This window comes from Companilactobacillus sp. FL22-1 (genome assembly GCF_043951805.1).
Taxonomy (GTDB): domain Bacteria; phylum Bacillota; class Bacilli; order Lactobacillales; family Lactobacillaceae; genus Companilactobacillus.
Genome location: NZ_JBINJY010000003.1, coordinates 1 through 229,603 on the forward strand (window position 1 = coordinate 1; position 229,603 = coordinate 229,603).

Sequence of the window (229,603 nt, forward strand, 5' to 3'; positions counted from 1 at the left end):
CGTTTAAATTTTGAAATTTTTTATGCCAAAGGGATCAAAAATAGACTATAATTATTAATTATTCCAATGAGAGAAGGACTTTCCATGGTAAAGATCAGACAGGCAACTCCAGACGATGCCCAAATTTTACTCGACATTTATGCACCTTATATCACAAATACCACGATCACGTTTGAAGATGCCATTCCCAGTCTTGAAAACTTTCGTCAAAGGATCATCGACATTTCCAGAGATTTTCCATATCTCGTCGCTTTAAATGATGACGATAAAATCTGTGGCTATGCGTATGCTCATTTGTATGGTCCCCGTGCTGCATATGCTTGGACTGTGGAAGCTAGTATTTATGTTGACCGTGAATTTAAGGGTCACGGACTAGGAACTAAATTATATCAAGTACTAGAATCTACCTTGAAGAAACAAGGTGTAGTTAATCTGATGGCTTGCGTTACTGAAGGAAACGACAATAGCATTCGTTTCCATGAGAAATTCGGCTATCAAAAAGTTGGGACGTTTCCTAAAGTTGGCTTCAAATTCAATCGCTGGTTAGATGTGGTATGGCTTGAAAAGAATCTCAACCCTCGTCTGGACAAGATGGACAAAGTTTTGCCCTATAATGTTTGACTTAGAGTAAGCTCTAAGGTTTATTATCATCTCTAATGATGATTTGAAGGGAGCATTTTATGACAAAATTAACTGATACTTTTGATATTTATAATGGTGTAAAAATTCCCAAGGTAGCTTTTGGTACTTGGCAGATTCCCGCCAATGAAGCACGCCAAGCAGTAAAGGATGCTTTGGATGCCGGTTATAGACATATCGATACGGCTCTAGCCTATGAAAATGAGAAAGAAGTTGGTCAAGGTATTAGAGATTCTGGTCTCAAACGTGAGGATGTCTTCGTGACATCGAAGCTGCCAGGTCAAACTAAGTCTTACCAAGGTGCTTTAGATGACTTTAATACCACGATGAAGAACCTTGACCTCGACTATTTGGATCTCTACTTAGTCCACGCTCCATGGCCATGGAATGAGATCGGTGCTAATTATGACAAAGAAAACCTTGAAGTTTGGAAGGCAATGGAAGAGATTTATCAATCTGGACGAGTTAAAACGATTGGAGTTTCCAATTTCAATGTCCACGACTTGGAAAATGTTATGAAGACGGCAACTGTTAAGCCAATGGTAGATCAAATTCAATACTATGTTGGTTTTACAGAACCAAAAATCACTGAATTCGCTAAAGAGAATGATATCTTAGTAGAAGCATATTCGCCTCTAGCTACTGGTGGCTTGATTAACAATCCTGACATGCTAAAGATGGCTGAAAAGTATGATATCAGCGTTCCAAAATTAGCAATTCAATTTGTAATTCAAAACGGCGTCTTGCCTTTGCCTAAGGCGGTTCATAAAGAACACATCTTGGCCAATGCTAAGTTAGACTTTGAAATCAGTGCTGAAGATATGGCAACTTTGAATGCTATGCCTGACACTGCACCATCACATTTTCATAATCCAACCCAAGGCTAAAAATAAGCTGTGAAATTTAATTTTTATCCGGAAAAACTACTTGTTGATTCAAAGTTAGAATCGATGAGTAGCTTTTTTGTTCGAAAAATTAAAAGAATTATATAATAATTAGACTTTTCACATTTAACATGCTAATATAAAAATATACTAATGATAACGATAAGATTTTATGGAAAAGAAGAGGAACTATGAAATTACAAAACGATAACTTAATGAAACTTCTAAAATCCGATTTGGAACCTAAAATCAGCATTATTTTACCAATTCATCCGACAACTCCTCAAGCAGAGTCTAATTTGTTAGCCTATAAAAATCTTTTAAAAGATGTAAAAAAAGATCTTGAATATAATTATCCACGTCGAGAATGGAATCAAGCAGTTGAGAATTTGGAAGCTTTAATCTTAGATCGTAAATTATGGAACAGTTCTAAGAAGGCACTTTTAATTTTTGCCAACAATGAACAGATTGAAATTTGTGAAATGGAACATACTGTTTTAGCAAAAGAACATGTGGGAAACACCTTTTTAGTTCAAGATTTATTGTTACCGGAAGAGGAAGTTCACAGGCCTGAGTATTTGATTAACTTAAGTCGGGATCGAATCAATATCTATGATATTAAAAGTTTGAATGAAGTTGAAATAGAGGGGATTCACTCCAAGTTTTCAGACTACTATACAGATTTTGACGCTAACTCCAATTTGAATTCAGGTTCATATGGAGGATTGACAGCGGCTTATCATGGTCATCGGACTAAATCTGAAGAGCAACAAAAGGACCAAACTATCTACTATCGATATTTAAACCGTGAATTATCGAAACTTCATCGTGAGACTGGGAAAACTGTCATTTTAACAGGCTTACCAGAGACCTTAGATATTTATCTGAAGTCTTATGAGGATAGTGCATATATCGGTGGTGTCATTCGTGAATCAGTTATTAATCCGTCACGAACAGTCTTAGCGGAGATAATCAATAATTTCTTTGCCGCACAGAGATTAGCTGAAGTAGAACAAGTGAAACAAGATGTTAAATTGGCTGAGGAGAAACAACGCGTAGTCAGCGATATCAGTATCATCGATTCAGCATTGAACAATCGGATTGTTAAATCTTTAGTGTCGTTTAATGATGGTAGTTCTTATTCAGTTGAACATAATAAATTACTGATCAAATCCTTACTCAATAAAATCAGTTGTCGGGTATTATATACGCCTGGCGACACTAGTTATCCTAGTATAAATGCAATTTTGTATTAGTTTAACAGTAATAAATTAGAAAAAGTGTTGGTCTGATAGTAGACTGACACTTTTTTCGTCTTGTCTATAAGAAAAACAACCGTTTTTTTTAGAAAAGAGTTAGGATTAGAGTGTAACTGAGGAGTAAAAAATCGGAGGTAGAGTAGCATGACAAATGTATTAATTATTGGTGCAACTAGTTTGATGGGACAAACAGCTGCCAAATATTTTTTGAACAAAACTGATGATAATATTACTTTGATGGCACGTTATACCGGACTTTTGTCAGTTGACCAAAGCCGAGAGCGTGTATTTCAAGGAGACATTATTGATGAGCAGATTTTGAATGAAGCGATGGAAGGCATCGATGTGGTGTTGGTATCACTTGATAGCAATGAAGAACGCATGATTCAAAAGATCGTCGATGCAATGGACAAAGCAGGCGTGAAAAGATTCTTGTTTTTGACTTCAATGGGCCTTTGCAACGATGTTCCTACGACAACTGGAGCATCAGGAAACTTGACAGAAGAAGAGATTTTGGCCCCATACCGCCAAGTAGTAAATTTAATCGAAAACTCAGATTTGAATTACACTATTATCCGTCCTAGTTGGTTAGATGATGGAAAAGATGTAACCAATTATGAAATAGTTCATAATGGGGCTCCCTATAAAGTGGATGAAGTTTCTAAAGAGAGTGTGGCCGATTTGATCGTCCATTTAGCCCACAGCGATAAATTAGATTCGCATGACAGTATAGCTATCAGTCGTAAAGCCGATTAAAAAAAATTCCGGTGAGTTAACCAATTAAAATAGTTAATTCACTGGAATTTTTGTATGTATTTTTAAGCTTTAGGCTTATTTTCTCTAAGGATTCGTGCCGGATTGCCGACTACAATTACATTGTCTGGGAATGAATGAGTGACTACAGATCCCGCACCAACGACAACATTATTGCCCAGTGTGACACCTGGTAAGATACTGGCTCCGCCACCAACCCAAACATCGTTACCGATCGTAATGGGAGCGACTGTTTCAGCTTCAGTACGACGAACGCTTGGATCTAGAGGATGCTGTGGCGTGTAGAGACCCACCTTGGGTCCAAACTTGACATCATTACCGATGGTGATTTTGCCTTCGTCACAGAGCATCACATCGTGATTAGCGTAAAAGTGATTTCCGATGGTAATATTCACGCCATAGCTAAAATAAAGAGTTGGTTCAACGAAGAATCTATCACCGACTGATTTCATCAAACTTTTGATCTTTGTATTACGTTCCTCATTATTGGCAATTCGGTTATATTCCATTAATTTAGTCCGAACGTCATTACGTAGCTTAGCTAGATCCTTTGATTCTAGATACAGCTCTCCATTGATCATTTGTTGGTACGATGAATCTTCTTCAATATTCATTTAAAATTAATCTCTCCTCAAAATTGACATATGTTAAGCATAGCACAATTAGAAAATAGTCAAAGTCAGCAAAAAAGCTAAAACAATTTAGATTGGGAATTATCTAAATGTTTCAGCTTTTTTTGAGGTTTTAAACAAAACCAATTAACCATTTTTATGTGTGTAATGTGGGAGAGTGGTTAATCGATCATGAATGATGGAGCCCATTGACTACTTCATACTTGAAGAAGTCAATGTCAGATTGCTGTAGAATTCTGTATTTGCAGGACTGACATCGAATCCTTTGACACGGTTGTTAACTGGTTGCCATGCGTAGTTGAATTGTTCACCAACGACAGCAGCTTGAGAGTTCATATAGTTTTGCCATTCCTTGAAGGTCTTAGCACGTGTAGCATCATTCCAAGAAGTACTGTCGTTCATCTTATTGATCAATTGAGTATTCTTGGCAGTTACAAAGTGACCATAGTTGAATGGAGCGGTTTCGCCATATAGTTGTGTCTGAGTAGGTTCAGATGATAATGACCAGGCACCTAACCATAGATCCATCTTGTTTTGTTCTGGTTTTTCCAAAGTATCGTAGAAACTATTCATTTCCATTGGTTTGCCACTAGTAAATTTAACGTTCAAACCAACTTTGTGCCATTGTTGTAGATAATCTTGGTAAACAGCTTCAGTACTGGAGTTACTTGTCATAGCACCGAAGTAAATTGTTAATGGTTTGCCCTTTGGATCAGAACGCCATTTACTACCGTTACGTTTCTTGTAACCAGCTTCATCAAGTAATTTTTCGGCTTTCTTAGTATTCAAAGTGTAACCTTTAGCACTCTTATCGTAGTAATTCTTGAATACAGGTGGGATCAAAGTATTAGCACGTTGTTTAACACCATTACTAAACTTCTTGGTTACTTGGTCAACGTTTAGAGCATACATCATAGCTTGACGTAGCTTCTTGTTGGCCATCTTCTTATTAGAATCTTCGACATTTTTACCAGTCTTAGTATCGAAATGACCTAAATTAAAGGCAAAGTAACTGTAAGACAAAGCAGGTTGTCCAACATCAGTGTAACCTTTGAGGTTCTTCAAGGCCTTATAATCAGTACCGCCTAACAGACCAGCAGTACTTGGAACAACTGAATCATATTTCTTTGATTGAAGAGCTTTATCAATATTATTTTGAGAAACAACATTGATGGTAATGTGGCCGATTTGAGCTTTCTTACCGTAGTAGTACTTGTTTGGTGACCATGATGTTGATTCACCTTCAACAATTTTATCTAGCTTGTAAGGACCAGTGAAGATAGGATTCTTACGAACTTGTTCAGAAGAAGCAAGTTTGGCGATAGGAACATCTTTGATGTATTCGTAAGGTTCAACACTACCCCAGATGTATGAGTTACCGGAGAATTTCATACTTGGAGCCATTTGTTTGAAGTGGATGACGACAGAATTACCATTTTCGCCATTAGGATAAGTAATACCGGAGATTGTGTCAGCAGTACCATTATGATAAGCTGCCATACCTTTGATATTCTCAAAGTCTGAAGAATATTGTTGAGTAGTAGATTCCTTATTACCCAAAACTTCATAGGCATATTCAATATCTTTAGCAGTTACTGGTGTACCATTAGACCACTTAGCACCTTTACGAAGTGTGATTGTGGCTGTTTTGGCTGAACGATCGAGACGTTGGTTGGCAAGACCACCATCGACGATTTTATAATTTTTATCGGTATTGAATAATGTATCAAGACCACCTGGAGAAAAAGCCATCTGATCAGATGCATTAGATTGTAAGACTGCATCAGTAATACCTTGGAATGGTGAACTGGTTGGTAAAGCCAATTTCAAAGTACCATTTTTGGTAGCAGTGGCATCAGTTTTAGCAGTATTCTTAGCAGCAGTTGGTAAGTCAAGTGCCTTACTGGAAGTTGCTGAAGAATTGCTATTTGAACAACCGGCCAGAGTTAAAGCTGCTAGAAAAGTTACAGCAATGGTAGCTAGTTTATTTTTAGTTTTAACCATATATATTTCCCCCTTGGAAATTATTTAGTCAGAATAGGTTCAATAGAACTGTTGATAAGAGAAAACTGGTGGATAAGATTCTAAAACAGATATTTCGCTTGTGGTAATAGAGGCATCACTTCTTTCACAGGTTTGTTTAAAATAGTTAGGCTTCGATGCCGTGGCGTTGAGAAGCATCTGCTGAACGGCGAATTACTTGGCCAATATAACTGATCGATAAACAAAGAATGATAATCAAAAGTGCTGCTGGTAACCAAGTCCACCAATATTCTGTAATATTGTTAGGATCATTGGCGTTAGCAATTAAAGTACCTAATGATGGTGTAGAAATTGGTAAACCAAATCCTAGGTAGGAAAGCCCAGTTTCAACACCGATATTTTCAGCAAAGGATAAAGTCGTGTCGACAATGATCAACGATGAAATATTAGGCATGATTTCCTTAAAAATAATTTTAAAATTACTAGTTCCAGAAGTTTTTGAAGCGGCCACGTAGTCCTTCTTCGACTCAGAAAGCGTTCGTGATCGAATCAAACGGGAAGTTCCTTCCCAATAGAAGATTGAAAAAATTAGTGTTAGTGTCACGGCGTTATAGTTTTTAATGATTGTAACTAAAACGATGATCATCATTGTCATAGGTAACATCATCATGAAGTCGTAAACACGTTGCATTGTCCAGTCAATATAGCCATTAAAATAACCGGATATTAATCCCCAACAAATACCAAAAGCTGAGGAGATGATCGTCAAACCAATTGCGATACCAACCGAGTTTCTAGCCCCAACGATCAACTGTTTAGCAATTGATCGCCCAGCTGTATCTGCCCCTAGGATGAAACCATTGGTACCAGGAGCCGCATTATAATTCATGATATTGGTTTGCATCATCTGGGATGTGTTGATAAAAGCCGATGCGATAATGATAAACAAGATGAATGCCACGACGATGATCAATGCTGCCATAGCAGGCTTATCAGCCTTAAACTCATTCCAGATGATTTTAGTTGCTGAAGGAGTAGCTTCTTCTTGAGCCTCTTTAGAGAGACGACTTAAATCGTCAGCTGAAATTGTTGAATGTTTATTGAGATTTTCTTCCATAATTAGTCGCCTCCTTTATTGAATCCTGATTCTTGGGTCAACCAAACTGAGAATGATGTCAGATAGTAATGTACCCAATAGATTTAAAATACCGTAGATCAGGACCAAGGCCGTAATAACAGTGTAATCACGGTAACTGATCGAATTGATGAAAAGTAGTCCCATACCTGGGTAAGAGAAGACTGTTTCAGTAAAGAGTGATCCGTTCAACAAACCAGTAAGTGAATAACCTGCAAATGCAGCGATTGGTAAGAGTGAGTTTCGGAAAATATGGTGTCGATAAATATCTTTTTCAGGAACACCTTTTGAACGGGCAGTTCTTACATAGTCAGAACCTTTGGCGTCGATTGCTTCCGAACGTAAGTATTGAACGACGTTGACGGTTCCGAAGAGTGCTCCTAATAGACCTGGTAAGAGGATATGGTAGAGTCGAGAGCCAATTGAGGCAAATCCCGGATTAGCAGTAGACGAGATCGAACCAGTTGTTGGGAACCAACCAAGAACGTAACCAAAGATCCAGATACCAATAACTAAGATAACGAAGAAAGGAATACAGTATGTAACGTAAGTATAGATTCTGATAACGGTGTCAGGTAATTTACCTTCGTGCTTAGCAGCGTAAAGTCCCATTGGTAAAGCCAAGCAATACGTTAATATAGTTGTAAAAAGAGCTAACCAGAGTGTATTGACAGCTCGATCGCCGATTAAACGAGCAACTGGTTCTTGGTATTGATAACTATCTCCTAGATTACCGTGGAATAGATGAACTACCCAATTCCAGTATTGCTGATACCAAGGATCGTACAGGCCATTTATTTTCATCAAATGATGTAACTGAGCTGGATCAGCTTTAGGATTGATCGAACCAGTAAAGGGATCTCCAGGCATTGCTTTAGCTAAAAGAAAAACTAGAATGCTGAGAATAATAATTTCTGGAATCATAATTAAAATACGACGAAGAATTGTTTTCCACATTATGCCTGCACCGTCCCTTCATGTTGAATTTTTTCGATCATATTTGGTGGCAAAGCGACTGAATGAGTCGGACTAATTTGAACTAGTGGGTAGGCCAATCCGCTTTGATCGTAATAATCATTTTGCTGCTGTTTGTAGATTGCTTCCACCTGCAGTCGATTAGCTCGATGTTCTTCACGATGATTGACGTTAGTTTCTGGGATGGCAGCTAACAAACGCTTCGTGTAGATATGAAGAGGGTGATTATAAATATCATCTCTGGAACCAATTTCAACCAACCGACCTCGGTTCATAATCGCAATGTTGTCACACATATGTCTGACGACGCCCAAGTCGTGGGAAATGAATAGATAGGAGATATTGAAATCACGTTGGATCTTTTTCATAAAATTAAGAACTTGAGCTTGAACTGATAGATCCAAAGCTGAAACTGGTTCATCAGCAATAATCAATTTAGGATTGGTTGCTACTGCTCTGGCGACGCCGATTCTTTGCCTTTGACCACCAGAGAATTGATGCGGATATTTGTAGAGTGCATCGGCATCAAGACCGACGATATCAAGCAGTTGCAAAACTCTTAACTTTTCAGCGTCTTTATCAAGATGTTCAAAATTTCTTAACGGTTCAGCGATAATGTCTTCGATTCTTTTACGCGGATTCAGACTAGAAAGTGAATCTTGGAAAATCATCTGGACATCATGGTTGTAATCCAGTGACTGACGATTGGCTTTTTTGGTAATATCTTTTCCTTTATAAGTAACGGAACCACTAGTGGCATTCTCTAAACCAACAATGGCCTTACCAGTAGTAGATTTACCAGATCCTGACTCGCCAACTAATCCATAAGTTTGACCAGCTTGAATATCAAAACTGATACCATCTACGGCTTTAACATAATCGGTGATGCGGTTAAAAAAACCTGAGCGGATAGGGTAGTGTACTTTTAGATCATTGATTTGAATTAAACTCATGAATTGGTGACCCCCTGTTCATCAGGAAATGAAAAGTACTGGTAGCAAGTGCAACGAACTAGATGACCATTTTCAATTTCATGCATGCTAGGTTCTTTTTCGTGAGCGCTAGCAGGTACCCATGGAATTCTGGGGGCGAAACGATCGCCCATTTGCGGCATTTTTTGAAGAGAAGGAACATTTCCTTTGATTACGTAAAGATCATCATTCTCATCGTCCAATTGAGGCATTGATCTCAAAAGAGAACGAGTATAGGGATGTTGTGGATTATTAAAAATTTGATCAACGCTGCCTTCTTCAACAATCTGCCCGGCATACATTACGGCTACTCGATCGGCTGTTTCAGCTACGACACCAAGGTCGTGGGTGATTAAAATAATTCCAGCATGATTTTTCTTTTGAATACTTTGCAAAACGTCGAGGATCTGTGCTTGAATAGTTACATCTAGAGCAGTCGTTGGTTCGTCAGCGATAATTAAATCTGGTTTACAGGCAATTGCAATCGCAATGATGACCCGTTGTCTCATACCACCAGATAATTCATGTGGAAACTGTCGTGCTGTTCTTTTGGGATTGACAATTCCGACTTGATCAAGTAATTCAAGGACTCTTTGATGTTTCTGAGTATCGGAAAGGTAAGTATGATAGTCCATAACTTCTTGAATTTGATCTTCAATTCTTTTTAAAGGGTTCAAGGCTGAAAGCGGATCTTGAAAAATCATACCGATCTTGGCACCACGTAAATGGTTATAGCCTTCTTCATTGAGCTTTAACAAATTGGTTCCTTCAAAATCAATTTCGCCAGTGGTCTTAGTTTCATCGGGATTATGAAGTCCCATGATAGTTGTGGCTAAGGTACTCTTACCGCAACCTGACTCACCGACAATTGCTAAGATCTCATCATTTTTAACTTCCAGATTAATATGTGAGATTGCATTGTAAAATTTTCCGTCGATTTTAAAAGCTGTGCTGACATCCTTGATATTTAAAAACTTTTCTTGTTGCTCCAAGGAATCGCCTCCCCGTTTCTAATTTGTTTCTTATTAACCTAATCAGCAGTTAGAACTTGTATGGCTGATGTGCTTGCTGGCGGATCTAATGTTTGATGATGATTATAATTAACTTAAATTTAATTTACAAGTCTTATTATTAGAAAAAGATTAAAAAGATTAATTACGTTCAAATGTACATTTAACAGCTTTTTGAGCTAAAAAGAGAGATTGAAAGCGGTAATATTGGCCAAAAAGATGACGCTACGTCTTTAAAAAAACACGGTATTATGGCGTTATAACGATAAAATTTATTCGTATTTCTTTTCTAATTTTTTTTACAATTATTTTATTGAGGAAAAAGATTGCAGAAATCAAGACATTAATCCATACTAGGACGATGCTTTTTGAAGCTAATTGTTGAAATTAATAAGTGTTAAAATACGTAACTAGAAAAGGGTGGTTATATGCGTCATCGTAAAACAAGTAAGAAATCGTTGTTCCTGACAATTGGGGGAATCGTGGTTATTTTGGCTTTGTGTATCGTTTTTTTCTTTCCATTAAATAACATCGTCCGTGATTTAACTGGTAATGACACTGCTAGCGACAAGGTTGTTAAGTCAGAATTAGTCAAAAAAGTTAAGTCAAAGAAGACTGGAGATTCAACTAAAGATAAGAAAATTGATCAGGCAGCTTCTATTTTAGGTAAGAAGAAAATGTCGCAATTGATTTCAGCTGCTAACAGTCAAACTAAGACAGCTAATTTGATTGAAGATTCATCTGACTTGTCCGCTGCACAGTCCCAAAGAGCGGCCCAAGAAATTTTTTCCAATAAAAGTTATGGCGGCTTACGTCAAGCCATTGCTTCTGGAAACTGGTATCAGGCTTATCAGCAATATCAGAAATTATCCAATAGTGGGCAATTAAATCAGTTACAAACGGATATTAATAAATAAAAATTAATTTTGTATTTTTTGCTGGAGCTAATCTGACATAAAAGGATATAATAATAAAAGCATTAATTTGAGGGATATTATTTTAATTTAAGGTTTCTCTAAGGAATAACTGATATCCTACTAAATAGTGCAGTCATAAAAAATTATTTCTTTTAGAATATTTTTTGTGTTATGTTAAAGTCGGCTTTTTGATATGGTTTAGTTGAGAAGTCATATTTTGGGTAAGACTATCATTTATGAAAGGTATAGGTTGTATTGGCATATGATGACAATTGGAAGATATCTTCGGACCAAACGGTTCTTTAAGGAAATGACCTTGCAACAAGTCGTTGATACTGTGAAGAGCGATTATAATTTTTCTACATCGACCTCAGTTTTAAGTGCAATTGAAACTGATAAGAATAAGATTATCGATGGGGAATTATTATTTGTCCTATCAGACTTGTACGGTGTGGATTTAAAGGAAATGCAAGAGCTGATCTTAAAGAATTTAAAAGAGAATAAGAGCAGACGACAATAGAAAATGAGAGCTGGTTTGAAAACTAGCTTTTGTCCAGCAATTAAAAATACCTTCTGATTCAGTATTTAGAATCAGAAGGTATTTTTGTTTAGACAGAAAATATAATTTATGATTATCTTTATTGCTGATGATAGTAATAAATTAGTCAGTGCATAATTCCTCTTTTTTTACAATATAAGCTGAATCGTTTACAATGGTCTCGAGGAAGTTTAAACAGGTCAACCCATTTACCAGTATTGAGGCAAATTATTTTTGATTGGACGATGAGAAATGAAATTTTGCATAAATACAGATAAGAAAAATAGTTGGCGTATCGCAACTAACAATCATGATGACGAAACAGTCAATAAAATTGAAACCTTAATGTTTCAAGGCAATGGTTATTTGGGGATCAGGGCCGCAGAAGAAGAAAGCACTTTGCATGAGCGGCGTAATATGTTTGTCTCAGGCACCTTCGATGCGTTTCCTGGTGAAGTGACAGAGCTGCCTAATTTGCCTGATATTTTAAATATTGACCTTCAGGTGGACGGTCATCCACTTTGTCTAAAAGATGGTAAAGTGGAACATTATCAAAAATATTTGAATATGAAAAATGGTGAATTGACCCGTATCTTTGATTGGATCATTGATGGCAAACGGATCACTTTTAGATATAATCGTTTCGTTTCAATGGATGACAAGCATCTATTCGTCTCCAAAGTTGAGATTACGGCTGATCAAGATATCAACTTGAAGATCAAATCAGGTATTGATGGACAACAATCCAATAGTTCTACTCAACACTTGATTGAAGGTGATAAGCGTCTCTTTGACGAGAACTTTATTCAACTGCAAATGAAGACGCAACAATCTGGAATCGATTTTGCTTTTAACGTCAGACATAGATTGTTCGTTGATGAAGTGATGTTGAATACTAAGCCGTCTTTGGATATGGGACGTCGTCAAATCTTTGGTAGTTTTGAAGTCAACCTGCAAAAAGGTCAGAAATTAGCTTTCGTTAAGTACGTTAACGTCTCTACAAGTATTGATCGTGACATCTATGATTTAGTCAACCAGTCAATTTCGGCTTTGAGATATGCTGGCTTGAGCAGCTATCAAGAATTGTTGCATAAGTCCACTCGCGCATGGGACAAAGCAGTTTGGCAAAAAAATTATCTAAAGATTGAAGCAGCGGATGAGAAACCTCAAGTGGCAGTTAACTTTGCCCGCTATCAACTGGCTGCTAGTACCCCACATGATCCACGGATGAGTATCGGTGCGAAAGGTTTAACTGGTGAAGGGTACAAGGGACATACTTTCTGGGATACCGAGATTTTCATGTTGCCTTATTATATTTTTACCAAACCTAAAGTAGCGAAGAGTCTCTTGAACTACCGTTATCTAGGTTTGGAAGGTGCCCATCGTAAAGCCCGTAATAACAATTATCAAGGAGCTCAATTCCCATGGGAAGCCGCTAATCCTTCTGATGGTGAGACCGCACCATTGTGGGGTTCAGCTGATATCATTACTGGTAAGCCAATGAAAGTTTGGTCAGGTTTCATTGAACCTCATATTACCAGTGATATTATCTTTGCTGTCATGGAGTATCTGAGTGTGACCCGTGACCAAGAGTTTGCTAAAAAGATGGGCTACGAGATCGTTTTGGACGGAGCAAAATTTTGGAGTAGCCGCCTGGAATACGATTACGAAAAAGACCGCTACGAAATCAATGACGTTATCGGTCCGGATGAGTATAAGGAACATATCAATAACAATGCTTATACGAATTACACTGCTCAGTGGAGTATTCAAAAAGCCATCAAAGTTTACAACTTAATCAAAGAAGATTATCCAGATCTGTATGTTGAATTGAATAACAGATTGGATTTAGATGATACTTATACACAGTGGGTCGAACAAGTTAATAAGATCTATTTGCCACAACCAAATGAGGCTGGGGTAATTCCTGAAGACGATCAATATTTATCAAAGAAAGTGATCGATGTCTCTCGTTTTGTTGAGAATAATCAATTGAGTAATATTTTTAAGACATACAATTTGACTCAAATCGGTCAAATGCAAGTTACGAAGCAATCAGATGTCTTATTACTGATGTGTCTGTTTGAAGATATGTTCAGTGATGATGTCAAAAGAAGTAATTGGGATTATTATGAACCTAAGACAACCCACGATTCATCATTATCACTGTCAACGCATTCCATTTTGGCTAGTGAATTAGGACTGGCTGATAAAGCGTATCATTATTATGAGATGTCTTGTGAGACAGACCTGGGTGTTCATGTCGGCAAGGCTGTACAAGGAATCCATCTAGCTAGTTGCGGTGGAATTTGGAATATGACAGTGCAAGGATTCGGTGGGTTAAGAACTGACAACGGCAAATTACAGATCGAACCACATTTGCCAAAAGAATGGAAGAGTCTCAAATATCAGATCAATTGGCAAGGCAGCGAAGTTTTTGTTGAAGTTGATCATCAAACATTGAAAGTTCATGTTCATGGAGATCCAATCGAGTTTATCAATCACGGTCAAGAATATCAGGTATCGGCGAATTCTGGTGTTGAAATAAAAAATTTAGTTGAGGTAATCATCACATGATGATAGAAAAGACCAATTTATATTGATTGGTCTTTTTTTTCTGCTCAAGGTTTAAAATAGTAATAAAAGTGAACTTGGAGGGGAATATGGCACAAGTAGTTATCATTACCGGTATTTCATCAGGAATGGGACGTGAGGCGGCCTTACTTTTTAAAGAACAAGGTTTCTCAGTTTATGGTGGAGCCCGTCGTATCGAGCGTTTGAAAGATCTACAAGAAAAAGGTATCCATACCCAAGCGTTGGATGTAACTGACAAATTATCAGTCCGTGGCTTGGTCGATCATGTCATTAAAGAAGAGGGACATATCGACGTTTTGATCAATAATGCTGGTTATGGCGAGTATGGACCCTTAGAGGAAGTGCCGATTGAAAAAGCTAAGAAACAATTTGAAGTCAATTTGTTTGGTGCTGGTCAATTAACAAAATATGTTTTGCCATATATGCGCCAACAAAAGTCTGGACGAATCGTCAATATCTCATCGATTGGAGCCAATGTTTATAGCCCATTAGGTGGTTGGTATCATGCCACCAAAGCTAGTTTGAACATGTGGAGTGATGTTTTGGATACTGAAGTTCGAAAATTTGGTATTCGCTCAGTTGTGGTACAACCAGGCTTAACTAAGTCAGAGTGGAGTAAAATTGCTTTTGAAAATGCACGTGAGAATCTGTTTGATGATTCCCCTTATGAAGATTTAATTGACAAAGTTGAACACTTATTTGGAATGCTTGGTTCTGGGGCGACTTCAAGAGACTTAGCAAAAGTCTTTTATCAAGCTGCGACAGATATTCATCCTAAACGTCGTTACTTTAATTCGGTTATGGATCATGGCATGGTGATGATTGCTCGGACTATGCCTAATACTTATAGAACTGTACTGCACAGATTGATGAAGTAATAGTAAATATAAAATGGTGTCCTAAGTGATTTTTATATCATTTAGGGCACTTTTTTTGTTCTCTAAGAATTTCTTATTTTAACCTTATTGAATCATCAAGACCCTACACCTCTAGGGATGCTATAACTTAAATATGCTTTTGATAGAAACAAGAAACAAGTTACAGAGGTGACCTTTTGACACAAGTAAAAAAGAAAAAATATTTGTATGAAGTCGACCTGATGCGTGTACTTTTTATCGCAGGGGTGTTGTTGAATCATACGACCACAGCTTTTAAGAACAATGTCGGCAGTGGTTCTGGCAGTGAGTTGTTCTTAGAGGCGACTCATTTGGCACTTCACTTTACGAGAATGGGTTTTATGTTTATGACCGGACTCGTTTTAGTTCTCAATTATTACAATAAAGAACAACATTGGTTCAAATTTTGGAAGAAACGTTATATCAGTGTGGGAATTCCTTATATTGGTTGGAATGCTATTCTGATGTGGTTTGCAACGATCACCGCTGGGATTGCGATAAATTGGCCTAATTACTTCAAAAACTTATTTGATGCAATTATTCATGGTAATAAATACTACATGTACTATATCTTGGTCACTTTCCAATTGTATTTGATTTTTCCATTATTGGTCTACATGTTCAAGAAACTGAAAAATCATCACGTGACCATTTTAGTAGCTAGTGCCATCATCCAATTACTGCTAGTCATTGGTATCAAGTACTGGTTGCCTGGAGTTGACCGTGACAGTTGGTGGTACTTATTTAGAGCTTATGGCATGAATATTTTGGTTTACCAATTTTATTTCATCGCTGGAGCGTTCGTGGCAATTCACTATGATGAAGTCGACCGTTTTATCGAAAAAAATCATCGGGTGATTGGTTGGTCCACCTTGGTATTAGCGCTAGGAACAGTTGCCTTATTCTTTGGTAACTTAAAGATTTTGAAGTTAAGTATGGGTGCAACAGAATCCATTCATCAGCCCTTTATCTTCATTTACGATACTTTTATGATCGCTTTCGTATTTTGGATCGGTAGACAGTATGCCAAGGCACGCGAAAAGAATTTCCCACATTGGCTCGATAAAATTGTTAAAAATATGTCGACGGTTTCCTTTGGAATCTATCTGACCCAAACGATTCCTATAACGCTGTTATACGGTATCTTGAGTGTAATCAAATTACCATCAATCGTGACATTACTATTATTGCCAGTGGGCTACGCCTTTGTTTTAGGCGGTGCATTCTTAATTTCCTGGTTCTGTTACAAAGTTCCCCCATTTGGTGTCTTGATTGGACGTCCACAGTGGCATCTCAGTAAGGCTAAAAAAGAAGTCGAAGGAGTAAAAGAAAATGTCAAAAATAACAAATCAATTAAACAAGCAATTAGAGAATAATATGTCTGAAAAAATTATTAAAGATGAAAAAATGAATCGTTGGTTTACTGGATATGAGATAGCTGACGATGTCAGAATTTTACGAGAGGAATTCTTAGATCTTCACATTGGAATGGGCGATGTCGTCTTGGTTTGCTTACCAAATACGGCGGCTTATCCAGTAATTGCTCAAGCTCTTTGGGAAGTTGGTGCCGTCATGCATCCCATCGCAGCAACTACCCCTGAACTAGAGTTAAAACAAGCATTGAGTGAACATGATTATGTGGCTTCGATTGTTGGCGAGGAGTTGATCAACGCTGCACTTGATGACAGATTAGCCATTGTAACGGCGTTACATTTGCAAACTTTTTCTCTCTTACACATTATCCGTGACCGCAAATTGATGGGACATGATGCTGGCGTAGCTGAAGATAAAGATTTGGCTTTGATCATGAATACCTCTGGAACAACTGGTAAACCTAAGCGAGTGGGTCTTTCACATGAAATACTCTTTAATGGTGTTGAACATGATATTGAAAGTCATAAGATGACACCACAAGATACGACTATGGTGGTTATGCCAATGTTTCATATCAATGCCCAAGCCGTTTCAATTTTGGCAACGAGATTGTCTGGAGGCAAGTTAGTTATTGCAGAAAAATTCAGTGCGTCTAAGTTTTGGAATCAGGTGAGAGATAATCAAGTAACTTGGGTCTCCGTAGTCCCTACGATCGTCAACATCTTACTGATCAATCAAAAGGCTAATGCTAGTTACGATGACGATATTAGATTACGATTCGTCAGATGCTCGTCATTTGCTTTACCGTTGGATAAATTGACCGCCTTTCAAACGAGGTTCCACACAACAATCTTGGAAGGATACGGGATGACAGAAACGGCTAGTCAATGTACGATCAATCCTTTCGATGCGCCTAAAGTAGGTTCAGCCGGCAAGGCTTATAAAACCGAAGTTCAAATTATGAATGATGGAGTGATTGAGACTGAATCTAACAAAATTGGTGAAATCGTAGTTCGTGGTGACCATGTTATTAAAGATTATCTCGATCCGCACCCAGAATCATTTGAAGATGGCTGGTTTTTAACCGGTGATCTAGGTTATCTGGATGAGGATGGGTATCTCTTTGTCAAAGGGCGTAAAAAAGACATCATCAATCGTGGTGGTGAAAAAGTTGCTCCTGCACAAGTGGAGAACGCTTTGAGTCAGTTGAGTTTCGTCAAAGAAGTTTCTGTTATTGGTACACCTGATTCGATTTATGGTGAAGCGGTCACGGCAGTGATTATTACTAATGGGAAGCAGAATGAAGAGCTAGTTCGTGAAAAAATATTAGCTCATGCTAAAGAGACTTTAGCTAAATATGAACAACCAACGCGAGTCTTTTTTGTACAAGATTATCCTCGCAATGCAACGGGTAAGGTTATTCGCTTAAAATTACGTGAACAAGTTATGTCAAATCTAGTTGGGAGAGCTGTATGAGAAAAAAACGTAAAAAATTACTGATTGGGATTGTCTTATTATTCTGGGCTATCATTGCCTTCTATGGATTCAAACAGACTGATGCAGGAGCTGCCAGTTCAGACCTACAAACAGTGACGATTGGTTATCAGAAGGGTGATCCTTTCGATATTGCCAAAGAACGCGGCGAATTTGCTAAGAAGATGAAGGCTAAAGGCTACAAGATCGTCTGGAAGGAATTCCAAGATGGTAATTCATTAATGCAAGCCCTAAAGGCCGGAAGTATCAATTATGCTAGAACTGGTGATACACCGCCAGTATCGGCTCTTTCAACTGGAACTAAATTGACTTTCGTCGCTGCAGGATATTCTAAGGCTAAAGGTTCAGGAATTTTGGTCAAGAAGACTTCCAGCATTTCCTCCATTAAAGATTTGAAAGGAAAGAAGGTAGCTTATACTAAAGGAACCAGTTCCCAATATATGTTGTTAGCAGCTTTGAAGAAGGCCGGTTTAAAGGCTAGTGATATTACTTGGGTCAATATGGACCAATCAAGTGCCAGTGTCGCTTTTTCAAAAGGTAAAGTAGACGCTTGGGCAACTTGGGACCCATACACGTCACAAGCTGAAATTACCCAAAACGCTAAATTGTTAACGAATGGTGTTGGTATCACCAATAACCGTGATTACATCTTGGCAATGCAAAGTTATGCTAAGTCTAATACTGAGGTTTCAAAATATCTGATCAAGTATCTTGAAGAAGATATGAAGTGGGCTAACGAGAATCACAGTGAACTTATCACAATGATGAGTAAGTCATTGAACGTTTCTAAAGCCGTGGTTAAGAAGATGGTCGACCGCAGAACTTACGGAATTAGTGCTATGAACAGCACGTATGCCAAAGAAGAGCAGAAGATTGCGGATCTGTTCTATGAAGAAAACTTGATTGAAAATAAAGTTACCGTGAGTGACTCAGGCGATTATAAGAATCAATAAAATTTCAAAAAACTCCAATCGAATAAATTCCGATTGGAGTTTTTTGTCGTTCATTTTCAATTGTTATTTTGTACTTAAGAAACAATCTTGGAAAGGTTCGTTTGAATAAACAGTCAGAGTGCTTATTAATTCATACGCTTATCCATAATCGAACGGAGAGCCTTTTCCCGCAAGGAAACAGCATCTACATCGTTTTGTCGTTCATAACCATGGATCAGTACTTCGCAGACATACAATTGCGATAATTGCCCAGCTAATGAGCCTCCGTCTAAAAATTCTTCAATTGAAGTTCGTAACGTTATATCGCTGATTTGAGCAATTGAGGAGAGGTTGTTATTGGTGATAGAAATGACTTTTGCGCCACTTTTTTTGGCAACTGTTAAAGAATCATAAGTGTCCTTAGTTTCACCGGATAAGGAGATACCAATAACTAGGTCATCTTTGGTCATCATCGCGGCCATTTGTGACTGGAAGTGGGGATCAGTTTCAGCTTGAACGATTAAACCGATTCGCAATAGCATTTTTGAAAAATCTTTACCAATTTCACCACTGTGACCGACGCCGAAAATATACATCTTTCGACAATTGGAAATTAGAGAAATTGCTGAATTGAGATCTTCAGGATTGATCAACGCGACCGTGTCCTTAATGGTAGTGATTAGGTGATCGGCAATGTCATCATAGTAGTCGTGACTGGAATCGACATTATTAGCTTCCAATTCATTTTTAGCAAGATCGATTTTTAAGTCGTTGAATCCCGAATAGCCTAATTTTTTTGAAAAACGGACGATTGTAGCATCTCCCACTGCAATGTCTTTTTTTATTGTCTCCATCGTGCCATAAATAACCGATTTTTTATTATTGAGGATATATTGAGCAATTCGCTTTTCAGATTTGGTCAGAGTTTCATATTTACTTTTGATAAGATCATCGATATTCATGCTTAAACCTTCTCCAATTATTTTGTCTTTATAATTATACAATTTCAGGCTCTAATTTAGAAATCGAAAAAGAAAGGGTTTACAAACAAGCTGGGATGTTTTATATTGCTTATGGAGAATTAAATCCAAAGATTTATATTTTGGAGGGAAATTGGAGAATGAATAAAGATAAGTTTATTAAACAAATTAAGGGTGGATTAATCGTATCTTGCCAAGCTTTGCCAGGAGAACCGCTTTATACAAAAGCTGGCGGAGTAATGCCCTTGTTAGCTTTGGCAGCTAAACAAGCTGGAGCAGTCGGGATACGTGCCAATTCAGTTCGTGATATCAAAGAGATTCAAGCAGTTGTAGATTTGCCGATCATTGGCATTATCAAGAAAAGTTATCCGCCAGAGAAACCTTTCATTACAGCTACGATGAAAGAAATTGATGAATTACATGAAACTGGCGTAGAGGTGATTGCTTTTGATTGCACCTTGAGACCTAGACATGATGGCAAAACCGTTGCTGAATTCATCAAAGAGATTAAAGCTAAATATCCTGATCAGTTGTTGATGGCAGATACTTCAACATTTGAGGAGGGTCAAAATGCTTATGCAGCAGGAGTGGATTTTGTCGGCACTACTTTAAGCGGATATACCGAAGAGAGTGTGGAAAAAGATGGCCCAGATATTGATTTGATTCAAGCTTATATCGATGCCGGTATGCCCGTTATCGCTGAAGGTAAAATTCACACGCCACAACAAGCCAAACAGATTCAAGATATGGGTGCAACAGGGATCGTAGTTGGTGGTGCGATTACTCGTCCTTTGGAAATTGCTCAACGTTTCATCAAAGCCCTTCAATAAAATAAGGAGTTGATAGATATGTTTAAGAAGTTCTCACAACTGGGAAGAGCCTTCATGCTGCCTATTGCTATTTTACCTGCAGCAGGTCTTCTTCTAGGTTTAGGTGGTGCCTTGACAAATGATGCTGCCGTTAAAGCTTATCCTTGGTTAGATGCAGTTTGGCTACAAACAATTTTAAAGGTCATGAGTTTTGCTGGTAATGCAGTATTCTCAAATATTGCTTTGATTTTCGCAGTTGGTTTAGCAGTAGGGTTAGCTAATGGTGATAAAGGAACCGCTGGTTTATCCGGAGCAGTTGCTTTTCTAGTTTATACTGCTACAATTGCAGGTTTGTTGCAGCTATTTTCACCTAAAGGTACTACGGTTGATACAGGTGTCGTCGGTTCAATTGTAATTGGTGGTATGGTTGCATATCTGCACAATCGTTATCGGAAAATTGAATTACCACAATTTTTAGGATTTTTTGGCGGTTCGAGATTTATTCCAATTATTACTTCATTTGCTGCAATTTTTATTGGTGCAATTTTTTATATGATCTGGCCTCCAATTCAAGATCAAATGATTGTCGTTGGACATGCCATTGCTAAAATGGGTAGTATTGGTACCTTCTTATATGGATTCTTATTACGCTTACTAGGTGCAGTCGGGTTGCACCATACAATTTATCCATTATTCTGGTATACATCATTGGGCGGAACAGCTACTGTTGCTGGACACACTGTTGTTGGTGCACAAAATATCTTTTTTGCACAATTAGCTGATCCAAATCATGTTGGACTATTTACTTATGGTACACGCTTCTTTGCTGGTAGATTTGCAACAATGATGTTTGGACTTCCAGCAGCTGCCTTTGCGATGTACCGTTCAATTCCCAAGAAGAATAGAAAGAAGGATGGCGGTCTTTATCTCAGTGGTGGTTTGACTTCATTCTTAACCGGTATTACAGAACCGCTTGAATATACTTTCTTATTTGTTGCTCCTTGGTTGTATGTTATTCATGCCTTTCTAGATGGATTGTCATTTTTCTTTGCTGATATTCTTAATATTAGAATAGGTAACTCGTTCTCTGGTGGGTTCATTGATTACTTATTGTTCGGTGTCCTACAAGGTAAAGATAAAACTAATTGGCCAACGGTTATCTGGTTTGGCTTAATATGGGCCGTAGTTTACTATGTAGTATTTAGATTCTGCATCTCTAAATTTCATGTTGCCATTCCAGGTATGGTAGATGATGACGATAGTTCATCTTCAGAATCAACCGCTGATAAAAATTCCAGTTTACATGAACAATCAAATCAAATTATTGATGCTCTCGGTGGTGCTGAGAATATTCAAAATGTTGAAGCATGTGCAACAAGATTGAGAATTTCTGTAGTTGATAATACTAAAGTCAATAAGCAGGTTTTAAAGAATCTTGGTGCAACAGCTGTTCTTGATGTAAGTGGTGGATTACAAGCCGTTTACGGTGGCAAAGCCGATCTTTACAGTCAAGAAATTAATGGTATTTTAGGTACCGATGAATAGAGGTTAGGCTAATGGGACTATTTGGATTTGGTAAGAAAAAATTAACTGAAACATTATATGCTCCAGTTAAGGGTAAAGTACAAGCATTAGAAAATGTGAGCGATCAAGTCTTTGCTCAAAAAATGATGGGTGAAGGATTCGGGGTTGTACCAGACGATGATAAAATCTATTCGCCGATTGAGGGTACAGTGACTTCAGTTTTTAAAACGAAACATGCTATAGGTTTTAAAACGCCTAATGGATTAGAGATTATGGTCCATATGGGACTCGATACCGTTGATCTAGAAGGTAAACCATTTAAGATTTTAGTTAAAGATGGGGACAAGGTCGGAGTTCATACACCTATTGCAGTTATGGATTTGCAACAAGTTGAGGATTCTGGTAAAGATACTGTCGTTCTAACGATTATAACTAATACAACTGATAAGGTTGAAGGTGTTGAGATCGAAGCCAATGATTCTACGGCTATTAATGATGGATCGGCAATGATGGTCGCCACGGTTAAATAAAAAAACAGCTTCTATTCCGAAAATGCAATGGAATAGAGGCTGTTTTTTGAAATTTATAGTTGAAAGAGAAAAAGGCCTCCAATTTTGGAGGCCTTTTTAAGCTGTTTTAACGGCTACAGGTTCTTCTTCAAGAATCTCACCCAGAACTCGATCAGCTACGATACCGATCTGTCCGGCATTGCGGTTCTTAGGGCAAGTTTCCTCGAACGAATTTGTTGAATTCTTCATAACGACGATGCGGTCGGCCATTCGAGCGGCTTCTTCAACGTCATGGGTAACTAAGATTGTCGTTAGATTTTGTTTCTGACAAATGTCGAGAATCAAGTCTTGCATCTTACGTCTGGTCAAAGCATCTAAAGCTCCAAGGGGTTCATCTAACAGCAATATCTTCGGATGGCTCATTAAAGCTCTTGCTAAAGCGACTCGTTGTTTTTGCCCACCAGATAATTGATTAGGGTAGTGGTCGGCGTAGTCTTCGAGTTCGACTAATTGTAATAATTCTTGGGCATGCGCTTTAGTATTTTTATCCTTTGAACCAAAAGATAAATTGTCTAAAACGGACATCCAGGGAAGTAGTCGATCTTCTTGAAACATTACGCGTATCAAAGATTTAGTTTCTGACTGATTGATAGTGACAGAGCCTTCTGTTGGCTTTTCTAATCCAGCAATCAATCTTAATAAGGTACTCTTGCCGCCACCACTCATTCCAACTAGAGCGATAAATTCGCCTTGGTTGATATCGAGATTGACGTCGTGGAGTGCGGTCAAATTATTGTACATTTTATTAACGTTTTTTATTGAAATCATTGTATTGTTCATTAGGCATTACTCCTTGCTGTATTTTGCCAATCAAGTAAGAGACTTTCAAAACTCTTGGCAATTAAATCTGAAATTTTTCCTAAAATAGCGTAGACGACGATACATAAAACAACTGTTTCCATATCGACAAAGTCTTCTGCGTTATTAGCCATATAACCGATACCAGAACTAGCAGAGATCGTTTCAGCGACGATCAAAGTAGTCCACATAACACCTAGAGCATAACGAACACCAACTAGTATTTGTGGTAGGGCGGCTGGGAAAATAATTTTGAAAAACATTTGCTTTTTAGTTAATTCATAAGATTCACCCATTTCAATTAAATCAGGGTCAACGGATTGGATTCCGTGGAAAGTATTGATATAAACGGGGAACATGGTTCCGATAGCAACCAATGAGATCTTGGCTGATTCATTAATTCCTAACCAGAGAATGATTAAGGGAATAAGGGCTAAATGGGGGATGTTACGAAACATTTGAATGGATGAATCGAAAAGTAGTCGGCTCGTCTTAGACATTCCGTTAATGAAGCCAAGGATAAAGCCAATACCACCACCGATCAAGAGGCCAACTGTGGCTCGATAAAGACTGATGCTCAAGTTTTTTGGTAATTCGCCGGAAGCGGTCAATTTGATTCCATCTTGAATGACGGATAATGGCGATGGCAAAACTGAGCTAGAAAGCCATCCCAAAGAACTACTGACTTGCCAAAATAAAATTACGATGATTGGTATTAAGAATGGTAAAAATTTTTCGACTGGAACGGTAAATTTTCTGCGCTTAGCCGTTGAAATTGAAACTGGTTTCTGCATTGATTAGGCCTCCTTGAGTTGTTGAGTCACTTCTTGAGCTAGAAGTGTTCGTTGAATCTTTCCCGTCGCATTTTTCGGTAACTGAGTACTGAAAATGTACTTGGTTGGGCGTTCAACTGGTAATAATTGCTCATTTGCTAATTCATTCAACAACGCTAATTGGTGGCGATGATCATGGCTGAGTTTCTTTGGAACGATAACGGCGGTGACAGTTTCACCATAGATTAAATCAGGAGTTCCGATTACAGCAATTTCTCTAATGAATTTTAAATCATGGAGACAATCTTCAACTGCCAGTGGATTGACGTTTTCACCACCACGGATGATCATTTCTTTGATACGACCAGCCATATGCAAGTAACCTTGAGAATCAAGTGATCCTAGGTCTCCAGTTAAGAGCCAGCCGTCGTGAAAAGCTTCTGGTTGGGGATCAAGATAATGAGTGATGACTTGTTCACCTTTCAGTGCGATTTCACCGACTTCGTTAGGAGCCAATTCTTGATGATTACTGTCTAAAATTCTGATTTGAATATCTTTGACGATACCAACCGAATTTCGAATTGGATGATTCAAAGGATTTTGAGCAATTTGACTAGCAGCTTCAGTCATGCCATAACTTTCGATTAATGGAATTGAAAATCTTTGGCTAAATTCCTCGTGAATGCTTGGCAACAGAGGGGCTGAAGCAGTTCTGAGAAATCGAAGCTGATTAGATTTTGGTTGTTCTTCTCTTTGTAAAAGAATGGCGACAATTGCTGGAGTCAAGGAAACCCAAGTCACTTTTTCACTACTGACATCTTTCCAAAAGAGGTGGGCGCTGAACTTAGGCCGAAAAAGCAATTGTCCGTGAGAAAGGCGGGTTGCCAAGTTTGAGATAACCATCGCATTGATGTGGAACATTGGCATTAGAATAAAGGTACTGTCTTCATGAGTTAGTTCTTGAGTGTCGATAACGTTAAAGGCACCTGCTAGTAATTGTTGATGAGTTAGGCCCACTCGTTTTGGCTTACCAGTTGTTCCCGAGGTATGCATAATCAAAGCCAACTGCTCGTCGTCAGGAATCTCAGCTAGGTGAGTGATGTGATTGTTACGAAGATAAATTTGAACTTCTGGTTCATGGAGAGTTGTGAGGCGTGGTTGATTATTAAAAAGCTCATTTAAAATATCGAATGGTTTAGTCTCAGCATCTAAAATAATTGCGGAATAATGATATTGATCTTCTAGTTCACTGATTTGAATTTCATTTGTTTGGGGATTGATTGGTTGAACAATTGCGCCAACATCCCAGAGACTTTCGATAACTAAACTATAAGTAACTGAATTTGTTAAGCTGATTAAGACGATATCGTTATGGCCGATACCTTTATTTTCCCAATAATTTTTCCAAACATTTTTTTCTAAGTTAAGTTCATTGCCGGTGTACCAATTTTGATTTGCATCTTGCATCAAAGGACGGTTGACGCCAGCCATTAATTGTTGTTGTAATCTTTCTGTGAGTTCTGACATATTTATTTACCAGAGTTTCATAAACTTTTAGGGGGAGGATAGTTCTTACTAGAAACTCGTTGTCCTTTCGATTGAATAACCATAGTTTACAAGCATCTCTTTTTAGCAACTACTTAGGTTTGATAAGGTTTATCTAAGAATTTCTTATGATTGAACAAAAAATGCCCTCTGATTCTGTATTTAGAGTCAGAGGGTATTGGTTGAAACTATTGAAAAGACAGGCTTTTAATCCGGTATTGATGATCTTAAGAAATTTCGTCAAAGGTGATTCTAAAGATTGAACCTTTTGGCTGATTATCTAAGACAGAAATTGCGCCGTTATTGATTTTGACTAGTTGCGAGACAATTGACAGACCTAAGCCGCTACCTTTGATTTCGGTTGAATGAGACGTATCAACTCGATAGAAACGCTGGAAAATCAAATCCTTTTGGTCATCAGGAATTCCCATACCTTGGTCCTTCACGTCCAAATAAATTTTCTGCTCTTGTTGTTTGAGCGCCAAAACAATCGGACTTTTCTCAGGAGAATATTTGTGGGCATTGTCCAATAGGGCAACGATGATCTGCTTTAAAGTATCGGTATTGCCTAAAATCGAAATATCAGGTTCGATGTCTAGTTGTAATTTTGGTATGGTCTTTTGGTACTGGCTACCGATTTGGTTCACTACTTTGGAAAGGTCAGTCTTTTCTAAGACTAAATCAGCTCGATCAGCGCGAGAAAGGTGCAATAAGTTAGTGATCAAGTCTTGCATTCGCAGGGACTCTTCATCAATGAAGCCAAGGGATTCGGGAATAACATCGGGATGTTTGTCACCATGACGTTTGATCAAAGTGATATTGCCTCGAATTGCGGCAATGGGAGTCTTTAATTCGTGCGAGGCATTGGAAACAAAGTCCTTTTCACGCTGTAAACGCTGATTTTGGGTCTTCAGTAACTCGTTGAAGGCATCGCCCAGTTCCTTAATTTCTTGAGGATTGTCAGGAACTTTTAGAGTAGGCTGGTCGACAGTATCATTGGCTGTACGATGAATTTCATCTACTAATTTAATTGTAGGAGCACTCAGTTTAGCGGCTAATTGTTGAGCCCACCAAGTTCCAAATCCTAGTGTTACAAAGACGATGATAATAATGAAGATCAATAATAAAGCTAAACTATTGATCAGACGACTCAGACTGGTCCAGAGTTGGTATGTTGTATCGCTATCTTTTTTAGTGTAAAAGAGAAATAGACCGTATCCTGGAACGTAGACGATATGTTGTCCGGGCAGGACGATATATTTTCGTTGACTGATAAACCTTTGGGAGGCTGAAGTTGTCATGATTGCTTGGCCAGTGCGATTAGAAGCAGCGGTGATTGAAGATTTCTTGGTTTTCACTCGGATAATAGTATTTTGTTTGGTGTGACGGTTGTTTTGATTATTCCACTGAATGAAACTGGGGATATCATCAATGTTAGCTCGATAGAGACTCATCATTTGTCCGTTGGCTTCATGAACTGTTTGAGAGTACTGTTGGACCCCAACTACCAGCAAAATTAAAGCGCTGATAGACAAGGTAATGATGATGACAAGTCTCCGGATACCTTGATTGATTAAGGCTTGATAAGTTAATGATCTGGGATTATTCATTCGGTCACATCCTCAAGCGAATAGCCAACGCCACGAATAGTTTGGATCAAAGGCTTATTATTTTTGCCGTCAACTTTGTTACGTAAGTATCCAACATAGACATCGACCACATTTTGTTGTCCGAGAAAGTCTTCGCCCCAGACGTTATCAAGCAGTTCATCACGTGTGAAGACTTTGCCAGTGTGTTGTAGGAAAAACAACAGTAAGTCATATTCTCGACGTGTCAATTGGACATTCTCATTATCTCTTGTAACTTGGTGAGACTTGGTATTTAGAATTAAGTCAGCAATTTGATATGTCTGATCAGGTTCAGCCAAATGTTCTGTGCGTCGTTGGATCACACGGACTCGGGCTAATAATTCTTCAATTTCAAACGGCTTAGTGATGTAGTCGTCCGCACCGTTATCCAGGCCAGCCACTTTGTCACCGATGTAGTCGCGGGCGGTCATCACAATGACGGGTACTTGATCGTGCTTTCTAATTCGCCGCAAAACTTCCATACCATCAAGTTTAGGCAACATCCAATCCAATAAAATCAAGAGTAATTCGTTTTGATATTTTTCATAAAGGTCCATCGCCTCAGCCCCATCATTGGCTACGACGACCTCAAAATCCTCAAATTGTAGCTCCTTTTTTACATAGCTGGAAAGGCTACGTTCATCTTCGACAATTAATATTGTATTTTTCATTAACAAATCTCCCAATGATTAATTTTTAATCATTATAATATCAATTCAGTCTTAATTCTAACTAAAATATATTAAATAGTAATAATTACTAATTGTGTTATACTAAAAAGACTAATGAAAAGGGTGAGATTTTGGAAAAAGCACTTAAGATTCTTAAACAGAACAATTACAAGATAACGAAGCAGAGAACTGACTTGATCGATTATCTACAAAAGTTTACTGTGCAGTATGTATCGATTAATGATATTGCAAATTATATGCGGACCCTTTACCCGGGGATGAGCAATAATACGATCTATCGTAACTTGAAAGAGTTCGCTGAAATTGGTTTGGTCGAATATCAAGAAAAGGATAAGACTTTAGTGAAATATCAGTGTGATTTTGATCATCGGCATCATCATCACTTTGTCTGCAAGAATTGTGGCAAAGTAACGGAAATAGAGTCTTGTCCCATCGAGTTTTTTGAAAAGCAATTGCCAGGATATATGATTGAAGGACATACGATTGAGGTGTATGGCCTCTGTCCAGAATGTATTAAGAAGCTAGAGGTTGAAGTATAGGCAAAGTCTGTTGAGGCTCTGCTTATTTTTTTTGCTTTAACTTGTACAGTGTATCGAATCGATATACAATGGGAAATTGTGGAAAGCAGGCGATTACTTGTACGAACTATTTATCTTAGGACAGTTGATGGATAATCCAATGACTGGATATGCCTTACGCAAGGCTTTTAGAAGCATTGCTGGAGCCGATCAGACGATCAGTTTTGGCACTCTATATCCGATCCTTGATAAACTAGCTGAAGCTGGTGAAATCAAATTAAATTATCAAGAATCTTGTGGTGGGCGCCCTCAGAAATTGGCAACTATTACGGTCACTGGCAGACAACATTTTTTTAAAATGGCTACGGAACCAACTCCAATCAATAAGAAAACACAATTTACTTTTTTGATGAAGATCCAATTTTTACATTTGTTAGATCAGAATCAACAAGTTAATGTCCTAACAGATTTTCGTAACTTTTCCATGACCAAGTTACAACAGATTATCGATTCACAAGAAGAATTAGCAGACAATCCACACATGTTGCAAAAAGATATCGAGGATGCGCTGTTGGTCAAACAATTACAAATCAAACATGCCCAAGTTCAAGTAGATTGGGTTAGTAAACTTCTAGAAGAACGAAAAGGGGCGTTAATATATGGAAAGCTTTGCTAAAGATCCTGCAATTCAAAAACACCGTTGGTTAATATTGGTAGCAGTCTGTATGTTTACTTTCATGTCGACTTTGGATGGAAGTATCGTCAACATTGCTTTGCCAGTAATGAGTAAAGATTTAAAGATTCCGATGAATCAAGCCGAATGGGTCGTTTCAATTTACTTGATTGTCATCTGTGCATTGTTGTTGCCATTTGGAAAGCTCGGTGACGCTTATGGAAAGATCAGAATTTTTAAAATTGGTTCAATTTTATTTACTGTCGGTTCACTACTCTGTGGCTTTAATTCAGGATTGATTGTTCTGTTAGCTGCTAGATCATTACAAGCTGTTGGGGCTTCGATGACAATGAGTACTAATAATGGAATTATCACGGAAGTATTTCCCTTTTCTGAACGCGGCCGGGCTTTGGGGATGATTGGATCATTCGTCGCTTTGGGCAGTATTGCTGGTCCTGGTGTCGGTGGTTTGATTTTAGCTCACTTACCTTGGGGCTACATTTTTTGGATGAATGTACCTGTTGGAATTGTGGCAGTTTTGTTAGGAATGAGAGTCTTGCCAAAAGATATTACGTTATCTAAGCAAAAAATCGATAAAATTGGTTCTTTCTTATTTGCATTAGTTATGGTGACACTGTTTGCTGGCGTCTTCTTAGGTCAAGAAATTGGTTTCTTACAGCCAGTGATTTTAATATTGTTCCTAGTAGCTTTAATCAGTTTTATTATCTTCGTTCGGATCGAACTAAGAATCGAACATCCCGTCTTAGATTTACGGATCTTCAAAAATATTGATTTTTCAATTAGTATCTTCTGTGCCTTTTTAATTTTCGTGGCTAATTTCTTCTTCAACGTTATATCACCGTTTTATTTGGAAAATGCTCGTGGTATGGCTGCTAATTACGCCGGCTATGCTTTGATGACTTTTCCTATCGTGCAAGTCGTTGTTGCCCCAGTGGCCGGTGCTATTTCGGATAAAATTGGTCCAGAATTATTGACGTTTATCGGTCTGATCTTGATTTCTATCAGTCAGGTCGGTTATCTGTTTGTCAATTTAACTTCGCCATTATTGATCTTCATGTTTTTCGTGGGCTTAGTTGGCTTAGGAAATGGAATCTTCCAAGCTCCCAACAACTCGATCGTTATGAGTTCAGTCGATGTGAAAGACTTTGGGATTGCTGGCGGGATTAGCGCTTTAGGTCGAGAATTAGGCATGATTGTTGGTATTTCGGCTGCTACGACTGTGTTATTCTCTGCAATGAGCCACGCCGCTGGTCGAACGGTAACTTCATATTTGCCAGCTCAACCGGAGATCTTTATTACTGGAATGCACGTTACTTTCATAGTCTCCTTTGTCATTTGTCTGATAGCTACAGTTATCACAGGTGTCCGCTTGTTTAAAAAATAATCAAAAGCTAAAGGTGACTTTGACTGATAAAAAGGCCCTCCGCTTCTAAAATTTATAGAAGCGGGGGGCCTTTTTGCTACAGCGTTAGTGAGTTAATTTCCAATTTTTGTAACCTAAACTGAAAAAATACATCATGACTTCAAAAGTCGAAATAAAAAAGGTTACCGGCCAATTGGTGATATAAGCCAGATACAGACCTAACCAAACGCCAATCAAAGATAATCCAACGGAGACTAAAATCATCTGTGGAACCGTATGAACGAGATATTTGGCCGTGGCTGCGGGTAGGGTCAACAATACAAAGACCAGTAATGAACCGACAATCTGTGCACCGATACTGACGCTTAAAGCTAGAGTGATTAAGAAGATAATGGAGAGAAAAGTTGAATTTTGGCCAGCTGCCTGTGCTCCAATGTGGTCGAATGAATCAAAAGCCAACGGTTTATAAAAACTTACAAAAGCGATTATTACAAACAAAGCAAGCACTAGTAACTGTTTGACTTCTGGTGTGCTGATACCGACGATACTTCCGAAGAGAATGTTAGTAGCATAGCTACTGGATTGGGCAGAAAGCGATAAAAAGAGAATGCCTAAACCGATAAATAGTGAAGAAATTGCACTGATGGAAGCTTCACGGCGGGAGGCTTCATTACTCAATTTGCCAACCGCAATCGAACTGATCAGCGTAAAAATTATCATGCCTACAAGCGGCGTTAGACCAACCAAGATACCAAAAGCAGCTCCAGCAAAACCGATCTCGGACAAGGTGTGTGACAAAAAGGACATGTTGCGGGCAACGACGAAGACGCCAACTAATCCCGCCGTTATAGCGATAAAAGTGCTGGCAATAAAGGCGTTACGCATAAAATCATAAGCAAACATTTTTTTCCTCCTGCGCAAACATATTTTCAGAGACGTCGGTTAAGGCAATTTCTTTGAGGGTCTTATCTTGAAATAATAAAACTCGATCAGTGTATTCTTTGGTTAATTCGTAATCATGGGTAATTAAGATTACTGTTAGTTGTTCTTTTTGATTTAATTCTCGCACCAGATCCATTAATTGCCTTTTGACAGCAACATCTAAACTAGCAGTCGCTTCATCTAAGATCAAAACGTCAGGTTGAGTTAACAAAGCTTGAGCTAAATAGGCTTTTTGTTTCTCGCCGCCCGATATCAATCCTAAAGGACGATCTTGGATCTGAGAAAGCTGCGTTTTCGTGATGACTTTTTGTAGCAGGGCCTTATTTTGACGACGTTTCTTTAAGTTAAGGGTGAATTTTAAGTTTAAATCGATAAATTGTTTAATACTCAAGGGATAATCGTTATCTATATTGCGAAACTGAGGAACATAGCCGATCTTTCGTTGATTGATAGTAATAAGACCAGTAGTCTGAGACTCTATACCTAACAATATTTTAATCAAGGTTGTTTTACCAGAGCCATTAGTACCAATCAAACTGACAAATTCCCCTTGTTTGATAGTAAAGTTTATCTTTTTGAAAACTAATTGTTGGCCGAATTTTTTGGTTAAATTATTGACTTCAATCATTATTTGGACTCACTTTTTAGGATTTTGTTTAAGGCTTGATATTGACTCAACATCCATGACTGGTAATTTTTGCCCTGGGGTAAAGTTTCAGTGACTTTTAAGATTGGCAACTGTTGTTTTTGCACACGTTTGACCATATTCTCCACGATATTGCTATCAGCTTGAGTATTGAGGACAAATAGAGCAATTTGTTTGTCAGTAATTTCCTTTTGCATATCTTTGATTACCGCTGGGGAAGGGTCAGTACCATTTTCAATTGCGGCTTCGAATTTTTGATTTGTGACCTTTAAACCAATGGCAGCTAAAGAATAATCAAAGACTGGTTCGCTGACATAGACATTTTTATTAGGTAACTTTTGAGCAGCTTTTTTTAATTGGATTAGTTCATTTTGAACAGGTTCAAGCGTAGTTAAGTACTTTTGGGCATTCTTTTCAAAATACGCTTTGTCCTGAGGATATTTCTGGCTCAGTTTTTTGGTTAAGTAATTAGTGTAGCGGATCATAGTTTGCGGGTCGTACCAGATGTGCGGATTATCGCCGATCTTTTTGTGCATAATTTTTTCGCCAATTTTGATGTATTGACCATTCGTATTGAGTTTATCCATCCAAGCGTCATAACCGAGGCCGTTAGCGATAACAAAGTCGGCCTTAGTGACAATTTTTGCCACGTTAGTCGTTGGTTCGTAATCGTGGGGGTCAACGGAGGGACTATTAATAATGGAAGTGACAGACCCTTTGTTACCAATGATTGTCTTAGCAGCATCGGCGTAAAAGTCAGTCGTAGTCACAATTTTTATTTTATCGGGGTTTGTCGAAGCAGTTTTGTTAGAACAAGCCGCCAGAATTAAAATGAAAGCTAAAAAAGTAAAAATGATTCCGAAAAATTTTTGGTTATGATATTTCATGCTTTTCTCCTTAATGATAAAAAATACTATTTAACCTTACATTAATCCTTTTTAGATGTAAATAGTAATTTTTACTATCTAGTTGACGACAAAAAAATAGCTAGACCCACAAAGGCCTAGCTTATTGGTGTTTATTGATGTAATCAGTTAATTCTAAAATATGTTGTTTAATGTCATCTCGGACACTACGATACGCCTGCATGATCTCGTCATCATTGCCATTAGTTAAGGTAGGATCAGCGATAGGCCAGTGCAACCAGCGAGCTCCTTGAGGGATGATATTTTTGTCTCGAGCCTCGCCGCTTAAAGTAACGATCACCGTGGCATGTTTCAAGAATAAGTCATCGATCTTTTTAGATTGCTGCTGTGAAATATCGATCTTGTCTTCGGCCATTACTTGCACAGCTTTGGGATCAATAGCTTCAGCCCGTACGCCAGCGCTTTGAACTTCCCAATCGGGCAAGTATTTTTTAGTATACCCCAAGGCCATCTGACCACGACAGGAGTTGCCGCTACAGAGGAAATAGATACTTTTAGTCATTGTTAATACCTAATTTAATCTGACATTCTGGACACAAACCATAGACTTCCATATGATTGCCGGAAATCATGTAGCCAGAAATCTCAGCTGTTTTTTGCTCGAGGTTTTTTTCAGTATCGCTAAAGCCAGGATAAGTGACGTCAACGATCCGACCGCAGTTAGTACAAATGGCATGATAGTGGGGTGAACCAAAGTAATCGTAGTGAGTACTACCATCACCATTTTGCAGTTCAACCACGAGATGATGGTCAACAAAAGTATTCAACGTATTGTAGATCGTAGATGACCCGATATTTGGTAATTCTTTACTGAGGGCATCACGGATTGTTTCGACCGTGGGATGATTATGATGACTAACCATATAAGCCAAGATAATATGTCTTTGCGGAGTGACTCTTAATTTATGATCTTTTAAAACTTGCAGAGTTTCCTCCATTACTGCGTTACTAGCCATGAGCAATCTTCCTTTCTACCTAAGAATCATTACAAGTTAATTATAATACGGAGTCTGTGATAATTCCAAGTAATCTATCCTTTTTGTTGAAACAGTTAATTGTTTACTTTTAAAGAAACATGCGTTAGTATGAACTCGTTAGTAAGTGAGAACCATTCCAATGTAAGATAAAGCTAAGGAGTGACAAAATATGGCTAAAGAAAAGAAACAACGAAGCTTAGCTGAAAAAATCAACGTTATGCGGGCCAGCGTCATGGGTGCCAATGATGGGATTGTTTCAGTTGCCGGGATCGTAATCGGTGTTGCCAGTGCACAGAGTAATAGTCGAGCCATTTTTCTATCAGGAATTGCAGGTATGCTAGCTGGAACTATTTCAATGGCGATGGGTGAATGGGTCTCGGTTAGTACTCAACGTGATAGTGAAAAACGAGCTCTAGAGAAAGAATCTTCGGCGTTAGATGGTCATTATGAAGAAGAGTTCAGCTTTATTCGTGACAAGTATCAAGCAACCGGGATTTCCAATGAGTTAGCCACACAAGCTACTCAAGAAATGTTGAGCGATGATCCTTTGGACGTAGCAGTCCGTGAAAGATATGGTTTTAATCCGAAAGAAAAGACTAGTGCGATTGCGGCTGCTTTGGCATCAATGATTTCATTTCCTACCGGTTCGATCTTGCCACTAGTTTCAATTACAATGTTTCCCCAAGATATTAAGATGGTTGCGACCGTTATCGCTGTCATCATTGCCTTGTCGATTACAGGATATACAGCAGCAGCTTTAGGTGGAGCCAATCGTTTCAAAGCGGTTATTAGAAATGTGGTTTCAGGATTATTAACAATGTTTGTAACTTATGCGATCGGTTCGCTGTTTGCGCATTAATAGGGAGTGAAGATAATGAAACAAGTGACAATTTCTAAACCAAGAAAACAAAAAAAGACCATGGCAGAACGTTCTAATACCTTGCGAGCAGGTGTCTTAGGCTCAAATGATGGTATCTTGACAGTCGTCGGCGTACTTTTCTCAGTGGCGGTTGCGACAACCAATCAATTTACGATCTTTATTGCCGGTTTGTCAGATTTGTTAGCATGTGCTTTTTCAATGGCTTCAGGAGAATATGCTTCCGTTAGCTCTCAAAAGGATACCGAAAGAGCTGCAATTGAAAAAGAACGTGACCTAATCAAGACCGATTATGAAAGTGAACTAGCTGTGGTAGCTAATTACTATGTAGAACGTGGCGTTACCAAAGATACAGCTACAAAGATTGCTGAAGAATTGATGAAAAAAGATGCCCTAGGGACAGTCGTTCGAGTTAAGTATGATTTGCAACTAGGCCACTATATGAATCCTTGGGATGCCGCCTTTTCTTCACTAGTTTCAGCCGCTTCCGGTGGAATTTTCCCATTAGTCGCAATGACCTTTTTACCAGTGTCAATTCAATGGCCCGGTACAATTTTAGCTGTGACTTTGTCCGTGGCCTTAACTGGCTTCTTAAGTGCAAAGTTAGGTGATGGTTTGGTCAAAACTGCTATGATCAGAAATATTATCGTTGGTCTAATCACAATGGCAATTCACTATTCAGTCGGATTGATGCTTTAATTATTCGTTTTGTAAAATAAGTTTGACTAAGAATTACAATTTCTTCGCAAAAAATCCCAGGAATCAATCATCTGTGATGGTTAATTCACTGGGATATTTATTATGTGAAAATTGGGTAAAGATATTTTCCAAAACTTATTTTGTCTTTAACATCAAATCAAGAGATTTTTGTAATTCCGCTAATTGAGCTGAATCTTTACAGTCAGTATTTTGGCGGATATTTTGAGCAATGACCAACTTCATCGCCTTATCAACGCTAGATTTAACAGCGGATAATTGCATTAAAATATCATCACAGGGTTTATCTTCGTCCATCATTCTCAAAACAGCGTCGAGCTGTCCACGGGAACGCTTGAGCCGAGTAGTGATTTTTTTTCTCGCCGCCACATTTTCTTCGGGTGTTTGAGCCATAATAACCTCCCAAATTAATTTCTTATTTAAAGTATACCCGCACGGGTACCGGTAAGCAAATATTTGCTTTTTTAAAAGGATAAATGCTAGTAAAACAAAATATTTGCGTGAATTTACCCTAGGGGGTATATTGTATATGCAAAGTTAATGAGAAGGAGAATTGAATAATGGCTAATATTACTGAGCTAACAGACAAGACGTATAACGATGAAACTAGTACAGGACTAGTTATTACTGATTTTAATGCAGATTGGTGTCCTCCATGTAAAATGATGAACCCAATCTTGGAGAAGTTATCTTCTAAGGATGAGTTAGGGGACAAGATCAAGTTTACTTCAATGAATGTTGATCACAATCCAGAGACACCAAACAATTTTGGTATCCAAGGTATTCCAACTTTCATCATCAAGAAGGATGGCAACGTGGTTGGCCGTTTGGTTGGTTATCAACCTGAAGAGAAGTTTAAGATGGCACTTGAAAAGTACATGTAGTTTATAAGTTCACTGCCGGCTTCCGTTCGGCTCTGAGGGGTCTGGAACGCCATGGGCATCGCTTTGAACCAATTGAAGTTCGCAATTGTTTCAAAGTCGAGCCTTGTTCTAAGTGTGCTTCGCCCACTAAGAACAATTTCATGGCTGAGACCCCTCAGAGCTCTCACTACAGCCTAGGTTGTTAAAACATGTTTGGATAACCCTCAAGTGAACAAGTTCAAGAGCTAAGGCAAGTTCAAAGGCTAAAGATTAAAGTCAAAAATTTAAATCCTTAAAAGATAAAATGAACCGGTGTCTTTAAATGAATTAATATCTTTGATAGAAAGTAAATAATGTATTGAATTGATATAAACATAAGTCAATTCAATACTTTTTTTGTCTTGCTTTTTATCTTTTGCTCTTAAGCATCAAGGTTTTCCAGCTTCCACTCCTACCAAGCAAAATAAGGAACGTAGGATTCCTATACATATCACTAACAAATAAAATATGCAGTAACCCTAGTCAGGAGCGGAAGTTCTGGGGGATATCAGTGGTGAAATTTTACTTAATTGGCGTCTTTTGCCAATTTAGTAAAAGGACGAGCTTGAAGACAAGCGGTCTTCTTGGCTCCAAGTCGGCCCACCACGTTCCATATCCCCCAGAACTGGAGCGGATGACGGCAGTGAACCCAAACAACTGCACTCCCCAAAAATGAAACTAAAATAAAATACATTAAAGTTAAAAATGGTGGTATATTATCAGTGATAAAGTAAGCGGTTACATAGATGGCATATCTAATAGGGGTGAGTGTAAATGAGTAAAACGTTTGGTCAAAAATTGGTTACTTTTTTGCAGGGTGAAATTATTACGATCGACTTTGGTCGTCCCGTGAAATTTTATCCTGATACATGTCCAACATTGTCGGCAATCGGTCGCTGGTATGCATCAGATGACAAATCAAAATACTTCTTAGTTTACGAAATCGACCATGCTGAATTTCCCGATCGAATCATCAACGATGAACTTGACGATCAACATTTGACTGGCTATGAGATCGTTCATAGTTTCGTTACATATCCTTGATTTCTAGTAAAAGATCACTTCAAGTGGTCTTTTTTTTGTAAAGAAAATATACACAAACTTTGCAGATTCTAAACATTAAACATACTTTATTTATACATTTTTTCCTTAACATTTATGGTATTGAATGGAGGAAATTAGTATGAAACATAGCAATATAGGGAAAGTTTTATTATTAATGGGGATCTTACTGATGGGAGTCGTTTTTACTGGTTGTAGCAAAAAAACTTCGGCTTCGTCAGTCAAACACATAACTTATTGGCACGTTAATGCACAAACTCAAGGTGGTGCCACTGTTGACGATTTAGTTAAAAAGTTTAATTCAACACATAAGAATATTAAAGTTACTGCTAAGTATAATCCTGATATGTATAAGGGATTAATGCAAAACTTACAATCAGCTCAAGCCTCTGGGAAGGTTCCTGATGTTGTTCAAGTTGGCTGGGCTTATGATAACTATTTTGCAAGTAATTTTAAATATATGACGCCAACGGACGCAGCGAAAAAATTCGATGGTAACAATAAATTTATCGAGACAAACTTTGTTAAAAGAACGCTAGATTTTGCTAAGGATAGTAAAGGTAATTTGGTCGGATTGCCATATTCATTGAGTACACCGGTATTATTCTTAAACAAAGATATTTTGAGTAAATATAATATCTCTGAAGATTCACTAACTACTTGGGAAGGTGTTAAAAAAGCCTCAAAGAAGATTCATGATCAATCTGGAAAATACGGACTTTATATTCAAGAACCTGGTGATACTTGGGCTCAACAAGCACTTATGTTAAGTAATGGAGCGAAGATTCAAAAGAGTGGTAAAGCCGCATTTGGCAGTACAGATGGTATTAATGCATATAAATATTATCAAGAAATGGTCAATGATAAATTAGCCCTTCATACACCATGGGCTCAAGGAATGGATTCATTCGTGAAAGGCGATGTAGCAATGGCTTTTACGACTATTGCCCAAGCTTCTCACATTAAAAAGAGTGCTAGTTTCAATGCTATAGCAATAGTTGCACCACATTTCAAAGGTCATCAAACAGTTGTACCTGTCGGCGGATCAATGCTCGCTATTACTGCTCAAGATTCTGAACAACAAAAAGCAGCTTGGCAATTTGAAAAGTGGATGTACAAAGCTGAATCGGCGGTAGCTTGGAGTAAGGGAACTGGTTATTTGCCATCTACGAAAGTGGCCTTAAATTCAAGTGAATTCAAAGATTATGTTAAAGCAAATCCAATGATGGACCCAGCGGTTAAGACTTTAGATAAAGCAATTCCTTGGACATCATTCCCTAAGAAAGGTCTACAAGCTGAACAATCAATGATCGATGCCCGGGATAAGATTTTGTCAGGCAGTGATGTAGCATCAACTCTAAAAACAGCTCAGGACAAGATAAATGCACAACAGAAGTAAAAAAATATTACCATTTCTTTATTTATTGCCAACGGCAATTTTATTGACGGTATTTATGATAGTGCCGATTCTTTACACTTTCTATCTAAGCTTTTTTGATTGGAACCTAATTGCACCGACAAAAGAGTTTGTTGGTTTTAGAAACTACATTGAAGTGTTCACAGATCCTGTAAATCAAAAGGTGATTGGCAATACCTTGATCTATATTGTCTTTTTGGTAATTATGAATTTTGTGTTTCCTTATTTCATCTCGCTGGTAGTGAAATTCTTTATCAAAAAAATGCAAGGGACATATAAAGTATTGTTCTTCATTCCTAGTTTATTCTCATTAGTTGTTGGAGCAATGGCTTTTACTTGGATCTTGAATCCAGTCTCAGGACCAGTTGGATACATTCTGCGAAACTTTGGTATTAATTTTCCAAACTGGACTAATTCGGGAATTATGGCCATTACAGTGATCTGCATTATTACTAATTGGAAAGTTTTTGGATATAATTTCATCCTGCTTTTGACTGGTTTGGGTTCAATTCCGAAGAATATTATCGACGCTGCCACGGTGGATAATATCCCCAAGTGGAAACTGATTTGGAATGTGATATTACCGATGAACCGTGGAATTGGGATTTATGTTTTGATTTTAACTATTGTTCAAGGGCTGCAGTATGTTTTTACGCCGATTAATGTAATTACGACTGGTGGTCCTTACTACGGATCTTCCAATATGATCTATCAGACATACTTGAATGCCTTCGTTTTATACAAAACTGGAACTTCTTCGGCCTTAGCAATAGTTACCTTTATAATCTTTTTAATTCTATTGTTCATTGAAATTCGGTTTGTGGAAGGGAGGACTAAGCAATATGTTTAGGAAAAAAATCAACTTGTGGCACTTGCTGCTCCTTTTGATAGTCGTCTCTTCGTTATTGCCAATCCTGTTTATGATTTCGAATTCGTTTAAAACGTTACGTGATTCATATAGTACGATGCTGAATCTGATACCGTTGCATCCAACTTTGGAAAATTACGCCTTATTGAACAAACAGATTAATTTGTTGGGACTAACAGGTAATACTTTTTTGATGGCTTCAATCGTAACCATTGGAAAATTAGCAACTGGATTATTGACGGCCTATGCCTTTAGAAATTATGAATTTAAAGGAAAAATGTGGATCTACTTAGTCTTTGTAGCAACAATTTTTGTGCCTTTTACGATTGTTATGATTCCAAATTATTTAGTGATTTCAAAATTAAACCTGATGAATAATGTTTTGGGTGTCGCTTTGCCACAATTATGTGATGCGACCGGGATCATGATTTTCTTGAAGACAATGGAGAAGATACCAAGAAGCTTGATTGATGCGGCCCGTGTGGATAATATACCTAACCGGAAAATCTTTTTGAATATCATTATCCCAATTTTGAAGCCAAGTATCGTTAGTGTTGGAGCCATCTTTTTCATCAACTCGTGGAATGAGTATGTTTGGCCAACGTTGATCTTAAAAGACAAGACCAGCTTCACGTTACCATTGGCATTACAAAATTATATTTCAAGTGAAGGTGGGACCAATTTTCCACTGGCAATGGCTCTATCGACGATCATGGTGATTCTTCCTTTGATCATCTACCTTGTATTTCAAAAATATATTCTAAACAGTATTAGTAACAGCGGTTTAAAGTAGGAGAAATTCATTAATGAATGAGAATAATGCAACAATTGAGTTAACTGGTGTTTGTAAACAATTCAAGAATACGAAAATTATCAATAATATGGATCTTAAAATAAAAGCGGGTGAATTTTTAGTTTTACTAGGTCCCTCAGGTTGTGGTAAATCGACGACTTTAAGAATGATCGCCGGTTTAGAAAAACCGACTTCTGGAAAGCTCGAAATTGATGGTCAGAGTCTTGATTCAATTAAAAACGATGGCAGTACGATCGCAATGGTATTTCAAGATTATGCGCTGTACCCAAACATGACAGTTTATCAAAATCTGGAATATGCGCTCAAAGTTCATAAGGTTCCAGCTCAACAACGAAAGACTACAATTGATAAAGCTTTGAAAACTTTGAACTTAGAAGATTATCAAGATAGACTGCCGGCCCAATTATCTGGTGGTCAAAAACAACGGGTGGCGGTCGGTCGAGGTATGGTTAAAAAGAGTAAGATCTTTCTTTTGGATGAACCTCTTTCCAATATTGATGTGCAATTGCGGGAAAAGGCCAGGGATGAAATTCAAAACTTACATGAGAATAATCATCAAACGATCGTTTATGTAACACATGATCAACTAGAAGCGATGGCGCTTGGCGACAGAATTGCCGTGATGAATCAAGGTATTATTCAGATGATCGATAAGCCGGAGAATATTTATAATCATCCGACTAATTTGTTTGTAGCGCAGTTCATTGGCACACCGCAAATAAATGTCATAGATGTTAGTTTGGATGAAGAAAACTTGATTTTAAATGGTCAGACCATCTTACAAGTAACCAACGATAACTTGCCTTATCAAGATTATTTATTAGGCGTACGGCCAGAGCATTTGAATTGTTCCAAAGTAAAAATGAACGACTATAGTATTGCTACCACCGTCGAAGAAATCGTTGACTACGGGCGCTTCAATCAGCTGCTTTTGAGAATGGAAAGTGGTAAAAATGTGAAAGCCATAGTGACTGAGAATTCCTATACTTTGAATGAACAAGTATTTATCACAATTGATCAAAAATCATCGATTTTGTTTGATACGAAGACAAAAGAGAACTTATATTGGGGGAACAATGAGTAAACTTAAAATTATCCAGATCACTGATACTCACTTAACGCCACAAGGAGCCGTTGACGCTAATAACCAAAAAGTTAGTCCCTATCAAAAGCTAGATAACATCGTTCAATCTATCGCTAAGATGCCAAATAAACCTGATTTGATCGTTATAACGGGCGATTTGATTCATGAAGGAAATGAGCAAGATTATCAAAGACTAGCTAAAATAATTCAAGAATATCAGGACTTTTTAGAGGTTCCCTTCCAAGTTATCATGGGGAATCATGATAGGAGCAAAGCTTTCTTTTCTGGTTATTTGAAAAGCGAGCCGCAAGGTAAATATTATTACTCAATTACTGCTGGCAAAACTGACTTGTACTTTCTTGATAGCAAATTTCACGATTATGAACAAGGCTATATTGGCCAGCAACAATTGAGCTGGTTAGAAGATAATTTGATGAATAGTAAACATGATGCGGTAATTTTCTTGCATCATCCAATTGACGGACCAGCAATTCATCAGATGAGATACAGCATTTTACAAGATGGAGAAGATTTGATGCGCGTCGTCAAGGATACCTCGGTGAAGGCTATCTTTTCAGGGCATATTCATTTTGAAACGTCTTTTGAAAGAGACAATATTTTACTGCATTCGGCTGATTCAAGCGCTTATCATATCAACTGCGATAACGATAAGATCCATTATGTTTACGATGCCACTTACTATGACGTGATTACTATCGATGATGGAAATGTTGGTGTAGAGACCAAATGTATTTATCAAAGTAATGAAGTGATTAGTCACGTTGATGTAGAAGATACTGAATTTGTAGATGAGGATGTTTTTAATTAATCATTAAGACTACTTGCCACTATTTCCATAGTGAAAGGTAGTCTTTTTTAGTCGCAAAAATACCCCTAAAGTTTAGTTAACTCTAGGGGCACATAAAATATCAGTCGAAAGCTATTTTAGAAGAAGATACCATAAGCAATCATCAATAGACCGATTACCAAGGCTGTGATATACCAACTCAATTTACTAGATATTATCTTTGTGCCAAAAGTTTTTGAATTGCTAATGAAACCAACGATAGCCAAGATTGCTAAAACAGTTAAGGCTAATCCTAAAATAATAAACATAATATAATTTCCCTCGTTTCATATACATGAATCTTACATAATATTCTATCAATAATTGCAGTATATTTGCGCACCTTGAGGCTATTATTCTACAAAACTGAGGAATCGATGATTCCAAATATTTTCAAAAAAGGAAATAGTTGAGGTGGTATCCAGATAATCGTTATCAGTCGTGGTCGTCATGTTATGTCCCATGGTGATCTTGTATCCTAAACCATGTGCCATGATGATCGTAGCGTTACAACAATAATTAGTTTGAGCGCCGCAGATTTCCAAAGCTTGCAGATTGTGGCTTTGAAGAATTTGTTGCAAATCAGTGTGATAGAAGGCATTGGCATGAGCTTTTTCACTGAACAAATCTGATTTTTTAAAATCTAATCCGTCAAAAAGTTGCCAATCCTCACTCCCTTTGATTAAGTCTTGGTCATGGTGTTGGATAAAAATGATTGGTCGATTTTCTTTTCGATAGGACTGAATGCGTAGATTAGTTTTTTCAATCAAATTATTGAAGTCATAACAATCTTGTAAGGCGTTTTGGAGATCAATTACGATTAAAGTATCAGCTAGTTGTGCCATGATTAATCCTCCTAATTATTATTTACAACTTTTTGACGTTAAGAATATCACTTTCAATTTTTAATGTACATTTTGTCTATTTAACAAAATAGCTGTCTCGGTTGTTGAAGCACAAGTCACGTTCATATAAATACAGTTATTTACATCTTGAAGACTTATTACCAAATTATTTGCGAGTAAGACAAAATTAGTTTTATAATTATTTCTAACAAAATGTAGGAAATAATAATGAAAAAATTTAAAATAATTTCTTTAATAATTGGTCTAATTTTAGTTGTCTTTTTAGCTGTTGGTGGAATCTTTATTTATCGAACCCAGCAGTCTTTGAAGGCTTTGAATACAAATAAAGCTAGTGTGTCCAAAAAAATTGATCAAGGTAAACCTTTTTCGATTCTGTTATTAGGAGCCGATACGGGAACTGATGGACGAGTTGACCGGGGTAATTCTGATACAATGATGCTACTGACGCTCAATCCTCAAAAGAAAAAGATGGTGGCTTATTCGATTCCCCGTGATTCTTTGGCAGAAATGGTCGGAGATACTCCTAAGAATGTTCAAAAGATCAATGCAGCTTATAATATTGGATTGTCCAAGATGGCTAAGAGCACGGTTGGCAGTTTATTAGGAGTACCAGTCGATTATCATGTAGCAATTAACATGGAAGCTTTGAAAAAGACGGTTGACTTTGTAGGAGGGGTGACGATAACTAGTCCGATGGATGTGTCCTTTGATGGAGTGACGGTACCTAAGGGAACCCATCATTTGAACGGTAAAGAGGCTTTGACATATGCACGGATGCGCTATCAAGATCCCCGTGGAGACTATGGCCGCCAGATTCGTCAGCAGCAGATTCTTAAAGCTGTAGTCAAAAAGATGGAACAACCGAAGTATATTGTTAAAATTCCTAGTTTGATCAAAGATTTAGGCAACGATATCAACACTGATCTGACTACTTCAGAAATTGATCAGATTGTCTTGAAGTATCATAATACTTCTAAGTCAATGAATTTCAATCAACTGCAAGGACAAACTGCTTGGATCAATGGAAGTTCTTATCAAGTTTTGCCAACAGCTACCATGCAAAAGGCATCCGATAAGCTACGTGACAATCTTCATTTAACTAAGCAAACTTTGGATAATACTGAAACTAAGCTCAATGCTAAGAATGAAACATTTTTCAGTGACCCTGAAAATACAGATTATGATACTTATGGGTTAGATACGATGTACTATACTAATACCACTTATTAAACTCAAAACACCCGTTGATTCATCTAAGGAATCAGCGGGTGTTTTTTGCTGTTATAGCGTTATGTCGGCGGTTAGTTTACTTGTCTTATAAGGGAAACGAGATTCGGAAATTTCGAAAGGCTGGCCGTCATCGAGGTAACTCAACTGATTGATAACTAAAACGGGTTCACCGATTTTCTCAGCTAGTCCATTTTCGACATCAGTTGGTTTAGCGGTATCAGCGCTGATGATACGGTGAGAACCTTCAATGTGTAAGCCGGCTTCTTGTAAATGTCCATAGATTGAACCTTCCAAGATATCCGTAGTCAGAGTTGTGATTGAGGTCGGCATGACGGTGTGTTCTGAAGCAAAGACGACACCATTGACGAAACGAATCCTCCGAATAACGTAGACGGGCTCAGTTTCTGGAATCAACAGTTTGTCAGCTTCATCCTTGGTAGGAATTCGAGCGGATAATTCAAGTACTTTACTGGTAACTTTTTTACCCTGATTGGTCATGGTTGCCCCTAGAGGTTTATCGATAGGTGAAACTTTACCATACTCGCTGTCATGTTCGGCCTGATTATAATCTTTTCTAACGTAGGTTCCTGAACCTCGCTTCGAATAGATCATTCCTTCAACCATCAATAACTGTAACGCCTTATGAACAGTGATCCGTGTGGTTGAAAAAACTTTGGCAATTTGATTTTGGTCTGGCAATAATTCACCTGGAGCATAGATACCATTTTGAATTTGTGTACGAATTTGATCCGCTACTTCTTTGTATTTATAGGCCATTGTTCCAATCTCCCCAACTTATTACTGCTATTTTATCATTAAAAAGAAATAATTGTTGGGAATAAAAGCATATACTTTTATAAAAATAAATATTCACATATCTCGAAAGTGAGTCTATACTGAAAGCGTATTCAAAAATAAACAACAGAGAGGAAGGTGGATATGACAGAAAAATTACCAGAGAATTTCTTTTGGGGTAACTCCACTTCGAGCATGCAAACTGAAGGAGCCTATGATCTTGGAGGTAAGGGCAAGTCGGTTTATGATATTCGACCTGCTACAGAGAATAGTTCTGATTGGCATGATGCGATTGATGAGTATCATCGTTACAACGAGGATTTTGATCTGATGGCACAACAAGGGATGAATTTTTATCGTTTTCAAATTTCTTGGAGCCGAGTCAATCCGCAAGGCGATGGTGAGTTCAATGAAGAAGGCATTCAATTTTACAGTGATTTGATTGACGCTTTGTTGAAACGCAATATAACGCCAATGATTTGTCTATATCACTTCGATATGCCGCTGCATTTAGCTGAGGAATACAACGGCTTCTTGTCTCGACATGTGGTCGACGCTTTTGTTCGTTACGGCCGGGAAATGGTTAAACGTTTCGGTGATCGAGTAAAATACTGGATCACTTTCAACGAGCAAAATCTATATCATTCTAGTGAAGCATTCCGAATTGCAGGGTACTTGACTGGTGACAAGACGGTCGATGAATTGTATCAAATAAGTCATCACGTTATGCTGGTACATGCCGGAGTAGCAAATTATATTCATGACCAGACTGATTGCCTGATTGGAGGAATGTTAGCTTATAGTGAAGTTTATCCAGCAACATCTGATCCAAAAGATATTCTTTATGCACGCCAGATCAATGAATTCATGAATAATGATCTCTTGGATGTGTTTGTTTATGGTCGTTATTCAAATGAAGTTATGACTTTTGTCAAGAATCGTGCAATCGATATGGATTATCGTGAGGAAGATTCGGATACTTTGGTTAAGGTTTCATCTGATTTTATTGCATTTAGCTATTATAGAAGCGACACCATTAATTCCAAAGCAGTTCCAGAAGGTACAATTCCTAATTATTATCTTGATAAAGGAAACGAAAAGAATCCTTATCTCAAGGCATCCGAATTCGGTTGGCAAATTGATCCATTAGGATTTAGAGATGTTTTGACAAAAGTTTATAACGAATATAGCGTACCTATGTTTCCGATTGAGAATGGTATCGGTTTGCGTGAGAAATTCGATGGTAATGAAATTCAAGACAACGAACGGATCGAGTATCATCGCGAACATATTCAAGCTATGAAAGATGCCATTTTCAAAGATGGGGTTAAAGTGCTTGGATATCTTGGCTGGGGATTGATCGATATTCCAAGTTCCAGCGGAAATATGGATAAACGTTATGGAACGGTTTATGTCAACCGTACCAACCATGATTTGAAGGATATGAAACGTGTACCAAAGAAGAGCTATTGGTGGTTGCAACATGTTATCGCTACTAATGGTGCAGATTTATCAGATTTGAAATAATCTAAAAGATATTTTGGGGGCGAAATTATGGAAAGTAATGAAACAACGTCAGAAAAACTAGAACATAGTTCATTTCTTGACAAGTTCACTAAAGTTTCAGTGACTGTTGGTAATTGGGTTTATCTAAGGTCACTTCGTGATGCTTTCGCGGTTATCTTACCAGTGTTCATTATTGCTGGATTAGGAACACTGTTAAATAACACAGTTTTTGTTTGGCTATTCAAGGGTGCCACATTGGCTAAAGTTCAAGTCTTTGGTAATGCCATCGCAAATGGTACTTTAAATGTCGCTGGTGTTTTGGTTGCACCAATGATCGGTTACATGTTGGCTCGTAATAAAGGCTTTAATAATCCTATTGCTGCAGCCGCAATGGCTTTGGCTTCACTCTTTATCATGATGCCAGGTCAAATTTCTTTAACCGGTCTAAATGGGAAAACGATGCATACTGTTACTGGTGGTATGAGTTATTTAAATACCGGTACACAAGGTATGTTCGGTGGTATTATCGTTGGTTTGGTTGCCACAGCCATTTTTATCAAACTAGCCGGAATTAAAAAGTTACAAATTAATTTGGGTGAAAATGTTCCACCTGCAGTCAGTCAATCATTCAGTGTTTTGATTCCTGCTTTGATTTTGATGTCACTCTTTGCATTGATTGCTGCATTACTATCAGGTCTATTCAATGCCGATTTGATCAATTTGATCAAGAATTGGATTCAAGAACCACTCAGAGGTTTCAACACAAGTATCGTCGGTTTCTGTGTCATTTACTTCTGTGCTAACTTCCTCTTTACTTTGGGTATTCACCAAACTGTTATTTCAGGTTCTTTGATGGACCCACTTGTTTTGATCAACATGAATCAGAATATGTTAGCTTATGCTCATCATGCAGCTATTCCTAACATCATCACAACTTCATTCGTTTCAAACTACGTACTAGTTGGTGGTTCTGGTTCAACTATTTCATTAATTATTGCTATTCTATTATTCAGTAAAGTTAAGTCTAGTCGAGACGTGGCAAAACTTTCATTGGCACCTGGTATTTTCAATATCAATGAACCTATGATCTTTGGTTATCCAATTGTCTTCAACCTACCTATGATGATTCCATTCGTCTTGTTCCCAGTGATTGGTGCTTTGATGGGTTACTATGCAACCTTGTTCGGCTGGGTTTCAAGAACCGTCGTCTTAGTTCCATGGACCACACCTCCACTGATTGGACCATATCTATCAACTGCAGGTGATTGGCGTTCAGTCGTACTACAAGTCATAATTTTGGCAGTCGGTGTTGCTTTGTATCTACCATTCATGAAGATCAGTGAACGTGTAGCCGCAAAACAAGCTGAAATGCACCGTGAAGAAGCTAAAGCCTAATTATGAAAATTTGGTTTAGTTATTTAGCGGTAGCTGCTTTGATCCTCTTAGGATTATTCGATCTAGTGAATTTTGGCTTAAATCTTACGACTGTCAGTACCTTTGTTGTAGCTATTTTGTTTATCGTTGAGTTAAGAAACAAGTTGGCTACTAATAAGAAAAAATGATGAAAAATCTCACATTAATTTGTGGGATTTTTTTGTTATATGAAAGTAAAGCTTCTATAATCCATAGTGGGCAAGGTTATTAAGTAAATTCCATCTTATCAAAATAAAGCTTTTATATGATTTATATAATGAACCTTAGAATGGAGGGATACGCACTTATATCAGTTTCCACTGTTAACCATGTGTATACACATGTTCACAAAACCTACACACGTTGGCAATTCTGTGACTTTATTTAAAGAAAATGTGATTTTAATCACAAAATTTGGTTGTTTTAAATGTCTGTAAGCGTTACCATAAAAATGAAATCAAACAAAGGAGAAAATGATAATTATTTCTTGAGCGAAACGAACCACTTTATAAGTTAGGGGATGTTTTAGATGAAGAAAAGTTTATCTAAGTCAGCTTACGGTGGCATATCTGGAGAAAAATATGTACCGTATGTGACTGATCAAGATAATCATGGCGGCAATTCTGTGGTCATGATTATGGGTGCCATCTTGGCAGTTATCTTTGCCGCTTCGACAGCTTATTCAGGAATGAAGGCTGGATTGACGGTTGCTGCTGGTATTCCAGGGTCAATTATTGGTTCTGGTTTGATTGCGGCTTTTGCCAAGAAGAAAGGTATCCTGGGAAAAAATCTCATGCAAGGAATGTCCAGTGGTGGTGAATCCATTGCCAGTGGGATGATTTATGTTCTACCTGCAATTATTATCATTGGTGGACGCGTCAATTTTATCTCTGGGGTTTTTGTCGGAGCCTTAGCGGTACTCTTTGCAATTGGGACGGCCTCCTTAGTTCAAAACTATTTGGTTGTTGAAGAGCATGGCAGGCTGGTATATCCAGAATCAATGGCTATCTCGGAAGCCTTAGTTGCTTCTGAAGCTGGTGGTGATTCTCTGAAATTTATGGGGATCGGTTTTGGAATCGGTGGTATTTTGACACTTTTGACGACGCAAGTATTTGGCTGGGTCAATAGTACGATCACCTACATCGGTAACTCGTTTTATCGTTGGAAGATGTCGACCGAAGTTAATCCAATGTTAGCCGGAATTGGTTTCGTAGTCGGGCTAGATGTTGCTTTAACGATGTTTGCTGGGTCGATTCTTTCTAACTTTGCTATTACGCCATTGATTGCTAATTTTACGCAAATGGCTGGGAATCATGCTAAAGACTGGAATGATGTTTCCATCGCGGTTAACCAGATGGGTGTCGACCAAGTTGCCGGTTCTTATTCGAAATATATCGGTGCCGGGATGATGCTCTGTGGTGGTATCGTTGGTGCGGTTAAATTGATTCCAGTTATCGTTACTTCAATTAAGAAAACTCTTAATGCCAGAAACAGTGGTGGTGACGATCGCAATATGCTAGGTATTTGGTCTTTAGTTATCGCTGTTATCGCTATCTTCGTTGTTGGTTTCTTTATTTCTGGCAATATCGCCATGGCCTTTGTTGGTGGTATTTTAGCTTTGATTTTAGCTCTATTATTCGTTATCGTTTCAGCACGTTTAGCTGGTACGATTGGCTGTTCTAACGCTCCAGTTTCCGGTATGACAATTGCTTCATTAGTTATTATGACTTTAGTCTTTGTCATTTGTGGCTGGACTAGCAATGCACATAATCAAACACTATTACTATTCGGTGTCTTCATCGTTACAGCTATTTCTGTTGGTGGTGCCTACATGCAGACACAAAAGGTTAACTATATTATCGGTGGTAACAAGAATGAAATGATGAGATACTTCATGATTGCTGCCATGATTGGTGTCATTGTTGTAGTTGGTACTACAGTAATCCTTGAACCTCAACTTAAAATTACAGGTTCAAATCCACCATTTGGTATGCCTCAAGCTAACTTGATTGCTACATTGACGACCGGTATCATGTCTGGAAATTTGCCTTGGATCATGATCATCATCGGTGTCGTTATGGCCATCGTTTGTTGGATGTTAGGTTTATCAATTATGACGGTTGCTTTAGGATTCTATCTACCAATTTCCACGACTTCAATTATCTTAGTCGGTGCTTTGATCAAACTATTGATCGAAAAAGTTACGGCAGATAATGAACTCAAGGACAGACGTGTGCAAAGTGGTGTCAGTCTTTCATCTGGTTTAATCGCTGGTGGTTCAATTATTGGTTTGATTGGTATTATCTTGCACGTAACTGGTGTCTTGAGTGGCAAGATGCCATCCGGCTTTGCCGGCAGCAATGAAATGGGCTTGATCCTCTTGGCAGTCCTAGTAGTAAGCATTATTATTCCATTATTAAATATTAAAAAAGAAACAAAATAATTAAGGGGCGATAAAAATGGCAAAACGTCCACAATTGACTGAAGCAGATTTAAAGAAGATGGTTTTTAAAAAGAATCCGGCAGTAACTTTTGAAAGAAAAGCCGGTATCATTACCATCGTGCGTGAACAAGATCATCCGATTCAGAAGTTTTTCCGGAAGCTGCATGTCAGAATTCCTGAGAAAACTTATTTGGAATTAGACGAGTATGGCAGTTACGTCTTTACTAAGGTCAATGGTCATCGTAATGCCTACGAAATTGGTAAGGAACTGGCCGAAAAATTCCCAGATACTGACCAATATCGCTATACGAGATTAATTTTGTTTTTACAACAAATTGAGAATGTTGATCATCTAATTGAACGTGTATCATAGGTATTATAAAAATAAATTAATGGGGGATATTAAAATGACAGATCGTATCGAATTATCAGCTTGTACATCAATCATGGTAGGTAAGAAGGCTTCAATGGACGGAGCAACTTATATTTCCAGAAATGAAGACCGTCTCAATGCTATCTACAGAAAACGGATCATTGTACAACCTGCAGTTTCAGGACGTCACGAAACATATACTTCACCATATAATCAAATGACAGCACCTTATCCAGAAAGCGGCTATCGTTATACATCGACACTTGATGCCGATCAAAGTACCGGTCCTAATGAAGAAGATGGATTTAACGAAAAGAACGTTGGTATGAGTGCAACTGAAAGTGTTTATGCCAATGAAAAAGTTCTTGCCTTTGATCCATACGTTAAGAATGGACTAGCTGAAGACTCGCTTGCAACTTTAGTTTTGCCATATATCGATTCAGCTCGTCATGGAGTTGAATACTTAGGTAAATTGGTTGCTAAATATGGTTCAGCTGAAGGTAATGGACTTCAATTCAACGACAAGAATGAAGTTTGGTATATGGAAGTCGTAACTGGACATCAATGGGTAGCTGTACGTATCCCCGATGATTGTTATGCAGTCGCTGCTAACCAAGTAGCTATCCAAGATATTGATTTTAACGATCCTGACAACTACATGTGGGCTGATGGTATCCAAGAATTTGTTTCCGAACATGACTTAAACCCTGATTTTGATCGTTGGGATTTCCGTCATATCTTTGGTACAGATACTGAAAAAGATCATCACTACAACACACCTCGTGTATGGTTTGCCCAACGTTATTTGAACCCATCTGATGACACACAAGACCCAGAATCAGCTGAGCTGCCATTTATCAGAAAACCAGACCACAAGATTGCTGTGGAAGACATTCAATATATTTTGAAGTCACACTACAATGAAACAAAATATGATCCACTTGGTAGCGGCAGTGAACATGACAAGAAGACTTATCGTGCTATTTCACTATCACGTACAGCCAACTCCCATATCCTTCAAATGAGAGATTCAGATAAGAATGGAGCTGCTGGTGTTGAATGGACTGGCTTTGGTATTCCTAGCTTCTGTCCACAAGTACCATTCTTTACTAATGCTAATGACATTGATGAATCATACAGCTACACTCCAGAAAAGATGGACTTAAAGAGTGCCTATTGGATGTATGAAGCTTTGGCAATGGTAGTTGAGTCACACTACAAGGAATTCGTCGAACCTAACCTAGACTATCAAAAAGCTTTGTCAGAATGGGCACGCAGAAAGATTGCTGAAGTTGACAAGAAGGCTGTTACAATGTCAGGCGATGCTTTGACAGATTACCTTACAGAACAAAACCATGAGATTGTAAAACACTACAATGAAGAGACAATGGCACATTTGGCAGACTTAGTTACTCAAGGTACTGAATTGAGCAAATTGACTTTCAAGATGGATCCAAATCTTTAATTAAAAAAACTTAGGAAACAGGAGGGCCTAGTGATCAAATTTTGATTGCTAGGTCTTTTATTATCTGAAAATAATAATGATTTTAATATCTATTAATTGTAAAATTTAGTTAATGAAAAAAGTCACGAGGTATTGATTATGAAGGATATTCGTTTTAAAAGTGTCTTTGATATTATTGGTCCAGTCATGGTAGGACCAAGCAGTTCGCATACAGCTGGTGCAGCTAGAATTGGTAAAGTCGTGCATGATATTTTTGGCGAGCAGCCTGACAAAATAACTATCGACTTGTATGAATCTTTTGCTAAGACGTACCGTGGTCATGGAACTGATGTTGCTATTGTCGGTGGTTTGTTAGGGATGGAGCCTGATGATGAGCATTTGGCCGACTCTTTGAAGATTGCTTATGATCAAGGAATCAAAGTTGCTTTTGTTCCTAAGAGTGACAAAGTTGATCACCCTAATACGGCTAAGATTAATTTAGTGAAGGGTGATCATGAATTATCAGTTACCGGAATTTCTATTGGTGGAGGAAATATTCAAATCTCTGAAATCAATGGTTTCAAGATGTCGTTGAGTTTGGGAACGCCAACTTATATTACTGTTCATCAAGATATTGCCGGGATGATCGCAAAAGTTACCGATGTTTTTTCCCAATTTAAGATCAATATCGGTACGATGACTGTTACTAGAGCGGCTAAGGGTGAAAAAGCGATTATGATTATCGAAGTTGATGAGCGTCGTGATCGTCCAGAAATCTTAGCTAGATTGAAAGCTTTACCAAATGTTGATAATGCGACGTATTTTGAATAAGGGGATTGAAAAATGTTCTATACAATTAAAGAATTAGTCGAAAAAAGTGCTGATTATGATTCAGTCGCCGATTTAATGGTTCAAACAGAAATGGAAAATACTCAGCGCAGTAAAGAATTTATTCGCCAACAGATGGAACGTAACTTAGAGGTTATGGAAAAGTCGATTGAAGAAGGAGTCGCTGGTGTTAAATCAGTTACTGGTCTCACTGGTGGAGATGCCAAATTAATGGACGAGTATCTCAAAAAAGGTGATTTTTTGAGTGGTGAGCCTATCCTTGAGGCAGTTCGCAATGCTGTGGCCGTAAATGAAGTCAACGCTAAAATGGGCTTGATCTGTGCTACACCGACTGCTGGTAGTGCGGGTGTATTGGCTGGTGTTTTGGTTGCTAATCGTGACCGACTCCATTTAACTCGTGACCAACAAGTAGACTTCCTCTTTACTGCCGGTGCGTTTGGATTAGTAATTGCCAATAACTCTTCGATTGCTGGAGCTGAAGGTGGCTGTCAGGCTGAAGTTGGTTCAGCTGCTGCAATGGCATCAGCTGCTTTAGTTTGTGCCAAAGGTGGTACAGCTCAACAGGCAGCAGAGGCTATCTCAATCACGCTTCAAAATATGATGGGCTTAGTCTGTGATCCTGTCGCAGGCTTAGTTGAAGTTCCTTGTGTCAAACGTAATGCTTTAGGTTCCTCACAGGCGATGATTTCAGCAGATATGGCTTTGGCTGGAATCAAGAGTGTAATTCCAGTTGATGAAGTGGTTGAAGCAATGCATAAGGTTGGTCAACAGATGCCTTCAATCTTTAAAGAGACGGCAGAAGGTGGTCTGGCAACGACACCAACAGCTTTGAAACTAAAGAAAGAGATTTTTGGAGACTAAGTAGTGTTTTGTCTATGAGGGGAGTTTACGATGAGAAATCAAAAACATATGGCCTGTACATCTATTATGGTCGGTAAGAAAGCCGCCATCGATGGGGTTAATTATATTGCTCGGAACGAAGATAATTTTGTGGCTAACTGGCCTAAACGTTTTATCGTTGTGCCAGCGGTTAAAGACCGCCACGAGACTTACACGTCACCTTACAATAAGTTAAGTGTTGAATTGCCAGAAAACGGTTATCGCTACACTGCTTCGCCTGATGCTGATCAAACTGAGGGATGGTACGAGGAAGACGGTATCAATGAGCAGAATGTGGGGTTGAGCGCTACCGAGAGCGTCGTTGCCAATGAGTTAGTTTTGGCATACGATCCTTTGATTGAAAACGGGGTGGCAGAAGATTCAATAACAACACTAGTTTTGCCCTACATCGACTCAGCTCGCCAAGGGGTTAAATATTTAGGCGATTTGATTGCTAAATATGGTTCCACTGAAAGTAATGGAGTGGAGTTCTTTGATCAAAATGAAATTTGGTATATGGAAATAGCGACTGGACACCATTGGGTGGCAATCAGAATTCCAGATGATTGTTATGCGGTCGCTGCCAATCAAATTGGAATCGAAACGATTGATTTTAATGATCCTGCCAATTATCAATGGTCACCAGGAATTCAAGAATTTGTTGCAGAGCATGATCTTAACCCTGATGACAACACTTGGAATTTCCGTCATATTTTTGGAACGAGTACTAAACAAGATCGTCATTACAACACACCGCGAGTATGGTACGGTCAAAAAGTGCTCAATCCTTCGGTAAAACAAGATCCTGAAGCTAGTGATCTACCTTTTTTGAGAAAACCAGAACATAAGATTGCTGTCGAAGATATTCAATATATTTTAGCCTCGCACTACAACGAAACGCCGTTTGATCCGCTTGGGAGTGGCACTGTCGAAGAAAAGCAACGTTATCGGGCTATTTCTTTGTCCAGGACGGCCAATTCCCACATTTTACAATTACGGGATGCCCAAAAGTTCCCTGCTAATGCGATCGAATGGAAGGCACTAGGAATTCCTAGTTTTACGCCTTATGTGCCTTTCTTTACTAATGCTGACGACATTGATGAGTCATACAGTTATGTACCAAAGAAATTGGATTTGAAGAGCTCTTATTGGTTGTATGAAAGTCTTTCAATGATTGTCGAGAGCCATTACAGCGAGTTTGCCCAAGTTAATCTAGATTATCAAAAAGAACTGTCGATCTGGGCTAGACAAAAGATAGCGGCCGTCGATAAAGCGACTGCTAATATGTCAGGCCAAGCTTTAACCGATTATTTAACACAACAGAATCACCAAATTGCAAAATACTTTAATGAAAAAACACGTGAACATCTCGGTGACTTGATCACGCAAGGAACTGAATTGAGTAAATTAACTTTTAAAATGGACCCAAATCTTTAATAGCTGTTAAATTTTGAGAAAAAATGGAGTTTCTTAGGCATTTTTCATTGTCTAAAAAGCTCCATTTTTTTGTATAACCAATTAATATAACATAAATAAAACGTTTTCCAACAACAAATTGGCTATATCATGAGCTTTTTTTTAGTCAGATGACAACTTCAAGCCTATAATAGATATTGGGAGTTTCCCAGATTGGGAATAAAATCAATGAAAGGTAGCGAAGGCATGCAGGTATATAAAAATTCAGAAGAATTGATAGACCAAATCAGAGAGAGTTATCATAAATTCATTGGTGAATATGAGGGTATCAGCGATGAGGTTGCTGATGAAAGAATCGAGCAGGTGGATAAAACACCTAGAGAGATGCTTTCATATCAAGTTGGTTGGATCAATATGATCTTATCATGGGAAAGAGCCGAAGCAGGTGGAGCAAAGATAACAACTCCAACCCCAGGTTACAAGTGGGATCAAATGCAACAGCTCTATCATGATTTCAATATCAAGTATGGCTCTGAAGGTTTGCAAAATGAAAAAGAAGAACTGGGTAGTACCGTTAACGAATTGATTTCATGGATCAAAGAAATGTCCCATGATGAATTATTCAATCCTGGTCAACGCAAGTGGGCTACAACTAAAGCAATGTGGCCCGTTGCTAAGTGGATCCGCATCAATGCCGTTTCACCATTTAATAATTACAGCAGACAAGTTAGAAAGTGGAAGAACTTCAATCTGCGTGATAAAAAAACGGTTAATTCCTAATAGACAAATAAGCGAAGCAAGCAAAAAATAGTTTAGCTTCCGAGCATTAATGCAATAGAGCGGCAACTCGATTTTGAGTTGCCGCTCTATTTGAATTAAGCACAAAAATATGTGCTTTTGTTCCATCGATATTAAAGATAAAAATAGTTATTTTCCAGACTCTTTTTAACTTATCTTTTCAGTGGTGAAGTCAAAACGTTCCTGTAAACCTAATAAGTAGGCGGTCTTTTTAATATCATTGATTTTAAAACGATCCCCTTGAGGAGTCCCGATTTCTGCCCCTTTGGCGTAGACTTGACTGTTCAATAGCTTCAGTTTATTAGTCTCAAATTTCCAAGCGTAAGTATAAAAGCCCGAAGAAAAAGGCCGCATGGAGATAGAAGTATTTTTACGACTGACTAACCATAGCGGAATTAATAAGACGAGGATACCTAATGCATTGATGGCTAAACTAGTTAATAATTTCATGATCATTCAACCCCTTTTTATTTATTATCTACCCAAGTTAGTACAATGTAAACGTTTTATTTTAAAAAAGAATATACATTTAAAATAATAGATGTCTCATCCATATCAATCTTCGTCCTTGCTAAATAGAATGGTTAATTATATCTATACTGAAGGGTTCGGCAGGGTACATTTATCAAGGGATCAGGATCGTCTATTGATTGAATTAGGGGACGTTAGTAAAAAAGCCGGATATAATGGAATGAATAGAGGAAACTTTACTGATAAATCTCAATTCTATGGATTATTTGAACCGATGCCACGTAAATAAAGCAATAAATATATGAAAAGAGGACGTGACATAAGTCCCAAAAAATAAAAGCTGATGAATGAGATTTTTATGGGTCTAAGCTTTATCGTGTCAGTAGAATTAATCTACCAACACGATAAAGCTTAGACTCTTTTTTATTTGTATTTTTAGAGAACAAAAAAATTCGATGTGAAATTTTTTCAAATCCACATCGAACTTTTATGATTCAGAGATAGTTTTGTCACAGCCCCATTGCTAATGATAATAACTTAAATCCCATTCAATGGTATTACTGAAATTATATAACTATTCAGCAGTACCCATTTTCTTCTTTCCACCAGTTATTCTTGATAATTCTTAGCGAGTTAAAACCAATAGTGGAAAGCAAAGTAAAATCGGTATCTTTTAAACCAACTATTTTCCACATATATATAAATCTTTATATTTATCCATGTTGTTTTTCTTTTTGAAGAAAAGCATCAAATAAAAGCATAAAGGTAACCAGCAGAGTCCCCCAAGACGCGAGAGAGAAGTCATGATGAAGGAATAAATCATTTATACAACCAGGTATAAACAATATTCCAATCCAAAATTGAAGCGTTTTATAAAATTTTTTGTTAAAGTTATATTTTTTTAAAAGAGACATTATACCCTCCATATGATTAATGCGTTTAAAATTTATAATTACATTTAGTATATCTCTTATAAAAGAAGAAACTAGGAAAATATCCTGTAATGACATTTAAGAATCTTAAACGTTAAGGTCTATTTATATCATCCCTAAATTCTTTAAAATTGATTATTCAATTTTGTCTTGCACTTCAAGTGAATTCTTGATTGGCGTTTTTGAAAATATTGTAATTAATGAATGCAAAGAATATTTACTGCTTATAGAAAAGTAAAAGATCCCAGTAGAATTAACCATCAAGCATGGTTGATCTACTGGGATCTTTGATTGATCAAGTGTCAATGATATCAGCTTTTTAAAGTCCAAAATCAATTAGGAAGAAGCCGATGGTACCGATAATTATTAACATCGTGAAGTTAATAATTGTAAAGTAGAGCAAATATTTGTCTGGATCTTTCTTGAAGAAGAAGCGATATTGTTTAAAAGCTAATAAATTAGCTAATGATCCAACCACAGTACCCAAACCACCGATATTGGTACCTAAGAAGATGGCGTGAACGTACTTTGAGAACTTGGAAACTAAGATTGTCGTAGGTACGTTACTGATAAATTGACTAGTAATGATTGAAGTTAAATAAGTGCTAGTTCTTGTTTGCAAAAATTGATGTAAGTTATTAACAATCGCTGGTTCACGATTGATATTGCCGACAGCAATGAAAAAACACATAAAAATTAAAACAATCGAATAATCAACTGACTTAAGAATACGAGGATTAATGAAAATCACTAACAAAATTGCTGCAATCAATGAACCCCACATAGGGATAACTGAAAAGATTCCTAGGAAGATAATGATAGTTACCGCTACAGTCAACGATAAGCTAGGAATATTTAATTCAACAGCAGGCAATTCCGTCAGTTGAATCGGATCTTTAGGAAAGAATCTAGTAATTAGAAAGACCGCGATGAAGGTCACGATTGTAATGGGAGTCGACATAATAAAGAATTGTTTGATACCTAAATTAAAATGCGACAGCAAGAACAAATTGTGAGTATTGCCAAATGGAGTAAAGATACTACCCAAGTTGGCGGCCATGGCGATAATTATTACAGGAAAAATCGGATTAATTTTTATATGTTTGGATAGTTGATAGAACAGAGGAACTAAAGTTAAAATTGTCACATCGTTCGTTAAAAACATAGCTCCGAAAAAGGCTAGTGACGCTAACATAAACATCATTTGCCTAGTGGTACTAGCTTTGTGGATCATGTATGCCGCATAATACTTTAAGAAATCCAAATAATCGTAAATTTGGATTATAATCATCATAGATAAAATCGATGCTAATGTCTTCCAATTAATATCTGCCATTTGTGGCGGACTAATGAAGATCGATGTCAAAATCGCTGCGGCACCAGCAATCCATAACACCTTATCTGAAAATACACGTTTTAATACAGCCATTACGTTTCCCCTACAAATAAGAAGTACTTATTCTAGTATAAAGATAAAAGTGTGGTTAAAAAAGATAATTATACAAAAAAGACCAAATTAATTTTTCAAAGTAATTTTTTTTAGATTTTTTTATATAAAGAGACTAATGTATTGTAACCTATGTATAATAAATAGCAACACAAGGGAGAGTTATAAATGAATGTAATTATTTCTATCTTAATGTTCATCTTAGGAATTGCCATCATCAGTGTATCCTTTAAAGCTAAACAAGAATTGATCTATTATTTAACGCTTACGATTGGTGTCGTTATCTTTTTTGCAGCGATATTTGTTATCTTTCCAAAATAATAGTAGTACAAAATTATCGAAACTTGGTATAATCTTCCTAGTCAATGAGTGGAGGGGATTGCTATGATATTTAAGCGTACATCTCTATTGGTATTAGTTTCCATGATAGTTAGTATTGTCGAGATGACAGTTGATCCTAGCTTTATTGTGGGAAGAGTTTTTTTAGCCGTTTCAGGCTTTTTAATGGTTATAATATCGCTTATGTTTGTCAAAGATTTATGGAGATTAAATAAATAAGTTAGGCCTGTTGAAAATGAAAAAAGTTGTTAAGATGTTTTTTGTTTCAGCTTTATTATTTGTCACGGCAAGTGGGTTCAAAACCTTTAAAAATAAACTTAAATTAAAAGAACGTACTCTCTGAATTTCAGAGCGTACGTTCTTTTTAAATCATGAAACAATTGTTTCACAAGAAACATCTAATAAACACCATCAACGATTTTGTCCAAAGTATCTTTGGAAGGAATGAAGAATAATGTTCCGCTGACAGGTGTACTGAAATCTAGTAGGCGGTCACTCTTAGTAAACATTCCCTCCAGCATTCTTTCAGTAATAGAGAAGTCTTTGGTATAAGCAATGAAATAAGTTCCAGTCAAGTTCTTAGCTGGGTCAGAAAAAGGTACGTTCATTCTAACAATTTTGTGTTCAACGTCATCTTTCATATCTTTAGAAACGACATTGTGGGCATTAGGTAGTTTTTCATCGTCTTCCAATTCACGATCTGAGAATTTGTGACGTCCGATGGCACGCTCTTGATCATCTGTTGACAGAGCCTTCCAAGCGTCCATGTTGTGATTGTATTTTTGGGCAAAGGCATATGAGCCGTTGACGAATTCAGGGTCTTGATCTTCATCAATTAAAGTGTAATCCATGGATTCGACTCCGGCAGGATTTTCGGTTCCATCAATAAAACCAATGATAGCGCGGCCCTCTAAGTATCTGAAACCATGGGTCTCGTCTTCTACTGAAGTAATAGGGCGCAAAATACCCATAAATTGATCCATCAATTCATAACAGACGGCCATATTTTTTGCCCGCACATGAATGAAGATATCTCCAGGAGTAGAAACAGCAGTGTACTTAGGCCCTTTGATCTCTTTAAAGGTATCTAATTGCTTAGGTTTGGGGGCATCGGGGAAAAGATAATCCCAAGCATCCGATCCAAAACCCCAGGCGATATGAGCTTGAGCTTCAGGATCACGGATACGCATGCTATTAATAATTGAATTTGATAAATCAGAGAAGTCAGCAATGGCTTCTTTTTCACTCTTTTGGTCCAAACGATTCAACATCAAGGTTGCAAAGACAACACTTTCACCGGCGTCTTTATAAACGTCTTGGGCTTTTTTAATGTCTACAGTCATGAATTTTCCTCCAGCATATCTGTTTATACATTTACTGTATCACATAACGAGAATTATTTTATAATTAAAATCTGTAAACAAAAATTCTTGATTATGATTCAAATTTAGAGAATAATTAAAATTATAGTTAACAATGGGAAACTTTGAAAGGAAGTACAATTTATGTGCACGAGTCTTAGTCTGGGAGCTTTAGATGGCTCCAAATTTTTGGCAAGAACGATGGATTTTGCCTTTGAATTAAACGGTCAACCTACTTTTTTGCCAGAGAACTATAAGTGGATATCCTCGTTTGATCAAAAAGCTTATACAACTGATTATGCCATCATGGGAACAGGGGCTAAATATGGTAACAACTATATGGTAGCCGATGGTTTCAACGAGTATGGTTTGTCAGCTGCCGAGCTTTATTTTGCCAACGCAGCTAAATATGATGAACAGCCAACTGAAGGCAAGATGAATCTAGTAGCTGAAGAATTCATTCTCTGGGCGTTGGGTAATAATAAGAATATCGAAGAATTGCGTCAAAATTTAAAAGATGTACGCCTGATTGAATCTGATGCCGGAGTAATGGGAGAAAATCAACCGCTACATTTTATTTTTAGTGATGCTACTGGGGCAACTTATATTCTTGAACCAGAAGGCAATGGTTTGGTGCTTGAAGAAGATAAAGTTGGTGTGATGACTAATACACCAGATTATGATTGGCACAAGATGAATCTTTCTAATTATTTAGGTACACAGACAACTGGCTTTGACGCTAAGAAATTTGGGGATGAAGAAGTAATTCCTCAAGGATCTAACGGTACTTTCAGATTACCTGGTGGTTTCACAGCAGTTGATCGTTTTGTTAGAACGGCCTTCATTCGTAATGTGACGGAAACTCCTAAAGATGCTAAACAAGCTGTCAATACGATTTTGCACATGTTGGACAGTGTAACTATTCCTCGTGGCGTCAACATCAAGGAAGATGGCAAGCCTAGCTATACGCAATATCAAACAGTACTCGATTTGACTAACAAAGTGATGTACTTTGTTCCTTATGGTAATCGCACTGTTTATGCAACAAAGATGACAGATGATTTGATCAAAAACCAAAAAGAACCAAAAGAATTCAAAGTGGCTTTAGACCAAGCAGTTACAGCTTTAAATTAATAAACCAATAGTGGTGCCTAAGATAAGGTACCACTATTTTTTTGGTATCTAATTTGATTCTGTTATAAGATATACCAGAATAGAGAGATAATTACCAAGTAGGTAATTGGTTCGTCCCAATTTATGAAACGAGGAAGAATAATGGCTGATTTAGTTTATCAAAAAATTATCACATCACTGAAACAAGCAATCGATGCTGGCGAATTTGCGGATATGCGCTTGCCAGACGAAAGGTCTTTAGCTGAAAGTTATAGCGTTAGCCGTAGCTCGATTAAACGTGCTCTAGGATTGATGGCCGATCAAGGGATTATTTTTAAAAAAAGAGGTTCAGGCACCTTTGTTAATCCACTCTATTTAAAGCAAGGTTCATCATTTAATTATAGTGGCAAAAATCTTGGCATCACTGACAGCTTCAACGCTAATGGTCAAAAGCCAGGTGTTCAAGTATTGAGTTTTGATGTCGTTCACCCTGACAAGGATCTGCAAGACAATTTGTTCTTAAAACCTTCAGAGTTCGTTTATGCCTTTAAACGTTTGCGGCTGCTGGATGACGTCCCTTTTATGATCGAAACTGGATATATTCCCATCAAGTTAGCTCCCGAGTTGTCTGAACAAATTGCTTCCGAATCTATCTTTAATTATGTAGAATCAGAGTTGGGAAAAGAAGTCAACAAAACTTATTTGACGATTGCGGCTGAACCTTCAGATACTGAAAGCAAGCAGCTCTTGAATTTAGCTGACAATGAACCAGTTGGTTTGATGGAAGGAATTTTCTTCCTAGATGATGGAACCCCATTTGAATTCTCGACAATGAAGCTACATTATAAATATTTCAAATATGATTCATTTGTTGATTTAGCAAGTAAGTAAGAGTTTTCAATAATTGGAACGCACCACTTTATTAAATGGTTGACTTTTAACAATATTCCCGTTATTATATGCATGTAAATACGTAAGGAGTGTGCTGGTAATGACAGATTACTCATCAAAAGAATATTTAAATTTAGTCGATAAATATTGGCGAGCAGCAAACTATATTTCTGTTGGTCAACTTTACTTAAAAGATAATCCTTTATTAAGACGTGAAGTTAAGCCTGAGGATGTTAAGGTCCACCCAATCGGACACTGGGGAACTATTGCAGGCCAAAACTTTATTTACGCCCATTTGAATCGTGCAATCAACAAGTATGGCCTTAAGATGTTTTATATTGAAGGCCCAGGTCATGGTGGGCAAGTAATGGTTTCAAATTCTTACCTTGATGGCAGTTACACTGAAATTTATCCAGAAATTACTCAAGATACAAAAGGTATGCAAAGATTGTTCAAACAATTTTCATTCCCAGGTGGTGTGGCTTCACATGCTGCCCCTGAAACTCCTGGTTCAATGCATGAAGGTGGAGAATTAGGTTATTCTCTATCACATGGTGTGGGTGCAATCCTTGATAACCCTGACGAAATTGCAGCAGTTGTAGTTGGTGATGGTGAATCAGAAACTGGCCCATTGGCAGCTTCTTGGTTCTCAAATGTCTTCATTAACCCAGTTAATGATGGTGCAGTATTGCCAATTCTAAACTTAAACGGCTTCAAGATCTCTAACCCAACTATTTTGTCACGTAAGAGTGACGAAGACTTGACTAAGTACTTTGAAGGTATGGGTTGGGATCCTATGTTTGTTGAAGGCGACGATCCTGAAAAGATGCATCCAGAAATGGCTAAGACACTTGATATTGCCATTGAAAAGATCAAGTCGATTCAAGCAGAAGCTAGAAAGCATCCAGCTTCTGAAGCTAAAATGCCTAAGTGGCCAGTAATCATCTTCCGTGCTCCTAAAGGCTGGACTGGTCCTAAGACTTGGGACGGTGAACCAATCGAAGGTTCATTTAGAGCTCACCAAATTCCAATTCCAGTTGACCAAAATGATATGCAACACATCGATAAACTAGTTGATTGGATGGAATCATACAAACCAGACGAATTATTTGATGAAAACGGTACTTTGAAGAGCGACATTGCTGCCATTACTCCTAAAGGTCAAAGCAGAATGGCTATGAACCCAATGGTTAATGGTGGAGTTGATCCTAAACCACTTAAATTGCCTGACTATAAGAACTATGCTTTGAAGTTTGATAAGCGTGGTGAAAAAATTGCTCAAGATATGATCGAACTAAGTAAATATTTGGAAGATGTTATCAAGCAAAATCCTGATAATTTCAGATTGTTTGGTCCTGATGAAACAATGTCAAATCGTCTCTATGGTGCATTTGAAGCTTCACCTCGTCAATGGATGGAACCCGTTCACGAACCCGCTGACCAATATGAAGCACCAGCAGGACGTATCATTGATTCGCAACTTTCAGAGCATCAAGCTGAAGGATTTAATGAAGGTTATACTTTGACAGGTCGTCACGGTATCTTTGCTAGTTACGAATCTTTCTTGAGAGTTGTCGATTCAATGTTGACCCAACACTTCAAGTGGCTGAGAAAAGCTAACGAATTAAGTTGGAGAAACAAATATCCATCACTAAACGTTATTGCTACTTCAACAGCTTTCCAACAAGATCATAATGGTTACACTCACCAAGACCCAGGTATCATTACTCACTTGGCTGAAAAGAAGCCTGAATATATCCGTGAATACTTCCCAGCTGATACAAATTCATTGTTGGCTGTTATGCCTAAAGTTTTGGACGACCAAGAAAAGATCAATTTATTGGTTACTTCAAAACAATTGAGACCACAATTCTATACCATTGAAGAAGGCCAAGAATTAGCTGAAAAAGGTCTAAAGGTGATCGATTGGGCTTCCAACGATAATGGCGATCCCGACATTGTCATTGCCGCTGCGGGTACTGAACCAAACCTTGAAGCTTTAGCTGCTATTAGTATTCTTAGAAAAGAAAAACCAGAACTCAAGATCAGATTCGTCAACGTGGTTGACTTATTGAAGTTGAGATCACCAGAAGTTGATCCTCGTGGCCTAACTGATTCTGAATTCAACGAAATCTTTACAGTTGATAAACCAGTCTTGTTCGCATTCCATGGTTTTGAAGATATCATTAAGGAAATCTTCTTTGACCGTGATAACCACAATCTTTATGTTCATGGTTACCGTGAAAATGGTGATATCACTACACCATTCGACATGCGTGTAGTTAATGAAATGGATAGATTCCACTTGGCAGAAGAAGCTGCCGTTGCTGTTGAAGGTGATGGAGCAAGTGACTTTGCTGATGAAATGGAAGCTGAAGTTGATAAACATAACAAGTACATCCGTGAATACGGAGACGATTTACCAGAAGTAAAGAACTGGACATGGGAATAATCGTTTAAAGAGCTCTCCTTTGGGAGGGCTTTTTTTTTTGATGTCAAACTTCAATTACATTTATTATTAGAAAACTTATTAGTGACAGATGTCGATTTAGTGTTCACATATCATAAACAAGTGTCTTTGAATGGCGTTATATCGGGGTTTATCAAGTAAATAAGTTTAAAAATAATTGAATAAGTTTCATTTTAAGAATCTCTTAGAATAATTTAACAAAAATTTGAACGATATTGAAAATACTACTGGCAGTAGAACTTTTCTTTTAATACATTTTAAGACTCAATCGATGATTATTAGAATAAAAATTGAAGTGCCTCCAACAACCTCCAATCCCAGTTCTGACGGGTTGTTAAAGGCTTTCTAACATGGTAATATCATCTTTGGAAAAAGAGAAAACACTAAGGGGTGGATGATATGACAACAAGAAACGTAAAATTCATGAAAGTAGCACTAATGGCGGTCGTGGCCATATTTTTGATGATGTTATTCGTCTTGCAAAGTCGATACATCATTCCAGTAGTTGCAATTGTTGCAATCGTCTTAGCTGTTTACTCAGAAGACAAAATTTCAAAAACACATACATTTACATTTATTGATTAATCATTCAGTTATAAATTCATTTAGTAAGACCTCGATATTTTTAATCGAGCTTTAACAGCAAATACAACTTGGAAAGTTGATAAACTAGCTCATATTAATGGGCAGGATTATTATCTGTTAGACACCAAGGAATTTGTACCGGTGGATGAAGTTACAGTTGAATTGAAAATTCAAGTCAATAAAAAATGATCTCACTAAATTTATGATTTAGTTGAGATCATTTTTAATTTCCAAACGTATTTTTAAATTAATTAAAACTAATATCGATTTTTTCCTGTCCAATTCCAGCATCAACATGGATGTTCTGCAGAATAATTTCGTAAACTTGCAGGGAAGGTCCGATTGCGTCCCACGTATTTTGATAATTAGGTATTAGTTCGAGGTAACGTGGCAATAAATCAATCATATTTTTTGAAGAAGGGACTGCTTTAACTGCCTTAGCCCTGACAAAAGGATTGTATGGCGTATCATCATGAGGAATAGTAATAAAGGCAATATCGGCTCCATCTTGGTATAGTTTGAGAGCGGTGGTGCCTTTAACTGAAGAAAAATAAAGCTTATTGGGAGTGTCAGGAAACCAAATGTAATTAACTATTCGCACATCGGCTTGCCCATTTAATGCAGTACTGATAGCAATCTTGTCAGAAGTTTTATAAATTTTTTGTAGTAATTGGATGGAATGAGTATCTGGTTGATTCATAAAAAACCTCCAGTTTGTTTGATGGCTATATTATACATTAGGATTGTTCAAATTATTTTATATGTAAATAAAAATAAACCATACCAACTTAGTTTTTCCAGTTGATATGGTTTATTATTTTTGCTTTATTTATACTGACTCTTAAGAGAAATCTTGTCGTTAAAGTTTCTAATCCGCATATGGCAAAGCATCATTTTCAACATCTTCTCTGTTGAGAAGAATAATATTTTCGCCATTTTCTTTACGTCGATCGATATCATTTTCACCCCAAACACAGAGGGCTTCCAAGATCTTATTCAATGAATGACCGTATTCAGTTAATGAGTATTCAACTTTTGGAGGAATCTGATTGTACACTTTACGAGCAACAATGCCGTCGTCTTCCAATTCGCGTAGTTGTTGGGTCAACATTTTTTGAGTGATGTTAGGAATAGCACGACGTAATTCACCAGTACGCATCTTGCCATGCTTTAAATGACAGAGAATGATAGGTTTCCACTTGCCGCCGATAATTCTCATGGTATTTTCAACACCGATATTATAAATTGCCTGTTTCATCACTAGTCATCCTCTCTATCCAGTAAATGTATCTTAACATCACTAATTAGTCTTAGCAATTTTCTAAATTTAAATCTTTTGAACGAACAGATGAACTTTCCATTCTCATTAGAATCCAAATTAAAACTATTCCGATAATCAGCATAATAATACCGATGAAAGGTGTATTTAAAATTTGATTATGTGAAACAGCAATTCCACCGGCGGTTGAAGCAAAGGTGATACCAACGTTAAAGGCGGAAATATTTAAAGCTGATGCCAAAGGAACTTCATTTGGCGTATATTTTTCTGCCAATTGCACGATATAAAGTTGTAGTCCAGGCACATTCATAAAAGCAAAAAGCCCCATCAACAAGACAGCAATCAAGCCAAGAAAATGAAGATTGATCGTCACACGCATTACAACCAAGGCAACACCTAGACCAATCAACATTTTCATCAAAGCACGAAGCGGATTGTTGTTAGCCCAACGACCACCTAAAGTATTACCAATAGCGACAGCAATTCCGTAGAAAATAAGGATGATGACAATGGCACTCTGTGACCAACCCATATTCTTATTTAAAATTGTTGTTAGGTAAGTGTAAACTGGGAAAGTTGCTCCATAACCTAAAGCTGTGATGATCAAAATCAAAAGTAATTGTGGTTGCTTAACAATCTTCCAAATACCCTTGACACTAGTTGGTTTTGGCAATGGTAATTCATTTGGTACTAAAATTGTGTTACTGATCAAACCGATCAATCCAAGTACGATCAAGAAGACGAAGGACATTCTCCAACCAAAAGTTTGTCCAATGAAAGTTCCAATCGGAACACCGGTGATTGTAGCGACAGTCAAGCCAGTAAACATAACTGCAATTGCTGAAGCACGTTTATTAGGTGCAACGACATCAGCAGCAATTAGTGAAGCAATAGTCATAAAAATACCGTGTGACAAAGCAGCGATCACTCGACCAATCAGAAGGATGGCAAAAGTTGGAGCTAGGGCAGCTAGGATATTTCCAAGCACGAAACTGATCATGATACCAATCAATAATTTTTTGCGGTTCCAACGATTAGTAACTAAGGCTAAGATTGGTGCGCCGAACATGATACCCATCGCATAGATGGACACTGTTAGGCCACCTTCGGAAATAGAAATGCCAAAAGTTTTAGTTAGTAGTGGCATAATTCCGACACTGATAAATTCTGTTGATCCAATGGCAAAAGCACTGATAGCTAATGACAAAAGAATCCAATTTGGTGATACTTTCTTGTTCATATTATTTTCACCCCTTAGGTAATATTTGATTATGTGTATCACATTATATGGGGTTGGGATTATAAAACAATTACGTACTTTAAAGTGCGGTAGGGACAAAAAAGTACCTATAAGCTGTGTTAAAGAATTGAATAAAGGTAAAAGGGAAATAATGATTTATTAGATTAAATAATATTTAATAATATTATTGACTTATTAATATAAGCGTGCTTTACTAATAACTGTAAATTGAAAACGAAAGAGGAACTTTATTATGAAAACAAGTAATAATCTTAACTCACATTTGAATAGTCAATTTGCCTTTAGCTTTTTCTTTAGATAGCGTTTGTATCCAACGTTTGGGTACGGACGCGTACGTGTTCGTATCTATCGATTGGCTAAAGCTTTTAAACATGTCTTTTGAAGCCAGATAGATACAGGGTTGAATCTATCTGGAGAAAAATTATTTGGGCCCAATTAATTAAACCAGTTAGATTCCTATCCGAATCTAGCTGGTTTTTTTTTACACTTTCTTAGCGACTATGTCGCTTAGAAAGTGTTATGGGGTTGTCGAAAGACAACCGTAATCCGAGAATTTAGCGACTAAGTCGTTTAGAAAGTGTTATGGGGTTGTCGAAAGACAACCGTAATCCGAGGGTTTAGCGACTTGTCGCATAGAAAGTGTTATGGGGTTGTCGAAAGACAACCGTAATCCGAGGGTTTAGCGACTTGTCGCATAGAAAGTGTTATGGGGTTGTCGAAAGACAATCATATATATATATTGGGAGGATAATTTTTCATGAAAAAAACACTAATCACTTTATTAACAATTACAATGGCAGCCTTAGTATTGGTAGGTTTCTCAAACAATGCTTCGGCATCAGATAAGCAAACTTTGAACGTAGGAATTTTACAAGTTGTACCACACGGCTCCTTAGATGCAGCCAGAAAAGGTTTCAAATCAGAGCTTAATAAAGAAGTTAAGGCACATGACAAATCAATCAAAATTAACTACAACTATCAAAATGCTCAAGGTGATCAATCTAATTTGAATTCAATGGCGCAGCAATTGACTCAGAAGAAAAACGACTTGATTTTAGGGATTGCTACTCCTTCTGCACAAGCTTTAGCTAAAAAGACTAAGACAACTCCAATCGTTGTCACAGCGGTTACCAATTTGAAGAGTGCTGGTTTGGTTAAAACTGACCAAAAGCCGGGCACAAATGTTACAGGAACAAAGGATCTCGGTCCTGTCGACAAGCAAGTTAAATTATTAACGACTTTGACTAAGAGCGATAAACCAATTGGAGTATTGTACAACTCATCTGAAGAGAATTCAGTTTTACAAATCAAAATGGTTAAGCAATATGCTAAAAATCATAATTTGAAATTGAATATCGTCAGTGTCACAAGTACTAACGACGTTGCGAGTGCTTTATCAGGTATGGCCAAAAAAGTTTCTGGTATTTATATTCCGACTGACAATTTAATGGCTAGTTCAATGAAAACTGTTGGTAAAAAAGCTCGTGAGGCTAAATTACCAGTCGTAACTGGCTCAATTGAAATGGCAGAAGATGGCGGTACGGCTACATATGGAATTAATTATCACGACCTTGGTAAGCAAACAGCCAAGATGGCTTATCAAATTTTGATCAATAAGAAAAAGCCTCAAGATATGCCAGTGGAAACTTCGCATACCTTAAGACTTTACGTAAATAAGGACAATGCGAAAGCATTAGGCATCGATCCTGATCAAATTAAGCAACCTTAGTTAGAAATTGGTGGAGGTAAGAAACATGTTTTTATCTAGTTTAGGACAAGGATTATTATGGGCGCCACTGGCAATTGGCGTTTTTATCACTTTTAGAATCTTGGATATTCCTGATTTAACGACTGAGGGTAGTTTTCCTTTTGGGGCTGCCGTAGCGGTCAGTCTGATGTTAAAAGGAAGCTCGGCTATTGTAGCAGCGTTTGTCGGCTTTTTAGCTGGTTGTCTGGCGGGATTAGTCACTGGTATTTTAGATACCAAATTACGGATTCCTTCGCTATTGGCAGGAATTTTGACGATGACAGGCTTGTATTCGATCAATATGCATATCATGGGAAAGTCCAACGTGCCATTATTGAGTCAAAAAGTTTTGACAGAATATTTACCTCAAACTTGGAGTCTGGAACTTCAAACAATAGTTTTAGGAATAATTGTGACAAGTATTGTTATCTTGATTTTATATTTGTTATTCAAAACGCGGTTGGGATTAGCTCTGATGGCAACTGGTAATAATCCGCATATGTCAGCAGCAAACGGAATCAATACAGATAAAATGGTCATTTTTGGCTACATGATCTCCAATGGCTTGATTGCTTTGTCAGGAGCATTGATTGCTCAAAGTAATGGTTACGCTGATATCGGTATGGGGATCGGGACGATCGTGATTGGATTAGCATCAGTGCTTGTGGGAGAAATTTTCTTACGTGGACACGGTATTCTCACCCGACTATTAGCAATGGTTGTAGGAGCAATCGTATATCGATTATTATTAACCATCGCCATGGGATTAGGTTTTCCAGCCGATGACCTTAAAATCCTCTCGGCCATTATTCTCGTGATCGTTATCTGCGTGCCAATTGTGCAAACTCGCATCCAAACGAAGCGACAATTAAAGAAATATTTGAAACAAATGGAGGAACAAGATGATGACAGTTTTACAAGTGAAACATCTGCAAAAAGTATTCTTTCCCGGGACTGATAATGAGCGTCATGTTTTAAAAGATATCAATTTGAATATTCATGAAGGAGATTTCGTCTCAGTTATTGGAAATAATGGTGCTGGTAAATCGACACTGTTGAATACCATTGCCGGGACCTTGTCGGCTGACGCTGGAAAAATTGATCTAGTTGAACAAGATGTTACCAAAAAATCAGTCGCCTATCGTGCTAGATGGATGTCACGGGTTTTCCAAGACCCCAAAATGGGAACAGCTGGCGATCTAACAGTTCTTCAAAATCTGATTTTAGCTCAACAACACACACAGACTAGTAATCTCAAGTGGTATCAACGAAAAACGGACTTGATGAAATATCAAACGTTATTAAAGAGTTTGCACATGGGTTTGGAAAACTTTACTGGTACCCAAGTTAAATATTTGTCTGGTGGTCAGAGACAAGCTTTATCGCTACTGATGGCCACTTTGAGTCAGCCAAAATTGTTGTTGTTAGATGAACATACGGCGGCTCTTGATCCAAAGACTAGTCAAGAAGTCATGAATATAACTAGTGAGATTGTAGAAAATCAGCATTTCACTACCATGATGATTACTCATAAGATGTCAGACGCATTAAAATATGGCAATCGCTTGATAATGGTTCAAGACGGCAAGATCAAATTAGACGTTCAAGGCGAAGAGAAACAGAATTTGGATACAGAACAGTTGCTTCAAGCCTTTGTATAAAAAAAACCAGTCATCGAAGTAGAGTTCGATGACTAGTTTTACTTGTTTCATAATCCATTTATCAGGGGGGAAGGATGGATTAATTATCAGGTTATTTTATTAATGAGGATTACTATCTATCTTTTATATGAAGATTATCTTATAGGGGATAAGTTAAAGCTTTTTGATTTCCTTTAACTTACAAGACATATATTAAGCTCTAAATGTGAAGAAAGTATGATGCCAATATTTAAAAAATAAGAAGATTTGAGGTTATTGTAGATAAATCTTCTTGAGAGAGTCAATTTCTGAAGGGCTGACTTTCAACTCTTTTTGAATATAAGCATCCATATTGCCGTAAAATTTGTCGATGGTATTCAAAGCTGTGGCTAAGTAATTATAATGAACGGTCATTAGATCTTTGACAGAATTGATGACATCAGGATCTTTATAGCCTTTAGAATCCAACAGATTCAAAATATCGGTGACGAATTCTTTGTTAGCGGTGTTAGTCAACAGATAGTCTTGTTTAATCGTTTCAAAAGGAACACCTAATGCTTTCAAGAAAAAGACCGCTCCCATACCTGTCCGGTCCTTACCAGCACTGCAGTGGAAAAGTAAAACTTCATTGTCGTTCTTATTTAGTAATAATTGATTAAAGAATTTTCGATAAGCCGCCTTTGAGCTGTCAGTTGTGATAATATCACGGTAAACCTCAATCATATGTTCATATCCATCGGTTGGATCACCACCAATTTCAGGAATGTAATTTTCACTTTGCACTTCTGAAGCTTTGGTTTCATCTTCTTGGAAGACAGGAGCCCAGACGTAACGAACGCCTTCTGGACGTTTATCGGGCTTTTTGTCGATTTCTTGTCTTGAACGAAAATCAACATCGATCTTCAAACCATAGTCTTTTAAAGTTTTAAGGTCATGATCAGTCAAGTCTCCCAAACCTGCCGATCTCAAAATTTTGTGATATTTTACTACTCTGCCATCGGTCGTTTGATAGCCGCCTAGTTCACGGAAATTAACGCCTTTATCAAGAGTTAAAACACGGTCATTATCGTTAGCCATTCTTATCTACCTCGGTCATTTTTTTCTATATATCATTATAACAAAAGAAAGAGTTATCCTTATTATGAAGTTCATTATTGCACCCGGAAAATACAGCAATCAAGTTAGCTCGGAAAAAATTGGGCAGGCCATCTATAGTGGAATCAGTCGTGCCTTGCCCCGAGCTGAAATTGTGACGATGCCAGTTACGGACAGTAAAGATGGAATACCAGCTCTAGTTGAGCACACTATTGGCGGACAGTGGGTCGATCTGCCTTATTTTGATGCCTTTTGGAACAGTCAAAACGGGCATTACTTAATTACAAGGATCGATAGTCAAAATACCGCAATTATTGATTCTGAACAAGTGGTTGGCGTAGATTTAGCTAAAAATAAATCGCGTGATCAGTTGTTTCATGCTACAAGTTATGGTATTGGAGAGTTCATTGTCGATGCTGTTACCACTGGTATTAGAAATATTGTCTTGTGTTTAGGAAAGACTGCCGTGGCGGATGGTGGTCTGGGGGTCTTACAAGCGCTTGGTGCCAAGATTTATGATGAGGAAGGGTCATTGATTCCCGAAGGAGAAAATCCACTGATAAACGCTCACAGGATTGATTTAGAGGATGTCTATAATTTATTGGGCAAGCGGACTCACATCACTGTACTATTGAATTTCTCTAGTGCGCATAAATTGTGTGAGACAGTGGAATATCTCAATGAAGCTCAGGAAAGTTTTTTGGAAGATAATTTAGTTTATATTTCCGAAAAAATGAATCAGAAGTATAATTTAGATATACACCCGATGCCACATTCGGATTCAATCAAGACGTTGGCAGGGGCGTTTGCCATGATTGATGCGAAGATTTCACGTTCATCATTCGAGTGGATCGCTAAAGTGACTGGGATGAAAGAAACGATTCGTTCGGCTGATATTCTGATTGCGGCCACCGAAAAGGTCTCAAAAGATTCAGCCTACGACGATATTCTTTCCCACTTGAGTCAAATAGCGGGGTCAGAAAAAATACCCACTTTTATATTATGCAATAATTTTGTTGATAATTTTCAGAACTACGAGCAATTATTCACGGGAATATTTTCCACTCAAATGACGGAATACGACGATGAAATCACTATTTTTGAAAACTATGAGTCAGTCGCTAATCAACTTATTCGGACACTTTTAGCTTTTAAATAGCCATTTTATTGAATAATATAAATGAATGCATTAATCTAAAATTAAGGATTTCAATAAGTGCACTGGAGGATAGAATTATGGAACAAGATTATAAGAGAATTTTGGTTCCGGTAGATGGATCAAAAGAAGCAGAGATGGCCTTTAGAAAAGCGGTAACGGTCGCTAAGATGAATGGTGGTCATATCGACGTTTTAACAGTGCTAGATACAAAACAATTTATTGGTTTGCATGGTGGTATGTTGAATGGTGACGTTATTTATCAACTGTCCGAAGATGCTCAAAATTATCTCAACAAGTTGAAGTCAGAAGCTGTTGATGATGGATTTAAAGAAGACGACATTGACATTCACGTGCGTTTTGGTGAACCAAAGACCGTTATTTCTCAAGAGTTTATTGAAGAATATGAAAACGACTTGATCATGATCGGCTCGACTGGTATGAATGCGGTCACTCGTATCTTGGTTGGTTCTGTTTCGGAATATGTTACAAGAAATGCCAGAACCGATGTTATTATTGTCAGAACTGATGTTGATAATAAGAAATTAGTTTCAGATAAAAAGAAGAAATAGTTTTAAGAAGATAGTTAAAAAAGCTGGTGAGGGCCAGCTTTTTTTATGGGAGAATAAGATGAGATGTCAATGGGCCAATAGTTCACAAGCAATGCAAGACTATCACGATAATGAGTGGGACCGTCCCAATCACGATGAAAGATATTTTTTTGAAATGCTGACTTTAGAAGGGGCGCAAGCTGGGTTGTCATGGGCAACGATTATCAAACGTCGTTCTAATTATCAGCTGGCCTTTGAAAACTTTGATGTTAGAAAAGTGGCCGCCTTTGATCAAAACAAGCGTGATGAGTTGTTAACTGATGAAGGAATTATCCGTAATCGTTTGAAAGTTGATTCGACGATCAATAATGCTAAGATAATCCAGACGATGCATCAGAATAATCAAAAATTTTCCGATTATATTTGGAATTTTGTTGATAATAAGCCAATAATTAATCATTATAGTGATATGAGTGAAGTGCCGGCTCAAACCGAATTGTCGCAAAGAATCAGTCGAGATTTAAAGAAACGTGGCTTTCGATTCGTGGGGCCAACCATTATCTATTCTTTCTTACAGGCAACAGGTGTAATCAATGATCATCTTGATACCTGTGATTTTAAGTGAAAATTAGTATAATGGGAGTAATGACGGAGGATAATTATGAATTCTGAAACTATTAGCAAACTAGCTGAAAAGCTTTATGAAGACCGCAGTAAAATCGAAGATAAGTCACAAGAATTTGACGCACAAGCTGTCTACGATATTTTGGACTCTTTGGAAGTATTGAGAAAACCTATCAAGGATTACTTTGAGATGACCGAAGACGATTATTACCAAAATGAGTCAGATCATCTGTTGACACTTCAAAGTCCAGATCACAAATTGAGCGAACTACATGACCGTGTTCAAGTAAATCATGTGGATGGTTCTTTAGATGCTCATGAGGTTAACTTTTCATACAATCATGAAGACCCATTTGCCAGCGGAGAATACAAGGCTAAAACTGACATCGACCTAGTTAGTTTTGCTTTTACTGTTATCGGTGCAGTGTACGATAATACCATCGTTGCTGATGTAAGAAACTCACTATCTAAAGATGCCGTTCTTTCGATCGGATTGGCAGCTTATGCTATCGAGGCATGGCAAAAATGAAATTAATACAAGTCAATGATTTATCATTGCAAAATGAAGGCTACTTTGCATTTAGGCATGTGGCTTTTTCTTTATCACAAAATCAAATTATCGGTTTGAGTGGGGAAAGCGGCAGTGGCAAAACACAGCTATTAGAAGCGCTTGCACAAGAAAATGTCCCTGACAGTGGTACGATCGAATACACGCCAGGCAGTAGGATTGGTTATTTACCACAACTCGACCCACAATTGATCGATCAAAACGTTGGCAAATATTTAGAAAGTATTCGTCGACTTTCCAAGAAATTAGCTGTCCGACCAGAACAATTACAAGGGATGATTACCTTTTTAGGGATGAGTCCTTATATAGATACGCCTGTGCGTCAATTGTCACTGGGCTTGAGACGAAGAGTTGGGTTTTTAGCTGCCGTGGCTGGTCATCCCAATATCTTGCTACTAGATGAGCCTTTCGCCTTTCAAAGCCAGCAGACAATTGAAAAAATGTTAAGTTTGATGCAAGACTTGAAAGAAAATGGCGCTGGTATATTGGTTGGCAGTACGGAATTTTCTCAAACTGTCAAAAATTCTCTCGATAATCAATATTTGTTAAAGGATGCAAAGTTGACCCCAGTCAAAACGGTGCAACCTTCAGAAGAAAAGCGTCTGTTGGTCTTTGCAGTCAATCGAAACTCAGTAGCTTTGCCAAAAGAGCTGGAGAAGTTTGTAATTTCGATCATCGATGATCAAGTGGAATTAGAGATACCTCTATCTTTGAAGGATCAAGTCGTAGCAAAGATGTTACAGCTTAACTATCGCTTAAAGGGGGTTCAAAAAGATGAAAATCAAAATTCTCTTTAAAAGTTATTTTCAATTGTTCTTCCAAAATTACTTATATCTGACCTTATTATTTGGAATTTTAACTTTTGGTTTGACGGCAGATTCATTATTAGGTATTTCATCAGTCAAAAAATACAGTCTCTTGTTGATTGGAACTTTTTTCTTGGCTTTGTTAACTACGATGAATCTTTATTACAATGACAGCCGACAAAATAAGTATTTAAAGCAAAAAATAAATAGCTCTTGGGCGGATGCTGGAAGTCAATTTTTGGTGGCATTAATAATAAATATTTTTTCTGGAATTTTAATATTTATTTTTAGCTTAATCTTGAATCCAAGTCTACCATTTGACTTAGTCGGGATTTTGGCATTGATTGCCGTCGGCTTATTAGGCAGTGGAATCGCCACGCTCTTTAAGACGCAGTGGTACCGTCATTCCAGTCTTGGACAGGTAGGAGTCTTAGTTTTTATTTATTTATCTTTGTCGGGAAATGTAGTTGAAGTGTTGAGTTATGCGAGCTGGTTATTGCCGCCATTGTCGAAAATTATTATGACGTTGCAAAATAAGTCTGATATTTTACATCTTTGGCCATTGATTGGGCAAACGTTTTTATACGCATTATTTCTATTTTTAATTAGTTCAATTATTTATAAAAATAATAAAAAAGTTAAATAAAACTATTGCAATTTGGTGTGTATTTCTGTTTTAATACTCTGATGAAATGAGGAGGCAATTTTATGAGTAATATTTATTTACGCCAGGCAGTACCCGAAGACTTGCCAAGAATTATCGAAATTATCAATAGTGCCAAGAAGACTCTCCGAAATCGAGGAGTTGATCAATGGCAAAGCGGTTATCCTAGTGATGAGATCTTAAAACAAGATATTGAAGAAGATATCAGCTTTGTATTGATGCTTAATGGTGAAGTCGTTGGTGTTGCAGCTTTACAACAAGGCTACGATAAAAATTACCAAGATATGACCTCTGGAACTTGGGACAAAGATTCCGAAGTAACTTATTCTGTCATTCATCGAATTGCTATCGAGGCTGATCATCAAGGAGAACATTTAAGTTCAGCTCTTATTCAACAATTATTGACAATGTCGTTTTATCTTGGCTATCGCGATGTCAGAATCGATACACATCCAGATAATTTAGTCATGCAACATATCATCGAGAATAGCGGTTTTGTTGAAAAAGGAACCATTACGATGGAAGAAGATCATGGAAATCGAAAAGCATATCAAATTCTTCTTAAGTAAGCGTGATTGGATTATTTTTCATATTTTTGATATATAATTGAGACATAATTAACCATCGTTAAGATGGTTTTTTTACTATATTCATATCCAGGGTTTGGATATTAGGAGAACGGTAAATTGAAGATTACAGATATTGCGAAACGGGCACTTTTGCCCAAGCCTTCGGAACTTATTTCAACTCAGACAGATAGCTTTTTGAGAAGATTGAAACCGAGACTGTTTGTGGTTAATTATATTGAAGGTGTTTATCAGAATAATGTTTTGCCAAATGTCACCGACGATACAGTTACAATTTCTGTTCTAACTGATACTCATGCTAAGGCTGTCGTGAGTGCTTCTTATTATGGAATTAATGGTATGCGCCATATCATTGAGGCAAATAAAGTTAGTGATAATGTCGGCGTTGACTTGAATGTGCATTTAGGCGATCTGATGGATGGTAGTGATAAGCCAGAGATCAGTCGAGGGATTTTGAAATTTGCAGTAGAAAATTATCAAGCCAGTAAAGCACCATTTTTTATTTTGGAAGGTAATCATGACGAAAATGATAAGTATGACGAGCATCGCTTTTTTAAGTCAGCCTCATTTCATCGTGATGACTATGATTCATTAGTTACTAAAAATGATTTTGAACAGTCGGCGATTCATCGGTTGAATCCAGTTTCTAAAATTGGCTGGTACGATAAAGGTGATATTCGAATAATTTTTATTGACACGAGTGATATTCCTTATATCCTTAGTAATGGATCTAAAAAATATGACTTTAAGAAAGTTCGAGGAGTCAGAGAGCAACAATTGGAGGATCTAACCACTGTTTTAGAACGAACGATCGATAAGCATGTAGTCGTAATGGGTCATGCCAATATTGTTAGTCCGAGTGGACGCAGTGCGTTAAACTTTAATGGTGACTTAGTACAGCAGTTACTAGTTGCATTCAATAGTAAAGCTTCAGGGCAATTGAAAAATGAATTAACTGGAGACTTTGGCGTGAATATTCGTTATGATTTTTCGACAACTGGTATCTCGAAAGTAACAACTTATATTTGTGGACATATGCATTATGAAAAAAACTACAAAGTTTCTGAAATTAATCATATAATATTAAATTGTTCGGCCCTTATGGGTAAGAAGCACGGTTTAACGACTGATTATAACAAAAAGTGGGATCGCCGTTATAATGAAGTCTCTGAATTGGCAGGGTATTTCATTAATATCGATCCTAATAAATTACGCTTACAGATTTATGGTTACGGAGCCGCAACAAGGTATGTAAGTTTTGAAATATAAGGGAGAATTTTTTTATGTGTGGAATCGTCGGATTCGTAGATAAAAATATTGCAGACAAAAAGCCTGTGATTGAGGCAATGATGGAAACAATCAAACACCGTGGACCAAATAGTTCCGGTGAATTATTCGATGGAAATGCTGCATTAGGTTTCCGTCGTTTGAGTATCATTGATATTAATAGTGGAATGCAACCCATCTACAACGAGGACAAGTCTAAAGCTATTATTTTCAATGGTGAAATTTATAACTACCAAGGTATTAGAAAAGAATTATTAGATGCTGGACATACTTTTACAACTGAAACTGATACTGAAGTTTTACTTCACGGTTTTGAAGAGTGGGGTATCGAAGGCTTATTGAAGAAGATTCGTGGAATGTTTGCCTTTGTCATCTATGATCTAAAGACTGGTGATATGACGGGTGCCCGTGATTTCTTTGGTATCAAGCCATTGTATTATTACAATCGTGAAGGTACTTTCATCTTCGGTTCAGAGATCAAGTCTTTCTTGAAAGAACCTAACTTCAAGATGGAATTAAATAAAGCTGCTTTGAAGCCATATTTGACTTTCCAATATTCAGCAATGAACGAAACTTTCTTTAAGAATGTTTTCCGCATTCCAGAAGGCCACTACTTCACATATAAGAATGGCAAGTTGAGCATTAAGAAGTACTGGGATATGGACTTCAAAGAAAATAACCTATCATTTGAAGAAACAGTTAAACGTATTGACGAATCATTGCGTCAATCAGTTGAAGAACACTCTATCAGTGATGTTCCAGTTGGTTCATTACTATCCAGTGGGGTTGATTCCAGTTACGTTACTGCTATTTTGAAACCTCAACATACTTACTCGATCGATTTTGATACAAGTACTTATGAAGAAGGCTCTGCCGCAAAACTCTTAGCTGACAAATTAGGCCTCGAAAATACTCGTGGTATCGTTACAAAAGAAGAAGCAATCAAGTCCTTGCCATTGATTCAATATTATATGGATGAACCTGATGCCAATCCTTCATGTGTACCGTTATATTTCCTTACCAAATTAGCTAGCCGCGACGTTACCGTTATCTTATCTGGTGAAGGTGCCGATGAGTTATTTGCAGGATATGCTAACTATGGTTTCCACTCACATTCAAAGGCTATTCGAGTTGTAGCTGAAGATTTGAAGAAGTTACCTAAGGGTGTTAAGTACAAGTTGGCTCATGGCTTGAAGAAGATGCCAAACTTCCCAGGTCGTTTACATTTGTATGAATCAACTGCTAAAGCTGAAGAATTCTTTATCGGTCAAGCTAAGATCTTTACTGAAAAAGAAGCTAGCGACTTGGTCAAACCTGAATTTGAAAAGTCACGTTCAGTTCATGATATCGTGATGAGAAGTTACAACAAAGTACGTGATTATGATGACGAAGTTAAGAAGATGCAATATCTTGACCTTCACCAATTCATGGCAAACGATATCATCTTGAAGGCTGACCGTATGAGTATGGCCAATTCGATGGAATTACGTGTTCCGTTCTTGGATAAAGAAGTGGCTAAAGTGGCAGCGGGTATCCCAACGAAGTATTTGCTAAATAGTAAAGATAGTAAGTATGCTTTACGTGTAGCTGCTGAACGTGCTTTGCCTTCTGAATGGGCTAAGCGTGAAAAACTTGGTTTCCCAGTACCAATTCGTGACTGGATCAAGACAAAAGAAGTTTATGAAGACTTCCGTGAATTGTTCAGTTCAGATTTTGCTGGTGAATTCTTTGACCAAGATGCAATTTTGAAGATGCTCGATGGTTGTTATCGTGGTGAAAACGATGATCGTCGTAAGGTTTGGACAATTTATACCTTCTTGATTTGGTATAAAGTTTACTTTATTGATGGTGGTAAGAAGCCTGATGTTGACCCACAAGTTGTCGTAGCTGATCAAAAATAGAATGATTTTAATTTAAGAACAAAGATACTCCCCGATTCTAGATTAAGGATCAGGGAGTATTTTTAGTCATTTAAATAAAAATAAGTTTAAGAAACAATAAAAGATTTTGTTATTGGTAACGGAAACATAGGACGTTTGTTATAGTAAACTTGTGAGTTTTTCTAAATTTAAAGTAAGGGGTTAGATTTAGAACAGAAGTAGGGGTAAAACAATGGATACTAGTCACGTTACTGATATGAGTCAAATGTTTCTCAATTGTCGCTCATTGAAAAAGTTAGATTTAACCAGTTTTAATACCAAACAAGTTCGTGATATGTCACAAATGTTTGCTGGTTGTGAAGCGTTGGAAGAACTTGATTTGACAACGTTTGATACACAAAAAGTTCAAAAGATGGATTCAATGTTTGAATCGGCTGATGCTTTGAAATCACTAAAAATAGGTGAGAAATTTGTAGTACCCAAGGACCAAGAGCATACGCTCAAATTGAAGAATCATGTCTGGATCGAAGTGGGCAGCGGTACGTCTAAGAATCCTAAGCCAGTCGATAAGGCCGGTATTAATTCAATTGAATTACTCAGCCGTCACGATAAAGGAAACTGGGTCATAAAACCAGCTGTGGAATACCACGGTTCAAATAAAGTGGCAGTAGCTAATAATTTGCACGAAGATTTGATTATTGAAGTTCCGGAACAGCTTCGTCCAGAATATGTCGGGAGTACTTTTGAGTTGAATTTGCCACAAAAAGTTGGTTTTAAAGCTGATAAGCAACAAGTTCACGTTAAAGCAACTGAAGAGGGCTTGGTCTGTGAAGATCAAGTTAACTTCCAACCAATTGAACAGCCAGAATTAAATGGTTCACTCAGATTAGCTAGTACAGTTGAGCCAGTCGAAAAAGATAAGCCAGCCAAACCCATAGAGACCGTAGAACCAGAAGACGATAGTTCTACAGTCAAAGGCGCTAAGTTTATGCAGTATATTACCGTTCATCCTGATTTGAAATATGCTCAGACGTACAAAGTTAATGGTGAAATTAATGTTGGACATCAGTTACGGCCAAATTACAGTTGGTTTAGCGATAAGATGATCCAAGTGCAAGGTCAAAAATATTATCACGTGTTAGGAAATTCATTTGTCAAAGCTGAGGATGTTTACTTATATCGGGATGCTAGACAAGTCGTTAAAACTAAAGATGTGATGATGACTCACCTTTACAATAGCCGAGCTAAGATGTTGAGCAATCGTGGTTTAGGTGCATTGAGCAGTTGGCCAGTAGCTAAAGAAGTCATCTTAAATGATCATAAGTATTATCAGATTTCGACCAATGAATTCGTTGACTCAGAAACTGTTGATTTGGAAAAAGCTTAAGCATTTCACATTAAAACATCTTTTGGTGAAATAAATATAATATATCCTCTGATTTCAAATTAGGAATCAGGGGTCTTTTTCGTCGATCCGATATTCAAAATGGCGTTATGACGTTATACGATTTAGTGATATTTTTTCATATTATCAAGTTAATTAAAAAGTCCTACAAAGGCTGATAAATTAAGAAAGTCGTAAGCTGAATCGATTAAATAATTGAGTGCCCCTCGTTGTGATAAAGTGAGTATGGTATAATTTTGTTTGAAATGTGTGAAAATTTAAAAATAGAATTAATATAGTAAGAGGTTGATCCCTATCGAAACTGAATCAGGAAAAAAATTCACGCCTATAATTTTAGGTAGTGACATGAATGTTTACGGAATGGCACGTGCTTTCCATGAACTGTATGGGGGCACAGTTAAAGCCTATGCCGATATCCAATTGGCACCGACTAGATATACAAAGATCTTAGATTTAACTCTAAACCCAGGATTTTCTGAAGACCCTGTTTTTATTGAAAAAATGCGTGAAATTGCCAAAATCTATCAAAATCATGAAGAACCAGTAATTTTATTAGCTTGTGGCGATGGTTATGCAGAATTGATCAGTAAACATAAAGAGGAATTGTCGAAAACATTTGTCTGCCCATATGTTGACTATGATTTCTTGAGATCATTGAATAATAAAGAGAGTTTCTACAAAGTTGCCGAAGAACATGGGTTGCCACATCCATTAACTAAGATTATTACAAAAGATATGTACGAAACAAAGACTGACTTGGATGTTCCTTTTAATTTCCCAGTAGCTTTGAAACCTGCCAATAGTGTTGAATGGTTGGATATTCATTTTGAAGGTCGGAAAAAGGCTTTCACAATTCATTCCCAAGAAGAATATATGAGTATTGTTGGCAAAATTTATGATAATGGTTATACATCAGACTTGATCCTACAAGACTTCATCCCTGGTGATGACTCTAACATGCGTGTTTTGAACGCTTACGTTGATCAGGAACATCACGTTAAGATGATGTGTTTAGGTCACCCAATTTTGGAAGATCCTACACCTCAAGCAATCGGTAATTATGTGGCTATCATCCCAGAATTCAATCAGGATGTTTATGACCAGGTCCAAAAATTCTTAGAGGATATTGAATTTACTGGTTATGCTAACTTCGATATGAAGTATGACTCACGTGATAAGACATTCAAATTCTTTGAAATCAACTTGCGTCAAGGTAGAAGTAGTTTCTTTGTAACGTTGAATGGTTATAACTTGGCCCAATACGTGGTCGAAGATTATGTTGAAGGCAGTCTTGAAAATGAACCAACTGTTTATGCTAATAAGAATAAGGCTCAACATAAGTTGTGGCTAGGTGTTCCGGTTAAAGTATTTGAAAAATACGCCGCCAAGAACGAAGCAACTGATTATGCTAACGAATTGATCAAACAAGATCGCATTGGAACGACAGTCTTTTACGATAAAGATAAATCGTTCAAACGTTGGTTGTTGATGACTTACATGTTCCACAACTATGTAAAACGGTTTGATAAATATTTCCAAGAAAATAAGGGACGCGATTTTAAATAGTCCTAGGAGGCTTAATTGATGGACGAAATAGAAAGATACAAAGTTGAAAAAGTAGAGTATTCGAAAATTTTGATCTGTGTCGATTCAGATGACTTTGTCTCATCTAAGAATGCGTTTAATTATGCTTGCTCACTTGCTAGACATCACGATGCAGAATTAGGGATTGTGTCAGTATTGGAAACAGGTGATTTAAATATTTTCCAATCACTTGATCCCGAAGTATTGAAAGAACGTCGTGGAGAAATCAAGAAACTGCTAGAATTATACGGACAAAAAGCCGAAGAATATGGAGTTAAGAACATTCATTTGATGGTAACAGAAGGTAATCCTGGTTCAACGATCGTTGATAAAGTGATTCCTAGTTTCCAACCAGATCTTGTGATCGTAGGTGTTGAAGATAAGAATAGAAATCGCAACACGATCGGTTCACAAGCTTCAAAGATTGTTAATAATTCCAAATGTTCTGTTAGTGTTATTAGATAATCAGATTTGAAAAGTTCGCTTACAGAACGAAAAAGGGTCCAATTAAGTAATGATAAGATGAGGCTATGGCCTCATCTTTTTTTAAACTAAATATAGAAAGGGGTTACATAAACTTATGAATTCCGATTTTTATAAAAGAATAGCTGATAAATATGAAGGTTTAACAGCTAACGAGCAGTTGATTATCGATTATGTAATATCTTCTAAGGTTCCTAATAAGTTAAAAATAAAGGATATTTCAGATAGCCTTTTCTTATCAAGTGCTACTATAGTTCGCGCTGCAAAAAAATTAGGTTATGATTCCTTCAGTCAAATGAAGTTTGATGCAGCTCAATATTTGGATGAAGATCAAAATGACCAGAAAATTACTGAGAATTTTGACAAAATAATAACTCGCATTAAAGGTGATTTTGAGAAGACCATTGACATGCAAAATGAAAGAAAGGTTAGGGCTTTCGCAGAAGAAATTAACTCAGCGAGACGGATCTTTTGTGTTGGTAGCGGATCTAGTGTCAGTGTAGCAAGTGATCTAAATCGTAAATTGAAACTCCTGAATTATTGGTCAAACGATTATGAAGAATTGTATGCCATCAGAGATATTGCCGATATTTCTAGTAACAAAGACGTGATTATTGTAATTTCACTAGGGGGTGGCAATGATCTAGTGAATAAGTACTTAATGTCGGCTAAAGCAAATGGTACAAAGATTATTTCTATTACGGGCACCAATGCAAAATCTGTTATAGAGCTCAGTGATGTCAACTTGATGGTCTATGAATCTCCTGTACCTAGAAAACGTATGCGTTCAAGATTGATGCTTAATGTAGCGTCAGACATATTTTTTGAATATATTGTCAATCACGATTCAAAAACAGAGTAATTTTTTACGCTAAAGTAAAATTTGACCTTTTAAGGTCTAAACCTTATAAAAAGGGAATTCTTGAGATAATGATGATACCTTAGTAAATGAAAAGTGATCCAATTATTAAGGAGATGTTTATATGGGGGCTCAAGCAAGTACAGGAAAAAGAAATAACCTCATTCGAGGTTTTGAAATGTTTGGCCGGTCTTTTCTATTACCAGTTTCGGTTTTACCTGCAGCTGGTATTCTTCAAGGGCTAGGTTCAGCATTCACTAATGCCGACACGGTTAAAATGTATCCATGGATGCAGAATCACACGTTCCAATTTATTATGGGATTCTTATCAACCATGGGATCAGCGGCATTTAAGAATTTACCAGTCATTTTTGCAGTTGGTGTGGCTGTTGGATTAGCAAAGCATGAAAAAGGATCTGCCGCTATTTCCGGACTTTTAGGTTATCTAACACTTCAATATATGATGAACTTTTTACTTAGTGCATCTGGTCAATTAGTTGATACGGCAGGAATGGATCCAACTAAGGCTGCTCTAGCATTAGCTGATAAGATGCAGACAACAGTTTTGGGTATCCAAACAATGGATTTAAATGTTTTTGGTGGAATTATTACAGGTGTGATTGTTTATTTTGTTCATAAGCGTGCTATTAAGATGCATGTACCAACAGTTCTAGACTTCTTCAGCGGACCAAGATTAGTTCCAATTTTAATTATGCCAGTCATGGCTATGACTGCAGTTGTCTTTTTCTTTGTTTGGCCAGTAGTTCAAACAGGAATTGCTGCACTATCGGTTTTGATTCTTAAATCTGGTTCAATTGGAACATTCTTCTACGGCGTAATCGAACGTCTTTTACTACCATTTGGTTTACATCATGGTTTAAATTGGCCAGTTAGAACAACTGAATTAGGTGGTATTTTTACGATTGGTGGACGTCAATATCAAGGTACAATTGCCGCATATATGGCTTCATTAGCTCATGGTGGTGCAATTAATCCACTGATCACTCGTTTTAGTTCTGGTAAATTTGTGTACAACATGTTTGGTTTACCTGGTGCTGCACTGGCCATGTATACTTGTGCCAAACCAGAAAATAAGAAGAAAGTTGGAAGTTTGCTATTCGCAGCCGCCGCAACAGCTTTCTTAACAGGTGTTACCGAACCTATCGAATTTACATTTTTGTTCGTAGCTCCAGCTCTTTATGCCATCCATGCTGTTCTTGCAGGTTTAACAATGGCTGTTACTTCAGCTTTAGGTGCAGCATACTTGACTCCTACGGGGCACGGATTGATTAACTTTATTATTTACGGGGTTCTTCAAGGAACAAAAACAAAATGGTATATTATGCCAATTGTAGGTGTCTTCTGCTTTGCGATGTATTACTTTGTATTTAGATTTGCTATTTTGAAGTTTGACTGCAAGACACCAGGACGTGATGATAATACTGAGGATATTAAACTTCATGGTAAGGATGAAACTAGAAAGAAAATGGGAGTTCATACTCTTAAAGATGAAGGTAAGGTAACAGCTACTACTTCATCAACTGCTAAGTTGTCAACACATGAACAAGCTTTGGCCTTGATTGAAGCACATGGTGGTCCTTAAAATATCACTGATGTAGATGCATGTATTACTCGTTTAAGAATCAATGTTAAAGACAAGAGCGTTGTTGATAAGGATACAATTGTTAATAATCTTGGAGCCATGGGATTCAATGAATCAGGTATGCAGATGCAATCAATCTACGGTGGTCACGCTAATGTCTTAAAGATGGAGATTCAAGATGTCTTAGGGATGGGTGAGTAATATGACAGAAAAAAAGATAATACTTACCGACTTAGATGGAACTTTTGTAATGGACTCACATTCAGTTCAAAAGGCTGATTTAAAGGCCTTTTCCGAATTGAAAGAAAGCTATATTTTGGGCATTGCAACGGGACGGTCTATTAAAGAAATAAATTATTTAGAGCAAGAAAATAATCTTAGGGCGGATATAAAAATTGGATTCAATGGATCGACAATTACTGGATTTGGTGGAGAAGTCCTAGTTGATGAGCCTTTGCAAAGAAAAGATCTAGATGACATCCTAAGTTATCTGAAGACAAACCATGTGATTTTTGATGCCTTAGATGGAATCAGTCGAGTTGGTTCGTATAAGGCTACAGATACTAAACGATTATGGGGCATGAATTTAATAACTTTAGATGATCCATTTGAAACAGTTTCAAACATGAAAGTATATAAGATAAATGCTCGACCCGGTAATCGATTTAATAAAGTTTTTGCAGAATTAAAGAAGATGTTTCCTAAACTTTCTATTTATGAGGGAGGAACACAACAGCGAATTGAAATTTCTGCACAAGGGTGTTCTAAGGGAACCGCAGTTGATGCAATTCGTGAACGTTACAATCGTGAGATTATTGTTGTGGGAGATTCAGGAAATGATACCCCAATGTTTGAGAGGGCTGATTTGTCTTTTTGTATCTCACATGCTAATGAAGAAGTGAAGAGTAAGGCAGATAATTATATTGATAATTTTTCTGACTTAACAAAATATTTAAATCCAAATGAGGTAAGATAATTGTTCAAATTATTTGGTAAAAGTAAAGATGATCAAGCCCTAATGGCTATTGGTAATGGTCAGGTTATCGACTTATCAGAAGTTGAAGACCCTGTATTTAGTCAAAAAATGATGGGAGATGGCTATGGCTTTCGACCTGAAGACGGTAAATTTTATTCTCCAGTTTCTGGAACAATTTCAATGGTACCTGAGACAAAACATGGGATTGGAATCTCAACAACTGATGGTTTAGAGTTACTAATTCACATGGGTATTGATACAGTTGAACTAAAAGGTTCACCGTTTGAAATTTTGGTAAAAGAAGGCGACACTGTTAAAATAGGCGATCCAATCGCAATCATGGACCTTAATCAAGTTGAGGATGCTGGTAAGAAAACTACTACGATGGTGATTATCACTAATAGTGATAACTTAAAATTATCAGCTAAATCTTCAACAGGTACTAAGAAGGTTGGGGAGTTAGCCGCCACAATAGTTAAGGATTGAATAGTTTAGAATAAATAGGAGTCCAAATAAAAAATTTGGACTCCTATTTAACGTGTTTGTTATATCAATTTTCAATTGAAACTTCTCAGTATAATAACGTTGATGATTACCTAAGATATTGAAAAGTATGCCTTCACAAAGATTCAATAAATATTCGGATTTAAGAAAGATGAAAATTTTTCTAATAAAATTGGTTTGTGATATAGTAGTAATATTATTATTACATGGCGGTGAAGAATATGTTAATGAATAGAGTAGTCGGTGGTGCTGGCGATATGTTTGACGCTAAACCAGCCGAATTTAAAGATAATTTATATTTAGCTGTCAACGGTGCTTGGCAAGAAAAAGCGAAAATTCCAGCCGATAAGTCACGTACTGGTGGATTCACAGATCTCGATCAAGATGTTGAAAAGAAAATGATGGAAGTCTTTCACGACTTTGCGACAGATGAAACTAAAATCAATGATGACTTGATGTTGCAGGCAATCAAATTGTATCGTTTGGCCAATAATGTTGATCATTTGAGTAAGTTCCATCAACAACCAATTTTGAAAGATATGCAACGCATTAGTGATTTGAATAGTTTGCAAGATCTAAGTGACAATATGGCTCAATTGTCCAAGGATGGTTTTTCATTGCCAATCGATGGATCAGTCGACGCCGATATGAAAAATACCGCCAAGAATGCTTTATATATCGGTGGTGCGGGATTGATTTTGCCAGACAAGTCTTACTATGCTGAAGATAATGAATCAGGTAAGCAACTGTTAGCTAAATATGGTGAAGTTGCCGGAAGATTGTTATCGATGATTGGTTATAAGTTAGATGACGCTAAAGATATTGTTGAAAAAGCTTTAGCATTTGATAAGTCCTTAGTTCCGATCGTCAAGAGTTCTGAAGAATGGGCCGACTATACTAAGTCCTATAACCCAATGAAGTTCACTGACTTTGTAACAAAATCAGACAAGCTTGACTTGAAGAGCTTGGTAGTTGGTTTAATTAATGACACGCCAGAACAAGTTATCATTACTGAACCAAGATATTTAGACAACTTAGATAAACTCGTTAATGACGATACTTTTGAAAATATTAAAGCTTGGATGATGGTCAGATTCTTGACTGGCAACGCTTCGATTTTGGATGAAGAATTCCGTCAAACGATTGGTGAATATCAATTGGCTCAAAGTGGTGCTAAAGAACTACAAAATCGGACCAAGTATGCTTATCACTTGTCTTCAGGTATGTTCAGTGAAGTTGTCGGTGTTTTTTATGGTCAAAAGTACTTTGGTGAAAAGGCCAAAGCTGACGTTAAAAGTATGGTAGAAAAGATGATCTCTATCTATGAACAGCGCTTAAGTGACAACGCTTGGTTGAGTGAAGATACCAAGAAGAAAGCCATCGTGAAGTTGGATAAGATCGTCATCAAAGTTGGTTATCCTGACAAGATCCAAGATATTTATCGCAAATTTGAGATTAATGAAAATGATTCATTATATGATAATATTGTTCGCTTGAGAAGATTGATCGTTCAAGATTCCTTAGATCAATATCACAAACCAGTTGATCGAACAAAGTGGTTGATGCCAGGACATATGGTCAATGCTTGTTATGATCCATCCAGAAATGACATCACCTTCCCAGCAGCTATCTTGCAAGCTCCATTCTATAGTTTGCAACAAACAAATAGCCAAAACTTCGGTGGAATTGGTGCCGTAATTGCTCATGAGATCTCCCACGCCTTTGATAACAATGGAGCTCAATTCGATGAATACGGTAATATGAATAACTGGTGGACTAAAGAAGACTATGCTAAGTTCAAAGATCTTACCAAGAAGATGATCGATGAATTCGATGGCATTCCTTATGCTGGCAGTAAAGTTAACGGAACCTTAGTTGTTAGTGAAAATGTTGCTGACGTTGGAGGATTGCGTTGTGCCTTGGAAGCTGCTAAACAAGATAGTGACTTTGATGTCAAAGCCTTCTTTACTAATTGGGCAAAAGTTTGGAGAAATAAGTCAACTAAGCAATTGACCGAAATGTTCCTTTCAATCGATGTTCACTCACCAGCTCCATTGCGTGCTAATGTGATGGCTCAAAACATGGATGAATTTTATCCTGCTTTTGATGTTAAACCAGGCGATGGTATGTGGTTAGACGAAGATAAACGTGTAAATATTTGGTAAAAATAAATTTTTAGAAGTCTGATTTGTGAATTCAATTAGGCTTCTTTTTTTGGAATTTTTTTATTATTTTTTGCGATGGACTCGCTTTTTTATATAATAGATATTAATGAGGAAAGGTGAGAACAATGGCATATATTGAAGTAAGAAATGAATCGAAACGTTATCAGATGGGAGAAACCACGATCATTGCCAACGACAAGTTGACCTTTGACGTAGATCAAGGCAAATTGACCGTGATCTTAGGCCCTAGTGGAGCTGGTAAATCAACGGTGCTCAATATTTTAGGTGGTATGGATACGCCAACTGATGGACAAGTCATCATTGATGGAACTGATATTGCAAAATTTTCCGAGCGTGAATTGACTACATATCGGCGCAATGATGTCGGCTTTATTTTTCAATTTTACAATTTGATTCCTAATCTAACGACCAAAGAAAATGTTGAACTGGCTTCAGCTATCGTGCCTGATGCCTTAGATGCTAGTGAAATTTTGACAGCAGTTGGCTTAAAACAGCGGATCGATAACTTTCCATCCCAATTGTCGGGTGGGGAACAGCAACGAGTAGCTATTGCTAGAGCTTTAGCCAAGAATCCCAAACTATTGTTGTGCGATGAACCAACAGGCGCACTCGATTATGAAACAGGTAAGCAAGTATTAACGCTGTTACAAAAAGCAAGTCACGATGATGATAAAACCGTCATTATTATTACTCATAACTCCGAATTGGCTAAGATGGCTGACCGGGTGATTCGAATCCACGATGCTAAAGTGCAGTCAATTACCGACAATCCCACGCCTACTCCAGTCCAGGATATCGAATGGTAGGTGAAAAAAATGAGTCCATTAACAAAAAATATGTGGCAAGACGTGAGAAAGTCTAAGGGACGATTTATCGCCATTATCTTGATCATCATGCTAGGTGTCCTGATTTTCGTTGGTGTGAAAGCAGCTGGCCCTAGTTTGAATGATTCTTTGGATAAAACTGTCAGTCAAAAAAACCTCTCCGATATTCAAGTCCTCTCAACAACTGGATTTACTAAGAAAGATATCGATCTTGCGAAAGAGGTTTCCGGTGCTCAAGTAGAAACTACGAAATTTAAGTATGTAATTGGTGGAAAAAGTAAAGTTGCCGTGGCCTTGTACGGTTATTCTGCTAAATCGAAACAAAACCAGCTGATTATGAAGAGTGGTCGCTTGCCAAAGAATGACAATGAGATCGTCTTAGATAAACGGGCCCAATCGAAGTATGGTTATAAATTGAATCAGCAATTTAAATTTGCAAATAATTCTGGCTTAAGTCAAAAATCATACAAGATAGTCGGTTTTGCAGATTCGCCACAGTACATCGATAATCAATCTCGAGGAACGACCAATATTTCAGATGGACAAGTTCAATTGTTTGCCTATATTCCGGCTAAACAAATGAACTTGTCAGTTGCCACAATGCTCAACGTTCGTTTTCCAAGTTTAAAGAAAGAAAATACCTTCAACGACAATTACAAAGACGATGTTGATCATAAGTTGAGTTTATTGAAGAAGAAATTTAAAAATCGGGCTCAACAACGAACTGAAGAACTGTCAGCTAGTTATTTAACGACCTTGAATCAGCAACAAAAACAACTTGATCAATTGAAACAGCTGAATCCGCAAATGGCTAGTCAGCAACAGGCACAATTGGATGCTGCTAAAGCAAAGATTCTTAAGCAATCAAAGACTAATTATACTTGGCAAACACGATCTGATTTGCCAGGATTTTCGGCCTATGGTGAAAGTTCTGATCGAATCGCTGCCATCGCTAATGTTTTCCCAGTCTTTTTCTTCCTGATTGCTGCTTTAATAACCTTCACAACGATTACTAGAATGGTTGAGGAAGCTAGAGGCGAGATTGGGACGTTCAAAGCACTCGGTTATACCAAATGGGAAATTTCACGTAATTATTATTACTATGCAATTTCAGCTGGCGTTATAGGAGCTCTTTTAGGAGCCGTAATCGGTAATGAAACTTTGCCAAGAATCGTTTTAGCACTCTATAAGCAGTATATTGATCTCAATTGGGTAGTTGAATTGCAATGGTGGGTCATTCTGATTGCCTTGATTTTCTCGTTGCTGGCTACTTTGGGTGCAGCAGTTATCGTGGTCCGTCGTGAACTAATTGAAGGTCCGGCTGCTTTAATGAGACCTAAGGCACCGAAATCAGCAAAGAAAATTTTGTTAGAACGCATCAAACCGCTTTGGAACCGATTGAGTTTTAATAGTAAAGTCAGTTATCGAAATCTCTTTCGTTTCAAGTCCCGAATGTTTATGACGATTATCGGTATTGCTGGTGGTACTGCTTTGATCCTAACTGGTTTTGGAATTCAAAACTCGATTGGAGCCAGCGGTGACCAGCAATATAGCGATATTTTCAAATATCAAGCCATTGTGAAGTTAAACGATCAAGCCAAATTGACCAAAGTTACGAAAGTTTTACAAGCTGATCAACAATATCAGAATAGTCTGGCAATTAACTCGACAACGGTCAACCTTGATAAAGGCAGTCAAAAAGTCAATGATGTCAACCTTTATACCCCAACTTCAGTTGACAAATTCAAGAAATATGTTCATCTGGATAATAGTTTAAAACAAAAGGACGTAATTTTATCCGAGAAGACGGCGCAACTATTAAAGGTTCAAAAAGGCGATACGATTACTGTCAAAACTACGGCTGGTAAAAAGGTCCAACTAAAAGTCGGTGCCATCACAGAAAACTTTATCGGTCATTTCTTATATTTGAGTCCAAAAACTTACCAAGAAAAGTTTGGTCAAAAGGCTACAACTAATACATTGCTGCTGAAATTGAAGTCCCAGACTTCTAAAGAGCGAACACATTTGGCCAATCAATTATTAGCAACCGGTGAGGTTATGGGGACTAGCTATACGCACGATGTTTTGAGTACCGTCTCAAAGATGTCATCATCCTTGAAACCAATTATTTTGATTTTCGTCCTCTTATCGGGAATCCTGTCGTTTGTCGTTTTATATAACTTGACGAATATCAACGTTTCAGAAAGAATTAGAGAGCTTTCGACAATTAAAGTTTTAGGGTTTTATAATAATGAGGTAACGATGTATATTGTTCGTGAAAACATTATTTTGACGATCGTCGGGATTATTGTTGGTTATTTGGTCGGTAATTTATTGACCGCCTATATTCTGCAACAAGCCGCGACAGAACAAGTCATTTTCCCATTAACGATCCATCTGTTGGGATATTTGATAGCTACTTTATTGATGATAATTTTCACAGCTATTGTTATGCTAGTAACACACAAGAAACTGCAGCATATCGATATGATCGGCGCATTGAAATCTAATGAATGATTGAGGTATTAAGATGGATTTAGAAAATAAAAAAATTCTAATAATCGGTGGCACTTCAGGCTTTGGAAAAGAAGTCGCTATTATGGCTAAGCATAAAGAATCTGACGTTTATGTCATCGGCCGTGATCAAGAGCGAGTTAATAAATTAAGATATGACGATAATATTCAAGGCAGCTCATTAGATGCTCAAGATGAAAAACAATTGGAACATTTCTTTGAAAAATATGGTTCTTTCGATCACATTATTTCGATGTTAGGTGGTGCAATGGGCGGTGGCTTTTTGAATAATTCGGTCGCTGATATTCGCAAAGCTATCGATGATAAGTTCTTCGCTAATTTGCAATTAGTTCAAATTGCCAGCAAACATTTACGTAACCATGGTTCAATTATTCTAACTTCTGGTTCAGGTGGCCATCCCTATGATGCTTCTGGAGCTATTATTGGTAATCAAGCTATCAATACCATGGTGCAGGGAGTGGCTGTCGAATTAGCTCCTAATTATCGTATCAATGCAGTCTCACCAACGTGGACCCCAACTGGTTTGTGGAGAGCGATGGACTCAGAGCAATTGGCTCAACAACAAACCAATGTGGCTGAAAATGTTCCTTTAGGACGCGTGGCAAAAATCGAAGAAGTAGCGTCAGCTTATGTTTATTTAATGGAAAACGATTTTATCACAGGTCAGGTCTTAAGAGTTGACGGTGGTGTTGACCTTTAGGAGTTGGCTGGCAGTTATTTAAATAGAGGTGAAAGAAATGCCTGTAGAGACGGAAAAACATTATCGTATCGGTGATTTTTCAGAATTAGTTGGTCTGAATAGTCCCACTTTGCGCTATTACGAAAAAGAAGGACTGATCAGACCTCATCGAACTGATAGTGGAGTACGTTATTACACCGATCAAGACGCTAAATGGGTTCGATTCTTGTTACATCTGAAGAGTACCGGGATGACTATTGAGCAGTTGAAACGATATGTTAAATTGCGTGCCCAAGGCGATTCAACTATAAATCAACGGATCGAGCTTTTAGAAGAAGTCCGTCGTAACTTCGAAGTTGAATTTCAACAACTTCAAGACAGTTGGACTGTTTTGAATGATAAATTAGACTGGTACAAAGGTAAGGAAAATGGACATATCGAAGATAGTGAACAATTCTCCGATTACCTGCAGAGCTTGAATCATAGTTACTTAGAAGATCGTTAATAAGCGTGATAAATAGATATTACGCTTAAAAATTAAAACACTTTTTCATGTAATAGAGCGGCAACTCAAAATCGAGTTGCCGCTCTATTTTTACATTAAGCAAAAGAAACGATGTTTTTATTCCAAATTTATGCCCCAGTTTCAATTCTTTTGATTATTAACTTGACTTAAAGTTGACTTTAAGTTGTTTAATGTATTTATCGAAGCAAGGAGGAATTGATTATGGTAAAACAAACGGCAGGACGCAACGCACTTGGAGAGTTTGCTCCACAATTTGCAGCTTTAAATGACGATGTATTGTTTGGAGAAGTTTGGAGTAAGGAATCTGAACTTTCGGCACATGATCGTTCGCTCATCACGATTGCCAGTATTATTTCAGCCGGAAACTTGGAACAATTAGATGCACATTTAAAAATAGGCAAGAAAAATGGTATCACGAAAGAAGAAATTGTCGCTGAAATTACACACTTAGCATTTTATGCTGGTTGGCCTAAAGCTTGGAGCGCCTTCAATCGTGCTAAGGAAATTTGTAAGGATGAAAAATAGTATGGTAAAAAATGAAAATTTAAAAACTGACGGAGTTTTTGCCACTGGAGAAAAAAACGATGCCTATGCGCAATACTTCATCGGGCAAAGCTATTTACAAAATTTAGTTAGTCACGAAGACAATATTGATTTTGGGATTGGTAATGTTACTTTTGAACCTGGTTGTCGCAACGATTGGCATATTCATCACGATGGTTATCAAATTTTACTAGTTACTGGTGGAAACGGTTGGTATCAAGAATGGGGCAAACCAGCTCAATTATTGAAAAAGGGCGATGTTGTGGTCATTAAGGAGGGCGTTAAACACTGGCATGGAGCTACGAAAGATAGTTGGTTCAGTCATGTTGCCATTACTAAAGGTAAATCAGAATGGCTTGAAAAGGTTACTGACGAAGATTACGACCAACTACAGGCCTAAATTTTCAAAACTATTTTTGTAAAGTTTCTTAACTTAGACTGTGAAAACAGTCTATTTTTTTTACAGTAAATTTACAGAAAATAGATTATATATAAACATTCCAATCCCATACTATAACCAATGATTTATTTGGAGGTATCGGATAATGTCTACAACTTTAACAAATATTACTAAAAGTTATGATTCAGAAAAAAACGTTTTAAATGATGTAAATGCTGAAATTGAAACTGGGGAATTCTTCGTGATCGTTGGACCATCAGGATGCGGTAAGAGTACGCTCTTGCGGATGATCGCTGGTTTAACGCCAATCAGTGGCGGTGAGATTAGAATTGATGACAAATTGGTTAACGATTTACCACCCAAGGATCGTAATCTCACGATGGTTTTCCAAAGCTATGCTTTATTCCCATTCTTAAGCGTTTGGGATAACGTTGCCTTTGGACTCAAGGCTCGTAAGAACAACTCTCAAGATGAGATTGATTCTCGAGTTAATGAAGCACTCAAGATGGTTAATTTGGAAGATTTGAAAGACCGTAAACCTCGAGAACTATCTGGTGGACAAAGACAGCGAGTTGCATTAGCCCGTGCTGTGGCCAGTGATGCCAAGATTTGTTTGATGGATGAGCCATTGTCTAACCTTGACGCTCAATTACGAATCAAAATGCGCCAAGAAATCTACGCTTTACAAAGAAAATTAGGCTTAACCTTGATCTATGTTACTCACGATCAAGTTGAAGCTATGACGATGGCCGATCACATCATGGTCTTGCATGACTCAAAAGTACAACAGATTGGTACACCGACTGAAATCTACAAGCATCCCGCTAACGAATTTGTTGCCAGCTTCTTTGGAATTCCACCAATCAACATTCTACCTGCCAGTCGGATTGCTGACGGTCGCATTAACGTTAACAATGACTTTGAATTGCAGATCGATCAACAAGTTCCCAAGGATAACTTTACAGTTGGTATTAGACCTAATGAAATGATGATTGAACACGCCGAAGAATTGGACGCTAATGCCTCGGTTAGAACCGTTGAATTTTTGGGCGATGAGAAGATCGTCTATGCCAAGATGAACAATAATAATATGGAAGTTGCCATCATTGTACCAAGTGAAGCTGATTATAAAGCTTATGACATGATCAAAGTAACTGCTTCGGGTCATGCTTTGGTATTCAATAGTGATGGTGTCAATATCACTAAAAGTGAGGAGGAAGTAGTCAATGCTTAAAACCTCTACAGATGATGTCATTTCAGAAAAGAAAGCTGTTAAAGCTAAACGTCACAGTTTTCGTTTGAATGCTAAAGATAATTACTATGCGCTTATTTTTCTTGGACCATCATTATTGATCTTAGGATTATTCGTATTTTATCCGATGTTTAAAACACTTTATATTAGTCTCTTTTTGACCAATACCTTGGGTAAAACAACGGTCTATGTTGGTTTGGGAAACTATGTCAATTTAATCTCTTCACCAGACTTTATATCTAGTATGGTAGTAACTTTGGCCTATGTTGTGGGGGTAACTTTCTTCACCGTGGCGTTAGGTCTGTTATTAGCCCATCTAGCTAGTCAAAAGTTAGCGGGAATTGCCATTTTTAGAACTTTGTATTCTCTTACCATGGGTGTCTCCGTCTCAGTTGCTGCCATCTTCTGGCTCTTTATTTTCAACCCATCGACTGGTTTCTTTGCCTTAATGAGTAGCTGGTTGAACTTACCAGCTGTCAACTGGCTAACCGATCCAAATAGTGCAATGTGGGCCGTTATTATCACAACCGTCTGGATGAATCTGGGCTTTACGTTCCTAATTCTACTAGGGGCAATGCAGTCTGTTCCAAGTACATTGTATGAAGCTGCCGATGTTGAAGGAGCTTCTAGCAATTTCCAATTTTTCCACATTACGGTTCCCATGATCTCACCAACTCTGTTCTTCGTTTCAACGATTACGATCATTGAGGCCTTCAAGAGTTTTGGTTTGATCGACTTGATTACTAAAGGTGGTCCTACTAACGCCACTAATATGCTAGTTTATCGAATTTACAAAGATGCCTTTTATAGTGGCAACTATGCTAAATCTAGTGCAGAAGCAATTATTTTAACGATTATTATTGCCTTCTTCACCTTGCTCCAATTCAAATTCCTTGAGAAGAGGGTGAACTATTAATGGAAAGTTTTGACGAGCGTGCAGCTTTAAAAAAAGTTTTTGATTATATTTTGTTGATCGTATTGGCAGTCATTATCCTAGCGCCATTCTTTATTGGAATCTGGACTAGTTTCTTGCCAACAATGGATATTGCAAAAGGTAATCTATTTTCAACTGATATTTCTTTGAATAACTATGTGGCAGCCTTCACTAAAACACCAATTTTGCGTTACTTGGCTAATACAGTGGTGATTGCGACAGTAACAATGTTTACCCAATTACTATTTTGTTCAATGAGTGCTTATGCCTTTGTTTTCTTAAAATTCCGTTTTAGAAAATTATTGTTCACTCTCTTTTTAGTAACGATGATGCTTCCTTTTGAAGCTGAAATCATTCCTAACTTTGCGACAATCAAGCACATGGGACTCTTGGATAATTATGGTGCTTTGATCATTCCATTTTTGACTTCAGCTTTCGGGACTTTCATGTTACGTCAATCTTTCATGCAAACTCCAGCTGAATTAAAGGAAGCGTCAGATATTGAAGGTTTGAATCACTTCCAATTTTATTGGCACATTGTTTTACCTTACAACAAGATCAGTATGATCACATTAGGTGCTTATAGTTTTCTAGGCGCCTGGAACCAATATCTCTGGCCAATGTTGACCACTTTTAGTAACAACTCGCGAGTTATTCAAAATGGACTGAGACAATTGCAATCCGAAGAGACTTTCAACGACTGGGGAATGATTCAAGCTAGTGCAGCAATCATCGTTATCCCGACGATCATTGTCTTATTTATCGGACAGCATTACTTTAGGTCAGGAATGAACGAGGGGGCTGTTAAGTAATTATGAAATATAAAAAATTAGTTGTACCATTAATTTTAGTTTTAGGAATTGCCTTTGTAGCATTGTTTGGCAGATCCCTTTCTGCTAAGTCAGCTGTCAAAGATAATCGAACACAGATCGTTTTCTGGCATGAGATGGGTGGACCTTCTGAACAAGCTCTACAGCAAGTAGTTGACGGTTTTAACAAGTCACAGAATAAATATAAAGTAGTTCCAAAATATCAAGGAACATACGATGAAGCGATTCAAAAAATCCTACAAACTCACAATACAAGCACTTCACCAGCTGTATTCCAAGCGTTTGATATTTCCACAGCGCAAATGATTCACAGTGGCTATATAACTCCAGTTCAGAACTTCATTGATGCTGATCATTACGATGTTAATAAGATCTCATCAGTAGCTCGAGCTTTTTATTCTAACGATGGTAAGCAACAAGCAATGCCATTCAATACTTCTCAACCGGTACTATATTACAATGCTTCATTGTTGAAAAAGTATGGAATTACTCCACCACCAGTTTCGCCAAGCTATTCTGATATCACACGTGTTGCCCAACAGTTATATGAAAAATCAGGCCACAAAGTTAAAGGAATGACGGTTCAAGTTTACGGTTGGTTCTTGGAACAAGCTTTAGCAAATGCTAACCGTCAGTTAGCTAATAACAATGATGGTCACACGGGTAATCCAACAAAAGTTAATATTAATAACCCTGATACAGTTGAATTTTTGAATTGGATCAAGCAAAATATCAAGTCAGGCGACTTTCTGGACTATGGTTCAGGTGCCAGTGCCGGTGCTAACCAAACCGCCGGTTTCCTAGCTGATAAAGTTGGTATTTTCATTCAATCTTCAGCAAGTATCGGTCAATTGACAACTAATAATAAAAGTGAACTTGGTATTACTTACTTCCCACATCCAGATGGCAAAAAAGCCAACGGTGTTGCCATTGGTGGAGCAGCCTTATGGATTTCAAATGATAAGCCTAAAGACGTTCAACAAGGTGCCTTTGAATTTATCAAGTATAGTTTAAGACCAGATGTTCAAGCTCAATGGCAAAAGGCTACCGGTTATTTAGCTTTAAATAAGGACTCACAAAAAACTTCGATTCTAAAGGATCTTTATGCAAAGAGTCCTGAAGCCAAAGTTCCCGGTCAACAACTAGCGACTGCAAAACCCAACTTCTCTAATTCAGGTATTTTGATGGAAGGGATGCAGCTAACACGTCAATTGGAAGAGGTAGCAATGGAAACTGTTTATAATGGTGGCGACATCAATTCAGCTTTGAATACTGCCGATAAGAATATTAATGAAAATTTAAGTCAATTGAATAAGGCCAATGGCTATTGACAATCAAAAAACCAATTCTACTATTTGGAAGAATTGGTTTTTTGATACTTGCGTAAGTTGAAAAGATTGGGTGGCAGGGCTTGTAAGAATGTTATGCCTAAAATCAACAATGCACCAGCAATTTCAGCGGTAGAAACTTTGGTGTTGAGAACAGTGATGGCTAGAATAGTAGCCGTCAAGGGTTCAAATGCGCTTAACATCCCCGTAGTAGCTGGAGTTAGATAATTTAGACTTTGTAAATAGAACAAGTATGAAAACATTGTTCCACCAATGATAATAAAGAGGATACAAAGCCAGGCAATGCCAGTTAAATGTGGCACATGGGTTAGATCAGCGAATGGTGCAAAGACGATTCCACCTAGGAGCATTGACCAACCAGTGACGATTCTGGCATCGAAACGTTGCAGTAGCTCACGAGGCAGTAATGTATAAGAGGCTTGACTAATACCAGCTCCAACACCCCAAGCCACAGCTGCGGGTGAAAGCATTAATTGATTGATATGACCATGGGTAACCAGTAGAAAGGTCCCCAAAATAGCTAAAAATATTGAAATTATATCAATTCTTCGAGGCATTTGTAATTTTCGCAGAGAGATGTAGAGAATGATGAATAATGGTCCCAAAAATTGTAAAACCGTGGCAGTTGGGGCATTACCATATTTGATGGCCATAAAGTAAGTATATTGTGCAGGTAACATTCCTAACAAACCAAAGGCTAACAACTGGACGATATAACGAGGCTTTTTGAGAATGGCAAATAGTTCCCGGGAGTCAATGAAGTAGCACCAAATTACCAATAGTAGACCAGCGATTAATAAACGGATACCAACTATCCATTGGGTAGGGATACTTTCTTCGGTGAACAAATATTGAGCAATGCTACCAGAAAATCCCCAAAGAACGGGACCAAAGATTGCACAAAAGAAGCCTTTTTGTTTATCAGTCATAAAAAATCCCCCCAAAGTTGTTAAATATCATGCTAGCACAGATAATGCCACAAAAGAATGTTCTATCCTGTATAATTGAATTTAAAAGGGGCGGTGAGATGTTAAATATTCAAGGAATTAGTAAAAATTTCGAAAAACTACGAGCTTTAGATAATGTGTCATTTGATGTAGCTGATGGACAGATCTTAGGATTGATCGGTCAAAATGGTGCAGGTAAGTCGACAACTTTTCACAGCATTTTGAACTTCATCAACTATCAAGGCGTGATCACATGGAATGGGCAACCAATTACAGAAGAGGTTTTCAATCAAATTGGTTACCTGCCGGAAGAACGAAGTTTGATGCCTAAATTGACCATTGAAGAACAAATTGTTTACTTGGCACGGTTAAAAAATCAGCCCGCAAAGTTGATTCGTCCCAAAATCGATGACTGGTTGGAACGCTTTGCTGTTAAAGGAGAAAAGAAGGATAAGATTAAGAATTTATCCAAAGGTAATCAGCAAAAAGTACAATTGATCTGTACACTGATCCATGATCCCAAGCTGATCATCTTAGATGAACCTTTCAGCGGCTTGGACCCCGTCAATTCTGATCTTTTGAAACAGGCCATTCTCCAAGCCAAACAAGCAGGAGCAGCGATAATTTTTTCTAGTCATGATATGGAAAACGTAGAAGAACTTTGCGACAGACTTGTAATGTTACGTAATGGTCAAGTTGTTCTAAACGGAACAGTTCGAGCTGTTCGCCAGTCATTTGGAAAAACGAGAATATTAGTTACGACTGATTGGTCCAAAACCCAATTAGAAGAGCTACCTCACGTTATCCAGGTGCAGCAACACGAAGAGAAACGTTTCATTCTCGATTTAGACGATGAAACAGCTGGCCCAGCTATTTTTGAAGCACTAACTCAGGGAAAATATATCGAAGAATTTAGTCAACAGCCGCCAACGCTTGATGAGATCTTCCGTTTGAAAGTAGGTGAAGACCATGAATAAACTTTGGATCGTAACGATGGAGACTTTTTTGCGACAAGTCAAGTCATGGAGTTTTGTCATGCTGATACTTGGCCCCTTTTTGATGTTTGGAATTATTATGGGTGCCAGCTATTTAGGATATCAAAGTAGTGGCGATTCGGACAAAATTGCCGTCATAAGTTCACAATCACAATTACGAGACGGTTTCATCAAGAATAATCGCAGTGATGTGGTGAAATCTGTCACTGATAAAAAAACGGCTATCAAAAGAATGAATCGTAATAATCTGAGTGGCTATTTAGAGATTAATGTCGATCAAAATCAAGTCAAAGCTAAGTATTACGGAACTAGTTCTTTGGGTAGCAGCATGAAATCAGAGATCACTAATTATTTGAGTCAAGTTCAACAACAACTCAATGTGACCAATGCCAAACTTAGTCCCAATCAACTTCAAGCTCTACAGCAGCAACCTACTTTAAAAGAATCAATTAAACGTAAAACTGGGACCGCTAATTTAGCGAAAACTATCTCTTTTTGGATCACCGTCGTGATGGTTTACATGATTCTCAATACTTACACTTCAATCACGGCTCAAGAGATTGCTTCCGAAAAAGGTACCAAGATCATGGAAATTATCTTTTCCAGTACGACGGCCTTGAAATATTTCTTAGGTAAGATATTCGGGGTCTTGTTGGTGATTTTGAGCCAAGTTTTAGTCTATCTAGTCGGTGGCTGGGGAGCTTATCTGTATCTCAGAAGTGCCTCAGTAACTAAGGCGTTTGTCGATCAAAATCAACAATTGATTGGTTTAGTATTGAAAAATATTTTGAGCCTTAATCTAGTTTACTTATTATTGGGTGTAGTGATTTATACGGTCTTAGCAGCATTCTCTGGTGCTCTAGTTGCCAAAGTTGAAGACGCCGCCAAGGCTGCACAGCCAGTAATTATGTTGAATTTAGTAGCCTTTTTTACTACTTTCCCATTCCAAAATAACTTAGATTCAGTGGTGGTCAAAATTCTCTCCTTTGTTCCATTTTTCTCATCCTATTTCATGCCGCTAAGAATCATCAACAACGATGCTTCAGGCTTAGAAATTGCTTTATCATTAGTCTTTTTGATAATCAGTACTATCGGGTTAATTATTTATATCGGTAAGATCTATCAAGGATTGATGCTTCAGACTGACGATACAAGCTTCTGGAAGAGATTCAGAAGAGGACTATCATACAATAAATAGTACGAAAAAAAGGCAGCCTACTGATCAAAAGTAGACTGCCTTTATTGTGATTAAAAGAACATTCCGTAAAGTTTAACGGCGAAGATAGCACCTAGAATTGGAGCTACTACTGGAACCCAACTGTATTTCCATTGGGATGAACCTTTTGGATTTAAAGGTAATAGTGCATGCAAGACACGAGGACCTAAGTCACGTGCAGGGTTTAGAGCTGGACCAGTTGGACCACCAAATGAAATAACCAAACACATAACTAAGAATCCTAAACCGATGAAGTCAGCTCGAGGATCGATGTGATCAGAAGTTAAAGCTACGGCACCGAAAACTAAGGTAAAAGTTCCGATAAATTCGTTGATGAAACCATTTAAGCGACTGTTTTCGGCATCGATAGTAGAAAAAGTACCTAAAATACTTTCAACGTTTTCTGTTTTGTTATAATAAGGTTTGTAGGCAGCAACAATCAACAGTTGACCAACGATTGCTCCTAAGAATTGAGCAATGATGTATGGGCCAACTTCTGCCCAAGGAAATTGACCATTAAAGGCTAAAGCCAAGGTCATGGCTGGATTGATTTGTCCACCAGAGATTGGTCCGAACATCATGGCCGGTACCATAACACCGATACCGTAACCAAAACCGATCAGAATCCACCCACCGTGGAAGCCTTTTGTACCTTTTAATTCAACGTTGGCGACTGAACCATTACCGAGGGCAACCATAACGGCTGTTCCGATAAATTCAGCGATACAACGTGCTAACAATGTATAATGCATAGTTAATACTACCCCTAAATTTATTTAATTTGGCTCATCATGATTTTTTCTCGCTATCAGCAAAACACGAATATTAAATTTCACTCAAAAATGGGTTAATCAGTATAAATTCGTAATAATTTGTCTTTAAAGAGTGAAATGACTCTAAAATTCACATAAAAAAATTGCTCCACCAATAAGGGGCAATTCTCACTAACATAAATGGCAAAATAAATCAAATGATGAGCAACGGTTAATATTGTATCATACATTCCGAATATTTTTTTGCATTTTCAGAAAAAATAGCAAGGTTTTGCTATATAGTTATAGTGTATCAGAAACAAAAAAACGAGGTATGAATATGAAAGTTCTTAGTTTAGTAAATCTAACCAAAAAGCAAACCGAGAAGATCGAATCGATTCCCGGAATTGATTTGAAGGTTGTTTCTCCGAAGAACGTGACGTCACAAGATCTCGATGGAGTTGAAGTGCTATACGATTGGTCTAATACATTAAAAGACGCTATGTTGAAGAGCGATACCTTAAATTGGATTCAAGTTGTCAGAGCGGGTGTAGATGCCTTGCCACTGCGTGAACTCGATGATAAGGGTATTGTTTTGACAAATGGTTCTGGAGCTAATGCCATCAATATTGCAGAACAAACATTGACTTATATGTTGATGTTTATGCGTCGAATGAATTTGACTGCTCGTCATCAAGATGCACATGAATGGAAACATGACGAAGGTTATGATGAAGTTTACAATAAGACCGTCATGATCGTAGGCGTTGGTCATATTGGTACTTTAATTGCTCAATATGCTAAGGCTTTAGGAATGAAAACGATTGGTGTCAGAAGGTCCGATCAACCCGCTGAATTCATTGATGAAATGATTCCAATGTCAGAGTTAAAGAAACGGATCAATGAAGTTCACTTTGTCGTTAATGCATTACCTGATACTGAAGAAACTATTGGGATGTTCAATTCAGATATCTTTGCACAGATGTCTAAGAAAGCTTATTACATCAATATCGGCCGTGGAAAAACCACTGATATGGATGATTTGATTGCGGCTTTGGACAACGGTGAAATTGCTGGAGCGGGACTAGATGTAACCACACCAGAGCCATTGCCAAGCACCAGTCCACTTTGGGATATGAAGAATGTTATTATCACACCGCATGATGCTGGTAACAGTGTACATTATGAGGAAAGAGCCTTTGATATTTTCAAGCGTAATCTGAAATCCTATGTTGAAAATGGCGAAGTTGTCATTAACGAAGTCAATTATTCGACCGGATACTAGATTTTAATTAAAAAACAAAATTTTGAGTATTAAGATAAATAAGTATCTGATTCGTATTTTGAATTAGATCCTTATTTTTTTTGTCTGCGTTTTCAAGTTGAATTGTTGTTGAGAAATTATCTAAATGTATTAAAATTGAGTCAGATACATGAAAGGAAAAATAATGTCATCTGGTGATTGTTTTATAGGATTCATGCTTGTTTTCTTATTTTGGTTATTATTATTAATTTTGGAAATAATTTTAAACATGAGAAACACGATTATAGAATTATCTTTCTTTTCTGATGAAAAACTAAATACTTTAGATAGCGACTTGAACAAAAGATTTGGAATTCGGCTGCAAGCTCCCTTTGAATTGTTGGAGTTCTTGTTAGTGGGTTATATTGTTTATGCGCTATTAACGGATTTACGTTTCCAAGGCATTCAATTAGATGCCGCTTCGTTAAATCAAGTCATGTTCCTCTTTGTGATTATTATTGCGGTCATGGTGGGGGATTTGTTATTGATTGCTAAAGATTTACACATATATAAGTTCATCAAGAACTATGCAGCTTTGACAAGAAAGAATTAATCGATCATATCTTTGGTGATGTGGTCTTTTTTTTATGCTTTTTTGAGGGGAGGTGGTGTTGGTTCACTGCCGTCATCCGCTCCAGTTCTGGGGGATATGGAACGTGGTGGGCCGACTTGGAGCCCCTCAGCAAGCTGACGGTCTTCAAGCTCGACCTTTTACTAAATTGGCAAAGGACGCCAATTAAGTAAAATTTCACCACTGATATTCCCCAGAACTTCCGCTCCTGACTAGGGCTACTGCATATTTGAGTTATTAGTGATATATATAGGAATCCTACGTTCCTTATTTTGCTTGGTAGGAGTGGAAGCTGAAAAACCTTAGTGCTTAAGGAAAAAAGATAAAAGGAAAGACAAAAAAATGTACTGAATTGACTTATGTTTATATCAATTCAATACATTTTTTAATTTCTAACAAAGATATTAATTCATTTTATCTTTTAAGGTTTTAAGTTCTTGACCTTAATCTTTAGTCTTTGAACTTGCCTTAGCCCTTGAACCTGTTCACTTGAGGGATATCCAAACATGTTTTAATATTCTAGGCTGTAGTGAGAGCTCTGAGGGGTCTCAGCCATGAAATTGTTCTTAGTGGGCGAAGCGCACTTAGAACAAGGCTCGACTTTGAAACAATTGTGCACTTCAATTGGTTCAAAGCGATGCCCATGGCGTTCCAGACCCCTCAGAGCCGAACGGAAGCCGGCAGTGAACCATTGAACCACATTATTAAATAAGAGTGAGTTTCAAACGGACCATATCCCGTAAATGAAGATTATTTTCAATGATTGGTTCATCGTAATGCTCAACAAAGAAATTGCTATCAATACTGACAGCTCGGAAACCGCATTTTTGGTAAAGATATAACTGGGCGAAACTGGTGTTGCCAGTCCCAATGGTAATGGTTTTATAGTGATGTTTCTTGGCCCAACTAATGGCAAACTGAATCAATCTTTCACCAAAGCCTTGATTCTGCATGGCCTCAATTACAGCCAAATTAATAACCTCAACCGTCTCTGGTCGGGTATCAAGTAATAATAATACGCCGATGAGTTGTTGGTTACGGATCATTTCAAACTGATGAGACCGGTTGAGGTAGCTATTGATTACTTTTCGTGATGGGTCAGCGGTGAGTAGTAATTGATAGTGTTTTGGCGTTATTTTTTGAATTGGCCGTATGAGGTAATTATTCTCTAATTTGACCATCGCCTTGTACCAAATACTTTGTTGTGGTTAATTCGTTTGCACCCATAGGGCCTCTGGCATGCAGTTTTTGGGTACTGATACCGATCTCGGCGCCAAATCCGAATTGTTGTCCGTCGGTAAAGCGGGTGGAAGCGTTGGTATAAACTACGGCAGCATCGATTTGTTTCATAAATTGGCGACTGGCGGAATAGTTTTCTGTGATGATGGCTTCGGAATGTTTAGTATTGTACTTATTGATGTGTTTGATAGCTTCATCGATACCGTCAACGATCTTGATGGCAATGATGTAGTCGTCGTATTCAGTGCCCCAATCTTCTTCAGTGGCGGGGATAATGTCAGGTACGATGGCTTGAGCTAGAGCGCCACCACGGACTTCAACGTTGTTAGCTCGCAAGGCACTGTATAGCTTTGGCAAAAATTCATTAGCAATATCCTTATGTAAGACAACTTTTTCAGCGGCATTGCAGACTGAAGGGCGTTGAACTTTAGCATTGATAATGATTTTTAGAGCCTTTTCTAAGTCGGCGTCTTTATCAACGTAAATGTGACAGTTGCCGGCTCCGGTTTCAATAATTGGGACTTTAGCTTTATTGACGACCATTTTGATGAATTTGCCACTGCCGCGGGGGATCAAAACGTCGATATAGTCAGTCAGTTCCATCATCTTTTGGGCTGTCTCGTGACTGATGTCGTCGATCAATTGAATGGCGTTAGGATTAATCTGAGAATCTTTTAGAGCCTTTCTCAGGGTCTCTGAGAGGATTATATTGGAATTGATGGCTTCTTTACCGCCACGAAGTATAACGGCGTTACCGGCTTTGAAACAAAGTCCTGCGGCATCGACGGTTACATTAGGTCGAGCTTCGTAGATCATCCCGATGACACCAAGAGGAACACGTTCTTGAGTAATATTCAAACCAGTTTCTGTTTCCCAGCCACGGTCGATTTTGCCAATGGGGTCAGGCAGGTCCATGACTTGTCTTAAACCATCGGCCATATCGTTGATCCGGTCGGGGGTCAATAATAGTCGATCGAGCATGGCTTTTTTCAAACCGTTTTGTTCGGCTTGAGCGATATCTTCTTTATTGGCTTCAATAATTTTACTAGTATTGATCACTAGGGCATTAGCCATATTTAATAGAGCCGCATTCTTTTGCTTAGTTCCTAATTGTCCGAGTTCAAAGGCTGCAGCTTGGGCTTGTTGACCCATTTTTTCAAGATCTGTCATTATTATTCACTCCTAAAACGCTTACTAATTACATCTAGTATACACAAAAAAATAGTGGACGGCTGCATCCACTATTTAACGTCTAAGTAATTTTATGTTTTTTATAGCGTTGATTAAAGTGTTGCCGTCAACGTAATGCTTAATTTATCACTAATTTATGTTGCCGTCAACATAAAGCTCTAATTATTGATATTTTTAGTGATTCGGTCGATCACTTCGATAAATGACTTTTGTTCTTCGTCACTCAAACCTAAGGTTGCCCGCTGTTCCGAGGCAATCCAAATATCTTTAACTTGTTGGGCTAAGTCTTTACCATGTGCGGTCAGACTAACCAAGGTCACCCGTTTATCGGCAGTCGATTTCTCAGTTTGAACTAAGTCGCTGTCGGTCATTCGGCGGACGGATTTGGCAATCGTTGAGTGATCAACACACAGCATAGTAACAAGACTATTTTGTGATAATTGGCCGTGTTCTAAGAGGGCTAAGAGTAATAGGTCTTGGCCAGGATAGAGGCCTAGAGGTCTCATATTCTTGTTGATTTGGTTCTTATAGCTAGTAATAAGGTTAATAATGGCTCGTTCGATTGGAAATTGTGAATTCATTATTATCCTCCTAGTAGTTGATTATTCACGTGTCTTTGCAAACAGGGTACCCACGGGATCACCAGAGAGAATGTTGAAGATAACCTCAGGATTTTTTCCGTTAGTTAAAACCATCTGTTGATTGTGCTTCAAGATTCTTTCGGCAGCTTTTAATTTGGTCGTCATGCCGCCAGTTCCAAATTTAGTTCCGTGACCACCAGCAGCTGCAATTATAGCAGGACTGATCGAATTAATGTTGGAAACTAACTCGGCATCGGGAACTTTTAAAGGATTAGCTGTGTAAAACCCGTCGATATCGGAGAGCATGATCAAAAGGTCGGCATCAACTAAGTTGGTGACAATGGCTGATAATTGGTCATTGTCGCCGAATTTTGTGTGGTGATCCAATTCTGAAACAGTTACCGTATCATTTTCGTTAACGATTGGAATAGCATTATCCATTGATAAGAGTTCTTGGAAACTATTCATCACGTTGGTATGGCTTTCGGGATAGTCGATGATGTCACGGGTGATCAACATTTGAGCGACGGACATATTGTATTCATGGAAAGCTTCGTTATAGATCTGCATTAATTCAGCTTGACCGACCGCAGCGACTGCTTGTTGCTTTGAAATTTTGATGGGGCGTTTGTCGATGCCTAAGACTCCCATACCGACCCCGATGGCGCCTGAAGAGACTAAGACGACGTCTTTACCATCTTTTTTGAGAGTGCTTAAGACTTTGGCTAAATCTTTAATGACCTTAAGATTGATTTTGCTATTTTGACGGATCAAAGTGCTAGTACCGACTTTGACGACAATACGATCTGCATAGATTTGACGCTTATTTTGCATTTTTCTTCCTCATTGCGTTGTTAAAAACTAGTAATTATTTTACATAACTATTACGATAGAACAATAGTAAGAATAAGAAAAGGGTGTATTTCATGTATAAAATTTTAATCGTGCTTCATGACGGTGACGAGTATATCCGAATGAACAAAGTTTACATCGAAAGTATGCCAGTTGCAGGCCAATATATTATTCATTCAGATGGATTACCTTATTATGTAGAAGAAGTTACGACTTTTGTTGGGTATGTCAGCACTAAAGGTGCAATTGCAATCGTTGTCGTACATCCAGCACCAAAAGATGAAGCCGTAAATGAGTTATATGGTGTTGATATTGAAAGGGACCTTGATGATCCGGATTTGAAAAAAAGAGAATCAGAATAATTTTTAGCCACTAGTCGTAATTTAGATTAGTGGCTAATTTTTTCAAAAAAAAATAAAGGCCTACCACAAGCCTTTATTTTGCGAGAAATTTAAGAATAGAGCCTACCACAAACCCTATTCTTTAAGCAGTTGAGAAGGAGTACTACTTTTTTCGGATAACAATGAAAATATTGTCAGGTTTATACATCTCGCCTATATAACCAAATTAATTATAAGTCGAATATTAAAACATTTCTACAATTTTACCAAAGATATTTTGATTAAAAGAGCAACATAGTGGAAATGAGGCCTAAATTGATACACTATCTTGGCGAACTTGTGAAATAAGCTGAAATCAATTGTGCAAAATGCAATAATTTAGATATGAGATTTAAGCAGTAATATGAAGGAAAATTCAAAATCGTATAAGTATTTTATATAAAGTTGAATGCATATTGTTAGAAAAAGGGTGCATACTAGAAACAATCGATGAGAAGATATTGCACACTTTGTTTCACGGATAGAAGGGTGGTTACATTTTGAAGCAAGTTAAAATTTCCAATGTTGAGCGGGATAACTTTATCCGTTCCATTGAAGAGTCCGTGGGATCATTTAATTTGGGTACAGAAGGTTCGTTAATTGAGTTAGTATTTAAACATTTGAAAGAAATGGAATACGACAATAACCTTGAAGAAGAATTAAATAGATTCCGACGTGACTTAATAAAATTTGATATAGACACTGGACATCGTCATAAGCGTGATGTTGAAGAATTGTTATTTAAAATTAAGAATCGAACTTTGCCATATATTTAGGATATAATGCAGGAATATTAATTATTCTTGTATTTTTTTTATTTTCTGATGATATTATATGCTCGAGGTGTTAAAAATGACGAAAATTTTGCAAAAAATGATTCAAGATGTACCAATTTTAGAAGTAACCCCCGAGGACTCATTTCACAAACCGCTTGCGTTAGTAGTCTTTTATCACGGTTGGCGTTCCAGTAAAGAATTAGTTTTGACGCAAGCTAGAAAACTTGCCAAAAAGAATATTCGTGTTGTTTTACCGGATGCAATGAATCATGGACAACGATTAAATGATATTTCGTCGATTCCTTCGTTTACTTTTTGGAATAGTATTCAAGCTAATTTGGCCGAATTTTCGTTGATTAAAGACTACTATTTGAAAAAAGGCCTGATCAAAGATCAAAAAATTGGTGTCGGTGGTTATTCAATGGGTGGCATGACTACTGGAGCCTTATTAACGGCCCATCCAGAAATTACTGCCGCCACGATCATTATGGGGACTCCCGACTTGGCCACCTATGCAAAGTTAGTCCGCATTGATGCCAAACGTCGTGGAATATACGTCCCTGAAGATATGGAGCAGCTTACTAGTTGGATAGATAATTTCGATTTAAATCAACATCCAGAGACAATTAACCATCGTCCGCTCTTATTTTGGCATGGAACGAATGATTACCGTATTCCTTATCGCCAATCAAAAGACTTTTTCGACCGGATTCATCAACAATCCTATGCTGATCAAGTAGCCTTTATTACTGGCTATAAAGCAGGTCATTTAGTGGAAACAAGATTAATGGATAAGATCGCTAACTTTTTTGAGTATTACTTGGAATAACTTTGAACAGAATCGCAAAATTAACCAGGCCTAAAATTGTTAATAGAATGAAGGCGTGTTGACTTCCTTGTGCTGTGGCTGTACTCAAACTCAAATGTTGATTATTCTGGCTTTGAGCAATGATGGCAGAAACAATCGAGGTCCCGGTAGCTCCAGCAAATTGTTGTAAGGTATTAAAAAGAGCGTTGCCATCAGCTTGTTGGTTGCTGGAAAGATATTTAAGGCCGTTAGTCATAATATTGCCCACAGACATCCCCATACCAAACATGTAGAGAATGTAGAACCAGATGATCAAAGTGTTAGATAGTTTTAAGCTGAAGCTGGTGAAAAGAATCAATGAGATATCAGCACAGATCACGCCACAGATAATAGGCCGACGTGCACCGAATTCATCCAGTAACTTACCACCAAGCGGTGCTAAAATGGCACCAACCACACCGGCAGGAAACACTGCTAGTCCAGCTATAGTAGCTGAGTCATGATTGACTAATTGAATGTAGTTAGGCAAGATAAAGGCGAAACCTAATGACAATATTTGGAAAAGGAAGAAACTCAAGACGTGGCTGCTAAAAGTAGTTTCTTTTAAGACGTTCAAATTAATAATTGGTTCCGCAAGCTTGTTGGAACGATGAACGAAACCGAGCAATCCTAGGAGACCAACAATAAAAGAACCGATCACTAAGCCTGTTAAGTGGCTCAAATTGCTGAAGCCGAAGATCAAGCCAGTAAAGGTCAAAATCAAATAAATCAAACTCAACCAGTCAAATCGAGATTTTTGGATTTGGCTTTTTTGATGGATATTTTTGATTCCTAAGATAAAAGATAAGACTAGGATCGGCAACAGGATCACGAAGATATAGCGCCAACCTAAAGAATTAACGACCAGTCCACCAAAAGTTGGTCCAATCGCTGGTGCGATAGCTGTAATTAGAGTTCCGATACCCATCATCAAACCGATTTTCGATTCCGGGACGTTCTCTAAGATGATGTTGAACATTAATGGTAAAGCAATACCTGTTCCCAGACCTTGAATGACTCGGCCCAAGAGTAACAAACTAAAACTAGGGGCGATTGCGTCAATTAGTACCCCGACAATAAAACTCACATTAGCGATTATGAAGAGTCGCTTAGTCGAGTGATTGCGCTTCAAAAATGACGATAAGGGAACGATGATAGCGACAACTAAGAGGTAAATCGTAGTCATCCACTGAACAGTCGAGGTAGAGATGGAGAATTGTTTCATTAAAGTAGGAAAGGAAATGTTCATGGAAGTTTCAACGATCACGCCGCAAAATGACATCAGACCAGTAGCTAATACGGCTAATAAGACATTGAAAGGGACTTTTTCAGTTTTATTCATCGGTATTACCTCCTTGGACGTAGAAATTTAGAATTTTTTCAAAGATGGCGATCTCAGCCGCAGAAAAATTGTTCTCTAATAGTTCTTGATTATTCTGCATGAAATGGTTGATATCAATTTCTAGCTTGTGCGATTTTTCGGTTAAGAAAACTGACTTTTGTCGTGCATCGCTTGTGGAGAGCCGCCGATAGATCAAGTCACGTTTTTCCATTCTTTGCAACAGGACTGTTGCTGTAGAACGCTGAATATAGAATTCTTTTTCGATATCGCTTTGAAAAATCTCTTGGTCATTCTTTCGACTCAAAAAATCGATCACTGACATTTGCATCCAAGTTAAATCATACTTTTGAGCAAAGAGATCTAACTTTTTAGTGATCCGATTAGCAGCGATTTTTAAAAGACGATTTGTATATTTTTCAGACATTATTAAAACCTCTTTGTGAAAATATCGTTAGCTAACTAACGATTGATTATCTTACAATCTTTTTTAAAAGAATGCAACTAAAAATAGCAACCAAATTCAAAATCGAATCAGGTTGCTATTAGGTATCCAAGTTAAATTACTTTATAGTCTAAATTTAATAACCGGTTGCGAAGGATCTTGCTAGTAGTAGTTTTGGGAAATTTTCGTATTTGGCGAAATTCAATCGGGACTTGATAATTCGCTAAATTATGTTGACCGAATTCTTGCAAGGTGGCACTCGTCAGGAAAGCGTCTTTTTGCAAAGTCAAATAAGCAATGGGAACTTGTCTATCTGTTCTTTTAATCCCGACTACACAAATATCGACGATGCCATTGACACCTCGAAAGGCATTTTCAACTTCTTCAGGATAGATTATCTTGTCATCAGAATAGATCAGATCAGCTTGACGTCCTCGATGATATAAGAAGTTATCGTGATCTAAATAGCCGACGTCGCCAGTTTTGAAAAAGCCATCAGCCGTAAAACGTGATTTAAACAGCTCTGGTTTGTTGAGATAGCCGACGGCTACAGTTGGTGACTTGACTTCGATGTTGCCGATATTGTCTTGATTGATGTCGGTGATCCGAATTTGAGTTGTGAAAAAAGGCTGACCGCACGAGCCGGCTTTGATCTCCGCATCTCGGAAATTTAAAGCCGAAATATTGGCGGTAGTCTCGGTCATCCCGTAAGATTGTAAGACAGGGACTTCCAACATGTGACAGCGTAATAGTGTCCAATTATCAACTCGTCCCGTGCCTAAGAAAATACAACGGAAGTTTTTATTGTATCGCTTGCCCTTGGGTAGAGCATTCAATAATTTTCTCAGCAACGGTGGACTCAAGGAGATGATTGTTGCTCTTTCATTGATCAAGACTTTATTGATCAGTGAGATATTGAAACCTCTAATCAAATAGACGCCGATACCATAGATCAACGAACGCATGATGATCGACAGTCCCGGAACGTTGAAGAGGGGCAGCGTTAAGACCCAGACATCTTGCTTATTGATACCAAGGTTTAACGCTGTTCCCATAGCCGAATAAAAATAATTGCCGTAGGTCAACATAACGCCAGTATCATTGTGGTCAGCACTAGGAGTATAGACGATTGAGGCTATTTGTTCATTGTCGAATTCCGCTATTGGTTGGTAAGCATGGTCAGGCTCTAAACTGAGAATATCGGACATTAAGACTTTTTGAGCATCGATTTGATTCAATCGTTGATAATCCGCCGAGTCGCTGACAAGGACTAATTTGGGTTGGGAATCGTTGAGCTGATACCTTAAAGTTTCAGTTGAAAGTTGAGTGTCAAGAAAGATGGTTGCAGCCCCTAACTGTTGGAGTGCTAAAATGGCAACGTAACCGTTGAAACAATTATCGGTAAAGAGTGCGATCGAATCATTTTTTCTGATACCGTGAGTGTGGAGCTTACTAGCAAAAGTTTGCACCGTTGAGTTTAATTCGCCAAAAGTGAAGTCGGCATGTTCTAAGAATAGGGCGGTTTTGTCAGGATCGAGTTTTGCACGTTTGACTAACCAGTTTTCCAAAATATGACCTCCCTAGACGTTAAAGTCTGATACGATTAAAGTACTATAACTAGATTGTAAAACATTTATTTGGATAAAAATAACTAATTATTGAAAAAAATTGAGGTATGAAATGAGTTTACTAGATGATTTAGGAATTGAAGTAGTAGAAAAAGGCAAGCACAAAGTTGTTTTAGAAATGGATTTGACTGCAGAACAGCTGGCAAAAAAGCAAGATCAAAATGATATCAAAGCCCTCTTGTCGGAGACTGCCGCAAGCATTGGCGCCAATCTAAATATGGACCCAACAAGCGCAGCCAAAGTATTGACCGTGTCGATCCATAATCTCAATGCCTTAAAAGCAGGACGGTTAGTTGTCGAAGCAATCTCGATCCGTAACGGTGATAACGTCCAAACTTGGCAAGCTGTAACTCACTTTTCAGATTCTGCAATTACTAATTCATTGAGTACAGTAACGTTAAAAAAAATCCAGATCTAATGGCGATAGATTCTGGAATTTATTATTTCGAAAAAAGCTAGCAGAATCAAGCTTAAACCGAAAAGTTGATATATGAAAATAATAGTTTTAGAAGGGTTCAAGATGAACACGATACCGGCCAGTATTAATAATGCTGAGTAAAAATAGTCGAGGTATGTTGTCACTGGGACCCTTTTTGTCATCTCATGAGAATCACGAAATTGGTTGATGCCATTGACTAAAAGGATGATTCCTAAGACTGGCGGCACCAAAGGTATCAAGAATCTGGCAACGAATAAGACAACTATCGCCAAGAACAATGCCCCAACGCCTAGGCCGATTGCAATGTTATTTTCGCCAGTGGTTTTGCGAATATTAAAGCCATCGAAGATCGAGAGAATGCCATAAATTGCGATATAACTGGAAACCAAGTAAACGATCATATTGAAACTTTTGATGGGTTGAACTACGATCAAAATCCCGGCTATCAGCAAAAAAAGGAATCTTAACCAGCGATAAAGTTGGAACTGCCTAACCATTATAAATTTCCCCCTAAGCTACTTATGATTATATGATACCAGAAAAGCTTAAAAAGAGAATCAGTTGCAAGAATTTATTTCACAAACTCAGTTGTCAAGTTATAAGCGGGCAATAATAATGGCCCTAAGCAAAATTCTTTAATTGTGAAACTAATGTGGTAGGTTATATGTAGATACGAAACTTAGGAGGAGATATTATGGCTATTCGTGCATCAGATAAGATGGTTGATGTTTTATCAAAATGGGGTGTAGACAATATCTATGGTTTACCCGGTGACTCGGTCGATACCACAGTTGATGCTTTATATCGAGCTCAAGACAAGATCAAGTTCACTCACGTATTACATGAAGAAGTGGCGGCTTTAGCAGCTAGTGCCCACGCTAAATTGACTGGTAAATTAGGAGTTTGCCTGTCGATCGGTGGACCAGGAGCAATTCATTTGTTGAACGGACTTTACGACGCCAAGATGGATCATGTCCCAGTGCTTGCAATTTTAGGACAGGTTCAATCTAAGCTGCTCAATACCGATTTCTTCCAAGAAGTCGATACACATGTCTTGTTCGATGATGTTGCCGTCTACAATAAAATCATCATGGACCCTCAGTCTTTGCCTCGAGTAGTTGATGAAGCGATCCGGACGGCCATTTCTAAAAAAGGTGTCGCAGTTTTGACGATCCCTGACGATATACCAGCTCACATGATCAAAAATGATTTCACGCCTAACGTTGATAACTTTCAACCAGAAAACTACCACATCGATGATGATCAAATAAAAAAAGTTATGGAACTTTTGCAGATTCATGCCAACCCAATTGTTTTAGCTGGAGTTGGAATCAAGCATGCCAAAAAAGAAATGAAAGAATTCATTGAAAAGTATAAGCTGCCGATTATTTTAACCATGCCTGCTAAAGGCCTAGTTGATGACGACCATCCTTATAATTTAGGCCAGTTGGGTAAATTAGGGACTAAGCCAGCCTTTGAAATGATGCAAAAAGCCGATCTCGTCATCATGGTCGGAACTGACTACCCTTATACCGATTATTTGAATAAGAAAGTCGATGCTGTTCAAATTGACCTCAAGGCCGAACGTTTGGGCAAGCGCCGTCATGTCAATGTCGCCATTCAAGGGGATGCCAAAGAAGTTCTGGCTAAACTGAATGCAAGTGGTGAACCAGTCGCTCAACGTCCTTATTTAGACGAAGCCGTTTCAAAGATTGGACAATGGCATAGTTGGATGCATGATGTCTATTCAAAGAAACACACCGGTGTTTTACCTTCGCTGATGTTTCATAATATCTCAAAAAGTGCGCCTAGTGATACTATTTGGTCGATTGATGTCGGGACTTCCACTGCTTTTGGAGCCCGCTTCTTGAACGCTAAATCAAGTCAGGATTATACCATCTCTGCTTGGTTAGGTACGATGGGCTGTGCATTGCCAGGAGCGATTGCTGCTAAAGACGATTTCCCACAACGTCCTGTTTATGCAATCGCAGGGGATGGAGCAACTGCTATGGTCATGCAAGATTTTGCTACGGCAGTTCGGTATGACTTACCAATGCTGTATATCGTCTTAAACAATAAATTGCTGGCCTTTATTGAATACGAGCAACAATCAGCTGGTCAACAAAATTATGGAATCAGTTTACCAGAGATCGATTTCGCTAAAGTAGCCCAGGCTTGTGGTGGTATCGGTGAAAGAATTACTACTGATGAAGAATTCAAAGCTGCAATCGAGAAATACCGTAACCCAACTAAACCAGTACTGTTGGATGTTGCAGTGACCGATGAGGCACCCCTACCTGGTAAAATCATGCGAGACGAAGCAGAAGGCTACACTAAATTTGGACTGGGCTATGTGGCCGATAAGAAAGCTTTGCCAGAGTTACCACCAGTCAAAGAAATCTTACGTTCATTCTTATAGAAAAACAAAGAAGCTGTCGCAATTGCGATAGCTTCTTTATTTTGGAACTATTATTTTAACGATTGAACATTTTAGTAAACTGTTACATCGTCAGCTTTGATGAATTCATCAGTAGCGATGCGATAGTACAAAGTACCATTGATATTGACTAGTTGGTCAGTATACCAAGTGCTTTGAGCAATGACTTTCCGATTAGTTACAGCGTTACCTTGAGTATCGTAAAGTTGTGTGGAACCAGTGCTGCCATTAACTCTTACATAAGAGTGGATAGCTTGATAAGGGTTAACGTCACTAGCTTTAACAAACTCATTCGAGGCAACACGGTAATACTTTTCACCATTGATAGTGATCGTACGGTCAGTGAACCAATCGCTGATAGCACTGAGAGAACGGTTTATGACCACATTACCTTCAGCACTATAAAGAGTCTTGCTTGTACGGTCGCGAGTTTCAATCGTCAAGTTAGCATCCTCATAAGGATAAACGTCACTAGCTTTGACATATTCGTTTGTAGCAACACGATAGTAGAGAATTCCGTCAATTGAAACTTTTTGATCAACGTACCAGGCAGTATCTTTACCAGGCTTACGTGAGTATTCAGAAGCTTTATTGCCACTACTGAATGTGTAAACTTGAACTTCTGGTTGATCTTTATAAGTTGCCACATCCATTTGGATTGCAACCGCACTGCCATTGGCTTTGTCAGGATTTGAACCAGCAACATTAGGATCTGTTGTAGTTCCAGAACCAGTTCCACTAGGAATTCTAGTTAAGACAATCTTGTCAGTTGTACTGATTGAGTGATCAGAGTTAATTACAGCTTGAATGGTCTTCTTATTTGAAGTGTAACCTGGGACATTTGGAACATCAATGGTAATAGTTTGACCAACTGTACCATTGATTCCAGTGACAGGTAAAGTTGAGGCTTGACCATCTTTAGTTACTGGGATTGTAGCAGTTTCGTTTTTAACAGTATTACCAGTACAAGTAGCATCCTTAGGATCAACAGTAACTTTACCATCAGGACCGATAACACCAGGAGCAGTAGTAGGGTGATTATAGCCATCTACATCAGGAAGTGTGACGTTAACAGTGTCGCCGACATTACCTTTGATGCCATCAACAGTTTTGTCACCAACAGGAGTTTTGATAGTGGCAGTACCATTATCACCCGGATTACCAACATAGTTAGTATTTTGATTAGGATCAAGTTTTACAGAACCATCAGTCTGAACAGTACCAGTGAAAGAAGGTGTTTTATAACCATTGACTGCTGGAGCAGTGATGGTAACTTTGTCACCGACTTTAGAAGGAGTACCTTCGTTGTTAGTCGTACCAGTAACTTTTTGAGTAGTTCCATCAGGTAGAGTAATAGGGTAATTCCAATCTTGCTTGATCCCTGTGTAAGTAATGGTGTCAGTAGTTGTAGCAGTTCCGTCAGGAGTGATAGTGAAAGTGATCTGCTTCTTATCAGGTGTGTAACCATCAACGGTTGGTGTATCAACTGTTATTTTGTCGCCAACTTTACCAGAGATATTATTTACGGTTTGGTCACCTAAGTTAGATGAAACTTTTGATGAAAGATTATCAACAGGATTACCAACATAGTTAAGACTTTGACCAGAATCAAGTTTTACAGAACCATCAGATTGAACAGTACCAGAAGCAGAAGGAGTGTCGTAGCCTTTAACTGCTGGAGCAGTGACGGTAACTTTGTCACCAACTTTAGAAGGAGTACCTTCTGAGTTATTTGAACCAGTAACCTTTTGAGTAGTTCCATCATTTAGAGTAACAGTGTAATTCCAAGACATGTTGTTTAAAGTGTAAGTAATGGTGTCAGTAGTCATTCCTGTTGGAGCAATAACTACGCTAACAAAAGACTGTGAAGCCGTATATCCGTCAACTGTAGGAACGTTTACAGTTTGTGTACTACCTACTTTACCTGTTACGGAAGCGGTCAAATCTTTACCCAAATTATTAGGAATTGTTATTGTAACAGTAATTTCTTTATCTGAAATAGGATCGCTAGCAGTATTCGGTGTGTAGGTCATAGCAGGTGCACCGCTACCAGGGTTTGAACTTGAGTTAGTAGAACTATATGTTGTTCCTAAACCAGGTGCATTAGCAGCAAACTTAGTCGAACCTGAGATCCAAGAATTGGCTGTGCTGGATGGTAAATAAGTGTAGGCACTGAATCCGGTAGAATGGCTAAGCCTAATAGATGATAAGTTGGTACCATCAAACATACCATCGCCTTTAGTTGAGTCACCAGTGTCGACTTTTGCTGTATCGGCACCATATGGAATCAACCATGAGCCAAGATCCAATGACTGAAGAGCAATACAGTTTTTAAACATTCGTGCAAAGTGATATGAACTACTCATTTGCCAGCCGGTGGTATTAACAGTTGAAAGCTTCATATCGCCGTTGAACATATCCTCATAGTTATCAACCTTTGTCATTTCCTTGTGAGAGTTAAAGTCAGCACTTGTTAATGAAGTATCACCTTGAAAGACACTCTTCATTGAGGTAACTGATGAAGTTATTAGTTGTGAAAAATCGATGGAGGTTAAACTAGTATCATTTTTGAACATATCCTGCATAGTTGTGACATTTGAAGTGTTTTTCAAGGTTGAAAGATCGATTGACTTCAAACTTGGATCATTTTCAAATAGTCCCGACATGTCAGTGGTACTTTTGAAATCAATATTATCTAAACCTGAAACATCTTGTAAGTTAGGTAAATTTGAGAAGTAGTGACTCATATTCCCAGCAGCAACAACAGTTAAGTTGATACTAATATGTTTGATATCGTTAGAATTTTGTGACCACGGTGCTGAAGATGTTGTAGAGTCAGCGCTATCTTTACTTTCATCAAAGACACCTTGGCCAATATTTAAAGTGCCATCCTTGGTTGCGTCAGTCGACTTAGAAATATTCCAAACTAAACCAGCATCGGTTTGTCCAGAAGCATATTGAGTGTCGGTAGCAGTAGAAGCTTCAGCAACAGGTTGAATAGCTGATTTAGCTGCTAAAGGTGTTATTGTTTTAGCGGCTGGGTCAGGACTAGTTGTTTTAGGAGCCTGAGTACTTGTTGAATCTGAAGTGGAGGCTGTGGCAGTATCTTGCTTTGTCGAATCAGGAGTTACTGATTCAGTGGCTGGATCAGCTGTAACTGTTTGACTATTAGTTGTATCGGTCTTATTAGAAACAGTTGCTGTCTGACTAGTAGTTGTATCAGTTTTATTAGAAACAGTTGTTGTTTGTTTAGTAGTTTCTGAAGAAGCTTTAATACCCTCAGAACTACTGGAGGCCTGGTCTTTATTATCTGTGGCTGTTTGGACGGTTGCTACATCAGTAGTAGTAGCGGCCTTAGCTACATAACTTGGTCCTCCAAGTAAGAATATCCCTCCAGCGAAAGCTAAACTGCTAACGACAATCCAATTCTTTTTAGATTTGACTAATTTCTTTCTCATGATACTATTTGGATTACTTTTAAGCTGTTGAAAACGCATAAAAAATCCCCCTTTAATAATTATTATTAACATTTCTTATATAAAGCAACGGTTTATATTATAGAATTTTATTTATAAGAGGAATCTCAATGCTTGTAAAGAAAAATTAATTAATATGCAAAAAGCTTATGGATAAAGTAGTTCTAAGTATATTTTTATATTAAAAAAATGTCATAAAAAGTCACAAATCACCGAATAAAATAAAAAAAGGAATTTTTATAGCGAATATCGATTGTCACAAATAGTATTAATACGAATTCTAAATGACTTTTTTAGGTTAAAAATTCATCAAAAAAGGTAGTTGGGGAATTTTAATATATAATTTTTGCCATTTATTTTTTTCAATAACTATTAAAGTTTGATACAAAAGCGATAATTAAAATCAATCTAATAATTGATTAAGGACTTGATAATTAAATATTTAGTGAATTCCAATTATAATAGTGATATTAGGAATTATTAAAATAATTAGATCCTTGCAATTAAATTAAAAAAATATTAGAATGACACTACTTTAACGATAAAAAATTAGGAGGTGTCATTATGACGATGCAAAAGGTAGATCATGATCACGAGGTGGATCGGCGTTTGATTCAAAACGAAAATAAGTATTACGCCAAAGCAGCTCGAATCAATTATTACGATTTAGTTATCGACTCAGCACATGATGCGACTTTAATCGATGCTGACGGAAACGAGTATATTGACTTGTTGGCTAGTGCTTCTGCCATTAACGTCGGTCATACGAATGAAAAAGTGGTCAAAGCAATCCAAGATCAGACTGAAAAATTGATTCACTATACACCGGCCTATTTTCATCACCGTACTGAACAGCAATTGGCTCAAAGATTAGTAGAGTCCGTTTCAGGAGCAGAAAAGCAAGTAGCTTTCTCCAATTCAGGGTCAGAAGCTAATGACGCAATTATTAAGTTTGCTAGGGCATACACGGGACGACAATATATTGTTTCGTATATGGATTCTTATCATGGTTCAACCTATGGCTCAATGAGTTTGTCTGGTGTCAGCTTGAATATGACTCGCAAGATGGGTCCACTTCTACCAGGAGTCGTTCATGTACCGTATCCAGATATGTATCGACGATCTCCTGATGAAACAGAACATGATGTGGCAGTTCGTTATTTTAAAGAGTTTATGGAACCGTTCGAAAGTTTTTTACCTGCTGATGAAGTTGCTTGTGTGCTGATTGAACCAATTCAAGGCGATGGTGGTATTCGAAAAGCTCCTCAAGAATACATGCAGATGGTCTATGACTTCTGTCATCAAAACGGGATTGTCTTTGCAGTCGATGAGATCAATCAGGGAATGGGACGTACCGGCAAGATGTGGAGCTACCAACAATTTCCTGGAATCGAACCAGACTTAATGTCGGTTGGTAAGTCATTAGCTTCAGGTATGCCGCTTTCAGCTACGATCGGGAAAAAAGAAATCATGGAGAGCCTGGCCTCCCCAGCTCATACTTTTACCACTGCGGGCAATCCCGTATGTTGTGCCGCTTCACTAGCAACTTTAGATGTCTTGGAAGAAGAAGACCTCTTAGCTAAATCAAAGATCGATGGCGCTTATGTTGAAAAAAGATTTCAAGAAATGCAAAAACATTATCCAGAGATTGGTGATGTCCGGATGTACGGTCTTGATGGCGGAATCGAGTTAGTAAAGGATCGTTTGTCAAAAGAACCCGATTCCGACTTTGCTAATAAAGTGATCTACTATGCCTTTTTACACGGAGTAGTTATGATTACCTTGAAGGGGAATATTCTCCGCTTTCAACCGCCGTTAGTCATTACGCGTGAAGAACTCGATACAGCATTAGATGTCTTAGATGATGCCTTCGCTGCAGTCGAAAATAATCAAGTTGTCATGCCAAATAACGCCCAGATAGGCTGGTAAAAGGGAGAGTTTCTTATGAGCAAATTTTTTAAACGGTTAACCTTAAAGGAAGATCCGAGTATATATGAAGATAAAGATTCACATTTAGTACGAGTTTTGACGGTTAAAGATTTCCTAGCCTTAGGAGTGGGGACGATTGTTTCAACTTCGATTTTTACACTGCCAGGAGTGGTAGCGGCTCAACATACTGGACCGTCGGTCATCTTTTCGTTCATCGCCGCAGCGATCGTGGCCGGATTGGTGGCTTTTGCTTATGCTGAAATGGCGGCTGCAATGCCGTTTGCTGGTTCAGCGTATTCTTGGATCAACGTAATGTTTGGAGAATTTTTTGGCTGGATCGCAGGTTGGGCGCTGTTAGCGGAATACTTTATCGCTTTGGCCTTCGTCGGTTCAGGGTTATCGGCTAATTTCAGAGGATTATTAGCACCACTCGGAGTTAAATTCCCGAATGCAATCGCTAATACCTTTGGCAATAATGGTGGGATCGTCGATTTAGTGGCGGTAGTCGTGATTGCCGCAGTCGCTTGGCTGATTTCTAATGGTGCAAGCGGGGCTGCTAAAGTCGAAAACCTTTTGGTAATTTTAAAAGTTTTAGCTATTTTGACATTTATCGTGGTTGGCTTGACTGCAATCCACGCAGAAAACTATGTCCCTTTCATTCCTAAATATCGTCTCAATAGTGACGGAACGGCTTTTGGTGGCTGGCAAGGAATTTATGCTGGGGTCTCAATGATCTTCCTATCATATATTGGATTTGATTCGATCGCTGCTAATTCAGCTGAAGCTAAAAATCCCGGTAAGACTATGCCTCGAGGTATTTTAGGATCACTTTTGATTGCAGCAGCTTTGTTTATTGCGGTGGCCTTAGTTTTGGTTGGAATGTTCAAATATTCTGATTATGCTAACAACGCTGAACCCGTTGGTTGGGCTTTGCGTCAAGCAGGACATCCAATCGTTGCCAGTGTGATTCAAGCGATTGCGGTAGTGGGAATGTTTACCGCTCTAATTGGGATGATGCTAGCAGGTTCCAGATTAGTTTATTCATTTGGACGAGATGGCATGTTGCCAAGTTGGCTTGGAAAATTGAACCAGAAGAATTTGCCTAATTATGCTTTATTAGTACTTTCAGTCGTCGGTATCCTCATCGGTGCCTTTTGCCCATTCGCCTTTTTGGCCCAATTGATTTCAGCAGGGACTTTGATTGCCTTTATGTTTGTTTCCCTAGGAATCTATCCTTTGAGAAAGCGTGAAGGTAAAGATATCGCCATGCCTGATTTCAAAGTGCCGTTTTATCCCGTTTTACCAGCTCTAGGTTTTATTGGTTCACTAGTAATTTTCTGGGGCCTAGATATTCAAGCCAAAATTTATGCAGGAGTTTGGTTTGCCATTGGCTTAGTAATTTACTTCACTTATGGCATGCATCATTCAACCTTAGGTAAGAGAAATAAGCAGCAATAAAAAAGAGATCACCACAAATATGTGATGAGCTCTTATGCTTTTCTTCTATTGTCCTGTTAGCCAACTGTAAGGAGAAAACTAACCGAAAGGAAAACGAGAAAAACAGTTTTGAAACAAGTCGATCTCTCGACGTCTGCTAACCTAATTTTAAATATGCACCATCCTTGATGCAGGATAATTATAACATGAATTGAAAATCAATAAAACTCAAAATATAATTAAATTCATTGTACAATTTGTATAAAAGGTATAATTTATTTTAAAATATCAGTGATACCAACTATCAAGAGTGAAAATAGAATGCCAAGCAAAAAAATTGTAAAAAATTATAGACTTTTATTGTGCCACTTTTTCAGATTAGAACTATAATGGAACCTGTAACAAAGGAGGTTGTTGAATTATGGCAGAAGTAGATCCATCAAAGATGGCTGATGCAGCCATTGCAAAAGAACCAGAAGTATTGAACCTAAAGATGAGCGAGGCTTTCGACTGGAGCGATGATAAGACAGTTGTCCGTGACGCAATCTGGGATTATTTCATGGAGAACAACAATCACGACACAGTTAAAACAGAAGAAGCAGAAAAGCCATTCCTTGATATGAAAGATGACGAAGTACGTGATTTTGTTGAAAAAAACCTTAAAAAATAAATCTTTAATTTTCCTTTAGACTTCGAGATGCGATGTCTAAGGGGTTTTTTTATGCGCTTTTTTATTAAAAAATGGAATAATTTTTGATTTTAAATGGTTTGGGGGATGGTTCACTGCCGGCTTCCGTTAGGCTCTGAGGGGTCTGGAACGCCATGGACATCGCTTTGAACAAATTGAAGTTCGCAATTGTTTCAAAGTCGAGCCTTGTTCTAAGTGTGCTTCGCCCACTAAGAACAATTTCATGGCTGAGACCCCTCAGAGCTCTCACTACAGCCTAGAATGTTAAAACATTTTTGGATATTCCTCAAGTGAACAAGTTCAAGAGCTAAAGAAAGTTCAAAGGCAAAATATAAAGGTCAAGAACTTAAATGCTTAAGGTCTTAAAGATTTAAAGGCTTAAAAACAAGTAGAACTGATACTTTTAATAGAAATTAAAAAAATGTATTGAATTGATATGAATATGTCAGTTCAATACATTTTTTGTCTTGTCCTTTATCTTTTGCCTTTAAGCACTAAGGTTTTCCAGCTTCCACTCCAACCAAGCATAATCAAGAATGTAGGATTCCTATAAATATCACAAACAAATAAAATATGCATTAGCCCTAGTCAGGAGCGGAAGTTCTGGGGGATATCAGTGATGAAATTTTACTTAATTGGCGATCTTTGCCAATTTAGTAAAAGGTCGAGCTTGAAGACCGTCAGCTTGCTGAGGGGCTCCAAGTCGGCCCACCACGTTCCATATCCCCTAGAACTGGAGCGGATGACGGCAGTGAACCCACACCACAACAGCACAAAAAAAACCTCCTAAAGAACAGGAGGCCTACTATATCAGGGAGGAAGATCAAATTAGTTTGTTTATTATGTATATTCTTCATACATTTAGTAAATATAACAACTTCATTTACCATTATCTATAATAGAAGCAATATATGAAGAAAGTGTGAAGCTTGCTCTTCCAACCTAATTATTGTGTAACTGATGTAGCAAATTCTGGCTCGCTTGTAGCATTCGTTTGTTTATTAGATTGATTCAATTGCATGTTTGAGCTTGGTGCCCACTCATTCGTAGAAACTTGATAAAAAGTATAACCGTATTTGTTCTGAGCCACTTGGTTAACTTTCCATTGAGACCCTTCTTGCAATTGACGTCCGGAAAATGAATCCATTGAAGTATCATACACGTCAGCTGGTCCATTCACGACTGTTCCTACGACTGGTTGAGTTTGTTCAGCTTGGGTTTGTGTTTGCTGGGTTGAAGCTTGAGTTTGAGTATTTTCGATACTTAAATTGCTTGCAGCCACGTACTCATCAGTCGCAATTTGAACATAACTTAATCCATTGATCGTAACAGTTGAACCTAAGTTCCAAGTTGAACCGGCGGGCAAAATGATTCCGCTGATTGCTTGGCCTTGACTGTTGACGACGGCTGTTGACCATTTGATAACTCCACTTTGACTCGAATTAGTAACTGGAGTGGTTGCTTGATTGGTTTGCGTTTGTGTTGTTGATGCTTGATTACTAATATTTAAATTATTAGCAGCAATCCATTCGTTTGTGGCAACTTGGTAATAAGTTATACCGTTAAGCTGTTTGGTACTTCCAAGTTTCCAAGAACTATTTGCTGGAAGCGTAAAGCTGGTGATCGTTTGACCTTGATCATCTACCAAAACACCATTGCCAGTCACAGTACCGACTAAACCGATTCCTGTTGTATCTGCCGCACTTACGGTTTGAGGTGACAAATTAGACAGTACGGTTGGAGCAATTAATAATGCTAAAGCCGAGCCGATTAATGCTTTATTCTTTTTCATCAATATACCTCCTCGTCTTATTTTGCGGTTCATAGTAAACCTATAATGCAATGAGCAATTCCGCAATGGGTTTAAGGAACAGTTAAAGGAAAAATTATCATTTCTTTAAAAATACCTTTTACCTATTTAAGCTTAATTGGAGAAATATGAAAAAAGAATGTCTTTTAGGCGATTTTTCTGTTAATTGAGAAAGTTGGAGAAGTCTGACGAATAGCTTTTGATCGAGAATTTTTTATAACTTTTTAAATTTCGATTGGACAATTTGACGATAATTGAATTAGTGATCGTGTGCTGTTTGGAACGAATCGTCGGTTTGACTTTGTAGATCAGGCCGTATTCAGAACGTTGCTTCACTTTATAGACTTTTAAAGAGACAGTCTGATAATTTTGCCAATCAAAAGGACCATCTTTTTGGTCGATAGCGGTCTTTGCCAACTTGATGAATTGAGCTTTTTGATAGGAATTCAACTTGTGCGTCTGTGAGTCTTCAAGCGTGATTTGACTGCCAGAGTTGTTGCAATATGGTGCTGAATGATAATTGCGATATATTTGAGGAACAGCAAAGATTCCTAATACGATTGCGATACAGATGATCCAAATGATGCGGTTCGTATGTTTTTTGATATTTTCTTGAGACATTATTAACTCCTATTAAAAAATAAATCAACTTAAATATTATAACTTGATGAGGGGTGATTAGAATAAAAATATTCTAAATAGGAACAAGCACCAGTACAATGCGGTTGGCGTAGCAATGTGAGAGATACATTGGCTGATATTAAAGTAGGGGCTTGATAGTTATGAAGAATCAAGAGGTTATCAATTAAAAAGCAAATAAGGAGAAACTCTGTCAGCTTGACTGATAGAATTTCTCCTTATTTTGTTAGAAAGTTAACTATTGATTACTATCACGGATCTGAGCGTCTGAAGGTTTAATCGTGTCACGACCATCAGCACGGGCATTCTTGATTGCACGGATGATATCATTGTCACTCCAAGCACCAACAGTCTTAACACCTTGGTCAGTCAATTGTTGACGTGCCTTAGCAATATCAGCATCAGTGATTTCTTTACCTTGACCAGTACGTGATTCGACATCGAAGTCACCTTTGGCAGCTGGATTGTTGCTTTGATCATCGCTAGAAGAACTTGAACTACTTGAATTGTTATCATTATTACTATTTGAAGTAGTGTCATTTGAAGCATTGATCGATTTAGCAGGCAAAGTCTTCAAGAGATCATTAGCTTGCTTGTATAAGTCAGCATAGTACTTGCCTTTGATACCTTGGAAGTTAGTAACTTGTTCTAGTAGCGAACGAGCTTGGTCATTAGAATTTGACTTGATCATTGCCTTAGCATTCTTGATATCCAATTTGAAGTTATTACGATTCTTTTGGATCTTTTCAAATTGCGTCAACATTGATTTGGCTTTTGCAGTCATCTTCTTATTGCCGTTGGCTTGGTTCTTAGCTGATTTCAAAGATTTCATAGCAGCGGAGAACTTTAATTTGTTCATCGATTTCTTGGCTGAAACGAGATTGTTAGCTTGTTTTTCATAAGCCGAAGCTTTGTCAGTCTTTTTAGCTTTTACAGCGGATTCGAAATGATCGGCTGCTGTCGCATATTTTTCTTTATTGACAGCGTCAGTACCCTTTGTCATTTCCGTCTTATAAGTATCGCTATTGTTGGAACTGCTACTTTGACTAGCTGTTGAATTATTGCCACAACCGGCTAAAATCAGTGCTAATCCTGTTGTTACAACTAATAGTGCTTTTTTCATCAGATAATTCCCTCCATTAAGTACTGCCCAGATTATAACATGTTCTCAGAAATTGAAAAATCTATTTCCGTTTTGGACGTCTTCAATCGTTACTATATATGTAAGTTACTTAACGGCCGTTAGTTCTTACAAATAATAATGAAAAGGTCAGACAAATGAGCTGGAAGAAAACTGCTATCAATATCACAATGGGAAATGACAAGTATCCAAAGGGCATCCGAGTATTTCGTTTCAATAATATCGTTGAAGAACCAACCACTGATCAGATTGAAACCTTTGCCCAAGGCTTAGTTTTATTATCAGACGGAGATACATATTTAGGTTCAGAAATCGTTAAGTATACACAACAAAGTGCAAAATAGGGGAGAATAACTAATGAAAAAATTACAATTGAGATTTAAGACCGCTGCAGATCACAAGAAGAACCTAGTTTTGAACTATGTTAAAGACGATCTAACACCCGAACAAGTTAAAGCCGGGATGGATAAGATTAGTGCCAGTAGACTCTTTGAACAAAATAGTATCCAACTTTACAAAGAATTACTTGGTGCCAGCTATATTGAACGCAATGAAACCAAAGTTTTTGAAAATAGTGCAAATTCTAAGTAAATGAATTAATCTTTTCCGAAGATAAACCTTGAGCCTATGACTTATTTAGACTAGAATAAGGATAGGCTCTTTTGTTTTGACAATAATTGAAAATGAAACGTGAGCGTAACGAGTATTACAGTTTGGTATTTATTTAATTGTTTTTGAGTAAAAATAACACCATTTCGTAGTAATAATCATTTTGAATATTACAAACTTGTGATATTTAATACAGAAATGTTACAAAAACGATGACTTTTTGATTTAGAGTTGATTCATAAGCCAGAGTTTCATATAATGATTGTCAGTGGGGTAGCCCCACGACAATTAAATAATAAATTCTTGTAGTCCAGGGGAGGATTAACATTGAAAAAATCTATTAAATATGCAGGAATCGCTGCTGCTACACTTCTAGCTGTTGCTCCAGTTACTGCTCCTGTAGTTTCAAACGTTACTACTGTAAAAGCTGCATCAACAGACACACCAGTTGCATCAACAGACACACCAACAGACGCTGATTATTCAGTAGCTGTTGCAGAATTTAACAAAACATTTACAAGTCAAACTCTTGATACACTTCCACATGTTGCTGATGAACTTGCTGGAATTTATAAAGATGGTTCAGCTACAATGAACTATAAAGACTTTGCCAAGATAGGCTTGGCAGAAGTAAATGCTACTCCATCTGCAGCAACTCAAACTCGTTTGGCAGATGCTAAGGTAACTGTTAAAGTTTCAAATGCTAATACTGCTGCTGACTTGATAGCTTTACAGAAGGCTGATGCAGGTTATACATTTACTGTTCAATTATCATATGTAGATTCAAATGGTAATACAGTTAAAGCTGATCCTATTACTGTTAAATACAGCAAGAAGGGTTCTACAACAACAGAATTAACTAGTGCTAATGTTTCATATACAACACCTTACAATGTTGACTTTGGTTCAAGCATTTATAACACACAACTTTCAACAAGTTCAGATTTGAAAGTCACGGATCAAGCAGGTAATGCTGTTAAAGATTTGACAGTTACACCTGATGAAACACTTTACACAAGCTATAATGCTGCTGCTGTTGCATCAACACAATCATCAGATAAATTTGCCGGTCCGACATTTGACAAGGGTGGAGCAACTTATTACCAACGTTTACGTGTTACAACACCAACAGCTTCATCATTTGGTAAATTGATGACCAATGCAGTTAATTCAATTACAATCAATGGTTCAGCTATATCAGCTGCATACTATGCTAACACAAACAATACACTTACTGTTATCCGTGCAATCAAAGTTGGTTCAGCAGAAGCTGCTAACTGGACAACAGAAGATGTTAAGGGTGTAGTTACAACTAAGAGTGACTCAGCATTCTACACATTGAAGAATGGTAGCAACGAAACTATTTCAAACCGTGCTTTGGCTAAGAACTCAGCATGGCAAACAAATGCTGTTCGTACAAACACTAAGACTGGTGAAAAACAATACCGTGTTGGTGCTGACGAATGGATTTCAGCTAATGATGTAACATTCTCAGATGGTAACGATGGCAACGGTTCAACAACTGGTGCATACACAGACGTTAAAGCTTTGAATGGTAAAGTTACAACAGCCGGCCCTGCAGGTTACTACTACCCACTATACAACGACAACGGTGAATTGATTTCAAACCGTGGCGTTGCTGGTCTAACTTCATGGTACACAGACAAATCAGCTAAGAACGCTGACGGTGTAACTGTATATCACGTTGCTACAGGTGAATGGCTACAAGGTACAAACGTTACTTACTCAGCATACTAGGATCTAGTTTGTTAAGAAGGTAATAATTAAAAAGACTCACATTTGTGAGCCTTTTTTTTATGGAGAAAATAAGATAAGAATTTCTATGATTGTGGCAAAAACTACCGTGATGCATTATGATGATTAAGTGTACTAAGTAAATGGAGGAGTTTTTTTATGTCACTTAGATTAAAGAAAATTGGGATTATTATTGCCACGGTCTTGTTATTGTTGGGATCGTTGCCATTCATGGGACATACTGCTAAAGCGGCTGGCGATGATAAGATTACAATCGGAGTTTTGAAAAATACCGCCTCTTTGCCAGCTTTGATGGCGGATGCTAACGGCGAGTTTACTCAACATAACATTTCTGTTGAGACGAAGACTTTTGATTCTAATAGTCAATTGAACGATGCTATCAAAGACGGTACAGTCAATGTAGCGGTTACTAACTTAGTCAGTTATGCTTCATTGACTAGCAAAAAGGCTAACGCTAATTGGAAGGTAATAGGAACTTTACCTGGATATAACGGTTTAGTTGCTAACAAGAAGTATAAGAGTGTTAAGAGCTTAAAGGGTAAGACAATTGCAATTGATAAGCATGATTCTTCCAAAGAATACTTATTGAGTGTCTTGAAGAAAAACAAGATGAAGTATTCAAGTATCAAGATTAAACAAGTTGACAATCAAGAGGACCGTGTTTCTGGTCTAAAAGATGGCTCAATTGATGCGGCTGTTTTGGAAGACCCATTGATGAGTAGTGCCAAAGCTAATGGTGGTAAGATTCTCAATCGTCAAAAGATGAGTGCAGATAATGGTAATGTTTTAATCATCAATAAAGATTTTGCCAAGAAGAACACTTCTTCAACTCAAATTTTAGTTGATACTTTGAATCTTGAAATCAAGATGCTTAACAATTCCGGTAGCTATGGTATGGCTGGTAGTGCCCTTAATAAGATGAACTATGATCAAAAGGGTGCTGAAACTTTAACTAAGTTGGATATTAGTTTTAAGAAGATTCACAAGGTTAAGAAGTCTGACTTCAATAAAGCTTTCAAATATGCTAAAGCACATGGCCTATACAAAGGTAAGATTAGCTATAAGAAAGACAATTATAAAGTCAAGAATATTAAGTAAATTTTCTCAAAGATATCGAAGAAATTCGGTATCTTTTTTCTTGCCTTTCGTAGTTTAATATTAGTACGGAAAAAATATGAAAACACGAGGTAAGAAAATGAGTCAACTTTCAAAGGATTTAGACTTTAGACCTTTAGAAAAGATCGATGAGGCCTATATGGACGCCGCTATGAAGTTCTTGGACGAATCACAGGTGATGGATGAACTCAATAAGACCGGGTTATATAATATCAACTTGGATAATTTGGAATTTCGTCATTTTCAGGAATGGTTATTCTTAGCTGGCAGTCCCGATAATGAATTATCGTTTAGTCCCAAGAAACTAGTATCTTTTTCGATAGCATTGACCCGTTTCCACGATGGTTGTTGGGATTCACCGTTATCAATTGCCAGTTTGGATAAGTTCGTTCAAATGGACGATGTTGTTCAACATGTCAATCTGCTTTTTCAAGTGAAACCTTCATTACTGTTATTACATGAGATTGTTAATCGCCACTAGAAAAAAATCGGCAAAATAATAGCCATCTGACGAAAGAGTCGGATGGCTATTAAATTAGTCTGTTTCGGTATGGTTTTCTTTCGAATCAGACAACTTTTGCTTTATTCGTGAATAATATTTTTTAAAATCGGTAGGAGTGATTTTGAAGATACTTAATATTGAACCGATGATCAAGACAATCAAAGCGACAAATGAGAAGTGACGTGAGGCTTTTTGAACTTTAGTTTCATAATAGTTGATGACGACTTTACCTTTTCCACTGACAGTGACTTCACCCAGGCCATTATTTTTTAGATTCATAGTCAGTTTAGAAACTTTACCGATAGAATCTTTTGATTGGAAACCATAGTAAGCAATCAATGGTACGGAAATCGTGGTCTTTTTAGCATTCTTGAAGTCAAAGCTCATCTTGGTATCAGAACGCTTGAAGTTAGAGATTGTGGCTTTTTTACCATGCTTAATTGTCGGGATCTGTGGCTCGGCATTGATCTTTAAGACATCAGCACCTTTAGGTAAGTACTCTTGTCCGGCACCGATACTGAATGGTTCAGCTTTGTCATACTGAGAATATGACACTAAATTATTTGATGAAGTGCTGACCATCTGGTAACTGGCTGAAATCGTAAGCAGAAAAGATGCCAGTACTAAGCCAAATTTAGCATAATTACTCTTGAAGATTTTTAAAGGGTCACTGGCAACAAAGATTGCTAATAAAATCGTGGCAATCATATCCAATCGCCAAGGGTATTGCATCATTTTTAGCGGTGTTTTATTGAGTACGATCCATGGGAAAACTCGGCTGGAACAGATGAACATAATCGCTCCCAATATACCAAAGTGTCGCACAGCTCGATTTTTGACTCGTCCCAGTCCAATTACCGCAGCAATTGCAGCCACGAATAAGATTAGACCGATGTTAGGCTTGTCAATCAAGTTGTTAAGGCTCCAAGTAGTATAACTATTTAAAGCTTCGGCTCCAGCGGGTAAATTACCTTTACTTTCAGTTAAGCGAAAGACGGTGTGTTTTAATTGTTCAAGCATCGGCAAAAAGTAGCCAACTGTTAAGAATCCTGTACAGATACTTGCCCAAATTAGTGACAATAATCGTTTCGGGTGAGTTTTTAATTCAGAAACTTGGAAAATCATGATGGCGATGATCAAAATAGCTACTAGAATTGGTGAAATGGCGTGCGAATAAATGATTCCTGCCATTCCGAAAGTTAGAAAGAGCCAATTGCGTTTTCGCTCACCATAAAATATCTCGTAAATTCCCAAGACGGCAATCGGCAAGAAGAGAAAGGCACCTACTTCACCAAGGTCATGGCGGAATAACATATCGTGAAGTCGATAAGTGCCTAAAGTATAAACAAAACTAAAAACTAAACTATTCCAATATTTTCTTTGAACTTTATAGAAACAAAGAAATGCTACACTAAAAGTTAAAAAGTTCAACATTAAGTAGAAACGTACGATTGTTTGAGCTGGTGTATAACCCATCAACCGTAAAATAGCAGCGGGATAAATTAAGAAATCTGAATAAAAAATGTTAGAAATATAACCCATGCCTTCCATGAAAGACATGTTAACGATCGGGAAGTAATTGTGATGTAGGATCGATTGATACAATCCTTCGATTCGCATCATGTGGAAGCGATTATCACTTGTTCCCAGATAAGCCCAAATGGAGTGGTGATAAAATTCCGTTTGGTAAAGTGTTAAATAGCTGACGACGGCAAAGAGAGCAGCTGTTAGTAAGACGACGATCGGTATCCGTAGATACTTGTTGTGCCAAGAAATAGATTTCATAAATTAAGGCCTTTCTGAAATTATATATAACACTCAAATTATACTAGTGACGAGATAAATAGTTAATTCATTCATGGTAGTTTATGAAAAGAAATTTGCAAAGTATAATCTTTTTACAATTCTGTCTAGCGATGAATTATAATTCTTACTATAAGTAATAATCTGTCGGGGAAGGGTGTTCGATTATTAAAAATTTGTACAAAAGAATCCAGCAAAATCGTTGGTCAATCATTATTTTAACGGTTGTTTTCTTAATCATGTTGCTACTGAACTCACACACGTTGTATGTGGCCGATGATTATGTCTACCGTTTCGTCTACCAATCGCCATCACCAACCGCTTTTACCCATCAACCACTAATTACAACTTGGCTGATTCCGGAATCAATGTGGAATCATTATCAGCTTTGGAATGGACGGTTTGTTGCACATTCGATTGTTCAATACTTTATGCAATTTAATTCCAAGGTGCCATTCAATATTTGTAGTAGCTTGATTTATGTGTTGATGTTAGTGTTCATGGACAAATTGTCAGTTAAATTATCAGGTACAAAGGCTAATCCAATCATGTTGATCTTGCTCTTTTTGTTCACATGGTTTTATATCCCTTATTTTGGTCAATCGGTCTTATGGTTGTCTGGTTCGGGTAATTATTTGTGGATGAGTACCATTTATCTTGGTTTCATCATTTTCAATTTAAAAGTGCAAACGATCGATTTCGTTCATCTGTTGGGTGCTGCTTTATTAGGTTTTCTAGCTGGGGCAACGAATGAAAATTCAGGTCCAGCTGCCGTTTTGATTGTCTTATTGTTCATGCTCAGACGTTTGATCAAAGAACATAAGTTAAGTTTAGTCTCGTTTGTCAGTGTAATTTTTAGTGGAATCGGGTTTATTACGATGATGTCCTCGCCAGGTTCTCAAAAACGTGGTGACATTCATCGAACTTGGGCTTTGATTCAGAAAAATTTTGCAGGTATCTATCAATTGACTATTAAGCAGTGGGTTTGGATTTATCTAGCAATCGCAATTTTATTGATTGTGGGTATCGTCATGAGAAGAATCCAGGCAGATACCTTTTGGGCAGTGATTTTCTTTGTTATTGGTCATTTGGCAGCCGTTTATGCGATGGCTTTTTCACCAGAATATCCTGAACGGACCTTCTTCGGTGGCGTGCTATTCTTGGGTATCGCCTTGTTTATTACGATTTATGCCATTTTTTCTCAGTGGCAGTGGGGCTTAGGTGGTGCCGCAATTATCGTGAGTGTCTTGTTTATGTTTAGCTTCGTGCCAGCGTTTCATGACATCAATCTTAGTTATCAACAGATGCAGACGGAATATCGTTTGATCTATCAAGCTAAGGCGGCTGGTAAAGATAGTGTGAAAGTACCACTGATGACGCCGCAAAAAAGTAAATATAATGCTAATTATGGTGTAATTGCCCTTGATACTCCTGCGACAGCTTTAATGAATCAATGGGAGGCCAAGTTCTTTGATTTGAAAGCTATCAGCGGATATCGGGTCAAATAGGCAGTATGTTAAGATAGAACTTATTTAGTTATTTTCGGGGGTCATTTTGGAAAAGAAACGAATTATTTATATTGACGTTATTCGAGTTGTCGCCATGATGTTAGTGGTTTTAGCACATTCGTGTGCGTCTAGATTGGCGATTAGAGATGGATCGCTGAATTGGGGTATTTCAAATACATTAGTTACGATCACGGAAATTGCCGTACCCTTATTTTTCATGATCAGTGGTGCTACGATATTGAATAGCAAAAAGACGACTGATGTTGCTTATTTATTCCGCCATCGGTTGGTCAGAGTATTAGTGCCATTCATTATTTGGTCGGTGATCAGTGCCTATGGTTCTAGAAAAATCGATGGAGTTTTTACATATCACGATTTCTTCCAGAGCGTGTTATCCATCTATCATCAACCAGTCTTGTTGGCCTATTGGTTTATCTATCCACTGGTCTCGTTATACTTGTTCTCGCCATTACTAAAGGCTTTGGTCGATAATTTGGATGAAAAGTTAATGAACTATCTCTTGATTTTGTGGATGATCATCAGCATGTTCTTGCCAGCTTTGGTTGCTGGATTGCCTAAGAATCTCAGTTCTTATTTTGACGGTTATTCTGTTGGGAAAGTCGTCTTTTCATCGAGTTTAGGCTACTTTATCTTGGGATATAAATTGACGCAAGCGAAGCCTAAAAAAGAAGGTTCATTGATATTACTGGTTATAGCAGTCGTCTTGATGGCCATCAATGTCTGGCTCGGCTTTCTAAGTTTAAAGAGTGGCTGGCAATTGTTGAGCGTCATTTCCGTTGTGAATGTGCCAGTGATTTCTGGGTTGATCTTTTTAGTATTGAAGTCATTTGAAGGCAGTTATCATCGTTGGTTCATCCGGTTAGTTGAAATTATTGCTCCACTGACTTACGGAGTATATTTAGTTCATGGCTTGAGTATCAACGTTGTTCAAAAAATGGCTGGGGTTAATCACTATGTCACGACGTTTTTCTTTGCGACTTTAATTTCATTGGCGATTATCTTTATCTTGAGTAAGATACCTGTTATTAAGAAAATCATGCTCTAAAGAGTTTCTTCAAGGCTTTTTTATCCCAAGTTAACTTGTGATTTCTGTACGAATAGTCCATTATTAAATAATAATGGAAAATAAAATTAAGAACAGCTTCAACTGGGTTAGAAAAGCTTTTAATCCATTTATGTTTGTCGGTTCTTTAATATATTTTGGGGTATTTAGATATTTTGTCATTCCTTCGGGGGATGACTACTTTTGGTGGGGACCACAAGGGGATTATTTATCACATCATATGTTTTATGGGCCACAGGCAATTTATGGTGGTAGTAGTAACGGACGTTATTTAGGTAATTTTTTTGAAATTATTACGATGCATAATTTGACTATTGCAATCATTATTTATGCATTCTTTTGGACACTTTTATTGTGGGGGCTTTGGCGACTTTCAAGTAAATCAGTTCTTTCGCTGGTTTTGTCGTTCCTATTCGTGTTCACTTTACAGGACGCATTTTTGAACAATATCTTAGTTTGGAATGCAGGATTTGTTAATTATGTTCCCCCAATTGCTTTGATGCTAGTTTATATTTTTCTCGTAGATTGTGGACGGGATAAGGATCTTAATCAGTTTATTGCGATTGGAACGTTAATATTAGCATATGCTGGTGGTTTATTCACCGAAACAATGACGGTTGGCCAGATTTTTTTGGGATGTTTGGTGATTCTTTATTTTAGAAAGAAAACCAAACTTTATCACATAACTTATTTATTGGGGGCAATAATTTCAGCCATAACTGTTTTCTCGCACCCAGGATATCAAGGCCACAGCGGTTATCGCAGCATGACCTTTGAGCCGTATAAAATTTGGTTGAACTATTCCAAAATTACACATTTTTGGCTGATTACCTTCAATCTCATTTTGTTAGTGGCCATTTTATTGGCAGTTATTATTTTGGCAATCCGTAGTGACTTTAACTTTTGGAAAAAAGGTTTATTAGCAGTCATGGCGTTGATCTTTCTCATTTATTATATTGGAATCAATCATTACTTGAGTAGTAAGCCTTTGAATGATATGTATGGTTATAACCGGATCGATGATCAGCTATCGAATATCGAGGGAATCATCAGTCTGTTATTGGTGATTTTTATCGGTAGTTGTATCTTCATCTTTTTTAGAAAAGATGCTAAATTGTGGTTATATTATTTGATGACAGGTGCAATAATGGGGCAGTTGTTGTTTGTGGCTTCCCCAATTAATTGTCGAGGTAATTTTCTGAGTTATGTCTTTACCTATCTAATTGCTATGAGATTTGTTTTAAGAGCTGTGAAGGGATTGAAACTGCAGAAATTGATAACCGGTATCCTGGCGGTTGTTTTAGTTGCTATGGGAGCACATTATTTAGATATAATGCAAAGTAATTATCAAGTTAATCTGCAAAGAGTTAGTGTTCCAGACTTTTATAATGGTAAGTCCGGATTGACCCAGCAGGTGCCATATCGAAAATTTGTTTGGTTCAACGATTTATTGAATCAGCAAGTACCGGCGTATTGGAAGCAATATTTTAAAAAATAATAATGGTTAATTATTAACATTCAAAAATGCTTCGGTGGAATTTTGTCCATTCGAGGCATTTTATTTTTGCAATTTTGAGCACTCTCTTAAAATTATTAAGACTTTATTTGTCAGTGCTTCTTTTTTAACTTTTAATGTATAATAAAATCAGTATTAACTTAAAAGGTGGTATTACAATGCTTGAAAATGTGCATGGTATTGTTAAGGTCAACCAAGACAGTCGTTATGTCGTCTTCTTGTTTGATTCTTATGAAGTAAATCGTAAAATGTTGCAAGATAAATATGTCAAAGGCGAATCTGCTTGGTACACTGATGCCAAGGGAACTGGCGACGATGGCAAAGCCTTTTATCGGATCGCCCAAGATGGTGAATGGATCGAAGCTGAATACGTTACTTACGTTCCTACAACGGACTAAGCTAGCGATTTATTAAGTTTCCTAAAAAATATTTAAAAATTGGCCTATTTCTTAAGGTTTGGTTGAAGGAAAATTCCTTACATAGTAGTCTCATGATAGTTATATTCTTTATAATTGGAGGGAGACAATTATGAATAAGAAATGGGTTGCCTCTACTGCTCTAGCAAGTTTTCTGGCAGCAGTCGGTGTGTCTTCAAACGCTTCGCCAGTTAAGGCTGCAACGTCAACTGACGATTCGAATCAAGACGACAATCAAGATCAAAAACAAACAAATACTAAGGATCCTAATGTAGCCAGTGTCATGGATAGTCAAGGAGCTCCAATTAATGAGAGTACTGCTGATGCCATTGAAGCAGATAATAATAACGGTGCTAGTAGCGTTTTGCCTGCTAATGCTGTAAGTGCAATTACTCAAAGCGGTGCAGTAACTCAAGGCGTTTCTCAATCGACTCAAGATGCTTTTATCAACAAAGTGGGGCCAATTGCTCAACAAGTTGCGTCTAAGTATAAGGTCTATGCTTCAGTCAGCATGGCTCAATCAATCGTTGAAAGTGCTTGGGGTACTTCTGATTTATCTACCAAATATAATAATTATTTTGGTGTTAAAGGTGACTATAATGGCTCCTATGTTAACTTCCCCACGAGTGAGTGGAGTGCTGACAAGGGGTATTACACTATTTATGCTAACTTTAGAAGCTATCCTAGTATTTACGATTCCTTCGCTGATAACGCTGCTCTATTGAGAGGTGGAATTAGCGGTGCACCAGAGTTTTACAAAGGAACTTGGAAAGAGAATACATCTTCATATAAAGATGCAACGGCTTGGTTGCAGGGAAGATATGCAACTAGTCCGATTTATGCATCAACTTTGAATAAGATAATCGAGACTTATAATTTGACAAGATTTGACAGTGAACCGGATACAAGCGGAAGTAGTGATAATTCCGTCAGCGGTACTCAAACGGCCATTAATGATACCGCCACGGTAACCAATAAAAATATGGCCAAAATTTATATCAATGCGAACCCCAACCAGATTGCTGCTAACCGTGCTTTAGCTTACAATACTTCGTGGCATGTTTCTTCTAAAGTCGTAGCTGCTGATGGGACAGTTTATTACCAAGTGGCTTCAAATGAGTATGTTAAAGCGACCGATGTGCAATTGGATTCGGAAAAGTCCAATCCACCAGTAAAGATCACTGATACAGCTATCGTGGTAAATAATAAGGGTTCAGTAGTTTATAGTGCCGCCAATAAAAAGGCCGCTACTAGCCGTGTATTGCCTTATCAATCGGCTTGGATCACGACAGCTTATGTGGTTGATGACGATGGTAATACCTTCTATTTTGTTGGTAATAAAGCTTATGTTTTAGCTACTGATGTCACGCTTAAATCTCAGACTAATACTGACGACTACAAGCAAGATAATATTGTTTCTTATCCTGATATCGTCCATATCATAGCAACGCCTAGTGCCAGAGCTTATGATGACAAGCACAATGCTTTAGCTGTCAGTTTAGCCAATGGCACCGATTGGAAGATCGATAAGAAGTCAACGCATTCTGACGGCTCAATTTGGTATCGTGTTGCGACCGATCAATGGGTCAATGCAAATGATGTCCAAGTCAAAGGTTCCAATTACGTCACTTCGGTTTCAGGGATGGTAAAGATCAATTACATTCCTGGCTACGGGGTCAATGTTTATAACAGTCCTGCTGCTAACAATAAGTTTACCGGTACCCGTTTAGCTGATGGAACTACTTGGCGAGTAACGTCGAAACAGATTGTCGATGGACAAACTTGGTATAAAGTTGGCGCTGGTTGGGTCAATGGTAAATATTGTATTTACAGTGCCGATTAACGATAAAAATTAATAGAGATTACCTCAAGCCGTCCAATTGAGAATGGCTTGAGGTAATTTTTTTTGTAGCTATGTAATTTTTTTGAAAAGATTGTAAATTCTTTCAGAAAAGGTATCTTGAAACAGCCGATAATGCTATATTCAGCTCATACTCAATTGAGTAAATACCTAAGACGGAGAGTTCAATTTTTTATGGCAAAATTATATCAATTCCCCGAAAAAGAGATTTCAAAGAATTTCTTAGTTACCGAAGGCTATCGTTCCCTGTATTGTGAAGATCGTTTTGAAATGGATAATAAAGTGGTATTACTCTACAATCTTGCTGAAAGTCAGGCTGCTGAAGCTAAGTCATCCATTTTGCATCTTGATCACGGGATGATCTTAGATCCACGTCCGACTAAGCAATTGATGAATGAATTGTGTAAAGATAATGGTTTTGGTTTTGCAATTTCCAAGTTTTTGTCAGATTTAACCGGAATTAAGTCGTATATTCCTTTTATTCACCTTTATAAAGCTTACATGCCGATCAAGGGTGGCTGTCGTCAGAATACCGATTGGATATCTCCTAATCTCCTTAAGAATTATTTTTTAAAAGATGGAATATTATATTTAGAGGACCTTAATGGCTATCGTTTTCAAGTGGATTTTCCCAAAGGCGACATTGAGAAGAGATTCCATGATGTCGCTTTATTGGTCCAAGCAAACTTTTTATTTTTAAAGGCGATTCTTAATTGGGGACACTGCCAGATGCAACCTCCGGCGGAACTAGGTGTTTTAAAGCGGTTTGAGAATTGCCAATGTCTAAAGCATCAGAATATGCGGATCAAAGTGAATGATCTTGATGCAATGATATTAGCCTTTAAAAAATGTCTCCTGATCAATTTAGGGATCGACGAATTAGAACGATTTGAGTTGACCAAGTATTATGGGCAAAATTTAAAGAGACTTAAAAAACTTTACTAATAACTTCGACAAAGACGCTGATAACGGCGTCTTTTTATTTTGTCTCAAAATTAAAACCCCTAAATTACGCAAAATTGTGTTGTTTTTGGCAACTAATATTACAAAAGCTGATTAGTTATATTAGTCCTACACAAGCGCTTGTGAGTAAAAATAGGAGAACTCACAATTATGACTGATTTAGAATTAGGGTTTCAATTAGCTGTCGAGAACCAACAATTGATCCATGGAGTATTGAAACGGCTCCATATCTTTCAGACACGGTTTGACTATGACGATTACTTTCAAGAAGCGGTAATTTTGTTTGCGAAGACTTATGTTCAATACTCACAACAAGGACGAGACCTCAATAAGTTTAAGCCGTATGTTTTCCAAAAACTAACTTGGCGCCTAACAGATATGCTGCGGCAAGCAAAACAGTATACTGATTTTCACAGTCTGGAGGAGTTCGACTTTCAAAGAGTGCCCCAAGAGCAGAAAGTGATCGATTTGGACTTTGTGAATTTTGAAAAACTTTCTGTGATTGAAAAAAGTATATTGCAAGAACATTTCATTGAAGGATTACCTTTGAGTCAATTGGCGAAGCGTTATAACTGTACTTCTAGGAGCTTGAGGTACTGTCGTAATAGGCTTTTGGAAAAATTGAAACATATGAGCGTTCGTTGAATTTTACCATTTCATTACAGCCTGATTACTTTCGTCAAATTTGTGAAAAAACTTGTTATAATCTATACGTTAAGGAAATTAACGGCGGGAAGGAATTAATTTATTATGGTATCTAAGAAATTTATGACTACTATGGCAACATCAGTTGCTTTAGCAAGTATCGGATTTACAACTATTGGGCAAGTAGCTCCACAACTAGGTGCTCACGTTCAAACAGCACAGGCCGCTACTTCAGCAATCAATGATTATATTAATAATAACAACATTCAACCAGCTTCTATCACTAACGAAGAAGGAACCTTCAATATTTGGCAAGGTTACGAAAATGGTGTTGGTAAGCCAGAAGGTGTTGTCATTCACGAAACAGCTACTCCAGGGGCAACTGCTCGTAACGAAGTGACTTACTTCAATCGTGAGTGGTCAAACATTTATACATATGTCCATGCTTTTGTCGACAACAAAGAAATCTTGAACATTAAGAATACTGACTATACAGTCTGGGGTGCGGGCCCTACAGCTAATGCAAAATTTGTTCAAGTTGAATTGTGTGAAGTTTCATCAACTGATGCTTTTGCACGTTCAGTTGCTAACCAAGCCTATTACACAGCTTCCAAGTTGGTTCAATACAAATTGCCATTCACACCAGGTACAACAGTTATGTCACATAACGACGCTCGTATCAAGTGGGGTGAAACATCACATACCGATCCAATTGCTTACTTTGCTAAGTGGGGCTACAGCATGGATCAATTCTACGATCTAGTTGGTAAGTATTACAATCAATTGAAGGGTAATACTAACTCTGGTAACACAAATAACGGTAATAACACTAATTCAGGTGGCACTGATGTTAGTGATACAAACGTTATCAAAGTTAACAATAAGAATGGTAGTTTCGTTCCACTAGTTTCATTTGAAGCTGATGGCAGCACTAAGAATATTACTAATCGAGCTTTAGCTAATAACACACCATGGTACACGGACCAAGTTAAGTCATACAATGGCGTTAAATATCACCGTGTAGCTACAAACGAGTGGGTCGCTGAAAATTATATTGCATAAAAATATTGCAAATAATTTTATGACTCGTTTTTAATAAATGTTTATTCAAAAAGATGCGCTGAAAAGCGGGTCTTTTTTTGTTATGATTCAATAATAAGGGGATTTTGGAAGTTGTATAATTAAGATATCGGAAAGGCCCTAGGGATATGGTAAAAAAAATATATGTTGTGCTGAGCATATTATTCTTTTGTGCAGTGTTGTTAGTTGGTTGTAAGACCAAGGAAACTTCTAAAATTATTGCCAGTAATAAAACTTGGTATTTATACCAAGATCAAGGCGAGAATAATACCGTTTCAATTAAGTTTTTGAAGAATCAACGGGCACAAGTTAAGGATATTACAACGATTGATGGCAAAGTAGGTATCAATCGCTTCAATAGTCAATTCGATAACCCACAGTATATTTTGAATCGTGATGGGAAGACGATGACTTTCAAAACAGCCGGTCATAACTTAGTCTTGAAAATCATTAAGACGTATCACGAAAATGTTTATGGGAAGCATATGCAAGGATATTATGTCGAGTCTGGTGGGCAAACTTATAAATTTGCTTATATTAAGAAGCGGGATGCACAATCGAATATTAGCAAATCAAACACTAGAAAATCGCAACAGATCGCCTATGATCAGATAGCTAATCATTTAGTCGATATTACTCAAGGCGCCAAGCCATTAGCTACTAACAGTGCCTTAGTGGGAAATTTTGATTTTTCTACTATTATTGACTATCGGCGGACGGATGGTAATTTGACAATCAATCAGGATGGAACTTATCAGATGACTTTGACACAACATTCAGCACAAAAGATTGATGATTCAGCAGATAGCAAAGTTGTGATGCTGACTGAAATCGAAAATGGTTATGTTCAAAATTTGTACGGTAAAATTTACCTTACTCCCAAAAATTTCTTGACGATCAATTATTACTACCATGGTCAAAATCAGGATCGATTGTTACCTCAAAGCGTTAATTTGAAGGTAAATTACAAAGCGACTGGCAATCAAATTTCTCGCAGTAAGATTCGTGTTGAGCAAGAGAACAACCAGCTTTATCTTTTCTCGGGCGACTTTACAGTCAGACCTAAAGAAGGCCAATCCAATACCAAAGCTAATCTCTTAACTAAGTCCAATAATGGTCAAGTTGGTTTAAGCGATGAGATTAAAGAGACCAAGGACTATTACGATGAGTATAAAAAAGATCCGCTGACTTCTAATGCCGATTTAATGCAGCTAATGGCGGCTATTTCAGATAATAACGATAAAAAGGTGGGCCAAGTTGGTGTCAATTTTGGGGAATTGTACGGAACTAACCTTTCACCGAGCGATTATCAAGGCATCAGTATCGATGGTACCAAGCATCCTTTGATGCAGTATTTATTCTTGGTATCACCAACATCGGATTCCGATAATAGCCTCGCTGTCAAAACGACTCGAGGAAGACTGTTGATCTATGGAGCACTCGATAATAAATTATTTTTATTGAGACAACCGGATAAGGACTCAACAACCGTGACATGGACACTGGTCAAAGGCGTTTCATTGAAAGTGCCTAAACTACAATTCACTTTGAATTAATGTCGGAGGGGGAACCATGAATTTTTTACTAGTGATAGGGGTCGCAATTATTGAGTTAGCGGTTATCTTTCGAATTAGATTTGTTTATAGTCGGCATCCTGTAGCCGCTATTATGATTGCTATACTGATTATTCTAGGTTTTGTCGGATTATCGTTTTTCATTGCTAATACTTTGATTCGGGCGGCGGTTTTAAGTTGTGCCACGGCTAATTTCTTATTGTTGCTGTATATGTTTAGCTATATGTGGCAATTACAGCGTGATTTTAAAATGGATCAAGCACCAGTGAAAGCTGATTTTTTGGTAGTCTTAGGCAACAAGAGCCTCAATGATCATGTTTCCGATATTTTAGCTTCACGCTTGGATAAGGCTGTCGAATTGTACCGGTCATTGCCAGAAAAACCAACGATTGTCGTCAGTGGCAACCGAAGAGGGGATGAGACTAGTTCAGAAGCAAGTTTGATGGAAAAGTATCTATTGGACGCGGGAGTTTCTGCACAAGCTATCGTTAAAGAGGATAAGTCCAAAAATACTGCTCAAAATCTAAGTTTCTCAGCAATCAAGATCACTCAACTTTGGCACAAGAAAACTCGTCCACAAGTGGTCGTAGTAACAAGCGATTTTCACGTTCCTCGAGTGAGGTCGTACGCTAAGAAAATTGGTCTAAATTTTAGATTTGTTCCAGCCGTGACGGTGAAGCAGCTAAAACGTCCATCGATGTTTCGTGAATTTACCGCCATAGTGTGGTATCATCGTTATTCATTATTTACTATGTTAGGAATAGAAATCGTGTATTCATTAAGTTGGTGCCTATAAGGAGATTCAAATGAGTTTGTACGAAAAATTTGTTGAAAATAAACGTCTGCGAAGATTTGTTTTGTTAATGCTAGTCATTGGAGTAATCTATTTCTTTCGCAATATGATGAGCTTATTTCTGTTGACGTTTATCTTTACGTTCTTGTCAGTTCAATTAGTAAGGGTAGTCCAAAAAAAGTTTCCTAAAGTCAGACCGGTTTGGATCATCACGCCGGTTTACTTGATTATCATTGGTTTATTGATCTTCGTTATTACAAATTACGTACCGCAACTGATTACTCAGACTGGGAAGATGTTTAAATCATTGCAAAAGTTCTATGAAAGTAAAGAAGTGCGTTCGAATCCATACTTGAACGTATTCTACAATTATTTACAACAGATCAATCTTGATAATCAAATCAAAGCTGCTTTGTCGCAAGTAGTGAATTACATTACCAGTGTTGGGGCAGTTGGTTTCAATATTGTTATTTCGTTCTTGTTGAGTTTCTTCTACACTAGTCAAGTACGACAGATCAATGCTTTTGGTCGACAATTTTTAAATAGCAACTATAGCTGGCTTTTCTCCGATTTATTTTATTACGGAAAAAAATTCGTCAATACTTTCGGAGTTGTTTTAGAAGCTCAATTGATGATTGCAATAGTTAATACCCTTTTGACTACGATTACGTTGTTATTCATGAAGATGCCTGGAATCGTGCCATTAGCTGTGATGGTCTTCATCTTGTCATTGATTCCAGTTGCGGGAGTAATCATTTCTTTGATTCCGTTGAGTTTTGTCGCTTATTCTGTAGGCGGTATCCGTTACTTGATTTACATCGTGATCATGATCATTGTGATCCATCTAATTGAGACTTATTTCTTGAATCCCCAATTCATGTCGAGCATGACCCATTTACCAATTTTCTTTACCTTTGTAGTGTTAATAGTCTCCGAAGGATTGATCGGAGCATGGGGTCTAATCGTTGGTATTCCTATCTTTGTCTTCTTCTTAGATATTTTGGGAGTCCATTCGCTCGAACGAAACAATAAGAAACATCGAATAAAATTAAAGAAATCGTTATAATTACGATTAAAATATAGTTGTCATATATAATAAGCTTGAATGAAGTTAACTGACGTAGATGGGAGATTAAAATATGTCATTTTTCGATAGAAAACAGAAAGATAATGATGATAATTATTCTGATCTAAATAATCCTTCGTACCAAGGTCCACAACCGGACCAAAATAATTCTGATCAAACGCAAAATCAATACAACTATGGTGCTGATGGTACGGGGACACGGTTCACACCAAATGATAACAATAATGATTATTTCTTTGGCCAAAATCCGCCACAATACAATCAAGCTCAGCAACCATTTGCTGCTGACCCTAATCAAGGGATGGCAAACGATAATAGTCAATGGCAATATACTGAACAAGATTTACAAAGTACGCTTGACCAAAGTGCTGATTTGAAAGAACAGTTGCGGAGTCAATTATTGGCTGACCGTAGCTATTACAACCATCTTTTACGTAACACTAATAGTGATCAAGTCGAGGATCGTCAACAAGCTACAGAACAGATTGACGCCATCAACAAGTCATTGAAAGAATGGTTCGGTACTGACGAGATGGCTAATGAAGTTTATATTGATGCCAATCGTGCTTATTACCTTTTCACTGATGATCTTGCTGCTAACCCTGATGCTGATACAAGCAAGATGTGGCAACAGATCACGATGACTTTGGCTGCCAAGGGCTTGTTGGTCAATGGTATTTCGGTTACTTATAATGATCAAATCGACCAAACGTGGATGAATTATCAAAATGCTGGGTTTATTGATGGCAATGCTTATCTGCTCAACATGTACAATGATCTGCAAGGACGTAATCTGAATAATCAAGTTACACCTGCTGAAATTCCATTCGACGTCAGTTACCGTGTTCAACACGTGAATGAAAAAGTCGATAAAATTTTGAACGCTAACGATGAATTAATTATGGAAGTGTCACGTGACAGTAATCATCAATTACAAATTATCCGTCACTACAAGGATAACGAATTGATCAGTCGTGATATTTTTGACCTAAACGGTGTCATCTCAGCCACACAATTTTATGACCGTGAGAATGCGAATAAAGTCGTTCGTGAGAACTTCTATCGTCAAAATGGTACATTGGTCTTGATTAAGAGTTATACCGGCAATGAGCCTTATATTCAGTTATTTAGCACCGGTAACGTTTTGATCAACACCTTTGATAATGATGAAGATCTGATTATCTGGTGGTTGAAGAATCAAGCTTTGAAACAAACAGATTCAACAGTCTTCGTTTCAGTAAATTCTGAATATTATCAAAAATTACTCGCACTTAGAGACAGCAATATTGAAGTCATTCCAATCGTGATGAAACAGAGTGAAAATGCCGAAGTTATTTCCGACTTGATCGATGGTAAAGATAAAGTTACCGCAGTTATGGCTGGTAACGATCAAGTTAATACTTATCTCAATAAGAACTCCAAGAATAAACTTGATATTACAACTCTAAAAGAGTTAGATACACCAGTATATAAGGAATAGTTAAAGATAGATCAGATGATTGAAGTGAAATTGTCTGGTCTATTTATTTTGTCGTTTTCGAGTAAATTCGGGTAGAGTCTCTTTTTTTTATTATCGAAATCGTGTAGAATACATAATGTTAATGAAATGAAAAGAGGATCATATAAATGGCAAAATTAGTTTTCATTCGTCACGGACAAAGTGAATGGAATTTATCAAACCAATTTACTGGTTGGGTTGATGTTGACCTTAGTGAAGAAGGCGTAAAGCAAGCTCAAAATGCTGGTAAACTTCTTAAAGAATCTGGCATCGAATTTGACCAAGCTTATACATCAGTATTGACACGTGCTATCAAGACATTGCACTACGCACTTGAAGGCTGTGATCAACTATGGATTCCTGAAACAAAGACATGGAGACTTAACGAACGTCACTATGGCGCACTTCAAGGTCTAAACAAAGCTGAAACAGCTGAAAAATACGGTGATGAACAAGTTCATATCTGGAGACGTTCATACGATACATTGCCTCCACTATTGAAAGCTACTGACGAAGGCTCAGCAGCTAACGATCGTCGTTACGCAAACTTGGACCCAAGAATCATTCCTGGTGGCGAAAACCTTAAAGTTACTTTGGAACGTGTAATTCCATTCTGGGAAGATGAAATCGCTCCTAAGTTGTTAGACAACAAGAACGTTATCATCGCTGCCCATGGTAACTCACTACGTGCTTTGACTAAGTACATCGAAAACATCTCTGATGAAGATATCATGGATGTTGAAATGACTACTGGTGAACCAGTTGTTTATGATTTGGATGACAAGTTGAACGTTGTAAGTAAGAAGAAGCTTAACTAATTTTAATTAGTTGAATATGAAAAGACCTCACAGTGTGTGAGGTCTTTTTTAGGTCGCTTAGATTCCATTAATGCTTGGAAGCCAAACATATTTTGTCCTGATCTTGTGATATAAGAAAATAGCTAGTCATCAACAACTGTAATTCGCTGATGTTTGTGAGCAGGTGTTTGTGAGCAGGTGTTTCAATTTCGTCTAACATTGCACTGGCGAAAGTACTAAACGTTACTGTTGATTTGCCATCAGGATTGGTCATAACTTCATCAGTACCCAAACGGTAAGGATGCTTGTCTCCAGCAACAAACTCGTTTTGAGGCGTCATGACGGTCCAATCGACGTTATCGACCCATTGTAAAAATTGGAGTTCATGGACTTGTTGTGAGGATGCCTGAATCCACGGAGCATCTGCGTATTGTTTTAAAACGGCTGCTAATTGCATTTCTCCTTGATCATCGATCAGTGAACTGGAATCAACGATAGCAATCAAGCGAGGGGCTTTTTTTTCACGGAAGAAACTGACTAATTTGGTCAGCAAATCTAAGTTGAGATAACCTGGTTGTGGAGAAGTTGCATTGACCACCACATCAAATCCTACTAAGTCATCGGCGGTCAAATCCATAGCGTCTTTGACAACCATCTCAGTATCGGGTCCAAACATCTCGGTAGCCTTATCTCGGTTACGTACCACAGCGGTCACTTCATGACCACGACTAAGTGCTTCACGATAAATAACTTGTCCAACATTGCCAGTAGCACCAATAATACCAATTTTCATTTGAAAATCCTTTTTTCACATTATCTTTCACAAAGTAATTGATTCATGCTAAACTTAATCATGAGTAATGAAGCTTAGTGACTAAGCTTACTTGGGAGAGTATAAACTGAGCCACTAAGTTTTACAAGTAAAAGCATTCAACCGGAGGAACGCAAATGACTCAACATGCTTTAGATGAGATGAAAGTTGTGAATGCCGCAACGGAGTTAGCCAAAAAAATAGGCTTTGAGGCCGTAACTTTGACTAAGACGGCAACGGAATTGTCGATTCAACCACAATCAATGTATCGTTATGTAAAGAATACTGATGATCTAAAGTCCAAGGTTTTAGCCAAGAATCTTGAATTGCTTGTTAATCAACTTTATGAACAATTAATTGGCCTGACTGGTGAGCAAGCTTTGGCGTAGTTAATGACCACCGTCGCATTTGGCGAATATACCCAAATTACTCCGCATGATTTTGCTGGGGCAAGTAAATATTTAGACTATCAAGCAGTTCGTGAGCAATATGACCGTCTTTACGATATGATTCCACGCCTATTGAATTCATTGCTCAATGACAAGGATAAAGTTCGTCGGGGGACACAGTTGTTATCCGATTGTATGCTAGGTGAATTGGTGACCTCAAGAAACAATGAGAATGGTGATATTGAGTTACGTCGCCAAGATTTCAATATTAATGTGGCTGAAATTATAACTATGTTACAAGCAAGCTAGTAACAAAACAAATATTATGAAAGGGGATGACAAAATGGCAATGAAAACCCAAAAGATCGTGAAACTTTTGAAACAAAACGGGTTTGTCAAGAAGTCGCAGAATGGGTCGCATCTAAAAATGTATAATCCGAAAACTAATGTGACGCTTCCAGTCCCCATTCATCATGATAAAGAACTTGAACATGGGATTGAAAGTAAAATCTTGAAGCAGGCTGGGATTAAAATAAATTAAATCGGTATAAGTCCGATTGATCGAAAAATTGACTGGTACTGCTGTATAATTAATTTAATAACATTTGGAGTAACTGTATGTGGAAAGCTTTTAAGAGAGCCTTGCTGTATTTTTGGTATGAAATTATTGTTTTAGGTGTGATTTACGAATTTTTGGTCGTATTGCGAGTTTTAAATAAGAATCTCAATGGACCAATGGTTATTTTCGGTTTAGCAATAATTTTTCTCTGCCAGTGGGGGTATTTTTTAAGAAAGCTTCGATAGGAGGACGATATGGCTAGTATTTATGATTTTTCAGAAACAGAAATGAACGGCGTTGAGATTGATTTCAAAAACTATCAAGGTAAAGTCTTGTTGATTGTTAATACTGCCAGTAAGTGTGGCTTTGCTCCTCAATTGACGGCTCTAGAGTCACTTTATCAAAAGTACCATGATCAAGGTTTTGAGGTCTTAGGTCTGCCTTCCAATCAATTTCGGCAAGAGTTGGACACTGACAAAGAGACAAGCGACTTTTGCCAAGTTCATTACGGCGTTACGTTCCCAATGACCAAGCGAATCGATGTCAATGGCGAAACAGCTGACCCATTGTTTAAGTATCTCAAGGACACTCCTGGTCATGGGCGTATCAAATGGAATTTTACAAAATTCTTGATTGGTCGTGATGGCCAACTGATCAGTCGCTTTGCACCAATAACTAAGCCAGAAAAATTTGAAGATGATATTGTTAAAGCTCTGAACGAAAAAGCTTAAATAGGATTTTTTTAAAAGATATTTAGTCTGCAATTCTTAATACAAATAGAGCGGCAACTCGATTTTGAGTTGCCGCTCTATTTGTATTAAACGGGAGAAGTTGTGCTTTTTGTTCTTATGGCTGCAATAATAAAAATAGTTATGTCTATCATCTTCCCGTGAGTAGTCAATTGCAGGTCCATAATGTAGAAACCGTCCATAGCGCCGCTATGTAAGCTGGTTCAATGGGCCCGGATAATCGAGTGAAACCGGCTTTGGAATAAATATGAATCGCAGCTTTGAGATTGTGATGGGTTTCTAAGTAAAGCTGTTTGTAACTTGCTTTCTTAGCAAACTCTTTGATTAGATCGACTAATTGATAACTCAAACGATGACCACGGGCTTTTTTGGCCAAATATAGTTTTTGCAATTCGGCGATAATTTTGGCAGGATCGAATTCAGCACAGCCAGCACCACCAACGACTTGCCGTTGATCATTTACTACGACAAAGTAAGCACATTTAACATCAGCTTTGTAAAATTGACAGAGTGTATCCAGATTTTTATCATAATAAGCTGTTCCAGGAATATCTAAACCCGCAGCTTTTAAATCCGCTTGAAGGATTTGCTTGATGAAAGGATTATCGCTTGGTTGAATCGGACGTATTTTCATAATTGTGACCTCGAATGTTCTTAATAGAAGTTCATTCTAATTGTTCACCAAGGAATCCTCAAGGGTCCAGTTTAAAAGACCAGTGTATTGACCTGCCAGACTGGCAACCTGATTGTTGAATTAATAAGCCAGTATTCTGTGTCCAATCATCTGCGATATCAGTTGTTGTGGCGGTTTGATTGATAGTTGAGTCTTGATCGATCAAAGTTGGCGAAGAGGTCAAGGTTTGAGCAGCCGATGAACTATTAGCCTTATAAACTAAGTCCATATTATTATTCAGTGTCTGCCCATTTAAAAATAATCCGTTCGTGGCAACTTCTAGTTTCCATGGTTCTCTTAAACTAGTAACGTCAAGTTCGAAGTCACTGGTTCTGGAGAGATATTTTTAGTTGTTACCGGTATTGGTCGTTTGAAAGGATAAAGCTGTGGAAACGGTCATGCTTAAGGCTTTATTCTGCTTTGTAACGACGTTATAAGAAATCGTGTTTGAGACCAAACCATTAGTTGGATCGATAGCTTTAACGGTCACTTAGTTAGTTGTACCTATAGCAAAGAGGTTCCAAAAGGCGGTGTCGTCATCCATCAAGCTCCTTAAATCGATTGTTTGATTAAAGCTAGTACCAGTTGCGTTTGATCCCACGGTATACGTTTTCCCATCGACTGTAATTTTATAGACAATATTGGTGCTTGTCGTATCGCTGCCAAAACTGTGATTATCGCTATACTTCAAAGTTGTTGGTAAGTCTAAAACGGCGTTATCTTGTTTATAAAGCAAGTAGATTTCGGAATTACTATTTTGATTGCTTAAATCTAACGTGTAGCTTGGAGTGGCTAGAATTGTGAAAGCAGGACTGTTTGTTGATGAAATTTCATTAGAACCATTGAAAGTGGCGACGGCTTTTGCGACGTTAATGTTACTTGAGGTAGTATTGACAGCTTTGGCATTAATAGTGATAGTAGCCGACTTACCTGCGCTACTGGAAGTACCAATTGCTTTAGCCAAAGTATGTGCCAATTTACCATCTGAAAGTTCACTAGCCGTAATATTTTCAGTTGATCCGTCGCTATAAGTGATGGTAGCGACATTGTTATTACTATCAGGTGTGACAGTTACGTTGGAAGGAATATTGATCTTTGCAGCAATATCTTTCCAGTCTTCATTTACTGATATATATTTCAAATAGTATTTGATTTTCAAACTATCGCCGTTAGCCACCGTTTTATCAGTCGAAGCATCGGTAATAGTCTTATCATTCAAAGTCGTATCGATAATATCGCTATCGGCATCAGCGTAAAGTGAATCAGGAATCGAATCTAGGTCAACTAACTTAGAAGCAACGCTACTAGAACTGCCATTAGCTGCAGTAAAGCCCCAACGAACTTTGCCATCACTGGAATTCAACTTAGTCGTATCAACTGGAATTGAATCTGTAATTATCTTTGTGTCAGAACTAGTTGAAGTGTTATCACTATAGTCCATATTCTTATCATTCAGGGCATAGCTTAGAGTACCCGTAGTACTACCAGAGGGAGCCGGTGTCCAAGTGATCGTAACATGGTGCCATGTAAAATCATTTCCATTTTCATCTTTACCATCAATTAAATAGGCCGATTGAGGATTGACATGGACCATGGCATAGCCCTCTGTCCAAGTAGAATAAGCATTTTTAGTAGCATCATTAGAGGTTAAATCGATGCTTTGATAAGTATTGGCGTAGCCAGGGTAGGCTAAAGCAATGTGTCCCAAAGAACCACCCGCACCAATCTTGAGAGTCCCAGGTAGGTTGACCGAGCTGGGAACCGCTTTACCACCTTGAGTATCATACCCGTCTAGTGAATAGTAGATGGGTAATTTAAGCGAGTCAGCCAAACTAGGTGGATAAGAGATGCCATTATTATTAATTGGCTTATTTGGCGAGTAAAAACTGCTATTAGCGGTATCAAATTCTAGGGCAACACTATTTTGAATGGACGTCTTTTGGATATAGCTAGGATTAGCAGCCGTAGTAGTTATTATTCCTAGTTTAGAAGCGTCATAACCATAAACTCCGAGTCCTTCCAGACCGGCACCTAGAGCACCAATTCCTTTGGAATCATTTTGTAAAACAAAGGCGATTCCTTCACTATTTATCTCTTGACTGCCATCGCCTGAACCAAAGTAAAGCCAAGCAGAAACAGTTTGAGGTTTATTGATATCAAACGAAGCATTATTGGACCAAATTGATCCATAAGTATTCTTTCCGCTTGCCAAAGCAATAATATTCCCATTTGCAGTATTATTGCCGCTTCGATCTAAAATTTGAGCTGAATTAGTAGTATAGATGTCGGTACTATCAGGGACAGTTGGTGCGGTATTGCTCATGAAGCCACCAATTCCGATACCTGTTGGGGCAGTCTTTAAGAAATTCAAGTCGGTAGTGTCGGTCAGAGCAGCAGAAACAGATTGTCCACTTAAAAAGATAATAATAATACTCATGAGTGACCAAATGGCTACCCAGATTTTTCTCTTTTGAATATTTTTCATTATTATTCCCCAGATATCAGAGAAAAAGTTAATAAATTTATTTATTGTTGAACAAATTATAACATTATTTTTTTGGTGAATAACTTATTACTATAAGAAATATTGAAATATTATGACAATCTAAAAAATAAAATCTAAAATGAGGAAAAATTAACTAATAAATTGATGATTTTTAATGTAAAAAAAGAATTTATCAGTTGGCGGATTTATAAAAAGTTGTATGATTATATATAGTAGTAGTTTGAGATAATTTTTTAGGAGGCTCACGATGGAATTTAGTAAAATAGATTTAAATAATTGGACTCGGAAAGAAAGTTTTGAGTATTTTTTGAAACAGGCTTCTGTACACAGTGCAACTCATGAAATTAGGATCGAGCATGTCTTGAACTTCGTCAAAAGTAATCATTATAAGTTTTATCCTTTATTTATTTATTCTGTTCTCCGTGTTATTAATTCAAATTATCTTTACCGATTAGATTTTAATGATCAAGGTGAATTAGGGTTTTACGATAGTAGTGTGGTTGCATATTCGATTTTTGATAACAAGCGGGAACTATTCTCTTACTTGGAAACAGCCGATACTTATACTTTTGCAGAATTTCATCGTAACTATTTGGATGAAGTTGAAAAGTATCGAGACACCGGTAAATTGTTCCCAATGGGTGCTCTCTCAAAGAATGTCGTAAACATTTCTATGGCACCTTGGGCCAGCTTTAATAGTTATAACGTTAATAACATCAATAATAGCCGTACGCTATTACCAAGTGTTTCGGCAAGTACATTCCAAAAGCGTTCTGATGGTATCAAGTTACCAGTAACTTTCCAAATTCATGACGCTGCAGGAGATAGCTATCAAACGGCTCAATTCTTTAATAAGTTACAAGAGATTTTTGATGAACCAGAGGAATTGTAATTCCTGTTAACATTATTTTCAGAACTTTTATTGTTGTCAGAAAATAAGACATTGCATGTTTGCAAGTCTTATTTTTTGTTAACAAAATGGAAAGAAGTATATTTATGAGTCGTAATCGAAAAATACTAATCACTTTTGCACTTGTCTTGTCCAACATGATGGCAGGACTCGATGCAACAATTATCAATACAGCTTTGCCAGCCATAATCAGTGATTTGCATGGTATTCAATATATGGGTTGGATCGTAGCAATATTTCTCTTAGGGATGGCCGTTTCAACACCGTTATGGAGTAAGTTTGGTGAGAAAAAGGGTAATAAAGTGGCCTATATTACCGCAACGATTGTTTTCATGATAGGAGCATTATTCCAAGGATTAGCACCAAATATTATCTGGTTTATTACTGCTCGCAGCGTCATGGGCATTGGTGCTGGAGGGATGAATACAATTCCTTTTATTATTTATTCGCAAATCTTCAAGAATATCAAACGCCGTTCGCAAGTTATTGGAATAGCCTCAGCCGGCTTCAGTGGAACTTCCATCGTAGGTCCGTTGATTGGTGGCTGGATCGTTGATACTTTCAGTTGGCACTGGGTCTTTTATATTAATTTACCTTTGGCTCTCTTGTCGATTACGATTGTAGAGTTATTCTTCAATATCAAGGAGAAACTCAACCAGGCTCAAGTCGATTATCGTGGCGCTATCTTAATGGTTTGGGGATTAACTTCTTTCTTGATAGGGATTCAATTGTTGGGTGTTTCGTCGATTGCGATTACGGTTGGTTTTATCGTTATGGGAGCGTTACTGATCTATTGGATGTCACGAGTAGAGAATAAAGCGGCTGATCCTATCGTTCCTAATCGGCTTTTTAAGAATGAAAAATTAGTTATTGATTTGATTTTGTTTTCATTACTGTGGGGTTCATTTGTGGCCTTCAATATTTATATTCCCATGTGGGCTCAAGGAATAATGGGATTGACAGCTTTAATTGGTGGTATGACACAGATTCCAGGAGCTATTGCCAATTTCATTGGTTCTGAATTAGAACCATTCATGCAAAGAAAGATGAGTCGTTACGTCATAATTACAATTGGAACGTTGGCCTTTTTGATTTCCTTTGCAGGTTTGTCTTGGGCCAGTCAAAGAGCCAGTTATACTTTTTTGCTGATAATGGGTGTCTTTGAAGGCTTTGGAGTTGGAGTCTGTTTTAATGCTTTATTGATTGCAGTTCAATTTGATGTGGAAACACGCGATGTTCCCATTTCAACTTCATTTGCCTACTTAGTCAGGATCTTGAGTCAGACTTTCATGTCTTCAATTTACGGAGTTATCTTGAATTTAGCTTTGATCAAAGGTGTTAAGGCTAGTCATGGCCATATCACCATGTCGATGATGAATAAGTTAAGTAACGCTGCCGTAGCGAAGGATTTGCCACAAGCCTATGTTCCTGAAATGAAACGGATTCTCTTTTCAGGAATTCATAATATTATGTTGACAGCTTTAGTCTTGATTATTTTTGTAATTCTAATTTTGGTTTACCTATTTAGAAGAGAAGCGGTAAAAAAGACGATCCTGAAAGTGGAGTGAGTAATCATTTGACTATGGTGATTGAAGGTGCCATTATCCAGTGTGATTAAGTGATAATTGAAGGTGTAACCTTGACAGCAAAAACTTTATCCAAAGAAAAAATCATAATAGCGGCGAGTGATTTGCTTGCTCAAGATCAAACTGTGACGGCAACTAAGTTAGGCAAAATTCTTCAAACCAGACCGCAGGCAATTTACAATTATTTTTCAGATATAAATGCGATAAAAATCGCCGTAGCAATTAAGTTTTTTCAAAATTTAGCCATTCGTTTGGAAGCTGACTTACGAGAAGAATCAGGGTTAGCAGCGATTAGAATTTTTGCTAATACAGTAGTTCATTATTCTTTGGATAACAGACAATTGTGGAAGTTGACTATGACACTAGACTTGAAGAATGGTGATCAGGCTTTAATAATTAGTTTGGATCAATTAAGTGATATTTTATGGAAAATTTTGAGTTCGCTGATTGCAAGTGAATTCGAACGTTTAGGAGTCTCAAGGCTGATTCGGGATCTAATTATTGGCGAAATTACGCAGAGCAATAATGGCTATCTTGATAATAAAAAGATGTCACAACACGATAGTTTTGATTTAGCGATGAAAATAGTTTTGAGTCATTTGGATGAGCAAAATAATTGAATCGTTTCACAAAACGATTAATAAGCTACAAATACCCTCTGGTTCTAGTTGCAGAATCAGAGGGTATTTGATTTAATGTGTATTTTATTGTTGGTAAATATTTTTCAAACCATTTATATCGCCAAAAGAAAGCTTGGTTATTCCTCGGTCGACCGGATACATGACCGAATTGCTATAGGAACTGTGTGCCAGTCCTAAAGCATGACCTAATTCATGCATCGTGACGGAATCTTTGATGGCTAATTGTGGATAAGTTAAATTGATGCCAGCTTTGGCGCTATTGATCGCATAGTGATTTAATTGCAAAGATGAGGGTCCACCACTACCAAGCTCAACCGTTCCTGACGCAATATTATTGATTTGCTTATGGTAAACGAAGAACGTGATACTGTTTTGGTTAGATTCAGCATTTCCAGGTACTAACTTAACAATACCGGTGTTGTTGTAGGCCGTTATAGCTCGTAAAAATGATTGACGAACACTTTCGGGAACATTTTTATTAAAGTGATAATAATAGATATTCGAAGTTTTCATATCTTTTAATGGTTCCTCAGTTGGCGTGGCAACTTTGCCAACTTGGTTTTCAGTCGTTGTTTCAGTGGTACCACCAAGTTTCGACTCTAAATTAGCTTTGATCAAATAGACATATGGTTGAAAACTGGCACTCGTTTGTTCAATTTCTTTTTTTGCAGTGGGAATAATTTGGGGATTAATTTGAACAATCGCAAAACCAGCGATGAAAATGACCAGCCAAGTAATCCATGAATTTTTTTTCATGTTCTCTCCTTAAAAATTCATTTTCATAATCATAGTTTGTCAGAGCACGATTGTCCACTGAAATATATCAATGGGATTTTTTTTATTATGGAATATATTCGCTCGGGGGAGAACCATGTTACAGAATTAAATTATTGTGCTTTTTGAAACTAGAGTGAGTTAGGGCATTCAGAATTCAGCAATTTTTCAAAGTTTAAATTTGTTTTTTGATAATAAATGAAAATGAAATTATTTATTAAAGATGTTTAACCAGGAGTAATATATTTTCTCGAATTAGTGAGGATGTTAAAATAAGGCTATAGATAGATTTTTATTCAGATTCTTAATCCGTTGATATTACTAGATTTTTAAGATTATAACTTAACAGTTAAAATATTTATTCGAATAAATAATTGACAGGTTAGATGTTTAAACATATAATGTAAGCGTAATCAATCATGATAGATAATTATTTAAAAAGGGAATGAACGTTATGAAAAATCAAACATTGCTTTCGTTGGTAGCACCTACCAGCGGAACACTTCTAACGCTATCAAAAGTTAATGATCCCGTTTTCTCACAAGGGTTGATGGGCCAGGGCTTTGCTATTGAACCTAGTTCTGGTAATATCGTGTCCCCAGTCGATGGTGAGGTTACTTTAGTATCTGAAACCAAGCACGCCTTCGGAATTCATACCGATGATGGGGCGGATATCTTAGTTCATTTGGGTATTGATACAGTTGAATTAAAGGGTGAACCTTTCACAGTTAATATTAAACAAGGTGATAGAGTATCAGCTGGTGATCATATCGTTAAGATGGATCTACAAATGGTTAAAGATGCTGGTAAACAGACAACTGTCATCTTGGCTATCACAAATAGTAAAGATATTTTGCAAAAACTAATGACCACGGGCTTTGATAATGAAGTATTGGCTGGAGACACTGTGGCGGTGGCGTCAATTAATTCAACGTCAGAATCGACTCAACCAGTCAAGACAACGGGTGGTAAATATGACCAATTAGCGACCGAAATAATTAAAAACGTCGGCGGGATTACTAACATCAATAGTTTGATCCACTGTATTACTAGATTACGTTTTTATTTAAAAGATGACGCTAAAGCTAATGATAAAGTGATTGAGAATCTTGATGGAGTTATTTCAGTTGCCAAGGCTGGGGGACAATATCAAGTAGTCATTGGTCAAGCAGTGACTGATGTTTACGACGCTGTGATCGCTCAAATTGGTGAAAAATACACTAATGCTGAAGCAACTGCTCAAGCAGTTGATGAGACGACTAAAGCCGAGCAGCAGAGTGTTTGGGGCAAAGTTAAGCAGGGAGCCAGCAATTTTATTGGTGTCTTGACGGCCTCAATGATTCCCATCATTGGAATTTTAGCAGGTTCTGGTATTTTGAAAGGTATTTTAGCAGCTTTGACGGGCTTTAAGATTCTTTCAACTACTAGTGGTACGTATGTAATTTTAAATGCAGTAGGAGATGCAACCTTTTATTTTCTTCCAATCGTCTTAGGCTTTACTGCTGCGAGAAAGTTGGGCTCAGATCCAATTGTCTTAGCGATTGTGGGTGGGGTTCTTATTTATCCACAGATTGTGTTATTAGCTGGCAAAGCTAGCACGGCTAGTACGAGTTTCTTAGGAATTCCACAACTCTAGTTTCTTATACTTCATCCGTTTTCCCAATAATCGTTGCAGCTTGGTTAGGTAAATACGTGGATAAGTTTTTGAAAAAAATTATTCCAACTTATTTATAGAGTGTCTTTGTACCAATATTAGAAGCTTTGGTTTTAAGTTTAGTCGTCTTGATCGGTATCGGACCTATCATTACGCTCTTGAGTAAAGGACTATCTAATGGCTTATTTTCAATTTATAACTTCAGTCCAACATTATCTGGATTTGTACTTGGCGGCGTCTACCAAACAATGGTTATCTTCGGACTTCACTGGGGACTTATTCCGATCGTTATCAATGATATCGCTACGAACGGACACAGTTATATCAACTCGATTCTTTCGATCACGATGGTAGCGCAAGGTGGAGCTGTTCTAGCAGTGTTCTTGAAGACAAAAGATAAGAAATTGAAAGAAATATCCCTGGCTGCTGCAGTTTGAGCCTTTTGTGGAGTTACCGAACCAGCGCTTTATGGTGTTAATTTGAAGTACAAACGAGTCTTAATTGTGGCTAGTATCGCCAGTGCCATCGGTGGTTCTTTGACTGGATTCTTGCGGGTCGATAATTATGCAATGTCAGGAGCCTTGATTGGATTCCCAGCATTTATCACTCCTGGCGTCGGAATCGGCGGCAATTTCTATGGATATTTGATCTCGCATTACGCAACTTTACTGATCGCAGTAGTTTTGGTCTATCTATTTGGTTATACTGATAAGATGTTAATGAAAAAAGCTGATCCAATGAACGTCGATAATGTTCAAGTTGCGTAATTTAAATGAGATACCGAAAAGATGAAAGCAGAAGAGTATGAGCTTAGTATTTCTGATCACGAGTTCAAAGTGAAAGGGTATTGGCTCGATCAAGTGGCTGACTTCGATATCACGGTTGATTAGCCAGTAGTAGTGATCTGTCCGGGTGGCGGTTTTACTTTTCATTCAGAGCGAGAAGAAAAGCCAGTTGCTCTAAGATTTAATTCATATGGAATGCATGCGGTCGTCTTAGATTATCAATTGATTAGCGATAAGCCAGTTTATCCAACAGCTATTCAAGAATTGGCTAAAACGATCGACTGGATCAATCAACAACCAGCATTATGTCATATTGACAAGCAAAGAATAATCTTAGCTGGTTTCTCTGCCGGAGGACATTTAGTGGCTTGTTATAACGGTATTGCAACGGATAAAATATTGCAGTCAAAATATCAAATCGACCGCTATAACGGCCAACATGCGGCAATCATTTTAGGTTATCCAGTTATCGATATGACGGTCAAAGATAGCTTTCCTGATGACGATAAAGTTTTACGCCAAATTACCCCTGATCAAACATTGTGGAAAGCGCAAAATTTAGTCAATCAAAATTCAAAACCAGCTTTTGTTTGGAAAACGAGAACTGATGAACTAGTGAGTGTGATGAATTCCTTGAGCTATGTGGAAAAGATGGTTCAAATGGGCTTACCAGCTGAATATCATATGTTTGGTTCCGGTATTCATGGCCTAGTTTTGGGAACCTATGTTACACAAAAGCCTGGAAAAGCTAAGTATCTCAATACTTGGACTGCAAAATGGATCGAATTAGCCTTAAATTGGCTCAAAATGATGAAATTGCTCGGATAGTAAAGATAATTAACTTGTAAATGTTAGAAGATACCCTTTGATTCTAGGTTTAGAATCGAAGGGTATTTTTAGCTAAACAAGATGAGAAGATCATTAAACCTGAATAATTCATCTATTATTTAAACTGAAAACGTTTAATATTCCTGAGACGTTGTTTTATTATCTAGTATTGTTATACTGAACTCGTTAACCATAAGGAAGGTGAATATTTATCGTTAATTGACAGCAGTAATATTTCGGCTATTCACAAGGATAGTAGCAATGAGTTCAATTGAAATCAAAGCGAAAGGAAATATTACTCATGAAGTCTAAAAGGGTTTTCGGATCCATTGAATTAAGCATTGCGGCCGTTATTTGGGGAGCGATGTTCGTAGTTGTAAAAGTTGTTGTTGATGAGGTACGTCCAGTTCAATTAGTTTGGCTGGAGTACTTGATCTCATTAGTATTTTTGATTGGTTATTCGGTTTTGAAAGGAGAAAAATGGCATATCAATTGGCCTGATCTAAAGCTGATTTTTTGGATCGGAATCATTGGTAATACTATTTCTCTAGTAGCACAAGAAGCTGGGACTGGTTTATCCAATGCTCAAACTGGTTCAGTCATTACCTCGACTATTCCAGCATTTATGATTATTTTCGGGTGGTTGATTTTGAAAGAGTCACTCGATAAAGTCAAAATCTTTTCTGTTTTGATTGCTATCTTAGGTGTAGTGATGATCGTCGGTTTGAAGATGACCGGCAGCAATGTTGTTTTAGGAGTTTTGTTGCTGTTATTGACGGCGATTACTTGGGCCTTGATGTCAGTCCTAGTTAAGAAAGTAAAGACTTATAGTTCTTTACAAATTACTATTATGTCAACTGTAGTAGCTGTAGTCTGCTTGACACCATTTATTTTGAGTGACATGTCGTCGCTCACAAGTATTAATTTCTTAGAGTCAAAAGTCTTTTTAAGTTTGCTATATATTGGTGCGGTATCAACCGCAATAGCTTACGTAATGTGGAATAAAGGGCTCAAAGTTATTAGCGCCAGTTCTTCAGGTTTGTTCTATTTGATTCAACCAATCGTTGGTTCATTTTTAGGTTGGTTATTATTGGGCGAACAAATCAGTATTGGCTTTGTCATTGGATCAGCAATGATCTTGGCCAGCGTCTGGATCTCAGTTAAGTTCGAAGATACCGCCGAGGCGGCTATTGCTAGCGATGGCATTTAAAAATTGAATATTATTTGGTGAATCCAATCTGGATTCGCCTTTTTTTTTCGTAATTTTTTTCATGATGACAGAGAAGACAATGTTAATAATGATGCTTTTAAAGATAAAAGTCATCGGTGGACAAAGTGTGCAAAAAATTATGACCTTGCTGAGTGATTTTACAAGAGCAGTGGATAAGTGGGAAACTATCGGCAAAATTCCTTTACCAACCATCAACAAAGCTGTAACAAGTGGAAAACTTTCAGCCCAAACGTGGGAAAAAGCCTATCTGGATGTCACAGAGGAGTTAAAACAAGCAAAAAAGTTAAATATTAAGATTTTAAATTATTTAGACACGGCTTATCCACAGCAACTATTGAAACTGAAACATTTTCCGGTGCTTGTTTATGCTAAAGGCAATATCAAATTATTGAATGCCCCTAAACGAGTCGCTATCGTCGGGACCAGAACCCCCAGCACTGCAGCTATCGACACTGAAATACAAATTACTAAGCAGATTTCCCAACTAGGCTATGTCGTAATCAGTGGCTTGGCCAAGGGGTGTGATACTTATGCACACCGCTTTGCTAAAGAGACGATAGCCGTATTAGCACACGGGTTAGATCAATCAACTTATCCAGCTCAAAATGCGACGTTAGCTGCAAGAATTTTGGAACAAGGCGGAACGCTTTTTTCGACTTACCCACTGGGAACCAAGCTAAAGCCAGCTTATTTAGCAGCTCGGGATGAATGGGAGAGTGGTTTAAGTGATGGTGTGATCGTTGTAGAGACCGGGGCCACTGGTGGAACCCAAATTACAATCGATTTTGCCCGTAAATAAGGAAAACCTTTAGGTGTCTTGAGATTTCAACAAGCGCAGGTGGATAACTTTAGAAATGATCCAGTGATTGAAGTTATTTCAAATCGTAAGATGCTGAGTAATTTTCTGAAAAAAATACAAACATAAAAAAAACAATCTCCGCAGAGATTGCTTTTCAAGTGGACTTATTATTCGGCTTGATGAATTGCTTCTAGAATATCATCATTGCTGAAATCGTGTTCCATATATTCTTGGTTTTGAACCGGTAGATGTTGTTCCAAAGTACCGAATACTTGAATTTCAACTGGTCCACTAGCTCCACCAAATTCTAAGACATGTCCTCCAAAGTCGTGTTGATCAGACATGAAGTGATGATGGAAGCCACCAACGACCGCACCATCAAAGATTTCAGGTGAATAATAGCTAAGAAGCGTTCCTTGAACTGATTCACGTAAGAAAATACTTTGATTTTCGGCATTCTTAGCTAAAGTAGCGTAAGGCTTAGTTGATTTTTTGACGGCACGAGTTTTAATATTAGTAAAAGTTCCGTGGACTTTAACTGAGAAGAAGGTGTTACTGCTTGTTAATGAGAGAATTTTTTTGTCCAACTCAACTGGGGACATTGCTTTGGCGTCAAACAAATGGCGGTATTCGGCAAAGTGACTGTTAGCAAAAGGCATTGTAAAGTCGTCCTTGACTACATTGACCTGGCCTGCACTGTCGACTTGATAAGGTACGCCATCTACGATGATCAATTCACCATCTAAACCTTCACCAGTTCCAATTCCCGTATCGCCGTGTTCAAGGAGTTCTTTCATGGTGATGGTGCCGTCTAGCAATCCAGGAACGAGTAGGGCTAATGTTCCGTGTTGATAAAGTGTTTTGGTATTTGTCATATTTATAATTCCTTTCGATTAATTCAATACGTCATCAACTAATTTAGATGCTAGTTGAATATTGTCAGAGTAATCAACTGGAATGTGCAAAATAACTGGTCCCTCAGTCGCAAAAGCTTTTGCTAGCATTGGCTCGAGATCTTCTGTTCGTTTGACACGCATACCAGTGGCCCCAAAGCTTTCGGCATATTTAACGAAGTCAACTGATCCTAATTGAACACCGGCATCGTGGCCGTATTTAGCAATTTCTTGGAAACGAACCATGTCGTAATAACCATCGTCCCAGATCAATTGCACGATATTGAGGTGCAGACGAACAGCGGTTTCTAGTTCTTGACCAGAGAAGAGGAAGCCACCGTCACCAGCAACGGAGACAACTGGTTGTTCAGGGCGTTCCAAAGCAGCGGCAATTGCCCAAGGAAGTGCTACACCCAAGGTTTGCATACCATTACTGAAGAGCAAATGTCTTGGCTTATAGCTTCTAAAGTGACGAGCCATCCAAATATAGAGTGAACCAACATCGACGGTGACAGTAGTATCATCATTAACTTGGTTTTGGAGGGCGTGAATAATCGCTAAGGGATGGATTCCATTTTTATCAGAATGATTTGCTGGAATGGCATCTTTTTTCGTGAATTTTTCTTGTTGTTCAGCGAGATGTTGATGCATATCTGCACCTAAATCAATATCACTTGGCAAGGCTTCGCTGATTTCATCGAGTGTCTTGGCAATATCTGCTTGGATGATGAGGTCAGGTTGATAATCGTTAGTGATTTCAGGTGCGATACTATCGAGATTAATGATTTCGCCAGAACGGCCAACGTTCCAATTTCTAGCTTCATATTCGATTGGATCATATCCTACAGCAATGATGAGGTCACTTTCTTTGAGGATCGTATCACCAATTTGATTTCTGAATAGACCAACTCGTCCGTAGTAATTTTTCTCTAAGTCACGGGAAATAACCCCGGCACCTTGGAAAGTTTCTACGACAGGAATGGAGAACTTGTGCAAGAATTTATGAATTTTATGAGTAACTTCATTGGTCGAAGAACGCATACCAGCCAAAATAATTGGTAATTTAGCCTGCTTAATTTTTTCGACGATTTGATTGACAGTTTCTTGATCAGCACCACCTTGAGTAATTGGCGACAGGGTGTTGATGTTTTTTCGACTGACTGAATCATTCAAGACATCTTGAGGGATGGAAAGAAAAGTTGCTCCAGCTTTCGGTGCCATGGCTGTTTGGTAAACGTTTGCAAAGGACTCAGACAAATTATTGGCATCCTGAACTTCCACACTATCCTTGGTAGCAGCGGATAAAAGCTCTTTACTTGAGATACTTTGGTGCGTTAATCTAGCAATATCGTTACGTGGAACTTGTCCACCAAGTGCGACAACGGGATCTCCTTCTGATGTAGCAGTGATCAGACCAGTGGCTAAATTAGAGACGCCAGGTCCAGAAGTAGTAGCGACGATACCAGGTTTACCAGTCAAACGACCGATTCCGGCAGCGATGAAGGATGCGTTTTGTTCGTGACGAGTGATGATCAGTTTAGGAGTTTTAGGGTCATCACCGTGTTCTAAAGATTCGAAGAGTTGATCGATTTTGGCTCCAGGCAAGCCAAAAACATACTTGACACCTTGATTGATCATGGTTTCAATTAAGGCTTGGGCACCATTAGATTGTTCTGTCATTATTTCTAACCTCTTTTTTTAGTGTGTGTTCTATAATTATTAATAAAGTTAAAATAAAACATTCGTGTTGATTTGTCAACACAGAAAACTTTTCATCGGAGTGAAAATAAATGAAAAACATTGGTTATTTAGCACAAGATATTTCTATTTTACATAGACAATATTACAAGGATACTAGGGAGAAATTCAACGAAATCAACCTGAATCCGACGGCAGCTTGTATTTTATTATCAATCGGCGATTATGAAAATATTAGTCAAAACCAAGTAGCCCGCTCATTGGTGATCGATAAAGGCTTGGCGACACGTGAGATCAATAAAATGGAAAAGCTAAACTATCTAACCAAATCTGATGGGGCAGGTAAGACTAAGATCTTGAATCTGACCACGGAAGGTCAAAAAGTGATCGATAAAGTTCAAGCTATCCGCAGTCAGTGGTGGGAAGAGCGTTTTGCCAAGTCCGGTATCAGTCCTGATAGCCCCTTAGTTTCTTCGATTGAGGCCGTTGTTGGTACAATTGTTGATCCGATGGATGAGTAACTAGAAAATTATAATTAGCTTTTAAAGCAGAATATCCCGTGATTCTAAATGTATAGAATCACGGGATATTTAGTTTGGAATAAAAATTTAAAAGTTCGTAATTATTATTGGACCGTCTTTTCCATTTCAGAAATCGGTAATTGTTCGATGCGAATCATCTTTGTGATATTTCTAGGCAGAATCTGTTTTAAATCATTTCGCAAGTTTAAAACGACCATTGAGTGATCATAGTCATTGATATTAATGATTTTGATCAAGTCGTTTAATTGCAAGTCGATATTGTTGAGTATTTTGAAAAGATAATCGTCTTCAGTGAAATTAACGATTTTGAAAGTGAGACCTGAAACATCTTGGTTAGCTAATAGTGACAATTTAGTATATTCAGGAATCGGATAATTGATGGGGATGACATTGCCATGCGGACAAGTCTTAGGGTAAGCCATGTAGACGTTCAAGCGGTCGATCAAAAGCAAGTCAGGGTGGTCAGATAATTTAGTTGCTTTCTCATAAACGTCACTCAAAGGGATGTCTAACTTTTTATAGAGCCAAGTTTCTAGCAAACGATGCTGCTGAACTAATGGAATTACTGCATTTAAGCCCTTTTTGGTTAGTTTGGTTCCGTAATATTTTGTATATTTAACCAGCCCTAACTTGGCTAAATGTTGAGTCCGGTCAGAGATAGAAGCTTTGCTGACATTGGCCTTGATGGCTAAATCGATGTTATTAACGTTTTGAAAACTGCCACCTAGTTCAAAGATAAGTCTTAAAAAATTCAGGTCGTTCAAGATTATTCACCACTTCTTTTAATATAGTTGCTGTTGGACTATTTCGGATATCGTAGAAAGATTCGGTCATTGGTCAGCAAGACGTTAGTAAAAATTCGTGAATACATACCGATCAAGACTTCCGAAGTGATCCAGTTATTTGCTTGAATAGATTGATGCTGAATGTTGTCTAAATTTTCCATTTGTTTTTTGTTGTCCATAATTAACCCTCACTTTAGATCTTTTTTTGATTAAAATTTAGCCTGGACTAATAATACCGATTAAAAATTCACCTAATATGCCTATATATTCATAATGTATGAATAAATATAAATAAAAAAATACAGCATTGAAGCTAGGCAAAGGTTTTAACGTTTTTAATATAGCACAGATATTTTGAATAAAATAGTTAAGTGTGGGGTAAAACTTATGTTTTATATCTCATGATTCTTTAATTAGAGCCTTAACGACGGGCAAGTAAACGGTTTCGGTGATTTTTTGACAATTGGTATCAATTTGAATTCTTTTGTTAGGTAGACTTAAAAAGTAGTTTACATCACGTTAATTTGGAGTAAAATGAATTTTGAAAAGCGAGATGAAAGCAAGCTCGTTTTACAGAAAACAGATTGGAGGACGGAACAATGTCGAAGCAAAATAACACTTTCGAACGAATTCTCGTTGGTGTCGATGATTCTGATGATGCTCAATTAGCATTTAGATATGCCATGCATCGTTGCATCAAAGATAATTCCACTTTAATCATTACTTCTATTCTTGAAGATAATGAAATGAACGTCTATCAAGCATTAACGAAGGACTATGTTCATGGTGAACGGAGCGAATTAGAGAACCATTTGAAAGAATATCGTCAAGTTGCATTAGACGCCGGCGTTAAGAAAGTTGAACTTATGGTTGGTGAAGGAGACCCTGGTGAGACGATCGTAAAAGATATTATCCCAGCTTCTGGAGCAGACCTTTTGGTTGTTGGATCACTTTCTAAAAAGGGAATTAGAAAGTATTTCGGATCACAAGCAGCCTATATGGCGAAGTATTCACCAATTTCGGTAATGATCATTCGCTAATATTTATTAAGAAATTATTTAAAGGGAGATTAATATAATGGCTGAAAAGCATAAATTAATCGAGTACGCTAATGGTCCTTCTCTACAAGAGATCAATGGAACAGTAGACGTACCAAAAGACAAAGGCTTTTTCAAAACACTTCTAGCATATTCAGGTCCAGGGGCATTGGTGGCTGTTGGATACATGGATCCAGGTAACTGGTCAACATCGATCACTGGTGGTCAAAATTTCCAATATTTACTAATGTCAGTTATTCTTATGTCTAGTTTAATTGCCATGTTGCTACAATATATGGCAGCTAAACTAGGCATCGTGAGTAAAATGGACTTGGCACAAGCTATTCGTGCTAGAACTAGCAAATCATTAGGTATCGTTTTATGGATTTTAACTGAGTTTGCCATCATGGCAACTGATATTGCCGAAGTTATCGGTGGTGCGATTGCGCTATACTTGCTCTTCCATATTCCACTAGTAATCGCTGTTTTTATCACTGTTGGTGATGTTTTAGTATTGCTATTATTGACTAAGATCGGTTTCAGAAAAATTGAAGCTATCGTTGTATGTTTGATCCTTGTTATTTTATTCGTATTCATTTATCAAGTAGCTCTATCAAACCCTGATTGGAATGCAGCATTTGCAGGCTTGATTCCAACAGGTAAGACTTTCTCAGAACATCCAGCAATTGGTGGTCAAACACCATTGACTGGTGCTTTAGGTATCATCGGAGCAACTGTTATGCCTCATAACTTGTACCTTCACTCAGCAATTTCTCAAACTAGAAAAGTTGACCATTCTGATGAAAAATCAGTTGCTCAAAATGTTCGTTTCTCAGCTTGGGATTCAAATATCCAACTTACAGCCGCATTCTTCGTTAACGCTTTACTATTGGTTATGGGTGTCGCTGTCTTTAAGAGTGGTGCGGTTAAAGATCCATCATTCTTCGGTTTGTACCAAGCACTTTCAGATACTTCAACTTTGAGTAATGGTGTTTTGATTGCCGTTGCTAAGTCAGGTATCCTTTCAACCTTGTTTGCTGTTGCTCTATTGGCCTCAGGTCAAAATTCAACAATTACCGGTACTTTGACTGGACAAGTTATCATGGAAGGTTTCGTTCACATGAGAATGCCTCTTTGGTTACGTCGTTTAGTAACTCGTTTATTATCAGTTATTCCCGTTCTTATCTGTGTTATGTTGACAAGTGGTAAGAGCATGATTGACGAGCATGTGGCTTTGAATGATTTGATGAACAACTCACAAGTATTCTTGGCCTTCGCCTTACCATTCTCAATGTTGCCACTATTGTTGATGACAGATAGTGCCACAGAAATGGGTGACAGATTCAAGAACTCTACTATTATTAAAGCTTTTGGTTGGATCTCAGTTATTGCTTTGACTGGTTTGAACCTTTATGGTCTTCCTGGCCAGATTCAAGGTTTCTATGGAGATAACCCTACTGCAGCTCAAACAGCTCAAGCTAATATCATTGCTTACGTCTTGATTGCTGCTGTATTAGGATTACTGATCTGGACAATCCTTGATATGCGTAAAGGTAATGAAAGACTCAAGCAGACTTTAGCCAAAGAAAATGTTTCTTCAACATACGAACATTTGGCTGTGATGTCAGCGAAAGCTGGCTCTGAAGCAGAATTCGATCAAGAAGCTACTGCTGAAAGAGATGCAGAACAAAGTTAATTCGAAAATAAAATTTGTTTTTACACAAAAAGGCCTTGGTTCTTTGATAGAATCAAGGCCCTTTTGGCACCTAATTATAGGAAGAAACTGACTTTTACTAGCCAAGCTTAAATAAGAATGCCATTACAATGGTCGATCTCGTGCTGAATAATTTGAGCAATGAAATCAGAGAAATCTTGCATCTGTTCATTAAAAGCAACATCTTGATATTTGACGGTGATGTTTTGATAACGGGTCGTAGTACGCTGACCCAAAAGCGATAGGCAACCTTCTGAGGCTTGATAAGGACTGCTCTTACTTATAATGGTAGGATTTATCATCGGTACGGCCAAAGTCCCCATGGCAAAAACGATAATGTTCTTGTGGATGCCGATCATGTTGGCTGCCATACCAACACAATTAGCAGAATTTGCTGCCCAAGTATCTTGTAAATCTTTTACAACGGCTAAGTCAGCTTTAGTAGCTGGAAGTGATTTTTGAGAAAGAGAAGTTTGATCGTGATTGATTGGTTTGATCATTTGAATACCCCGTAATTTTTAATAACTCAATTATATCAGTCTGCGTGATAATAGGATAAGATTGAAGTAGATAAACTTTAGGAGGGGGAAAAGTGAACTTACTATTTGCAATCGACAATCGAGTTACGAATCAGTTAATTACAACTTTATATTCCATTCGCCAAAATACCTCGGCTAAAAAAATCTCAATCTATGTCATTCAAGCCGAAAAATTAGCCGATACTGAACGAATCGAGCAAGTCTGTGCCAATTTGGAAATAACATATCATCCAATAATTATCGACGACCACCAGTTTTATAATGCGCTGGTGACAGACCGATATCCTAAAACAATCTATTATCGTTTATTGGCCTACCAGTATCTACCTAAGAATTTGAAACGGGTACTGTATTTAGATGTTGATATTCTGGTGATCAACGATCTCAAAAAGCTTTATAATATCGATTTTGAAGGTAATTGGTATGCAGCTGCCAGCCATGTGGCTTTAGATATCACCGATTCTTTAAATAAAATTCGTTTGGGAAATTACGATGCCGACACTTATTACAATTCTGGGGTAATGGTGATGAATTTAACGGCGATTCGTAATAATGTCAAAGCCAAAGATATTATCGACTATATTAAAGCTAAAAATATCGCTTTATTTTTACCAGATCAGGATATTTTAAAGGGACTCTACGGTCAGCACATCAAGCAAATACCAGACGAAGTGTACAACTATGATGCTAGAATGAACCCACTTTACTATGCCAAAAGCAATGGAGAATATGATATCGACTGGGTGATCGATCATACGTCAATCTTGCATTTTTGCGGTCGTGATAAACCTTGGAAAGCTGATTATAAAGAGCGATTCTCGGGATTGTACAAACACTATGCACATAAAGCTAGAGAACTTTGTTAAAGAAGTTCTCTTTTTTATATCATATTGATATCACATTGATATAATAGTGATATAATAAGGCCATGGCAAATAAGATGGTGGCACTAAGATTAGATAAAGATTTGTACGACCGAATCTCTGAAGATGCGGCACGTGAAAATCGTAGTATCAACAATTATATTGTCACAAAACTAAGCGATGCGGTGCCGACAGCTAACCTTGAGCAGCGCCAAATAGTAGGATCTGTCGTTAGAGGGGACAAGATCAATATGGCAAACGACTTGCTTGAGGTTAAGGGTATCTACTATCGTTATGATTTGTTGGCAAATGATCTAGTTGATAAGAGTAAGAATTATCAAGTTATTAAAGCGAATGGAAACATTCTCACAATTCAAGAATTAAAAACAGAAAAGTAGGCGGATTAATATGTTTGGGTTAAAAACAGTACGTCAGAATCACGTTGGATTAGTTGAAACTCTGGGGAGATACAGTCGTGAAGTTAGTGCCGGATTGAATTTTTATATTCCAATTTTTCAAAAAATCCGGATCGTTAGTCTAGCGATGATTCCACTCTCACTACAAGGCTATTCAGTCATCACTAAAGATAATGCAGAAGTTCAGACAAACGTCACTTTGAATTATCATGTAACGGACGCCAAGAAATTTGAGTATGAAAATAGTGATTCAGTAGAGTCCATGATTCAATTAGTTCGTGGCCACTTGCGTGATATCATTGGTAAAATCGAATTGAATGAGGCCTTAGGGTCAACTTCGAAGATCAACGCTGATTTATCTTTAGCTATTGGGGACTTGACCGATACATATGGTATCAAAGTTGATCGAGTTAATATTGACGAATTGAAACCCTCAGCTTCCATTACAGAATCAATGGAGAAGCAGATTAGAGCCGATCGTGAAAAGACAGCCGCAATTGCCAAAGCTAATGGTGATGCCAGAAGTATTGAAATTGAAATCAAGGCCAAGAATGAGGCCACTGTTTCTAGTGCTAAAGCTGAGGCAGAAGCTATCAAAGCAAAGGCCGACGCCAGAGCCTATGAAATCCAAAAGTTAAATGATACTTTGGCCAGTGTTGACAGCAAGTACTTAACAGCTCAACAGATCCAAGCTTTTGCAGATTTGGCGGGCTCAAATACTAATACCGTAGTGATGGATAAGGATTCAATTGGCAAATATGCTGATGTCCCAGTTACGGCTAAGGTTATGAATCAGATGGTTAATAAATAAACCAGAAAATGGCTTGGTGAAACAGAGACTGACAGGTTTACATCAGTGATGAAGTTATTAAACAATTGACATTATTTTGATCTTAACAAGAGCTATTGAACGTTAGCAGAATTGTATAGAATGGATTAAAAAAACAAAGGGCATAATTTGACTCCAGTTGTAATTACTTGAAGCCAAGTTATGCCCTTTTGCAGTGGAAGAAAAGATTACATTTACTTTACATTTTTGTAACAGACACTGAAGCTATTTTCGTTATTTGCTGGTTATTCGCCAAATAATGTCAAAAATAAAGAAAATAATAATTTAGAAACATAGGAAAATTTTATTAGTGTCGTTAAAAATAATTGTAAACGTATTATCTTTAAATGGCGGATTGTCGTGAGTTATTAAAGAGGATATACTAAATGTATTTGTGAATTATGATTCGATTATATATGTATTTTTTTGGAGGATGTAGTGGAATCAGAACAAACTATTAGTATGCTACAAATTGCGGGTATACTACGCAAACATTTAAAAGCCATTTTTACGACAACTATCGTTGTGACTTTGGCTTCAGTTTTCATAACTTTTTTTGTAATGACACCGAAGTATAGTGCGACTACTGAGATATTAGTTAATCGTAAATTGTCATCAGAGATGCAGGGGGCACAGTTCCAACAAGTTCAAGCCGATGTTCAGATGATCAGTACTTATAAGGATATTATTACCAGCCCTACAGTGTTAAGTGATGTTAATAAACAGATCAGTGGCTATCCAGGTTATCCTGGCTCAATGGCAGGTATCAAGAAGTCATTGACAATCAATAGCTCACAGAACTCACAAGTTTTCTCGGTGACAGCTAAGTCAACTGATGCGGGAACTGCAGCAGCGATTGCTAATACGACGGCCAAGGTCTTCAAAAAGAAGATTGGAAAAATCATGAGTATCAATAACGTTTCAATCGTTTCTCAAGCAGAGACTGACACTAAACCAGTTAGTCCTCGAAAGGCTTTGAATGTATTAGTTGGTTTGGTTTTGGGAGTTATTTTAGGTATTGGATTAGCCTTTATTCGTGAATTGACTGATAGAACAGTCTCAGATGAGAGCTTCTTAACTGATAACTTAGGTTTAACTAGTTTGGGAATCGTCAGTGAGATCGATCAAAAAGTAATTGAAAGAACAGTTGAGCATAAAGATCTACAAGCAACAATCAATAAAGATGCTATTGCAACTGGAAATCACAGAAGGGTTTAGGTCAACAAATGCCATTATTTAAAAGTAAAGCTAAAAAATTAGATAATTACAGTTTAAAGCACGGTGTTGGTTTGATCACTTACGATGACCCAACAAGCAACGTCGCAGAAGAATTCAATACAATTAGAACAAACATTCAATTTTCATCAGTTGATAAAAAACTGAAATCAATTTTGTTTACCTCTTCAGCTCCCTCTGAGGGTAAGTCGACCGTTAGCAACAATGTTGCAGTAACCTGGGCTAAGCAAGGCGAAAAAGTGATTTTGGTCGATGCGGACCTGCGTCGCCCTGTAATTCATAAGACTTTTAACGTTAGTAATCATCGAGGGTTATCCAGTTATTTATTAGGAAATGCATCATTAGAAGAAATCATTCAACCAACGATGATTAATGATCTTTACGTAATCACTAGTGGACCCATTCCACCTAATCCATCCGAATTGTTAGGAAGTATGCGGACTAAGGATTTATTGACTCGATTGAGTGACCGATTTGGCTTGTTAATTCTCGATGCGCCACCTGCTAATTCGGTTACTGATGCACAAGTTTTAGCTGCACAAGTTGATGGAGTTATTTTAGTCGTTCCCCAAGGAATCGCTGAAAAAGTTGGGGTTGCTAGAGCCAAACAGGCTTTAGATACGGTCCATGCTAATATCTTAGGTGCAATCATGAATCGAGTAACTAAAGAAAAATCTGCTAGCTACTATGGTGGATATTATGGTGGCTACTATGGAGCTGAGAAGAAAAAATGAAATTAATTGATTTGCATTGCCACATCTTGCCTGGAGTAGACGATGGATCTAAGGATTTACAAATGTCTTTAGACTTAGCAAAGACGGCTGTAGATCAAGGAATTAGTCATATATTAGTAACTCCGCACCATATGGACGGTGAATATACCAACCATAAAAAAGACGTCATTAGAGAAACAAATTATTTGCAAGATGCAATAAATAAACAAGGAATACCATTAACTGTTTTTCCTGGTCAGGAAGTTCACTTAACAGGTGAATTAATGGATGCGATTGCTCAACATGACATTCTGTTCATGGATGAAACCAATCGTTATCTACTCTTAGAGTTACCTCATGAGATGATTCCAGAGTATATGGCTGATTTGATCTTTGATTTAACTACCAGAGGAATCACACCGGTAATTGCCCATTCTGAAAGGAATCAGGGTTTTCAAGAGACTCCAGATAAATTGTATGACTTTGTCAAGATGGGGTGTCTGACCCAATTGACGAGCAGCAGTTATTTGGGTGTCTTTGGTAAACACGTTCAAAAGTTGACTGAAGAGATTATCAAAGCAAATTTGGGATTTGTTTTTGCCTCAGATGCACATAACTTTAAAGGTAGAAGATTCTTAATGAAAGAAGCCTTTGAGAAGCTAGAGCAAGAAGAAGGGTCAGAAAAGGCTCAAATGTTTAACGATAACGCCAAAAACATTATCAATGGTGACGACGTTACTGAGCTAGATTATATGAGGATATCTAGCTTGAATAAGAAAAAAAGAAAGTTTTGGTTTTTCTAAGATTATTGTTATTGGGGGAAGTATTTAGTATGCAATATTTTGATTATGAAAAAGGGGATAGTATTTCTGTTGATTTTTCTTACCAGAATAAGCGATATGTATATAAGGAATTTAAAAGAGTCTTTGATTTTTTTGCTAGTCTAATAGGATTGATATTATTGTCACCATTGTTCTTAATTGTGGCGATTGCAATCAAGCTGGAGGATCCTAAAGGACCAGTCTTTTATTCGCAAATTCGTTTAGGGAAACGACAAGAAGCTTTTAAAATGTATAAGTTTCGTTCAATGGTAGTTGATGACGATAAGCATCTAAAAGAGCTATTGAAGGATAACGAAATCGAAGGCGCCATGTTTAAGATGAAAGATGATCCACGTGTCACTAAGGTTGGACAATTCATCCGTATATATAGTATCGATGAACTACCACAGTTGGTTAACGTTTTACTTGGCAATATGAATCTAGTTGGCCCTAGACCACCACTTCCACGAGAAGTTAAAGATTATACTAATTACGACAAACAACGTCTGACCGTTAAGCCTGGATGCACTGGGCTGTGGCAGATTAGCGGTCGTAACGATGTTGGATTCTCTGAGATGGTGAAGTTGGATCTTAAATATATTAATCATCGTGGAGCTATGCTTGATATTTATGTTTTATGTAAAACAGTAATGGTGTTTTTCAAACCAAATGGTGCCTATTGAAATATTTTTTTTAGGAAGGGAATATAGTGAAAAAAGTCTGTTTTATTTCTTCGTCAGGTGGTCATTTGCAAGAGCTAATGAAGATGAAGGAGATTTCTGAAGAATACTCGTCATTTCTAGTTACAGAAAAAAGTGATTTTGCGATTGAAAAATTAGGTGAAAGAACATATTTTGTTCCTCAAATTAATAGATATGAAAGGTTATTTTTATTTAATTTTGAAGTGCAACACAAAAGTTAGACAAAATTGAATAATTTTTAAGCTACCAAGGCATGCTCCCTGTATTCACGGGGAGTCATGCCTTTTATTTTTCTTGAAACTCTTTGATCATTGAACTATTTGATGTGTTTTTTTGAAATTTCTTGAGGTTCTTCAATATTTTCACAAGGCGGAAATTCATCAAGACATTCTGTTTTGTAGAGATGGAAGAAATTTTCAATTGGCGCATTATCTAGACAATTTCTCTTGCGAGGCATACTTTGTACAAAATCATTTTCAGAGAGTTTATCAATATAATATTTTAATTGGTAATGCCAGCCCTGATCAGAATGAATTATTGGCATTGTTTCTTCTGGAAGGACCATTATGAGTTCATTTAAGGTATCCATAATCAATTCACTATTAGGACTATTACTCATTTGAAAGGCCAGGACTTCTTTACTTGCCTCATCTGTTATTGCAGAGATATAAGCCCATTTAGTGTATCTGCTAAGTGGACTTGTGTAACATCAGTGCGTAGAATTTTGAAGGATACAGTTTCATCTTTTATATCGTTTTTTTGGGGGAAGGGGCTCTTGTTCGACCATGATCTGATCCACTACTTGCTTTTTTTCTCGTCCTTTGAGGTCCTGAACAGAGTCATTGATTTTTTTAAGATGTTATTTTCCAGCATGAGTTTGATAGTAGTTTATCACATCAATTTTGAATTCGGCCGTGAAATTTCTTTTAGTCCCTTTTCTTTTAAGTGAGTCCGCACCGCTTAAACGTTACCTTTGAATTCAAAAACTAACTTGTCGTTTGGATATGTTATGTTTCTTCGCAAGATGACGCATGCTGGTTCCTTCTTGAAGGTATTCATCAACAATCTCTGTATTTAATTTTGAGCCGTATTTAACCATATAAAAAAGTGCTCCATAATAGTTAGATTTCTTGTCTAACAATTATGACACACTTCAGAAATTCCACATCTCATGGAAATTTTTATCGTGTTTTTGTTTAGAGTCGGGGCTTATGTCTCAATCTTTTTATTTTATCAAAAAAAGCAGTTAACTATATGTCGATAACGACATAAGGAGGCAATTAAATTATGACAAAAACATTTAAAACTTTAGAAGACTTTTTAGGAACACATTTTATTTACACATACGATAATGGTTGGGAATATGAATGGTATGCAAAGAACGACTATACCGTTGATTACCGAATTCATGGTGGTATGGTCGCTGGACGTTGGGTAACTGATCAAAAGGCAGACATCGTCATGTTGACAGAAGAAATTTATAAGATATCTTGGACTGAACCAACTGGTACTGATGTTGCACTTGATTTCCTACCAAATGAAAATAAGATCCATGGAACTATCTTCTTCCCTAAGTGGGTTGAAGAACATCCAGAAATCACTGTAACTTACCAAAATGAACACATCGATTTGATGGAAGAGTCTCGTGAGAAGTATGAAACTTATCCTAAGTTGGTCGTACCTGAATTTGCTAATATCACTTACATGGGCGATGCTGGTCAAAACAACGAAGATGTTATCAGTGAAGCGCCTTACAAGGGGATGCCTGATGATATCCGTGCTGGTAAATATTTTGGCGAAAACTATCAACGAGCAAATAAGTAACATGCTAAAATGGTATACGAAAACGTATATCATTTTTTATTTAGAGAAAAAATGCCGAAGAAACGGATATTACCATATGTCTTACTAGGATTGATCAATAATAAAGGAAACCTGTCTGGTTATCAAATCAGTCAGGAGTTTAAAAATGAAGTTGGGGATTTTTGGCATGCGTCGCACAGTCAGATCTATCCTGAATTAGCTCGTATGAAAGATGATGGCTGGTTAGAAGATACTGATGATGGGAAATCAACTTACTACATGGTGACGACGAAAGGTTTGGAGATTTTGCGTCAATGGTTAAAGGAACCTTTGTAAGATAATGAAGAACTATTCTCGTTAAAACTCTACTTTATTCGTGACCAACGTGATCAATTGTTAAGAAGACAGTTATTGACTGAAGAACTGCAGATTAATGAGACTAAGTTAGCCCATCTACAGAAGCGCCAAAAAACGGTCTTCCTTGATGAAAAACAAATTAAAGATAAATATGGACACTATTTAATTTTGACACGCGCAATTGAACGGGAAGAGAATCATATCCAGTGGTTGAAGGATCGTTTGTAGAAGAATAGGAATTATGATATCCCCATTGCCGATAAAGATACAAACGACTGTTATAAAAATATTTAAGCAGATATATTAATTTCTATTTATAGCAAATATTTGTAAATAAAAACAAAAAGACTAAAGTTATCCATGTAGAAAATATCATGACATTTTCTACATGGATTTTTTAATGAGGAGTGGTTTCAATAATGGAAGAAATTAATGTACTAAAGCAGGAACTTACAAATTTGATGAAGATTTCGTCGTTAATCGTATTGGTTACGGTACGATGCAATTAACTGGCCCTGGCGTCTGGGGACCTTATAAAGACCCTGATCAAGCAGTTGAGGTTATCAAGCGTGCTTTTTATCTAGGGGTTAATTTCATTGATACAGCTGATTCATATGGTCCTTGGAATGCCGACGACTATTTGGCTCAAGCTTTAGCAGAATATAAAGATTCGGACAAAATCTTTATTTCTGATAAAGTTGGTCAAGTTCGGGTAGGTCCAGAAAAGTGGATTCCTGTTGGTGTCCCAGCTTTCTTACGTCAAGAGGTTGAATTATCGTTGCGTAAGTTCAAGCGTGACCACGAAGACTTATTGTTCTTACATCGGATTGATTCTCATTATTCACTAGAGGAACAAGTTGGTGAATTAAAGAAGCTACAAGATGAAGGTAAGATCAAGCATATTGGTATCAGTCAAGTTTCTTTGGAAGAGTTACAGGCGGCTCAAAAGATTGCTAAGATCGACGCGGTGGAAAATATGTACAATGTTGGTAATCACAAAGGTGACGATGCCATCGTTGATTATTGCCAAGCTCAAGGTATTGCCTTTTTGCCTTGGTTCCCACTGAATACTGGTAATTTGGCCAAAGCTGATAGTCCATTAACTGGAATTGCTACTAAATATGGCGTCAGTCCCGCTCAGATTACTTTGGCATGGCTCTTGAAACGTTCTGATAATATCTTGCCAATTCCGGGAACTAGTTCAGTTGAACATTTACAAGATAATATTAGTGCAGCTAATGTTGAATTAACTGATGATGATTTCAAGCAATTATCTGATTTAGAAAAATAAATTTCGATTCGATTCAAGTAGGGATTAAAGTCTTTACTTGAATTTTTTTCTTGAAAAATAGAACATGCGTTCGTATAATAAAATTGTAGACAGATAGGAGGATAGAACGATAGATTATAGCAAAGAACCCCATGGCGTATTCTTTTTGATCGATAATAAATCGTTTTATGCTAGTGTTGAAGCAACTATGTGTGGACTCAATCCTTTAAAAGAACTATTGGTTGTTATGAGTGAAGCTGATAACACGAATGGTGGCTTAATTTTAGCAACCTCCCCGAGAGCAAAAAAGGTTTTCCATCTAAAAGCAAATGTTTCCCGTCAACGAGATCTGCCACAAGATCCCAATTTGATCGTTGTACCGCCACGAATGAATCTCTACATTAAACGTAACTTGCAGATCAACAATATTTTTCGGGAATTTGCGGCTGAATCGGATGTTTGGCCTTACTCAATCGATGAGTCCATTCTTGATATGACTAAGTCTTGGCATTTGTTTGGCAATACTCCAAGAGCCGTGGCTCGCTTGATTCAAAAGACAGTCCGCAAACGTCTGGGTCTTTATACGAATGTCGGTATTGGTGATAATCCAGTTCAAGCTAAGATTGCATTAGATATTTATGCCAAGCACGATCCCGAGTTAATGGGCGAGATTCATTATGAAACTGTCCCAGAGAAAATTTGGACGATTCCCAATATGACTGATGTCTGGAGTATCGCTAAGCGAACGGAGAAACGGCTCAATCGCTTAGGTATCCATAATATTAATGAACTGGCACACACCAATCCTTTTTATTTAAAACAAGAATTAGGTTTGATTGGAGAACAGATTTTTGCGATAGCTTGGGGTATCGACCGCCCGAATTTGTCCGATAAAATCATGCCGAAGAATCACAGTATTGGCAATTGGCAAGTCCTGCCCCGTGATTACTACCAAAAGTCAGAGATTGAGACAGTCATCAAAGAGATGGGGCAACAAGTCGCTTCCAGGTTGCGTCATCATCATAAGCAAGCAGGCTGTCTGTATTTGAGTGTCAGTTATGCTTTTGCGGCTAAAGAAGAGGGCGAACGTGGTGGTTTTAGCGTTGCCGGTAATTTGAATCATACCGACAATGACAATGAGATATCGGAGTTATTGATTCATTTGTTCGAGAGTTATTGGCAAGGGCAGCCGGTCAGAAACTTGGCCGTTTATTCATCTAAATTGGTCGACAAACAGGCACAGCAATTAAACTTTTTTACGCCAGTCGAACAGCAGTGTCAAGATGAGGATAAGTTGTCAGTCATCGATCAGATCAGGGCACGCTATGGCTTTGAATCGATCGTCTACGCCAATAGTCTGCTAAAAGGTGGCACTGCCATTCATCGAGCTACTTTGGTTGGTGGCCACAATGGTGGGAATGCTTATGAATAATGACTTAAAGATCATCCTGTCCCGAATTGACAAGAATTTTCTTAAGAAAAAAGACGTAAAGTATAGTTTACAAGTGGTTAATGACTGCTATGACAGCACTTATAACTTTTTTATCAATATTCAACCACTGGGAAAAAGGCTGCACTCGATTCCGCTCCACACTATTGAAAACTATGATTTGTCAGATTTGGAAAAATTATTAATAAAATTATGGAAAAATATTGCTTTACAATCACGTATGATGGTTTTGTGGGGATGAAATGGCCCCAGAAACAAGAATTAATACAGAAAAGACGGCATAAAGATGAATAGTAAATATAAATATGATTCCGAGACTGTCCAATCGTTTTTTGATAACTACTATCACGATCGCGGCAAAATGAAGTGGCAAGGATTTTACCTCAGTGACCATACCGCTGCTTTAAATCGACAAGCTAAAAAATTGAATCGTCAAAAGCAACTGCGCAAGGAACAGACTGCGGAGCAGATCACTAAGTTCTTGATGCAATCATTTACGTATAACCAAATAATTAAAATACAATTGAATATTTGTGACACTAATAACGAAATTTCTGTTGATCTAACTGGTGAAGTCAGTGGATACAATGAAGATTTATTTTATCTTGATAACGGCGAAACTTTCCGACTAAGGGACGTTAGAAATGTAGAAATAGTAGCTTAGGCGGGGAAACCTGCCTTTTTTGTCGCCAACAAAAATACCTTCCGACTCTAAGTTTTAGAATCAGAAGGTATCATTTAAAAATCATTTTCATCCTCAATAATATGTTCTTTGGTTTGTTTAAAGATCGTAATAATGTGTTGATCACTCAAGCGGTAATGGATGTTTCGACCTCGTCTGGCATTAGAAACGAGATTTAATTGCTTGAGAATGCTTAGTTGATGAGAGATAGAGGATTGACTCATATCAAGTGTATCGGCGATTTCTCCGACGCTCAAAGGTGTTTTTTCCAACGCAAAAATAATTTTTACACGGGTCATATCACCGAATGCTTTGAAGATATTGACCATTGCTTCAAGATCCTCATCATTAGGCAAATTCTGTTTTAGGCTATGCAAAGCCTTTTGATGTTCTACCTCAAAATTTTGTTCTGGCATAATTTGTCCTCTTAATTGAATGTGGTTAGTACTGGTTGAAATTTACTAAGTTTTATTATAGTATAATTAATATATGAATGATTGTTCATATATTCAAATGAGCATGTAAACCTTTTCGAGGAGGATATTCCCATGAAGTCTTACGATGTCCAGTCTGATTATAAATTAAAAAATAAACAAAAGCGTCTTAAAAATGAATTGAGCAAATCAACTAAGTTAACTATTATTCGGTTATTGATTTCTTTTATTTTGTTGCTGGTAGGGTCGAGTTCGATCTTGCCAACACCGATAACTATCGGCTTTTATGTCACGGCCTACTTAGTTATTGGAGCTCGCATCGTTTATAAGGCGCTCAAGAATATTATGCACGGTGAAATTTTTGACGAGAATTTCTTGATGAGTATTGCCACGATTGGGGCCATTATTCTGGGCGAATATCCAGAGGCCATTGCAGTGATGCTCTTTTATGAATTGGGAAATGTCTTTGAAGATATTGCCGTCAACAAGTCCAAGAGATCGATTTCTGCTTTGTTGGAAGTCAAGCCGGCTTTTGCAACTTTGAAGCTTGATGGAACAACAAAAGTGGTCGATCCTAACCAAGTTCAAATCGGTCAGATCATCGTCGTAAAACCAGGTGAAAAGATTCCGCTTGATGGAACAGTCGTTTTGGGCAATTCGTCAGTTGATACTTCAGCATTAACTGGTGAGTCCATGCCTCAAAATATCAAAGTCGGCGATCAAGCCCTCAGTGGTTCGATCAACCAAAATGGAACTTTGCAGATCAAAGTGACAAAACTTTACAATGATTCTACGGTGGCTAAGATTTTGGATTTAGTCCAAAACGCCAATAGCAAGAAAGCCGAAGCTGAAAAGTTCATCACTAAGTTTGCCAAGGTCTATACGCCAATTGTAGTTGGCTTAGCTGGGGCTTTAGCTATCTTGCCACCACTCTTAGTTAACGGTGCTTGGGATGTCTGGGTCTATCGGGCTTTGATTTTCTTAGTAATTTCTTGTCCTTGTGCCTTGGTGATTTCGGTGCCACTGAGTTTCTTCGGTGGAATTGGGGCCGCTTCTAAGCGGGGAATCTTGGTCAAAGGTAGCAACTATTTGGAAGCTTTGAATAAAGTCGACACCGTGGCTTTTGACAAGACAGGTACTTTGACTAAGGGTCAATTTGCGGTAGTGAAAATTATACCCGCTGCAGGTGTCTCTGAAACACAATTGTTGCAAATGGCTGCAAGTGTTGAAAAAAACTCCACACATCCGATTGCCGTTTCGATTTTGCAAGCTTACACTGGAAAGCTCTTATCAATTGAAAAGATGACTGAAAAAGCAGGCCACGGCTTGAGTGCTCAAGTTAACGGTCAACAAGTTATCGTCGGTAATGCCAAGGCTATGCAAGCAGGCAACATTAGTTTTTCTGAAACTAAAGAAGTTGGAACGATCGTTTATGTGGCAGTGGCTGAAAAGTTCTTTGGTGCAATCGTGATTGCCGATAAGCCTAAAGCTGATGCCGCAAAAGCAATTCAACTCTTAAATAATCGTGGTATCAAACAAACGGTCATGTTGACAGGTGACAATCAGACTGTCGGTGAAGCAATTGCTAAAAAGTTACACTTACAGTCAGTTTATACGAACCTATTACCTGAGAACAAAGTTGAAATCGTCAATAAACTCCTCAAGAAATCACATCAAGTCAATAAAAAAGTAGCCTTTGTCGGTGACGGTATCAATGATACGCCGGTTTTAGCTACGGCCGATGTCGGTTTTGCTATGGGTGGTTTGGGTTCAGATGCCGCAGTCGAAGCAGCCGATATCGTGATTATGGGCGATGAACCTTCGAAAGTGGCTCAAGCGATGAAGATAGCTCAAAAGACACGCTTGATCGTGATTCAAAATATTTCCTTTGCACTGATCATCAAAGTATTGTTTCTCTTACTCGGTGCCTTAGGAATAGTCGATATGTGGCAAGCAGTTTTTGCCGATGTCGGAGTAACGATTATTGCAGTTTTAAACGCAGTCAGATTGCAATTTATCAAATTCGATAATTAATGAGTTCAATATTAAACACTATTTTAAAATCCCGCTGATATTTTTTTGAAAATCAGCGGGATTTTTAGATGAACTATTTAGTTGGCAAAACATTGATAATGTAAAGTAAGAGAATAAAGACGAATAATAAAATGTACATGATAGGTGTGATTTCTTTTCTCCGACCGGCAGCCCACATTGTTAGAGGATAAAACAGAATCCCGAAGGCGAATCCGTAAGAAATATTATAGGTCAAAGGCATTCCGACAATAGTTAGAAAAGCTGGCATAGCAATTTCAAATTTACTCCAGTCGATCTGTTTCATCGATTGAGCCATCAAAATACCGACAATGATCAAGACTGGTGCGGTGACGTTGGAAGTTACGATGGTCAAAAGCGGTGAGAAGAACATTGCCACGGCAAACATCACACTGACGACTAGCGATGTTAGACCAGTCCGGCCACCAACAGCGATTCCGGCTGAAGATTCAACATAAGCAGCTGTTGGGGTGGTACCCATGACTGCACCACCCAGCATTGAGATAGAGTCAGCCATCAAAGCACGGCCGATACGAGGCATCTTATTATCTTTCATGAAGCCAGCTTGTTCAGCTAAACCGATTAAGGTTCCGGCAGTATCAAAGAATGCTACTAATAGAAAGACTAAGACGACTGCCCAAAGTTTGGGGTCAGCTAAATCAGGCATGTGGGCGATTCCGACTCCAAAGGTAGGTTTCATACTAGGGATAGTCGAGATGATTTGTTTAGGCAGGGGAATCAACTTGGTAACTAAACCAAGGATCGTAGTTAAGACCATACCGATAAAAATTGAACCGGGCACTTTTTTAGCCATCAACAATCACGTGATGATCAAGCCAAAGATAGTTAGCCAAGTTGTTGGTACGGTCAAAGATCCCATTTCAACTAAGGTTGACTTGCTAGCAGTGACTAAGCCACCACCTTGAAGACCAACAAAGGCGATGAACAGACCGATACCAGCGGCCATGGCTAGTTTCAAATCATGGGGGATAGAATCAATTACTAATTCCCGTAATTTTAAAACGGAGATCAGAAGAAAGAGGATACTGGACATGAAGACTCCAGCCATAGCAGTTTGCCAAGGAATACCCATGGCAAGGACGACGGAATAAGTGAAGAAGGCATTATCACCTAGTCCTGGAGCAATGGCAATTGGATAATTAGCTAGGAGAGCCATCAAAACGGAACCTAAAATTGCTGAAAGAGCAGTAGCGGTGAACACCGCCCCTTTGTCCATCCCGGCGGCACCTAAAACTTGCGGATTGACGAACAAGATGTAAGCCATGGATACGAAGGTTGTCAGACCAGCTAGAACTTCCCGTCTGATAGTCGTATTGGCAGCTTTAAGATGAAATAATTTTTCGATAAAACTGAGATTAGCATCGTTTGGCAAAATATAACCCCCTAAGGTTTTATTGATTACTTATTAAGTATTACAAAAATATCAAATATTTTCAATAAAAACACGATTAAAATATAAAAATTATCAAATAAAGTTCGGAAATTTAGCTATATTCAACTTAGAAAGACTATCGAAATAATCGCTTGAGCCTGCCTTACGAATAATAAAAAGAGACCTTCCACAAGTTATTTTGTGAAAAGCCTCTTTTCAAGGTTCAAAAAAATTTATCTAAAAACATCTTCAGCCGGTTCATCACCACTGGCAAAAGTAAATTCTTTACCAATTGTTGATGGATTTTGAATAATCAGAGCCAAGGCTTTGGCAACATCTACTCTAGGAACAGAATCGACTTCATTTGGTCCTAAAAGCTTAACTTTGCCAGTGCCGTCGTCGTTAGTTAGGTGGCCAGGATGGATGATCGTATAGTCAAGGTTGGTTCCCCGCAAATGATCATCAGCATAATGTTTAGCAATCATGTATGGCTTGATACCAGATGCGTCCCACTTGCTACGGTTGTCGCTAAAGACCGAACTAACCATGATATAGCGCTTGATACCGACAGCTTCAGCCACCATCATCGTCTTGATAGCTCCGTCGAGGTCGATTTCAAGTGTAAGATCATAGCCAGCGCCCCCAGCACCAGCTGAGAAGACAATTACGTCGGCACCTGAAGCAACTATTGAATCTTTGATACTATCAAGCGATGCAGTTAGATCGATGAATTGGGTCTCAATATTATTTGTCTCGTAGGCCTTGATTTGTTCTTGGCTACGCAATCCAGCAACAAAATCAATGTTTCTTGATTGTAATTCTCCAATCAACAAGTGACCCACTTTACCATGGGCACCAATAATAAGAACTTTCATAAATTCAAAACCTCCTTAGTTAACCATACTGTAGCAACAATCGCTTGATAATGCTAGTGTTTTGAATCTCTTTGTGCAGTATATTACACTTAGACTCAAAGGGGATTATGCGTATGAAAATTTTAGGAATACTCGGTTCGCATCAGGAAAACGGGTTGAATGCTCAAATGATCGCTGAAGTATTGAAAAACGTTGATGCAGATGTCGAAACTGAAACGATTTATTTAGAAAATTACGATGTAACACCTCATAAATATCACGAGAAGAACTTGGTTTTGGATGAATTAGCTGAAAAAATGGCCCAAAGTGATGTCTGGGTATTGGCGGCACCGACTTATTTTCGTGAATTTTCAGGTGTAATGAAGAACCTTTTTGACTGTATGCGTCCCAAATTAGTTTACTTTAAAGAAAATGGTGACACGATTCCGGGACAATTTAAGAATAAACACTATCTCAGTATCAGTTCTTGTTATGTTTCTTCATTAGAGAATTTTCTGACGGGAGTGACTGATGAATCATTCAAGACAATTGATCGGGTCATGTCAGCAGCTGGAGTTATTAAAGTTGGTGAGATCGTCTTACCGGGGACTTTTGGGATGAAAGAGATTCCGGATAATAAGAAACAACTTTGTCACAAGTATGCGAAAAAAATTTCAGTCCGTAAGAGAAAGGATGATTCAACTGTGAAACGATATATTCAATTATTCTTCATGATTGCTGTGATGGCGTTAATTACGATGGGAATTCAGATACCCTTTAAGAGTCTGATTGCTGATAATTTCTGGTTGAATTATCTGAGCTTTACGATTATTTTCTTCGTCTTATTGGCTTGCATATTGCACTTTGTAATGTTTGTCAAACATCGGCGTCGATAGTTTTGAAAAATTAATCAAATAAATCTCCTCTGACTCAAAATTAGAATCAGAGGAGATTTGGTTTTACTTGATTAATTCGTTGAGTTGGCCTAGTACACGGTCGTAACTAGGTTCATTAGTTTGAACGGGAACGATTTCTGAATAGATGATTTCACCATTCTTGTCAACCACCCAAACTGAACGAGCTAGGATATTCTTGTCTCTGATCCAAATCTTAGACTTCTTACCAAAGTCATGATCGATATCAGATAACATTTCCATATTTTTGACATTTTCAGCAGCACACCAATCAGTTTGTTCTTCAGGTGTGTTAGTTGAAATAGTTACAAAGTTGATCTCTGAGTGCCCGTCAACTTCTTCATTGAAGTGCTTAGTTTGAATACTGCAGACGCTAGTATTGATGTCAGGAACTACACTGATCAAAAGTGGCTTGTCCAATAGACTGCTAAGCTTGACTTCATTGTTGTCTTTATTCAAAACTGTGAAGTCGGGAAAATTTTCACCAACAGTCAATGGGTCGCCATAAGTTGTAATTGTTTCACCTTTAAAATCTAAATCCATGCAAAATCACCCTTTCTGTTTTAACTAAATTCATTATAGAGTACCCTAAATTAAAAACCTAGAAATTAGACTGAAAGAATTCCAAACGAGGCAAATTATGAATCTTATAGGTAAGAACATTCAAATACGTGGTTTTAAAAATGAAGACTTTGAAGCGTTTTTTGCTTTAGTCAGCGATAAAAGAAATCATGAACTGGCTGGCCTAGAATATACAGATGACCGGACATTTGCTCAGAACCTCTTAGAACTCTATCAACGACGTCAAGGGGCATTTGTAATTGCTTTGAAGAAAACGGATCAGTTGGTTGGTATTATTGAACTAAATAAGCGGGGAGAATCGAACGCTTTGTTGTTGACACGAGAGATTGGCTTTGTAGTGAGCCGAGATTTTCGACGACAAGGTTATGCGAAGGAAGCAGTTCAGTTATTGATCGATTATGGATTTAATGAAATTCATTTGAATGAAATCTGGGCGGCTACAGAGACCAAAAACCTTGCCCCACAAGAATTGTTAGAGTCATTGAACTTCAAATATATTTACGAAGCGGAGCAAACGCTTCCATACACGGGACAACATAACCTCGTGAAATACTACGTTTTAAAGAAATGATTCACTTCTCGTAAGAATTTCTTAATTATATCGAACTTAAAAGTGGGTATACAGATGGTACTATACTAAGCGTAAGGAGAAAACAGACAGAACTTTTGATGAGAGGTCTTTTATATGAAAAGAAGAATGAGAACCAAAAAAAGTCTCAAAGTCAAAAAGCGAGTAGTCGGTTTCTTCGCAATAGCCGTTATATTGTTAGGTGTGATTGGCGGGTTCAGTTTTACACATGTAATTGCCGAATCTAATAGTACGACTGGAGGTGGAGCTGACAGATCGGCACCAGTTGCGGTAGTCGCCAACTCGAGAGATGATGCTTCAGATCTCGGTGGCGGTGGCGCAACGAATACAAATGTTTTGGTTTCAGGTGACAATACTGGCACGAGTACAGGCAGTCAAAATAAAAATACTGACTATGTTCCATCAGTTAATGTCAACAACCTGTCCAGTTACCCACAAACAGGTGACGCCCATGACACTGGTCTGATCATAACGGGCTTTACGATTTTAATTGGTCTATTCGCTTTTTACAGTTATAAGCTCCGCAAAAGCTTGAGATTTTCAATGGCAACAAAATGATTCAATTTAGACAAATAACATTTACAAATTATGGAGTGTACAGCTTGTAAAATTTGTTATTATCTAATTGTAATCAAGAAAGACAAAAACAAAAAAATAATTTTCTATATCAGGGAGGATATATCATGAAATTATCAAGAAACGTTTTAGTAGGTTCATTAGCAACAACAGGTATGGTTCTAGGATTGATTGCTCCATCATTGACAGCACAAGCTGCTACAACATCAGGAAAATTCGTTAATGGTAACTTAGAACAAGTTAAGGATGAAGATGTTGGTGGATTAGGTCAAGAAGGTACAGGATTAGCAATTGCTTATGATGCAGGCGATGGTAAAACAGTTGGTACTGCAACTGCACAATCAAATGCTAACGTTAATGTTGTTAGTGGTATCTTGACACTTGATTCCGTTCCTGACTTTGGATTCGGTACAGCTGCAGCTGGTTCAACTGTTAATTTGAAGAGTAACGAGTATGATGAAAAAGCAGAAGATAGTCAAGGACAAGGACTGCTAACTGTTACAGAATCACGTGAGGCTGCACCTGGTTTTGTGATGACATTGGATGCAACCCCATTGAAGGATGATAGTGGTGCAAACGTTGCCGTAGCAGGTACAAAAGCATTGGAATCATTACCAGCTACTATCAATGCCGATGGATCAGCAGGTCCTAATGTTATCTCATTAGGAGCTGGAAAATATAATACAGGTGCTATCAATGCATCATTCACACCAGACGCTAAGAACGAACACTTGACAGTTGGAGGAACACCTACAGGAGCAGCTAAAGCTTCAAGCAAGTCATACAATTCAACTATTACTTGGACTTTTAAGGCTACACCTTCAACTACACCTGCTGAAGGTTAATAAAAGGTTTTAGATAAAGAATTTATCAATATTTTTAAAGACCACTACTATCGTAGTGGTTTTTATTTTGTAATGAAAATGAATTATATCTTAGTGTTTTCAATCGGGAGAGGATTCAAATGAAGAAAAAATTTTTGAAATTATTATTATGCCTGTTGCTTTTTGGAGGAGCGATAATAGGGGCTAATCAAATAACTAATGTCTCTGCTGCTACATCAGGTGATTACACGTTAAAAGTTGGTGGCGAGAATAATGATAATCTGAATATTAATGGTGGAAATTATTTTATTACTGGTACACCTGGACAGGATATTGAGTTGAAATTACTAGTAATCAATAAGGCCAGTGATACTAGACGATTTATTTTTACCGGAACTACTGGGTATACCAATGATAATGGTGAACTCAGCTATGACAAGGCTAAGGTAACAGATAGTTCTTTAAAGATTCAAACTAAAAATGCAATTACACCCAATAAATCAGTTTTTAAAGTACCAGGTAATACCACTGCCACATTGACTTTTCATGTTAAAGTACCTACAGGATCTTATAAGGGGACTTTAATGGGTGGTGTTACAGTTTCTCCATATAAAGAAAAAGCAAAGGGAACAGTTGGTTCTAGTGGTACGTTAATTAAAAATAAATTTATGTATTCTATTCCGGTTCAAATACATCAAAAAGATGCAGAAAATGTTGAACCTGTTTATTCTATTACAAGAGTTACACCTAAATTGGTAAATAGTTCGAGTGGTAAGTCTCAAGGAGTACTTGCTAACGTTCATAATTCAAAGAATGCTTATACTGGAAGCCTAACTGCAAAAGCTGTCGTTACTAAAAAGGGCGACAAGAGTATCAAAGTCACACAAATTGCAAGTAACCAACAAATTGCCCCAACTTCAAACTATAACTTTAGTATTCCTTGGGGTAAGAAGTCATTGCAAGCGGGTAATTATCATTTGAAACTAACTTATAAAACCGCTGGTGGTTTGAAGAGTTGGATTCTAGAAAAAGACTTTACAATTACAAATAGTGATGCAGCTAAGTACAATAAACTAGCTGGTATCAAACCTAATTATCTATGGTTGTATATCTTATTAGCAATTCTTGCATTGGCAATTATTCTTGGATTGGGTATTTACCTTGGTAAGAGAAATAATAACAATAATAATGGTAACAACAATTCTGGTAATACACCAAGAAGACGTCGTCGTTAAAAAAATAAGCTGTTCCAAGACTTGGGATAGCTTTTTTAGTATCATAAATGGTAGAAAGTGTTTATAATCGAGGATTATTATGAAAAGCAGATTATGGTTTTTAACGATGCTGGGTCTAGTTTTAGGTGCAATAACATTTTTCTTCCGTCCACTCACTACTCAAGCGGATATTAGTGGAGTGACAGTGACGCCGTTGATTGAAGATGATTCTTCTGGAGTGACTGATAGGTTTCAAATTGTGGGTAAATCGAATGAAGAACGTACAGTTAAAATTTCTTTAGGAAATTTCAGTATCAATAGATATACTTTGGTTCTCGTTCCCACGAACGCCACTACTTCATGGACGGTAAGATTACCTTCCACGATAAAGTTAAATCAGGACAATTTGGGTTAAAGCATGCTTTTGCAGATATGACGACAAAAAAAGAAGTGACACTGAAGCCGAATCAGACCAAAGACGTCTCTTTTAAGATTAAATTGCCAGATTCGGAAATTAAGGGACTGACAATGGGTGATTTTTATATTTATGTAAAAGGTGATTCAACCAAAGGATCAGCCGACGTTCCAGTCTGGATAACTGATAATAACAAAGCAGTCGGTGGCATTTTGAACCTTTATAATTTGTCATTGGATGCAATCCAGAAAAAGCCCCATATGATTGTTAATCTGCAAAATAAAGAGCCTGGAATGATGAAGAATGTGATTGTACATATGACGGTTAAGCGTAGGAGTTGGTTAGATCGTTTCAATATGGGCGATAAAAAGATGATAGCTGACTTAACTTACCCTAAAATTGCTCCTAACTCCAAGATCCCAGTAGATTTTGATCAAAATACTACACCAATTAAAGCTGGAACTTATGTCATCAAAGGAGCTGCTCGAAGCGGCAAGGCTACATGGACGTTCCACAAAACGTACACGATTACGCAAGATCAAGCTAATAATATCAATAAACGTTGTAAAGGTTTGATCTACGATAAGACCGTGACATATATTTTAATAGTTTGTGTTCTGATATCACTTATTTTCCTAATATTCTGGGCCATTTGGTATTCAGGTAGGAGTTAAAAGTATGAAAAGACGAATAACAATATTTCTTTCAACAATTTTATTAGTGGTTGCAACGCTTTTACCATTTGCTACGGTGGTAAAAGCCGCACCCGATAAAGCTTATGCGATTCAAGCAGTTTTGCCAGATAATCAAATCAACAAAGATGAATCTTATTTTGATCTCAAGGTTAAGCCAAACGGGTCACAAGATCTTAAAGTTTTGATTGCTAATACTGGTAGTAAATCGATCACTGTTAATACAGAGATCAATAATGCTTATACGGCAGACTCTGGAGTGATTGGATACGATAAGTACAATGCCAAGTTGTACAAGTCGAAACTGCCATCTTTGACTTCACTAGTTGAAGGTAAAAGAAAACAAAAGGTTACTTTGAAGGCTGGCGAAAGCAAGACGGTCACATTCAAAGTTAAATCACCTAGTTCTGAATATTCTGGGATTATTTTAGGTGGAATTACGACTACTGCCTCAGTTAGTCCCACGAAATCGAAAAATATCAACATCAAGAATCAAGTTCGATACGTCAAGGGCGTTGTCTTGCGTTCTAAGGATGATGGCATCATGCCTGTATTGACATCAGCAGCTCCTAAAGCCGTGGCGGGTTCGACAGGGATTGCTTATCGAATGGACAATACAGAACCGATCAACATTAATAAAGTTTCCTTGAAGGCTAAGATCACTAATGGCAGTAAAGTAACTAATTATTCAGCGGATAATTTGCAATTTGCGCCTAACTCGCAATTTAATTACTTTATTCCCATCAAGAATTTGACTGCTGGGACTTATAAAGCACACATTTCCTTGAAAAATGAGAGTGGTTTTCCCAAGGACTTTAATTATACGATCACGGTTAAAAAACAACAGGCAGAGGCGGTCACCAGTGCAACGATGCCTAAGCAAGAGTCCAATAAGAAGCAATGGCTCTGGATCATTTTGGGAATCGTTGTCTTGATTGCAGTTGCCATTTGGATGTATCTCTATTATTCACAACGTAATAAAGGTAATGGGCCTGATGGTGGTCGAGGCAAATTTAGTTTCAAATTGTCGCAAAAGAAATCAAAGAATACCGGTGATGGTAGTACTAGATCTTCTCGTCACAATAAATAACATCAGAGTTTGACAATTTGGTCAGCTCTTGAGCAATAACATAAAGAAGGAACCTAATTCAAAAACTGAATTAGGTTCCTTCTTTACTTTAGAGCGCTTCTTGTTCTTTATTACTTTCAATTTTACTTTTAAGTTTGCGGACATAAACTTGATTCAATTGAATCAAGAGCCAGATATAGTCTGGTCTAGTCGAAGAAATATCCCAAGAGATTACTTTAAGATTGCTTGGATATTTTTTCTTCTCAATGTCTAACGGCAAAATATCTAATGAGGTTATTAAAACATCGACATTCTCGTAGGCACTACTAGGAACGACTTCGACGAATTCAAGGTTACGGATATTTCTCAAGACGACTTCGGCTGCTTGATTACCGGGATCTATCAACACTTTAACCCGGATAATATCCTCCTGACGAACGGTTGAGATGTAACTAGGTAGGACCTGGTATAAATCCCTTGAAATCAATTCAGAGGCGATGTAGATGCCAGGAAATTCGTTCTCATCGATATTGGAGAAGAAGGTATAAATATCTTTATACAAATCGGTATAAGCTCGCTCGTCGTAATTATCAAACATCGTATCCAAATGCATGACTGAGTATGGAGCCATGATGTAGTAGAAGACAATGTCACGAGTGACGTAGGTCATAATATGTTTCAAAGTCTTTTGATCGTGGTAAACACTCATGTCGTCGTGATAATGTTCTTTAAGAAAATCTATAGAGTGATAAACGAGAGCATAGAACTTGGGATTAATTCTGGCGGTAGCATTGATAGGTTGTTCAAAAGCTCTGTCACTTGGTTGAAAGGCTGTATTTCTGAATAAGTTGATCAATTTGTTTTCGTTGTGAAGACTGCCGCTGGGAACGATTGGGTAGTCATCGGAATCAAGGATGTCATTGGCCAGGTTTTGATCACCGAAAACATCTTTATAGTATGGCAATTCGTCGATATAGTTGTGTTTGATCAGGCGAATTCTAGAAATTGCTAGGAAATACTTTAATTGGAAGTGAACGATGGGATTGTCGAAAGTTACATGAGCTTTGTCGATGATTTCATCGATCATTTTTTCTTGAACTAATTCGAAAGGCCATTCTTGACCATGGTAGGTATACCAATAAACGTAGTATGCCATCCACCGAATATTTTTTTAATTACCTTTGATTTCAAGTGTAGAATTTGAAATCTTTAAACCAAAGTTCTTCAAGAAGGCACGGAACTTGGCCATGCGCCGATTTAAAGTCGACTTACTGGTAAAGTGTTCGTTACTGAAGCTCTCAAACGATAAATTTACGTTGAGCAGTCCATAATTAAAAGCTTGGAAAACGATCGAATTTTTAACTAAGTACAATCTGCATGTATCGATTGAAACTTTACTAAAATCAATTGATTCGATTTGGGTATCGCTTGCGTCAATATCTGGAGCAACATCAGCCAAGTCTTCAAGCAGTGCTTGAAAAATATTATAAGTTTTTTGATATGTGAATTCGAGACGGTTACTGATGTTACTTAAGTTTACTTCACGAGGATGTATTGATTTAATAACTGTGAGCATTCGGTATTTTTCAACGTCCTGCATGACTAAAAAAATTTGCTACAACATTGTGTCTTCCCCGGCAACGTTAATTAAAAATTTCAAATATATAAAACACTACTTGCTACTATCTTAACATTTATTTATAATATTTTGTAATCAGATAGAGGTGCAATCTTTATTATTAATATTTTTGAGTGCAAATAGGGTACTTTGAAAAAATATGAAAGGGAAGTTTGCCGAAATCAGTTATTCCTACTTAGTAACTTGATTGGGCTATTGCTTAAGAGGCAGTAGACTGTCGTTTCAAAGAAACGTTGAGCTATTGATTAATGGGATAATTACATATAATCCTTATTGTCGGTAGTTCCTCTGATAATAAGGATTTTTTTGTCCAAAAAAGGGGAATTAAAGATGGAAAATAATGATGTGAACAGGTCGTTGAAGACCCGTCATTTGTCGATGATTGCCTTAGGTGGATCTATTGGTACTGGTTTGTTCGTTGCTAGTGGTTCGTCTATCTCAACCGCCGGACCAGGAGGAGCCTTGATAGCTTATGTGGCTATTGGTATCATGGTTTATTTCTTGATGACCAGTCTTGGTGAAATGGCAACTTATATGCCTGTTTCAGGATCTTTTGCTACATATGCAACAAAATTTATTGATCCAGCCTTTGGCTTTGCTTTAGGTTGGAATTATTGGTTCAATTGGGCCATCACTTTAGCGGTAGATTTATCTACTATTTCTTTGGTGGTGAGATATTGGTTCCCAAGCTGGTCTTCTTGGAAGATAAGTTTGACTTTTATGATCATTTTATTAGTCATCAACTTCATTTCAGTAGGATCCTTCGGTGAGACGGAATACTGGCTCTCATCGATCAAGGTTGCAGCAGTAATTATCTTTTTGATCTGTGGTATTTTGACAATTATGGGTATCTTAGGTGGACATGGTTCAGTTGGTCTATCAAATTATACCTACAAAAGTGCACCATTCGTAGGCGGAGTACCAGCTATCCTAAGCGTCTTCGTCGTTGCCGGGTTCTCTTTTCAAGGAACTGAGTTGATTGGGATCACTGCTGGTGAGTCAGCAACTCCTGAAAAGAGTATTCCTAAGGCCATTAAACAAGTCTTTTGGAGAATTTTATTATTCTATATTTTGTCAATTGCAGTAATTGGAGCATTGATTCCTTATACAAGTCCTAATTTATTAGGATCAGGAGCAGGAGATATTGCTATCAGTCCTTTCACGATCGTCTTCAAAAAAGTCGGTATTCCTTTGGCAGCTGGAATCATGAACGCCGTTATTTTAACTTCGGTTATTTCGGCAGCTAATTCCGGTTTGTACGCTGCTAGTCGGATGTTGTGGTCAATGAGTAAGAACGGCATGGCACCTAAGGCCTTTCAAAAAACTAATGGTCGTGGAGTACCGGTTTATTCATTGATTTTGACAGCATTGGTTGGTGCAGTTGCATTATTTACGAGTTTGTATGGTGATTCGTTCTATGAATTACTAGTGGCAGCTTCTGGTTTGACTGGATTCATTGCCTGGTTAGGAATTGCTTTTTCACATTATCGTTTCAGAAAAGCTTATCTGTATAAGGGCTATAGCTTGGACGATTTGAAGTATAAAGCTAAGTGGTTCCCATTTGGTCCTTTATTGGCCATTGTCTTGGGAATCATCATCATCTTAGGTCAAGATGTTCGTTCGATGGTTGACTTTAACTTTGGCCGACTCTTGATCAGCTACAGTGGATTGATTATTTTGTTCATCTGCTGGGCTTACTACAAGATTAGATATAAGACCAAATTCTTAAAACTAGAAGATATTGATGTCGAAGAAACTAAAAGAGGCACTGACTACTAGTTGAAATTTGATCTAAATTAAATTATGATTAACGAAGAATATTAAAAAGCTTAAAGAGTGCCTACTCAAAAACCTTTCAGAGAAGCGATGGTTGGTGAAAATCGTGATGGTTATATATTCCAGCATTCTAGCAACGGGTAATGCCGTTCGGGTTGATCCGATAAAATCTGAAAGTGCAGTGTATTTGTATACGCTGAAGCTGGGTGGTACCGCGAATGGCCGATTCGTCCCTTTAGAGGGATGATTCGGCCATTTTTTATTTTCTCAAGATTTTTTTGCCACAGTTTTGGTTGAATCAAAATGGTGACAGTAAATTAAGTTATTACTGATATGTAAAAGGAGAGCGTTTATGTTAGATATTAAATTGATCAGAAAAGACCCTGAATGGATCAAAAACAAGTTGGCTTCTCGTGGTGTAAAAAGCGATGAAATTGACGAACTATTATCATATGATAAAAAACGTCGTGAATTGTTAGTTCAAACAGAAACTTTGAAGGAAAAGAGAAACACAGTTTCCCAAGGTATCGCTAACAAGAAACGTAATAAAGAAGACGCTAGTGATGAAATTGCTGCTATGAAACAAGTTGGAGCTGACATTAAGAAAATCGATGCTGACTTGGAAGAAACTGAAGGTAAGATGAATTACATTTTGGTCCGCCTACCTAATATTCCTGATGATTCTGTTCCAGTTGGACCTGATGATAGTACTAATGTTGAAATCAGAAAAGTTGGTGCGATTCCTAAGGAAGGTTTCAAACCTCGTCATCACTGGGATATCGGTGAAGAATTAGGAATTCTTGACTTTGAACAAGCCACAAAGGTTTCTGGATCACGCTTCGTTTACTACATCGGCATGGGTGCTCGGCTTGAACGTGCGGTTTATAACTTTATGTTGGATCAACATCAAAAAGAAGGTTATACCGAAGTTATCCCTCCATATTTGGTCAACAATGGAGCAATGTTTGGAACTAGTCAATTTCCTAAGTTTACCGAAGACGTTTATACGGTTATGGTTGACGAAAATCCTTTGACTTTAATTCCAACAGCCGAAGTTCCTTTGACAAATTACTTTGCCGATAAGATTTTGGACGAAAAAGATTTGCCTAAGTATGTTACAGCTTTGACACCTTGTTTCCGTTCTGAAGCTGGTTCTGCTGGACGTGATACTCGTGGCTTGATCAGAATGCACCAATTCAATAAGGTCGAGATGGTTAAAGTTTCTAAACCTGAAGAATCATACAATGAATTGGAAAAATTGACTGCTAATGCTGAAAATATCTTGAAGCAATTGGGCCTTCCATATCACGTGATCGTACTTTCAAGTGGGGATGCTAGTTTCAGTTCCGCTAAGACTTATGACCTTGAAGTCTGGATGCCTGCTCAAGATAAGTATCGTGAAGTTTCAAGTTGTTCTAACTGTTTGGACTTCCAAGCACGTCGAGCACATATTAGATATCGTGATGCCAATGGTAAGACACAATTGGCTCATACCTTGAATGGTTCTGGACTTGCTGCCGGCCGTACTGTAGCTGCAATTCTTGAAAACTATCAAAATGAAGATGGTTCAGTGACAATCCCAGAAGTTTTGGTTCCATACATGGGTGGCGTAACTAAAATTACTAAAGAAAATGCCAAATAGTTATTGACCTTAAGTCTATAAATTGATAAGATTTAATAGTTCTGTTAAGAGCTATTAAATTATTCCGGTTTAGCTCAGTTGGTAGAGCACCTGACTGTTAATCAGGTTGTCGTCAGTTCGAGTCTGACAACCGGAGTTATAAATACTTAGGAATTACCTAGGTGTCCCATAGATTACATCTAGTTGATGAGATTAGATGTAATCTTTTTATTAAGCCGTCTTAGCTCAGTTGGTAGAGCATCGGTATCGTAAACCGGCGGTCACAGGTTCGACTCCTGCAGACGGCATTCTTGATAAAGTATTGATGTAACAAACTCCCAAGAGAAACCTTAGTGTTTCTCTTTTTTTATTTTCCCTGCTAAAAACAAGTATTAATGTAAATAGAGCGGCAACTCAAAATCGAGTTGCCGCTCTATTTAGTCTAAGCACAAGCAATTGTGCTTTTGTCCCACAGTTATGTTCTAACTTCATAGTTTGAGTAATTATTTAATTTGCTTTAAAGCATTGGCGACAGCTTCTTTGATAGCTTTGCTAGAAGCAGAAGCACCGGAAATTGAATCGACATCAACGGAGTTTTTTGCCACGATTTCTTGTGGTAATTCTTTGACTGCTTTGAGTCCATAATCATCGGATTCACTTTGCTTTAGGACTTCGATTGCTTGAATATCATCTTTGTTCTCAGCGGTAACACGGACGACGATTTCATTTCCCATCCCAGCAGTCGATTTACCGATATATTGATTCTCTTTAGTCTCATAGTTTTCTTCACCGATATCTGAACCAAGACCGGATTCGTGAACGCTGGCAGAAGTTTGAGCATCGACTGTCGGTGTAGCAATTTCTTTTTTAAGACTAGCAGCATTTTCACCGGCAATCTTTCCAAAAATCAAATCTTCGGCTAGGTTACTACCACCGTTATATTGGCGTCCCATTAAACTACCCAATTCACCGGCAGCGTATAAATGAGGGATCACCGTATCGTCATTATCCAGCACCTCAGCTTGAGAATTATGAACCGGACCTCCTTGAGTATTCAATAATCCTTGTACCATGGCCAAAGCGTAGTAAGGACCATCATCAAAGGCACTCAAGGTATCAGCGTCACGGTTAAAGGCATAGTCATGCTTTATTTCAGCAAAGTGGTTGAAGTCCTTGATTGTTTGACTAAGTTTTTCAACTGTGACATCGAGGACTTTTGCTAAAGCAGTCAGGTTGTCAGCTTTAACAACTGAGTCTAAAAATTCTGGGTAAGGGGCGTCTTTATCATTAGCTAATTCATCGTACTTCTTTTGGTCGAAGATAACGAACGGATGACGTTGAGCCAAAGGAATCCGCCAGTTTCCGTGATCTTGAATGTGTCCGTGACGGTGCATCTCATTTTCATCGAAGTAGCGAGTACCATCATCGCCAACAACGATTAAACTGCCTTGATGGAAAGCGGGCCAATCGAATGGTAAGAATTGTGAACGTTGACCGGCTTTAGGTTTTGGCGTGAGTCCATGGAAAATGCCATATGATTCGTAATTATTCATATTATAGAGTTTAGCACCAACTTCACTGGCCATTTTAATGCCGATACCCTTGTTGTAGAGTGAGCCAATAGGATTGAGGCTAGTTTCGCCTAAGTAGTTCTCGACCATTTGCGGATTGTTTTCAAAGCCACCTGTTGCCATAACGATGCCGTTCTTAGCTTGGACGTTCAATAGTTGACCGTTACGCTCGATTTGGACACCAACAATGGCGTGATTCTTAGGATCTTGTATCAAGTGTTTGGCTGGCGTATGGTACAAGACATCAATTTGATCGGCTCGGTTGAGGACTTGTTGACGAAGATTTTTCCACAGTGCCGAGTCAGCTACTCCTTCGTGGACTGCGACTAGTTCATGAGTCTTTTGACCACGGAATTCGGGGTATTCATGTGCCATGAAGTACAAGGCTTTTGAGACTGGTGAATCGGGATGTTTACCCATAATAAAAGGCGTTACGCCTAAATATTTACTCAAATAATTAGGAATTTGATAGAGACCTTGAACAAAAGTATCCATTAAATCGTGATCATATGACAAAGGGAAAGCTAAATCTTCGTAATACTTACGTAAATCTTCAAGATCATCACCAGATGAAATAACTTGTCCTGCATAACGGGTATTACCACCTTCGTGACCTTCGGGTGCTGAGTCAGTAATGAGAACTTTGGCTCCGTTATCTGCGGCAAAACGAGCTGCCGAAGCTCCAGCACCACCGAATCCTAAGACAATCACATCATAAGTTGCGTTCCATTTTAAATTTGAATCTGCAAACATTTCACTCACTCCATTTCCTCTCAATGTTATGATTAATATAACTCTAAATATAATCATTGTGAATAAGTTCTCATTATTGAAAACGACATGTTTCACTGCTATAAAGAATTTAGAAACGAATTGAGGAAGTATCATGGGACTAATCAATAAGAGTTATTATGCGTTAGGAACGGTCATAAATTTATCAGTTGCGACGCCTGCCACCGAAAATGATTTGGAGGCGGGGTATAACTTGATTCAGCGTTTTGAAGATAAGTTGACTGTCAATCGAACTAAATCAGAGGTCATGTCGATCAATGACAACGCCGGGATCAAAGCAGTCGAGGTTCCTGTGGATACATATGCTCTGATTAAGGAAGCTGTCTTGGTCAGTCGCAAACATCTAGGGTTCAATGTCGCAATTGGACCGTTGGTTAAATTGTGGAAAATTGGCTTCAAGGGTGCTAATAAACCAACAGATGCAGCTATTCAGGAACGCCTAAAAATTATTGATCCAGAAAAAATCCTTCTTAATGACCAACAGCACTCAGTCTTTTTGTTGGAAAAGGGTATGGAGATTGATTTGGGCGGAATCGCTAAGGGTTATATCGCCGATTGTATTAAAGCGTTGTGGCAAAAACGTGGTGTAGAAAGTGGCATCATTGACTTAGGTGGCAATGTCTTATTAGTTGGACCAAGCCAGCACGCTGACAAGTTGTGGAATATTGGGGTTCAAAATCCAACTGCACCAAGGGATGTATCGTTAGGTGTGATTCAAACTAAGGCAAAGTCGATTGGGACGTCTGGAATTTATGAACGGAAGTTAGTTATCGATGGTCACGAGTATCACCACATGTTTGATTCCAAGACCGGTTATCCGATCAGTAATAATCTGGCCAGTGTCACGATTGTGAGTGATCGTTCAATTGATGGCGAGATTTGGTCTACTATTGGCTTTTATCAAGGCATGGAAAAAGGAGCTGCTTTGATAGAATCGCAACCTGGAATCGAGGCTATTTTTGTGACTAAAGATTTGCAGACGCATGTGACTAGTGGCCTGTTGACGAGCTTTCATTTAATATAATTTTTGTACATAAAAGCGATTACAAAATTATATTGATTTTATTCGTGAATCATTTTACAATGTACTTGAGAATATATAGAAAATGGGATGATGATATGAATAAGTTTATTGCTATTGTTGGAACCAATGCCAGTCAATCAACTAATCGGGAATTGCTAAAATATATGCAAAGACATTTTCAAGATCAAGCTACGATTGAGATAGTTGAAATTGCAGGCTTTCCAATCTATAAGAAGAGTGCTGATCAATACATTCCTGAGGGAATCAAAAAAATTGCTCAACGAATCGAGGCTGCTGATGGAGTGATAATTTCAACGCCAGAATATGACCATTCGATTCCCGCCGCTTTGACTAGTTTCTTAGCCTGGTTATCGTATGAAATCCATCCCTTTGTCGATAAGCCAGTAATGATCACCGGTGCTTCGTACGGTTCGTTAGGATCATCAAGAGCCCAAGCTCAGTTGCGTCAGATTTTAGATTCACCTGAACTAAAAGCTCGGATCATGCCTAGTTCTGAATTCTTATTAGGCCATTCATTACAAGCGTTTGACGATAAAGGAGATTTAAAAGATGTTCAATTGGTTGAACAATTGGATGGTCTCTTTAAAGACTTTGAACAGTTCGTTAATATTTCCAAAGAATTGAATCATGCCCATGACATCAACAAGAAAAAGGCTGAACAATTCTCCTGGGACAAAGATTAGAGGGAAAACGATGAAATTTGTTGGAATAGCAGGATCGATTGCCGATCAATCATATAATCGAATGTTACTACAATTTATGGAAAAACATTTTGCAGGAGTTGCTGATATCGAATTGTTGAATATCAATGATGTACCGATGTTCAATGAAGATGATGATCAAACAAACAGTGAAGCAATTCAAAATTTATGCCGCAAGATCAGTGCTGCTGACGGAGTTATCATGGCCACACCAGAACACAATCATACCGTCACGTCAGCGTTAAAGAATGTGATCGAATGGCTATCTTATGAAGTTCATCCTTTGGATGGCAAGCCAGTGATGATCGTTGGAGCCTCATATCATAATCAAGGTTCTTCCAGAGCACAATTACACTTACGTCAGATTCTTGAGGCACCCGGTGTCAACGCTATCGTTATGCCAGGGAATGAATTTTTGTTAGGAAATGTTAAAGAAGCTTTTGATGAAAATGATGATTTAAAGGATCAACGAACGATTGATTTTCTACAATCAACGTTAGAAAAATTTGTTAAATTTGCGAAGGTGATTAATATGATGGGACAAACAAATGGATACGAAGATGAAGATTTAAGTGGTAAGAAAGGAACAGACACTACTGTTCAAGGTATCGATATGAATGCTGATGATTGGTTGGATCAGGCTGCTAAAAAGGTCAATGCAGTTGACGGCAATACTTACGTTAAATTAGATAGTGGTTTATTGACAGTTAATCAATTGAATTACTTCCTCAAGACGATTCCAATTGAATTGACTTATGTCGATGAGAATAATCAATTTATTTATTACAATAAATTCTTGCCAACTGAAAAGATGTTAGCTAAAAGAACTCCTGATCAAGTGGGTGATGGTTTAGATAAAGTTCATCCAAGCATCGAACGTGTCATCACACATGTTAAGCAAGTTATCAACGCTCTAAGAACTGGCGAAACGGACTTAGTTTCAATGCCTGTCCCTGGTGGCGACGAAGAAAAGCATCATGTTATGCATTATTACAAAGCAATGCATGATGAAGAAGGCAACTACAAAGGTGTTAATGAGTGGGCCGTCGATCTAAAACCAATCGTTGACGAATATCTCAAAGCTACCGGTCAAAAGTTAGTTAAGGATCCAGATGCTAAATTAGATGCAACTTCCGGTGCTTCTAAGAAACCAGAAGTTAAAACCGAAACAGTCGATGCTACAACGAGTGCTTCAAAGCACTAAATCAAAACGAATTAATGATAATTGTCTGATTTTATTCGAATTAATATTGAAAAAAATGCAAAAAAAAACAGCCTGTCTGGGGGGACGGGCTTGTTTTTTTTGTTACACCATGCGTGTAACGGCATTACCAGTAGTGTCAGGGAAAAGATATGAATGCTTGTGAGGTTTCCATATTATTGTCAAATAGAGAGGGATTTGAGGGATTTGTTAATTAATTTGTTAATTAATGAAAGCATTCAAAGTAAATTATTGTAATGGGATACGCATTTGAGGGTGTGAAAGAAAATTGATTGAGGGGGGCAATCTTCTTTCAGAATGCGTTAAGCATAAGGTAAGCAGTATGAGGATGTACCGCTTATCTTCATTAAGAGTTAAAAAAAGGAAGAAATAGCATTTACATATCTTTGTCCCTTTCACAGTTATTAATATACCACATATGTTTAAACAGAAAGATTCATATTTGAAAAAATTTCTTTTATAAATCTGATTCAAGCCTAAACATTAAAAAATGGCAAAAAAAAACTAGCTCATCTTGGGGGGACGGGCTTGTTTTTTTTACTACAAGAATGTGTAGCAGCATTACCAGTAGTGTCGGAGGTAAGACATGAACGCTTGTGAGATTTCCAAATTGTCAAATAGAGAGGGATTTGTTATTAATGAAAGCATTCAAAGTAATTATTATAATGGGATACGCCTTGAAAGGAAATTGATTGAGGGGGGCAATTTTCTTCCAGGCGAGTAAGCTTTTTAAGATTAACGATATGAGGATGTACCGTTAACTACATTAAGAGTTAAAAAAAGAAGGAATTTGCATTTTTCATATCTCTACCTCTTTCACGATTACAATATACCACAGGTGTTTAAACAGTGTAACTCAATTTTGATAAAAATATTTATTTATAATTAAACACACAAATTCTACTATTTGTGCAATTATAATGGTAACCTAGTTTTTTCGGCGCCTGTATACTTAATACACAGATATAGAGAAAATGAGGAATAACGTTACGCAATTATAATTAACATTCAAATATTTATAATCCAGATATATTTTTTTAAATAGTATGTAAACGCTTTAATTATGTTAAAATGTTAACTATAATGTAAATATAACGTAAAAAAGGTGGCTACAATTATGAAAGTTAGTATCGTAGGTTGTACACATGCTGGAACATTTTCAGCAATGAACATTTTAAAGGAGCATCCAGATTGGGAAGTCTCCGTCTTTGAACGTAATGATAACCTTTCATTCTTATCATGTGGGATTGCTTTGTGGGTCAGTGACCGTGTTTCAGACCCTAATAAGATGTTTTATGCTAGCCCAGAAGCTTTGACAGAAATGGGTGCTCACATGCACATGCAACATGATGTAACTAACATTGATTTTGACGCTAAGAAATTATCAGTTAAGAACTTAGTTAGCGGCGAAACCTTTGAACAGCCTTATGACAAATTAGTTATTACAACTGGTTCTGCTCCAATCGTTCCACAAATTCCTGGAATTGATTCAAGTCGAGTAAAACTCTGCAAGAACTGGACTAACGCTACAGAATTAAAGGAAAATGCTTCTGATATTAAGAGCGCAATCGTTATCGGTGCTGGATATATTGGTGCCGAATTAGCAGAAGGCTATTCAACACTTGGTAAAGAAACAACCTTGATCGATGCTTTGCCAGATGTTTTAGCAAAGAACTTAGATCCAAATATGTCAGCAGTAGCAGAACAAGATTACCGTGATCACAACGTTACATTGGGCTTGAATGAAAAAGTTCAATCATTCGAAGAAACAGATCACAGCGTTATTGTTAAGACTGATAAGAACTCATATGAAGCCGATATTGCCGTTATGTGCGTTGGTTTCCGTCCTAATACTGATATGTTCTCAGATCAATTTGAAACATTACCAAATGGAGCTTTGATTGTTGATGAATATATGCACACAAGTAAAGCAGACGTCTTCTCAGCCGGAGATGCCGCTTCAGTCTTCTACAACCCAACTCAAGACAATCAATACATTCCATTAGCAACTAACTCCGTACGTCAAGGTATTTTAGTAGGTAAGAATATCGAAAAAGATACCGAAGCATACATGGGTACACAAGCAAGTTCAGCTGTTGAATTGTTTGGCAGAACATATGCTGCCAGTGGCTTGACAAAAGTTCACGCCGAAGCTTTAGGCAAGAAAGTTGAAACAGTTTCATTGGAAGATAACTACCGTCCAGAATTCATGTTGACAACTACACCAGTTTTGATGAACTTAGTTTGGGATCCAGAAACAAGAGAAGTTCTTGGTGGAGCTTTGACAAGTAAGTACGACGTTTCACAATCTGCCAACCTCTTATCATTAGCTATTCAAAAGAACGTTACGATCGATGAATTATCAATGGTTGATTTCTTGTTCCAACCAAACTTTGACAAGCCAGTCAACTATGTCAGTGCATTAGCTGGAGCTGCCGTAGAAAAAGCTGACTCAGTAAAAGTAACTGATTAGCAACGATATTAATAATTAAGTAGCCGAAAGGCTGCTTTTTTTTGTGCAGTGTTTTTTTTGTTCACTGCCGTCATCCGCTCCAGTTCTGGGGGATATGGAACGTGGTGGGCCGACTTGGAGCCAAGAGAACCGCTTGTCTTCAAGCTCGACCTTTTACTAAATTGGCAAGGTTCGCCAATTAAGTAAAATTTCACCACTGATATCCCCCAGAACTTCCGCTCCTGACTTGGGTTACTGCATATTTGATTTGTTAGTGATATATATAGGGGTCCCCACATTTTTGATTGTGCTCGGTAGGAGTGGAAGCTGGAAAACCTCGGTGCTTAAGGGCAAAAGATAAAGGACAAGACAAAAAAATGTATTGAATTGACTTTTATCTATATCAATTCAATACATTATTTAATTTCTATCAAAGATATTAATTCATTTAAAGACACTGGTTCATTTTATCTTTTAAGGATTTAAGTTTTTGACTTTAATCTTTAGCCTTTGAACTTGCTATTGCCTTTGAACTTGTTTTATCTCTTGAACCTGTTCACTTGAGGGATATCCAAATATGTTTTAACATTCTAGGCTGTAGTGAGAGCTCTGAGGGGTCTCAGCCATGAAATTGTTCTTAGTGGGCGAAGCACACTTAGAACAAGGCTCGACTTTGAAACAATTGCGAACTTCAATTGGTTCAAAGCGATGCCCATGGCGTTCCAGACCCCTCAGAGCCGAACGGAAGCCGGCAGTGAACCAATACCAAAGCATCACCAAACCAACCAACCAATCAACCAAGCAAGAAACTTCACATTAAGTTCATAATTTCCTACGACCAACTTCATAATATCCAGATATTATGTATTACATAGTCAAGTATGGCTATACAAAAAACGAGGTGAAAAATATGAAAAAACATCCAATTCTCGTTCTAACGGGTGTCTCCGTCTTAGATGCAGCTTGCACTAAGATGATCAGAAATTACAACGAAAAGAAATTTTTAAACTAAACCATCAAAAATACAAAATACAAAATCAAAACCATTCACATTCAAAAACAAAATCAAATAATAATTAGTCCGAGGTAAACAAATATGAAAACAAATATGATGACAGAGCTTGCATATGCAAGCTCTTTTTTTGTCGTCATTTTTGCAATTGGCGCCATTATCACATATTATTTGATTAGTATTGAAGGAGAAAAATTATGTCGAAACGTCATGCCCTGTATTACTTTGGAGCGTTTTTATTAAACCTAATTATTATTTCATTTATATTTGCTTATTCAGGCTTAGTCCCATTTGGTAGCAATAATTTTTTGAGTAGTGATTTAGGGACACAATATTTAGCTTTTCTAACTGAGCTCAGACGGCAGTTGGTTTCGGGTAATTTACACTTGTATCTCTTCAGCCAATCACTCGGAGATAACTTTTTCCCGGTTATAAGCTATTATTTGTTGTCACCATTTAATTTATTGATCGTTTTGTTTAGTCCACAAGGGATACCGGCGGCCGCAAACATTATCATCATGCTAAAGATTGCCACGATGGGCGTTACGATGGCTTACTTTTTAAAAAGCTATTTCAATAAAACGCTTTTCGCTAATTACATGTTCACAGTCGCTTATGGATTCTGTGGTTTTGTGGCGTCATATTTTTACGACTTGATGTGGCTTGATGCTTTGATCATGTTGCCGTTAGTTGCGGTCGGGGTGATAAAGCTGATTAAACAGCAACGTTACGTGCTCTATTATGTTTCCTTACTTTTAGCAATTATTTTTAATTATTACTTGGGCTACATGCTCTGTATTTTTTCGGTTTGTTTTTTCGTCTATATTGGTCTGGAGAATAAACTATTCCAAGCTAACAATAAGTGGCTGATCATTAGAAATTATTTGATCACTTCGGTTTTGGCAGGCTTGAGTTCAATGGTAGTCTTGGTTCCAACTTTGGTCGGAATGATGAAGACGGCGAAGACTTCGTTTAATTTGTGGAATTATTTACCTTCAGCTCGTTTTGGTTTAGAGGCATTGACACAATTAGGAATTGGCGGCAATACTTTTGACCAAAGACTCGAACATGGTCCGTCAGTTTTTATGACTTCGACAGTTTTGATTTTACTATTGAGTTATTTTGTCAGTAACAAGATCAGCAACAAAGATAAATGGTATGCATCACTATTGATTGGAGCCTTGTTGATCAGTATGTTTGTGACGACTTTCAACACGGTTTGGCACATGTTCCAAAACCCCGCTGGTTTTCCATTTCGCAATAGTTTTATTTTTTCCTTCGTTTGTGTTTTTATGGCCTATAAAGCATTTGATGCCGGCGTTTACCGCGATCAGAATACCGTCGTCAGAGGCACTTGTTTAGCGGGGATCTTGATTTCAATCGGTTATATTACAGAATGGCTCTTGCCCAAAATTATCGAGAAACTCGGCTTCGGTACCCCAAATCGACAATATGACGGCCGTTACTTCTTCTTAAGTATCGTTTGTGTGATCGTCAGTGGCCTGATTCTTTTAGGGTTAAATCGGAATCAAAAAGTCATCAATTTATTGTTGTTGATGATCGTCTTCGAAGTGATTGCAAACTTTAATGCGGTAATCAGTACCGCCGGTTTAGGCAATCAATTAGTATATCGAGCAGAGTTCGTTAAGGAAAATGACATCCTGAAAAATATTAAAGGTCGAAAACAATTGGGCCATCGAATAATCGTTTCCAAATCAGGGTTGAACAAAGCTTTTCCGGAAAAATATAATAATTATAACGACCCTATTTTATTCAATATCAATGGTTTGAGCCTCTATAGTTCGACTTTGAACCAAGACACTTTGCAGATGATGCACAATTTAGGATATTTTAGTTTGAATGTTCGAAGAATCAGTTACTATGGAGGAACTAATTTAACGAATGCTCTGTTTGGAGTCTATTATCGAATCCGGCAGTGGGATAATCATTATCACGTTGAAGAAAATTATAGCGCACCATCGATGGGATTTTTGGTTGATAAAAATGTCTATGATTTTCAAATGTACACTAAGCAAGCTCTGACTAATCAAGATTTACTTTGGCAAGCTTTGAACGGTAATAGTTATCAGTATTTGAAAAATGTCGATATCAGCAGTATGGATCAAACTGATGTAGGGAAAAAGACGCTTTATGACTATCGATTGACGACAAGAACTAGTGGACCGCTGTATTTTTATGTGTCGCCGATGAACTATGATACCGCTAAAATTTATGTGAATGGCAAACGAGTCCAAACAGCTTCAATGAATGTCTATAGTGCAGCCACTTTACGCTTAGGACATTTCAAAACTGGTGAAAAAGTCGACGTCAAAATTATGACCAATAAGTCCTTAGACTTAAATCCAAGTTACTTCCAATCACTTGATCAAACGGCCTTCTTAGCCTCCCTTAAAAAATTCCGAGCTAATTCTTTGAAGATCACATCAACATTGAATCACGATACAGTTCGCGGAACCATCGATGTTGCCAAAGATTCGCCAATGCTATTCAGTATTCCTTACGATGACGGTTGGAGCATTAAGGTTGATGGTAAAAAAGCTAAAATTCATAAAGTGGTCGATAATTTAATGGCAGTAAATCTCAAAGCCGGAAAGCATCAGGTGGCTTTAAATTATCGAGTTCCTGGATTGAAATTGGGTTGGTCCATCTCAATCTTATCGGTAGGATTGTTCGCCACTTTTAATTGTATTGAAAGAAAAAAGAGAAAATTGTTTTAATTAAATGAATATAACAACAAAATATTAAAAATTAAGTGATAACAGTTTGCAAAATTTTGCAGATGTTATACTATTCAAATATGAAACGTTTACATTAAAATGAGGTGAAATGATGGCTAACGAATATATTATGGCGATTGATGAAGGTACGACAAGTACTCGAGCAATTATCTTTGACCAAAAAGGCACTAAAATTGCCGATGCACAACGTGAATTCACACAACATTTTCCCCAACCAGGCTGGGTTGAACATGATGCTAATGAGATTTGGAATGCAGTTCAGTCAACGATTGCGACGGTCTTTATCGAATCTGGTATCAAGCCAAAGCAGATCAAGGGGATTGGAATCACGAATCAACGTGAAACGACAATCATTTGGGACAAGAATACCGGTTTACCAATCTATAATGCGATCGTCTGGCAAAGTCGACAGACTGCTGACATCGCTGATGAATTGAGAGATGCTGGTCTTGGTGAGATGATCCACGAAAAAACTGGTTTGCTGATCGATCCATATTTCTCAGCTACAAAGATTCGTTGGATTTTGGATCACGTCGATGGAGCTCAAAAACGAGCTGAAAACGGCGATCTCTTGTTTGGAACAATTGATACATGGTTATTATGGAAGTTATCTGGTGGTGCTGCCCATGTGACCGACTATTCTAACGCCAGTCGGACGATGTTATTCAACATTCACGACCTTCAATGGGATGATGAAATTCTAAAAGCACTAAATATTCCCAAAGTTATGTTGCCAAAGGTTCGGCCTAATTCTGAAGTATATGGTCAAACTAAGGGCTACCACTTCTACGGTTCAGAAGTTCCTATCGCTGGTATGATCGGTGACCAACAGGCGGCACTTTTTGGCCAGATGGCATTTGAACCAGGAATGGTAAAGAACACATATGGTACAGGGGCTTTCATCGTGATGAATACTGGTGAAAAACCTAAGCTATCTGATAATAATTTGTTAACGACCATCGGTTATGGTATCAATGGCAAAGTTTACTACGCTTTGGAAGGTAGTATCTTTGTAGCTGGTTCAGCTATCCAATGGTTGCGTGATGCAATGCATTTGGTTGATACAGCTCCGGAATCTGAAGAAGCTGCTTTGGCTTCAAGTGATGACGATGAAGTGTATGTTGTACCAGCCTTTACTGGTTTAGGTGCACCTTACTGGGATTCCGATGCTCGAGGGGCAGTCTTTGGCTTAACTCGTGGAACGACTAAAGATGATTTTATCAAGGCCACTTTGCAATCGTTAGCTTATCAATCACGTGACGTTATTGAAACTATGAAGCAGGATACAGGTATTGAGATCCCAACTTTGAAAGTCGATGGTGGGGCTGCCAATAACCGCTATCTAATGCAATTCCAAGCTGATATTTTACAAACTCCAGTTCAAAGAGCCAAGGATTTGGAAACGACTGCCTTGGGAGCTGCATTTTTAGCTGGACTAGCAGTAGGCTATTGGGATAACCTAGATGATATTAAGCAACAATATGCTACTGGGGCGACATTTGAACCAGAAATGGATGCTAAAAAAGCTGACTATCTGTATGAAGGTTGGCAAGAAGCTGTCAGTGCAACTAGAAAGTTTAAGCATAAAGTAAGAAAGTAAAAGGCGGATTTCGCCTTTTTTGGTGTTTAGGAGTTAGAGATGGAGAAAGAATATATTTTAGCAATTGATGAGGGAACTACTACAGCACGGGCAATTGTTTTTGACCATAACGGTAAAAAAGTTGCGATGGCTAGACACCCAATCAAACAAATTTTGCCTAATCCAGGTTGGGTCGAACATGATCCTAATGAATTATGGAATGCGGTCCAAACAACGATTGCGACTGCTCTGATCGATTCAGGTATTAAACCAGCCCAAATCAAGGCTATTGGTATCGCCAGTCAACGTGAAACAACAATCGTTTGGGATAAAAAGACTGGCTTACCAATCTACAATGCGATTGTTTGGCAAAGTCGCCAAACTGCTAAAATGGCTAATGATCTGATCAAAGAGGGATATCGTGACGAGATTCATCAAAAGACGGGCTTGATTATCAGTCCTTATTTTTCAGCTACGAAGATTCGTTGGATCTTAGACTATGTCGAAGGTGCACAAACTCGGGCTGAAAATGGTGAGTTATTGTTTGGAACCGTTAACACTTGGTTATTGTGGAAGCTGACTGATGGTGAAAACTTTGCCACAGACGCTGCCAATGCCAGTCGAACAATGCTTTATAATATCAATACTTTGCAGTGGGACGATGGATTATTAGAATTATTTAATATCCCGCGTCAGATGTTACCAGAAGTGAAATCCAATTCAGAAGTATTTGGTATAACAAAGAATTATCAATTTTATGGTTCTGAGATTCCAATCACAGGTATGACCGGCTCGCAGCAAGCCTCACTCTTTGGACAAATGGCTTTTGAAAAGGGAATGGTCAAGAATACTTATGGAACGGGTGCTTTTGCGGTGATGAATACTGGTTCCAAGCCAGCTTTATCGGATAATAATTTGTTGACGACAATTGCTTATAGTCTGAATGGAAAAGTTAGCTATGCCCTAGAGGGAAGTGTCTTTGTGGCCGGAGCTGCGTTGCAATGGTTACGGGATGATATGCGCTTAATTAGCAACACTCCTGAAACTTCTGAAATTGCGAAGGTCTCAACTAGTCAAGATGAAGTGTATGTCGTACCTGCATTTGCTGGTTTGGGTGCCCCATATTGGGATAACCAAGCTCATGGGACGATTTTTGGTATCACTCGGGGGACGACTGATAAGGATTTGGTCAAAGCTACTTTGCAGGCGATTGCTTATCAAACTAAGGATATCATCGAGACAATGCGCTCTGACGCTCGGATGCCGATTGAAGTTTTGAAAGTGGACGGAGCGGCTTCAGCTAATGATTATTTGATGCAATTTCAAGCCGATATTTTAAATACTCCTTTGGAACGATCCGCAGAATTGGAAACAACTTCACTTGGTGTGGCGTTTATGGCCGGATTGGCGGTTGGTTTTTGGAAAGATTTTGATGACATTAAGAAGAACTATCAAACTGGTAGGTCGTATCAACCTCAAATGTCTGAAGATTTGAGAACCAATCTTTACGCTGGATGGAAAGATGCAGTTATGGCAACAGAGGCCTTTAAGCACCATTAAGATTAAGAGCCTATATTAAAAGGCTCTTATTTTTATTCGTTGATATATAAGGGATAACAGAGCTTTTATTAAAAAATGTTTTGACATAAGGAAGAGAAAAGCTTAATATTAACTCATTCATTGTGTAATGTGAGGAGAATTTTAATGGACGAGAAAAAAGATCGAGGTTTCTTCGGTCAACCGACCGGTCTACGTACGCTCTTCTTAACTGAATTTTGGGAAAGATTCAGTTACTACGGTATGCGTGCTATCTTACTTTTCTACATGTACTATGCAGTAAGTAAGGGTGGCCTGGGCATGAACCAGACTACGGCCGCTTCAATTATGTCGATTTATGGTTCACTGGTTTATATGTCCAGTGTGCTTGGTGGTTTTATTAGTGATAGACTTCTAGGAGCCAGAAGAACTGTCTTCTGGGGTGGTGTTTTGATCATGTTTGGTCACATCGTCTTATCACTTCCAATTGGTCAAGGCGGACTATATGGCTCCATTGCCTTGATCGTTATTGGTACAGGTCTTTTGAAGCCAAACGTTTCCGAAATGGTTGGTGGATTGTATTCTGATGATGATCCAAGACGTGATTCTGGTTTCAGTATTTATGTCATGGGTATTAACTTGGGATCATTGATTGCACCACAAGCCGTTAACAGTATGAGTAATGCCTTTAACTTCCACGCTGGATTCTCATTAGCTGCCATCGGTATGTTTATTGGTTTGATTGTATATTGGTGGGATGGACGCAAATACTTGCCTGAATCAAGTTTGCATGCACCAGACCCTATTACTGGCGAGGAACGTAATCGTTTCTATAAGCGTTTAACGTACGGAATTATCGCTGTAATTATTATTGTAATTATTTTGACTGTGGCTCATGCCTTTACAATTGATAACATCATTACGATTATTAGTATCTTGGGTATTGCTTTACCTATTGGCTACTTCATCATGATGTTAACAAGTAAAAAGGTAACTAAGGTTGAAAAATCAAGAGTTGTTGCTTATATTCCATTGTTTATCGCTGCAATGATTTTCTGGGCAATTGAGGAACAAGGTTCAGTTGTTTTAGCATTGTTTGCGGCTGAACAAACTCAACTGCATTTTGCAGGTTTCAATCTTTCAGCACCACAGTTCCAAATGCTTAACCCATTCTTTATCATTATCTATACGCCATTCTTTGCGATTCTTTGGACAAAACTTGGCAAGAGACAACCTTCATCTCCATCTAAGTTCTGGATGGGATTGGTTGCCACAGCAATTTCATACTTTGTTTTGATGATTCCTTTGATTGGTTTATCTCCAAGTGGAAAAGTTAATCCACTTTGGTTGGTACTAAGTTGGGGTATCATTGAAATTGGTGAAATGTTGATTTCCCCAGTTGGACTTTCAGCTACGACTAAACTTGCTCCTAAGGCTTTCTCAAGTCAAATGATGAGTATGTGGTTCTTAGCCGATTCAGCTGGTCAGGCTGCTAATGCGCAATTAGTTAAATTGTTCCAGCCTGGTAATCCCCAAAACGAAATGATGTTCTTTGGAGTGACTGGTGTAGTTACATTGGTTGCTGCAGTGATCTTGATCATGTTCGTACCTCGTATCAAACGTTTGATGCAAGGTGTAAACTAAAATATTTGAAAAAATTCGAATACCTTCTGATTCTAACTTTAAGAATCAGAGGGTATTTTGGTTTAATTGGAAAAAATCAAAATTAATTCATATTTACTTGGTATCATAAATTCAGCTTTGAAAAGGTGGAACTAGTGGATGAAAAAAAGTTTTAAAATTTCAATGTTACTAGCTTGGATTTTGATGTCTATTACTGGCTTTAGTACGCCAGTTTTAGCGGCCAGCGATTTCAAGACAGTGACGGTATATCCTGATAATGGACCGATTGCACTTTATGATCGTAACGGAAGAAAGATATCGAATGTTAAATTAGCTGCTAATAGCAATTTAGCGATTGCAAAAACAGCTCAAATCAATGGCAGAAGTTATTATCAAATTTCGAAGGATTACTATATTCGAACTAATCAGGCATACGGCTATCAATTCACGATTGAGAGAATTAAAATCACCGCCAAGCCGATGGCGGTTTTGAAAGATTCTCATGGTAAAACACTCACTAATCGAGCTATTGCTGGATCTTCCATCTGGGGTGTCGATAAGGTGATTCAAATTAATGGCACACAGTACTATCGGATTTCGGCGAATGAATTCGTTAGTTCCAAAGATATTAAAATTATTAGATAATTTTTTGGATTATCCTCTTGCAATGATTTCAAATTTTCGGTAATATAATTAAGTCGAATAAAGACATGTGTTTATCACATGGAGGGGTAGCGAAGTCTGGCTAAACGCGGCGGACTGTAAATCCGCTCCTTCGGGTTCGGTGGTTCGAATCCACTCCCCTCCATTCATTGGGTTATAGCCAAGCGGTAAGGCAATGGACTTTGACTCCATCATGCGCTGGTTCGAATCCAGCTAACCCAATCACTTTAAGGCAAAATTCAATTTTTGGATTTTGCCTTTTTTTTTCTAAGTTTTTAGACCAATTCTTAATTTTTTAAGGAAATACGGTATAATTAACAGAAGTAATGCTTCAAAAGGAGTTCGCAGCAATGAAGGTACCAGTATATATACAAATCCATAATGAAATCAGAAAAGAAATTGAATCAGGCAAATGGGCTGTGGGAGAACGTATTCCTTCCGAAAGACAATTGTCACAAGATTTTGATGTGAGTCGGATGACTTTGCGTCAAGCTATCCAAACATTGGTTGATGAGGGGATTTTGCAACGTCAAGTTGGTTCGGGAACTTATGTTGCCAGCAGCAAGGTTCAAGAAAAAATGTCTGGGACAACCAGTTTTACCGAGATAACTGAGAGCCAAGGGAAAAAACCTTCCAGCAAGACGGTTTCATATCACGTAGCTGACCCCTCGATCAGCGAAATGGAGAAATTGAAGCTGCATACTGGTGACCAGGTGCTACGAATGGAAAGAATCCGTTATGCGGACAAACAACCTATCTGTTTTGAAGTTGCTACGATTCCAATCAGTATTGTTAATAGCTTGAGCAAACAAGACATCACGTCTTCACTCTATAAGGCCCTGGAAGATAAAGCAGGGTTAAAATTAGGTAATGCCACTCAGACTGTCTCAGCTATTTTGGCGTCTGAAAAAATCGCTAACTTTTTAAATGTTAAACGTGGTTCGGCAATTTTGCGTGTTCGTCAGGTTACAACTTTGGATGATGATCGTCCATTTGAGTACGTACGGTCACAATATGCCGGAGATCGATTTGAATTTTATTTAGAGCGATAATTAATATCTTTCGAGATAAATTTAAGGTAAGATATTATCTGTTGAGTTTTAAAATTTTTAACTGGGAGTCACTTATGCAAAGCTTTATAAAAAAATACAGTATCTTTTTGATGCTATATATCGTTTTTCAGCCAGTTCTAGATGCAATTACTGGGTTGATGACTCAAGCCAATTTTAATGTTACGTTCGGAATTTTGATTCGAATGGCTGTAATGGCCTTAACCGTCTTTTATATTTTGATTTTTTTAATCTTGAATCGAGATAATAAACAGGGGATGCGGATAATTCTGTACTTCGTAGTTTTAGGGTTAGTTTCCGCAATTAGTTTATTTATTAATTACAAACAAAAAAAGCTCTTTCTGCCATCATTGGAGATTACAACTTTAGTTAAGAGTTTGTATTATCCAGTAATGTTACTGGGATATTTCTATGCGTTTGAAGAATTAGCTGAGGATCGAATTATCAATCGTTTCTTCCCTAAAATGATCTTCTATGCCATAAACATCATCAGTATTATCATGATCATTGCTCATTTCACTAATACTAGTTTCAGTTCATATTCCTATTACAAACTGGGTGAGAGTGGCTGGTTTTATGCCGCTAATGAATTGAGTGCCATTGTCTCCATCGCCTTTCCCATTATGGTTTGGTACGCTTTAAAAAAGATCGATACTTGGACAAGAATCTATTACTGGCTAACAATTATTATTGCTATCTATTCAGCACTGTTGATTGGAACCAAGGGTTCACTATTGGCAATCCTCTTTGGTCTCTGCATGGCAATTTTAGCTTCAATCATTCACTTTTTCCGTGAAGGTGGACGTCGCAGATTCAATGCTGGAATTGTGGCACTATTAGTCCTGACTTTAGGTGGGGTGTTTGCAGCCTATCCAGCCATGGCAGTTTCCAGAACTGCTGAGTTGCACAATGATATGATCAAATATAAGAAGAAGCAGGCTAAGACTAAAAAGGGTTTAACTGCTGACCAAGAAAAATATGTTAAAACTAATAAGACTGTTTCATATTTGTTAAGTGGACGGACGGTTTACTTTGAAAATGCTGCCCAAAACTTCTCCAAAGCTACACCAGCTCAAAAGATGTTTGGGATGGGCTATGCAACTAGCTATAAGAGTGAAAAGAAAGCTAAATTGGTCGAAATGGATTATATCGATATTTTCTTCCAGTTTGGCTTCATTGGAACAATCATCTATTTAGCACCGCTCATTTATTGCCTAATCTATCTGATAGGAACATTTATTCGCAAGTTTAAGTACATGTGGTCCTTTAAATGGGCAATGCTCGTATCCAGTATTGCTTTAGGATTTGGTATGGCACTGATGACAGGACATGTTATCGAAGCGCCATCCGTAAGCATTTATTTCGTAACGATCTTGAGTTATGCAATGTTGAATGCACGAATTTTCATTAATAATAATCAAGATCCTGATACAATTGATGTTGAAGAATAAAAAGGTTGTAAGTCGATGTGAAGCCGACTTACAACCTTTTTATTTGTACTTTTTTTCTTGATTAATCAATGACATGTATTTAGGAATAGCAAGCATTCGTCCAAAGCGAGTGGGTTCTTTTACTAGACGGTAGAACCATTCAAGATTCAATTTTTGAATTACTTTGGGAGCTCGTTTCTTAGTCCCTGAAAAGACATCAAAACTTCCTCCAACTCCGATCCAGATAGCATCAGAACTATGACGATACTTGTTAATGAATATTTCTTGCTTTGGAGAGCCTAAGGCAACTAGAATGATGTTAGGCTTCTTTTCAGAAATTTCATCAATGATTTCTTGTTCATCTTGAAAGTATCCGTCATGATATCCAACTAAGTCGATCTGGGGATAGTCTTTTTTTATTTTGGCGGCACTAGCTTGAATGACTTCAGGCTTAGCTCCTAACAAATAAACTTTTGAAAGCTTACGATTAGCAGTTTCAATCAAGTATTGTAAAGTGTCAAAGCCGGTAATACGTTCATGAAGCGGTGTACCAAGGCTTTTGGCACCTTTGATAATACCGATCCCATCAGGGATAACGTAGTCAGCATTATTGATGATTTTTGAAAATTCAGGGTCTTTTCTGGCTGCAAGAACAATTTCCGGATTGGGTGTGACGATAAACTTGTTAGCTTTTAAATCTAAATCGTCATCAAGATATTGATGAAATTGTTTTGCAGTAAAATTATCAAACTCTGTACCTAAAATATTTATTCTATTTTTGTGCATGGCGTTCTCCTTTAATGTATTATTATACACGAGAAAGATTAATTTGAGAGGTGTCTTAATGAGGGTTTTACATATTAATGCCGGTAATGAAGACGGCGGAGCTCGTACATATATTGTTAACCTGATGAAAGGTCAAAAAATGATCGGTGAGAAAAGTACACTGTTAACTTTTCAAAACGGACCTGTTTCCAAAATGGCTCGTGAAAATGGTTTAAGCGTATCAGTTATGGAACAGAAGCAACGATTCGATCTATCGATTCTAAAACCATTGACCCAATATATCAATAACAATCATTTCGATATCGTACATACACATGGACCACGGGCTAATTATATCGTATCTTTAATTCGCAAGAAGATTCGTGCTAAATGGGTCATAACCGTCCATTCTGACCCTAGGATTGATTTTTCAGGACTCAAAGGTAAAGTTATGTTGAATTTGAATTTGCATGCTTTAAAACGTGCAGATTCGCTTTTCTATATGAATCCTGATTTGGAGGAATACTTTGAATCTTTGAAAATCAATACCAATCATACTTATGAAGTTTTCAACGCAATTGATTTCACTGGAATCAATCCAAGATTCATGCGCCAGCCAACTTTTAGTCTATTAGAGGTCGCTCGTTTGGTTGAGGTCAAAAATCACCGCCTATTGCTGGAAGCTTTAAGTAAAGTGAAGTTTAATTTCCGTTTGACTCTGGTAGGAGATGGTCCACTGATGGATCAACTGCGTGAATTAACTAAAGAGTTGCATATCAAAGATAAAGTTGATTTTGTTGGTTTTCGGGAAAATACTGGTGATTATTATCAAGAATGCGATGTGTCAGTTTTAACATCGAAGTCTGAAAGTTTACCAACTGTTTATCTCGAATCAGCAGCCTATGGTAAGCCAGTCATTGCGACGAATGTTGGTGCTACCGATAAAATAATCAATGATGATACTGGTTGGCTGATCGATTCGGAAGATGAACAAGGATTGATTGAAGCTCTTAATGATGCTCACGCAATGTGGCGTGATGGCAACCTTGATCAAAAAGGCTTGGCACTTTATCAAGAGGTCAGAGATAATTATTCAATCGAACAGTTAGCACATAAAGTAAATGACGGTTATCAAGCGACTTTGAATAACAAATAATGTAAAATATATGCTGTTAACATAAATTCGTAGGGGAGCTATAATGACTCAATTTCAAAATGAAGATTTAACTTTGCATACAGATTACTATGAACTTAATATGATGTATACGTACTGGAAGAAGGGGCTACACAATCGTCGTGCCGTCTTTGAAGTCTATTTTAGAAGTTTACCATTTGATAATGGCTTTGCTGTTTTTGCGGGACTAGAACATGTGGTGGACTACCTGAAAGAATTGAACTTTTCAGATTCAGATATTGAGTATTTGCGCGAATATGGTGAATTTGACGAAGAATTTCTTCGTTGGCTAAAAGATATGCAATTCAGATGTACGGTTCGGTCAGCTTTGGAGGGAGATCTTGTCTTTAACGAAGAACCCATCTTACAAGTTGAAGGACCTTTGGCACAATGCCAATTGATTGAAACGGCCATTCTAAATATGGTCAATTTTCAAACGCTGATTGCTACTAAGGCTGCTCGAATCAAGACTGTCTGTGGTGATGATCCAGTGATGGAGTTTGGCTCACGTCGAGCACAAGAAGTTGATGCTGCACTTTGGGGAACAAGAGCTGCCTATATTGGTGGTTTTGATGCAACAAGTAACGTCTTAGCAGGAAAGATTTTCGGTATTCCTATTTCTGGAACCCACGCTCATGCTTTAGTTCAAACTTATCGTAATGAATATGAAGCTTTCAAGGCTTACGCTACAACACACAAGAACTGTGTCTTCTTAGTCGATACATATGATACGTTAAAGAGCGGTGTTCCTAGTGCGATTAAAGTTGCTCGAGAAATGGGCGACAAGATCAACTTCCTTGGAGTTAGAATCGATTCTGGTGATATGGCTTATATTTCCAAGCGTGTTCGTAAGCAACTTGATGAAGCTGGTTTTCCAGATGCTAAGATCTATGCTTCCAATGATTTGGATGAAAAAACAGTCCTTAACTTGAAGATGCAAGATGCCAAAATCGATGTTTGGGGTATTGGTACCAAGGTAATCACCGCCTTTGATCAACCAGCATTAGGTGCAGTCTATAAGTTAGTTAGTATCGAAGATTCCAAGGGCAACATGATGGATACCCTCAAGTTGTCCAGTAATGCGGCCAAGATTTCTACTCCTGGCAAGAAGCAAGTTTGGCGAATTACTAATAACGAAAAGAATGACAAGTCCGAAGGGGACTACGTTACTTTTTGGAATGAAGATCCAAGAGAACATAGTTCACTTTATATGTTCCATCCACAATATACTTATATCAATAAAACAGTTGAAGATTTTCAAGCTAAACCTTTATTACAAGACATCTTTACTAATGGTAAATTGGTATATGATCTGCCTAATGTTAAGCAAATTAGAAAATATTGTGCCGATAACCTTGATTCACTTTGGGATGAGTACAAACGTATCTTGAATCCTCAAATCTATCCAGTTGATTTATCTTCAAAACTTTACAGTCACAAGATGAAGTATATTGAAAAGATTAGAAATGATGTAAACAATATTAGATTAGGTGACTAAAATGAGACCATTGCAAAAAGAAATAATTGAATTTGAACACACTAAACCAGAAATCAATCCTGAAGAAGAGATCAGACGTTCCGTTGATTTTTTGAAAGATTATTTGAAACAACACAGTTTTCTTAAGACCCTTGTCTTAGGTATTTCTGGTGGGCAAGATTCTACTCTAGCTGGTAAATTATCCCAAATCGCTATGACGGAATTACGAGAAGAGACCGGCGATTCAGCTTATCAATTTATTGCCGTACGTTTACCTTATGGTGAGCAATCAGATGAGTCAGACTGCATGCAAGCCATTGAGTGGATGAAAGCTGACAAGGTTGTTCGTGTAAATATCAAGGATAGTGTTGACGCAATGGTAGACGCTGTTGAAGCCAATGGCTTAAAGATTTCTGATTTCAATAAGGGCAATATCAAAGCTCGTTCAAGAATGATTGCTCAATACGCTATTGCCGGAGACAATCAAGGAGTTGTAGTGGGAACTGATCATGCGGCTGAAAACATTACCGGATTTTACACTAAATTTGGGGATGGTGCAGCTGATGTAACGCCATTATTCCGCTTAGATAAACGTCAAGGCAAGCAAATGTTAGCTGAACTTGATGCACCAAAGAATTTGTACGAGAAGACTCCCACTGCTGATCTAGAAGAAGATCGTCCTAGTTTGCCAGATGAGAAGGCTTTAGGAGTAACATACAAAGAAATCGATGATTATCTAGAAGGCCGTGAAGTAGCTGATAAGAGTGCTGAAATAATTGAAAACTGGTATAAGAAAACCGCTCATAAACGTCGGTCGCCATATACAGTTTTTGATGATTAGTCAACTATTATGTATTTCATATTTGGACATTCAAATTGTTTGAATGTCTTTTTTTTGAATCTTTATCGTATGTTAGAATAAAGGTGTATTCTTCTATAAAGAGGTGTTTAACAGTGAAAAATGATTTAGTTTCCCTAATGAAACCATCTGTTGTTGCTATTAAACAACAAGCTATTTTTAAGTTTAATGCGCGAGCCAAACAGATCCCAGGAGCTGTCAATATGACTGTCGGTGAACCAAACTTTGCCACTCCTGACCATATTAAACAGGCCGCCATTAAAGCAATTGAAGATAACAAGACTCACTATACTGTTCCCGAAGGTGATCATGAACTTTTGGAAGCAGTTGCAGATTATCTACATGGCAAGTATAGTTTGAATTATGATCCCACTACGCAGATTGTTGCGACAACCGGTGTAACGGAAGGTGTTTTTTCCGCCTTTAATGCCATTTTGCAGTCTGGTGATGAAGTCTTAATTCCTTCACCATCATTCACGATTTACGGCCCAGATGCTGATTTCAATGGAGCATCACCAGTCTACCTTGATACATCGGAAACGGACTTTAAAGTAACGCCAGAAGCTCTGGAAGAAGTCTTAAGAACCAATCCACGTATCAAAATTTTCCTATTGAACTATCCAAGCAATCCAACTGGAGTAAGTTATACTGAAGATGAATTGCAAGCCTTGGTAAATATCTTAAAAAAATATGATATTTTTGTAATTAGTGACGAAATTTATAGTGAATTGACATATAATTTTAAGCATATTTTATTTGGCAACATTCTTCCGGAACAGACTCTTGTGATGAACGGATTGTCTAAGTCGCACGCGATGACCGGTTGGCGTTTTGGAGTTGTTTGTGGTCCAGAAGCCGTCATTTCTCAAATCAATAAGATTCATGAATTGGCAACGACTTCGATCACATCAATCACCCAATATGCGGCCTTAGAAGCTTATAAGAATGGCTATGACGATCCAGCTGTTATGCGAGCAGAATATCAAGCTCGTCGCGATAAGCTTCATGAAGGCTTGAGTGAATTAGGATTTGATTGTCCAGATCCAGACGGAGCATTTTATTTGTTTGCTAAAATTCCTGCTGAGTATGAACAAGATGATGTTAAATTTGCCAATGATTTATTAGATGAAGAACACCTAGCAATTTTGCCAGGAAGTTTCTTCGGTATCGGTGGTGAAGGTCATTTGAGATTCAGCTATGCGGCCAGCATGGAAAGTATTGATAAGTGTCTTGAAAAGCTGAATAACTTTTGTCAGAACCATCAGAAAAATGTAGCAGTTCTAGAGGGGAAAAATGATTAATAAAGTTCAAGCAATTATTAGTCGAATCATTTTAATCTGTTTAGCAATTTTTACAACAGTTGTTTTGATTCAAATGGGACACTTTTTTACCGTTAATTATATTAAAGTCGAACCAGTACTAGCCATACTGGTTTTTCTTTGTGCAATTATTTTTGTTATAGGGGTTGGATATTTTTTATATCGAATCAAAGATACTGATAGTCGACTGAATTGGTTAATATTAGTCACTTTATTGGCGATTTTTACGATTGTGGCCCTCATTTGGTTGAGATTAGTTCCTCAAACTCAAGTCAGTGACTTCGGGGCGTTCTGGGGCAATGCTCCTGCAGCTTTAAAGGGGAAACCCATTTTTACGCATGATAATGATTATTTTGCTAAATGGGCGTATCAGACAGGATTCTTAGTCTATGTAATGACTGTCGTGAAGGTTTTTGGCGAGCATGTCATTGCCTTACAGCTCTTGAATGTCTTGTATCAAGTTTTGATTTTGTTAATGGCCTATATTTTGACGATTAAATTATTTAATAATATCAAAATGGCTCGTTTGGCTGTCTTTGTTTTAATGATCGATTTGGATTGGTTTGGCTTAAATAGTCAGGCAGATAATCAGTATTTAGGGATGTTGTTGTTTTTAGTCACTTTCTATTTGATCATGCAAAACAAATATTGGTCATATGCTTTGGCCGGTTTAACGTTAGGACTAGGCAGTATCATCAGACCCATCGGTCCAGTCATCATTGCGGGAGTGTTTGTTTATGGTTTGATTTATCTGTTCCTAAACAATAACCATTTTAGTTGGACTGGCTTAGGAAAAATCTTAATTACGCTAGTTATTTATCAAGTGATTTTTTCAGCGGCTGGACTAGCGGTTAAAAGTAGCGGCTTGAATCAATATGGGCTTGAGAACCGTGATTCCGAATGGAAGTTTGTGACCGGACTCGATGCAAATTCAAACGGTGTTTATGATCAGGCAATGGTTAATCGTTTCAATTTGAATGATAGTCGTGCTAAGATGAGCCGTCAGGAACATCAAGTCATTCGAGAAAATATTAAGAATTTAAACGAGACTCACGGTTGGTTGCGATTGTTTTGGAATAAGAATGAGGTCCTTTGGGCTAGCCGCTCACAAACAGTTGATTTTGCAGAATTTATCAATCTGCATTCAACCAGAGCTACTGATTTAGCCAAACTATTGGGTTATATGGGAACGGTTGTCTTGATAATCTTTTCATGGATCGGCTCCTTGCGGTTGTTAAAAGGCAAACCACGCCAAGAAATATTTGTGTTGATATTGCCCTTAATGGCATTTGCGGTCGTTCAACTGTTAATTGAAGTTCAAGGAAGATATCGCTTAGAATTTTTACCGATATTGGCCATTCTGAGCGGTTTAGGGTTAATAACTGTTTGTGATTGGATCAGAATAAAGTGGGGGAGAACTAATGTCTGAAATGTTTAAATTAAGTATTGTTGTACCTTGCTATAACGAAGAAGAGGTTTTACATGAGACAACTAAAGAATTAACGGCTATCGTGAATGGATTAATTGCCGACAAAAAGATCACAGCCACGAGTAAAATTGTCTATGTTGATGATGGCAGCAAGGATACTACCTGGCAATTGATCGACGATTTTTCCAAAGAATATCCAATTGTTTCAGGGGTCAAGTTGAGTCGTAACTTTGGTCATCAAGGAGCATTGTTGGCTGGAGTTACTAGTGCTGCCAAAAGTTCCGATGCCGTTATAACGATAGATGCGGATCTACAAGATGATGTCAATGCCATTCCCAAGATGGTTGATGAATATCTAAATGGAGCCGAAGTCGTCTATGGAGTTAGAAATAACCGTGACACTGATACTGCATTTAAACGCAATACTGCAGAAATGTTTTACAAGATAATGGGTTCATTAGGAGTTAAATTGGTGCCAGATTCAGCTGATTATCGCTTACTTAGTCAGCGTGCCTGTCAAGTTCTACTCAGCTATAAAGAACGGAATTTGTTCTTACGAGGGATTGTGCCTTTAGTTGGTTTTAAGTCAGCCAAAGTTTACTATGCCAGAAAGGAACGTTTCGCTGGAGAATCCAAGTATCCTTTAAGAAAAATGATCAAGTTTGCGATGGATGGAATTACATCTTTTTCAATCGTGCCGATAAAATTGATCATGGGCTTGGGATTCTTTATTGTCTTTATCAGTTTAGTGTTACTGATTTATAGTTTTGTACAAAAGATTCAAGGGCATGTCATTCAAGGCTGGTCTTCATTAATGATATCCATTTGGGCTTTGGGTGGTGTACAATTAATCAGTATCAGTGTTATTGGTGAATATGTTGGCAAAATCTTCAATGAAGTCAAACAACGTCCAAGATTCACTGTCGAACGAGATATTTATTCAGAAAAAACTCAAGAAGAAAAAAATTAAGAGGTAATTTTTATGAATGCTGCACAAAAGAGAGCAATGCAATATGGAAAATTGATCAATGATACCGTGGAATCAATTCAAACCGAACAAGATAAATTAAATCCAGAATATGAAAAAATCCGTGAAGCTCTAGACCATTCGAAAGTCGAAAAAATCGATGATGTTGAATATGTTAAGATTCAAAAGGACTTCACCGCTGGAACAGCTAATTACCAAGCAATTTTAACTAAATTGGAAAAAGGTAAGGCCCCAGCTAGATTGATGGGAACACATATTTCTTTAGTAGCTGCTTTCAAAAAGTATGTTGAAGGTTGCAGTGAGATGACTGATAGTATTGGCGACGATAAGAAAGTTGATCGTAAAGCGTTTGATGAGTCGGAGAAGAAGCAAGATGAATATATGGATAAGTTTTCTAAATTGATCCAAAAGTTGACGACACTAGCTTAATGAATGACCAACAGTTAACTGAATTAATACAAAAGGTTTCCCAAGAATATTTTGGGAAACCTTTTGTACATCAAGCATTTTTCAATCGACGCCTAAAGACCACTGGTGGTAGATTTCATCTTGCTGATCGTCATATCGATATCAATCCTAAAATTTATCAGGATTTTGGTTATGAGACCTTGGTAGGAGTTATTAAGCATGAGTTATGTCATTATCATTTATATAATGACGGACTGCCAGCTCAGCATCGTGACCGCAGTTTTAAGATCCTTTTGAAACAGGTGGGCGGTTTAAGATATTCTCCGATACAAGGAAAATCTCGACAAAGAAATTATCATATTTATGAGTGTACGCATTGCCATTTAATATACAAACGGGTTAAAAAAATAAATACTAATAAGTATGTTTGTGGACGTTGTCATGGAAAATTAAAATATCTTCATGATACCCAAAAATTAGCTTGAAATTATTTATATTTTTGTTTACAGCAAAATATGCATGGCGGTATTGGTAGATGCGCATGATTAAAGATCTTGTGGAGAATTATCTCTGTGGAAGTTACTTCCGAGTACCCATATGTTTATGCAAGTACAAGCTTATAGCCCTGGTGCTGTAGGCTTTTTATTTGTCTAAATTTTGATACATTTTTATGATGATAGTAATGATTACTTATTTTATAAGAATAGAAGTGAACAAAGAAAATTTGCTGATAATTGAGAGTTGAATATATAGTAATAAAATGACACTCTAATTGATATTTGTCTATATATACAAGTAGACGAATAGATAGAAGGAGTGTTTTTTTATGTTAAAAACTAGTAATAATAGTAAGAATAATGAAGAAGTTAAAGAATTCAAAGTAGGATATGTAAGAGTATCGAGTTCAGATGACCGTCAAAAATTAGGCTATGAAGCT

The 229,603-nt window shown here is 37.7% G+C and carries 223 protein-coding genes, 4 tRNA genes, 4 pseudogenes and 1 riboswitch; of the genes and pseudogenes, 166 read left to right on the top strand and 65 right to left on the bottom strand.

Annotation, left to right across the window (positions count from 1 at the left end; translation table 11 throughout):
* Positions 1-84 precede the first annotated feature (84 nt).
* From ACG72T_RS02815 to ACG72T_RS02830, 4 genes are all read left to right on the top strand, one after another.
* Positions 85-621: a GNAT family N-acetyltransferase gene (locus ACG72T_RS02815; RefSeq protein ID WP_395264486.1), complete on the top strand. Its 537-nt coding sequence runs from the start codon at positions 85-87 to the stop codon at positions 619-621.
* A 59-nt stretch (positions 622-680) separates the two neighbouring features.
* On the top strand, positions 681-1,526 hold the full coding sequence (locus tag ACG72T_RS02820) for an aldo/keto reductase (RefSeq protein WP_395264487.1): 846 nt from the start codon (positions 681-683) through the stop codon (positions 1,524-1,526).
* 188 nt (positions 1,527-1,714) lie between these two features.
* Entirely contained in the window at positions 1,715-2,779 is a 1,065-nt protein-coding gene (locus ACG72T_RS02825) for a hypothetical protein (protein WP_395264488.1), read from the top strand.
* Positions 2,780-2,926: 147 nt separating this feature from the next.
* A complete protein-coding gene (locus ACG72T_RS02830) occupies positions 2,927-3,538 on the top strand; it encodes an NAD(P)H-binding protein (protein WP_395264489.1) in 612 nt (203 codons plus the stop codon).
* Between the two features lie 62 nt (positions 3,539-3,600).
* Here the strand turns inward: ACG72T_RS02830 and ACG72T_RS02835 are convergent, their stop codons facing one another.
* The 6 genes from ACG72T_RS02835 to ACG72T_RS02860 all read right to left on the bottom strand — a co-directional run bounded on the left by ACG72T_RS02835 (position 3,601) and on the right by ACG72T_RS02860 (position 10,244).
* Positions 3,601-4,170: a sugar O-acetyltransferase gene (locus ACG72T_RS02835; protein WP_395264491.1), complete on the bottom strand. Its 570-nt coding sequence runs from the start codon at positions 4,168-4,170 to the stop codon at positions 3,601-3,603.
* 210 nt (positions 4,171-4,380) lie between these two features.
* Positions 4,381-6,192 carry an oligopeptide ABC transporter substrate-binding protein gene (locus ACG72T_RS02840; protein WP_395264492.1) on the bottom strand — a complete coding sequence of 604 codons (1,812 nt, stop codon included), beginning with the start codon at positions 6,190-6,192 and terminating at the stop codon, positions 4,381-4,383.
* Positions 6,193-6,337: 145 nt separating this feature from the next.
* Positions 6,338-7,288 carry an ABC transporter permease gene (locus ACG72T_RS02845; protein WP_395264493.1) on the bottom strand — a complete coding sequence of 317 codons (951 nt, stop codon included), beginning with the start codon at positions 7,286-7,288 and terminating at the stop codon, positions 6,338-6,340.
* A gap of 15 nt (positions 7,289-7,303) precedes the next feature.
* Positions 7,304-8,263: an ABC transporter permease gene (locus ACG72T_RS02850; RefSeq protein WP_395264494.1), complete on the bottom strand. Its 960-nt coding sequence runs from the start codon at positions 8,261-8,263 to the stop codon at positions 7,304-7,306.
* The gene (locus ACG72T_RS02855) at positions 8,263-9,234 is read right to left on the bottom strand and encodes an ABC transporter ATP-binding protein (protein WP_395264495.1); all 972 of its coding nucleotides are present in this window, start codon (positions 9,232-9,234) and stop codon (positions 8,263-8,265) included. The genes ACG72T_RS02850 and ACG72T_RS02855 overlap by 1 nt, the downstream gene beginning before the upstream one ends.
* Positions 9,231-10,244, bottom strand: coding sequence for an ABC transporter ATP-binding protein (locus ACG72T_RS02860; RefSeq protein ID WP_395264497.1), 1,014 nt, complete (start codon positions 10,242-10,244; stop codon positions 9,231-9,233). Before ACG72T_RS02860 ends, ACG72T_RS02855 begins: the two co-directional genes overlap by 4 nt.
* 446 nt (positions 10,245-10,690) lie before the next feature.
* Between ACG72T_RS02860 and ACG72T_RS02865 the strand changes: the two genes are divergently transcribed.
* The 7 genes from ACG72T_RS02865 to ACG72T_RS02895 all read left to right on the top strand — a co-directional run bounded on the left by ACG72T_RS02865 (position 10,691) and on the right by ACG72T_RS02895 (position 19,029).
* On the top strand, positions 10,691-11,179 hold the full coding sequence (locus ACG72T_RS02865) for a hypothetical protein (RefSeq protein ID WP_395264498.1): 489 nt from the start codon (positions 10,691-10,693) through the stop codon (positions 11,177-11,179).
* A 262-nt stretch (positions 11,180-11,441) separates the two neighbouring features.
* A complete protein-coding gene (locus ACG72T_RS02870; RefSeq protein WP_395264499.1) occupies positions 11,442-11,699 on the top strand; it encodes a hypothetical protein in 258 nt (85 codons plus the stop codon).
* A gap of 270 nt (positions 11,700-11,969) precedes the next feature.
* Complete coding sequence (locus tag ACG72T_RS02875) at positions 11,970-14,294, top strand: glycoside hydrolase family 65 protein (protein ID WP_395264501.1); 2,325 nt, start codon at positions 11,970-11,972, stop codon at positions 14,292-14,294.
* A gap of 86 nt (positions 14,295-14,380) precedes the next feature.
* Entirely contained in the window at positions 14,381-15,190 is an 810-nt protein-coding gene (locus ACG72T_RS02880; protein ID WP_395264502.1) for an SDR family NAD(P)-dependent oxidoreductase, read from the top strand.
* 176 nt (positions 15,191-15,366) lie between these two features.
* A complete protein-coding gene (locus ACG72T_RS02885) occupies positions 15,367-16,584 on the top strand; it encodes an acyltransferase (RefSeq protein WP_395264503.1) in 1,218 nt (405 codons plus the stop codon).
* On the top strand, positions 16,541-18,058 hold the full coding sequence (locus tag ACG72T_RS02890; protein ID WP_395264504.1) for an AMP-binding protein: 1,518 nt from the start codon (positions 16,541-16,543) through the stop codon (positions 18,056-18,058). Before ACG72T_RS02885 ends, ACG72T_RS02890 begins: the two co-directional genes overlap by 44 nt.
* Complete coding sequence (locus ACG72T_RS02895; protein ID WP_395264505.1) at positions 18,055-19,029, top strand: aliphatic sulfonate ABC transporter substrate-binding protein; 975 nt, start codon at positions 18,055-18,057, stop codon at positions 19,027-19,029. The genes ACG72T_RS02890 and ACG72T_RS02895 overlap by 4 nt, the downstream gene beginning before the upstream one ends.
* A 125-nt stretch (positions 19,030-19,154) precedes the next feature.
* Here the strand turns inward: ACG72T_RS02895 and ACG72T_RS02900 are convergent, their stop codons facing one another.
* A complete protein-coding gene (locus ACG72T_RS02900; protein WP_395264506.1) occupies positions 19,155-19,970 on the bottom strand; it encodes a MurR/RpiR family transcriptional regulator in 816 nt (271 codons plus the stop codon).
* A gap of 158 nt (positions 19,971-20,128) precedes the next feature.
* Here ACG72T_RS02900 and ACG72T_RS02905 point away from each other — a divergent pair, with 158 nt between their 5' ends.
* From ACG72T_RS02905 to ACG72T_RS02915, 3 genes are read left to right on the top strand one after another with little or no spacing between them, the layout of a single operon-like run.
* Positions 20,129-20,818: an N-acetylmannosamine-6-phosphate 2-epimerase gene (locus tag ACG72T_RS02905; RefSeq protein WP_395264507.1), complete on the top strand. Its 690-nt coding sequence runs from the start codon at positions 20,129-20,131 to the stop codon at positions 20,816-20,818.
* 18 nt (positions 20,819-20,836) lie between these two features.
* The gene (locus tag ACG72T_RS02910) at positions 20,837-22,342 is read left to right on the top strand and encodes a PTS transporter subunit EIIC (RefSeq protein WP_395264509.1); all 1,506 of its coding nucleotides are present in this window, start codon (positions 20,837-20,839) and stop codon (positions 22,340-22,342) included.
* 11 nt (positions 22,343-22,353) lie between these two features.
* Positions 22,354-22,851: a PTS glucose transporter subunit IIA gene (locus ACG72T_RS02915; RefSeq protein ID WP_395264510.1), complete on the top strand. Its 498-nt coding sequence runs from the start codon at positions 22,354-22,356 to the stop codon at positions 22,849-22,851.
* A 96-nt stretch (positions 22,852-22,947) separates the two neighbouring features.
* On the opposite strand, the gene ACG72T_RS02920 is transcribed toward ACG72T_RS02915, so the two are convergent.
* The 5 genes from ACG72T_RS02920 to ACG72T_RS02940 form a co-directional block, all read right to left on the bottom strand.
* On the bottom strand, positions 22,948-23,670 hold the full coding sequence (locus tag ACG72T_RS02920; RefSeq protein WP_395264511.1) for an ABC transporter ATP-binding protein: 723 nt from the start codon (positions 23,668-23,670) through the stop codon (positions 22,948-22,950).
* Entirely contained in the window at positions 23,670-24,482 is an 813-nt protein-coding gene (locus ACG72T_RS02925; RefSeq protein ID WP_395264512.1) for an ABC transporter permease subunit, read from the bottom strand. Before ACG72T_RS02925 ends, ACG72T_RS02920 begins: the two co-directional genes overlap by 1 nt.
* A 3-nt stretch (positions 24,483-24,485) precedes the next feature.
* Positions 24,486-25,988 (bottom strand): AMP-binding protein, encoded by a 1,503-nt coding sequence (locus ACG72T_RS02930; RefSeq protein ID WP_395264513.1) that lies wholly within the window; start codon positions 25,986-25,988, stop codon positions 24,486-24,488.
* A 245-nt stretch (positions 25,989-26,233) separates the two neighbouring features.
* Positions 26,234-27,616 (bottom strand): sensor histidine kinase, encoded by a 1,383-nt coding sequence (locus ACG72T_RS02935; RefSeq protein ID WP_395264514.1) that lies wholly within the window; start codon positions 27,614-27,616, stop codon positions 26,234-26,236.
* Complete coding sequence (locus ACG72T_RS02940) at positions 27,613-28,305, bottom strand: response regulator transcription factor (protein ID WP_395264515.1); 693 nt, start codon at positions 28,303-28,305, stop codon at positions 27,613-27,615. The genes ACG72T_RS02935 and ACG72T_RS02940 overlap by 4 nt, the downstream gene beginning before the upstream one ends.
* A gap of 128 nt (positions 28,306-28,433) precedes the next feature.
* Between ACG72T_RS02940 and ACG72T_RS02945 the strand changes: the two genes are divergently transcribed.
* The 3 genes from ACG72T_RS02945 (at position 28,434) to ACG72T_RS02955 (ending at position 30,922) form a co-directional block, all read left to right on the top strand.
* Entirely contained in the window at positions 28,434-28,865 is a 432-nt protein-coding gene (locus tag ACG72T_RS02945; protein WP_395264764.1) for a Fur family transcriptional regulator, read from the top strand.
* Between the two features lie 97 nt (positions 28,866-28,962).
* Positions 28,963-29,520, top strand: coding sequence for a PadR family transcriptional regulator (locus ACG72T_RS02950; RefSeq protein WP_395264516.1), 558 nt, complete (start codon positions 28,963-28,965; stop codon positions 29,518-29,520).
* Positions 29,504-30,922, top strand: a complete 1,419-nt coding sequence (locus tag ACG72T_RS02955; RefSeq protein WP_395264517.1) for an MFS transporter — start codon at positions 29,504-29,506, stop codon at positions 30,920-30,922. Before ACG72T_RS02950 ends, ACG72T_RS02955 begins: the two co-directional genes overlap by 17 nt.
* Positions 30,923-31,006: 84 nt before the next feature.
* On the opposite strand, the gene ACG72T_RS02960 is transcribed toward ACG72T_RS02955, so the two are convergent.
* From ACG72T_RS02960 to ACG72T_RS02980, 5 genes are all read right to left on the bottom strand, one after another.
* On the bottom strand, positions 31,007-31,804 hold the full coding sequence (locus tag ACG72T_RS02960; protein ID WP_395264518.1) for a metal ABC transporter permease: 798 nt from the start codon (positions 31,802-31,804) through the stop codon (positions 31,007-31,009).
* Entirely contained in the window at positions 31,791-32,471 is a 681-nt protein-coding gene (locus ACG72T_RS02965) for a metal ABC transporter ATP-binding protein (protein WP_395264519.1), read from the bottom strand. Before ACG72T_RS02965 ends, ACG72T_RS02960 begins: the two co-directional genes overlap by 14 nt.
* Positions 32,471-33,376 (bottom strand): metal ABC transporter solute-binding protein, Zn/Mn family, encoded by a 906-nt coding sequence (locus tag ACG72T_RS02970; RefSeq protein WP_395264520.1) that lies wholly within the window; start codon positions 33,374-33,376, stop codon positions 32,471-32,473. Before ACG72T_RS02970 ends, ACG72T_RS02965 begins: the two co-directional genes overlap by 1 nt.
* A 121-nt stretch (positions 33,377-33,497) precedes the next feature.
* The gene (locus tag ACG72T_RS02975) at positions 33,498-33,917 is read right to left on the bottom strand and encodes an arsenate reductase ArsC (protein WP_395264521.1); all 420 of its coding nucleotides are present in this window, start codon (positions 33,915-33,917) and stop codon (positions 33,498-33,500) included.
* Positions 33,910-34,371 carry a Fur family transcriptional regulator gene (locus tag ACG72T_RS02980; RefSeq protein WP_395264522.1) on the bottom strand — a complete coding sequence of 154 codons (462 nt, stop codon included), beginning with the start codon at positions 34,369-34,371 and terminating at the stop codon, positions 33,910-33,912. The genes ACG72T_RS02975 and ACG72T_RS02980 overlap by 8 nt, the downstream gene beginning before the upstream one ends.
* 190 nt (positions 34,372-34,561) lie before the next feature.
* Here ACG72T_RS02980 and ACG72T_RS02985 point away from each other — a divergent pair, with 190 nt between their 5' ends.
* Positions 34,562-35,251: a VIT family protein gene (locus ACG72T_RS02985; RefSeq protein ID WP_395264524.1), complete on the top strand. Its 690-nt coding sequence runs from the start codon at positions 34,562-34,564 to the stop codon at positions 35,249-35,251.
* 15 nt (positions 35,252-35,266) lie between these two features.
* A complete protein-coding gene (locus ACG72T_RS02990) occupies positions 35,267-35,968 on the top strand; it encodes a VIT family protein (RefSeq protein WP_395264525.1) in 702 nt (233 codons plus the stop codon).
* Positions 35,969-36,103: 135 nt separating this feature from the next.
* Here ACG72T_RS02990 and ACG72T_RS02995 read toward each other — a convergent pair whose 3' ends face one another.
* Entirely contained in the window at positions 36,104-36,379 is a 276-nt protein-coding gene (locus ACG72T_RS02995) for a metal-sensing transcriptional repressor (RefSeq protein WP_395264526.1), read from the bottom strand.
* Between the two features lie 167 nt (positions 36,380-36,546).
* Between ACG72T_RS02995 and ACG72T_RS03000 the strand changes: the two genes are divergently transcribed.
* The 7 genes from ACG72T_RS03000 (at position 36,547) to ACG72T_RS03030 (ending at position 42,962) form a co-directional block, all read left to right on the top strand.
* Positions 36,547-36,870 (top strand): thioredoxin family protein, encoded by a 324-nt coding sequence (locus ACG72T_RS03000; RefSeq protein ID WP_395264527.1) that lies wholly within the window; start codon positions 36,547-36,549, stop codon positions 36,868-36,870.
* A gap of 792 nt (positions 36,871-37,662) precedes the next feature.
* Complete coding sequence (locus ACG72T_RS03005) at positions 37,663-37,932, top strand: hypothetical protein (protein ID WP_395264529.1); 270 nt, start codon at positions 37,663-37,665, stop codon at positions 37,930-37,932.
* 139 nt (positions 37,933-38,071) lie between these two features.
* Complete coding sequence (locus ACG72T_RS03010; RefSeq protein WP_395264530.1) at positions 38,072-39,349, top strand: ABC transporter substrate-binding protein; 1,278 nt, start codon at positions 38,072-38,074, stop codon at positions 39,347-39,349.
* Positions 39,333-40,217 (top strand): carbohydrate ABC transporter permease, encoded by an 885-nt coding sequence (locus ACG72T_RS03015; protein ID WP_395264531.1) that lies wholly within the window; start codon positions 39,333-39,335, stop codon positions 40,215-40,217. The genes ACG72T_RS03010 and ACG72T_RS03015 overlap by 17 nt, the downstream gene beginning before the upstream one ends.
* The gene (locus tag ACG72T_RS03020) at positions 40,210-41,028 is read left to right on the top strand and encodes a carbohydrate ABC transporter permease (protein WP_395264532.1); all 819 of its coding nucleotides are present in this window, start codon (positions 40,210-40,212) and stop codon (positions 41,026-41,028) included. The genes ACG72T_RS03015 and ACG72T_RS03020 overlap by 8 nt, the downstream gene beginning before the upstream one ends.
* Positions 41,029-41,041: 13 nt before the next feature.
* A complete protein-coding gene (locus ACG72T_RS03025; RefSeq protein ID WP_395264533.1) occupies positions 41,042-42,133 on the top strand; it encodes an ABC transporter ATP-binding protein in 1,092 nt (363 codons plus the stop codon).
* Positions 42,126-42,962, top strand: a complete 837-nt coding sequence (locus ACG72T_RS03030) for a metallophosphoesterase family protein (protein WP_395264534.1) — start codon at positions 42,126-42,128, stop codon at positions 42,960-42,962. Before ACG72T_RS03025 ends, ACG72T_RS03030 begins: the two co-directional genes overlap by 8 nt.
* 116 nt (positions 42,963-43,078) lie before the next feature.
* Here the strand turns inward: ACG72T_RS03030 and ACG72T_RS03035 are convergent, their stop codons facing one another.
* Together ACG72T_RS03035 and ACG72T_RS03040 are read right to left on the bottom strand one after the other, a co-directional pair.
* Entirely contained in the window at positions 43,079-43,249 is a 171-nt protein-coding gene (locus tag ACG72T_RS03035; protein WP_395264535.1) for a hypothetical protein, read from the bottom strand.
* Positions 43,250-43,333: 84 nt separating this feature from the next.
* Positions 43,334-43,825, bottom strand: a complete 492-nt coding sequence (locus tag ACG72T_RS03040) for a cysteine hydrolase family protein (protein WP_395264536.1) — start codon at positions 43,823-43,825, stop codon at positions 43,334-43,336.
* A 228-nt stretch (positions 43,826-44,053) separates the two neighbouring features.
* On the opposite strand from ACG72T_RS03040, the gene ACG72T_RS03045 reads away from it, so the two are divergent.
* Complete coding sequence (locus tag ACG72T_RS03045; protein WP_395264538.1) at positions 44,054-45,076, top strand: LCP family protein; 1,023 nt, start codon at positions 44,054-44,056, stop codon at positions 45,074-45,076.
* 51 nt (positions 45,077-45,127) lie between these two features.
* Here ACG72T_RS03045 and ACG72T_RS03050 read toward each other — a convergent pair whose 3' ends face one another.
* A complete protein-coding gene (locus ACG72T_RS03050) occupies positions 45,128-45,853 on the bottom strand; it encodes a GntR family transcriptional regulator (RefSeq protein WP_395264540.1) in 726 nt (241 codons plus the stop codon).
* 162 nt (positions 45,854-46,015) lie between these two features.
* Between ACG72T_RS03050 and ACG72T_RS03055 the strand changes: the two genes are divergently transcribed.
* From ACG72T_RS03055 to ACG72T_RS03100, 10 genes are all read left to right on the top strand, one after another.
* Positions 46,016-47,398: a glycoside hydrolase family 1 protein gene (locus ACG72T_RS03055; protein WP_395264541.1), complete on the top strand. Its 1,383-nt coding sequence runs from the start codon at positions 46,016-46,018 to the stop codon at positions 47,396-47,398.
* Between the two features lie 27 nt (positions 47,399-47,425).
* Positions 47,426-48,772 carry a PTS sugar transporter subunit IIC gene (locus tag ACG72T_RS03060; RefSeq protein ID WP_395264542.1) on the top strand — a complete coding sequence of 449 codons (1,347 nt, stop codon included), beginning with the start codon at positions 47,426-47,428 and terminating at the stop codon, positions 48,770-48,772.
* A 2-nt stretch (positions 48,773-48,774) separates the two neighbouring features.
* Positions 48,775-48,939, top strand: a complete 165-nt coding sequence (locus ACG72T_RS03065) for a hypothetical protein (RefSeq protein ID WP_395264543.1) — start codon at positions 48,775-48,777, stop codon at positions 48,937-48,939.
* Between the two features lie 380 nt (positions 48,940-49,319).
* Positions 49,320-51,233 carry an OPT/YSL family transporter gene (locus tag ACG72T_RS03070; protein ID WP_395264544.1) on the top strand — a complete coding sequence of 638 codons (1,914 nt, stop codon included), beginning with the start codon at positions 49,320-49,322 and terminating at the stop codon, positions 51,231-51,233.
* 34 nt (positions 51,234-51,267) lie between these two features.
* On the top strand, positions 51,268-51,606 hold the full coding sequence (locus tag ACG72T_RS03075) for a PqqD family peptide modification chaperone (RefSeq protein WP_395264766.1): 339 nt from the start codon (positions 51,268-51,270) through the stop codon (positions 51,604-51,606).
* A gap of 34 nt (positions 51,607-51,640) precedes the next feature.
* The gene (locus ACG72T_RS03080) at positions 51,641-53,071 is read left to right on the top strand and encodes a C69 family dipeptidase (protein WP_395264545.1); all 1,431 of its coding nucleotides are present in this window, start codon (positions 51,641-51,643) and stop codon (positions 53,069-53,071) included.
* A 138-nt stretch (positions 53,072-53,209) separates the two neighbouring features.
* Positions 53,210-53,881, top strand: coding sequence for an L-serine ammonia-lyase, iron-sulfur-dependent subunit beta (gene sdaAB, locus ACG72T_RS03085; RefSeq protein WP_395264546.1), 672 nt, complete (start codon positions 53,210-53,212; stop codon positions 53,879-53,881).
* A 12-nt stretch (positions 53,882-53,893) separates the two neighbouring features.
* Positions 53,894-54,760, top strand: coding sequence for an L-serine ammonia-lyase, iron-sulfur-dependent, subunit alpha (gene sdaAA / locus ACG72T_RS03090; protein ID WP_395264547.1), 867 nt, complete (start codon positions 53,894-53,896; stop codon positions 54,758-54,760).
* 30 nt (positions 54,761-54,790) lie between these two features.
* Positions 54,791-56,215, top strand: a complete 1,425-nt coding sequence (locus ACG72T_RS03095) for a C69 family dipeptidase (protein ID WP_395264548.1) — start codon at positions 54,791-54,793, stop codon at positions 56,213-56,215.
* Positions 56,216-56,407: 192 nt separating this feature from the next.
* Positions 56,408-56,974, top strand: a complete 567-nt coding sequence (locus tag ACG72T_RS03100) for a ClbS/DfsB family four-helix bundle protein (RefSeq protein WP_395264549.1) — start codon at positions 56,408-56,410, stop codon at positions 56,972-56,974.
* A 165-nt stretch (positions 56,975-57,139) separates the two neighbouring features.
* Here ACG72T_RS03100 and ACG72T_RS03105 read toward each other — a convergent pair whose 3' ends face one another.
* The 3 genes from ACG72T_RS03105 to ACG72T_RS03115 all read right to left on the bottom strand — a co-directional run bounded on the left by ACG72T_RS03105 (position 57,140) and on the right by ACG72T_RS03115 (position 59,824).
* The gene (locus tag ACG72T_RS03105) at positions 57,140-57,442 is read right to left on the bottom strand and encodes a hypothetical protein (RefSeq protein WP_395264550.1); all 303 of its coding nucleotides are present in this window, start codon (positions 57,440-57,442) and stop codon (positions 57,140-57,142) included.
* A 734-nt stretch (positions 57,443-58,176) separates the two neighbouring features.
* Positions 58,177-58,377 (bottom strand): hypothetical protein, encoded by a 201-nt coding sequence (locus ACG72T_RS03110; protein WP_395264551.1) that lies wholly within the window; start codon positions 58,375-58,377, stop codon positions 58,177-58,179.
* 337 nt (positions 58,378-58,714) lie between these two features.
* The gene (locus ACG72T_RS03115) at positions 58,715-59,824 is read right to left on the bottom strand and encodes an SLC13 family permease (protein ID WP_395264553.1); all 1,110 of its coding nucleotides are present in this window, start codon (positions 59,822-59,824) and stop codon (positions 58,715-58,717) included.
* A gap of 186 nt (positions 59,825-60,010) precedes the next feature.
* Between ACG72T_RS03115 and ACG72T_RS03120 the strand changes: the two genes are divergently transcribed.
* Together ACG72T_RS03120 and ACG72T_RS03125 are read left to right on the top strand one after the other, a co-directional pair.
* Positions 60,011-60,163 carry a DUF6095 family protein gene (locus ACG72T_RS03120; protein ID WP_395264555.1) on the top strand — a complete coding sequence of 51 codons (153 nt, stop codon included), beginning with the start codon at positions 60,011-60,013 and terminating at the stop codon, positions 60,161-60,163.
* Between the two features lie 63 nt (positions 60,164-60,226).
* A complete protein-coding gene (locus tag ACG72T_RS03125) occupies positions 60,227-60,400 on the top strand; it encodes a hypothetical protein (protein ID WP_395264556.1) in 174 nt (57 codons plus the stop codon).
* A gap of 179 nt (positions 60,401-60,579) precedes the next feature.
* On the opposite strand, the gene ACG72T_RS03130 is transcribed toward ACG72T_RS03125, so the two are convergent.
* Complete coding sequence (locus ACG72T_RS03130; protein WP_395264557.1) at positions 60,580-61,524, bottom strand: Dyp-type peroxidase; 945 nt, start codon at positions 61,522-61,524, stop codon at positions 60,580-60,582.
* Between the two features lie 162 nt (positions 61,525-61,686).
* Between ACG72T_RS03130 and ACG72T_RS03135 the strand changes: the two genes are divergently transcribed.
* The 4 genes from ACG72T_RS03135 to ACG72T_RS03150 all read left to right on the top strand — a co-directional run bounded on the left by ACG72T_RS03135 (position 61,687) and on the right by ACG72T_RS03150 (position 66,601).
* A complete protein-coding gene (locus tag ACG72T_RS03135) occupies positions 61,687-62,676 on the top strand; it encodes a choloylglycine hydrolase family protein (RefSeq protein ID WP_395264558.1) in 990 nt (329 codons plus the stop codon).
* 141 nt (positions 62,677-62,817) lie between these two features.
* Positions 62,818-63,546 (top strand): GntR family transcriptional regulator, encoded by a 729-nt coding sequence (locus ACG72T_RS03140; protein WP_395264559.1) that lies wholly within the window; start codon positions 62,818-62,820, stop codon positions 63,544-63,546.
* Positions 63,547-63,646: 100 nt separating this feature from the next.
* Entirely contained in the window at positions 63,647-65,998 is a 2,352-nt protein-coding gene (locus ACG72T_RS03145; RefSeq protein WP_395264560.1) for a phosphoketolase, read from the top strand.
* A 417-nt stretch (positions 65,999-66,415) separates the two neighbouring features.
* Positions 66,416-66,601, top strand: a complete 186-nt coding sequence (locus ACG72T_RS03150) for a hypothetical protein (RefSeq protein WP_395264561.1) — start codon at positions 66,416-66,418, stop codon at positions 66,599-66,601.
* A gap of 247 nt (positions 66,602-66,848) precedes the next feature.
* Here the strand turns inward: ACG72T_RS03150 and ACG72T_RS03155 are convergent, their stop codons facing one another.
* The 3 genes from ACG72T_RS03155 to ACG72T_RS03165 form a co-directional block, all read right to left on the bottom strand.
* Complete coding sequence (locus ACG72T_RS03155; protein ID WP_395264562.1) at positions 66,849-67,301, bottom strand: pyridoxamine 5'-phosphate oxidase; 453 nt, start codon at positions 67,299-67,301, stop codon at positions 66,849-66,851.
* Between the two features lie 168 nt (positions 67,302-67,469).
* Positions 67,470-67,859 (bottom strand): winged helix-turn-helix transcriptional regulator, encoded by a 390-nt coding sequence (locus ACG72T_RS03160; protein WP_395264563.1) that lies wholly within the window; start codon positions 67,857-67,859, stop codon positions 67,470-67,472.
* A gap of 52 nt (positions 67,860-67,911) precedes the next feature.
* On the bottom strand, positions 67,912-69,120 hold the full coding sequence (locus ACG72T_RS03165) for an MFS transporter (RefSeq protein ID WP_395264564.1): 1,209 nt from the start codon (positions 69,118-69,120) through the stop codon (positions 67,912-67,914).
* A gap of 778 nt (positions 69,121-69,898) precedes the next feature.
* Here ACG72T_RS03165 and ACG72T_RS03170 point away from each other — a divergent pair.
* Genes ACG72T_RS03170 through ACG72T_RS03180 form a run of 3 tightly spaced genes read left to right on the top strand, consistent with a single transcriptional unit; the run spans position 69,899 to position 72,549 of the window.
* Positions 69,899-70,870 carry an ABC transporter substrate-binding protein gene (locus ACG72T_RS03170; protein ID WP_395264565.1) on the top strand — a complete coding sequence of 324 codons (972 nt, stop codon included), beginning with the start codon at positions 69,899-69,901 and terminating at the stop codon, positions 70,868-70,870.
* A gap of 25 nt (positions 70,871-70,895) precedes the next feature.
* Positions 70,896-71,846 (top strand): ABC transporter permease, encoded by a 951-nt coding sequence (locus ACG72T_RS03175; RefSeq protein WP_395264566.1) that lies wholly within the window; start codon positions 70,896-70,898, stop codon positions 71,844-71,846.
* The gene (locus ACG72T_RS03180) at positions 71,791-72,549 is read left to right on the top strand and encodes an ABC transporter ATP-binding protein (RefSeq protein WP_395264567.1); all 759 of its coding nucleotides are present in this window, start codon (positions 71,791-71,793) and stop codon (positions 72,547-72,549) included. Before ACG72T_RS03175 ends, ACG72T_RS03180 begins: the two co-directional genes overlap by 56 nt.
* A 252-nt stretch (positions 72,550-72,801) precedes the next feature.
* Here ACG72T_RS03180 and ACG72T_RS03185 read toward each other — a convergent pair whose 3' ends face one another.
* On the bottom strand, positions 72,802-73,605 hold the full coding sequence (locus ACG72T_RS03185; protein ID WP_395264568.1) for a tyrosine-protein phosphatase: 804 nt from the start codon (positions 73,603-73,605) through the stop codon (positions 72,802-72,804).
* Positions 73,606-73,669: 64 nt separating this feature from the next.
* Between ACG72T_RS03185 and ACG72T_RS03190 the strand changes: the two genes are divergently transcribed.
* The 27 genes and pseudogenes from ACG72T_RS03190 (at position 73,670) to ACG72T_RS03320 (ending at position 101,200) form a co-directional block, all read left to right on the top strand.
* Entirely contained in the window at positions 73,670-74,782 is a 1,113-nt protein-coding gene (locus ACG72T_RS03190; protein WP_395264569.1) for a glycerate kinase, read from the top strand.
* A gap of 77 nt (positions 74,783-74,859) precedes the next feature.
* On the top strand, positions 74,860-75,351 hold the full coding sequence (locus ACG72T_RS03195; RefSeq protein WP_395264571.1) for a universal stress protein: 492 nt from the start codon (positions 74,860-74,862) through the stop codon (positions 75,349-75,351).
* 58 nt (positions 75,352-75,409) lie between these two features.
* Positions 75,410-75,955 (top strand): DNA-3-methyladenine glycosylase I, encoded by a 546-nt coding sequence (locus ACG72T_RS03200; protein ID WP_395264572.1) that lies wholly within the window; start codon positions 75,410-75,412, stop codon positions 75,953-75,955.
* Positions 75,956-75,991: 36 nt separating this feature from the next.
* Entirely contained in the window at positions 75,992-76,483 is a 492-nt protein-coding gene (locus tag ACG72T_RS03205; RefSeq protein ID WP_395264574.1) for a hypothetical protein, read from the top strand.
* Positions 76,480-77,319 (top strand): ATP-binding cassette domain-containing protein, encoded by an 840-nt coding sequence (locus ACG72T_RS03210; protein WP_395264575.1) that lies wholly within the window; start codon positions 76,480-76,482, stop codon positions 77,317-77,319. The genes ACG72T_RS03205 and ACG72T_RS03210 overlap by 4 nt, the downstream gene beginning before the upstream one ends.
* Positions 77,297-77,974 carry a hypothetical protein gene (locus tag ACG72T_RS03215; protein ID WP_395264577.1) on the top strand — a complete coding sequence of 226 codons (678 nt, stop codon included), beginning with the start codon at positions 77,297-77,299 and terminating at the stop codon, positions 77,972-77,974. The genes ACG72T_RS03210 and ACG72T_RS03215 overlap by 23 nt, the downstream gene beginning before the upstream one ends.
* A gap of 62 nt (positions 77,975-78,036) precedes the next feature.
* Positions 78,037-78,561: a GNAT family N-acetyltransferase gene (locus ACG72T_RS03220; RefSeq protein ID WP_395264578.1), complete on the top strand. Its 525-nt coding sequence runs from the start codon at positions 78,037-78,039 to the stop codon at positions 78,559-78,561.
* Positions 78,562-78,678: 117 nt separating this feature from the next.
* The gene (locus ACG72T_RS03225) at positions 78,679-79,848 is read left to right on the top strand and encodes a metallophosphoesterase family protein (RefSeq protein ID WP_395264579.1); all 1,170 of its coding nucleotides are present in this window, start codon (positions 78,679-78,681) and stop codon (positions 79,846-79,848) included.
* A gap of 14 nt (positions 79,849-79,862) precedes the next feature.
* Positions 79,863-81,767 carry an asparagine synthase (glutamine-hydrolyzing) gene (gene asnB / locus ACG72T_RS03230; RefSeq protein WP_395264580.1) on the top strand — a complete coding sequence of 635 codons (1,905 nt, stop codon included), beginning with the start codon at positions 79,863-79,865 and terminating at the stop codon, positions 81,765-81,767.
* A 211-nt stretch (positions 81,768-81,978) separates the two neighbouring features.
* A complete protein-coding gene (locus ACG72T_RS03235) occupies positions 81,979-83,133 on the top strand; it encodes a BspA family leucine-rich repeat surface protein (RefSeq protein WP_395264581.1) in 1,155 nt (384 codons plus the stop codon).
* Between the two features lie 363 nt (positions 83,134-83,496).
* On the top strand, positions 83,497-84,717 hold the full coding sequence (locus tag ACG72T_RS03240; protein WP_395264582.1) for a carboxylate--amine ligase: 1,221 nt from the start codon (positions 83,497-83,499) through the stop codon (positions 84,715-84,717).
* Positions 84,718-84,735: 18 nt separating this feature from the next.
* Positions 84,736-85,200: a universal stress protein gene (locus tag ACG72T_RS03245; protein WP_395264583.1), complete on the top strand. Its 465-nt coding sequence runs from the start codon at positions 84,736-84,738 to the stop codon at positions 85,198-85,200.
* 115 nt (positions 85,201-85,315) lie between these two features.
* Complete coding sequence (locus ACG72T_RS03250) at positions 85,316-86,080, top strand: MurR/RpiR family transcriptional regulator (protein ID WP_395264585.1); 765 nt, start codon at positions 85,316-85,318, stop codon at positions 86,078-86,080.
* Positions 86,081-86,201: 121 nt separating this feature from the next.
* Positions 86,202-87,881: pseudogene (locus ACG72T_RS03255) on the top strand (PTS transporter subunit EIIC).
* A 1-nt stretch (position 87,882) separates the two neighbouring features.
* On the top strand, positions 87,883-88,656 hold the full coding sequence (locus tag ACG72T_RS03260) for an HAD-IIB family hydrolase (RefSeq protein ID WP_395264586.1): 774 nt from the start codon (positions 87,883-87,885) through the stop codon (positions 88,654-88,656).
* Positions 88,657-89,142, top strand: coding sequence for a PTS glucose transporter subunit IIA (locus ACG72T_RS03265; protein ID WP_395264587.1), 486 nt, complete (start codon positions 88,657-88,659; stop codon positions 89,140-89,142).
* A gap of 239 nt (positions 89,143-89,381) precedes the next feature.
* The gene (locus ACG72T_RS03270; RefSeq protein ID WP_395264588.1) at positions 89,382-91,325 is read left to right on the top strand and encodes a M13 family metallopeptidase; all 1,944 of its coding nucleotides are present in this window, start codon (positions 89,382-89,384) and stop codon (positions 91,323-91,325) included.
* A 125-nt stretch (positions 91,326-91,450) separates the two neighbouring features.
* A complete protein-coding gene (locus tag ACG72T_RS03275) occupies positions 91,451-92,152 on the top strand; it encodes an ABC transporter ATP-binding protein (RefSeq protein ID WP_395264589.1) in 702 nt (233 codons plus the stop codon).
* A 9-nt stretch (positions 92,153-92,161) separates the two neighbouring features.
* On the top strand, positions 92,162-94,687 hold the full coding sequence (locus ACG72T_RS03280) for an ABC transporter permease (protein WP_395264590.1): 2,526 nt from the start codon (positions 92,162-92,164) through the stop codon (positions 94,685-94,687).
* A 13-nt stretch (positions 94,688-94,700) separates the two neighbouring features.
* Positions 94,701-95,405 carry an SDR family oxidoreductase gene (locus ACG72T_RS03285; protein ID WP_395264591.1) on the top strand — a complete coding sequence of 235 codons (705 nt, stop codon included), beginning with the start codon at positions 94,701-94,703 and terminating at the stop codon, positions 95,403-95,405.
* A gap of 37 nt (positions 95,406-95,442) precedes the next feature.
* A complete protein-coding gene (locus ACG72T_RS03290; RefSeq protein WP_395264593.1) occupies positions 95,443-95,889 on the top strand; it encodes a MerR family transcriptional regulator in 447 nt (148 codons plus the stop codon).
* Between the two features lie 222 nt (positions 95,890-96,111).
* Positions 96,112-96,435: a carboxymuconolactone decarboxylase family protein gene (locus ACG72T_RS03295; RefSeq protein ID WP_395264594.1), complete on the top strand. Its 324-nt coding sequence runs from the start codon at positions 96,112-96,114 to the stop codon at positions 96,433-96,435.
* A gap of 1 nt (position 96,436) precedes the next feature.
* A complete protein-coding gene (locus tag ACG72T_RS03300) occupies positions 96,437-96,853 on the top strand; it encodes a cupin domain-containing protein (RefSeq protein ID WP_395264595.1) in 417 nt (138 codons plus the stop codon).
* A 145-nt stretch (positions 96,854-96,998) separates the two neighbouring features.
* Complete coding sequence (locus ACG72T_RS03305; protein WP_395264596.1) at positions 96,999-98,087, top strand: ABC transporter ATP-binding protein; 1,089 nt, start codon at positions 96,999-97,001, stop codon at positions 98,085-98,087.
* Positions 98,080-99,021, top strand: coding sequence for a carbohydrate ABC transporter permease (locus tag ACG72T_RS03310; RefSeq protein ID WP_395264598.1), 942 nt, complete (start codon positions 98,080-98,082; stop codon positions 99,019-99,021). Before ACG72T_RS03305 ends, ACG72T_RS03310 begins: the two co-directional genes overlap by 8 nt.
* Positions 99,021-99,851 (top strand): carbohydrate ABC transporter permease, encoded by an 831-nt coding sequence (locus ACG72T_RS03315; protein ID WP_395264599.1) that lies wholly within the window; start codon positions 99,021-99,023, stop codon positions 99,849-99,851. Before ACG72T_RS03310 ends, ACG72T_RS03315 begins: the two co-directional genes overlap by 1 nt.
* Positions 99,852-99,853: 2 nt before the next feature.
* Positions 99,854-101,200, top strand: coding sequence for an ABC transporter substrate-binding protein (locus tag ACG72T_RS03320; RefSeq protein WP_395264600.1), 1,347 nt, complete (start codon positions 99,854-99,856; stop codon positions 101,198-101,200).
* Between the two features lie 20 nt (positions 101,201-101,220).
* Here ACG72T_RS03320 and ACG72T_RS03325 read toward each other — a convergent pair whose 3' ends face one another.
* On the bottom strand, positions 101,221-102,147 hold the full coding sequence (locus ACG72T_RS03325) for a DMT family transporter (RefSeq protein ID WP_395264601.1): 927 nt from the start codon (positions 102,145-102,147) through the stop codon (positions 101,221-101,223).
* A gap of 98 nt (positions 102,148-102,245) precedes the next feature.
* Between ACG72T_RS03325 and ACG72T_RS03330 the strand changes: the two genes are divergently transcribed.
* Complete coding sequence (locus tag ACG72T_RS03330; RefSeq protein ID WP_395264602.1) at positions 102,246-103,142, top strand: ABC transporter ATP-binding protein; 897 nt, start codon at positions 102,246-102,248, stop codon at positions 103,140-103,142.
* Positions 103,135-104,358 carry an ABC transporter permease gene (locus tag ACG72T_RS03335; protein WP_395264603.1) on the top strand — a complete coding sequence of 408 codons (1,224 nt, stop codon included), beginning with the start codon at positions 103,135-103,137 and terminating at the stop codon, positions 104,356-104,358. The genes ACG72T_RS03330 and ACG72T_RS03335 overlap by 8 nt, the downstream gene beginning before the upstream one ends.
* 50 nt (positions 104,359-104,408) lie before the next feature.
* On the opposite strand, the gene ACG72T_RS03340 is transcribed toward ACG72T_RS03335, so the two are convergent.
* Positions 104,409-105,128 carry an MIP/aquaporin family protein gene (locus ACG72T_RS03340; RefSeq protein ID WP_395264605.1) on the bottom strand — a complete coding sequence of 240 codons (720 nt, stop codon included), beginning with the start codon at positions 105,126-105,128 and terminating at the stop codon, positions 104,409-104,411.
* A 340-nt stretch (positions 105,129-105,468) separates the two neighbouring features.
* On the opposite strand from ACG72T_RS03340, the gene ACG72T_RS03345 reads away from it, so the two are divergent.
* Both ACG72T_RS03345 and ACG72T_RS03350 read left to right on the top strand, forming a co-directional pair.
* Positions 105,469-106,413 carry a D-2-hydroxyacid dehydrogenase gene (locus ACG72T_RS03345; RefSeq protein WP_395264606.1) on the top strand — a complete coding sequence of 315 codons (945 nt, stop codon included), beginning with the start codon at positions 105,469-105,471 and terminating at the stop codon, positions 106,411-106,413.
* Between the two features lie 247 nt (positions 106,414-106,660).
* Positions 106,661-106,984, top strand: coding sequence for a hypothetical protein (locus tag ACG72T_RS03350; protein ID WP_395264607.1), 324 nt, complete (start codon positions 106,661-106,663; stop codon positions 106,982-106,984).
* A 722-nt stretch (positions 106,985-107,706) separates the two neighbouring features.
* On the opposite strand, the gene ACG72T_RS03355 is transcribed toward ACG72T_RS03350, so the two are convergent.
* From ACG72T_RS03355 to proB, 4 genes are all read right to left on the bottom strand, one after another.
* Complete coding sequence (locus ACG72T_RS03355; RefSeq protein ID WP_395264608.1) at positions 107,707-108,183, bottom strand: GNAT family N-acetyltransferase; 477 nt, start codon at positions 108,181-108,183, stop codon at positions 107,707-107,709.
* On the bottom strand, positions 108,164-109,411 hold the full coding sequence (locus ACG72T_RS03360; RefSeq protein ID WP_395264610.1) for a glutamate-5-semialdehyde dehydrogenase: 1,248 nt from the start codon (positions 109,409-109,411) through the stop codon (positions 108,164-108,166). Before ACG72T_RS03360 ends, ACG72T_RS03355 begins: the two co-directional genes overlap by 20 nt.
* Before the next feature lie 179 nt (positions 109,412-109,590).
* Positions 109,591-110,013, bottom strand: a complete 423-nt coding sequence (locus tag ACG72T_RS03365; protein ID WP_395264611.1) for a MarR family winged helix-turn-helix transcriptional regulator — start codon at positions 110,011-110,013, stop codon at positions 109,591-109,593.
* Positions 110,014-110,034: 21 nt separating this feature from the next.
* Entirely contained in the window at positions 110,035-110,847 is an 813-nt protein-coding gene (proB, locus tag ACG72T_RS03370; RefSeq protein WP_395264612.1) for a glutamate 5-kinase, read from the bottom strand.
* Positions 110,848-110,939: 92 nt separating this feature from the next.
* On the opposite strand from proB, the gene ACG72T_RS03375 reads away from it, so the two are divergent.
* The 3 genes from ACG72T_RS03375 to ACG72T_RS03385 all read left to right on the top strand — a co-directional run bounded on the left by ACG72T_RS03375 (position 110,940) and on the right by ACG72T_RS03385 (position 112,850).
* Positions 110,940-111,227, top strand: coding sequence for a LysR family transcriptional regulator (locus ACG72T_RS03375; RefSeq protein ID WP_395264613.1), 288 nt, complete (start codon positions 110,940-110,942; stop codon positions 111,225-111,227).
* A 518-nt stretch (positions 111,228-111,745) separates the two neighbouring features.
* Complete coding sequence (locus ACG72T_RS03380) at positions 111,746-112,021, top strand: hypothetical protein (protein ID WP_395264614.1); 276 nt, start codon at positions 111,746-111,748, stop codon at positions 112,019-112,021.
* A gap of 76 nt (positions 112,022-112,097) precedes the next feature.
* Positions 112,098-112,850, top strand: a complete 753-nt coding sequence (locus tag ACG72T_RS03385) for an alpha/beta fold hydrolase (protein WP_395264615.1) — start codon at positions 112,098-112,100, stop codon at positions 112,848-112,850.
* Here ACG72T_RS03385 and ACG72T_RS03390 read toward each other — a convergent pair.
* From ACG72T_RS03390 to ACG72T_RS03400, 3 genes are all read right to left on the bottom strand, one after another.
* Entirely contained in the window at positions 112,822-114,210 is a 1,389-nt protein-coding gene (locus tag ACG72T_RS03390; RefSeq protein ID WP_395264616.1) for an MDR family MFS transporter, read from the bottom strand. The two genes, ACG72T_RS03385 and ACG72T_RS03390, sit on opposite strands and share 29 nt — an antisense overlap.
* Entirely contained in the window at positions 114,203-114,634 is a 432-nt protein-coding gene (locus tag ACG72T_RS03395; RefSeq protein WP_395264617.1) for a MarR family winged helix-turn-helix transcriptional regulator, read from the bottom strand. The genes ACG72T_RS03390 and ACG72T_RS03395 overlap by 8 nt, the downstream gene beginning before the upstream one ends.
* A 131-nt stretch (positions 114,635-114,765) precedes the next feature.
* Entirely contained in the window at positions 114,766-116,220 is a 1,455-nt protein-coding gene (locus ACG72T_RS03400) for an AMP-binding protein (protein WP_395264618.1), read from the bottom strand.
* A 112-nt stretch (positions 116,221-116,332) separates the two neighbouring features.
* Here ACG72T_RS03400 and ACG72T_RS03405 point away from each other — a divergent pair, with 112 nt between their 5' ends.
* A complete protein-coding gene (locus ACG72T_RS03405) occupies positions 116,333-116,698 on the top strand; it encodes an aromatic compound catabolic protein (RefSeq protein WP_395264619.1) in 366 nt (121 codons plus the stop codon).
* Here ACG72T_RS03405 and ACG72T_RS03410 read toward each other — a convergent pair.
* A complete protein-coding gene (locus ACG72T_RS03410; protein WP_395264620.1) occupies positions 116,695-117,216 on the bottom strand; it encodes a DUF308 domain-containing protein in 522 nt (173 codons plus the stop codon). The two genes, ACG72T_RS03405 and ACG72T_RS03410, sit on opposite strands and share 4 nt — an antisense overlap.
* Positions 117,217-117,413: 197 nt before the next feature.
* On the opposite strand from ACG72T_RS03410, the gene ACG72T_RS03415 reads away from it, so the two are divergent.
* Complete coding sequence (locus tag ACG72T_RS03415) at positions 117,414-119,138, top strand: pyruvate oxidase (RefSeq protein ID WP_395264621.1); 1,725 nt, start codon at positions 117,414-117,416, stop codon at positions 119,136-119,138.
* A 71-nt stretch (positions 119,139-119,209) separates the two neighbouring features.
* Here the strand turns inward: ACG72T_RS03415 and ACG72T_RS03420 are convergent, their stop codons facing one another.
* A complete protein-coding gene (locus tag ACG72T_RS03420) occupies positions 119,210-122,653 on the bottom strand; it encodes a BspA family leucine-rich repeat surface protein (RefSeq protein ID WP_395264622.1) in 3,444 nt (1,147 codons plus the stop codon).
* Between the two features lie 543 nt (positions 122,654-123,196).
* On the opposite strand from ACG72T_RS03420, the gene ACG72T_RS03425 reads away from it, so the two are divergent.
* The 3 genes from ACG72T_RS03425 to ACG72T_RS03435 all read left to right on the top strand — a co-directional run bounded on the left by ACG72T_RS03425 (position 123,197) and on the right by ACG72T_RS03435 (position 126,668).
* Positions 123,197-124,561 (top strand): aspartate aminotransferase family protein, encoded by a 1,365-nt coding sequence (locus tag ACG72T_RS03425; protein ID WP_395264624.1) that lies wholly within the window; start codon positions 123,197-123,199, stop codon positions 124,559-124,561.
* 15 nt (positions 124,562-124,576) lie between these two features.
* Complete coding sequence (locus tag ACG72T_RS03430) at positions 124,577-126,019, top strand: APC family permease (protein WP_395264625.1); 1,443 nt, start codon at positions 124,577-124,579, stop codon at positions 126,017-126,019.
* 400 nt (positions 126,020-126,419) lie between these two features.
* Positions 126,420-126,668: a hypothetical protein gene (locus ACG72T_RS03435; protein WP_395264626.1), complete on the top strand. Its 249-nt coding sequence runs from the start codon at positions 126,420-126,422 to the stop codon at positions 126,666-126,668.
* Positions 126,669-127,632: 964 nt separating this feature from the next.
* On the opposite strand, the gene ACG72T_RS03440 is transcribed toward ACG72T_RS03435, so the two are convergent.
* From ACG72T_RS03440 to ACG72T_RS03450, 3 genes are all read right to left on the bottom strand, one after another.
* Positions 127,633-128,478, bottom strand: a complete 846-nt coding sequence (locus tag ACG72T_RS03440; RefSeq protein WP_395264627.1) for an SLAP domain-containing protein — start codon at positions 128,476-128,478, stop codon at positions 127,633-127,635.
* A gap of 180 nt (positions 128,479-128,658) precedes the next feature.
* Positions 128,659-129,117, bottom strand: coding sequence for a hypothetical protein (locus tag ACG72T_RS03445; protein ID WP_395264629.1), 459 nt, complete (start codon positions 129,115-129,117; stop codon positions 128,659-128,661).
* Positions 129,118-129,373: 256 nt separating this feature from the next.
* A complete protein-coding gene (locus ACG72T_RS03450; protein ID WP_395264630.1) occupies positions 129,374-130,258 on the bottom strand; it encodes a hypothetical protein in 885 nt (294 codons plus the stop codon).
* Between the two features lie 155 nt (positions 130,259-130,413).
* On the opposite strand from ACG72T_RS03450, the gene ACG72T_RS03455 reads away from it, so the two are divergent.
* From ACG72T_RS03455 to ACG72T_RS03475, 5 genes are all read left to right on the top strand, one after another.
* Complete coding sequence (locus ACG72T_RS03455; RefSeq protein WP_395264631.1) at positions 130,414-130,620, top strand: hypothetical protein; 207 nt, start codon at positions 130,414-130,416, stop codon at positions 130,618-130,620.
* A gap of 13 nt (positions 130,621-130,633) precedes the next feature.
* Complete coding sequence (locus ACG72T_RS03460) at positions 130,634-130,867, top strand: DUF2922 domain-containing protein (protein WP_395264632.1); 234 nt, start codon at positions 130,634-130,636, stop codon at positions 130,865-130,867.
* A 345-nt stretch (positions 130,868-131,212) separates the two neighbouring features.
* Entirely contained in the window at positions 131,213-132,643 is a 1,431-nt protein-coding gene (locus ACG72T_RS03465) for a hypothetical protein (protein ID WP_395264634.1), read from the top strand.
* Between the two features lie 156 nt (positions 132,644-132,799).
* On the top strand, positions 132,800-133,759 hold the full coding sequence (locus tag ACG72T_RS03470; protein WP_395264636.1) for an ABC transporter substrate-binding protein: 960 nt from the start codon (positions 132,800-132,802) through the stop codon (positions 133,757-133,759).
* Positions 133,760-133,856: 97 nt separating this feature from the next.
* Complete coding sequence (locus tag ACG72T_RS03475; RefSeq protein ID WP_395264637.1) at positions 133,857-134,258, top strand: hypothetical protein; 402 nt, start codon at positions 133,857-133,859, stop codon at positions 134,256-134,258.
* A gap of 54 nt (positions 134,259-134,312) precedes the next feature.
* Here ACG72T_RS03475 and ACG72T_RS03480 read toward each other — a convergent pair whose 3' ends face one another.
* A complete protein-coding gene (locus ACG72T_RS03480) occupies positions 134,313-136,064 on the bottom strand; it encodes a hypothetical protein (RefSeq protein WP_395264638.1) in 1,752 nt (583 codons plus the stop codon).
* A gap of 194 nt (positions 136,065-136,258) precedes the next feature.
* Between ACG72T_RS03480 and ACG72T_RS03485 the strand changes: the two genes are divergently transcribed.
* The 13 genes from ACG72T_RS03485 (at position 136,259) to ACG72T_RS03545 (ending at position 150,925) form a co-directional block, all read left to right on the top strand.
* The gene (locus ACG72T_RS03485; RefSeq protein ID WP_395264639.1) at positions 136,259-137,590 is read left to right on the top strand and encodes a DUF6056 family protein; all 1,332 of its coding nucleotides are present in this window, start codon (positions 136,259-136,261) and stop codon (positions 137,588-137,590) included.
* 46 nt (positions 137,591-137,636) lie between these two features.
* The gene (locus tag ACG72T_RS03490; RefSeq protein WP_395264640.1) at positions 137,637-138,656 is read left to right on the top strand and encodes an acyltransferase; all 1,020 of its coding nucleotides are present in this window, start codon (positions 137,637-137,639) and stop codon (positions 138,654-138,656) included.
* A 73-nt stretch (positions 138,657-138,729) separates the two neighbouring features.
* Positions 138,730-140,172 (top strand): hypothetical protein, encoded by a 1,443-nt coding sequence (locus ACG72T_RS03495; protein WP_395264641.1) that lies wholly within the window; start codon positions 138,730-138,732, stop codon positions 140,170-140,172.
* Positions 140,173-140,348: 176 nt separating this feature from the next.
* The gene (locus ACG72T_RS03500; protein WP_395264642.1) at positions 140,349-140,588 is read left to right on the top strand and encodes a hypothetical protein; all 240 of its coding nucleotides are present in this window, start codon (positions 140,349-140,351) and stop codon (positions 140,586-140,588) included.
* Between the two features lie 130 nt (positions 140,589-140,718).
* Positions 140,719-142,449: a glycoside hydrolase family 73 protein gene (locus ACG72T_RS03505; protein WP_395264643.1), complete on the top strand. Its 1,731-nt coding sequence runs from the start codon at positions 140,719-140,721 to the stop codon at positions 142,447-142,449.
* Positions 142,450-142,641: 192 nt separating this feature from the next.
* On the top strand, positions 142,642-143,412 hold the full coding sequence (locus ACG72T_RS03510) for a hypothetical protein (RefSeq protein WP_395264644.1): 771 nt from the start codon (positions 142,642-142,644) through the stop codon (positions 143,410-143,412).
* Positions 143,413-143,580: 168 nt separating this feature from the next.
* Positions 143,581-144,075, top strand: coding sequence for a sigma-70 family RNA polymerase sigma factor (locus ACG72T_RS03515; RefSeq protein WP_395264646.1), 495 nt, complete (start codon positions 143,581-143,583; stop codon positions 144,073-144,075).
* 105 nt (positions 144,076-144,180) lie between these two features.
* A complete protein-coding gene (locus ACG72T_RS03520; RefSeq protein ID WP_395264647.1) occupies positions 144,181-145,137 on the top strand; it encodes an N-acetylmuramoyl-L-alanine amidase family protein in 957 nt (318 codons plus the stop codon).
* Between the two features lie 146 nt (positions 145,138-145,283).
* Positions 145,284-146,711, top strand: coding sequence for a hypothetical protein (locus tag ACG72T_RS03525; protein ID WP_395264648.1), 1,428 nt, complete (start codon positions 145,284-145,286; stop codon positions 146,709-146,711).
* Positions 146,712-146,727: 16 nt separating this feature from the next.
* Entirely contained in the window at positions 146,728-147,525 is a 798-nt protein-coding gene (locus ACG72T_RS03530) for a YdcF family protein (protein ID WP_395264649.1), read from the top strand.
* Positions 147,526-147,535: 10 nt separating this feature from the next.
* Complete coding sequence (locus tag ACG72T_RS03535) at positions 147,536-148,588, top strand: AI-2E family transporter (RefSeq protein ID WP_395264650.1); 1,053 nt, start codon at positions 147,536-147,538, stop codon at positions 148,586-148,588.
* 73 nt (positions 148,589-148,661) lie between these two features.
* Positions 148,662-150,089: a hypothetical protein gene (locus tag ACG72T_RS03540; RefSeq protein WP_395264651.1), complete on the top strand. Its 1,428-nt coding sequence runs from the start codon at positions 148,662-148,664 to the stop codon at positions 150,087-150,089.
* Positions 150,090-150,235: 146 nt separating this feature from the next.
* A complete protein-coding gene (locus tag ACG72T_RS03545) occupies positions 150,236-150,925 on the top strand; it encodes a 2,3-diphosphoglycerate-dependent phosphoglycerate mutase (RefSeq protein WP_395264652.1) in 690 nt (229 codons plus the stop codon).
* Between the two features lie 67 nt (positions 150,926-150,992).
* Here ACG72T_RS03545 and ACG72T_RS03550 read toward each other — a convergent pair whose 3' ends face one another.
* Complete coding sequence (locus tag ACG72T_RS03550; RefSeq protein WP_395264653.1) at positions 150,993-151,697, bottom strand: NAD(P)-dependent oxidoreductase; 705 nt, start codon at positions 151,695-151,697, stop codon at positions 150,993-150,995.
* Between the two features lie 155 nt (positions 151,698-151,852).
* Between ACG72T_RS03550 and ACG72T_RS03555 the strand changes: the two genes are divergently transcribed.
* The 4 genes from ACG72T_RS03555 to ACG72T_RS03570 all read left to right on the top strand — a co-directional run bounded on the left by ACG72T_RS03555 (position 151,853) and on the right by ACG72T_RS03570 (position 153,394).
* Positions 151,853-152,104, top strand: a complete 252-nt coding sequence (locus ACG72T_RS03555; RefSeq protein WP_395264654.1) for a TetR/AcrR family transcriptional regulator — start codon at positions 151,853-151,855, stop codon at positions 152,102-152,104.
* Between the two features lie 3 nt (positions 152,105-152,107).
* The gene (locus ACG72T_RS03560; protein ID WP_395264655.1) at positions 152,108-152,413 is read left to right on the top strand and encodes a hypothetical protein; all 306 of its coding nucleotides are present in this window, start codon (positions 152,108-152,110) and stop codon (positions 152,411-152,413) included.
* A gap of 34 nt (positions 152,414-152,447) precedes the next feature.
* On the top strand, positions 152,448-152,645 hold the full coding sequence (locus ACG72T_RS03565; protein ID WP_395264656.1) for a type II toxin-antitoxin system HicA family toxin: 198 nt from the start codon (positions 152,448-152,450) through the stop codon (positions 152,643-152,645).
* A gap of 272 nt (positions 152,646-152,917) precedes the next feature.
* A complete protein-coding gene (locus tag ACG72T_RS03570; RefSeq protein WP_395264657.1) occupies positions 152,918-153,394 on the top strand; it encodes a glutathione peroxidase in 477 nt (158 codons plus the stop codon).
* 166 nt (positions 153,395-153,560) lie between these two features.
* Here the strand turns inward: ACG72T_RS03570 and ACG72T_RS03575 are convergent, their stop codons facing one another.
* From ACG72T_RS03575 to ACG72T_RS03590, 4 genes are all read right to left on the bottom strand, one after another.
* Complete coding sequence (locus ACG72T_RS03575; RefSeq protein ID WP_395264658.1) at positions 153,561-154,046, bottom strand: GNAT family N-acetyltransferase; 486 nt, start codon at positions 154,044-154,046, stop codon at positions 153,561-153,563.
* 58 nt (positions 154,047-154,104) lie between these two features.
* Positions 154,105-154,314, bottom strand: coding sequence for a hypothetical protein (locus ACG72T_RS03580; protein WP_395264659.1), 210 nt, complete (start codon positions 154,312-154,314; stop codon positions 154,105-154,107).
* Between the two features lie 117 nt (positions 154,315-154,431).
* Positions 154,432-154,575: a hypothetical protein gene (locus tag ACG72T_RS03585; RefSeq protein ID WP_395264660.1), complete on the bottom strand. Its 144-nt coding sequence runs from the start codon at positions 154,573-154,575 to the stop codon at positions 154,432-154,434.
* Complete coding sequence (locus ACG72T_RS03590; RefSeq protein WP_395264661.1) at positions 154,576-156,570, bottom strand: hypothetical protein; 1,995 nt, start codon at positions 156,568-156,570, stop codon at positions 154,576-154,578. It abuts the gene before it with no gap.
* Positions 156,571-156,838: 268 nt separating this feature from the next.
* Between ACG72T_RS03590 and ACG72T_RS03595 the strand changes: the two genes are divergently transcribed.
* The 3 genes from ACG72T_RS03595 (at position 156,839) to ACG72T_RS03605 (ending at position 159,707) form a co-directional block, all read left to right on the top strand.
* On the top strand, positions 156,839-157,483 hold the full coding sequence (locus tag ACG72T_RS03595) for a CatA-like O-acetyltransferase (RefSeq protein ID WP_395264662.1): 645 nt from the start codon (positions 156,839-156,841) through the stop codon (positions 157,481-157,483).
* Between the two features lie 104 nt (positions 157,484-157,587).
* Positions 157,588-159,069 carry an MFS transporter gene (locus ACG72T_RS03600; RefSeq protein ID WP_395264663.1) on the top strand — a complete coding sequence of 494 codons (1,482 nt, stop codon included), beginning with the start codon at positions 157,588-157,590 and terminating at the stop codon, positions 159,067-159,069.
* A gap of 50 nt (positions 159,070-159,119) precedes the next feature.
* Entirely contained in the window at positions 159,120-159,707 is a 588-nt protein-coding gene (locus ACG72T_RS03605; RefSeq protein WP_395264664.1) for a TetR/AcrR family transcriptional regulator, read from the top strand.
* An 84-nt stretch (positions 159,708-159,791) separates the two neighbouring features.
* Here the strand turns inward: ACG72T_RS03605 and ACG72T_RS03610 are convergent, their stop codons facing one another.
* A complete protein-coding gene (locus ACG72T_RS03610; RefSeq protein WP_395264665.1) occupies positions 159,792-160,484 on the bottom strand; it encodes a M57 family metalloprotease in 693 nt (230 codons plus the stop codon).
* Positions 160,485-160,947: 463 nt separating this feature from the next.
* Here ACG72T_RS03610 and ACG72T_RS03615 point away from each other — a divergent pair.
* The 4 genes and pseudogenes from ACG72T_RS03615 to ACG72T_RS03630 all read left to right on the top strand — a co-directional run bounded on the left by ACG72T_RS03615 (position 160,948) and on the right by ACG72T_RS03630 (position 165,799).
* Positions 160,948-162,923 (top strand): annotated as a pseudogene (locus ACG72T_RS03615) (glucose PTS transporter subunit IIA).
* A 132-nt stretch (positions 162,924-163,055) separates the two neighbouring features.
* The gene (locus ACG72T_RS03620; RefSeq protein WP_395264667.1) at positions 163,056-163,769 is read left to right on the top strand and encodes an alpha/beta hydrolase; all 714 of its coding nucleotides are present in this window, start codon (positions 163,056-163,058) and stop codon (positions 163,767-163,769) included.
* Between the two features lie 301 nt (positions 163,770-164,070).
* Entirely contained in the window at positions 164,071-164,979 is a 909-nt protein-coding gene (locus tag ACG72T_RS03625) for a DMT family transporter (protein ID WP_395264668.1), read from the top strand.
* Between the two features lie 127 nt (positions 164,980-165,106).
* The gene (locus tag ACG72T_RS03630; protein WP_395264669.1) at positions 165,107-165,799 is read left to right on the top strand and encodes a DNA-processing protein DprA; all 693 of its coding nucleotides are present in this window, start codon (positions 165,107-165,109) and stop codon (positions 165,797-165,799) included.
* 167 nt (positions 165,800-165,966) lie between these two features.
* Here ACG72T_RS03630 and budA read toward each other — a convergent pair whose 3' ends face one another.
* Both budA and alsS read right to left on the bottom strand, forming a co-directional pair.
* Positions 165,967-166,674 carry an acetolactate decarboxylase gene (gene budA, locus ACG72T_RS03635; RefSeq protein WP_395264670.1) on the bottom strand — a complete coding sequence of 236 codons (708 nt, stop codon included), beginning with the start codon at positions 166,672-166,674 and terminating at the stop codon, positions 165,967-165,969.
* 18 nt (positions 166,675-166,692) lie between these two features.
* Positions 166,693-168,372, bottom strand: a complete 1,680-nt coding sequence (gene alsS / locus ACG72T_RS03640) for an acetolactate synthase AlsS (protein ID WP_395264672.1) — start codon at positions 168,370-168,372, stop codon at positions 166,693-166,695.
* A gap of 110 nt (positions 168,373-168,482) precedes the next feature.
* On the opposite strand from alsS, the gene ACG72T_RS03645 reads away from it, so the two are divergent.
* Positions 168,483-168,911: a MarR family winged helix-turn-helix transcriptional regulator gene (locus tag ACG72T_RS03645; RefSeq protein ID WP_395264674.1), complete on the top strand. Its 429-nt coding sequence runs from the start codon at positions 168,483-168,485 to the stop codon at positions 168,909-168,911.
* 104 nt (positions 168,912-169,015) lie between these two features.
* On the opposite strand, the gene ACG72T_RS03650 is transcribed toward ACG72T_RS03645, so the two are convergent.
* Both ACG72T_RS03650 and ACG72T_RS03655 read right to left on the bottom strand, forming a co-directional pair.
* A complete protein-coding gene (locus ACG72T_RS03650; RefSeq protein WP_395264675.1) occupies positions 169,016-169,696 on the bottom strand; it encodes a metal-dependent transcriptional regulator in 681 nt (226 codons plus the stop codon).
* A gap of 38 nt (positions 169,697-169,734) precedes the next feature.
* Positions 169,735-169,896, bottom strand: a complete 162-nt coding sequence (locus ACG72T_RS03655; RefSeq protein ID WP_395264676.1) for a hypothetical protein — start codon at positions 169,894-169,896, stop codon at positions 169,735-169,737.
* A gap of 420 nt (positions 169,897-170,316) precedes the next feature.
* On the opposite strand from ACG72T_RS03655, the gene ACG72T_RS03660 reads away from it, so the two are divergent.
* Together ACG72T_RS03660 and ACG72T_RS03665 are read left to right on the top strand one after the other, a co-directional pair.
* Positions 170,317-170,757: a universal stress protein gene (locus ACG72T_RS03660; RefSeq protein WP_395264677.1), complete on the top strand. Its 441-nt coding sequence runs from the start codon at positions 170,317-170,319 to the stop codon at positions 170,755-170,757.
* 37 nt (positions 170,758-170,794) lie between these two features.
* On the top strand, positions 170,795-172,450 hold the full coding sequence (locus tag ACG72T_RS03665; protein WP_395264678.1) for an Nramp family divalent metal transporter: 1,656 nt from the start codon (positions 170,795-170,797) through the stop codon (positions 172,448-172,450).
* A 107-nt stretch (positions 172,451-172,557) separates the two neighbouring features.
* On the opposite strand, the gene ACG72T_RS03670 is transcribed toward ACG72T_RS03665, so the two are convergent.
* A complete protein-coding gene (locus ACG72T_RS03670) occupies positions 172,558-172,968 on the bottom strand; it encodes a peptide deformylase (protein WP_395264679.1) in 411 nt (136 codons plus the stop codon).
* Positions 172,969-173,060: 92 nt separating this feature from the next.
* Between ACG72T_RS03670 and ACG72T_RS03675 the strand changes: the two genes are divergently transcribed.
* The 8 genes from ACG72T_RS03675 to ACG72T_RS03710 all read left to right on the top strand — a co-directional run bounded on the left by ACG72T_RS03675 (position 173,061) and on the right by ACG72T_RS03710 (position 178,807).
* Complete coding sequence (locus ACG72T_RS03675; protein WP_395264680.1) at positions 173,061-173,873, top strand: glycosyltransferase family 8 protein; 813 nt, start codon at positions 173,061-173,063, stop codon at positions 173,871-173,873.
* 62 nt (positions 173,874-173,935) lie between these two features.
* Positions 173,936-174,268 (top strand): toxin-antitoxin system HicB family antitoxin, encoded by a 333-nt coding sequence (locus ACG72T_RS03680; protein WP_395264681.1) that lies wholly within the window; start codon positions 173,936-173,938, stop codon positions 174,266-174,268.
* Between the two features lie 10 nt (positions 174,269-174,278).
* Positions 174,279-175,097: an SPFH domain-containing protein gene (locus ACG72T_RS03685; RefSeq protein WP_395264682.1), complete on the top strand. Its 819-nt coding sequence runs from the start codon at positions 174,279-174,281 to the stop codon at positions 175,095-175,097.
* Positions 175,098-175,553: 456 nt separating this feature from the next.
* A complete protein-coding gene (locus ACG72T_RS03690; protein WP_395264683.1) occupies positions 175,554-176,333 on the top strand; it encodes a YveK family protein in 780 nt (259 codons plus the stop codon).
* 8 nt (positions 176,334-176,341) lie between these two features.
* Positions 176,342-177,085 carry a CpsD/CapB family tyrosine-protein kinase gene (locus ACG72T_RS03695; RefSeq protein ID WP_395264684.1) on the top strand — a complete coding sequence of 248 codons (744 nt, stop codon included), beginning with the start codon at positions 176,342-176,344 and terminating at the stop codon, positions 177,083-177,085.
* Positions 177,082-177,867, top strand: a complete 786-nt coding sequence (locus tag ACG72T_RS03700) for a tyrosine-protein phosphatase (protein WP_395264685.1) — start codon at positions 177,082-177,084, stop codon at positions 177,865-177,867. The genes ACG72T_RS03695 and ACG72T_RS03700 overlap by 4 nt, the downstream gene beginning before the upstream one ends.
* A 29-nt stretch (positions 177,868-177,896) precedes the next feature.
* Positions 177,897-178,568, top strand: a complete 672-nt coding sequence (locus ACG72T_RS03705; protein ID WP_395264686.1) for a sugar transferase — start codon at positions 177,897-177,899, stop codon at positions 178,566-178,568.
* Between the two features lie 26 nt (positions 178,569-178,594).
* Positions 178,595-178,807, top strand: coding sequence for a hypothetical protein (locus ACG72T_RS03710; RefSeq protein ID WP_395264688.1), 213 nt, complete (start codon positions 178,595-178,597; stop codon positions 178,805-178,807).
* Between the two features lie 17 nt (positions 178,808-178,824).
* On the opposite strand, the gene ACG72T_RS03715 is transcribed toward ACG72T_RS03710, so the two are convergent.
* Positions 178,825-178,875: a hypothetical protein gene (locus ACG72T_RS03715; protein ID WP_395264768.1), complete on the bottom strand. Its 51-nt coding sequence runs from the start codon at positions 178,873-178,875 to the stop codon at positions 178,825-178,827.
* A 27-nt stretch (positions 178,876-178,902) separates the two neighbouring features.
* Positions 178,903-179,253: a transposase gene (locus tag ACG72T_RS03720; protein ID WP_395264770.1), complete on the bottom strand. Its 351-nt coding sequence runs from the start codon at positions 179,251-179,253 to the stop codon at positions 178,903-178,905.
* Between the two features lie 620 nt (positions 179,254-179,873).
* Between ACG72T_RS03720 and ACG72T_RS03725 the strand changes: the two genes are divergently transcribed.
* The 7 genes and pseudogenes from ACG72T_RS03725 to ACG72T_RS03755 all read left to right on the top strand — a co-directional run bounded on the left by ACG72T_RS03725 (position 179,874) and on the right by ACG72T_RS03755 (position 184,130).
* A complete protein-coding gene (locus ACG72T_RS03725) occupies positions 179,874-180,410 on the top strand; it encodes a phenolic acid decarboxylase (protein WP_395264689.1) in 537 nt (178 codons plus the stop codon).
* Between the two features lie 51 nt (positions 180,411-180,461).
* The gene (locus tag ACG72T_RS03730) at positions 180,462-180,725 is read left to right on the top strand and encodes a PadR family transcriptional regulator (RefSeq protein ID WP_395264691.1); all 264 of its coding nucleotides are present in this window, start codon (positions 180,462-180,464) and stop codon (positions 180,723-180,725) included.
* Positions 180,726-180,752: 27 nt separating this feature from the next.
* Positions 180,753-180,974: pseudogene (locus tag ACG72T_RS03735) on the top strand (PadR family transcriptional regulator); the annotation flags it as partial.
* 271 nt (positions 180,975-181,245) lie between these two features.
* Positions 181,246-182,037 carry an aldo/keto reductase gene (locus tag ACG72T_RS03740; RefSeq protein WP_395264693.1) on the top strand — a complete coding sequence of 264 codons (792 nt, stop codon included), beginning with the start codon at positions 181,246-181,248 and terminating at the stop codon, positions 182,035-182,037.
* A gap of 109 nt (positions 182,038-182,146) precedes the next feature.
* The gene (locus ACG72T_RS03745) at positions 182,147-183,448 is read left to right on the top strand and encodes an excinuclease ABC subunit A (protein WP_395264772.1); all 1,302 of its coding nucleotides are present in this window, start codon (positions 182,147-182,149) and stop codon (positions 183,446-183,448) included.
* Entirely contained in the window at positions 183,441-183,707 is a 267-nt protein-coding gene (locus ACG72T_RS03750; RefSeq protein ID WP_395264694.1) for an acetyl-CoA carboxylase, read from the top strand. The genes ACG72T_RS03745 and ACG72T_RS03750 overlap by 8 nt, the downstream gene beginning before the upstream one ends.
* Before the next feature lie 45 nt (positions 183,708-183,752).
* Entirely contained in the window at positions 183,753-184,130 is a 378-nt protein-coding gene (locus ACG72T_RS03755; RefSeq protein ID WP_395264696.1) for a hypothetical protein, read from the top strand.
* 74 nt (positions 184,131-184,204) lie between these two features.
* On the opposite strand, the gene ACG72T_RS03760 is transcribed toward ACG72T_RS03755, so the two are convergent.
* Positions 184,205-184,564: an ArsR/SmtB family transcription factor gene (locus ACG72T_RS03760; protein ID WP_395264697.1), complete on the bottom strand. Its 360-nt coding sequence runs from the start codon at positions 184,562-184,564 to the stop codon at positions 184,205-184,207.
* A gap of 132 nt (positions 184,565-184,696) precedes the next feature.
* Here ACG72T_RS03760 and ACG72T_RS03765 point away from each other — a divergent pair, with 132 nt between their 5' ends.
* Complete coding sequence (locus ACG72T_RS03765) at positions 184,697-186,616, top strand: heavy metal translocating P-type ATPase (RefSeq protein WP_395264699.1); 1,920 nt, start codon at positions 184,697-184,699, stop codon at positions 186,614-186,616.
* A gap of 73 nt (positions 186,617-186,689) precedes the next feature.
* On the opposite strand, the pseudogene ACG72T_RS03770 reads toward ACG72T_RS03765, so the two are convergent.
* Positions 186,690-188,027 (bottom strand): annotated as a pseudogene (locus tag ACG72T_RS03770) (NCS2 family permease).
* 233 nt (positions 188,028-188,260) lie between these two features.
* A complete protein-coding gene (locus ACG72T_RS03775; protein WP_395264701.1) occupies positions 188,261-188,902 on the bottom strand; it encodes an SDR family oxidoreductase in 642 nt (213 codons plus the stop codon).
* A gap of 113 nt (positions 188,903-189,015) precedes the next feature.
* Between ACG72T_RS03775 and ACG72T_RS03780 the strand changes: the two genes are divergently transcribed.
* The gene (locus tag ACG72T_RS03780) at positions 189,016-189,777 is read left to right on the top strand and encodes a flavodoxin family protein (RefSeq protein ID WP_395264702.1); all 762 of its coding nucleotides are present in this window, start codon (positions 189,016-189,018) and stop codon (positions 189,775-189,777) included.
* A 63-nt stretch (positions 189,778-189,840) separates the two neighbouring features.
* Here the strand turns inward: ACG72T_RS03780 and tpx are convergent, their stop codons facing one another.
* The gene (tpx, locus tag ACG72T_RS03785) at positions 189,841-190,338 is read right to left on the bottom strand and encodes a thiol peroxidase (protein ID WP_395264703.1); all 498 of its coding nucleotides are present in this window, start codon (positions 190,336-190,338) and stop codon (positions 189,841-189,843) included.
* Between the two features lie 97 nt (positions 190,339-190,435).
* On the opposite strand from tpx, the gene ACG72T_RS03790 reads away from it, so the two are divergent.
* The 7 genes from ACG72T_RS03790 (at position 190,436) to ACG72T_RS03820 (ending at position 195,777) form a co-directional block, all read left to right on the top strand.
* The gene (locus ACG72T_RS03790) at positions 190,436-190,948 is read left to right on the top strand and encodes a GNAT family N-acetyltransferase (RefSeq protein ID WP_395264705.1); all 513 of its coding nucleotides are present in this window, start codon (positions 190,436-190,438) and stop codon (positions 190,946-190,948) included.
* Between the two features lie 114 nt (positions 190,949-191,062).
* The gene (locus tag ACG72T_RS03795; RefSeq protein ID WP_395264707.1) at positions 191,063-191,524 is read left to right on the top strand and encodes an LPXTG cell wall anchor domain-containing protein; all 462 of its coding nucleotides are present in this window, start codon (positions 191,063-191,065) and stop codon (positions 191,522-191,524) included.
* Positions 191,525-191,649: 125 nt separating this feature from the next.
* On the top strand, positions 191,650-192,387 hold the full coding sequence (locus ACG72T_RS03800) for a WxL domain-containing protein (protein ID WP_395264709.1): 738 nt from the start codon (positions 191,650-191,652) through the stop codon (positions 192,385-192,387).
* Positions 192,388-192,506: 119 nt separating this feature from the next.
* The gene (locus ACG72T_RS03805) at positions 192,507-193,601 is read left to right on the top strand and encodes a WxL protein host-binding domain-containing protein (protein WP_395264711.1); all 1,095 of its coding nucleotides are present in this window, start codon (positions 192,507-192,509) and stop codon (positions 193,599-193,601) included.
* Positions 193,602-193,680: 79 nt separating this feature from the next.
* Positions 193,681-193,995 (top strand): hypothetical protein, encoded by a 315-nt coding sequence (locus ACG72T_RS03810; protein WP_395264713.1) that lies wholly within the window; start codon positions 193,681-193,683, stop codon positions 193,993-193,995.
* Positions 193,941-194,669, top strand: a complete 729-nt coding sequence (locus tag ACG72T_RS03815) for a WxL protein host-binding domain-containing protein (protein ID WP_395264714.1) — start codon at positions 193,941-193,943, stop codon at positions 194,667-194,669. The genes ACG72T_RS03810 and ACG72T_RS03815 overlap by 55 nt, the downstream gene beginning before the upstream one ends.
* A 4-nt stretch (positions 194,670-194,673) precedes the next feature.
* Positions 194,674-195,777, top strand: a complete 1,104-nt coding sequence (locus tag ACG72T_RS03820; RefSeq protein ID WP_395264716.1) for a WxL protein peptidoglycan domain-containing protein — start codon at positions 194,674-194,676, stop codon at positions 195,775-195,777.
* Between the two features lie 88 nt (positions 195,778-195,865).
* Here the strand turns inward: ACG72T_RS03820 and ACG72T_RS03825 are convergent, their stop codons facing one another.
* Together ACG72T_RS03825 and ACG72T_RS03830 are read right to left on the bottom strand one after the other, a co-directional pair.
* Positions 195,866-196,912 carry a hypothetical protein gene (locus ACG72T_RS03825; RefSeq protein ID WP_395264718.1) on the bottom strand — a complete coding sequence of 349 codons (1,047 nt, stop codon included), beginning with the start codon at positions 196,910-196,912 and terminating at the stop codon, positions 195,866-195,868.
* Between the two features lie 15 nt (positions 196,913-196,927).
* The gene (locus tag ACG72T_RS03830; protein WP_395264720.1) at positions 196,928-197,356 is read right to left on the bottom strand and encodes a helix-turn-helix domain-containing protein; all 429 of its coding nucleotides are present in this window, start codon (positions 197,354-197,356) and stop codon (positions 196,928-196,930) included.
* Between the two features lie 111 nt (positions 197,357-197,467).
* Positions 197,468-197,644: riboswitch (Lysine riboswitch) on the top strand.
* A gap of 81 nt (positions 197,645-197,725) precedes the next feature.
* On the opposite strand from ACG72T_RS03830, the gene ACG72T_RS03835 reads away from it, so the two are divergent.
* From ACG72T_RS03835 to ACG72T_RS03850, 4 genes are all read left to right on the top strand, one after another.
* Positions 197,726-199,174, top strand: a complete 1,449-nt coding sequence (locus tag ACG72T_RS03835; RefSeq protein ID WP_395264722.1) for an amino acid permease — start codon at positions 197,726-197,728, stop codon at positions 199,172-199,174.
* Positions 199,175-199,523: 349 nt separating this feature from the next.
* Positions 199,524-200,813 (top strand): serine--tRNA ligase, encoded by a 1,290-nt coding sequence (gene serS, locus ACG72T_RS03840; protein ID WP_395264724.1) that lies wholly within the window; start codon positions 199,524-199,526, stop codon positions 200,811-200,813.
* A gap of 63 nt (positions 200,814-200,876) precedes the next feature.
* Positions 200,877-200,949 (top strand) — tRNA-Asn (locus tag ACG72T_RS03845).
* Between the two features lie 78 nt (positions 200,950-201,027).
* A tRNA-Thr gene (locus ACG72T_RS03850) sits at positions 201,028-201,100 on the top strand.
* A gap of 195 nt (positions 201,101-201,295) precedes the next feature.
* Here the strand turns inward: ACG72T_RS03850 and ACG72T_RS03855 are convergent.
* The gene (locus tag ACG72T_RS03855; RefSeq protein ID WP_395264726.1) at positions 201,296-203,116 is read right to left on the bottom strand and encodes an FAD-binding protein; all 1,821 of its coding nucleotides are present in this window, start codon (positions 203,114-203,116) and stop codon (positions 201,296-201,298) included.
* 133 nt (positions 203,117-203,249) lie between these two features.
* On the opposite strand from ACG72T_RS03855, the gene ACG72T_RS03860 reads away from it, so the two are divergent.
* The 13 genes from ACG72T_RS03860 to ACG72T_RS03920 all read left to right on the top strand — a co-directional run bounded on the left by ACG72T_RS03860 (position 203,250) and on the right by ACG72T_RS03920 (position 220,268).
* Positions 203,250-204,179, top strand: coding sequence for an FAD:protein FMN transferase (locus ACG72T_RS03860; protein WP_395264727.1), 930 nt, complete (start codon positions 203,250-203,252; stop codon positions 204,177-204,179).
* 95 nt (positions 204,180-204,274) lie between these two features.
* Positions 204,275-204,883: an NADPH-dependent FMN reductase gene (locus ACG72T_RS03865; protein ID WP_395264729.1), complete on the top strand. Its 609-nt coding sequence runs from the start codon at positions 204,275-204,277 to the stop codon at positions 204,881-204,883.
* 10 nt (positions 204,884-204,893) lie between these two features.
* Positions 204,894-206,105 carry an NAD(P)H-dependent oxidoreductase gene (locus ACG72T_RS03870; RefSeq protein ID WP_395264731.1) on the top strand — a complete coding sequence of 404 codons (1,212 nt, stop codon included), beginning with the start codon at positions 204,894-204,896 and terminating at the stop codon, positions 206,103-206,105.
* Between the two features lie 1,135 nt (positions 206,106-207,240).
* Positions 207,241-208,596, top strand: a complete 1,356-nt coding sequence (locus ACG72T_RS03875) for an FAD-dependent oxidoreductase (RefSeq protein WP_395264733.1) — start codon at positions 207,241-207,243, stop codon at positions 208,594-208,596.
* A gap of 1,188 nt (positions 208,597-209,784) precedes the next feature.
* Positions 209,785-212,325, top strand: a complete 2,541-nt coding sequence (locus ACG72T_RS03880) for a YfhO family protein (protein WP_395264735.1) — start codon at positions 209,785-209,787, stop codon at positions 212,323-212,325.
* 112 nt (positions 212,326-212,437) lie between these two features.
* Positions 212,438-213,946, top strand: a complete 1,509-nt coding sequence (glpK, locus tag ACG72T_RS03885) for a glycerol kinase GlpK (protein ID WP_395264773.1) — start codon at positions 212,438-212,440, stop codon at positions 213,944-213,946.
* A 39-nt stretch (positions 213,947-213,985) separates the two neighbouring features.
* On the top strand, positions 213,986-215,485 hold the full coding sequence (glpK, locus tag ACG72T_RS03890) for a glycerol kinase GlpK (protein ID WP_395264737.1): 1,500 nt from the start codon (positions 213,986-213,988) through the stop codon (positions 215,483-215,485).
* 144 nt (positions 215,486-215,629) lie between these two features.
* Positions 215,630-217,105: a peptide MFS transporter gene (locus tag ACG72T_RS03895; RefSeq protein WP_395264739.1), complete on the top strand. Its 1,476-nt coding sequence runs from the start codon at positions 215,630-215,632 to the stop codon at positions 217,103-217,105.
* Positions 217,106-217,243: 138 nt separating this feature from the next.
* Positions 217,244-217,729 carry an SLAP domain-containing protein gene (locus ACG72T_RS03900; protein ID WP_395264741.1) on the top strand — a complete coding sequence of 162 codons (486 nt, stop codon included), beginning with the start codon at positions 217,244-217,246 and terminating at the stop codon, positions 217,727-217,729.
* Positions 217,730-217,809: 80 nt separating this feature from the next.
* Positions 217,810-217,892, top strand: a tRNA-Tyr gene (locus ACG72T_RS03905).
* 5 nt (positions 217,893-217,897) lie between these two features.
* Positions 217,898-217,969 (top strand) — tRNA-Gln (locus tag ACG72T_RS03910).
* A 128-nt stretch (positions 217,970-218,097) separates the two neighbouring features.
* Positions 218,098-218,799, top strand: coding sequence for a GntR family transcriptional regulator (locus ACG72T_RS03915; RefSeq protein WP_395264743.1), 702 nt, complete (start codon positions 218,098-218,100; stop codon positions 218,797-218,799).
* Between the two features lie 74 nt (positions 218,800-218,873).
* Positions 218,874-220,268 carry an O-antigen ligase family protein gene (locus tag ACG72T_RS03920; protein WP_395264745.1) on the top strand — a complete coding sequence of 465 codons (1,395 nt, stop codon included), beginning with the start codon at positions 218,874-218,876 and terminating at the stop codon, positions 220,266-220,268.
* 39 nt (positions 220,269-220,307) lie between these two features.
* Here the strand turns inward: ACG72T_RS03920 and ACG72T_RS03925 are convergent, their stop codons facing one another.
* Positions 220,308-221,033 (bottom strand): WecB/TagA/CpsF family glycosyltransferase, encoded by a 726-nt coding sequence (locus ACG72T_RS03925; protein WP_395264747.1) that lies wholly within the window; start codon positions 221,031-221,033, stop codon positions 220,308-220,310.
* A 58-nt stretch (positions 221,034-221,091) separates the two neighbouring features.
* Here ACG72T_RS03925 and ACG72T_RS03930 point away from each other — a divergent pair, with 58 nt between their 5' ends.
* From ACG72T_RS03930 to ACG72T_RS03965, 8 genes are all read left to right on the top strand, one after another.
* Positions 221,092-222,168, top strand: a complete 1,077-nt coding sequence (locus tag ACG72T_RS03930; RefSeq protein WP_395264749.1) for a glycosyltransferase — start codon at positions 221,092-221,094, stop codon at positions 222,166-222,168.
* Between the two features lie 43 nt (positions 222,169-222,211).
* On the top strand, positions 222,212-223,684 hold the full coding sequence (locus ACG72T_RS03935; protein WP_395264750.1) for a nicotinate phosphoribosyltransferase: 1,473 nt from the start codon (positions 222,212-222,214) through the stop codon (positions 223,682-223,684).
* Position 223,685: 1 nt separating this feature from the next.
* A complete protein-coding gene (gene nadE, locus ACG72T_RS03940) occupies positions 223,686-224,504 on the top strand; it encodes an ammonia-dependent NAD(+) synthetase (RefSeq protein WP_395264752.1) in 819 nt (272 codons plus the stop codon).
* A 137-nt stretch (positions 224,505-224,641) separates the two neighbouring features.
* Entirely contained in the window at positions 224,642-225,823 is a 1,182-nt protein-coding gene (locus ACG72T_RS03945) for an aminotransferase class I/II-fold pyridoxal phosphate-dependent enzyme (protein ID WP_395264754.1), read from the top strand.
* Entirely contained in the window at positions 225,816-227,270 is a 1,455-nt protein-coding gene (locus tag ACG72T_RS03950; protein WP_395264756.1) for a hypothetical protein, read from the top strand. The genes ACG72T_RS03945 and ACG72T_RS03950 overlap by 8 nt, the downstream gene beginning before the upstream one ends.
* On the top strand, positions 227,263-228,240 hold the full coding sequence (locus ACG72T_RS03955) for a glycosyltransferase family 2 protein (protein WP_395264757.1): 978 nt from the start codon (positions 227,263-227,265) through the stop codon (positions 228,238-228,240). Before ACG72T_RS03950 ends, ACG72T_RS03955 begins: the two co-directional genes overlap by 8 nt.
* Before the next feature lie 12 nt (positions 228,241-228,252).
* The gene (locus tag ACG72T_RS03960) at positions 228,253-228,687 is read left to right on the top strand and encodes a hypothetical protein (RefSeq protein ID WP_395264759.1); all 435 of its coding nucleotides are present in this window, start codon (positions 228,253-228,255) and stop codon (positions 228,685-228,687) included.
* Positions 228,687-229,151, top strand: coding sequence for a SprT family protein (locus ACG72T_RS03965; protein ID WP_395264761.1), 465 nt, complete (start codon positions 228,687-228,689; stop codon positions 229,149-229,151). The genes ACG72T_RS03960 and ACG72T_RS03965 overlap by 1 nt, the downstream gene beginning before the upstream one ends.
* Positions 229,152-229,603 lie beyond the last annotated feature (452 nt).

What these genes read in the sequence shown, in the direction of transcription:
- ACG72T_RS03280 (WP_395264590.1), top strand. Translation starts at nt 92,162, where the DNA reads ATGAGTCCATTAACAAAAAATATGTGGCAAGACGTGAGAAAGTCTAAG.
- ACG72T_RS03795 (WP_395264707.1), top strand. Translation starts at nt 191,063, where the DNA reads ATGAAAAGAAGAATGAGAACCAAAAAAAGTCTCAAAGTCAAAAAGCGA.
- ACG72T_RS03610 (WP_395264665.1), bottom strand. Translation starts at nt 160,484, where the DNA reads ATGAAAAAAAATTCATGGATTACTTGGCTGGTCATTTTCATCGCTGGT.
- ACG72T_RS02875 (WP_395264501.1), top strand. Translation starts at nt 11,970, where the DNA reads ATGAAATTTTGCATAAATACAGATAAGAAAAATAGTTGGCGTATCGCA.
- ACG72T_RS02995 (WP_395264526.1), bottom strand. Translation starts at nt 36,379, where the DNA reads ATGGCTCAAACACCCGAAGAAAATGTGGCGGCGAGAAAAAAAATCACT.
- ACG72T_RS03095 (WP_395264548.1), top strand. Translation starts at nt 54,791, where the DNA reads ATGAGAAATCAAAAACATATGGCCTGTACATCTATTATGGTCGGTAAG.
- ACG72T_RS02975 (WP_395264521.1), bottom strand. Translation starts at nt 33,917, where the DNA reads ATGACTAAAAGTATCTATTTCCTCTGTAGCGGCAACTCCTGTCGTGGT.
- ACG72T_RS03960 (WP_395264759.1), top strand. Translation starts at nt 228,253, where the DNA reads ATGAATGCTGCACAAAAGAGAGCAATGCAATATGGAAAATTGATCAAT.
- ACG72T_RS03220 (WP_395264578.1), top strand. Translation starts at nt 78,037, where the DNA reads ATGAGTAATATTTATTTACGCCAGGCAGTACCCGAAGACTTGCCAAGA.
- ACG72T_RS03965 (WP_395264761.1), top strand. Translation starts at nt 228,687, where the DNA reads ATGAATGACCAACAGTTAACTGAATTAATACAAAAGGTTTCCCAAGAA.
- ACG72T_RS03535 (WP_395264650.1), top strand. Translation starts at nt 147,536, where the DNA reads ATGAGTTTGTACGAAAAATTTGTTGAAAATAAACGTCTGCGAAGATTT.
- ACG72T_RS02820 (WP_395264487.1), top strand. Translation starts at nt 681, where the DNA reads ATGACAAAATTAACTGATACTTTTGATATTTATAATGGTGTAAAAATT.
- ACG72T_RS03935 (WP_395264750.1), top strand. Translation starts at nt 222,212, where the DNA reads ATGACTCAATTTCAAAATGAAGATTTAACTTTGCATACAGATTACTAT.
- ACG72T_RS03250 (WP_395264585.1), top strand. Translation starts at nt 85,316, where the DNA reads ATGAATTCCGATTTTTATAAAAGAATAGCTGATAAATATGAAGGTTTA.
- ACG72T_RS03755 (WP_395264696.1), top strand. Translation starts at nt 183,753, where the DNA reads ATGAATAGTAAATATAAATATGATTCCGAGACTGTCCAATCGTTTTTT.
- ACG72T_RS03555 (WP_395264654.1), top strand. Translation starts at nt 151,853, where the DNA reads ATGACTCAACATGCTTTAGATGAGATGAAAGTTGTGAATGCCGCAACG.
- ACG72T_RS03550 (WP_395264653.1), bottom strand. Translation starts at nt 151,697, where the DNA reads ATGAAAATTGGTATTATTGGTGCTACTGGCAATGTTGGACAAGTTATT.
- ACG72T_RS03915 (WP_395264743.1), top strand. Translation starts at nt 218,098, where the DNA reads ATGAAGGTACCAGTATATATACAAATCCATAATGAAATCAGAAAAGAA.
- ACG72T_RS02960 (WP_395264518.1), bottom strand. Translation starts at nt 31,804, where the DNA reads ATGTTTGCTTATGATTTTATGCGTAACGCCTTTATTGCCAGCACTTTT.
- ACG72T_RS03875 (WP_395264733.1), top strand. Translation starts at nt 207,241, where the DNA reads ATGAAAGTTAGTATCGTAGGTTGTACACATGCTGGAACATTTTCAGCA.
- ACG72T_RS03460 (WP_395264632.1), top strand. Translation starts at nt 130,634, where the DNA reads ATGAAAAAATTACAATTGAGATTTAAGACCGCTGCAGATCACAAGAAG.
- ACG72T_RS03950 (WP_395264756.1), top strand. Translation starts at nt 225,816, where the DNA reads ATGATTAATAAAGTTCAAGCAATTATTAGTCGAATCATTTTAATCTGT.
- ACG72T_RS03590 (WP_395264661.1), bottom strand. Translation starts at nt 156,570, where the DNA reads ATGAAAAATATTCAAAAGAGAAAAATCTGGGTAGCCATTTGGTCACTC.
- ACG72T_RS03025 (WP_395264533.1), top strand. Translation starts at nt 41,042, where the DNA reads ATGAATGAGAATAATGCAACAATTGAGTTAACTGGTGTTTGTAAACAA.
- ACG72T_RS03395 (WP_395264617.1), bottom strand. Translation starts at nt 114,634, where the DNA reads ATGTCTGAAAAATATACAAATCGTCTTTTAAAAATCGCTGCTAATCGG.
- ACG72T_RS03065 (WP_395264543.1), top strand. Translation starts at nt 48,775, where the DNA reads ATGAAAATTTGGTTTAGTTATTTAGCGGTAGCTGCTTTGATCCTCTTA.
- ACG72T_RS03430 (WP_395264625.1), top strand. Translation starts at nt 124,577, where the DNA reads ATGAGCAAATTTTTTAAACGGTTAACCTTAAAGGAAGATCCGAGTATA.
- ACG72T_RS02880 (WP_395264502.1), top strand. Translation starts at nt 14,381, where the DNA reads ATGGCACAAGTAGTTATCATTACCGGTATTTCATCAGGAATGGGACGT.
- ACG72T_RS03865 (WP_395264729.1), top strand. Translation starts at nt 204,275, where the DNA reads ATGAATAAGTTTATTGCTATTGTTGGAACCAATGCCAGTCAATCAACT.
- ACG72T_RS03210 (WP_395264575.1), top strand. Translation starts at nt 76,480, where the DNA reads ATGAAATTAATACAAGTCAATGATTTATCATTGCAAAATGAAGGCTAC.
- ACG72T_RS02935 (WP_395264514.1), bottom strand. Translation starts at nt 27,616, where the DNA reads ATGAATAATCCCAGATCATTAACTTATCAAGCCTTAATCAATCAAGGT.
- ACG72T_RS03245 (WP_395264583.1), top strand. Translation starts at nt 84,736, where the DNA reads ATGGACGAAATAGAAAGATACAAAGTTGAAAAAGTAGAGTATTCGAAA.
- ACG72T_RS03015 (WP_395264531.1), top strand. Translation starts at nt 39,333, where the DNA reads ATGCACAACAGAAGTAAAAAAATATTACCATTTCTTTATTTATTGCCA.
- ACG72T_RS02990 (WP_395264525.1), top strand. Translation starts at nt 35,267, where the DNA reads ATGAAACAAGTGACAATTTCTAAACCAAGAAAACAAAAAAAGACCATG.
- ACG72T_RS02925 (WP_395264512.1), bottom strand. Translation starts at nt 24,482, where the DNA reads ATGCAGAAACCAGTTTCAATTTCAACGGCTAAGCGCAGAAAATTTACC.
- ACG72T_RS03835 (WP_395264722.1), top strand. Translation starts at nt 197,726, where the DNA reads ATGGAAAATAATGATGTGAACAGGTCGTTGAAGACCCGTCATTTGTCG.
- ACG72T_RS03730 (WP_395264691.1), top strand. Translation starts at nt 180,462, where the DNA reads ATGCCGAAGAAACGGATATTACCATATGTCTTACTAGGATTGATCAAT.
- ACG72T_RS03170 (WP_395264565.1), top strand. Translation starts at nt 69,899, where the DNA reads ATGAAAAAAACACTAATCACTTTATTAACAATTACAATGGCAGCCTTA.
- ACG72T_RS02855 (WP_395264495.1), bottom strand. Translation starts at nt 9,234, where the DNA reads ATGAGTTTAATTCAAATCAATGATCTAAAAGTACACTACCCTATCCGC.
- ACG72T_RS03180 (WP_395264567.1), top strand. Translation starts at nt 71,791, where the DNA reads ATGATGACAGTTTTACAAGTGAAACATCTGCAAAAAGTATTCTTTCCC.
- ACG72T_RS03680 (WP_395264681.1), top strand. Translation starts at nt 173,936, where the DNA reads ATGGCAAATAAGATGGTGGCACTAAGATTAGATAAAGATTTGTACGAC.
- ACG72T_RS03575 (WP_395264658.1), bottom strand. Translation starts at nt 154,046, where the DNA reads ATGAAAATACGTCCGATTCAACCAAGCGATAATCCTTTCATCAAGCAA.
- ACG72T_RS03005 (WP_395264529.1), top strand. Translation starts at nt 37,663, where the DNA reads ATGAGTAAAACGTTTGGTCAAAAATTGGTTACTTTTTTGCAGGGTGAA.
- ACG72T_RS03625 (WP_395264668.1), top strand. Translation starts at nt 164,071, where the DNA reads ATGAAGTCTAAAAGGGTTTTCGGATCCATTGAATTAAGCATTGCGGCC.
- ACG72T_RS03570 (WP_395264657.1), top strand. Translation starts at nt 152,918, where the DNA reads ATGGCTAGTATTTATGATTTTTCAGAAACAGAAATGAACGGCGTTGAG.
- ACG72T_RS03670 (WP_395264679.1), bottom strand. Translation starts at nt 172,968, where the DNA reads ATGATCAAACCAATCAATCACGATCAAACTTCTCTTTCTCAAAAATCA.
- ACG72T_RS02865 (WP_395264498.1), top strand. Translation starts at nt 10,691, where the DNA reads ATGCGTCATCGTAAAACAAGTAAGAAATCGTTGTTCCTGACAATTGGG.
- ACG72T_RS03200 (WP_395264572.1), top strand. Translation starts at nt 75,410, where the DNA reads ATGAGATGTCAATGGGCCAATAGTTCACAAGCAATGCAAGACTATCAC.
- ACG72T_RS03310 (WP_395264598.1), top strand. Translation starts at nt 98,080, where the DNA reads ATGCTTAAAACCTCTACAGATGATGTCATTTCAGAAAAGAAAGCTGTT.
- ACG72T_RS02850 (WP_395264494.1), bottom strand. Translation starts at nt 8,263, where the DNA reads ATGTGGAAAACAATTCTTCGTCGTATTTTAATTATGATTCCAGAAATT.
- ACG72T_RS03110 (WP_395264551.1), bottom strand. Translation starts at nt 58,377, where the DNA reads ATGTCTCTTTTAAAAAAATATAACTTTAACAAAAAATTTTATAAAACG.
- sdaAA (WP_395264547.1), top strand. Translation starts at nt 53,894, where the DNA reads ATGTTCTATACAATTAAAGAATTAGTCGAAAAAAGTGCTGATTATGAT.
- ACG72T_RS03515 (WP_395264646.1), top strand. Translation starts at nt 143,581, where the DNA reads ATGACTGATTTAGAATTAGGGTTTCAATTAGCTGTCGAGAACCAACAA.
- ACG72T_RS02840 (WP_395264492.1), bottom strand. Translation starts at nt 6,192, where the DNA reads ATGGTTAAAACTAAAAATAAACTAGCTACCATTGCTGTAACTTTTCTA.
- ACG72T_RS03565 (WP_395264656.1), top strand. Translation starts at nt 152,448, where the DNA reads ATGGCAATGAAAACCCAAAAGATCGTGAAACTTTTGAAACAAAACGGG.
- ACG72T_RS02955 (WP_395264517.1), top strand. Translation starts at nt 29,504, where the DNA reads ATGGAAAGCTTTGCTAAAGATCCTGCAATTCAAAAACACCGTTGGTTA.
- ACG72T_RS02900 (WP_395264506.1), bottom strand. Translation starts at nt 19,970, where the DNA reads ATGAATATCGATGATCTTATCAAAAGTAAATATGAAACTCTGACCAAA.
- ACG72T_RS03355 (WP_395264608.1), bottom strand. Translation starts at nt 108,183, where the DNA reads ATGGTCAAATTAGAGAATAATTACCTCATACGGCCAATTCAAAAAATA.
- ACG72T_RS03345 (WP_395264606.1), top strand. Translation starts at nt 105,469, where the DNA reads ATGAAAGTTCTTAGTTTAGTAAATCTAACCAAAAAGCAAACCGAGAAG.
- ACG72T_RS03780 (WP_395264702.1), top strand. Translation starts at nt 189,016, where the DNA reads ATGAAAATTTTAGGAATACTCGGTTCGCATCAGGAAAACGGGTTGAAT.
- ACG72T_RS03295 (WP_395264594.1), top strand. Translation starts at nt 96,112, where the DNA reads ATGGTAAAACAAACGGCAGGACGCAACGCACTTGGAGAGTTTGCTCCA.
- ACG72T_RS03030 (WP_395264534.1), top strand. Translation starts at nt 42,126, where the DNA reads ATGAGTAAACTTAAAATTATCCAGATCACTGATACTCACTTAACGCCA.
- ACG72T_RS03700 (WP_395264685.1), top strand. Translation starts at nt 177,082, where the DNA reads ATGAAATTAATTGATTTGCATTGCCACATCTTGCCTGGAGTAGACGAT.
- ACG72T_RS03360 (WP_395264610.1), bottom strand. Translation starts at nt 109,411, where the DNA reads ATGACAGATCTTGAAAAAATGGGTCAACAAGCCCAAGCTGCAGCCTTT.
- ACG72T_RS03045 (WP_395264538.1), top strand. Translation starts at nt 44,054, where the DNA reads ATGAAAAAATTTAAAATAATTTCTTTAATAATTGGTCTAATTTTAGTT.
- ACG72T_RS03150 (WP_395264561.1), top strand. Translation starts at nt 66,416, where the DNA reads ATGACAACAAGAAACGTAAAATTCATGAAAGTAGCACTAATGGCGGTC.
- ACG72T_RS03385 (WP_395264615.1), top strand. Translation starts at nt 112,098, where the DNA reads ATGACGAAAATTTTGCAAAAAATGATTCAAGATGTACCAATTTTAGAA.
- ACG72T_RS03525 (WP_395264648.1), top strand. Translation starts at nt 145,284, where the DNA reads ATGGTAAAAAAAATATATGTTGTGCTGAGCATATTATTCTTTTGTGCA.
- ACG72T_RS03480 (WP_395264638.1), bottom strand. Translation starts at nt 136,064, where the DNA reads ATGAAATCTATTTCTTGGCACAACAAGTATCTACGGATACCGATCGTC.
- ACG72T_RS03560 (WP_395264655.1), top strand. Translation starts at nt 152,108, where the DNA reads ATGACCACCGTCGCATTTGGCGAATATACCCAAATTACTCCGCATGAT.
- ACG72T_RS03330 (WP_395264602.1), top strand. Translation starts at nt 102,246, where the DNA reads ATGTTAAATATTCAAGGAATTAGTAAAAATTTCGAAAAACTACGAGCT.
- ACG72T_RS03010 (WP_395264530.1), top strand. Translation starts at nt 38,072, where the DNA reads ATGAAACATAGCAATATAGGGAAAGTTTTATTATTAATGGGGATCTTA.
- ACG72T_RS02870 (WP_395264499.1), top strand. Translation starts at nt 11,442, where the DNA reads ATGATGACAATTGGAAGATATCTTCGGACCAAACGGTTCTTTAAGGAA.
- glpK (WP_395264773.1), top strand. Translation starts at nt 212,438, where the DNA reads ATGGCTAACGAATATATTATGGCGATTGATGAAGGTACGACAAGTACT.
- ACG72T_RS03830 (WP_395264720.1), bottom strand. Translation starts at nt 197,356, where the DNA reads ATGCAGGACGTTGAAAAATACCGAATGCTCACAGTTATTAAATCAATA.
- ACG72T_RS03725 (WP_395264689.1), top strand. Translation starts at nt 179,874, where the DNA reads ATGACAAAAACATTTAAAACTTTAGAAGACTTTTTAGGAACACATTTT.
- ACG72T_RS03930 (WP_395264749.1), top strand. Translation starts at nt 221,092, where the DNA reads ATGAGGGTTTTACATATTAATGCCGGTAATGAAGACGGCGGAGCTCGT.
- ACG72T_RS03325 (WP_395264601.1), bottom strand. Translation starts at nt 102,147, where the DNA reads ATGACTGATAAACAAAAAGGCTTCTTTTGTGCAATCTTTGGTCCCGTT.
- ACG72T_RS02985 (WP_395264524.1), top strand. Translation starts at nt 34,562, where the DNA reads ATGGCTAAAGAAAAGAAACAACGAAGCTTAGCTGAAAAAATCAACGTT.
- ACG72T_RS03495 (WP_395264641.1), top strand. Translation starts at nt 138,730, where the DNA reads ATGGAAAATAAAATTAAGAACAGCTTCAACTGGGTTAGAAAAGCTTTT.
- ACG72T_RS03240 (WP_395264582.1), top strand. Translation starts at nt 83,497, where the DNA reads ATGAATGTTTACGGAATGGCACGTGCTTTCCATGAACTGTATGGGGGC.
- ACG72T_RS03870 (WP_395264731.1), top strand. Translation starts at nt 204,894, where the DNA reads ATGAAATTTGTTGGAATAGCAGGATCGATTGCCGATCAATCATATAAT.
- ACG72T_RS03055 (WP_395264541.1), top strand. Translation starts at nt 46,016, where the DNA reads ATGACAGAAAAATTACCAGAGAATTTCTTTTGGGGTAACTCCACTTCG.
- ACG72T_RS02905 (WP_395264507.1), top strand. Translation starts at nt 20,129, where the DNA reads ATGAATAAAGATAAGTTTATTAAACAAATTAAGGGTGGATTAATCGTA.
- ACG72T_RS03820 (WP_395264716.1), top strand. Translation starts at nt 194,674, where the DNA reads ATGAAAAGACGAATAACAATATTTCTTTCAACAATTTTATTAGTGGTT.
- ACG72T_RS03775 (WP_395264701.1), bottom strand. Translation starts at nt 188,902, where the DNA reads ATGAAAGTTCTTATTATTGGTGCCCATGGTAAAGTGGGTCACTTGTTG.
- ACG72T_RS03740 (WP_395264693.1), top strand. Translation starts at nt 181,246, where the DNA reads ATGCAATTAACTGGCCCTGGCGTCTGGGGACCTTATAAAGACCCTGAT.
- ACG72T_RS03475 (WP_395264637.1), top strand. Translation starts at nt 133,857, where the DNA reads ATGAGTCAACTTTCAAAGGATTTAGACTTTAGACCTTTAGAAAAGATC.
- ACG72T_RS03815 (WP_395264714.1), top strand. Translation starts at nt 193,941, where the DNA reads ATGGACGGTAAGATTACCTTCCACGATAAAGTTAAATCAGGACAATTT.
- ACG72T_RS02930 (WP_395264513.1), bottom strand. Translation starts at nt 25,988, where the DNA reads ATGTCAGAACTCACAGAAAGATTACAACAACAATTAATGGCTGGCGTC.
- ACG72T_RS03470 (WP_395264636.1), top strand. Translation starts at nt 132,800, where the DNA reads ATGTCACTTAGATTAAAGAAAATTGGGATTATTATTGCCACGGTCTTG.
- ACG72T_RS03895 (WP_395264739.1), top strand. Translation starts at nt 215,630, where the DNA reads ATGGACGAGAAAAAAGATCGAGGTTTCTTCGGTCAACCGACCGGTCTA.
- ACG72T_RS03080 (WP_395264545.1), top strand. Translation starts at nt 51,641, where the DNA reads ATGACAGATCGTATCGAATTATCAGCTTGTACATCAATCATGGTAGGT.
- ACG72T_RS02970 (WP_395264520.1), bottom strand. Translation starts at nt 33,376, where the DNA reads ATGAAATATCATAACCAAAAATTTTTCGGAATCATTTTTACTTTTTTA.
- ACG72T_RS03540 (WP_395264651.1), top strand. Translation starts at nt 148,662, where the DNA reads ATGTCATTTTTCGATAGAAAACAGAAAGATAATGATGATAATTATTCT.
- ACG72T_RS03925 (WP_395264747.1), bottom strand. Translation starts at nt 221,033, where the DNA reads ATGCACAAAAATAGAATAAATATTTTAGGTACAGAGTTTGATAATTTT.
- ACG72T_RS03750 (WP_395264694.1), top strand. Translation starts at nt 183,441, where the DNA reads ATGAATAATGACTTAAAGATCATCCTGTCCCGAATTGACAAGAATTTT.
- ACG72T_RS02965 (WP_395264519.1), bottom strand. Translation starts at nt 32,471, where the DNA reads ATGATTGAAGTCAATAATTTAACCAAAAAATTCGGCCAACAATTAGTT.
- ACG72T_RS03420 (WP_395264622.1), bottom strand. Translation starts at nt 122,653, where the DNA reads ATGCGTTTTCAACAGCTTAAAAGTAATCCAAATAGTATCATGAGAAAG.
- ACG72T_RS03810 (WP_395264713.1), top strand. Translation starts at nt 193,681, where the DNA reads ATGAAAAGCAGATTATGGTTTTTAACGATGCTGGGTCTAGTTTTAGGT.
- ACG72T_RS02915 (WP_395264510.1), top strand. Translation starts at nt 22,354, where the DNA reads ATGGGACTATTTGGATTTGGTAAGAAAAAATTAACTGAAACATTATAT.
- ACG72T_RS03410 (WP_395264620.1), bottom strand. Translation starts at nt 117,216, where the DNA reads ATGGTTAGGCAGTTCCAACTTTATCGCTGGTTAAGATTCCTTTTTTTG.
- ACG72T_RS03340 (WP_395264605.1), bottom strand. Translation starts at nt 105,128, where the DNA reads ATGCATTATACATTGTTAGCACGTTGTATCGCTGAATTTATCGGAACA.
- ACG72T_RS02835 (WP_395264491.1), bottom strand. Translation starts at nt 4,170, where the DNA reads ATGAATATTGAAGAAGATTCATCGTACCAACAAATGATCAATGGAGAG.
- ACG72T_RS02815 (WP_395264486.1), top strand. Translation starts at nt 85, where the DNA reads ATGGTAAAGATCAGACAGGCAACTCCAGACGATGCCCAAATTTTACTC.
- ACG72T_RS03130 (WP_395264557.1), bottom strand. Translation starts at nt 61,524, where the DNA reads ATGACTGTAGACATTAAAAAAGCCCAAGACGTTTATAAAGACGCCGGT.
- ACG72T_RS03070 (WP_395264544.1), top strand. Translation starts at nt 49,320, where the DNA reads ATGAAGAAAAGTTTATCTAAGTCAGCTTACGGTGGCATATCTGGAGAA.
- ACG72T_RS03520 (WP_395264647.1), top strand. Translation starts at nt 144,181, where the DNA reads ATGGTATCTAAGAAATTTATGACTACTATGGCAACATCAGTTGCTTTA.
- ACG72T_RS03160 (WP_395264563.1), bottom strand. Translation starts at nt 67,859, where the DNA reads ATGAAACAGGCAATTTATAATATCGGTGTTGAAAATACCATGAGAATT.
- ACG72T_RS02830 (WP_395264489.1), top strand. Translation starts at nt 2,927, where the DNA reads ATGACAAATGTATTAATTATTGGTGCAACTAGTTTGATGGGACAAACA.
- ACG72T_RS03580 (WP_395264659.1), bottom strand. Translation starts at nt 154,314, where the DNA reads ATGGACTTAGTTTATAAGGCTAATAGTTCATCGGCTGCTCAAACCTTG.
- ACG72T_RS03500 (WP_395264642.1), top strand. Translation starts at nt 140,349, where the DNA reads ATGCTTGAAAATGTGCATGGTATTGTTAAGGTCAACCAAGACAGTCGT.
- ACG72T_RS03505 (WP_395264643.1), top strand. Translation starts at nt 140,719, where the DNA reads ATGAATAAGAAATGGGTTGCCTCTACTGCTCTAGCAAGTTTTCTGGCA.
- ACG72T_RS03600 (WP_395264663.1), top strand. Translation starts at nt 157,588, where the DNA reads ATGAGTCGTAATCGAAAAATACTAATCACTTTTGCACTTGTCTTGTCC.
- ACG72T_RS03060 (WP_395264542.1), top strand. Translation starts at nt 47,426, where the DNA reads ATGGAAAGTAATGAAACAACGTCAGAAAAACTAGAACATAGTTCATTT.
- ACG72T_RS03645 (WP_395264674.1), top strand. Translation starts at nt 168,483, where the DNA reads ATGAAAAACATTGGTTATTTAGCACAAGATATTTCTATTTTACATAGA.
- ACG72T_RS03320 (WP_395264600.1), top strand. Translation starts at nt 99,854, where the DNA reads ATGAAATATAAAAAATTAGTTGTACCATTAATTTTAGTTTTAGGAATT.
- ACG72T_RS03880 (WP_395264735.1), top strand. Translation starts at nt 209,785, where the DNA reads ATGTCGAAACGTCATGCCCTGTATTACTTTGGAGCGTTTTTATTAAAC.
- glpK (WP_395264737.1), top strand. Translation starts at nt 213,986, where the DNA reads ATGGAGAAAGAATATATTTTAGCAATTGATGAGGGAACTACTACAGCA.
- ACG72T_RS03805 (WP_395264711.1), top strand. Translation starts at nt 192,507, where the DNA reads ATGAAGAAAAAATTTTTGAAATTATTATTATGCCTGTTGCTTTTTGGA.
- ACG72T_RS03275 (WP_395264589.1), top strand. Translation starts at nt 91,451, where the DNA reads ATGGCATATATTGAAGTAAGAAATGAATCGAAACGTTATCAGATGGGA.
- ACG72T_RS03125 (WP_395264556.1), top strand. Translation starts at nt 60,227, where the DNA reads ATGATATTTAAGCGTACATCTCTATTGGTATTAGTTTCCATGATAGTT.
- sdaAB (WP_395264546.1), top strand. Translation starts at nt 53,210, where the DNA reads ATGAAGGATATTCGTTTTAAAAGTGTCTTTGATATTATTGGTCCAGTC.
- ACG72T_RS03955 (WP_395264757.1), top strand. Translation starts at nt 227,263, where the DNA reads ATGTCTGAAATGTTTAAATTAAGTATTGTTGTACCTTGCTATAACGAA.
- ACG72T_RS03165 (WP_395264564.1), bottom strand. Translation starts at nt 69,120, where the DNA reads ATGAACAAGAAAGTATCACCAAATTGGATTCTTTTGTCATTAGCTATC.
- ACG72T_RS03135 (WP_395264558.1), top strand. Translation starts at nt 61,687, where the DNA reads ATGTGCACGAGTCTTAGTCTGGGAGCTTTAGATGGCTCCAAATTTTTG.
- ACG72T_RS03425 (WP_395264624.1), top strand. Translation starts at nt 123,197, where the DNA reads ATGACGATGCAAAAGGTAGATCATGATCACGAGGTGGATCGGCGTTTG.
- ACG72T_RS02845 (WP_395264493.1), bottom strand. Translation starts at nt 7,288, where the DNA reads ATGGAAGAAAATCTCAATAAACATTCAACAATTTCAGCTGACGATTTA.
- ACG72T_RS03000 (WP_395264527.1), top strand. Translation starts at nt 36,547, where the DNA reads ATGGCTAATATTACTGAGCTAACAGACAAGACGTATAACGATGAAACT.
- proB (WP_395264612.1), bottom strand. Translation starts at nt 110,847, where the DNA reads ATGCAAAATAAGCGTCAAATCTATGCAGATCGTATTGTCGTCAAAGTC.
- ACG72T_RS03920 (WP_395264745.1), top strand. Translation starts at nt 218,874, where the DNA reads ATGCAAAGCTTTATAAAAAAATACAGTATCTTTTTGATGCTATATATC.
- ACG72T_RS03900 (WP_395264741.1), top strand. Translation starts at nt 217,244, where the DNA reads ATGAAAAAAAGTTTTAAAATTTCAATGTTACTAGCTTGGATTTTGATG.
- ACG72T_RS03315 (WP_395264599.1), top strand. Translation starts at nt 99,021, where the DNA reads ATGGAAAGTTTTGACGAGCGTGCAGCTTTAAAAAAAGTTTTTGATTAT.
- ACG72T_RS03105 (WP_395264550.1), bottom strand. Translation starts at nt 57,442, where the DNA reads ATGAAATTATTAACTAGTTTAGCCATCAATGCATTAGGTATCCTCGTC.
- ACG72T_RS03510 (WP_395264644.1), top strand. Translation starts at nt 142,642, where the DNA reads ATGGCAAAATTATATCAATTCCCCGAAAAAGAGATTTCAAAGAATTTC.
- ACG72T_RS03205 (WP_395264574.1), top strand. Translation starts at nt 75,992, where the DNA reads ATGAATTCTGAAACTATTAGCAAACTAGCTGAAAAGCTTTATGAAGAC.
- ACG72T_RS03665 (WP_395264678.1), top strand. Translation starts at nt 170,795, where the DNA reads ATGGCTGAAAAGCATAAATTAATCGAGTACGCTAATGGTCCTTCTCTA.
- ACG72T_RS03270 (WP_395264588.1), top strand. Translation starts at nt 89,382, where the DNA reads ATGTTAATGAATAGAGTAGTCGGTGGTGCTGGCGATATGTTTGACGCT.
- ACG72T_RS03695 (WP_395264684.1), top strand. Translation starts at nt 176,342, where the DNA reads ATGCCATTATTTAAAAGTAAAGCTAAAAAATTAGATAATTACAGTTTA.
- ACG72T_RS03190 (WP_395264569.1), top strand. Translation starts at nt 73,670, where the DNA reads ATGAAGTTCATTATTGCACCCGGAAAATACAGCAATCAAGTTAGCTCG.
- ACG72T_RS03185 (WP_395264568.1), bottom strand. Translation starts at nt 73,605, where the DNA reads ATGGCTAACGATAATGACCGTGTTTTAACTCTTGATAAAGGCGTTAAT.
- ACG72T_RS03335 (WP_395264603.1), top strand. Translation starts at nt 103,135, where the DNA reads ATGAATAAACTTTGGATCGTAACGATGGAGACTTTTTTGCGACAAGTC.
- ACG72T_RS03050 (WP_395264540.1), bottom strand. Translation starts at nt 45,853, where the DNA reads ATGGCCTATAAATACAAAGAAGTAGCGGATCAAATTCGTACACAAATT.
- budA (WP_395264670.1), bottom strand. Translation starts at nt 166,674, where the DNA reads ATGACAAATACCAAAACACTTTATCAACACGGAACATTAGCCCTACTC.
- ACG72T_RS02890 (WP_395264504.1), top strand. Translation starts at nt 16,541, where the DNA reads ATGTCAAAAATAACAAATCAATTAAACAAGCAATTAGAGAATAATATG.
- ACG72T_RS03705 (WP_395264686.1), top strand. Translation starts at nt 177,897, where the DNA reads ATGCAATATTTTGATTATGAAAAAGGGGATAGTATTTCTGTTGATTTT.
- ACG72T_RS03120 (WP_395264555.1), top strand. Translation starts at nt 60,011, where the DNA reads ATGAATGTAATTATTTCTATCTTAATGTTCATCTTAGGAATTGCCATC.
- ACG72T_RS03685 (WP_395264682.1), top strand. Translation starts at nt 174,279, where the DNA reads ATGTTTGGGTTAAAAACAGTACGTCAGAATCACGTTGGATTAGTTGAA.
- ACG72T_RS03350 (WP_395264607.1), top strand. Translation starts at nt 106,661, where the DNA reads ATGAGAAACACGATTATAGAATTATCTTTCTTTTCTGATGAAAAACTA.
- asnB (WP_395264580.1), top strand. Translation starts at nt 79,863, where the DNA reads ATGTGTGGAATCGTCGGATTCGTAGATAAAAATATTGCAGACAAAAAG.
- ACG72T_RS03945 (WP_395264754.1), top strand. Translation starts at nt 224,642, where the DNA reads ATGAAACCATCTGTTGTTGCTATTAAACAACAAGCTATTTTTAAGTTT.
- ACG72T_RS02895 (WP_395264505.1), top strand. Translation starts at nt 18,055, where the DNA reads ATGAGAAAAAAACGTAAAAAATTACTGATTGGGATTGTCTTATTATTC.
- ACG72T_RS03655 (WP_395264676.1), bottom strand. Translation starts at nt 169,896, where the DNA reads ATGGACAACAAAAAACAAATGGAAAATTTAGACAACATTCAGCATCAA.
- ACG72T_RS03760 (WP_395264697.1), bottom strand. Translation starts at nt 184,564, where the DNA reads ATGCCAGAACAAAATTTTGAGGTAGAACATCAAAAGGCTTTGCATAGC.
- ACG72T_RS03390 (WP_395264616.1), bottom strand. Translation starts at nt 114,210, where the DNA reads ATGAATAAAACTGAAAAAGTCCCTTTCAATGTCTTATTAGCCGTATTA.
- ACG72T_RS03195 (WP_395264571.1), top strand. Translation starts at nt 74,860, where the DNA reads ATGGAACAAGATTATAAGAGAATTTTGGTTCCGGTAGATGGATCAAAA.
- ACG72T_RS03140 (WP_395264559.1), top strand. Translation starts at nt 62,818, where the DNA reads ATGGCTGATTTAGTTTATCAAAAAATTATCACATCACTGAAACAAGCA.
- alsS (WP_395264672.1), bottom strand. Translation starts at nt 168,372, where the DNA reads ATGACAGAACAATCTAATGGTGCCCAAGCCTTAATTGAAACCATGATC.
- ACG72T_RS03790 (WP_395264705.1), top strand. Translation starts at nt 190,436, where the DNA reads ATGAATCTTATAGGTAAGAACATTCAAATACGTGGTTTTAAAAATGAA.
- ACG72T_RS03300 (WP_395264595.1), top strand. Translation starts at nt 96,437, where the DNA reads ATGGTAAAAAATGAAAATTTAAAAACTGACGGAGTTTTTGCCACTGGA.
- ACG72T_RS03145 (WP_395264560.1), top strand. Translation starts at nt 63,647, where the DNA reads ATGACAGATTACTCATCAAAAGAATATTTAAATTTAGTCGATAAATAT.
- ACG72T_RS03435 (WP_395264626.1), top strand. Translation starts at nt 126,420, where the DNA reads ATGGCAGAAGTAGATCCATCAAAGATGGCTGATGCAGCCATTGCAAAA.
- serS (WP_395264724.1), top strand. Translation starts at nt 199,524, where the DNA reads ATGTTAGATATTAAATTGATCAGAAAAGACCCTGAATGGATCAAAAAC.
- ACG72T_RS03530 (WP_395264649.1), top strand. Translation starts at nt 146,728, where the DNA reads ATGAATTTTTTACTAGTGATAGGGGTCGCAATTATTGAGTTAGCGGTT.
- nadE (WP_395264752.1), top strand. Translation starts at nt 223,686, where the DNA reads ATGAGACCATTGCAAAAAGAAATAATTGAATTTGAACACACTAAACCA.
- ACG72T_RS03800 (WP_395264709.1), top strand. Translation starts at nt 191,650, where the DNA reads ATGAAATTATCAAGAAACGTTTTAGTAGGTTCATTAGCAACAACAGGT.
- ACG72T_RS03260 (WP_395264586.1), top strand. Translation starts at nt 87,883, where the DNA reads ATGACAGAAAAAAAGATAATACTTACCGACTTAGATGGAACTTTTGTA.
- ACG72T_RS03155 (WP_395264562.1), bottom strand. Translation starts at nt 67,301, where the DNA reads ATGAATCAACCAGATACTCATTCCATCCAATTACTACAAAAAATTTAT.
- ACG72T_RS02980 (WP_395264522.1), bottom strand. Translation starts at nt 34,371, where the DNA reads ATGGCTAGTAACGCAGTAATGGAGGAAACTCTGCAAGTTTTAAAAGAT.
- ACG72T_RS03825 (WP_395264718.1), bottom strand. Translation starts at nt 196,912, where the DNA reads ATGGCATACTACGTTTATTGGTATACCTACCATGGTCAAGAATGGCCT.
- ACG72T_RS03290 (WP_395264593.1), top strand. Translation starts at nt 95,443, where the DNA reads ATGCCTGTAGAGACGGAAAAACATTATCGTATCGGTGATTTTTCAGAA.
- ACG72T_RS03040 (WP_395264536.1), bottom strand. Translation starts at nt 43,825, where the DNA reads ATGGCACAACTAGCTGATACTTTAATCGTAATTGATCTCCAAAACGCC.
- ACG72T_RS03235 (WP_395264581.1), top strand. Translation starts at nt 81,979, where the DNA reads ATGGATACTAGTCACGTTACTGATATGAGTCAAATGTTTCTCAATTGT.
- ACG72T_RS03115 (WP_395264553.1), bottom strand. Translation starts at nt 59,824, where the DNA reads ATGGCTGTATTAAAACGTGTATTTTCAGATAAGGTGTTATGGATTGCT.
- tpx (WP_395264703.1), bottom strand. Translation starts at nt 190,338, where the DNA reads ATGGATTTAGATTTTAAAGGTGAAACAATTACAACTTATGGCGACCCA.
- ACG72T_RS03175 (WP_395264566.1), top strand. Translation starts at nt 70,896, where the DNA reads ATGTTTTTATCTAGTTTAGGACAAGGATTATTATGGGCGCCACTGGCA.
- ACG72T_RS03305 (WP_395264596.1), top strand. Translation starts at nt 96,999, where the DNA reads ATGTCTACAACTTTAACAAATATTACTAAAAGTTATGATTCAGAAAAA.
- ACG72T_RS03415 (WP_395264621.1), top strand. Translation starts at nt 117,414, where the DNA reads ATGGCTATTCGTGCATCAGATAAGATGGTTGATGTTTTATCAAAATGG.
- ACG72T_RS03365 (WP_395264611.1), bottom strand. Translation starts at nt 110,013, where the DNA reads ATGAATTCACAATTTCCAATCGAACGAGCCATTATTAACCTTATTACT.
- ACG72T_RS03285 (WP_395264591.1), top strand. Translation starts at nt 94,701, where the DNA reads ATGGATTTAGAAAATAAAAAAATTCTAATAATCGGTGGCACTTCAGGC.
- ACG72T_RS03035 (WP_395264535.1), bottom strand. Translation starts at nt 43,249, where the DNA reads ATGTTTATTATTTTAGGATTAGCCTTAACTGTTTTAGCAATCTTGGCT.
- ACG72T_RS03440 (WP_395264627.1), bottom strand. Translation starts at nt 128,478, where the DNA reads ATGAAAAAGAATAAAGCATTAATCGGCTCGGCTTTAGCATTATTAATT.
- ACG72T_RS03445 (WP_395264629.1), bottom strand. Translation starts at nt 129,117, where the DNA reads ATGTCTCAAGAAAATATCAAAAAACATACGAACCGCATCATTTGGATC.
- ACG72T_RS02920 (WP_395264511.1), bottom strand. Translation starts at nt 23,670, where the DNA reads ATGAACAATACAATGATTTCAATAAAAAACGTTAATAAAATGTACAAT.
- ACG72T_RS03020 (WP_395264532.1), top strand. Translation starts at nt 40,210, where the DNA reads ATGTTTAGGAAAAAAATCAACTTGTGGCACTTGCTGCTCCTTTTGATA.
- ACG72T_RS03860 (WP_395264727.1), top strand. Translation starts at nt 203,250, where the DNA reads ATGGGACTAATCAATAAGAGTTATTATGCGTTAGGAACGGTCATAAAT.
- ACG72T_RS03855 (WP_395264726.1), bottom strand. Translation starts at nt 203,116, where the DNA reads ATGTTTGCAGATTCAAATTTAAAATGGAACGCAACTTATGATGTGATT.
- ACG72T_RS02910 (WP_395264509.1), top strand. Translation starts at nt 20,837, where the DNA reads ATGTTTAAGAAGTTCTCACAACTGGGAAGAGCCTTCATGCTGCCTATT.
- ACG72T_RS02940 (WP_395264515.1), bottom strand. Translation starts at nt 28,305, where the DNA reads ATGAAAAATACAATATTAATTGTCGAAGATGAACGTAGCCTTTCCAGC.
- ACG72T_RS03545 (WP_395264652.1), top strand. Translation starts at nt 150,236, where the DNA reads ATGGCAAAATTAGTTTTCATTCGTCACGGACAAAGTGAATGGAATTTA.
- ACG72T_RS03405 (WP_395264619.1), top strand. Translation starts at nt 116,333, where the DNA reads ATGAGTTTACTAGATGATTTAGGAATTGAAGTAGTAGAAAAAGGCAAG.
- ACG72T_RS03375 (WP_395264613.1), top strand. Translation starts at nt 110,940, where the DNA reads ATGTATAAAATTTTAATCGTGCTTCATGACGGTGACGAGTATATCCGA.
- ACG72T_RS03765 (WP_395264699.1), top strand. Translation starts at nt 184,697, where the DNA reads ATGAAGTCTTACGATGTCCAGTCTGATTATAAATTAAAAAATAAACAA.
- ACG72T_RS03450 (WP_395264630.1), bottom strand. Translation starts at nt 130,258, where the DNA reads ATGAAAAAAGCACTATTAGTTGTAACAACAGGATTAGCACTGATTTTA.
- ACG72T_RS02825 (WP_395264488.1), top strand. Translation starts at nt 1,715, where the DNA reads ATGAAATTACAAAACGATAACTTAATGAAACTTCTAAAATCCGATTTG.
- ACG72T_RS03595 (WP_395264662.1), top strand. Translation starts at nt 156,839, where the DNA reads ATGGAATTTAGTAAAATAGATTTAAATAATTGGACTCGGAAAGAAAGT.
- ACG72T_RS03215 (WP_395264577.1), top strand. Translation starts at nt 77,297, where the DNA reads ATGAAAATCAAAATTCTCTTTAAAAGTTATTTTCAATTGTTCTTCCAA.
- ACG72T_RS03660 (WP_395264677.1), top strand. Translation starts at nt 170,317, where the DNA reads ATGTCGAAGCAAAATAACACTTTCGAACGAATTCTCGTTGGTGTCGAT.
- ACG72T_RS03455 (WP_395264631.1), top strand. Translation starts at nt 130,414, where the DNA reads ATGAGCTGGAAGAAAACTGCTATCAATATCACAATGGGAAATGACAAG.